222 protein-coding genes, 1 tRNA gene, 1 pseudogene and 1 riboswitch (1 of these 225 running past the window's edge) are annotated in these 225,341 nt (G+C 61.8%); of the genes and pseudogenes, 118 read left to right on the forward strand and 106 right to left on the reverse strand.

Annotated features, from left to right (window positions below):
* The first annotated feature begins 870 nt into the window (after window positions 1-870).
* From BM151_RS08800 to BM151_RS08810, 3 genes are read left to right on the forward strand one after another with little or no spacing between them, the layout of a single operon-like run.
* Window positions 871-2,229 (forward strand): TolC family protein, encoded by a 1,359-nt coding sequence (locus tag BM151_RS08800; RefSeq protein WP_090060147.1) that lies wholly within the window; start codon window positions 871-873, stop codon window positions 2,227-2,229.
* Window positions 2,222-4,354 carry a type I secretion system permease/ATPase gene (locus BM151_RS08805; protein ID WP_090060149.1) on the forward strand — a complete coding sequence of 711 codons (2,133 nt, stop codon included), beginning with the start codon at window positions 2,222-2,224 and terminating at the stop codon, window positions 4,352-4,354. Before BM151_RS08800 ends, BM151_RS08805 begins: the two co-directional genes overlap by 8 nt.
* Window positions 4,354-5,529, forward strand: a complete 1,176-nt coding sequence (locus BM151_RS08810) for a beta-barrel domain-containing protein (RefSeq protein ID WP_090060150.1) — start codon at window positions 4,354-4,356, stop codon at window positions 5,527-5,529. Before BM151_RS08805 ends, BM151_RS08810 begins: the two co-directional genes overlap by 1 nt.
* 178 nt (window positions 5,530-5,707) lie before the next feature.
* Here the strand turns inward: BM151_RS08810 and BM151_RS08815 are convergent, their stop codons facing one another.
* Complete coding sequence (locus BM151_RS08815) at window positions 5,708-7,975, reverse strand: adenosylcobalamin-dependent ribonucleoside-diphosphate reductase (RefSeq protein ID WP_090060152.1); 2,268 nt, start codon at window positions 7,973-7,975, stop codon at window positions 5,708-5,710.
* Window positions 7,976-8,099: 124 nt separating this feature from the next.
* Here BM151_RS08815 and BM151_RS08820 point away from each other — a divergent pair, with 124 nt between their 5' ends.
* A complete protein-coding gene (locus tag BM151_RS08820) occupies window positions 8,100-8,519 on the forward strand; it encodes a DUF1489 family protein (protein ID WP_090060153.1) in 420 nt (139 codons plus the stop codon).
* Between the two features lie 344 nt (window positions 8,520-8,863).
* Here the strand turns inward: BM151_RS08820 and hisG are convergent, their stop codons facing one another.
* From hisG to hisS, 3 genes are read right to left on the reverse strand one after another with little or no spacing between them, the layout of a single operon-like run.
* Window positions 8,864-9,562, reverse strand: coding sequence for an ATP phosphoribosyltransferase (gene hisG / locus BM151_RS08825; protein WP_090060155.1), 699 nt, complete (start codon window positions 9,560-9,562; stop codon window positions 8,864-8,866).
* Window positions 9,562-10,671, reverse strand: a complete 1,110-nt coding sequence (locus tag BM151_RS08830; protein WP_090060157.1) for an ATP phosphoribosyltransferase regulatory subunit — start codon at window positions 10,669-10,671, stop codon at window positions 9,562-9,564. The genes hisG and BM151_RS08830 overlap by 1 nt, the downstream gene beginning before the upstream one ends.
* Complete coding sequence (gene hisS / locus BM151_RS08835) at window positions 10,671-12,155, reverse strand: histidine--tRNA ligase (protein WP_090060158.1); 1,485 nt, start codon at window positions 12,153-12,155, stop codon at window positions 10,671-10,673. The genes BM151_RS08830 and hisS overlap by 1 nt, the downstream gene beginning before the upstream one ends.
* 163 nt (window positions 12,156-12,318) lie before the next feature.
* On the opposite strand from hisS, the gene BM151_RS08840 reads away from it, so the two are divergent.
* On the forward strand, window positions 12,319-12,531 hold the full coding sequence (locus BM151_RS08840; protein ID WP_090060160.1) for a SlyX family protein: 213 nt from the start codon (window positions 12,319-12,321) through the stop codon (window positions 12,529-12,531).
* A 152-nt stretch (window positions 12,532-12,683) separates the two neighbouring features.
* Here BM151_RS08840 and BM151_RS08845 read toward each other — a convergent pair whose 3' ends face one another.
* Together BM151_RS08845 and dnaE are read right to left on the reverse strand one after the other, a co-directional pair.
* Complete coding sequence (locus BM151_RS08845) at window positions 12,684-13,871, reverse strand: hypothetical protein (protein ID WP_090060161.1); 1,188 nt, start codon at window positions 13,869-13,871, stop codon at window positions 12,684-12,686.
* Window positions 13,871-17,404, reverse strand: coding sequence for a DNA polymerase III subunit alpha (gene dnaE / locus BM151_RS08850; protein ID WP_090060163.1), 3,534 nt, complete (start codon window positions 17,402-17,404; stop codon window positions 13,871-13,873). The genes BM151_RS08845 and dnaE overlap by 1 nt, the downstream gene beginning before the upstream one ends.
* Before the next feature lie 272 nt (window positions 17,405-17,676).
* Between dnaE and xdhA the strand changes: the two genes are divergently transcribed.
* The 9 genes from xdhA (at window position 17,677) to BM151_RS08895 (ending at window position 27,866) form a co-directional block, all read left to right on the forward strand.
* The gene (xdhA, locus tag BM151_RS08855) at window positions 17,677-19,038 is read left to right on the forward strand and encodes a xanthine dehydrogenase small subunit (protein WP_090060734.1); all 1,362 of its coding nucleotides are present in this window, start codon (window positions 17,677-17,679) and stop codon (window positions 19,036-19,038) included.
* Complete coding sequence (gene xdhB, locus BM151_RS08860; RefSeq protein WP_090060164.1) at window positions 19,038-21,440, forward strand: xanthine dehydrogenase molybdopterin binding subunit; 2,403 nt, start codon at window positions 19,038-19,040, stop codon at window positions 21,438-21,440. Before xdhA ends, xdhB begins: the two co-directional genes overlap by 1 nt.
* Complete coding sequence (gene xdhC, locus BM151_RS08865) at window positions 21,437-22,372, forward strand: xanthine dehydrogenase accessory protein XdhC (RefSeq protein WP_090060735.1); 936 nt, start codon at window positions 21,437-21,439, stop codon at window positions 22,370-22,372. The genes xdhB and xdhC overlap by 4 nt, the downstream gene beginning before the upstream one ends.
* Window positions 22,369-23,880: an ABC transporter ATP-binding protein gene (locus tag BM151_RS08870; RefSeq protein ID WP_090060166.1), complete on the forward strand. Its 1,512-nt coding sequence runs from the start codon at window positions 22,369-22,371 to the stop codon at window positions 23,878-23,880. The genes xdhC and BM151_RS08870 overlap by 4 nt, the downstream gene beginning before the upstream one ends.
* Window positions 23,877-24,962, forward strand: a complete 1,086-nt coding sequence (locus BM151_RS08875) for an ABC transporter permease (protein WP_090060168.1) — start codon at window positions 23,877-23,879, stop codon at window positions 24,960-24,962. The genes BM151_RS08870 and BM151_RS08875 overlap by 4 nt, the downstream gene beginning before the upstream one ends.
* Window positions 24,962-25,276, forward strand: coding sequence for a DUF2834 domain-containing protein (locus tag BM151_RS08880; RefSeq protein ID WP_090060169.1), 315 nt, complete (start codon window positions 24,962-24,964; stop codon window positions 25,274-25,276). Before BM151_RS08875 ends, BM151_RS08880 begins: the two co-directional genes overlap by 1 nt.
* Complete coding sequence (locus BM151_RS08885) at window positions 25,276-26,202, forward strand: ABC transporter permease (RefSeq protein WP_090060171.1); 927 nt, start codon at window positions 25,276-25,278, stop codon at window positions 26,200-26,202. Before BM151_RS08880 ends, BM151_RS08885 begins: the two co-directional genes overlap by 1 nt.
* Before the next feature lie 39 nt (window positions 26,203-26,241).
* A complete protein-coding gene (locus tag BM151_RS08890; RefSeq protein WP_090060173.1) occupies window positions 26,242-27,324 on the forward strand; it encodes a BMP family ABC transporter substrate-binding protein in 1,083 nt (360 codons plus the stop codon).
* Window positions 27,325-27,521: 197 nt separating this feature from the next.
* Window positions 27,522-27,866: a carboxymuconolactone decarboxylase family protein gene (locus tag BM151_RS08895; protein ID WP_090060175.1), complete on the forward strand. Its 345-nt coding sequence runs from the start codon at window positions 27,522-27,524 to the stop codon at window positions 27,864-27,866.
* Between the two features lie 161 nt (window positions 27,867-28,027).
* On the opposite strand, the gene BM151_RS08900 is transcribed toward BM151_RS08895, so the two are convergent.
* Together BM151_RS08900 and BM151_RS08905 are read right to left on the reverse strand one after the other, a co-directional pair.
* Window positions 28,028-28,399, reverse strand: a complete 372-nt coding sequence (locus tag BM151_RS08900) for a hypothetical protein (RefSeq protein WP_090060176.1) — start codon at window positions 28,397-28,399, stop codon at window positions 28,028-28,030.
* Window positions 28,400-28,444: 45 nt separating this feature from the next.
* The gene (locus tag BM151_RS08905; protein WP_177213079.1) at window positions 28,445-28,945 is read right to left on the reverse strand and encodes a hypothetical protein; all 501 of its coding nucleotides are present in this window, start codon (window positions 28,943-28,945) and stop codon (window positions 28,445-28,447) included.
* 198 nt (window positions 28,946-29,143) lie between these two features.
* On the opposite strand from BM151_RS08905, the gene panC reads away from it, so the two are divergent.
* The 3 genes from panC to BM151_RS08920 all read left to right on the forward strand — a co-directional run bounded on the left by panC (window position 29,144) and on the right by BM151_RS08920 (window position 32,097).
* Window positions 29,144-29,992, forward strand: coding sequence for a pantoate--beta-alanine ligase (gene panC / locus BM151_RS08910; protein WP_090060180.1), 849 nt, complete (start codon window positions 29,144-29,146; stop codon window positions 29,990-29,992).
* A gap of 82 nt (window positions 29,993-30,074) precedes the next feature.
* Window positions 30,075-30,899, forward strand: a complete 825-nt coding sequence (panB, locus tag BM151_RS08915) for a 3-methyl-2-oxobutanoate hydroxymethyltransferase (RefSeq protein ID WP_090060182.1) — start codon at window positions 30,075-30,077, stop codon at window positions 30,897-30,899.
* Window positions 30,900-31,182: 283 nt separating this feature from the next.
* Complete coding sequence (locus BM151_RS08920) at window positions 31,183-32,097, forward strand: pirin family protein (protein WP_090060736.1); 915 nt, start codon at window positions 31,183-31,185, stop codon at window positions 32,095-32,097.
* Between the two features lie 24 nt (window positions 32,098-32,121).
* Here BM151_RS08920 and BM151_RS08925 read toward each other — a convergent pair whose 3' ends face one another.
* On the reverse strand, window positions 32,122-33,108 hold the full coding sequence (locus BM151_RS08925) for a 2-hydroxyacid dehydrogenase (RefSeq protein WP_090060184.1): 987 nt from the start codon (window positions 33,106-33,108) through the stop codon (window positions 32,122-32,124).
* 366 nt (window positions 33,109-33,474) lie between these two features.
* Between BM151_RS08925 and BM151_RS08930 the strand changes: the two genes are divergently transcribed.
* From BM151_RS08930 to BM151_RS08940, 3 genes are read left to right on the forward strand one after another with little or no spacing between them, the layout of a single operon-like run.
* Window positions 33,475-34,005, forward strand: a complete 531-nt coding sequence (locus BM151_RS08930; RefSeq protein WP_090060737.1) for an SH3 domain-containing protein — start codon at window positions 33,475-33,477, stop codon at window positions 34,003-34,005.
* A gap of 6 nt (window positions 34,006-34,011) precedes the next feature.
* Entirely contained in the window at window positions 34,012-35,013 is a 1,002-nt protein-coding gene (locus BM151_RS08935) for a capsular polysaccharide export protein, LipB/KpsS family (RefSeq protein WP_090060185.1), read from the forward strand.
* Between the two features lie 19 nt (window positions 35,014-35,032).
* The gene (locus BM151_RS08940; RefSeq protein ID WP_090060187.1) at window positions 35,033-35,911 is read left to right on the forward strand and encodes a cation diffusion facilitator family transporter; all 879 of its coding nucleotides are present in this window, start codon (window positions 35,033-35,035) and stop codon (window positions 35,909-35,911) included.
* Window positions 35,912-35,928: 17 nt separating this feature from the next.
* Here BM151_RS08940 and BM151_RS08945 read toward each other — a convergent pair whose 3' ends face one another.
* The 5 genes from BM151_RS08945 to BM151_RS08965 all read right to left on the reverse strand — a co-directional run bounded on the left by BM151_RS08945 (window position 35,929) and on the right by BM151_RS08965 (window position 41,761).
* Window positions 35,929-37,953: a M3 family metallopeptidase gene (locus BM151_RS08945; protein WP_090060188.1), complete on the reverse strand. Its 2,025-nt coding sequence runs from the start codon at window positions 37,951-37,953 to the stop codon at window positions 35,929-35,931.
* A 70-nt stretch (window positions 37,954-38,023) separates the two neighbouring features.
* Window positions 38,024-39,058: a HesA/MoeB/ThiF family protein gene (locus tag BM151_RS08950; RefSeq protein ID WP_090060190.1), complete on the reverse strand. Its 1,035-nt coding sequence runs from the start codon at window positions 39,056-39,058 to the stop codon at window positions 38,024-38,026.
* A 10-nt stretch (window positions 39,059-39,068) separates the two neighbouring features.
* Window positions 39,069-39,536: a dUTP diphosphatase gene (gene dut, locus BM151_RS08955; protein WP_090060192.1), complete on the reverse strand. Its 468-nt coding sequence runs from the start codon at window positions 39,534-39,536 to the stop codon at window positions 39,069-39,071.
* Complete coding sequence (gene coaBC / locus BM151_RS08960; protein ID WP_090060193.1) at window positions 39,533-40,756, reverse strand: bifunctional phosphopantothenoylcysteine decarboxylase/phosphopantothenate--cysteine ligase CoaBC; 1,224 nt, start codon at window positions 40,754-40,756, stop codon at window positions 39,533-39,535. The genes dut and coaBC overlap by 4 nt, the downstream gene beginning before the upstream one ends.
* Before the next feature lie 123 nt (window positions 40,757-40,879).
* A complete protein-coding gene (locus tag BM151_RS08965) occupies window positions 40,880-41,761 on the reverse strand; it encodes an RNA polymerase factor sigma-32 (protein WP_090060195.1) in 882 nt (293 codons plus the stop codon).
* 53 nt (window positions 41,762-41,814) lie between these two features.
* On the opposite strand from BM151_RS08965, the gene cobU reads away from it, so the two are divergent.
* From cobU to BM151_RS08985, 4 genes are all read left to right on the forward strand, one after another.
* Window positions 41,815-42,438, forward strand: coding sequence for a bifunctional adenosylcobinamide kinase/adenosylcobinamide-phosphate guanylyltransferase (gene cobU / locus BM151_RS08970; RefSeq protein WP_342714559.1), 624 nt, complete (start codon window positions 41,815-41,817; stop codon window positions 42,436-42,438).
* Window positions 42,435-43,004 (forward strand): histidine phosphatase family protein, encoded by a 570-nt coding sequence (locus BM151_RS08975; protein WP_090060196.1) that lies wholly within the window; start codon window positions 42,435-42,437, stop codon window positions 43,002-43,004. Before cobU ends, BM151_RS08975 begins: the two co-directional genes overlap by 4 nt.
* A gap of 76 nt (window positions 43,005-43,080) precedes the next feature.
* Entirely contained in the window at window positions 43,081-43,767 is a 687-nt protein-coding gene (locus BM151_RS08980) for a glutathione S-transferase (RefSeq protein WP_090060198.1), read from the forward strand.
* 104 nt (window positions 43,768-43,871) lie between these two features.
* Window positions 43,872-45,383: a YifB family Mg chelatase-like AAA ATPase gene (locus BM151_RS08985; RefSeq protein WP_090060739.1), complete on the forward strand. Its 1,512-nt coding sequence runs from the start codon at window positions 43,872-43,874 to the stop codon at window positions 45,381-45,383.
* Between the two features lie 2 nt (window positions 45,384-45,385).
* On the opposite strand, the gene BM151_RS08990 is transcribed toward BM151_RS08985, so the two are convergent.
* The 4 genes from BM151_RS08990 to rsmI form a co-directional block, all read right to left on the reverse strand.
* Complete coding sequence (locus BM151_RS08990) at window positions 45,386-46,279, reverse strand: alpha/beta hydrolase (protein WP_245781158.1); 894 nt, start codon at window positions 46,277-46,279, stop codon at window positions 45,386-45,388.
* Between the two features lie 25 nt (window positions 46,280-46,304).
* Window positions 46,305-47,240 carry a glutathione synthase gene (gene gshB / locus BM151_RS08995; RefSeq protein ID WP_090060199.1) on the reverse strand — a complete coding sequence of 312 codons (936 nt, stop codon included), beginning with the start codon at window positions 47,238-47,240 and terminating at the stop codon, window positions 46,305-46,307.
* 105 nt (window positions 47,241-47,345) lie between these two features.
* Window positions 47,346-47,726, reverse strand: coding sequence for a YraN family protein (locus BM151_RS09000; protein ID WP_342714560.1), 381 nt, complete (start codon window positions 47,724-47,726; stop codon window positions 47,346-47,348).
* Window positions 47,716-48,609, reverse strand: coding sequence for a 16S rRNA (cytidine(1402)-2'-O)-methyltransferase (rsmI, locus tag BM151_RS09005; RefSeq protein WP_090060201.1), 894 nt, complete (start codon window positions 48,607-48,609; stop codon window positions 47,716-47,718). Before rsmI ends, BM151_RS09000 begins: the two co-directional genes overlap by 11 nt.
* 105 nt (window positions 48,610-48,714) lie before the next feature.
* Between rsmI and BM151_RS09010 the strand changes: the two genes are divergently transcribed.
* Genes BM151_RS09010 through murJ form a run of 3 tightly spaced genes read left to right on the forward strand, consistent with a single transcriptional unit; the run spans window position 48,715 to window position 54,225 of the window.
* Window positions 48,715-49,905 (forward strand): penicillin-binding protein activator, encoded by a 1,191-nt coding sequence (locus tag BM151_RS09010; protein ID WP_090060203.1) that lies wholly within the window; start codon window positions 48,715-48,717, stop codon window positions 49,903-49,905.
* Window positions 49,892-52,687, forward strand: a complete 2,796-nt coding sequence (locus tag BM151_RS09015) for a [protein-PII] uridylyltransferase (protein WP_245781159.1) — start codon at window positions 49,892-49,894, stop codon at window positions 52,685-52,687. The genes BM151_RS09010 and BM151_RS09015 overlap by 14 nt, the downstream gene beginning before the upstream one ends.
* Window positions 52,684-54,225, forward strand: coding sequence for a murein biosynthesis integral membrane protein MurJ (gene murJ / locus BM151_RS09020; RefSeq protein ID WP_090060206.1), 1,542 nt, complete (start codon window positions 52,684-52,686; stop codon window positions 54,223-54,225). The genes BM151_RS09015 and murJ overlap by 4 nt, the downstream gene beginning before the upstream one ends.
* A 5-nt stretch (window positions 54,226-54,230) precedes the next feature.
* On the opposite strand, the gene BM151_RS09025 is transcribed toward murJ, so the two are convergent.
* On the reverse strand, window positions 54,231-54,929 hold the full coding sequence (locus BM151_RS09025; RefSeq protein ID WP_090060207.1) for a rhomboid family intramembrane serine protease: 699 nt from the start codon (window positions 54,927-54,929) through the stop codon (window positions 54,231-54,233).
* A 98-nt stretch (window positions 54,930-55,027) separates the two neighbouring features.
* Here BM151_RS09025 and trpS point away from each other — a divergent pair, with 98 nt between their 5' ends.
* Both trpS and BM151_RS09035 read left to right on the forward strand, forming a co-directional pair.
* Window positions 55,028-56,044: a tryptophan--tRNA ligase gene (trpS, locus tag BM151_RS09030; protein ID WP_090060209.1), complete on the forward strand. Its 1,017-nt coding sequence runs from the start codon at window positions 55,028-55,030 to the stop codon at window positions 56,042-56,044.
* 157 nt (window positions 56,045-56,201) lie between these two features.
* Window positions 56,202-56,555, forward strand: a complete 354-nt coding sequence (locus BM151_RS09035) for a nuclear transport factor 2 family protein (RefSeq protein ID WP_090060210.1) — start codon at window positions 56,202-56,204, stop codon at window positions 56,553-56,555.
* A gap of 81 nt (window positions 56,556-56,636) precedes the next feature.
* Here BM151_RS09035 and BM151_RS09040 read toward each other — a convergent pair whose 3' ends face one another.
* Window positions 56,637-57,221, reverse strand: a complete 585-nt coding sequence (locus tag BM151_RS09040) for a L,D-transpeptidase (protein ID WP_090060212.1) — start codon at window positions 57,219-57,221, stop codon at window positions 56,637-56,639.
* A 430-nt stretch (window positions 57,222-57,651) separates the two neighbouring features.
* Here BM151_RS09040 and BM151_RS09045 point away from each other — a divergent pair, with 430 nt between their 5' ends.
* The 10 genes from BM151_RS09045 (at window position 57,652) to BM151_RS09090 (ending at window position 66,349) form a co-directional block, all read left to right on the forward strand.
* Window positions 57,652-58,107, forward strand: coding sequence for a universal stress protein (locus tag BM151_RS09045; RefSeq protein WP_090060214.1), 456 nt, complete (start codon window positions 57,652-57,654; stop codon window positions 58,105-58,107).
* Entirely contained in the window at window positions 58,107-58,571 is a 465-nt protein-coding gene (locus tag BM151_RS09050) for a DUF2267 domain-containing protein (protein WP_090060215.1), read from the forward strand. Before BM151_RS09045 ends, BM151_RS09050 begins: the two co-directional genes overlap by 1 nt.
* A 93-nt stretch (window positions 58,572-58,664) precedes the next feature.
* Window positions 58,665-59,231 carry a NifU family protein gene (locus BM151_RS09055; RefSeq protein WP_090060216.1) on the forward strand — a complete coding sequence of 189 codons (567 nt, stop codon included), beginning with the start codon at window positions 58,665-58,667 and terminating at the stop codon, window positions 59,229-59,231.
* A gap of 17 nt (window positions 59,232-59,248) precedes the next feature.
* On the forward strand, window positions 59,249-59,680 hold the full coding sequence (locus BM151_RS09060; protein WP_090060218.1) for a GNAT family N-acetyltransferase: 432 nt from the start codon (window positions 59,249-59,251) through the stop codon (window positions 59,678-59,680).
* Window positions 59,681-59,906: 226 nt separating this feature from the next.
* On the forward strand, window positions 59,907-60,896 hold the full coding sequence (locus BM151_RS09065) for a BMP family lipoprotein (RefSeq protein WP_090060219.1): 990 nt from the start codon (window positions 59,907-59,909) through the stop codon (window positions 60,894-60,896).
* Between the two features lie 12 nt (window positions 60,897-60,908).
* Entirely contained in the window at window positions 60,909-62,510 is a 1,602-nt protein-coding gene (locus BM151_RS09070) for an ABC transporter ATP-binding protein (RefSeq protein ID WP_090060221.1), read from the forward strand.
* A complete protein-coding gene (locus tag BM151_RS09075; protein WP_090060222.1) occupies window positions 62,507-63,604 on the forward strand; it encodes an ABC transporter permease in 1,098 nt (365 codons plus the stop codon). The genes BM151_RS09070 and BM151_RS09075 overlap by 4 nt, the downstream gene beginning before the upstream one ends.
* A gap of 3 nt (window positions 63,605-63,607) precedes the next feature.
* Window positions 63,608-64,570, forward strand: a complete 963-nt coding sequence (locus BM151_RS09080; RefSeq protein WP_090060224.1) for an ABC transporter permease — start codon at window positions 63,608-63,610, stop codon at window positions 64,568-64,570.
* Window positions 64,571-64,697: 127 nt separating this feature from the next.
* Window positions 64,698-65,606: a sulfite exporter TauE/SafE family protein gene (locus BM151_RS09085; protein WP_090060226.1), complete on the forward strand. Its 909-nt coding sequence runs from the start codon at window positions 64,698-64,700 to the stop codon at window positions 65,604-65,606.
* Window positions 65,606-66,349, forward strand: a complete 744-nt coding sequence (locus tag BM151_RS09090) for a TIGR02186 family protein (protein ID WP_177213080.1) — start codon at window positions 65,606-65,608, stop codon at window positions 66,347-66,349. Before BM151_RS09085 ends, BM151_RS09090 begins: the two co-directional genes overlap by 1 nt.
* Before the next feature lie 18 nt (window positions 66,350-66,367).
* On the opposite strand, the gene BM151_RS09095 is transcribed toward BM151_RS09090, so the two are convergent.
* The 5 genes from BM151_RS09095 to ccrA form a co-directional block, all read right to left on the reverse strand.
* Complete coding sequence (locus BM151_RS09095) at window positions 66,368-67,933, reverse strand: ATP-dependent DNA helicase (RefSeq protein WP_090060229.1); 1,566 nt, start codon at window positions 67,931-67,933, stop codon at window positions 66,368-66,370.
* Window positions 67,934-67,986: 53 nt separating this feature from the next.
* Window positions 67,987-68,625, reverse strand: coding sequence for an acyl-homoserine-lactone synthase (locus BM151_RS09100; RefSeq protein ID WP_090060230.1), 639 nt, complete (start codon window positions 68,623-68,625; stop codon window positions 67,987-67,989).
* 183 nt (window positions 68,626-68,808) lie between these two features.
* Window positions 68,809-69,522 (reverse strand): helix-turn-helix transcriptional regulator, encoded by a 714-nt coding sequence (locus BM151_RS09105; protein ID WP_090060232.1) that lies wholly within the window; start codon window positions 69,520-69,522, stop codon window positions 68,809-68,811.
* On the reverse strand, window positions 69,476-69,685 hold the full coding sequence (locus BM151_RS21440; protein ID WP_143093079.1) for a hypothetical protein: 210 nt from the start codon (window positions 69,683-69,685) through the stop codon (window positions 69,476-69,478). Before BM151_RS21440 ends, BM151_RS09105 begins: the two co-directional genes overlap by 47 nt.
* Before the next feature lie 311 nt (window positions 69,686-69,996).
* A complete protein-coding gene (ccrA, locus tag BM151_RS09110) occupies window positions 69,997-71,277 on the reverse strand; it encodes a crotonyl-CoA carboxylase/reductase (RefSeq protein ID WP_090060234.1) in 1,281 nt (426 codons plus the stop codon).
* 388 nt (window positions 71,278-71,665) lie between these two features.
* On the opposite strand from ccrA, the gene BM151_RS09115 reads away from it, so the two are divergent.
* The 4 genes from BM151_RS09115 to BM151_RS09130 all read left to right on the forward strand — a co-directional run bounded on the left by BM151_RS09115 (window position 71,666) and on the right by BM151_RS09130 (window position 75,835).
* Window positions 71,666-73,636 carry a protein meaA gene (locus BM151_RS09115; RefSeq protein ID WP_090060742.1) on the forward strand — a complete coding sequence of 657 codons (1,971 nt, stop codon included), beginning with the start codon at window positions 71,666-71,668 and terminating at the stop codon, window positions 73,634-73,636.
* Between the two features lie 54 nt (window positions 73,637-73,690).
* On the forward strand, window positions 73,691-73,966 hold the full coding sequence (locus tag BM151_RS09120; RefSeq protein ID WP_090060235.1) for an acylphosphatase: 276 nt from the start codon (window positions 73,691-73,693) through the stop codon (window positions 73,964-73,966).
* A gap of 78 nt (window positions 73,967-74,044) precedes the next feature.
* Window positions 74,045-74,755 (forward strand): purine-nucleoside phosphorylase, encoded by a 711-nt coding sequence (gene deoD / locus BM151_RS09125; RefSeq protein WP_090060237.1) that lies wholly within the window; start codon window positions 74,045-74,047, stop codon window positions 74,753-74,755.
* A gap of 90 nt (window positions 74,756-74,845) precedes the next feature.
* Window positions 74,846-75,835: an aldo/keto reductase gene (locus BM151_RS09130; RefSeq protein WP_342714561.1), complete on the forward strand. Its 990-nt coding sequence runs from the start codon at window positions 74,846-74,848 to the stop codon at window positions 75,833-75,835.
* A 417-nt stretch (window positions 75,836-76,252) separates the two neighbouring features.
* Here the strand turns inward: BM151_RS09130 and BM151_RS21620 are convergent, their stop codons facing one another.
* The 4 genes from BM151_RS21620 to BM151_RS09145 all read right to left on the reverse strand — a co-directional run bounded on the left by BM151_RS21620 (window position 76,253) and on the right by BM151_RS09145 (window position 78,365).
* A complete protein-coding gene (locus BM151_RS21620; protein ID WP_177213081.1) occupies window positions 76,253-76,423 on the reverse strand; it encodes a hypothetical protein in 171 nt (56 codons plus the stop codon).
* Between the two features lie 146 nt (window positions 76,424-76,569).
* Window positions 76,570-76,773 carry a hypothetical protein gene (locus tag BM151_RS09135; protein ID WP_245781160.1) on the reverse strand — a complete coding sequence of 68 codons (204 nt, stop codon included), beginning with the start codon at window positions 76,771-76,773 and terminating at the stop codon, window positions 76,570-76,572.
* 91 nt (window positions 76,774-76,864) lie between these two features.
* A complete protein-coding gene (locus BM151_RS09140; RefSeq protein ID WP_090060238.1) occupies window positions 76,865-77,539 on the reverse strand; it encodes a sulfotransferase in 675 nt (224 codons plus the stop codon).
* Window positions 77,517-78,365 (reverse strand): urea carboxylase-associated family protein, encoded by an 849-nt coding sequence (locus BM151_RS09145; protein ID WP_090060240.1) that lies wholly within the window; start codon window positions 78,363-78,365, stop codon window positions 77,517-77,519. The genes BM151_RS09140 and BM151_RS09145 overlap by 23 nt, the downstream gene beginning before the upstream one ends.
* A gap of 284 nt (window positions 78,366-78,649) precedes the next feature.
* Here BM151_RS09145 and BM151_RS09150 point away from each other — a divergent pair, with 284 nt between their 5' ends.
* Window positions 78,650-79,252, forward strand: a complete 603-nt coding sequence (locus BM151_RS09150) for a VPLPA-CTERM sorting domain-containing protein (protein ID WP_090060242.1) — start codon at window positions 78,650-78,652, stop codon at window positions 79,250-79,252.
* A gap of 111 nt (window positions 79,253-79,363) precedes the next feature.
* Here the strand turns inward: BM151_RS09150 and BM151_RS09155 are convergent, their stop codons facing one another.
* From BM151_RS09155 to BM151_RS09195, 9 genes are all read right to left on the reverse strand, one after another.
* The gene (locus tag BM151_RS09155; protein ID WP_090060243.1) at window positions 79,364-80,143 is read right to left on the reverse strand and encodes a succinate dehydrogenase iron-sulfur subunit; all 780 of its coding nucleotides are present in this window, start codon (window positions 80,141-80,143) and stop codon (window positions 79,364-79,366) included.
* 11 nt (window positions 80,144-80,154) lie between these two features.
* Window positions 80,155-80,478 carry a hypothetical protein gene (locus BM151_RS09160; RefSeq protein ID WP_090060244.1) on the reverse strand — a complete coding sequence of 108 codons (324 nt, stop codon included), beginning with the start codon at window positions 80,476-80,478 and terminating at the stop codon, window positions 80,155-80,157.
* Window positions 80,478-82,286: a succinate dehydrogenase flavoprotein subunit gene (sdhA, locus tag BM151_RS09165; protein ID WP_090060246.1), complete on the reverse strand. Its 1,809-nt coding sequence runs from the start codon at window positions 82,284-82,286 to the stop codon at window positions 80,478-80,480. Before sdhA ends, BM151_RS09160 begins: the two co-directional genes overlap by 1 nt.
* Window positions 82,287-82,299: 13 nt before the next feature.
* Window positions 82,300-82,671, reverse strand: a complete 372-nt coding sequence (locus BM151_RS09170) for a succinate dehydrogenase, hydrophobic membrane anchor protein (RefSeq protein ID WP_090060247.1) — start codon at window positions 82,669-82,671, stop codon at window positions 82,300-82,302.
* A 10-nt stretch (window positions 82,672-82,681) separates the two neighbouring features.
* Window positions 82,682-83,071: a succinate dehydrogenase, cytochrome b556 subunit gene (sdhC, locus tag BM151_RS09175; RefSeq protein WP_090060249.1), complete on the reverse strand. Its 390-nt coding sequence runs from the start codon at window positions 83,069-83,071 to the stop codon at window positions 82,682-82,684.
* Window positions 83,072-83,436: 365 nt separating this feature from the next.
* Window positions 83,437-84,468, reverse strand: a complete 1,032-nt coding sequence (locus BM151_RS09180) for a MaoC family dehydratase (RefSeq protein WP_090060250.1) — start codon at window positions 84,466-84,468, stop codon at window positions 83,437-83,439.
* Window positions 84,469-84,497: 29 nt separating this feature from the next.
* Window positions 84,498-84,701 carry a DUF1737 domain-containing protein gene (locus BM151_RS09185; RefSeq protein ID WP_090060252.1) on the reverse strand — a complete coding sequence of 68 codons (204 nt, stop codon included), beginning with the start codon at window positions 84,699-84,701 and terminating at the stop codon, window positions 84,498-84,500.
* 10 nt (window positions 84,702-84,711) lie between these two features.
* Window positions 84,712-85,263: an NnrU family protein gene (locus BM151_RS09190; protein ID WP_090060253.1), complete on the reverse strand. Its 552-nt coding sequence runs from the start codon at window positions 85,261-85,263 to the stop codon at window positions 84,712-84,714.
* Window positions 85,264-85,291: 28 nt separating this feature from the next.
* Window positions 85,292-86,158, reverse strand: a complete 867-nt coding sequence (locus tag BM151_RS09195; protein ID WP_090060255.1) for an HpcH/HpaI aldolase/citrate lyase family protein — start codon at window positions 86,156-86,158, stop codon at window positions 85,292-85,294.
* Between the two features lie 650 nt (window positions 86,159-86,808).
* Between BM151_RS09195 and BM151_RS09200 the strand changes: the two genes are divergently transcribed.
* A complete protein-coding gene (locus BM151_RS09200; protein ID WP_090060256.1) occupies window positions 86,809-87,117 on the forward strand; it encodes a hypothetical protein in 309 nt (102 codons plus the stop codon).
* Window positions 87,118-87,143: 26 nt separating this feature from the next.
* Here the strand turns inward: BM151_RS09200 and BM151_RS09205 are convergent, their stop codons facing one another.
* Window positions 87,144-87,902 (reverse strand): sulfite exporter TauE/SafE family protein, encoded by a 759-nt coding sequence (locus BM151_RS09205; protein ID WP_090060257.1) that lies wholly within the window; start codon window positions 87,900-87,902, stop codon window positions 87,144-87,146.
* A gap of 159 nt (window positions 87,903-88,061) precedes the next feature.
* Between BM151_RS09205 and mdh the strand changes: the two genes are divergently transcribed.
* From mdh to BM151_RS09220, 4 genes are all read left to right on the forward strand, one after another.
* Entirely contained in the window at window positions 88,062-89,024 is a 963-nt protein-coding gene (gene mdh, locus BM151_RS09210) for a malate dehydrogenase (RefSeq protein WP_090060258.1), read from the forward strand.
* A 132-nt stretch (window positions 89,025-89,156) separates the two neighbouring features.
* Window positions 89,157-89,957, forward strand: a complete 801-nt coding sequence (locus BM151_RS09215) for a hypothetical protein (RefSeq protein WP_090060260.1) — start codon at window positions 89,157-89,159, stop codon at window positions 89,955-89,957.
* A complete protein-coding gene (locus tag BM151_RS21625; RefSeq protein ID WP_177213082.1) occupies window positions 89,954-90,754 on the forward strand; it encodes a sulfotransferase family protein in 801 nt (266 codons plus the stop codon). The genes BM151_RS09215 and BM151_RS21625 overlap by 4 nt, the downstream gene beginning before the upstream one ends.
* A gap of 1 nt (window position 90,755) precedes the next feature.
* Complete coding sequence (locus BM151_RS09220; RefSeq protein ID WP_177213083.1) at window positions 90,756-91,757, forward strand: glycosyltransferase family 2 protein; 1,002 nt, start codon at window positions 90,756-90,758, stop codon at window positions 91,755-91,757.
* Between the two features lie 77 nt (window positions 91,758-91,834).
* On the opposite strand, the gene BM151_RS09225 is transcribed toward BM151_RS09220, so the two are convergent.
* The gene (locus BM151_RS09225) at window positions 91,835-92,491 is read right to left on the reverse strand and encodes an outer membrane protein (RefSeq protein ID WP_090060264.1); all 657 of its coding nucleotides are present in this window, start codon (window positions 92,489-92,491) and stop codon (window positions 91,835-91,837) included.
* A gap of 427 nt (window positions 92,492-92,918) precedes the next feature.
* Here BM151_RS09225 and sucC point away from each other — a divergent pair, with 427 nt between their 5' ends.
* The 6 genes from sucC (at window position 92,919) to lpdA (ending at window position 101,948) form a co-directional block, all read left to right on the forward strand.
* Window positions 92,919-94,112, forward strand: a complete 1,194-nt coding sequence (gene sucC, locus BM151_RS09235) for an ADP-forming succinate--CoA ligase subunit beta (protein WP_090060267.1) — start codon at window positions 92,919-92,921, stop codon at window positions 94,110-94,112.
* Between the two features lie 5 nt (window positions 94,113-94,117).
* Window positions 94,118-95,005, forward strand: coding sequence for a succinate--CoA ligase subunit alpha (gene sucD / locus BM151_RS09240; RefSeq protein ID WP_090060269.1), 888 nt, complete (start codon window positions 94,118-94,120; stop codon window positions 95,003-95,005).
* 128 nt (window positions 95,006-95,133) lie between these two features.
* On the forward strand, window positions 95,134-98,103 hold the full coding sequence (locus tag BM151_RS09245) for a 2-oxoglutarate dehydrogenase E1 component (RefSeq protein WP_090060271.1): 2,970 nt from the start codon (window positions 95,134-95,136) through the stop codon (window positions 98,101-98,103).
* Window positions 98,104-98,107: 4 nt separating this feature from the next.
* Complete coding sequence (gene odhB, locus BM151_RS09250; RefSeq protein WP_090060273.1) at window positions 98,108-99,610, forward strand: 2-oxoglutarate dehydrogenase complex dihydrolipoyllysine-residue succinyltransferase; 1,503 nt, start codon at window positions 98,108-98,110, stop codon at window positions 99,608-99,610.
* Window positions 99,611-100,053: 443 nt separating this feature from the next.
* Window positions 100,054-100,449, forward strand: coding sequence for an MAPEG family protein (locus tag BM151_RS09260; protein ID WP_090060277.1), 396 nt, complete (start codon window positions 100,054-100,056; stop codon window positions 100,447-100,449).
* 104 nt (window positions 100,450-100,553) lie between these two features.
* Window positions 100,554-101,948, forward strand: a complete 1,395-nt coding sequence (gene lpdA, locus BM151_RS09265; protein WP_090060279.1) for a dihydrolipoyl dehydrogenase — start codon at window positions 100,554-100,556, stop codon at window positions 101,946-101,948.
* Window positions 101,949-101,995: 47 nt separating this feature from the next.
* Here the strand turns inward: lpdA and BM151_RS09270 are convergent, their stop codons facing one another.
* The 3 genes from BM151_RS09270 to BM151_RS09280 form a co-directional block, all read right to left on the reverse strand.
* On the reverse strand, window positions 101,996-102,466 hold the full coding sequence (locus BM151_RS09270) for an acyl-CoA thioesterase (RefSeq protein ID WP_090060281.1): 471 nt from the start codon (window positions 102,464-102,466) through the stop codon (window positions 101,996-101,998).
* A gap of 398 nt (window positions 102,467-102,864) precedes the next feature.
* Window positions 102,865-103,518 (reverse strand): GntR family transcriptional regulator, encoded by a 654-nt coding sequence (locus BM151_RS09275; protein WP_090060283.1) that lies wholly within the window; start codon window positions 103,516-103,518, stop codon window positions 102,865-102,867.
* A gap of 96 nt (window positions 103,519-103,614) precedes the next feature.
* A complete protein-coding gene (locus BM151_RS09280) occupies window positions 103,615-104,304 on the reverse strand; it encodes a M48 family metallopeptidase (protein WP_090060745.1) in 690 nt (229 codons plus the stop codon).
* Window positions 104,305-104,525: 221 nt separating this feature from the next.
* Here BM151_RS09280 and BM151_RS09285 point away from each other — a divergent pair, with 221 nt between their 5' ends.
* The 6 genes from BM151_RS09285 (at window position 104,526) to nadC (ending at window position 110,763) form a co-directional block, all read left to right on the forward strand.
* A complete protein-coding gene (locus BM151_RS09285; RefSeq protein ID WP_090060285.1) occupies window positions 104,526-104,840 on the forward strand; it encodes a TIGR02300 family protein in 315 nt (104 codons plus the stop codon).
* A 192-nt stretch (window positions 104,841-105,032) separates the two neighbouring features.
* Window positions 105,033-105,108, forward strand: a tRNA-Ala gene (locus tag BM151_RS09290).
* Window positions 105,109-105,599: 491 nt separating this feature from the next.
* Window positions 105,600-106,697, forward strand: a complete 1,098-nt coding sequence (locus BM151_RS09295) for a calcium-binding protein (RefSeq protein WP_090060287.1) — start codon at window positions 105,600-105,602, stop codon at window positions 106,695-106,697.
* A gap of 574 nt (window positions 106,698-107,271) precedes the next feature.
* Window positions 107,272-108,324 carry a quinolinate synthase NadA gene (gene nadA / locus BM151_RS09300; protein ID WP_090060289.1) on the forward strand — a complete coding sequence of 351 codons (1,053 nt, stop codon included), beginning with the start codon at window positions 107,272-107,274 and terminating at the stop codon, window positions 108,322-108,324.
* Window positions 108,325-108,331: 7 nt separating this feature from the next.
* Window positions 108,332-109,918, forward strand: coding sequence for an L-aspartate oxidase (locus BM151_RS09305; RefSeq protein WP_090060291.1), 1,587 nt, complete (start codon window positions 108,332-108,334; stop codon window positions 109,916-109,918).
* Window positions 109,915-110,763, forward strand: a complete 849-nt coding sequence (gene nadC / locus BM151_RS09310; RefSeq protein WP_090060293.1) for a carboxylating nicotinate-nucleotide diphosphorylase — start codon at window positions 109,915-109,917, stop codon at window positions 110,761-110,763. Before BM151_RS09305 ends, nadC begins: the two co-directional genes overlap by 4 nt.
* A 4-nt stretch (window positions 110,764-110,767) precedes the next feature.
* Here nadC and nirD read toward each other — a convergent pair whose 3' ends face one another.
* From nirD to BM151_RS09325, 3 genes are all read right to left on the reverse strand, one after another.
* Entirely contained in the window at window positions 110,768-111,088 is a 321-nt protein-coding gene (nirD, locus tag BM151_RS09315) for a nitrite reductase small subunit NirD (RefSeq protein ID WP_090060295.1), read from the reverse strand.
* On the reverse strand, window positions 111,085-113,556 hold the full coding sequence (nirB, locus tag BM151_RS09320; protein ID WP_090060297.1) for a nitrite reductase large subunit NirB: 2,472 nt from the start codon (window positions 113,554-113,556) through the stop codon (window positions 111,085-111,087). The genes nirD and nirB overlap by 4 nt, the downstream gene beginning before the upstream one ends.
* Window positions 113,557-113,880: 324 nt before the next feature.
* Window positions 113,881-115,023 (reverse strand): alpha-D-ribose 1-methylphosphonate 5-triphosphate diphosphatase, encoded by a 1,143-nt coding sequence (locus BM151_RS09325; protein WP_090060746.1) that lies wholly within the window; start codon window positions 115,021-115,023, stop codon window positions 113,881-113,883.
* Between the two features lie 79 nt (window positions 115,024-115,102).
* Between BM151_RS09325 and BM151_RS09330 the strand changes: the two genes are divergently transcribed.
* The gene (locus BM151_RS09330) at window positions 115,103-115,786 is read left to right on the forward strand and encodes a DUF1045 domain-containing protein (protein WP_090060299.1); all 684 of its coding nucleotides are present in this window, start codon (window positions 115,103-115,105) and stop codon (window positions 115,784-115,786) included.
* On the opposite strand, the gene phnN is transcribed toward BM151_RS09330, so the two are convergent.
* From phnN to phnG, 8 genes are read right to left on the reverse strand one after another with little or no spacing between them, the layout of a single operon-like run.
* On the reverse strand, window positions 115,768-116,310 hold the full coding sequence (gene phnN / locus BM151_RS09335; protein WP_090060302.1) for a phosphonate metabolism protein/1,5-bisphosphokinase (PRPP-forming) PhnN: 543 nt from the start codon (window positions 116,308-116,310) through the stop codon (window positions 115,768-115,770). The genes BM151_RS09330 and phnN overlap by 19 nt on opposite strands.
* Window positions 116,310-116,993, reverse strand: coding sequence for a phosphonate C-P lyase system protein PhnL (gene phnL, locus BM151_RS09340; protein WP_090060747.1), 684 nt, complete (start codon window positions 116,991-116,993; stop codon window positions 116,310-116,312). Before phnL ends, phnN begins: the two co-directional genes overlap by 1 nt.
* 32 nt (window positions 116,994-117,025) lie before the next feature.
* On the reverse strand, window positions 117,026-117,991 hold the full coding sequence (locus BM151_RS09345) for a CorA family divalent cation transporter (RefSeq protein WP_090060304.1): 966 nt from the start codon (window positions 117,989-117,991) through the stop codon (window positions 117,026-117,028).
* A 3-nt stretch (window positions 117,992-117,994) separates the two neighbouring features.
* Window positions 117,995-118,783 carry a phosphonate C-P lyase system protein PhnK gene (phnK, locus tag BM151_RS09350; RefSeq protein WP_090060306.1) on the reverse strand — a complete coding sequence of 263 codons (789 nt, stop codon included), beginning with the start codon at window positions 118,781-118,783 and terminating at the stop codon, window positions 117,995-117,997.
* Window positions 118,780-119,655, reverse strand: a complete 876-nt coding sequence (locus BM151_RS09355) for an alpha-D-ribose 1-methylphosphonate 5-phosphate C-P-lyase PhnJ (protein ID WP_090060308.1) — start codon at window positions 119,653-119,655, stop codon at window positions 118,780-118,782. The genes phnK and BM151_RS09355 overlap by 4 nt, the downstream gene beginning before the upstream one ends.
* A complete protein-coding gene (locus BM151_RS09360) occupies window positions 119,652-120,752 on the reverse strand; it encodes a carbon-phosphorus lyase complex subunit (RefSeq protein ID WP_090060310.1) in 1,101 nt (366 codons plus the stop codon). Before BM151_RS09360 ends, BM151_RS09355 begins: the two co-directional genes overlap by 4 nt.
* Window positions 120,752-121,348: a phosphonate C-P lyase system protein PhnH gene (gene phnH / locus BM151_RS09365; protein ID WP_090060312.1), complete on the reverse strand. Its 597-nt coding sequence runs from the start codon at window positions 121,346-121,348 to the stop codon at window positions 120,752-120,754. The genes BM151_RS09360 and phnH overlap by 1 nt, the downstream gene beginning before the upstream one ends.
* A complete protein-coding gene (phnG, locus tag BM151_RS09370; protein ID WP_090060314.1) occupies window positions 121,348-121,815 on the reverse strand; it encodes a phosphonate C-P lyase system protein PhnG in 468 nt (155 codons plus the stop codon). The genes phnH and phnG overlap by 1 nt, the downstream gene beginning before the upstream one ends.
* Before the next feature lie 140 nt (window positions 121,816-121,955).
* Between phnG and phnF the strand changes: the two genes are divergently transcribed.
* Both phnF and BM151_RS09380 read left to right on the forward strand, forming a co-directional pair.
* Window positions 121,956-122,681 (forward strand): phosphonate metabolism transcriptional regulator PhnF, encoded by a 726-nt coding sequence (gene phnF, locus BM151_RS09375; RefSeq protein WP_090060316.1) that lies wholly within the window; start codon window positions 121,956-121,958, stop codon window positions 122,679-122,681.
* A gap of 93 nt (window positions 122,682-122,774) precedes the next feature.
* Window positions 122,775-123,953 (forward strand): alpha-D-ribose 1-methylphosphonate 5-triphosphate diphosphatase, encoded by a 1,179-nt coding sequence (locus BM151_RS09380; RefSeq protein ID WP_090060317.1) that lies wholly within the window; start codon window positions 122,775-122,777, stop codon window positions 123,951-123,953.
* 252 nt (window positions 123,954-124,205) lie between these two features.
* Here the strand turns inward: BM151_RS09380 and BM151_RS09385 are convergent, their stop codons facing one another.
* From BM151_RS09385 to phnC, 5 genes are all read right to left on the reverse strand, one after another.
* Window positions 124,206-124,820, reverse strand: coding sequence for an LbetaH domain-containing protein (locus BM151_RS09385; protein WP_090060319.1), 615 nt, complete (start codon window positions 124,818-124,820; stop codon window positions 124,206-124,208).
* A gap of 98 nt (window positions 124,821-124,918) precedes the next feature.
* Window positions 124,919-126,244 (reverse strand): phosphonate ABC transporter, permease protein PhnE, encoded by a 1,326-nt coding sequence (phnE, locus tag BM151_RS09390; RefSeq protein ID WP_090060321.1) that lies wholly within the window; start codon window positions 126,242-126,244, stop codon window positions 124,919-124,921.
* Window positions 126,241-127,116, reverse strand: a complete 876-nt coding sequence (phnE, locus tag BM151_RS09395) for a phosphonate ABC transporter, permease protein PhnE (RefSeq protein WP_090060324.1) — start codon at window positions 127,114-127,116, stop codon at window positions 126,241-126,243. Before phnE (BM151_RS09395) ends, phnE (BM151_RS09390) begins: the two co-directional genes overlap by 4 nt.
* Window positions 127,117-127,184: 68 nt before the next feature.
* On the reverse strand, window positions 127,185-128,090 hold the full coding sequence (phnD, locus tag BM151_RS09400) for a phosphonate ABC transporter substrate-binding protein (protein WP_090060327.1): 906 nt from the start codon (window positions 128,088-128,090) through the stop codon (window positions 127,185-127,187).
* 62 nt (window positions 128,091-128,152) lie between these two features.
* Window positions 128,153-128,977 (reverse strand): phosphonate ABC transporter ATP-binding protein, encoded by an 825-nt coding sequence (phnC, locus tag BM151_RS09405; RefSeq protein WP_090060329.1) that lies wholly within the window; start codon window positions 128,975-128,977, stop codon window positions 128,153-128,155.
* Window positions 128,978-129,266: 289 nt separating this feature from the next.
* On the opposite strand from phnC, the gene BM151_RS09410 reads away from it, so the two are divergent.
* Window positions 129,267-130,328 (forward strand): AbrB family transcriptional regulator, encoded by a 1,062-nt coding sequence (locus BM151_RS09410; protein ID WP_245781161.1) that lies wholly within the window; start codon window positions 129,267-129,269, stop codon window positions 130,326-130,328.
* A gap of 5 nt (window positions 130,329-130,333) precedes the next feature.
* On the opposite strand, the gene BM151_RS09415 is transcribed toward BM151_RS09410, so the two are convergent.
* A complete protein-coding gene (locus BM151_RS09415) occupies window positions 130,334-132,106 on the reverse strand; it encodes a class I SAM-dependent methyltransferase (protein ID WP_090060331.1) in 1,773 nt (590 codons plus the stop codon).
* Between the two features lie 232 nt (window positions 132,107-132,338).
* Here BM151_RS09415 and BM151_RS09420 point away from each other — a divergent pair, with 232 nt between their 5' ends.
* The 3 genes from BM151_RS09420 to BM151_RS09430 are packed head-to-tail and all read left to right on the forward strand — an operon-like array spanning window position 132,339 to window position 136,528.
* Complete coding sequence (locus tag BM151_RS09420; RefSeq protein WP_090060333.1) at window positions 132,339-133,349, forward strand: glycosyltransferase family 2 protein; 1,011 nt, start codon at window positions 132,339-132,341, stop codon at window positions 133,347-133,349.
* A 12-nt stretch (window positions 133,350-133,361) separates the two neighbouring features.
* Complete coding sequence (locus tag BM151_RS09425) at window positions 133,362-135,596, forward strand: glycosyltransferase family 2 protein (protein WP_090060335.1); 2,235 nt, start codon at window positions 133,362-133,364, stop codon at window positions 135,594-135,596.
* Window positions 135,593-136,528, forward strand: coding sequence for a hypothetical protein (locus BM151_RS09430; RefSeq protein ID WP_090060337.1), 936 nt, complete (start codon window positions 135,593-135,595; stop codon window positions 136,526-136,528). The genes BM151_RS09425 and BM151_RS09430 overlap by 4 nt, the downstream gene beginning before the upstream one ends.
* 139 nt (window positions 136,529-136,667) lie before the next feature.
* Here BM151_RS09430 and rpe read toward each other — a convergent pair whose 3' ends face one another.
* Complete coding sequence (gene rpe, locus BM151_RS09435) at window positions 136,668-137,378, reverse strand: ribulose-phosphate 3-epimerase (RefSeq protein WP_425429537.1); 711 nt, start codon at window positions 137,376-137,378, stop codon at window positions 136,668-136,670.
* Window positions 137,379-137,575: 197 nt separating this feature from the next.
* On the opposite strand from rpe, the gene BM151_RS09440 reads away from it, so the two are divergent.
* The 3 genes from BM151_RS09440 to BM151_RS09450 all read left to right on the forward strand — a co-directional run bounded on the left by BM151_RS09440 (window position 137,576) and on the right by BM151_RS09450 (window position 141,890).
* Entirely contained in the window at window positions 137,576-138,418 is an 843-nt protein-coding gene (locus BM151_RS09440) for a helix-turn-helix transcriptional regulator (RefSeq protein ID WP_090060339.1), read from the forward strand.
* Between the two features lie 72 nt (window positions 138,419-138,490).
* Window positions 138,491-139,531: a deoxyribose-phosphate aldolase gene (gene deoC / locus BM151_RS09445; protein WP_090060341.1), complete on the forward strand. Its 1,041-nt coding sequence runs from the start codon at window positions 138,491-138,493 to the stop codon at window positions 139,529-139,531.
* A gap of 25 nt (window positions 139,532-139,556) precedes the next feature.
* Window positions 139,557-141,890, forward strand: coding sequence for an aldehyde dehydrogenase family protein (locus BM151_RS09450; protein WP_090060750.1), 2,334 nt, complete (start codon window positions 139,557-139,559; stop codon window positions 141,888-141,890).
* 36 nt (window positions 141,891-141,926) lie between these two features.
* Here BM151_RS09450 and BM151_RS09455 read toward each other — a convergent pair whose 3' ends face one another.
* The 4 genes from BM151_RS09455 to BM151_RS09470 all read right to left on the reverse strand — a co-directional run bounded on the left by BM151_RS09455 (window position 141,927) and on the right by BM151_RS09470 (window position 144,155).
* Window positions 141,927-142,274, reverse strand: a complete 348-nt coding sequence (locus BM151_RS09455) for a hypothetical protein (protein WP_090060342.1) — start codon at window positions 142,272-142,274, stop codon at window positions 141,927-141,929.
* A gap of 344 nt (window positions 142,275-142,618) precedes the next feature.
* A complete protein-coding gene (locus BM151_RS09460) occupies window positions 142,619-143,254 on the reverse strand; it encodes a DUF1523 family protein (protein ID WP_090060344.1) in 636 nt (211 codons plus the stop codon).
* Between the two features lie 13 nt (window positions 143,255-143,267).
* The gene (locus BM151_RS09465) at window positions 143,268-143,534 is read right to left on the reverse strand and encodes a hypothetical protein (protein ID WP_090060346.1); all 267 of its coding nucleotides are present in this window, start codon (window positions 143,532-143,534) and stop codon (window positions 143,268-143,270) included.
* Window positions 143,535-143,645: 111 nt separating this feature from the next.
* On the reverse strand, window positions 143,646-144,155 hold the full coding sequence (locus BM151_RS09470; protein ID WP_090060348.1) for a hypothetical protein: 510 nt from the start codon (window positions 144,153-144,155) through the stop codon (window positions 143,646-143,648).
* A gap of 203 nt (window positions 144,156-144,358) precedes the next feature.
* Here BM151_RS09470 and BM151_RS09475 point away from each other — a divergent pair, with 203 nt between their 5' ends.
* Window positions 144,359-144,931 carry a hypothetical protein gene (locus BM151_RS09475; RefSeq protein ID WP_245781162.1) on the forward strand — a complete coding sequence of 191 codons (573 nt, stop codon included), beginning with the start codon at window positions 144,359-144,361 and terminating at the stop codon, window positions 144,929-144,931.
* A 23-nt stretch (window positions 144,932-144,954) separates the two neighbouring features.
* Here the strand turns inward: BM151_RS09475 and BM151_RS09480 are convergent, their stop codons facing one another.
* On the reverse strand, window positions 144,955-146,199 hold the full coding sequence (locus BM151_RS09480) for an aminotransferase-like domain-containing protein (RefSeq protein ID WP_090060352.1): 1,245 nt from the start codon (window positions 146,197-146,199) through the stop codon (window positions 144,955-144,957).
* Window positions 146,200-146,375: 176 nt separating this feature from the next.
* Here BM151_RS09480 and BM151_RS09485 point away from each other — a divergent pair, with 176 nt between their 5' ends.
* On the forward strand, window positions 146,376-148,541 hold the full coding sequence (locus tag BM151_RS09485) for an esterase-like activity of phytase family protein (protein WP_245781163.1): 2,166 nt from the start codon (window positions 146,376-146,378) through the stop codon (window positions 148,539-148,541).
* Window positions 148,542-148,636: 95 nt separating this feature from the next.
* Here BM151_RS09485 and BM151_RS09490 read toward each other — a convergent pair whose 3' ends face one another.
* The 5 genes from BM151_RS09490 to BM151_RS09510 form a co-directional block, all read right to left on the reverse strand.
* Entirely contained in the window at window positions 148,637-149,119 is a 483-nt protein-coding gene (locus BM151_RS09490; protein WP_090060355.1) for an Hsp20 family protein, read from the reverse strand.
* A 183-nt stretch (window positions 149,120-149,302) separates the two neighbouring features.
* Window positions 149,303-150,076 carry a trypsin-like serine peptidase gene (locus BM151_RS09495; protein ID WP_245781164.1) on the reverse strand — a complete coding sequence of 258 codons (774 nt, stop codon included), beginning with the start codon at window positions 150,074-150,076 and terminating at the stop codon, window positions 149,303-149,305.
* A gap of 87 nt (window positions 150,077-150,163) precedes the next feature.
* Window positions 150,164-151,456: a glycolate oxidase subunit GlcF gene (gene glcF, locus BM151_RS09500; protein WP_090060359.1), complete on the reverse strand. Its 1,293-nt coding sequence runs from the start codon at window positions 151,454-151,456 to the stop codon at window positions 150,164-150,166.
* The gene (locus BM151_RS09505; RefSeq protein ID WP_090060361.1) at window positions 151,456-152,607 is read right to left on the reverse strand and encodes an FAD-binding protein; all 1,152 of its coding nucleotides are present in this window, start codon (window positions 152,605-152,607) and stop codon (window positions 151,456-151,458) included. Before BM151_RS09505 ends, glcF begins: the two co-directional genes overlap by 1 nt.
* The gene (locus BM151_RS09510; RefSeq protein WP_090060363.1) at window positions 152,604-154,040 is read right to left on the reverse strand and encodes an FAD-linked oxidase C-terminal domain-containing protein; all 1,437 of its coding nucleotides are present in this window, start codon (window positions 154,038-154,040) and stop codon (window positions 152,604-152,606) included. The genes BM151_RS09505 and BM151_RS09510 overlap by 4 nt, the downstream gene beginning before the upstream one ends.
* A gap of 90 nt (window positions 154,041-154,130) precedes the next feature.
* Here BM151_RS09510 and BM151_RS09515 point away from each other — a divergent pair, with 90 nt between their 5' ends.
* On the forward strand, window positions 154,131-154,844 hold the full coding sequence (locus tag BM151_RS09515) for a DUF599 domain-containing protein (protein WP_342714563.1): 714 nt from the start codon (window positions 154,131-154,133) through the stop codon (window positions 154,842-154,844).
* A 4-nt stretch (window positions 154,845-154,848) separates the two neighbouring features.
* Here BM151_RS09515 and BM151_RS09520 read toward each other — a convergent pair whose 3' ends face one another.
* Window positions 154,849-155,451 carry a TetR/AcrR family transcriptional regulator gene (locus BM151_RS09520; RefSeq protein ID WP_090060365.1) on the reverse strand — a complete coding sequence of 201 codons (603 nt, stop codon included), beginning with the start codon at window positions 155,449-155,451 and terminating at the stop codon, window positions 154,849-154,851.
* A gap of 117 nt (window positions 155,452-155,568) precedes the next feature.
* Here BM151_RS09520 and BM151_RS09525 point away from each other — a divergent pair, with 117 nt between their 5' ends.
* Window positions 155,569-156,138 carry a carboxymuconolactone decarboxylase family protein gene (locus BM151_RS09525; RefSeq protein ID WP_090060368.1) on the forward strand — a complete coding sequence of 190 codons (570 nt, stop codon included), beginning with the start codon at window positions 155,569-155,571 and terminating at the stop codon, window positions 156,136-156,138.
* Window positions 156,139-156,177: 39 nt separating this feature from the next.
* Here BM151_RS09525 and BM151_RS09530 read toward each other — a convergent pair whose 3' ends face one another.
* The 4 genes from BM151_RS09530 to BM151_RS09545 are packed head-to-tail and all read right to left on the reverse strand — an operon-like array spanning window position 156,178 to window position 162,930.
* Window positions 156,178-158,244 (reverse strand): hypothetical protein, encoded by a 2,067-nt coding sequence (locus tag BM151_RS09530; RefSeq protein ID WP_090060370.1) that lies wholly within the window; start codon window positions 158,242-158,244, stop codon window positions 156,178-156,180.
* Window positions 158,241-161,024 carry a DUF4159 domain-containing protein gene (locus BM151_RS09535; protein WP_090060372.1) on the reverse strand — a complete coding sequence of 928 codons (2,784 nt, stop codon included), beginning with the start codon at window positions 161,022-161,024 and terminating at the stop codon, window positions 158,241-158,243. Before BM151_RS09535 ends, BM151_RS09530 begins: the two co-directional genes overlap by 4 nt.
* Complete coding sequence (locus BM151_RS09540) at window positions 161,024-161,905, reverse strand: DUF58 domain-containing protein (RefSeq protein WP_090060374.1); 882 nt, start codon at window positions 161,903-161,905, stop codon at window positions 161,024-161,026. The genes BM151_RS09535 and BM151_RS09540 overlap by 1 nt, the downstream gene beginning before the upstream one ends.
* Window positions 161,902-162,930, reverse strand: coding sequence for an AAA family ATPase (locus BM151_RS09545; RefSeq protein WP_425429538.1), 1,029 nt, complete (start codon window positions 162,928-162,930; stop codon window positions 161,902-161,904). The genes BM151_RS09540 and BM151_RS09545 overlap by 4 nt, the downstream gene beginning before the upstream one ends.
* Before the next feature lie 60 nt (window positions 162,931-162,990).
* Here BM151_RS09545 and BM151_RS09550 point away from each other — a divergent pair, with 60 nt between their 5' ends.
* Both BM151_RS09550 and BM151_RS09555 read left to right on the forward strand, forming a co-directional pair.
* Window positions 162,991-163,584, forward strand: coding sequence for a DUF1285 domain-containing protein (locus tag BM151_RS09550; protein WP_090060376.1), 594 nt, complete (start codon window positions 162,991-162,993; stop codon window positions 163,582-163,584).
* Entirely contained in the window at window positions 163,584-164,357 is a 774-nt protein-coding gene (locus tag BM151_RS09555) for a hydroxypyruvate isomerase family protein (protein ID WP_090060378.1), read from the forward strand. The genes BM151_RS09550 and BM151_RS09555 overlap by 1 nt, the downstream gene beginning before the upstream one ends.
* On the opposite strand, the gene BM151_RS09560 is transcribed toward BM151_RS09555, so the two are convergent.
* Entirely contained in the window at window positions 164,342-165,319 is a 978-nt protein-coding gene (locus tag BM151_RS09560) for a cation diffusion facilitator family transporter (RefSeq protein ID WP_090060380.1), read from the reverse strand. The genes BM151_RS09555 and BM151_RS09560 overlap by 16 nt on opposite strands.
* 465 nt (window positions 165,320-165,784) lie before the next feature.
* On the opposite strand from BM151_RS09560, the gene BM151_RS09565 reads away from it, so the two are divergent.
* From BM151_RS09565 to BM151_RS09570, 3 genes are read left to right on the forward strand one after another with little or no spacing between them, the layout of a single operon-like run.
* On the forward strand, window positions 165,785-166,126 hold the full coding sequence (locus BM151_RS09565; RefSeq protein WP_090060382.1) for a hypothetical protein: 342 nt from the start codon (window positions 165,785-165,787) through the stop codon (window positions 166,124-166,126).
* Between the two features lie 42 nt (window positions 166,127-166,168).
* Window positions 166,169-166,471, forward strand: coding sequence for a hypothetical protein (locus tag BM151_RS21445; protein WP_143093080.1), 303 nt, complete (start codon window positions 166,169-166,171; stop codon window positions 166,469-166,471).
* Between the two features lie 22 nt (window positions 166,472-166,493).
* On the forward strand, window positions 166,494-166,835 hold the full coding sequence (locus BM151_RS09570) for a hypothetical protein (RefSeq protein ID WP_090060384.1): 342 nt from the start codon (window positions 166,494-166,496) through the stop codon (window positions 166,833-166,835).
* A 116-nt stretch (window positions 166,836-166,951) separates the two neighbouring features.
* Here the strand turns inward: BM151_RS09570 and BM151_RS09575 are convergent, their stop codons facing one another.
* A complete protein-coding gene (locus BM151_RS09575) occupies window positions 166,952-167,770 on the reverse strand; it encodes a sulfotransferase family protein (protein WP_090060385.1) in 819 nt (272 codons plus the stop codon).
* Between the two features lie 133 nt (window positions 167,771-167,903).
* Between BM151_RS09575 and BM151_RS09580 the strand changes: the two genes are divergently transcribed.
* Complete coding sequence (locus BM151_RS09580; protein WP_090060753.1) at window positions 167,904-169,481, forward strand: DUF5928 domain-containing protein; 1,578 nt, start codon at window positions 167,904-167,906, stop codon at window positions 169,479-169,481.
* A 20-nt stretch (window positions 169,482-169,501) separates the two neighbouring features.
* Window positions 169,502-169,879 carry an HIT domain-containing protein gene (locus BM151_RS09585; protein WP_090060387.1) on the forward strand — a complete coding sequence of 126 codons (378 nt, stop codon included), beginning with the start codon at window positions 169,502-169,504 and terminating at the stop codon, window positions 169,877-169,879.
* Between the two features lie 74 nt (window positions 169,880-169,953).
* On the opposite strand, the gene BM151_RS09590 is transcribed toward BM151_RS09585, so the two are convergent.
* Window positions 169,954-170,901: an ABC transporter ATP-binding protein gene (locus BM151_RS09590; protein ID WP_090060389.1), complete on the reverse strand. Its 948-nt coding sequence runs from the start codon at window positions 170,899-170,901 to the stop codon at window positions 169,954-169,956.
* A 198-nt stretch (window positions 170,902-171,099) separates the two neighbouring features.
* On the opposite strand from BM151_RS09590, the gene BM151_RS09595 reads away from it, so the two are divergent.
* The 3 genes from BM151_RS09595 (at window position 171,100) to polA (ending at window position 174,770) form a co-directional block, all read left to right on the forward strand.
* The gene (locus tag BM151_RS09595) at window positions 171,100-171,282 is read left to right on the forward strand and encodes a zinc-finger domain-containing protein (RefSeq protein WP_090060754.1); all 183 of its coding nucleotides are present in this window, start codon (window positions 171,100-171,102) and stop codon (window positions 171,280-171,282) included.
* Window positions 171,283-171,440: 158 nt separating this feature from the next.
* Window positions 171,441-171,863 (forward strand): globin family protein, encoded by a 423-nt coding sequence (locus tag BM151_RS09600; RefSeq protein ID WP_143093081.1) that lies wholly within the window; start codon window positions 171,441-171,443, stop codon window positions 171,861-171,863.
* 93 nt (window positions 171,864-171,956) lie between these two features.
* Window positions 171,957-174,770: a DNA polymerase I gene (gene polA / locus BM151_RS09605; protein ID WP_090060392.1), complete on the forward strand. Its 2,814-nt coding sequence runs from the start codon at window positions 171,957-171,959 to the stop codon at window positions 174,768-174,770.
* 155 nt (window positions 174,771-174,925) lie between these two features.
* Here the strand turns inward: polA and BM151_RS09610 are convergent, their stop codons facing one another.
* On the reverse strand, window positions 174,926-175,912 hold the full coding sequence (locus BM151_RS09610; RefSeq protein WP_090060394.1) for an adenosine kinase: 987 nt from the start codon (window positions 175,910-175,912) through the stop codon (window positions 174,926-174,928).
* Entirely contained in the window at window positions 175,905-176,552 is a 648-nt protein-coding gene (gene nth / locus BM151_RS09615; RefSeq protein ID WP_090060396.1) for an endonuclease III, read from the reverse strand. The genes BM151_RS09610 and nth overlap by 8 nt, the downstream gene beginning before the upstream one ends.
* Before the next feature lie 201 nt (window positions 176,553-176,753).
* On the opposite strand from nth, the gene BM151_RS09620 reads away from it, so the two are divergent.
* The 5 genes from BM151_RS09620 to BM151_RS09640 all read left to right on the forward strand — a co-directional run bounded on the left by BM151_RS09620 (window position 176,754) and on the right by BM151_RS09640 (window position 180,591).
* Window positions 176,754-177,443, forward strand: coding sequence for a Hint domain-containing protein (locus tag BM151_RS09620; RefSeq protein ID WP_177213084.1), 690 nt, complete (start codon window positions 176,754-176,756; stop codon window positions 177,441-177,443).
* Between the two features lie 117 nt (window positions 177,444-177,560).
* On the forward strand, window positions 177,561-178,415 hold the full coding sequence (locus BM151_RS09625) for a methylated-DNA--[protein]-cysteine S-methyltransferase (RefSeq protein WP_090060400.1): 855 nt from the start codon (window positions 177,561-177,563) through the stop codon (window positions 178,413-178,415).
* Between the two features lie 130 nt (window positions 178,416-178,545).
* The gene (locus BM151_RS09630) at window positions 178,546-179,196 is read left to right on the forward strand and encodes a YiaD family glycine zipper/OmpA-like lipoprotein (RefSeq protein WP_090060402.1); all 651 of its coding nucleotides are present in this window, start codon (window positions 178,546-178,548) and stop codon (window positions 179,194-179,196) included.
* A gap of 124 nt (window positions 179,197-179,320) precedes the next feature.
* Window positions 179,321-180,091 carry a FadR/GntR family transcriptional regulator gene (locus BM151_RS09635; RefSeq protein ID WP_090060404.1) on the forward strand — a complete coding sequence of 257 codons (771 nt, stop codon included), beginning with the start codon at window positions 179,321-179,323 and terminating at the stop codon, window positions 180,089-180,091.
* Complete coding sequence (locus tag BM151_RS09640; RefSeq protein ID WP_090060406.1) at window positions 180,091-180,591, forward strand: metal-dependent hydrolase; 501 nt, start codon at window positions 180,091-180,093, stop codon at window positions 180,589-180,591. Before BM151_RS09635 ends, BM151_RS09640 begins: the two co-directional genes overlap by 1 nt.
* On the opposite strand, the gene BM151_RS09645 is transcribed toward BM151_RS09640, so the two are convergent.
* The 6 genes from BM151_RS09645 to BM151_RS09670 form a co-directional block, all read right to left on the reverse strand.
* Complete coding sequence (locus tag BM151_RS09645) at window positions 180,567-180,947, reverse strand: GFA family protein (RefSeq protein ID WP_177213085.1); 381 nt, start codon at window positions 180,945-180,947, stop codon at window positions 180,567-180,569. The two genes, BM151_RS09640 and BM151_RS09645, sit on opposite strands and share 25 nt — an antisense overlap.
* Window positions 180,948-181,051: 104 nt before the next feature.
* Window positions 181,052-181,630 (reverse strand): F0F1 ATP synthase subunit B, encoded by a 579-nt coding sequence (locus BM151_RS09650; protein ID WP_090060407.1) that lies wholly within the window; start codon window positions 181,628-181,630, stop codon window positions 181,052-181,054.
* A gap of 4 nt (window positions 181,631-181,634) precedes the next feature.
* Entirely contained in the window at window positions 181,635-182,168 is a 534-nt protein-coding gene (locus BM151_RS09655) for a F0F1 ATP synthase subunit B' (RefSeq protein WP_090060409.1), read from the reverse strand.
* 111 nt (window positions 182,169-182,279) lie between these two features.
* Window positions 182,280-182,516, reverse strand: a complete 237-nt coding sequence (locus tag BM151_RS09660; RefSeq protein ID WP_066608699.1) for a F0F1 ATP synthase subunit C — start codon at window positions 182,514-182,516, stop codon at window positions 182,280-182,282.
* Between the two features lie 59 nt (window positions 182,517-182,575).
* Window positions 182,576-183,331, reverse strand: coding sequence for a F0F1 ATP synthase subunit A (locus BM151_RS09665; RefSeq protein WP_245781165.1), 756 nt, complete (start codon window positions 183,329-183,331; stop codon window positions 182,576-182,578).
* 2 nt (window positions 183,332-183,333) lie between these two features.
* Window positions 183,334-183,696, reverse strand: coding sequence for an AtpZ/AtpI family protein (locus BM151_RS09670; protein WP_090060410.1), 363 nt, complete (start codon window positions 183,694-183,696; stop codon window positions 183,334-183,336).
* Window positions 183,697-183,927: 231 nt separating this feature from the next.
* Between BM151_RS09670 and BM151_RS09675 the strand changes: the two genes are divergently transcribed.
* A complete protein-coding gene (locus tag BM151_RS09675) occupies window positions 183,928-184,287 on the forward strand; it encodes an ArsR/SmtB family transcription factor (protein ID WP_090060757.1) in 360 nt (119 codons plus the stop codon).
* Here the strand turns inward: BM151_RS09675 and BM151_RS09680 are convergent.
* The 4 genes from BM151_RS09680 to BM151_RS09695 form a co-directional block, all read right to left on the reverse strand.
* Complete coding sequence (locus BM151_RS09680; RefSeq protein ID WP_245781166.1) at window positions 184,284-184,904, reverse strand: LysE family translocator; 621 nt, start codon at window positions 184,902-184,904, stop codon at window positions 184,284-184,286. The genes BM151_RS09675 and BM151_RS09680 overlap by 4 nt on opposite strands.
* Before the next feature lie 96 nt (window positions 184,905-185,000).
* Complete coding sequence (locus BM151_RS09685) at window positions 185,001-185,852, reverse strand: DMT family transporter (RefSeq protein ID WP_090060759.1); 852 nt, start codon at window positions 185,850-185,852, stop codon at window positions 185,001-185,003.
* A 206-nt stretch (window positions 185,853-186,058) separates the two neighbouring features.
* Window positions 186,059-186,955: a LysR family transcriptional regulator gene (locus BM151_RS09690; protein ID WP_090060412.1), complete on the reverse strand. Its 897-nt coding sequence runs from the start codon at window positions 186,953-186,955 to the stop codon at window positions 186,059-186,061.
* 79 nt (window positions 186,956-187,034) lie between these two features.
* Window positions 187,035-187,847 (reverse strand): glycosyltransferase family protein, encoded by an 813-nt coding sequence (locus BM151_RS09695; protein WP_090060413.1) that lies wholly within the window; start codon window positions 187,845-187,847, stop codon window positions 187,035-187,037.
* 304 nt (window positions 187,848-188,151) lie between these two features.
* On the opposite strand from BM151_RS09695, the gene ffh reads away from it, so the two are divergent.
* From ffh to BM151_RS09765, 14 genes are all read left to right on the forward strand, one after another.
* Window positions 188,152-189,669 carry a signal recognition particle protein gene (ffh, locus tag BM151_RS09700; protein WP_090060414.1) on the forward strand — a complete coding sequence of 506 codons (1,518 nt, stop codon included), beginning with the start codon at window positions 188,152-188,154 and terminating at the stop codon, window positions 189,667-189,669.
* A 3-nt stretch (window positions 189,670-189,672) separates the two neighbouring features.
* Window positions 189,673-190,224 carry a GNAT family N-acetyltransferase gene (locus BM151_RS09705; protein WP_090060416.1) on the forward strand — a complete coding sequence of 184 codons (552 nt, stop codon included), beginning with the start codon at window positions 189,673-189,675 and terminating at the stop codon, window positions 190,222-190,224.
* Window positions 190,221-190,751: a GNAT family N-acetyltransferase gene (locus BM151_RS09710; protein WP_090060421.1), complete on the forward strand. Its 531-nt coding sequence runs from the start codon at window positions 190,221-190,223 to the stop codon at window positions 190,749-190,751. Before BM151_RS09705 ends, BM151_RS09710 begins: the two co-directional genes overlap by 4 nt.
* Window positions 190,748-191,047 carry a chorismate mutase gene (locus BM151_RS09715; protein ID WP_090060423.1) on the forward strand — a complete coding sequence of 100 codons (300 nt, stop codon included), beginning with the start codon at window positions 190,748-190,750 and terminating at the stop codon, window positions 191,045-191,047. Before BM151_RS09710 ends, BM151_RS09715 begins: the two co-directional genes overlap by 4 nt.
* A gap of 48 nt (window positions 191,048-191,095) precedes the next feature.
* Window positions 191,096-191,485 carry a 30S ribosomal protein S16 gene (rpsP, locus tag BM151_RS09720; RefSeq protein WP_090060425.1) on the forward strand — a complete coding sequence of 130 codons (390 nt, stop codon included), beginning with the start codon at window positions 191,096-191,098 and terminating at the stop codon, window positions 191,483-191,485.
* 144 nt (window positions 191,486-191,629) lie between these two features.
* Window positions 191,630-192,277, forward strand: coding sequence for a 5,6-dimethylbenzimidazole synthase (bluB, locus tag BM151_RS09725; RefSeq protein WP_090060426.1), 648 nt, complete (start codon window positions 191,630-191,632; stop codon window positions 192,275-192,277).
* Window positions 192,278-192,317: 40 nt separating this feature from the next.
* On the forward strand, window positions 192,318-192,827 hold the full coding sequence (rimM, locus tag BM151_RS09730) for a ribosome maturation factor RimM (protein WP_090060428.1): 510 nt from the start codon (window positions 192,318-192,320) through the stop codon (window positions 192,825-192,827).
* Window positions 192,824-193,606, forward strand: a complete 783-nt coding sequence (locus tag BM151_RS09735) for a hypothetical protein (RefSeq protein WP_090060430.1) — start codon at window positions 192,824-192,826, stop codon at window positions 193,604-193,606. The genes rimM and BM151_RS09735 overlap by 4 nt, the downstream gene beginning before the upstream one ends.
* A 39-nt stretch (window positions 193,607-193,645) precedes the next feature.
* Window positions 193,646-194,479, forward strand: coding sequence for a tRNA (guanosine(37)-N1)-methyltransferase TrmD (gene trmD, locus BM151_RS09740; RefSeq protein WP_090060431.1), 834 nt, complete (start codon window positions 193,646-193,648; stop codon window positions 194,477-194,479).
* On the forward strand, window positions 194,476-194,934 hold the full coding sequence (locus tag BM151_RS09745; protein ID WP_090060433.1) for a GNAT family N-acetyltransferase: 459 nt from the start codon (window positions 194,476-194,478) through the stop codon (window positions 194,932-194,934). The genes trmD and BM151_RS09745 overlap by 4 nt, the downstream gene beginning before the upstream one ends.
* 209 nt (window positions 194,935-195,143) lie before the next feature.
* Window positions 195,144-195,638: a hypothetical protein gene (locus tag BM151_RS09750; RefSeq protein WP_090060435.1), complete on the forward strand. Its 495-nt coding sequence runs from the start codon at window positions 195,144-195,146 to the stop codon at window positions 195,636-195,638.
* 289 nt (window positions 195,639-195,927) lie between these two features.
* Window positions 195,928-196,302 (forward strand): 50S ribosomal protein L19, encoded by a 375-nt coding sequence (rplS, locus tag BM151_RS09755; protein WP_090060437.1) that lies wholly within the window; start codon window positions 195,928-195,930, stop codon window positions 196,300-196,302.
* 11 nt (window positions 196,303-196,313) lie between these two features.
* Window positions 196,314-196,535 (forward strand): 50S ribosomal protein L31, encoded by a 222-nt coding sequence (gene rpmE / locus BM151_RS09760; protein WP_090060439.1) that lies wholly within the window; start codon window positions 196,314-196,316, stop codon window positions 196,533-196,535.
* Window positions 196,536-196,758: 223 nt separating this feature from the next.
* The gene (locus BM151_RS09765) at window positions 196,759-197,571 is read left to right on the forward strand and encodes a division plane positioning ATPase MipZ (protein WP_090060441.1); all 813 of its coding nucleotides are present in this window, start codon (window positions 196,759-196,761) and stop codon (window positions 197,569-197,571) included.
* Window positions 197,572-197,598: 27 nt separating this feature from the next.
* Here the strand turns inward: BM151_RS09765 and BM151_RS09770 are convergent, their stop codons facing one another.
* From BM151_RS09770 to BM151_RS09825, 12 genes and pseudogenes are all read right to left on the reverse strand, one after another.
* Window positions 197,599-197,835, reverse strand: coding sequence for a hypothetical protein (locus BM151_RS09770; RefSeq protein ID WP_177213087.1), 237 nt, complete (start codon window positions 197,833-197,835; stop codon window positions 197,599-197,601).
* Window positions 197,836-198,119: 284 nt separating this feature from the next.
* Entirely contained in the window at window positions 198,120-198,401 is a 282-nt protein-coding gene (locus tag BM151_RS09775) for a hypothetical protein (protein WP_090060445.1), read from the reverse strand.
* A gap of 115 nt (window positions 198,402-198,516) precedes the next feature.
* The gene (locus tag BM151_RS09780) at window positions 198,517-199,470 is read right to left on the reverse strand and encodes a glycosyl transferase family protein (RefSeq protein ID WP_090060447.1); all 954 of its coding nucleotides are present in this window, start codon (window positions 199,468-199,470) and stop codon (window positions 198,517-198,519) included.
* A complete protein-coding gene (locus BM151_RS09785; protein WP_090060449.1) occupies window positions 199,467-202,103 on the reverse strand; it encodes a nitrate reductase in 2,637 nt (878 codons plus the stop codon). The genes BM151_RS09780 and BM151_RS09785 overlap by 4 nt, the downstream gene beginning before the upstream one ends.
* 14 nt (window positions 202,104-202,117) lie before the next feature.
* Window positions 202,118-203,353 (reverse strand): annotated as a pseudogene (locus BM151_RS09790) (NAD(P)/FAD-dependent oxidoreductase); the annotation flags it as partial.
* Window positions 203,350-203,775, reverse strand: coding sequence for a globin family protein (locus BM151_RS09795; RefSeq protein WP_090060452.1), 426 nt, complete (start codon window positions 203,773-203,775; stop codon window positions 203,350-203,352). The gene BM151_RS09795 and the pseudogene BM151_RS09790, both read right to left, overlap by 4 nt.
* 13 nt (window positions 203,776-203,788) lie before the next feature.
* The gene (locus BM151_RS09800) at window positions 203,789-205,483 is read right to left on the reverse strand and encodes an ABC transporter ATP-binding protein (RefSeq protein ID WP_177213088.1); all 1,695 of its coding nucleotides are present in this window, start codon (window positions 205,481-205,483) and stop codon (window positions 203,789-203,791) included.
* Between the two features lie 5 nt (window positions 205,484-205,488).
* On the reverse strand, window positions 205,489-206,580 hold the full coding sequence (locus BM151_RS09805; protein WP_090060456.1) for an ABC transporter permease: 1,092 nt from the start codon (window positions 206,578-206,580) through the stop codon (window positions 205,489-205,491).
* A gap of 85 nt (window positions 206,581-206,665) precedes the next feature.
* Window positions 206,666-208,033: a CmpA/NrtA family ABC transporter substrate-binding protein gene (locus BM151_RS09810; RefSeq protein ID WP_090060458.1), complete on the reverse strand. Its 1,368-nt coding sequence runs from the start codon at window positions 208,031-208,033 to the stop codon at window positions 206,666-206,668.
* Window positions 208,034-208,316: 283 nt separating this feature from the next.
* On the reverse strand, window positions 208,317-209,492 hold the full coding sequence (locus BM151_RS09815) for a CmpA/NrtA family ABC transporter substrate-binding protein (protein WP_090060460.1): 1,176 nt from the start codon (window positions 209,490-209,492) through the stop codon (window positions 208,317-208,319).
* Between the two features lie 10 nt (window positions 209,493-209,502).
* A complete protein-coding gene (locus BM151_RS09820) occupies window positions 209,503-210,087 on the reverse strand; it encodes an ANTAR domain-containing response regulator (protein ID WP_090060462.1) in 585 nt (194 codons plus the stop codon).
* Between the two features lie 103 nt (window positions 210,088-210,190).
* The gene (locus tag BM151_RS09825) at window positions 210,191-210,697 is read right to left on the reverse strand and encodes a DUF2478 domain-containing protein (RefSeq protein ID WP_090060466.1); all 507 of its coding nucleotides are present in this window, start codon (window positions 210,695-210,697) and stop codon (window positions 210,191-210,193) included.
* A 77-nt stretch (window positions 210,698-210,774) separates the two neighbouring features.
* Between BM151_RS09825 and mobA the strand changes: the two genes are divergently transcribed.
* Entirely contained in the window at window positions 210,775-211,395 is a 621-nt protein-coding gene (mobA, locus tag BM151_RS09830; RefSeq protein WP_090060467.1) for a molybdenum cofactor guanylyltransferase MobA, read from the forward strand.
* A gap of 15 nt (window positions 211,396-211,410) precedes the next feature.
* Here the strand turns inward: mobA and BM151_RS09835 are convergent, their stop codons facing one another.
* The 3 genes from BM151_RS09835 to BM151_RS09845 all read right to left on the reverse strand — a co-directional run bounded on the left by BM151_RS09835 (window position 211,411) and on the right by BM151_RS09845 (window position 213,973).
* The gene (locus tag BM151_RS09835) at window positions 211,411-211,671 is read right to left on the reverse strand and encodes a sulfurtransferase TusA family protein (RefSeq protein ID WP_245781167.1); all 261 of its coding nucleotides are present in this window, start codon (window positions 211,669-211,671) and stop codon (window positions 211,411-211,413) included.
* 91 nt (window positions 211,672-211,762) lie between these two features.
* Window positions 211,763-212,695, reverse strand: coding sequence for an isopenicillin N synthase family dioxygenase (locus tag BM151_RS09840; protein WP_090060760.1), 933 nt, complete (start codon window positions 212,693-212,695; stop codon window positions 211,763-211,765).
* A gap of 246 nt (window positions 212,696-212,941) precedes the next feature.
* Window positions 212,942-213,973 carry a LacI family DNA-binding transcriptional regulator gene (locus BM151_RS09845; protein ID WP_245781168.1) on the reverse strand — a complete coding sequence of 344 codons (1,032 nt, stop codon included), beginning with the start codon at window positions 213,971-213,973 and terminating at the stop codon, window positions 212,942-212,944.
* Window positions 213,974-214,234: 261 nt separating this feature from the next.
* On the opposite strand from BM151_RS09845, the gene BM151_RS09850 reads away from it, so the two are divergent.
* From BM151_RS09850 to nrdE, 12 genes are all read left to right on the forward strand, one after another.
* Entirely contained in the window at window positions 214,235-215,539 is a 1,305-nt protein-coding gene (locus BM151_RS09850; protein WP_425429539.1) for an extracellular solute-binding protein, read from the forward strand.
* Window positions 215,540-215,608: 69 nt separating this feature from the next.
* Window positions 215,609-216,490, forward strand: a complete 882-nt coding sequence (locus BM151_RS09855) for an ABC transporter permease subunit (RefSeq protein ID WP_090060471.1) — start codon at window positions 215,609-215,611, stop codon at window positions 216,488-216,490.
* 9 nt (window positions 216,491-216,499) lie between these two features.
* Window positions 216,500-217,393 (forward strand): ABC transporter permease subunit, encoded by an 894-nt coding sequence (locus BM151_RS09860; RefSeq protein WP_090060472.1) that lies wholly within the window; start codon window positions 216,500-216,502, stop codon window positions 217,391-217,393.
* An 11-nt stretch (window positions 217,394-217,404) separates the two neighbouring features.
* Window positions 217,405-218,502, forward strand: coding sequence for an ABC transporter ATP-binding protein (locus tag BM151_RS09865; protein WP_090060474.1), 1,098 nt, complete (start codon window positions 217,405-217,407; stop codon window positions 218,500-218,502).
* The gene (locus BM151_RS09870; protein ID WP_090060476.1) at window positions 218,499-219,497 is read left to right on the forward strand and encodes an endonuclease/exonuclease/phosphatase family protein; all 999 of its coding nucleotides are present in this window, start codon (window positions 218,499-218,501) and stop codon (window positions 219,495-219,497) included. Before BM151_RS09865 ends, BM151_RS09870 begins: the two co-directional genes overlap by 4 nt.
* 62 nt (window positions 219,498-219,559) lie before the next feature.
* Complete coding sequence (locus BM151_RS09875) at window positions 219,560-220,213, forward strand: paraquat-inducible protein A (RefSeq protein WP_425429540.1); 654 nt, start codon at window positions 219,560-219,562, stop codon at window positions 220,211-220,213.
* Window positions 220,210-220,839 carry a paraquat-inducible protein A gene (locus tag BM151_RS09880; RefSeq protein WP_090060480.1) on the forward strand — a complete coding sequence of 210 codons (630 nt, stop codon included), beginning with the start codon at window positions 220,210-220,212 and terminating at the stop codon, window positions 220,837-220,839. Before BM151_RS09875 ends, BM151_RS09880 begins: the two co-directional genes overlap by 4 nt.
* Window positions 220,840-220,846: 7 nt before the next feature.
* On the forward strand, window positions 220,847-222,955 hold the full coding sequence (locus BM151_RS09885; protein WP_090060482.1) for a PqiB family protein: 2,109 nt from the start codon (window positions 220,847-220,849) through the stop codon (window positions 222,953-222,955).
* Between the two features lie 5 nt (window positions 222,956-222,960).
* Complete coding sequence (locus tag BM151_RS09890; RefSeq protein WP_090060484.1) at window positions 222,961-223,521, forward strand: PqiC family protein; 561 nt, start codon at window positions 222,961-222,963, stop codon at window positions 223,519-223,521.
* Window positions 223,522-223,582: 61 nt separating this feature from the next.
* A riboswitch (cobalamin riboswitch) is annotated at window positions 223,583-223,775 on the forward strand.
* Between the two features lie 99 nt (window positions 223,776-223,874).
* The gene (gene nrdH / locus BM151_RS09895; protein WP_090060486.1) at window positions 223,875-224,120 is read left to right on the forward strand and encodes a glutaredoxin-like protein NrdH; all 246 of its coding nucleotides are present in this window, start codon (window positions 223,875-223,877) and stop codon (window positions 224,118-224,120) included.
* Between the two features lie 3 nt (window positions 224,121-224,123).
* On the forward strand, window positions 224,124-224,564 hold the full coding sequence (gene nrdI / locus BM151_RS09900; protein WP_090060488.1) for a class Ib ribonucleoside-diphosphate reductase assembly flavoprotein NrdI: 441 nt from the start codon (window positions 224,124-224,126) through the stop codon (window positions 224,562-224,564).
* Window positions 224,546-225,341, forward strand: the 5' end (the start) of a protein-coding gene (nrdE, locus tag BM151_RS09905; protein WP_090060490.1) for a class 1b ribonucleoside-diphosphate reductase subunit alpha. 1,352 nt of this gene lie beyond the right edge of the window; the window shows 796 of its 2,148 coding nt (coding positions 1-796); it begins with the start codon at window positions 224,546-224,548; the stop codon falls past the right edge of the window. Before nrdI ends, nrdE begins: the two co-directional genes overlap by 19 nt.

Genomic DNA, 225,341 nt, shown 5'->3' on the forward strand with positions numbered 1-225,341 from the left:
CCCACACCATTCGCGTCGATCTGGAAAACCTGACCATCTTCCACCTGAATGGACTTGTATTCAGGATTTGCGCCAACTTTCAAAACTTCACGTCCGCTCATCTCAAAACTCCCAAATTGGTTCGCCTGCATTCACAGCGCAGAATTCATTGGGATTAGTTTCGGCAGAGGGGAGGCTTATAGCAAAATAAGCTGGTAGTGCTTTGGTATCTTCATCCTAAATCGATGATATTGAGCCCCTGTTTAGCGCGGCTGATATTCAATATGCATGTCACGAGCCCGACACAACGGCCAACACCATCGGTTTGAGAGATGCTATTCAGTCCCGCCACTGGCGATACAGGCAGGAATAGAGCAGCGCACCTATAACTTTGGATCAATCAATTACATACAAATGATAATAAGCAAACACTTTAGAATATTTTTGAGTAAATTTTTGCATGTATTTGCCTAAATACTGATCAGATCAGGCAATACACTCTAAATGAGCTGACAGTTCAGCAAGCGGACCCCATCCGGGATGTCCGCACGGCCCCGCCCCAGGCCAAGCATCCACCCGCTTATTTCCAAATAAGTGACCGAGGTGATGATTTGTAATCCATCGGATTTTCCCGGCCTTCCTCGTCACAGACCATTCAATCGGCAGGGGCAAGGGGACGTACAGAGGGCCTCGGCATGACCAGAATACCGTTCGCCGCAAGAAGCGAAAACCCTCCCCGGAACCAAGGTTGGCGCCGGGGAGGGCATCATAAGGCGAACAGCTTCCCGAGCGACCTCTCTGACAGGTGGGAACAACAAAAACGAGCAAACGCCGCGATTTCATCGACAACTTGGTCCAGTGAAGCGTGAAGCGTGAAGAGAGCAGTGACGAATGACGCAGAAAGTCAGGCCTGCATTGGCCGCCGCGATCGGGATGGCAACACTTGGACTTGTGTCCGGTTGCTCTTCAGACCAGATCCGCCCCGCACAAGAAACACACGAGGCCAAGACTGCTCTGCAACAGGAGGTGCCCCAAGAGACGTGGCCTTGGCGACGGACTGAGTATTCCCCTCTCCTAGAGGGGTCCCCCCTTGCCGCACTGGCAAACGAACTGAGTGCGGCGGCGCTGATTAGATCGGCCGTTGCCCAGGAACAACGAGCTGCCATGGCATCGCGGCGGGCAGCCGAATTCGAACGTTTTCCAAAGCTCGTACCCGCTGTCAACGTACCGGTAGCGAACTCGAGCTCAGCAGAGGCGAGCAATGATCCGTCAATCGGGATTACCCTCGAACAGACACTCTACGATTTCGGGCAGACGCGAATGCGCCTGGAGCGGGCGGATTCCGACATCGAGGCGAAACGCATCGAAGTGTGGTCGGAACGCAACGACGCTGTTCTGAACGGCCTTTTGGCGGCAGTCGATGCCGCTCGGCTGACGCAACAGCTCACGATGTTTCATGACTTGGAGAAATTGCTGTTGAAGCTGGAGCAACGGCTTGAGGCCCGCACCTCTGGCGGCGTTGCGGGCAAAGGCGAAACGCTCCTGATCACTTCAGCGCTTCAAAAAGCGCAAGCGGACACCATCAGAGCCCAAACCGACCTGCGCGCGGCGCAGTCGCAGCTCGCGCGGCTTTTGCCCGCAAACCAGCCGGCGCCGGCCCTGTCTTTGTCCGCAGCCCGCAAAATGTGCCGTCGCGACCTGCCTCAGACGACAGCACCGCGGGTGGCCATGGCGACAGTGTCCCTCGTACAAGCCGAAACGGACAGTCGGCTTATCCGCGGCAAGCGTTTTCCGCGCATTGTCGCGCAGGCAGGGGCCTCCATGACAACGGCGGGCAGCCCTGCCACCTCGATCGGGATTCAGCTTGATACGACCAACATGCTTGGGTTGGGACAAGGGAAAGTGATCGAATCCTACGACGCAAATGTCGAGGCCCGCAAAAGAGCGCTGGCGCAAGCCAACGAAGATATTGCGACAGAGCTCGATCAGCATCGCATGGAGTTCAGGGGTTTTTTGGACAGCGAGCAGCAATTGCAGACTCTTGTGGCGAGCAAGGCGGAGACGCTCGCGCTTTTCGACGATCAGATCGCAGCGGGGCGGCTATCCCTCACCGATGGCATCGACTTGTATCGCGAAGACGCAGACATGCGGATTCAGCTTCTCGATATCCGTGCGAATATTGTCGCCAACTGCCTGCAAACCGCAGCAATCCTGGGCACCCTGGCCGAATACGAGGTAGGCGATGAATAAGCACCTGCATCTTGCCCAAACGGACAATCATCATTGGTCCGCAGGGTTGCTAACCGCCACAGCTCTTTACCTGTCCCAATTCGAAGCCTCCGTCGATGAAGAAGACCTTCTGGTAGGCCTGCCTGCATCCGGCGGCGAACTGCGCGCCGAAATGCACGATCGCGCCCTCGCGCGTCTGGGCTATACGGCGCATTGGGAAAAAAAACGCCTTCCCAGGACGAAATTTCCATATTGCGCGGAAATGAAACATGACCGGTATGCCGTTGTCGTCGGGTCCAATGGCAATGGGTATCAGATTCTCGATGCACTGACTCGTTCGGTGGTGACCATTGAACCCAGTGAGTTCGAAACGCTCTACGTCGGGCGCATCTGCCGGATTTTCCCAACTGTCGAACTCCTTCAGGAACGCCACTCGGTTCCAGCGATGAAGGGGCACTGGTTTTGGGGGAGAGTTCTTGCCCGAAAAGCCCGGGTTATCGACATCACGCTTGCGTCCCTCGTGGCCAATCTGATTGCTATCGCCGTTTCTCTCTTCACGCTGCAGGTTTATGATCGCGTCATTCCCGGGCAATCGGAAGCGACGCTTTGGGTTCTCGTCGGAGGTGCCGCGATTGCCATCTTCTTCGAAGCCAGCATCAGAACAGCCCGCTCGCGCCTGATCGACGAAACTGGCCGGGAAGCAGAGCTGCAGATCACTCAGGACTTGTTCAGCAAGATCACGGGAATGCGGATGGACAAGTTGCCCGCGTCTCCCGGTGCGCTGGTGCATATGGTTCGCGAATTTGGCGCTGTGCGCGAGTTCTTCACGACGGCAACCGTCGGCGTTGTCGCAGACCTCCCGTTTGTATTCGTCTTCCTGTTTGTGATTTTCGGGATTGCCGGGCCAGTGGTGTGGATCATCGTCATCGGCGCACTTCTGACAATCATCCCGAGCCTTCTTGCCCAGCGTCGCATGGCGGTCCTGTCAAAAGAAACCTTGGGCGGAATGTCCTCGGCGTCAAGACTGATGACGGAAGTCACCTATGGCTTGGAGACGGTGAAGGCCACGCGCTCGGAAGCCCGTTTTCAGAAGAATTGGGAAGAAATCGTTCGGCTGAATGCTGTGAAAACCACCGAGCAGCGCGTTCTGTCCGCTTTCCTGACATTTTGGGCCGCAGCCGTTCAGCAAGCCACCTACATCGCCGCGGTGGTGGCCGGCGCATATATGGTGTTTGCAGGCGAATTTTCCGTCGGCTCCATCGTTGCCGTCAGTATCCTGTCGACAAGAACACTGGCGCCGGTAACCCAGCTCGCCGGTGTCCTGGGCCGCTGGCAGAATATGAAGGCTTCTCTGGAAGCCCTTGAACAGCTCATGGCCTCCGAACAAGAACGCCACCCCGAACGCACCTACATTCGCCAGCCCCGGATCAAGGGCGCAATCTCCGTATCCAAGGCAACCTTCGTTCACCCCGGGGCAGATGTCGAAAGTATCAGTGTGAACGCCCTGAACGTCCAGCCCGGATGCCGGTTGGCGCTGTTGGGCGAAAACGGTTCCGGGAAATCCACCTTTCTGAAGCTTCTTTCGGGCCTCTATCACACCACGCAGGGTGAAATCACCCTGGACGGGATCGATATAAGACAAATCGACCCGGCCGATTTGCGCCGCAACGTGGGTTTTCTTCCGCAGGAGGTCCGCCTGTTCCGGGGAACGCTGCGCGAAAATCTGACCATACGCAGCGCTGCGGCCGACGACGAAAAACTGCTCACCGCGCTCGATTTCGGCGGATTGGGGGAATTCATCCGCCGCCACCCCAGGGGGCTCGACCTGGAAATTCTCGACGGAGGAGAGGGGCTGTCAATTGGCCAGCGGCAGAGCGTGGGGCTTGCCAGGCTGTTCCTGCAGGACCCTGCTCTTGTCTTGCTGGACGAGCCGACCTCTGCGCTTGATCAGAAACTGGAACAGCAGATCGTGCAGCGGCTTGGGGCCTGGCTTGAAGGACGCACCCTTGTTGTTGCGACCCACAGGCCTTCCATCTTGTCCATCGTCGATAGGATTGCGGTCATGCAAAATGGACAAGTTGCCCTCGAAGACGACCGCAACACAGTGATGAAACAGCTGACGCCGAAAGCGGGGCAAAGCATCTGATGTCGATTCCACAACTCTTGCCCAACGAACAAGGCTCCGGCCGGAACCGGCGCGTCATCTACCTGATCATCAGCGCGATCGCCACCTTCCTCCTCTGGGCCGCCTACGCACCGCTGGACGAGGTCGTTCGCGGGACAGGCCGTGTCGTACCGATAACCAAGACCCAAACCGTTCAGAATCTGGAAGGCGGCATTGTAGAAGGCATTTTCGTGGCCGAAGGCAGCATTGTCGACGACGGGCAGCGCATCGCGAAAATGAGCGAAACCCAGTTTCTCAGCACCTACAGGGAGCTAGAGGGGCAAAGATTTTCCCTCATGCTGAAAGTGGCACGTTTGCAAGCGGAAGCGGCGGACAACGAAAGCTTCATACCTGTTCCCGAACTTGCGGACCAGGCGCCGGAATATGCCGCATCCGAAATTGAGCTCTTTCGGGTGCGCCGCACAGATCTGTTGTCGTCCCTCGAAAGCTTGGGGGCAGAAGCGAGCCTCAAGAGAAGAGAGGCGGAGATCTTGCGCGCCATGGTCAAAAAAGACGCCGTCGCGGAGATCGATCTTATCCGAGCCGAACAGGCAGCCGTGGCCGCAGAGGGGAAGGTTTCGACCGTCAGAAATGAGTTTGAGACCAAACGTGCCCAGGAATATTCCGATACGCTGATCAAACTGAGACAGGTCGAGGAACAAATGCGAATCCGGGAGGATCAACTCGCGCGCACCGACGTTCGCTCGCCGGTGCATGGGATCGTAAATAAGGTCGTCGCGACCACGATCGGTGGAGTTGTCGGTCCGGGTGATCCATTGGTCGAGATCATCCCATTGGATCATGAATTGCGGATCGAGGGCAGAATCGACCCGCGGGACATCGGCTTTGTCTATGTCGGGATGCCAGCCAGCATCAAGCTGACGGCATTCGATTTCTCTATCTACGGAATGCTCACCGGCGAGGTCATTCATGTCGGGGCGGATACGTTGACGGATCCGACGCAACCCGCCGGAGCACCGCCATATTACGAAGTCTTCGTGAAAGTCGATGCAACCACGCTCGAAGGCCCGGATGGCGTCGTGAATATCCGCCCAGGCATGCTGGCACAGCTCGAACTGAAATCCGGCGAAAAAACCGTGCTCGCCTACCTCTTGAAACCTCTGGCAAAAACAACGGAAGCATTCTCGGAACGCTGATCGGTGAACGCCGCCGAAGCGTTCAAAAACGGCAAATATCGTAACTCATTAATTCAAAAAGAAACCACCGACTGCATGGCAGCCGATGGTCATTAATTCTGTGCCGGAATGGACAAATTACCCCGGAAATGGACAAGATTTAGTGGGTCCTACAACAACAAACAAAACCCCGCCGAGATCAGCCGCATTTGGAGTGGCCGCAGGAGGCGCAGGTCATGCAGCCTTCGACCATGCGCATGTCGTATTGGCCGCAGGAGGGGCAGGCCTTGCCGCGCGGCTTCTCACCGATGGCCACGACATCCGCATGCGGGTCGGTCTTGAGCCCCATGCCCTCGCCTTCGATGAAGCCGGTCTCGATCAGGTGGGTTTCGATCACGCCGCCGATCGCCGCCAGAATGGAGGGGATATATTTGCCCTTCATCCAGGCGCCGCCGCGCGGGTCGAACACCGCCTTGAGTTCTTCGACCACGAAGGACACATCGCCGCCGCGCCGGAACACCGCCGAGATCATCCGCGTGAGCGCCACGGTCCAGGCGAAATGTTCCATGTTCTTCGAGTTGATGAAAATCTCGAAGGGGCGACGATGGCCACCGACCACAATGTCATTGATGGTGATATAGAGCGCGTGCTCCGAATCCGGCCATTTGACCTTATAGGTGTTGCCCTCGAGCTGTTGCGGCCGGTCGAGCGGTTCGGAGAGATAGACGACTTCCGCACCCTCATCACTCTCCGGCGCCTTCTCGGAGCTCTCGGAGACCGAGAGCACGGAACCGGTGACATCGTTCGGCCGGTAGGTGGTGCAGCCTTTGCAGCCCGAATCCCAGGCTTCCATATAGACCTCTTTGAAGTCTTCGAAGGCGATGTCTTCCGGGCAGTTGATGGTTTTCGAGATCGAGCTGTCGACCCATTTCTGCGCCGCCGCCTGCATCCGCACATGGTCCAGAGGGGCGAGCGTCTGGGCATTGACGAAATGCTCCGGCAGCGCGGCACTCTCGCCGAATTTCTCACGGTACATTTTCACCGCGTAATCGACGACCTCTTCCTCGGTGCGCGAGCCGTCCTTCTGCAACACCTTGCGGGTGTAGGCATAGGCAAAGACCGGCTCGATCCCGGAGGACACGTTGCCGGCGTAGAGCGAGATCGTCCCGGTCGGCGCGATCGAGGTCAGAAGCGCGTTGCGGATGCCGTTTTTGGCAATCGCATCTTTCACGTCCTGATCCATCTCTTTGAGCGAACCCGAGGCGAGGTATTTGTCGGCGTCGAACAGCGGGAAGGCACCCTTTTCCTTGGCCAGCTCTGCCGATGCGAGATAGGAGGCACGGGCGATCATCTTCAGCCACTTCTCGGTGGCCGCGGCGGCTTCCTCGGAGCCGTAGCGCAGCCCCACCATCAGCAGCGCATCGGCAAGCCCGGTCACACCGAGGCCGATGCGGCGCTTGGCCTGGGCTTCCTGCGCCTGTTGCTCGAGCGGGAAGCGCGAGGCATCGACCACATTGTCCATCATCCGCACCGCGGTGGCGACAAGATCGGAGAGCATCTCCTCATCCATCCCGGCGTCTTTACCGAACGGGTCTTTCACCAGACGCGCGAGGTTGATCGAGCCCAGAAGACAGGCGCCATAGGGCGGCAAAGGCTGTTCCCCACACGGGTTGGTGGCGGCAATCGTCTCGCAATAGTTCAGATTGTTCATCTTGTTGATGCGATCGATGAAGATCACGCCCGGCTCGGCATAATCATAGGTGCCGCGCATGATCTTGTTCCAAAGATCGCGGGCCTCGAGCGTGTGATAGACCTTGCCGCCGAATTTCAGCTCCCAGGAGGCATCGGCCTTCACCGCTTCCATGAAATCATCGGTCACAAGAACCGAGAGGTTGAACATGCGCAGCCGTGCCGCGTCCTGTTTCGCCTCGATGAAATTGAGGATATCCGGGTGATCGCAGCGCATCGTCGCCATCATCGCGCCGCGCCGCGAGCCCGCCGACATGATGGTGCGGCACATGGCGTCCCAGACATCCATGAAGCTGAGCGGCCCGGAAGCATCCGCAGCCACCCCCATGACATCCGCGCCTTTCGGGCGAATCGTCGAGAAGTCATACCCGATGCCGCCACCCTGTTGCATGGTGAGCGCGGCCTCTTTCAGCATGTCGAAGATCCCCGCCATGCTGTCAGGAATCGTGCCCATGACGAAACAGTTGAACAGGGTCACGGCACGGCCGGTCCCGGCGCCCGCGAGGATACGGCCGGCGGGCAGGAATTTGAAATCCTCGAGCGCGTGGTAGAACTTGTCCTCCCAGGCGGCCTGATCCTTCTCGACCTCGGCCAGGGACCGCGCCACGCGCCGCCAGCTGTCCTCGACGGAGAGATCTCGCGCCGTCCCATCCCCGTCTTTCAGGCGATATTTCATATCCCAGATTTGTTCGGCGATCGGGGCAGCAAAGCGTGTCATGGCGTCTCTCGGATTCGTTTGGCGTGTCAGTCAGGGGCTGCGGTTTACAGGTCTCTGCCATGGAGGGCAATCTTGAAGATCGCGGAAATTTCACTATCTTCAGCACAAGACCTAGGGGGTTAGTGTGGCAGACTACATTCATCTTGTGAAGCTTTGTGTTGGGGTAGATTCATTCGAGCAGCTCGAGAGCTATGTCGAGATGGCCCCCGGCGCGGCGCGCGGCCATACCACCCGGATGTGGCCCAAACAGGAAGAGAAACTCCTGAATGGAGGCTCGCTTTACTGGGTGATCAAGGGCGTCATACAGGCCAGGCAAAAAATCGAAGGCTTGGAAGAGGTTATCGGTGAAGACGGGGTGCGGCGCTGTCGCATCATGCTCGGCAAGCCTTTGATCCGCACCGCCAATGCGCAACGCCGGCCATTCCAGGGCTGGCGCTACCTGAAACCCGAAGACGCCCCCGCCGACCTGCCGAAGGGCCGCAAATGCGAACCCGATCTGCCGCCGGAACTGGCGCAGACCCTGGCCGAGATCGGGGTGATCTGAGGCACAGGCGTATAATGCGCCACTTGATAAAGACCAGAACGTCAGGTTTGAGCCCATGTCGGACGTTCAGAACTTAGCACCTCGTGCGGTATCAAGGCCGCAGGCCGCCGCACATCGCTGACGCGTCCCGCGCGGCGGCGATTTTGTCAGGACAGCACAATGTGTTGAACTTTTTCGGATTTGGCTAGGGTAAACCAAGAAGCTCATAGCTCAGGCTCGCCACCGCCCGCGTCATCGAGGTGCGGCTTGCGCCAAGACTGTAAACGTCCCCTCCGTCCGCATTGCCACCCTTGCGCCGTCCCGAGGCGGACCGCCACAAAGGCGACATCCGATCGGATCGAGGATCAATCCCCCAGACCCAGCATCTCTTTCAATGTCACCAGCGTGGCGCGGGTCTCGTCGGTCCAATGCGCCGTGCGGCTCTTGAACAGGGTGGCCTGCGAACGATGGATCGGGTCGCAGCTCAGCACCTTGAGGTGATTGGCGCGCAATGTGTCACCGGTCGAGGTGATATCGGCCACGGCCTCGGCGGTGAGGTTCTTCACCGTGCCTTCGGTGGCGCCCTGACTATCAACCAGTTGGTAGTCGGCCACGCCATTGGCCTTCAGGAACTCGCGCACCAGATGGTGATATTTGGTGGCGATGCGCAGGCGGAACCCGTGGCGCGCGCGGAAAGCGGCGGCGGCGGCGTCGAGATCGTCCAATGTGTCGACATCGACCCAGGCCTTCGGCACGGCGATGATCAGATCGGCATGGCCGAATCCCATCGGCGCCAGTTCGATCACCTTGCTGTCCCAATTGGCGAGCTTGTCGCGCACCAGATCGGAGCCGGTGACACCGAGGTGAATGCGCCCGGCGGCGAGTTCGCGCGGAATTTCGGAGGCCGACAAGAGCACCAGCTCGACGCCGTCGATGCCGTCGACCGCACCGGAATATTCGCGTTCGGCCCCGGTGCGCGACAGGATCACGCCGCGTTCCGCGAACCATTCAAAGGTCTTTTCCATCAACCGGCCCTTGGAGGGCACGCCAAGTTTGACGATCATCACGCCTCTCCTTTCCCGGTCGCGTTCAGGGCCAGCATCAGCCCGGGACGGATCACCCCGCCGACCGCCGGGATCGAGCGGCCCTGCCCCAACACCGAGGTGAGCGCATCATAGCGCCCGCCGGTCGCCACCGGCGGCAGATCCGGCCGGCCCTCGGCGTAGAAGCCAAAGACGAACCCGTCGTAATATTCCATCGAGGTGCGGCCATAGGAGGCCTCGAAATCGAGGTGATCGACATCGACACCGCGGCTGGCGAGCGCCTCGGTGCGGCGGCCCAAGAGGCTCACAGCCTCGGAAATCTCCGGCAGATCGACGGCGATATCGCGCAGGTTCGAGAGCACATTCGGCAGGGTCTCCTTGAGCGACAGAATGTCGTTCATCAGCGCGATCTCACCATCCGAGATCGGCGGCTCGGCGGCGTCTTCTTCGAGCGCTTTGATCCTTGTGTCGATCTCGGTCTGGGTGCGCAGCCCGATAAAGGGCGCTTCGGCCTCTTTCAGATTGGCCTTCACACGGTCGAGATTCTGTTGCCGAAGCTCTGTGCCCCGGGCCGAAAACCGGGTCATCAGCGCCCGGAACCGGCGCGGCCGCCAGATATGACGCAGCAGCGCATTGCGGCGGCGTTCGGTGGTCTTGAGCCCGCGCACCGCGGCCATCAGGATACCGATATCGCCGGTCGACGCGCGCAGATCATAGTCCGACAGCGCCTCGGCAAAGGCCGCAAAAACCTCGGCATCGGCATCGGCCGGGCTCGAGCCGTCGAACACCTCGAAGCCGACCTGAATATATTCATTGGCCCGTGTCGGCACGTCTTCCTGTTTGCGGAACACCTCGCCCGCGTAGGTGTAGCGCGCCGGTTCGGCACCATCCGACATATGCGCCTGCACCATCGGCACGGTGAAGTCCGGGCGCAGCATCATCTCGCCCTGTTCCGGGTCATGGGTGACATAGGCGCGGGCGCGAATGTCCTCGCCATATAGGTCCAGAAGCACTTCGGCGGGCAGGAGAATATCCATCTCCATGGCCTGCGCGCCCTGCGCCTCGAAACGGGCTTTCAGACGGGCCGCCTCGGCCTTCACATCCGCCTTGGCAATATCGACACGGGGCATCACGTATAGCTTTCGATGATCTCGCGCACTTTCGCGACCATCTCGCCGCGCGGCACTTCATATTGGTTCGGGCGGTCTTTCCACTCCTCGACCGAGGCGCTCTCCGCCAGTTTGGTGCCCAGGATCAGGTCCTTGATCTGCACCACGCCGCGCTCGGCCTCGTCGCCGCCCTGAATGATCGCCACCGGGCTCTCGCGCTTGTCGGCATATTTGAGCTGGTTGCCGAAATTCTTCGGATTGCCAAGATACACTTCGGCGCGGATGCCCGCCTGACGCAGTTCCGTGACCATCGCCATGTAATCGCCCATGCGGTCGCGGTCCATCACGGTGACCACCACGGGGCCTTGCGCTTTCGACCCGATCCGACCGGTGGCACGCAGCGCGGCCAGAAGCCGGTCGACACCGATCGACATGCCGGTAGCCGGCACCGCCTGCCCGGTGAAGCGCTTGACCAGATCGTCATAGCGCCCGCCGCCGGCAACGGAGCCGAACTCGCGCACGCGGCCCTTCTCATCGGTGACTTCAAAGGTCAGCTCGGCCTCATAGACCGGCCCGGTGTAATAGCCCAGGCCCCGCACCACGGCGGGATCGATGACGATGCGGTCGGGGCCGTAGCCCTGACCTTCCAAAAGCTCGGCGATCTGGCGCAACTCATCGACACCTTCGACACCGGTCTGGACCTCACCCACCAGCTCAGCCAGACGGTCGAGCGTGGTGGCGTTGCTGTCCTGGCGGCCATTGACGAAGCCGAGGATCAGCTCGACCTGCGCGGTCTCGAGCCCGGCACCCTTGGTGAAGTCGCCGCTCTCGTCCTTGCGGCCTTCGGTCAGGAGCGCCATGACGCCTTGATCCCCAAACTTGTCGTGCTTGTCGATGGTCCGAAGGACGATGCCACGCACATGGGCAAACTCGTCGGTGTCGGGCAGCCCCGCGGCCTCCAGCACACCATCGAGGACTTTACGGTTGTTCACCCGAATGATGTAATCGCCACGCGTGATCCCCACGGCCTCGAGCGTGTCCGACAACATGGCACAGATTTCCGCATCGGCGGCGACAGACGGCGCGCCGACGGTATCGGCGTCGCATTGGTAGAACTGGCGGAACCTTCCGGGGCCCGGTTTCTCGTTGCGCCAGACCGGCCCCATGGCGAAACGGCGATAGGGCGCGGGCAGGTCCTGACGGTACTGTGCGGCGACACGGGCCAGAGGCGCGGTCATGTCATAGCGCAGTGCCACCCAATCGGAATCGTCCTCCTGCCAGGCAAAGACCCCCTCGTTCGGACGGTCGACATCGGGCAGGAATTTGCCCAAAGCTTCCACCGTCTCGACGGCCGAGGTTTCCAGCGCTTCGAACCCGTAAAGATGATAGACTTCGGCGATCTGATCGAGCATGGTTTTGCGCTCGGTCACCTCGGTGCCGAAATAATCACGAAAGCCCTTCGGCGTGACGGCCTTGGGGCGCGGGGTTTTCTTGGGCTTGGCCATGTCTGGTCCTTTTGCACGACTGTCGCGGGCGGCATATCGCACAGGCGGCGTGTGAGCAAGGCGGCAGGCGGGCAAAGCCGGTGAAATCCCCATGACAAAGGCCTATACATCTGCGTACAGGACGGCCTATAGGGGGCTTCCGATCACATGAGAGAGGCAAGACATGTCTGATGAAAACCGCATCACCGCGCTCGAGGAACAGATCGCCTATCTCACCAAGACGGTCGAGGAGCTCTCCGACATCGTCGCAGATCAGGAACGCATGCTGGAACTCGCGGAACGGCGTCTGGGCATGCTGATGGAGGCCGAGGCGCTCAGACAATCGGAAAGCGACGGTTCGCTGCCCTTGGCCGACCAGCGCCCGCCGCATTGGTAAAGTCATAATTTGCACCGCAAATTGTGACACCAAGCGCACCGGAACGGCAGCTTTGCGGAACCTTTTTGCCATTCGAACGAAGAGACATTCGGCGCGGAGCAAGGCGAAACCGCCGCGCGGGGACCAATGTCCCCAAAGCGGGCAACGCGACCCTAGCGGATCTCTTCGCTCATCACCGCGCCGTCATGCAGCAACAGCTCGAGCCAGCCATGTTCCGCGCCGAAACGCGGATAGACGGAGACGAAGGCCAGCTGGCTTTCCAGCCCGCCGAGTTTTTCCGCCGGGCAGCGGGTCTTGCGGCCGACACCACAGGCTTTGCGCTTGATCTTCTCGTAGCGTTCATCGGCCTCCGACCAGGACGCATCGTTGCCCTCCGAATAGCGCAGCACCTCGTGCAGACCGGCCTCGCCGAACATGATCAGCGCGGCGGTGACCTGACGGGCACAGCCATCGGCAAAGCCGGTGATGAACTGCGTGCGCGGCTCGGCGCTGTCCGGTGCGGTGTCGTAGAGCTGCCAGGCCGCACGCCCCTGATGCGGGAACTGATCGACCTCCGTCCCCATGTCGCGCTTCTTCGCATCACAGAGAATCCCGACCTCGCCAAAGGGCAACACCTCGCCGCGGGCCACCGTCGACACAGGACCCGATTTGCCTGAGCCGGATTTGCCCGGCCCCGCTTTCAGGAACCCGAAGAGCGGCTTACGCGTTTGCGGCGCAGCGTCGGGTTCGGGCTTTGCTGCGACCTCGGGGGACACGCCATGGGTTTCGGGCCGGACAACAAAGGAATCCGCCGCGGCGTCAGCCTCATCTGCCTCGACCGGCAGGGCCGCAAGCTGCACCTCTTCCCTGGCTTTTTCTTTGGCTTTCGGTTTCAGAAAACCGAACAACCCACCCAATCCGGCCTGATGCACCTCGGCGGTGTCCGCCTCTATGCCTGCCTCCGGGGCGGTCTCCGCAGTCGCCACCTCGACCTCGCGCGCCGCCGCCTCGGGCGCCAGTGCCGTCATGGCATGTTCGGAGGAGGTCCCTTCGACCACTTCGATGCCTGTGTCTTTCAGAGGCGAGGGATCCGCCTTGGGGCTCAGGAAGGCGAAAAGACCTTTCTTCGGCGGAGCGCTCTCTGCCGCCTCTTCCGCTTGGGCCGCTTGTGCCGCCGCCACGAAAGCTTCGGCCAATTCGGCCTCGGCGGCATCTCCGGCCTCGGCCTCTGTGGCCTGAGTGGCCGTCTCCGCCGCGAAACTCTCCGCAGGCGCGGCCTTTCCCGGCTGCAACGCCTCTGGCAAGGTCATCTGACAGGCCGGCAGCAGGATCAATGCGGCCAGAGCGGAGGTTTTCTTCATCACAGGTCCTCCACCATGACGACGCCATCGAAGGACTTGATCGCCCCTTTGATTTCCGGAGTGATCACAAAGGGTTGCGGGATATCGATATCCACCTCATTGGGGTAGTCCGGCGGCATGAGGCAAAAGCTCACCGCACCGCGCGGGGGCTGTTTCGCCTCTTGCGTCACCCGGGTCAGCAACTCGTTCACCTGCGTCACCGCGCCCGCGTCATCGCAATAGATCTTGAGCCCGGCGCCCCCCGCATCGGCCACAACCGTTTCCATCGGCGCGACCGAGCGGATCATCGGATCGAACTGCCCGTCCTCAAACCGCCCCTCGAGCGAGATCACCACTTTGTCGTGTTTCTCGAAAATCTCGTAGGTCGGCTCGTATTCGCCTTTTCTCGGGAACATGGCGATGCCCGCCAATTGCCCGGTGCTGTCCGAGATATTCATCCGGAAATACCGCGTGCCCTTGCCGGATTTCATCGGCCGGAAGCCTGACACCAGCACACCGACCTTGACCAGCGCCGCACCTTCGGCCTCGGCCTTTTCCTGCGCTTCCGCGAGCGTCGCGATCTTCTTGCGCCGCAAGGCGCCCGCGTAATCGTCGAGCGGGTGGCCGGAAAGGTAAAAACCAATGGCTTTCTGCTCTTCCATCAGCCGCTCGGAAGCGACCCAATCGCCCACCGGCGACAGGCGCGGCTCCGGCAGATCCTCGCCGGCGTCCCCAAAGAGCGACACCTGGCTAGAGGCTTTCTGTTCATGAATGGCGGCGGAATATTGCACCAGTTGCTCGAGACTGTCGAAGACCCGGCGGCGGTTGCTGTCGAGCTGATCGAAGGCGCCGGCACGCGCCAGCATCTCCAAGGGCCGTTTGCCGACCTTCTTGAGATCGACCCGGCGAGCGAAATCGTAGAGCGTGACGAAGGGCTTGCCACCCGGCGCATCGCTGCCCTCGAGCCGGGCATTGACGATGAGCTGCATCGCCTCGACCCCGACATTCTTCAAGGCGCCCAGCGCATAGACCAGATTCTGATCGACCACGTCGAAAGTGGCGAGCGAGCGGTTCACGCAGGGCGGCACGATCTCGATCTCGAGGCCGCGTTTGACCTCTTCGGCATAGATCGACAGCTTGTCTGTGAGATGGATATCGCAATTCATCACACCGGCCATGAACTCGACCGGGTGGTTCGCCTTCAACCAACCGGTCTGATAGGACACCACCGCATAGGCCGCCGCGTGGGATTTGTTGAAGCCGTAGTTGGCGAATTTCTCCAACAGGTCGAAAACCTCGGAGGCTTTCTTCTTGTCGACACCGTTCTTGGCCGCGCCCTCTTCGAATTTCGGGCGCTCGGCGTCCATCGCCTCCTTGATCTTTTTGCCCATGGCGCGGCGCAACAGGTCGGCGCCACCAAGCGAATAGCCCGCCATGACCTGGGCGATCTGCATCACCTGTTCCTGATAGACGATGATGCCCTGGGTCTCGGCGAGGATGTGATCGATGGTCGGGTGCACCGACTCCAATTCCTTGCGCCCGTGTTTCACGTCGCAATAGGTCGGGATGTTTTCCATGGGCCCCGGACGATAGAGCGCCACCAGCGCCACGACATCCTCGATACAGGTCGGCTTCATCTGCCGCAGCGCCTGCATCATGCCCGAGCTTTCAACCTGGAACACCGCGACGGTCTTGGCGTCCGAATAGAGCTTGTAGGTCGCCGCATCATCCAAGGGAATGAGGTTGATCTCATTCTCCCCGCCTTCGGGCGGCTGATAGAGCTCCGTGCCATCGGCGGCGACATGCAAGGGCCGTCCGGATTTGAAGATCAGGTTCATCGCCGACTGGATCACGGTCAGGGTCTTGAGACCGAGAAAGTCGAATTTCACCAGACCGGCCTGTTCCACCCATTTCATGTTGAACTGGGTGGCGGGCATGTCGGAACGCGGGTCCTGATAGAGCGGCACCAGCTCGTCGGTCGGACGGTCCGCGATCACCACACCGGCGGCGTGGGTCGAAGCGTTCCGCAACAGCCCCTCGACCTGCTGACCATAGGTCAGAAGCCGGTCGACCACCTCTTCGTTCCGGGCCTCTTCGCGGAGCTTCGGCTCGTCTTCCAATGCCTGTTTGATCGAGACAGGCTTGACGCCCTCGACCGGAATGAGTTTCGAAAGCCGGTCCACCTGACCGTAGGGCATTTGCAACACCCGGCCGATGTCGCGCACGGCAGCTTTCGACAGAAGCGCACCGAAGGTGATGATTTGCCCGACCTTGTCGCGCCCGTATTTCTTTTGCACATATTGGATCGTCTCTTCCCGGCGATCCATGCAGAAGTCGATGTCGAAGTCGGGCATCGACACACGTTCCGGGTTCAAAAACCGTTCGAACAGCAGCGAGTAGCGCAGAGGGTCCAGGTCGGTGATGGTCAGCACATAGGCGACCAGCGAGCCAGCCCCCGACCCCCGCCCCGGCCCGACCGGGATATTGTTGTCCTTCGACCATTTGATGAAGTCGGCCACGATCAGGAAGTAGCCCGGGAACCCCATCTGTTCGATGATGCCCAGCTCGAACTTGAGCCGTTCCTCATATTCCTCCCGCGTGCCGGCGGGCTGGATCACGGCAAGACGCTTGTCCAGACCTTCCCAGGCCTGTTTGCGCAATTCCTCGACCTCGTCATCGGCGAATTTCGGCAAGATCGGCGCGCGTTTATAGGCCTTGAATGCGCAGCGTTTCGCGATCTCGACGGTGTTCTCGATCGCCTCTGGCAGGTCGGCAAACAGCGCCGCCATTTCCGCCGGGCTCTTGAAATAATGCTGCGGGGTGAGGCGACGGCGCGGCTCGACCTGATCGACATAGGCGCCCTCGGCAATACAGATCAGCGCATCATGCGCCTCGTACATGTCCGCCTTGGGAAAATAGACATCGTTGGTCGCGACCAGCGGCAGGCCAAGGTCATAGGCCCATTCGACGAAGGGCCGCTCGGTCAGCCGTTCGGCCTCGGTATAGCCGCCGTCTTCGCCCGGGTGGCGTTGCAGCTCGACATAGAGCCGGTTCGGATAGATCGCCTTGAAACGCTCCAAAAGCGCGCGGGCCTGCGCCGGATGATTGTCGGTGATCATCTGGCCAATAGGGCCCAGCGCGCCGCCTGTGAGACAGATCAGCCCGCCGGAGTAGCGCTCCAGCTCCTCCACCGTGACCTTCGGGATGCCGTCGTGCTTATCCACATAAAGACAGGAGTTGAGCTTCATCAGATGCTCATAGCCCGTCTCATTCTGGGCCAGGAGCACCACCGGCGCGGGGGCTTTTTCCTTCTCACCCGGCTCCGCCGTATGATAGGCGACCGAGACCTGACAGCCGATGATCGGCTGCACCCCCGCGCCCTTGGAATATTCGGAAAACTCGAGCGCACAGAACAGGTTATTGGTGTCGGTGACCGCCACCGCCGGCATATCCATATCGGTGACCATGCCGCACAATTTCTTGAGCCGCATCGCCCCCTCGAGGAGCGAATATTCGGTGTGAACGCGAAGATGGATAAAGGTCGGACTGCTCATTTCGGCGCCAAGCTAGCGCATGCACGCAGGCAGCGCCAAGGGCAAAACGTCACTTTTCCACAGCAGCTTTGTCGCCCGTCCACCATGGCCGCAGACCGAAGCTCCGCGCCCATATTTTGACCAAATGTACAAAAACCACGCAAAAGGCGGCGCATTTCCGCGCCGAATCCCTTGCAAATTACCGCCCGAGCCGGTTTTCTCAGCCTAATCTGCACGGGCTTTCCGCCGCATCGGGCCCGTGGTTTCAAAAAGAAAGCGGCTGGTCTGACATGATGGAGATCACTTTTCGGCTCAATGGCGAGATCGTTCACGCCGAGACGACACCCACGGGCACTCTTCTGGATTATCTGCGCGAAACCCAGGGGCTCACGGGCACGAAAGAGGGTTGCAACGAGGGCGATTGTGGCGCCTGCACGGTGATGGTCGAGGATGAGAGCGGCAAGCGACCGCTCAACGCCTGCATCCTGTTCCTGCCGCAGCTCCATGGCAAATCGGTGACCACGGTCGAGGGCCTGTCAAAAGGCGACATGCTGCATCCTGTGCAAAGCGCGATGATCGAGGAACATGGCAGCCAATGTGGCTTCTGCACCCCTGGCATCGTCATGTCGCTGGCCACGGCACATGCCCGCGGTGACACCAATCATGAGGATATTCTGGCCGGCAACCTCTGTCGCTGTACCGGCTACGCGCCGATCCTGCGCGCCGCCGAAAAGGCTGCGGAGGTGCCGGTCCCCGAGGGTCTGGAACACACCCCCTTCGACGCCCCCAGCATTGTCGAACGCCCCGAGAGCAGCGACGAGCTGGCCGCGATCTACGGGCTGAAACCCGAGGCCACCCTCATTGCCGGGGCCACGGATGTCGGGCTTTGGGTCACCAAACAGCTTCGTGATCTGGGTGACGTGATTTTCCTGGGCGGCGTCGCGGATCTGAAAACCATCACCGAGAGCGACGCAGGCTTCGAGATTGGCGCCATGGTGCCGATTGCCGAGCTGATCCCCCTGTTCAAACCGCATTCGGCCTCTCTGGCGGAAATGTATCGCCGCTTTGCCTCGACCCAGGTGCGCGCCGCGGCCACTTTGGGCGGCAATATTGCCAATGGGTCCCCCATCGGCGACAGCCCGCCGCCTCTGATCGCGGCAGGCGCCACGTTGACACTGCGCAAGGGGGAAGATCGACGGGTGATCCCGCTCGAGGAGTTCTTCATCGCCTATGGCAAACAGGACCGGCAGGCGTCCGAATTCGTAGAGAGCGTCATGGTCCCCAAAGCCGGGCTTGCGGATCTGAAGGTCTACAAGCTGTCGAAACGGTTCGATCAGGACATTTCCGCGGTCTGCGGCGCCTTCAACATCACGATCGAAGACGGACAGGTCGCCGCCGCGCGCATCGCCTTTGGCGGCATGGCGGGGACACCCGCACGGGCGAAAACCGTTGAGAGGGCGCTGATCGGCCAGCCCTGGACGATGGACACGATCGAAGCCGCCCTGCCCGGCTTCAAAGAGGATTACACCCCGATGAGCGACATGCGCGCCTCGGCCGGATACCGGCTCACCGCCGCGCAGAACATGCTCAAACGCTATTTCGCCGAAAGCCAGGGGCTCACGACCTCGGTGCTCAATGTGAAGGAGGGCGCGTGATGTCTGTCGGCTCCCCACTCCCCCATGACGCGGCGAAGCTCCATGTGACGGGCCAGGCCCGCTATATCGACGACATCCCGCTTCCTGCCGGGACGCTGCATCTGGCCTTTGGCCTCTCGACCGTGGCACATGGCGAGATCACGGCGATGGATCTCTCCGCCGTGCGCGCCGCACCCGGTGTGGTGCGCGTGTACACCGCCGAGGATTTCGACGGCCATGTCCCGGATTGCTCGCCCTCGCTGGGCGATGAGCCCTTGCTCACCTCCGGCGAGGTGCAGTTCATAGGCCAGCCGATCTTCCTCGTCGTCGCCACCTCGCATCTGGCCGCGCGCAAGGCTGCCAAATTGGGCAAAATCTCCTACAAGGAGCTGCCGGCGCTTCTCGACTATGACGCCGCGATGGAAGCCGAAAGCCGTTTCGAAGATGGGCCACGCATCTACGGCTGTGGCGATGCCGCAAAGGCCATCTCTGAAGCACCGCACAAGATCGAAGGCACGATCGAGATCGGCGGTCAGGAACACTTTTATCTCGAGGGGCAGGCCGCCGCCTGTGTGCCACAGGAAGGTGGTGACATGCTGGTCCATTCTTCGACCCAGCACCCCTCCGAGATTCAGCACAAGGTGGCCCATGCGCTGCATGTGCCGATGCATGCGGTGCGGGTCGAGACCCGGCGCATGGGCGGTGGGTTTGGCGGCAAGGAGAGCCAGGGCAACTGGCTCGCCATCGCCTGTGCCATTGCCGCGCGCGACACCGGCAAGCCCTGCAAGATGCGCTACGACCGCGACGATGACATGGTGATCACCGGCAAGCGTCACGATTTCCGCATCTCCTACAGCTGCGGCTTCGACGAGGACGGGCGAATTCTCGGCGTCGACTTCCTGCAAATCACCCGCGCCGGCTGGTCGATGGATCTGACATTGCCAGTGGCTGACCGGGCGATGCTGCACGCGGACAATGCCTATTTCCTGCCGAACGCCCGGATCGAAAGCCACCGGTTGAAGATGAACACGCAATCGAACACCGCCTATCGCGGTTTCGGCGGGCCGCAGGGCGTGTTGGGCATCGAGCGCGTGCTCGATCATATCGCGCATAGCTTGGGCAAAGACCCGATCGAAGTCCGTAAACTCAACTATTACGACGAGATGGTGGTGCCCACGGCGGGCGAGGGCCTGCCCGAGGATCACGTGCTGTCCTTCGAGGGCGAGCCCACGTCGCTGGGCAGCGTCGAACATCTCGATCCGCATCCTGCGCACGCGGGCGGGCGAATGACCCCACGCGGCAAGCTCACCCCCTACGGTCAGGAGGTCGAGGATTTCATCCTGCACGGCATGACCGAAGAGCTATTGAAAACCTCCGACTATGCCGCACGCAAAACGGCCATCGAAAAATGGAACGCGGCAAGCCCAATCATCAAGAAGGGCCTCGGCGTCTCGCCGGTCAAATTCGGCATCTCCTTCACGCTGACCCATCTCAATCAGGCGGGCGCGCTGGTTCATATCTACAATGATGGCTCGATCCATCTGAACCATGGCGGCACGGAAATGGGGCAAGGCCTGTTCCAGAAGGTCGCGCAGGTCGCGGCCCAGGAATTCGGCGTCTCGATGGACAAGGTGAAGATCACCGCCACCGACACCGCGAAAGTGCCCAATACCTCGGCCACCGCCGCCTCTTCGGGCTCGGATCTGAACGGTATGGCGGTGAAGAACGCCTGCGACCGCATCCGCACACGGCTCGAGGTCTTCATCCTCGACCGCTTCGGCGAGAGCGACGTCACATGGTCCAAGGGCAAGGTGCATTTTGGTGTCCATGAGATGGCGTTCGACGAGCTGATCAGCCTTGCCTATATGAACCGCGTCTCGCTCTCCTCGACCGGGTTCTACAAAACGCCGAAGATCGAATGGGACCGGATCAAGGGCAAGGGTCGGCCGTTCTTCTACTTCGCCCACGGCATCGCGATCACCGAGGTGGCGCTCGACACATTGACCGGCGAAAACCGCATCCTGCGCGCCGATATCCTGCATGACGCAGGTGCCTCGCTGAACCCGGCGCTCGACAAGGGCCAGATCGAGGGCGGCTATGTGCAGGGTGCGGGCTGGCTCACCACCGAGGAACTGGTGTGGGACGACAAGGGCATGCTCAAGACCCATGCGCCCTCGACCTATAAAATCCCGGCCTGCTCCGACGCGCCCGACGTGTTCAACGTCGATCTTTGGGACGGGCGCAACCGCGAAGAGACGATCTATCGCTCGAAAGCCGTCGGCGAGCCGCCCTTCATGCTCGGCATTTCCGCCTTCCTCGCTCTGTCAGATGCCTGCGCATCTTGCGGACCGAACTATCCGGCGCTCAATGCCCCCGCCACGCCCGAGGAATGCCTCGCCGCGATTGCGAGGGCAAAGGCGTGAGCTTTGATCGCGAGGCCCTGAACGCCGCCCTCTCCAAACATGGCCGCGTCGCCCGCGTGGTCGTGGCGGAGGTGCAGGGCTCCGCGCCCCGCGAGGTCGGTGCCTCCATGCTCGTCTGGCAAACCGAAAGCGGGTTTGCTCAATCCGGCACCATTGGCGGCGGCACGTTGGAATTCGAGGCGGCGAAAGCGGCGTTTTCCGCCCCGCGCCTGCAACGCCTGCCGCTCGGGCCCGCCATGGGGCAATGCTGCGGCGGGGCGGTGGTGCTTTTGACCGAAGTGTTTGAAAGCGTGGACCACATTCCCGAGGACATCTTTGCCCGCGGTCCGCAAAACAAGCCCGGCGACATGCCTTTCTCGGTCAAGAAAGCCCTCTCCGAGGCGCGCGCACAGGGGCTCATCGCGCCAAAGCTGCATGGCGACTGGATGGTCGAACCGATCACCCGCGCCACACGTCCGCTTTGGGTCTGGGGCGCCGGCCATGTCGGGCGCGCCATCGTCAACACTTTGGCCCCCTTGCCGGAGTTCGCCATCACCTGGATCGACACCGCGCAGGCGCGCTTTCCCGAGATCTGCCCCGAAGGCGTCGATCAACTCGTCGCCGCCCATCCGGAACAGGTGCTGCCCCACGCGCCCCGAGAGGCCGAGCACCTGATCCTGACCTATTCCCATGCGCTCGATCTCGAACTTTGTCACCGGGTTCTCACCCATGGGTTCGCCTTTGCCGGGCTGATCGGATCGCGCACGAAATGGGCACGTTTCCGGTCCCGGCTGCGCGATCTCGGCCATACCGACGCCCAAATCGCGCGCATTTGCTGTCCGATTGGGCAACCTGACCTTGGGAAACATCCGCAAGCCATTGCGGTCGGGGTCGCAGCCCAAGTAATCTCTGGGCGAAAGATCACAGAATCTTACGGGGAACGAACTGGGTGACGGAGCTTTTGAAAGTCGTGGGGCTGACCCGCGAATATCCCGGCGTGCGCGCCAATGACGATGTGAGTTTTTCCATCGGCACCGGTGAGGTGCATGCGCTTCTGGGCGAAAATGGCGCTGGCAAATCGACGCTGGTCAAGATGATCTACGGGCTGGAAAAGCCCGACGCGGGGGTCATGGAACTGCGCGGCGGCTCTTACGCGCCGCAGAACCCGCAAGCCGCCCGCGCCGCCGGCGTTGCCATGGTCTTTCAACATTTCTCCCTCTTCGAGGCGCTGAATGTCGCCGAAAACGTCGCCCTCGGCATGGAGAACCCGCCGAAAATGCGCGAGCTGGCCAAGAGCATTCGCGAGGTCTCGGAGAATTACGGCCTGCCGCTCGATCCGGACCGGATCGTCGGAGATCTGTCAGCGGGCGAACGCCAGCGTGTCGAGATCATCCGCTGCCTGTTGCAGGACCCGAAACTCTTGATCATGGACGAGCCGACCTCGGTCCTCACCCCGCAAGAGGTGGAGATCCTGTTCAAGACCCTCCGGAAATTGCAGGCCGAAGGCACCTCGATCCTCTATATCTCGCACAAGCTCGAGGAAATCCGCGCGCTCTGCGACGAAGCGACGATCCTGCGTCTCGGCAAGGTTGTCGGCACCTGCGATCCGAAAGCCACAACGGCGCGCGAGATGGCGGAAATGATGGTCGGCCAGACGCTGCATGTGCCGACGCGCGAAGGCGGCTCGACCGGCGCGGTGCTTCTCGAGGTCAACGGGCTAACCTTTGCCCCCGCGACCCCCTTTGGCACCCGTCTCAAGGATGTCTCGCTGACCCTGCGCGCGGGCGAGATCCTGGGCATCGGCGGGGTGGCCGGCAACGGGCAGGACGAGCTCTTGTCCGTCCTTTCGGGCGAGGCCAGAACCGAGAAACACTCGGTCACCTTCATGGGCGAAAACATCGGCCATACCGGCCCCAACGCGCGTCGTCGGATCGGCATTCTTGCCGCCCCCGAGGAGCGTCTGGGCCATGCCGCAGCGCCCAATATGAGCCTGACCGAGAATGCCGCGCTCACTGCGACGATCCGCAAGAAGCTCACGAAAAACAATTTCCTCAATTGGAAAAAGACCGAAGCCTTCGCCGAGGAGGTGATCGAAGCCTTCGATGTGCGCACCCCCGGCCCCGGTTCGGCCGCGCGGTCGCTCTCGGGCGGCAATCTGCAGAAATTCGTCATCGGCCGCGAAGTGCTTCAGGACCCGAAAGTGCTGGTGGTGAACCAGCCGACCTGGGGGGTGGACGCCTCGGCGGCGGCGGCGATCCGGCAGGCGCTTCTGGACCTGGCGGCCAAGGGCGCGGGCGTGTTGGTGATCTCGCAGGATCTCGACGAGCTGATGGAAATCTCCGACCATTTCGCCGCCCTGAACGAGGGCACGCTCACGGCCCCGCGTGTGGCCAAAGGGCTCACGGTGGATGAGATCGGTCTGATGATGGGCGGCGCCCATGACATGGAGGTGGCGCAATGATCAAATTCGTCAAACGCCCCGAACCTTCGAAAGCCTGGACATTGGCGACACCGATCCTCGCCGTGATCATCACCATGATCCTCGGCGGCCTGCTGTTTGCCGCCATGGGCAAGGACCCGGTGGCCGCGATCCGCACCATCTTCTGGGACCCGCTGTTCAACGCGCAATTCGCGTCTTATTCGCGACCGCAGCTTCTGGTGAAAGCCGCGCCGCTCATTCTGATTGCCATCGGCCTCAGTCTCGGCTTCAAGGCCGGGATCTGGAACATCGGCGCGGAAGGTCAGTATATCATCGGCGCCATCACCGGCGCCTCGGTGGGCCTGGCGCTCTACCCGCTCGATGCCTGGTGGATCTTCCCGCTGATGGTGATCGCGGGCGCGCTTGGCGGCTTTCTCTGGGCGATGATCCCGGCGCTTTTGAAGACGAAATTCAACACCAATGAGATCCTTGTCTCGCTGATGCTGGTGTACGTGGCCGAGCAGATCCTCGCCTCCGCCGCGCTTGGGTTCCTGCGCAACCCCGAAGGCAACGGCTTTCCCGGCTCGCGCAACATGAGCCAGATCCCGGCCATGTCGAACCCGGAACTGATCACCGGCACCGGCGCCCATTGGGGTGTCGTCGCAGCCTTGGCCTCTGTGGTCGGCGCCTATGTGCTGATCAACAAACACATGCTCGGGTTCCAGATCCGCCTGACCGGCGAAAGCCCGCGAGCGGCGCGCTTTGCCGGCGTGAAGGACAAGCTTCTGGTGGTGTTCTGTCTCGGCTCGGCCGGGGCACTCGCCGGGCTCGCGGGCCTCTTTGAAGTCACCGGACCGGCGGGGCAGATCTCCATCGATTTCGGTGCAGGCTATGGCTTTACCGCGATCATCGTCGCCTTTCTCGGGCGGCTGCACCCGGTCGGCATCCTGCTCGCAGGGCTGCTTCTGGCGCTGACCTTCATCGGCGGCGAACTGGCGCAATTCATGCTTGGCCTGCCCTCTTCGGCGATCCAGGTCTTTCAGGGCATGTTTCTGATGATCCTGCTGGCCATGGATATCGTGGTGAATTACCGCGTGATCATCGTGAAGAAGGAGGCCGCGTGATGCCCGGCTCCCGCTTCTGGTTTCTCCTGGCACTCCTCGGCACTGTGATCCCCTGGGTGTTTTTCGGCAGCTGGTTTGCCGCGAACGGGCTCTCCCCGCTCGCTTTCATCGCGGATCTCTTTGTCAACGGCGCCGCGGCCGGGTTTTCCGCCGATGTGCTGATTTCGATCGCAACCTTCTGGATTTGGTCCTATTTCGACGCGAAACGTCAGGGCATTCGGCTATGGTGGCTGGTGCTGCCCGCGAGTTTTACCGTCGGCCTGTCGCTGGCCCTGCCGCTCTATCTCGGACTACGTGAAAAGGAGGCCGCGTGATGGACTTCGGTGGTATCAATCCTGTCATCCTGCTGGCCTCGCTGATGGTCGCCTCGACCCCGATCCTTCTGGCGGCTCTGGGCGAGATGGTGGTGGAAAAATCCGGTGTGCTGAATCTCGGCGTCGAGGGGATGATGATTTTCGGCGCGGTCTGCGGCTTCATCGCCGCGGTCGAGACGCAATCGCCGACCCTGGGCTTCATCGCCGCCGCCGCGGGCGGGGCGCTTTTGTCGATGCTCTTTGGCCTGCTCACGCAGATTTTCCTGACCACCCAGGTGCCGGCCGGTCTGGCGCTCACCTTGCTGGGCACCGGTCTGGCCTCGCTTCTGGGGCAGAACTATCAGGGCATGTCGCCGCCGCGCATGCCGGATATGAATATCCCGCTTCTGGAAAACATCCCGGTGATCGGGCCGGTGATCTTTCAACACGATGCCATCGTCTACCTGTCTCTGATCATGGTGGTGGCGATCTGGGCGGTGCTGAAATTCACCCGTGTCGGGCTGATACTGCGCGCGGTGGGCGAGAACCACACCGCGGCCCATGCGCTTGGCTACAAGGTCAAGGCGGTGCGCTTTGCCGCCATCGGGTTCGGAGGCGCCATGGCGGGGCTTGGCGGGGCTTACATCAGCCTCGTGCGGGTGCCGCAATGGACGGATGGCATTACGGCGGGCATCGGCTGGATCGCCCTGGCCATCGTGGTTTTCGCCAGTTGGCGCGCGGGGCGCGTGCTCATTGGCGCTTACCTTTTCGGCGGTATCACGGTGCTGCAACTCAACCTTCAGGCGGCGGGCGCAAAAGTCCCGGTGGAGCTTTTGTCCATGTCGCCTTTCCTTGCGACCATTCTGGTCCTTGTCGTCATTTCCGCACGGCGTCATGGTGCCTCCAACGCACCTGCCATGCTGGGGCGGATTTTCCACAGCTCGTGATCCTCACGAGAACCTATCTATCAACAGGGGAGATATTCCATGAAACGTAGAACTCTGCTGACCGCTGCTGCGGCTTCCGCACTGGCTCTGGGCGCGGCCTTTCCGTCCTTTGCCCAGGACCCGGTGAAGGTCGGCTTCATCTATGTCGGTCCGCGCAACGACGGCGGCTGGTCCCAGCACCATCACGAGGCCGCTCTGGTGATGGCCGAGCATTTCGGCGATGCCGTCGAACTGGTCGAGCAGGAAAGCGTGCCGGAAGGCCCGGACGCCGAACGCGTGATGACCCAGATGGCCCTGTCGGGTGCCGATATCATCTTCACCACCTCCTTTGGCTACATGGATCAGACGATCAACGTCGCCGGCAAATTCCCGGATGTGAAATTCGAGCACGCCACCGGCTACAAGACCGCGCCGAACGTCGGCGTCTATTCCGCACGTTTCTATGAAGGCCGTGCGGTCGAGGGCTACCTCGCCGGTCACATGACCAAGTCGAACAAGATCGGCTACATCGGCTCGTTCCCGATCCCGGAAGTGATCCGCGGCATCAACTCCTCCTTCCTGCACGCCAAGAAAGAGAACCCGGATGTGGAAATGTCCGTGGTCTGGCTGAACACCTGGTTCGACCCGGCGAAAGAGGCCGACGCCGCTCAGGCGATGATCGATCAGGGCATCGACGTGGTGCTGCAGCACACCGACTCGACCGCACCGCAGATCACCGCGCAGAAGGCCGGCAATGTCTACACCTTCGGTCAAGCCGCCGACATGGCCGAATTCGGCCCGATGCCGCGCATCTCGTCCATTATTGACGAATGGGCGCCCTATTACATCGAACGCGTTCAGGCGGTGATCGACGGCACCTGGGAAACCGACAACACCTGGGACGGCATCGGCGCCGGCATGGTCGGCATCGGCGAGGTGTCCTCCGCCGTGCCCGCCGAGATCAAGGCAGGTGCAGAGGCTCTGACCGCCTCCATCGCCTCGGGCGAATACCACCCGTTCACCGGCCCGATCAACAAACAAGACGGTTCCGCCTGGCTCGCCGAAGGCGAAGTCGCCGACGATGGCACGCTCGCCGGCATGAATTTCTACATCGAAGGTCTGACCGGCGAGATCCCGCAGTAAGCGGCACCCGCAACTCACGACCGAGCAAACGGGGCCCGTGCATCTCGCGCGGGCCCTTTGCCTGTCACGCCTCTGCATGGCGGACCTGCAAAAGCGCCATATCAGCACCCGAATATGTTTGACCCGGATCAAAGTCGCGTCATGCTGCCTGTGCAAAAGACAGCGCCAACGAAGCAACAAGCGAACAAGGAGACCCCATGTCCTGGGTGGAAAAGAACGAAAGCATGCGCGATGCGCTTCGCGCCCTCAACAAGGCCAATCGCAACATTCCGGCAGGGTTCGGCGCCATGTCGAAAGCGGCGATGGAGGGCGATCTTCTCGACGGCAAGACCAAGGAATTCGTCGCGCTGGCGATCGCCATCGGCGTGCGCTGCGACCCTTGCGTCGGGTTTCACGTCGAAGCCCTGATGAAACAGGGCGGCACCCGCGAGGAACTCGCCGAAATGCTCGCCATGTGCGTGCAGATGGGCGGCGGACCGGTGCTGATGTATGCCGGCAAGGCGCTCGAATGCTGGGATGAATACGCGGCCCTTCAGGACTGAGCCCGACCGGCACGACCGGAAAGACAAGGACGGAAAACACAAAGGCGCGCCGGGGAGCCAGCGCGCCTATTGTTTTGTCGGTCTGAATGCCGGCCCGGATGTCAGTCCGGATGCTCGCCCGGCTCGTGGCCGAGACAGGACGACCCGGCAATCAGCGGCGATCAGTCGGTTTTGGCCACATCCACCAGCTTGCAGGTCTTTGCGCCAAACTTGTCGGTGAAACAGCGCATTTCCTGTACGATCTCCGGCTCCGGCCCGAACAACCAGACCCGGATGATCCGGGCCAGTTTGGCCAGAGCCCCTTCCCGCTCCTCGGGCGCCTCGACCGGCTCCAAGGGCGGATCGGGCGCAACGACCGGCGCCGGGATTGTCTGGGGATTCAGATCTTCATGCGGCACATCGACCTCGCTGCGGCTCTGGGCTCCCGGCAACGGTTCCCCAACGCGCTGCGCCAGCCCCGGTGTGGCCAGGGACACCGCCATGGCGATCCCCAGCGCCGCACAGACATGTCGAAATACAGAATCAGAATACATTGCACAAACTCGTGTCAGACAGCCACCGGCAATCGGCAGACAGGCTTAGCTTCGGGTCACGGTACAGACCTTGCCCCCGCCCGCTTTCGGCCGGCAAGACATTTCGACCTTCTCTTCGCGCTCACCGAAGAGCCAGGCGCTGACACGACCAAAATAGAAGGTGATTTTCTCACCGAAACTCGCCGACTCCGGCAGGGTTTTCTCCACGGTCACCTCGACCTCGGTTGCCGGATCGGAACCGGCGCCCTCGCCATTGTCATAAATAATGACACTGCCGGTCTGTGCCGGGGCTTCGACATGTTCGATCTCGAACTGGCGCACCCCTGAGCTGCTTTTCGGCGCGGTCACCTTGGCCACGGAAAGCGTCGGGGGCTGTTCTTCCTGACCCTCTACATAGAAATCCGTGCTCGGCATGCTCTGCATTCTGTCCGAGACGATCGACATCACTTCGGATTGGGTCTGCGAATATTGTGCGTAGACAAGGATCGACACCACGACCCCGATGGCAAATCCCATCAGACTCAGCGTTTTTCCAAAGGTCCCCATGTAAATTCCCCCGAACAATTCCCAAAAGATGACGAATACCGTCGCCAGAATTGCAACAAAACATGGCGAAAATTTGGACCCTGCGGGGAGTTTCCATGAAACCGGCGGGACTGTCTCGCCCTGCGATCTGCTTGCCGCTCTGGCGATCCCTTTGTACTGTCCGCCAGGATGGGCCCGTTTGGGTGAGGAGGACATCACTTGAAGATCTGCCGGACAAAGCAAGAAATCCGCGAGACGATCCAAGCCTTTCGGGCCAAAGGGGAAACCGTCGGGCTGGTGCCGACCATGGGGTTCCTGCACGAAGGGCATATGACGCTGGTGCGCCAGGCCAAGGCCGCGAGCGACCGCGTGATCGTATCGATTTTCGTCAACCCCACCCAATTCGGCGAGGCCGCCGACCTCGACGCCTACCCGCGCGACGAGGCCCGTGACTTTACCCTGCTCGAGGCCGAGGGTGTGGATGCCGTCTTCTGTCCCTCGGTCGAAGAGATCTATCATCCGCAAAAACAGACCACGGTTCTGACCGAAGAGCTGGACAAGGTGCTGATGGGAGCGCTGCGCCCCGGCCATTTCAAGGGCGTCTGCACCGTGGTCACCAAGCTGTTCAACATCACCGGCGCCGACAAGGCGTTCTTTGGCGAAAAGGATTACCAGCAGCTGCAGGTCGTCAAGACCATGGTCCGCGATCTCGACATGCCGATCGAAATCACCGGTGTGCCGACCGTGCGCGAGCTCGACGGTCTGGCCATGTCCTCGCGCAATGTGCGGCTCACGCCAGAAGACCGCCAGGCCGCGCTCATCCTGAACAAAGCGCTGGCCTATGCCGATTACGAGCTCTCCGACGGGCGCTCCGCCCCGGAGCTCGAACAGGAGATCCGCGACTTCATCGCCCGCGAACCACGCGCCCGGATCGAGAGCGTCGATGTCCGCGATGCCGAGACGCTGCAGGACGTGGAGGGCAAGATCACCCGTCCCGTGGTGATCCTGCTCGCCGCGCGTTTCGGCGATGTGCTATTGATTGACCAAAGGGTGGCTGAGCCGGCCTGAAAACCGGCCTGAAAACTGACCTGAGCGCCGGGTCGCATCGAAACCGCCCCCCACCCTGCCCTGATTCCGTGAGGAGGAACCCATGTCCACACAAACCGAAACCATTCGCCGCATCACGGTCCCGCAGATCCGCGAGCGCAAGGGCGGCGAGCCGATCGTCTCGCTCACGTCCTATCACGCGCACACGGCGGCAATTGCCGAGAAATACTGCGATTTCCTGCTGGTGGGCGACAGTCTCGGCATGGTGATGCACGGGATGGAGAGCACGGTGGGCGTGCCGCTCGATCTGATGATCATGCACGGCAAGGCGGTGGTGCGCGGCACGAAACGCGCGCTGGTTGTGGTCGACATGCCCTTTGGGTCCTATGAGGAAAGCCCGTCTCAGGCCTTCCGCAACGCCGCGAAGATCATGAAGGAAACCCAATGTCAGGCGGTGAAGCTCGAAGGCGGCGCGCGCATGGCGGAGACGATCAAATTCCTGTCCGAGCGTGGCATCCCGGTGATGGCCCATATCGGCCTGACGCCGCAGTCCACCAATATCATGGGCGGGTTCAAGACCCAGGGCCGCGACGAAGAGAGCTGGCAATTCCATATCGACGATGCAGTGGCGGTGGCCGAGGCCGGCGCCTTTGCCGTGGTGGTCGAAGGCGTGGTGGAACCGCTCGCGGATCGGATCACCAAGGCGATCGATGTGCCGACCATCGGCATCGGCGCCTCGAAAACCTGCGACGGGCAGATCCTCGTCATGGAAGACATGCTGGGGCTGAACGACTGGGTCCCGAAGTTCGTCAAGAAATTCGGTGCGGTCGGCGCGGCGATCGAAGAGGCGATTGCGGACTATGCCGAGGACGTCAAATCCCGCGCCTTCCCGACCCAGGACAATGTCTACGGCTCGAACAAGAAATAGAGACAGCGCCCCACGGGGCGCTTCTTTTTTGAGGCTTGATCACGGACAAAAGGGCTGTCCGGCGGCCGCGTCGTTGCGCGATGGCACTGCGGAACGGGATGGCCATGCCCCGGGTGATCCTCTCTCCTTCGTGCCCTCTCGTCACCTGGCTCCTGTCCGATGCACATGTTCATCCCCCGCAACAATTGCGCGGTGGTGCACACATCCGGTTCGCCTGCTAGTATTTACGCACAGCGCGACCTGCCGCATCATGGCGGCAAGTACTCATACAAGGAGTCTCATCCTGACTTTTCGCCCAGTCAAATCCACCTCCGAGGGTCAATACACACTCGAGGGCGCTGGTGTGCATCTCTATCGTGCTTTCGGCTTTCACAAACCGCGCGAATTCGATCCCTTCCTGCTCTTCGATGATTTCCGCAATGACGATCCGAAGAAATTCGAAAAGGGCTTCCCCTGGCATCCGCATCGCGGCATCGAAACCATCACCTATGTGCTGGACGGCGAGGTCGAGCATGGCGACAGCCTCGGCAACAAGGGTGTCTTGGGCGCCGGATCTGTGCAATGGATGACCGCCGGATCGGGCATCCTGCATCAGGAAATGCCGCGCGGCAACGCCACCGGCCAGATGCACGGGTTTCAGCTCTGGGCCAACCTGCCGTCGTCCTTGAAAATGACCGCACCGCGCTATCAGGACATTCAGGGCAGCGATATCCCCGAGATCATCGATGACGATGGCACCAAGGTGAAAATCGTCACCGGCTCCTTCTGGGGCAAGCGCGGACCGGTCGACGGGATCGCCGCCGATCCGCTGTATCTGGACATTTCGGTGCCGCCCAACACGCGCAAGACCCTGCCGGTCGACACCTATGCCAATACGTTTGCTTACATTTTCGCGGGCTCTGCCTCCTTCCGCGATGCCTCCAACCCGTACGGCGTGCGGGTCGAAAAGGAGGTGAATGGCGAAGAGGTCAATATCCGCGACATGTCAGGCAACCGCACGCTGGTGAATTTCGACACGGGCAATGAGATCGTGGTCAATTCCGGCCCCGATGGCGTGCGCTTCCTGTTGATCTCCGGTCAGCCGCTCAAGGAGCCGGTGGCCTGGCACGGGCCGATCGTGATGAACACCCGCGAAGAGCTGATGCAGGCCTTCGAAGAGCTCAACAACGGCACGTTCATTCGCGATCAGCGGGACTGATCACCGATCTCCCGAACGCCCGGGTCACACCATCTCGGGCAGCACCATATCCGGCGGCGGCAAGCCGTCGGAGAGGGTGCAGATGTTGAGCATCACCCGTTCGCCCATCTCGATCCGCGCCTCGACCGTGGCCGAGCCCATATGCGGCAGGAGCACCACATTCGGCAACTCGCGCAGCCGCGGATTGACCTGATGACCATGTTCGAAGACATCGAGCCCGGCACCGCCGATCTCGCCGGCCCGCAGACCACGGGTCAGGGCATTCTCATCGATCACCTCACCGCGCGACGTGTTGACGATCACCGAGGTCGGTTTCATCAGCTTCAGCCGCCTTGCGTTGATCTGATGGTAGGTCGCCGGCGTATGCGGGCAGTTGATCGACAGGATATCGACGCGCGACAGCATCTGATCCAGACTGTCCCACCATGTCGCCCCGAGCCCCTCTTCGATCTCTTCATGGAGGCGGTGGCGATTGTGATAATGCACCGACAGGCCAAAGGCCCGCGCCCGGCGCGCCACCGCCTGTCCGACCCGGCCCATGCCGAGAATGCCGAGACGCTTGCCGTTGAGCCTCTGGCCGAGAAAGGCCGTCGGCGCCCAGCCCTGCCAGGTGCCGGCCTGCATCACCGCCTGACCTTCGGGGATACGCCTTGTCACGGCCAGCATCAGCGCCATGACCATATCCGCCGTATCCTCGGTCATCACATCTGGGGTGTTGCTGACATAAATGCCCCGGGCCTTGGCCGCGACGACATCGATATGATCGACCCCGGCACCATAATTGGCAATGAGCTTCAACCGCTCACCGGCCTGGCCGATCATTTCCGCATCGATCCGGTCGGTGACACAGGGCACCAGAACCTCGGCCCTCTGCATGGCGGCAATCAGGGCATCGCGGTCCATCTTCCCGTCGCCGATGTTCAGCTCGACATCGAAAAGCTCCTTCATCCGGGTCTCAACCTGTTCCGGCAAGGCCCGTGTCACCACCACCTTGAGACGCGTTTTCGCCATAGCCGCCCCCTCTCTTTCTTTTTCACCCCCATACTGGCAAACTGGATTGCATCCCGGCAAGCCGTAAAGGATAAACACCCAAGGCGTGAGGCGCGCCGTATCGCGGCCTCCTCCGCGACATCCGGCGTGACCGGCGGTCGCGAGGAAAAGCGAAAAATCAGTGACGGCAGAGCAGGTTGGGTGATGAGAAGTAGCAGGCGGGATTTGACCTCCATGACGCTGATCCACGGACTGGGGCGATGTCTGGGCCGCTGTTTGGGCCGCTGTCGGATTACGCGCGGGATTTCGCGCCGGAATTTGGGCCAGGATTTGGGCCAAAATTCGCATCATGCCCTGCCCGTCGCCCTCTTTTTGGCCCTGTGCCTGATGCTCGCCGCCCCGCTTCAGCCTGCCTCCGCCGATGGCTCCGCGACCGGAACCGCACCCGAGGCCACGACCACGACTGCGACCACAGCCAAACCGGGGCCGACCCGTGGTCCGGTGACCAACCTGCCCTTGCCGCGTTTCGTCTCGCTGAAAAGCGACAAGGCCAATGTCCGGCGCGGGCCCTCGCTGTCGCATCGGATCGACTGGGTCTTTGTCGAACATGGCTACCCGCTCGAGGTCTTTGCAGAATACGGCCATTGGAGACGCGTGCGCGATGTCGAGGGCGCCACCGGATGGCTGCATTATTCACTGATCTCCGGCGTGCGCACCGCGCTCGTCATCGACGACAGTATCGATCTGTTCTCCCGCCCCGATCCGCAGTCGCGCCTCACGGCCCAGGCCGAGAAAAACGTCATTCTGCGGCTTCTGGAATGCGACATCAGCTGGTGCAAGGTCTCGGCCGATGGCTACAAGGGCTGGGTGCTGAAATCCGGTCTCTGGGGCGTGCGCCCGGACGAGATCCTGGAGTGAAAGGCCATGGAGCAGATCAAATCGCCTCTGGCCGCCCGCAACGTCCCGCCCGGGCTGAAATCCTGTGTGATCCACGGCTATGACAACTGGCATGACGCCATCGCCGAGGGCCGGCACGATTTCTTCACCAAGCTCACACCGCATCTGGCGGAAAACGGGCTCACCCCGTTTCTGGCCGAGGGCAATTCGCGCGCCTCACGCGCGCTGCTGACCGAGGATCATTTCCACCTGATCGTCGGCGGACCGGCCATGTACGGGCCGACCATTCTGCATGCCTTCCCCTCTTATCTCTGGGGGTTCTGGTATCTCGACGAGCTGGGCCACGGCTACAACAGCTCGCTGCGCTTCGCCCGGTACAGCCCCCAGTATAGCCCCGACACCGCGGATCGCGAAGCGGCCGAGTATTTCTTCAACGGCGTCACCGGCTACATGCTGCGCGAGAATATCTCGAAACTGCGTCAGGAACCGCGGCTGGATGCCCCCCTGCGCATCGCCACCGCCACCATCCTGTGCCAGCTCACCGAGACCGACACCCCCGGCTCGCATTATCTCAGCACCGAACAGATGATCGACACCGCCGCCACTTTCGACCGCGAGGCGCTGGTCTATGTCAAACCGCATCCCGAGCAGAGCAAGAAGGGCCGCCGGCGCATTGTCGAAATTTGCCAGAACCATCCGAATGTCAAACTGACGGACGCCTCGATCCACGACCTGATCCAGGCCGCACGCGTGGTGATCACCCAGAACTCCTCGGCCGGGTTCGAGGCGCTGATGCAGAAAAAGCCGGTGATCACCTGTGGCAAAAGCGATTATTGGCAGGCGACATTGACACCCCGGACCGTTGCCGAGCTGCATGCCGCAATCGAAGCAGGGCCGGAGACCATGGCCTCTTTCGATTACGAGGGGTATTTTCACTGGTTCCTGGAACAGCAGTGCCTGGAACCCGCGAAAGCGAACTTCCTGCCGCGCGCCTGGGCGCGGATCAAAGACAAGCTGCTGTTGAGCTGAAGATGAGTAGGACCCGAACATGAATGAGACCCGTCTGAACATCTCTGCGGGTGTGGCCTCTGTCACCGTCGCGATCCTCTTGGTGCTGGCCAAGATCTGGGCGCTGAGCCTCACCGGCTCGCTCTCGATCGCCGCCTCTCTCGCGGACAGTGCCATGGATTTTCTCATCGCTCTAGGTGGCTTGATGGCGATCTACTATGCCTCGCGCCCGCCGGATGACGATCACACCTTCGGCCACACCTCGGCCGAAGATCTCGCGGCGCTGGCGCAGGCCGTGTTCATCCTGATTTCCGGCGGGGTGATTGCGGTGACCTCGGCGCGCCGCCTTCTGTCCCCCACCCCACAGGAAGTGACCGCCGAAGGGATCGGCATCGCGGTGATGGCGTTTTCCATCCTGCTCACCGCCGGGCTGGTGCTCTGGCAACGTCATGTGGCGCGCAAGACCGGTTCGAAAGTGGTCTCTGCCGACAGCCTGCATTATGTCGGCGACCTGATTCCCAATATCGGGGCCATTCTGGCTCTCCTGGCCGCTTCGCTGTTCGGCTTCCACCAATTGGACAGTGTTGTCGCCCTCGGCGCGGCGGGGATCCTGATCGTCGGTGCGATTCGGATTTTCAAATCCGCCTGGGATGCGCTGATGGACCGCGCTGCCCCGCAGGAAATGATCGAAGATATTGAAGAGATGGCGAAGAACATGCCCGGCATTTTCGCCTTTCACGACCTGAAGACCCGCATGGCGGGTTCCAAACCCTTCGTGAATATCCATATCGAGGTCGATGGCGATCAGACCCTGCGCGAGGCCCATGCGATCTCCGCGCAGCTCAAACGTCAGATCCTCGATGCTTATCCCAATGCCGATGTGATCGTGCACAAGGATGTGGCGGGCGAGGCGGATTAACGCCCCGCCCGCGCGTTTTACTCTGCGGCCAAAAGCCCGCGCCCCTTGAGCAGCGCTTCGACCCCCGGCATCCGTCCGCGGAACGCCGTGTAAAGCTCTTCCGGGTCTTTCGAGCCACCGGTGGAGAGGATGTTGTCCTGCAGGCTCTTGGCCGTTGCCGCATCAAAGGCGCCCTTGTCCTCAAACGCTTCGAAAGCATCCGCGTCCATCACCTCGGACCACATGTAGCTGTAATAGCCGGAGCTGTAGCCGTCGCCGGAAAACACATGGGCAAAATGCGGCGTGGCGTGGCGCATGGTGATCGCATGCGGCAGACCGATACGTTCGAGCGTCTCGGCCTGGGCCGCCATCGGATCGGCGGGTGCCGCGCCATCGTGGAAGTCCAGATCGACCAGCGCCGAGGCGACATATTCCACCGTGGCAAAACCCTGATCATAGGTCTGGGCCGCCAAAAGCCGCTCGAGCATCTCTTTCGGCATCGCCTCACCGGTCTTGGCATGGGTGGCGAATTCTTCAAGCACTTCCGGCACTTCCAGCCAGTGTTCATAGAGCTGCGAGGGCAGTTCGACGAAATCGCGCGCCACGGAAGTGCCGGAGATCGACTCGTGCCTCACATCCGAAAGCATCTGGTGTAAGGCATGGCCAAACTCGTGGAACAGCGTGCGTGCGTCATCATAGGACAGCAATGCCGGTTCATTTTTCGGCGGTTTGGCAAAGTTACACACGTTCAAGACGATGGGCCGAATGTCACCCGCAAGCTTTTTCTGGCTGCGCATGGCGGTGCACCAGGCGCCCGAACGTTTCGAGCCACGGGCAAAATAATCGCCGATGAACACCGCGATATGTTCGCCGTCGCGGGTCACGTTCCAGGCGCGGGCATCCGGGTGATAGACCGTCATGTCGAGCGGAGTGAACTCCAGGCCAAACAGCCGGTTGGCACAGGTGAACACCGCCTCGATCATCCGTTCGAGTTGCAAATAGGGTTTCAGCTCCGCCTCATCGAGATCATGCTCGGCCTTGCGCCGGATCGCGGAGTAATACCGCCAGTCCCAGGGCTCCAGATCGCCGTTGATCCCGTCCTCGGCCATCATCCCGGCCAGCACCTCGGCATCCTTTTCGGCCGCCGCTTTCGCCGGGACCCAGACCCGCATCAACAGATCGCGCACCGCCTCGGGCGTCTTGGCCATTTCGGTTTCGAGCTTGTAGGCGGCGAAACTGGCGTACCCCAGAAGCTTGGCGCGTTCCTCGCGCAGCTTGAGGATCTCGGCGGCAATCTCGCGATTGTCATTGTCGTTGCCATTCTCTCCCCGGGCGGCCCAGGCCTTGAACGCAACTTCGCGCAGATCACGGCGCGGGGAAAATTGCAGAAACGGCACGATCAACGAACGCGACAGGGTCACGACCGGGCCTTTCGCGCCCTTTTCCTCACCGGCGGCACGTGCGGCCTCGACAACGAAATCCGGCAGGCCTTCAAGATCGTCCTCCGACAGTTCCATGAACCATTCGCGCTCATCGGCCAGAAGGTTCTGGGTGAATTCCGTGCCAAGGCTCGCCAGACGCGATTTGATCGCCGCCATCCGGTCCTTTTCCGCGCCTTCGAGCTTGGCACCCGAGCGCACGAAGGAGCGACGGGTCAGCATCAGCACGCGCGCCTGTTCTTCCGTCAGACCCAGCGTATCGCGCGCCTCCCAGAGCGTCTCGATCCGCCCGAACAGCGCGGAATTCGCGGTGATTTCCGACGAATATGCCGACAAGAGCGGCGAGAGCTCGCGCATCAGCGCATCGCGCGCGTCATTGGTGTCGGCCCCGGCCATGCCGTAAAACGCCCCCAGAACTTTCGACAGCGTCGCATCGGCCAGTTCCAGCGCCTCAATGGTGTTGGCGAATGTCGGGGCTTCCGGGGTGTCCGTGATCGCCTTGATCGCCGCACGGCCCTCGTCGAGCGCAGCATCGATGGCGGGGCGAACATCCTCGTCCTTCAGCTCCGCGAAGGGCGGAAGGTTGAAAGCGGTATCCCAGTCGGACAGGTAAGCATTGGTCATGAGCGTCTCCTTTGACGAAGAAGCTATGTCGGGCAGCACGGAAGGAAAAGGGGCGGTCTGGGGGCAGGCGTCATTTCCCGCCGCAGATCGGGCATTCGGCGCGTTTTTTCACCGTGATCGTCCGGGTCTCCGCGTAGAGCGCGTCATGAATGACCAGACGCCCCATGAGCCCTTGCCCGGCGCCGGTGATTTCCTTGACCGCTTCCATCGCCAACATCGTGCCGAGGACGCCCGGCAGCGGCGCGGCCACACCAGCCTCGGCGCAGGTCGGAACCATACCGTCGGCGGGACGCTCAGGGAACACGCATTGATAACACGGGCCATTTTCATGGGATTTATATGTGCTTATTTGACCTTCCCATTGGGTGATCGCCGCCGCGATCAGCGGCTTTCCCGCCGCGACACAGGCGCGGTTGACCAGATAGCGCGTGTCGAAATTGTCCGACCCGTCGAGCACCAGATCATACTCCGAGACAAGCTCAGCGCAGCTCTCGTCAAAGGCGCGGTGATAGGGCTTCACCTCGATGAACGGGTTCTGCGCCAGCATCGCCTCCTTGGCCGAAAACACCTTGGGCATGCCAAGCCGGGCATCGGTATGGATCACCTGGCGTTGCAGGTTCGAGGCCTCGACCACATCCGGATCGATCACCCCGATGGTGCCGACGCCCGAGGCGGCAAGATATTCGAGCACCGGCGCGCCAAGCCCGCCGGCGCCGATCACCAGCACCCGCGCCTGTTTCAACGCCTTCTGCCCCGGCCCGCCGATCTCACGCAGCAGGATATGCCGCATGTAGCGTTCGAGTTCCGCCTCGCGGAAAGTGCCGGCGGGTTGCTCGTCCGTCACCTCTGGCCGCGCGCGTTTGCGCAGGGCGGCGAGCCCATAGCGATAGGTAACAACGATCAGCGCCGCGCCCCCGACCAGAAGCCATTCGCCAAGGGAACCACCCAGCGTGATGCGCAGCGGATGTGGATCGGGCAGCACCGCGAGCGCCAGAATGACGGCCAGATAGAGCACCCCGATCATCGCCCAGCGCGCCCGCGCCGGAGCTCCGGTCAGCGCGCCGATGCCCCAGAGCACGGCAGCAATGATCAGAAAGCCTATCATGCCAGCGCGCTCATGCCTGTCCGGTGGAGCCAAAACCGCCGGTGCCGCGCGCGGTGTCGCTGAGGTCTTCAGCCACCGTGTAGAGGCCTTGCAGAACCGGCGCGACGAGGAGCTGGCCGATACGTTCGCCATGATTGATCTGGAACGGGTCCTGCCCGTGGTTGATCAACAGGATGCCGATCGGCCCGCGATAATCGGCATCGATGGTGCCGGGCGTGTTGACCATGGAAATCCCGTGTTTCAGTGCCAGACCGGAGCGCGGCCGTACCTGCACCTCGTAGCCCGGCGGGATTTCCATGGCAAATCCGGTGGGAATGAGCGCACGTTCGCCCGGTTCGAGTGTCAGCCCCGTCTCACGCTCTTCCGGCGGGAAATTCGCCCGGACATCGGCGCCGGCGGCGTGTTCGGTCTCATGCGCCGGCAGTTTGATCGATGTGTCCGCGCCCTCAAGCCATTGGATTTTGATCGAAATGCTCATCTGCGCCCCGCGTTTGATGTGTCTGTTCCATTCAGGTGGTCGGCGATGCGATAGGCCAGTTGCCGCGCCACCTCATCCTTGCCCATGCGCGGCCAGTCGTCGGCGCCACGTTCGGTGATCAGCACCACGGCATTCTCGCTGCCGCCCATGATCCCGGTGGCGGGAGAGACATCATTGGCCACGATCCAGTCGCAGCCCTTGCGTTTGCGTTTCGCCGTGGCATGGGCCACCACATCGTCGGTCTCGGCGGCAAAGCCCACGACGAGACGCGGACGCCCCGCCTCCATCTGGCTCACTCCCGCGAGAATGTCCGGGTTCTCGGCGAACTCCAATGTCGGCAGCTCCCCTTTGACCTTCTTGATTTTCGAGCCATTTTCCGTCGCCACCCGCCAATCCGCGACGGCGGCGGCAAAGACGGCAGCCTCGGCGGGCAGCGCGGCCTCGACAGCGTCCTTCATCTCACGCGCGGTCTCGACCCGGATCACCTTGACCCCCGAGGGCGGCGGCACATCGGCAGGACCGGTGACAAAGCTCACCTCGGCGCCGAGGTCCCGCAGCGCCACGGCAATCGCCGTGCCTTGGGCCCCCGAGGAGCGGTTGGCGATATAACGCACGGGATCGATGGGTTCATGAGTCGGGCCGGAGGTGACGAGGATATGTTTGCCCTTCAAAGGCCCTTCGGTCAGGGCGCTGCGGATCGCGCCGATGATATCGGGCGTCTCGGACAGGCGCCCGGGACCGAATTCGCCGCAGGCCATCGCGCCCTCTTCCGGGCCGACGAACATCACGCCGTCGCCCTTGAGCGTCGCGACATTGCGCTGGGTCGCCGGGTGTTCCCACATCCGCACATTCATCGCCGGCGCCACCAGCACCTTTGTGTCGGTGGCGAGCAAAAGCGTCGAAGCGAGATCATTCGCCAGCCCATTGGCCATCTTGGCCAGAAGGTCGGCGGTGGCCGGCGAGACGACGACGAGATCGGCCGAGCGCGACAGCTCGATATGGCCCATCTCCGCCTCATCGGTGAGATCGAAAAGATCGCGATAGACCTTTTCGGCGGCCAACGCCGAGACCGACAGCGGCGTGACGAATTCCTCGGCAGCCGTGGTCAGAACCGGCACCACACGCACGCCCTCGTCGCGCAGCCGCCGCATCAGGTCGAGCGATTTGAACGCCGCGATCCCGCCGCCGATGATCAGAAGAATGGTCTTTCCGTTCAGCATGCTCCGCCCCTTTACACACCCCTTCGCCAAGTCGAATGACCTGTCCGCAAAGGTGTAGGGCGCGCCATGGGCAAACTCAAGGGCCTGAACCCGCTTGTCCGCCCATGACCGCGATCCTGAAGCTCAGGCAAAGAGCGCGGTCAGCGCCTCGCCATGACGTTCGAGCGTCTTGCGCATTTTCACGAAAGCGCCAGCCTCCAACTGCCGCACCCGTTCTTTGGAGAGCGACAGTTCCTCGCCGAGGCTCTCCAAGGTGCGCGGCTCATCGGCGAGCTTGCGTTCGCGCAGGATGAACCTTTCACGTTCCGAAAGCTCATCCATCGCCTGATCCAGCCAAGCCTTGATCTGCGCCTGATCATGCGCCTCACCGACCATTTCGGCGGTGGTTTCACCCTCGTCGGCGAGCGTCTCGATCCATTCGCGGCCTTCCTCGTCGCCGGATTGCTGGGCATTGAGGGAAAAGTCCGAGCCCGACAGCCGCCCGTCCATCATCTCGACATCTCTAAGCGGCACGCCGAGATCCATGGCGACCATCTGCATCAGCTGATCACGATCGAGGCTGGCGCCTTCCGCCTGGGCCTCGCGCTCCAGCCGCGCCTGAACCCGGCGCATGTTGAAGAACAGCGATTTCTGCGCCGAGGTGGAGCCGGTGCGCACCAGCGACCAGTTGCGCATCACGTAATCCTGCACCGAGGCCTTGATCCACCAGACGGCATAGGTGGAAAACCGCACGCCGCGATCCGGATCGAATTTCTCGGCGGCTTTCATCAGCCCGAGACCGGCCTCCTGAATGAGGTCGTTCATCGGCGCACCGTAGCGTTTGAATTTCGCCGCCGTGGAAATTGCCAGCCGCATATAGGCTGTGACAAGCCTGTGCAGCGCCGCCTCGTCGCGATGATCGCGCCAGGCCCGTGCCAATTCCTGTTCCGTTTCCGCGTCCAGCATTTCTGCCTTCATCGCCCGCCGCGGCAGGGCGTTGTCCGATGCAGTCACATCGAGTGCCATGTGAACCTCCTAAAGGTTTGTATGCTCTGGCTTCAACTCACGGCGTTTAGGTCATGCGTGTGCCGCGTCTGGCCATTTGCGAGCGGTGGCTACTCCTGATAGGAAAACCCTACCTCATTCAGGCCGAAATGGATCTCACGATCATGTGCGCAAATATGACACTTGTCCTAGGCGGAGCCTCTTCCGGAAAGTCGAATATCGCAGAAAACATGTGCATTAACAGCACGTTGAACAAAGTGTATCTGGCCAGCGCCCAGGTGCTCGATACGGAAATGCGCACAAAGGTTGATCTCCACCGCACAGAAAGAGGGGCTGATTGGTGCACAATCGAGGAGCCTCTGAGCGCGGATCGGGTGATTTCCGAGGCCAAAGCGGATCAGATTCTCCTGTTCGACTGCGTCACAATGTGGCTGACGAACCATCTTTTGGCGGATCACGACCTTGACGCTGAAACCGAAAATCTGATCGATGCGCTGCGCCGCACCCCGGCGCAGATTGTGATCGTGTCAAACGAGGTCGGCATGGGCATCGTGCCCGACAATGCTCTGTCGCGGCGTTTCCGGATCGCCCAAGGGACCCTCAACCGGCAGCTGGCGACACAGGCCTCCTGTGTCATCGGGGTGATGGCGGGCCTGCCCTTCGCGCTCAAGGGCGTCTTGCCGGAGGGTTTGCTGTGAGCCGGCTCTGGCTGATCCGACACGGGCCGACCCATGCCAAGAGCTTTGTCGGCTGGAGCGACCTGCCCGCCGATCTTTCCGATGTGGCGGCAATCGCCCGGCTTGAGGCCGCGCTGCCGCAAGTGCCAGTGATCTCCTCGGACCTGAGCCGGGCCATCGAGACCGCCAGCGCGGTGCAGGCCAGCCGCCCGCGCCTGCCGCATGATCCGCGGCTGCGCGAGACGCATTTCGGCGACTGGGAGCTCAAGAGCTGGTCGGAGATTGCGGAGACCCACGGCGCACTGGCACGTCAGGTGTTTGAAACCCCCGGCGAGGCGGCGCCGCCCGGCGGCGAAAGCTGGAACATCTTTTCCACCCGGGTGCATACAGGCATCACGGCACTCAAAGGCGAAACCGTGGTGGTGGCGCATATGGGGGTGATCCTCGCGCTCTTGCAAAAGGCGCTGCGCTGCTCTGCCCATGAGGCGCTCGGCCATCAGATCGACCCGCTGTCCTGCACCGTGATCGATTGTCCCGAGGGGCTTGACGGGCCTTGGTCTTGCGCTCAAATAAATCACAAATATTGATGAAAAATCATACAATTATGAATTATTGTGATGGTATAATTCATATTAGGATGGGCCAAACCATCTGGAGATCCCCATGTCTTACGACCTTTTCATCGCCGACAAAAGCTTTTCGAGCTGGTCGCTGCGCGGCTGGCTTCTGTTTGAGAAATTCGGCATCCCCTATACCGAGCATTTGCTCGGACTCTATGCTGGCACCATGCAAGAAGAGCTGAAGCCGCTGACCCCTGCGCGTTTCGTGCCAACCGTGCGCACACCCGAAGGCTGGGTGATCGGCGAGAGCATCGCCTTGGCAGAGACATTGGCCGAGCGTCATCCCGAGGCCGGGATCTGGCCCGAGGACGCAGAGGCCCGGATCTACGCCCGCTGGCTGGTCGCCGAAATGCATGCCGGGTTCACGGCGCTGCGCGGCGCCTGCGCGATGCAATTGCTGCATCAATATCAAGGCTTTGAGATAACGGATGCGGTCCAAGCCGATCTCGACCGGTTGGAGCTGGTGTTGGGCATCGCCTTTGAGCGCTTCTCCGGCGAGGGCCCCTGGCTGTTCGGCCGCTTCACCGCCGCAGATGCCTTCTACGCCCCGGTGGCGGCCCGGATCACGGGGTATGACCTGCCGGTTTCCCAACGCCTCCAGGCCTATGTCGCGACACATCTCAAGGACCCGGCCTTCAAGGCCTGGCGCGCCGAAGGATTGAAGGTCAGCTATGACCCGGCCCCCTATGCGCTCGACCTGCCGACACAAGACTGGCCCGATCCCGCATAGAAAGCTCGCATAGGTTGTTCAAATGGATGCCCTCACCCTTTTTGCGTGAAATTCGGTGCATTTTGTGCATGATGGAACGACAAAGGCGTGAGGGGGAACTGGCCATGGTCGCGCGGACATTTTCCGTCGCTTTCGAAGGGGTGGAGGCGCGTGCCATCGAGGTGCAATGCGCCGTCGCCCCGGGCCTGCCGAGTTTCACCATCGTCGGCCTGCCGGACAAGGCGGTCACCGAGGCACGCGAACGGGTTCGCGCGGCGCTTGCGGCAATGCAAATCGCGCTGCCGTCGAAAAAGCTGGTGATCAACCTTTCGCCCGCTGATCTGCCCAAAGTCGGTTCGCATTTCGACCTGCCGATCGCCATTGCCATTCTCGCCGCCACCGGGCTGATCCCGGAAGAGGCGGCACAAGGCATCCTGTCACTCGGCGAACTGGCCTTGGACGGGTCGCTGGTGGCGGTGAACGGCGCCCTGCCCGCCGCGCTCACCGCCGCCGAACTGGACTGTGTTCTGGCCTGCCCCGAGGGGTGCGGATCGGAGGCCGCTTGGGTCGGGGCGACGCCGGTGATTGCGGCCAAGAGCCTCGGGCAATTGCTGCATCATTTCACCGGGGACCGTCCCTTGCGCGAAGCCGAGCCGGGCGAGGTCACCCGGCCCGACCATCACAAGGATCTGCGCGACGTCAAAGGTCAGGAACGCGCCAAACGTGCGCTGGAGATCGCCGCCGCCGGCGGTCATCACATGTTCATGGTCGGCACGCCCGGCTCCGGCAAATCCATGCTGGCCGCGCGCCTGCCGACGATCCTGCCGCCACTGTCGGCCCAAGAGGCGCTCGAGACCTCGATCATCCATTCGCTCGCCGGGTTGCTGGACGAAGGGGGCATATCGCGCGAAAGGCCGTTTCGCGAGCCGCATCACACCGCCTCCATGGCCGCCATCGTCGGTGGCGGGCGCGGCGCGCAGCCGGGCGAGGTGTCGCTGGCGCATAATGGCGTGCTGTTCCTAGATGAATTGCCGGAATTTCCCCGCCCGGTGCTGGAGACCCTGCGCCAGCCCATCGAGACCGGCGAGATCATGGTGGCCCGCGCCAATGCGCATATGCACTATCCGGCGCGGGTGATGCTGGTCGCCGCCGCCAACCCGTGCAAATGCGGTTACCTGCCCGACCCGGAACGCGCCTGCAGCAAGGCGCCCCTATGCGGCGAGGACTATCTCGGGCGCATCTCCGGACCTTTGATGGATCGCTTCGACCTGCGGCTCGAAATGCCGCCGGTGCAGTTTCAGGATCTCGACCTGCCGCCTTCGGGCGACAGCTCCGCCGCGGTCGCCGCCCGGGTGGCTGCGGCGCGGGCGCGACAGGCGGAACGCTATGAGGGCACGGGGCTCCGAACCAATGCCCAGATCGAGGGGCAGATCCTCGACGAGATCGCCACGCCGGATGCGGAAGGCCGTGCGCTCCTCACCAAGGCGGCGGAAAAGCTCGGCCTGTCGGCACGGGGCTATCACCGGGTCTTGCGGGTCGCACGCACCATCGCGGATCTGGCGGAGGAAGAGGCAATCGCCCGTCCGCACCTCGCCGAAGCGCTCAGCTATCGGGTGGTCTCGGGCGTACTGAACTGACCTCAATCGGCAACGGCTTTGACGAACTCGGCGGTTTCGCGAATGGCCTGACGGGCTTCCGGAAAGATCCCGTCGAACATCTGCCAGACATGCGGCGCGCCCTCCGTGAGGCGAAGCGTCACTTGCGCCCGCTCCGCGCGCAAATATTCGGCCATGCGGACGGAATCATCGCGCAGGAGCTCGCTCTCGGAGGCCTGGAGCAGCACCGGCGGGCAATTTGGAAAGCGGGCAAAAAGCGGCGAGACCCGCGGGTCCTCGGGCGACAGATCGCCAAGGATCATCGTGGTCAGGTCGCGGGCGCGGGCGGGCGGAAAGAAATGGTCGCACTCGGCATTGTCGTGATGCGAGGGGCTCGAAAGCGTCAGATCGGTAAAGGGCGACCAGGCGAAGGCGCCGGCCGGTGGCGTGGCCTCGGCACAGAGCTGCGCCAGAAGCGAAAGCGTCAGGCCTCCACCGGCGCTGTCACCGCCGATCACCACCTGTTCGGGCGCAAAGCCGGAGCTCAGAAGCGCCCGCCAGATCGTTGCAGCGTCTTCGAACGCCGCCGGCGCCGGATGTTCCGGGGCGAGGCGGTAAGCCGGCAGGAACACCGCCCGATCGGCGAGCTGCGCCAGACGCCAGGCGAGACGTTTATGGGTATGTGGGCTACCGGCGATATAGCCGCCGCCGTGAAAGAACAGGATGACGCGATCCTGACGCGCTCCGGGTGGCCTGATCCACATCCCCGGCAGACCAAGCGCATCGCGCCTCACCTCGGTGCCCGGCGGCACGAAGAGCGAGGCTTTCGCGGCGAGATCCATGCCTTCGCGCAGAGGCACCGGGTTCTGAGCATGGGTGAAGGCGCCGCGCACCACGGGGCTCAGGGCCCCGGCGAACAATCGCATGCGAAAGCTCATGGACCGCGCTCCTCCACCCTGCCGATCAGCCCCGCTTGGCTTCGATCGCCTGCCAGATCAGCTCGGCCGTGTTGGTGCCATCGAAACGCTCGAGTTCCTGAATGCCGGTGGGCGAGGTGACGTTGATCTCGGTGAGATAATCGCCGATCACATCGATACCGACAAAAATCTGGCCTTTCTCTTTCAGAAGCGGGCCGATCGCCGCGCAGATCTCCAGATCGCGCTCAGAGAGGCCGACCTTTTCCGGGCGCCCGCCGACATGCATGTTCGACCGCGTCTCACCCGCCTGCGGCACGCGGTTGATCGCACCGACAGGTTCGCCATCGACGAGAATCACCCGTTTGTCGCCATTCGACACGTCGGGCAGGAATTTCTGCACGATCATCGGCTCGGTCGACATGGAGGTGAACAGCTCGTGCAGCGACGAAAGGTTGCGATCATTCGGGTCCAGGCGGAACACGCCGGCGCCGCCATTGCCGTAGAGCGGTTTGAGGATGATGTCGCCGTGCTTGTCCTTGAATGCCTTGATGGTCTCGAGATCGCGGGCGATCGCGGTCGGCGGCGTCAGCTCCGGAAAATCCAGCACCAGCAGTTTCTCGGGGTAATTGCGCACCCAGAACGGGTCGTTGACCACCAGAGTTTCGGGCGTCAGCCGCTCGAGCAGATGCGTGGTGGTGATATAGCCCATGTCAAAGGGCGGGTCCTGACGCAGCCAGACCACGTCATAGTCGGAGAGATCCACCTCGACCATTTCGCCGAGGCTGTAGTGATCGCCCTTGACGCGTTTCACCTCGACGGGCCAACCGCGGGCGGTGACGCGGCCTTCCTGGAAGGCCAGATGCTCCGGCGTGTAGTAGAACAGCTCATGGCCGCGCTTTTGCGCCTCTTCCATGATGCGAAAGGTGCTGTCGGCGTCGATATTGATCGGACCGATCGGGTCCATTTGAATGGCAACTTTCAAGGGATGGGTCCTCTCGAGACATGTTTCCCCATAGATGGACCAGCAGCCCCGCCCGTTCAATGGCAATGTCTTGTGCGCGGATGGATGAAGTCGGCTCTGGCGCCTCTACATCAGGGCGTTCTCAAGGATTTCCACCTGCCCCGCGCCATCGACCAGCGCGACATCGATCCGCATCGGCGTCAAAAGCCCACGCGGCAGGTGCCCGATGTAATCCTCGGCCGAGGCCGAGAGCCGGGCGATCTGTTTCGGCCCGAGGAGCAGCGCCGCCCGGGCGTGGGTTTTCGAGGCTTTCACCTCGACAAACACCAGCTCGCCGTCTTTCTCGAAGATCAGATCGATCTCGCCACCGGCGCCGCGCCAGCGCTGCTCCAACAGGGTGAAACCGCGCGCCTGATAGTCGCGCGCCACGCTCTCTTCCGCCATACGCCCGAAAGCATCGGCCAGCTGGCCGCGTTGACGGCGATGAGGCGCGGGATCATCCGTCACCTTCCGCCCCCTCGGCTTTCAATTCTTCCGCAAGCGCCAGCGCGCGCTGATAGACATCGCGTTTCTTCAACCCGTGTTTCAGCGCCACCTCGACGGCGGCATCCTTCAAGGACATGGCGCCCAGCGCCTCGGCCAGATCCGTATCGAGATCGGCCTCGGAGACCTCCCCCTGTTCGGCGCGGCCGACCAGTAGGACGATCTCGCCCTTGACCGGCGCATCGCGCAGGCTTTCTTCCAGCTCCCTGAGCGTCCCCTTGCGCACCTCTTCAAACCGTTTGGTCAACTCGCGACACATGGCGGCGGGGCGATTTTCGCCCAACGTGTCGCAAAGCTCTTCGAGCGTGCGATGAATACGTTTCGGGCTCTCATAGAAGCCGAGCGTCGCCGGCACAGGCGCGAATGTACTGAAAAACTTCAGCCGCGCCCCGCGCGAGCTGGGCGGGAACCCGGCAAAGAGAAACCGATCCGATGGCAGGCCTGAAATCGTCAGGGCCGCGATCATTGCCGAGGGTCCCGGCGCCGAGGTCACCGGAATGCCCTGTTCCAGAGCCTCGCGGCACAGCACGAACCCGGGATCGGCTACCAGAGGCGTGCCGGCTTCGGAGGCATAGGCAACCGATTTACCCTCCTGCATCAGGGCGATGAGCCTTGGCCGCACCTGCGCACCATTGTGATCGTGATAGGCAATGACATGGCGACCATTGAGCGGCACGCCATGGATTTCCATCAGCTTGCGCAGCGAGCGCGTATCCTCGGCGGCCAGAACATCGGCGGAGGCAAGAATATCCAGCGCCCTGAGCGTGATATCGCGGGCATTGCCGATCGGCGTGGCCAGAAAGTGAAGTCCGGCGGAAAGCGGCTTGGTCTGATATATCAATGTCATCTCTGATCTTTGCGGCGTTTACTCTTGGATACGTGTCGCATAGTCTGCCCACGAAATCCTGTGACCCCCGTGTCTCGAGTTTGCCGTCAGGAGTGAGGTTTCCCTATGTTCGCCGTTCTGCGCGCCGCCCGCAAGTCGCTCAAAAAATCCACTGCCAAGCTGGCCCTGGGCCTGTCTGTTCTGGCCCTTGCCGCCTGTGAACCCGGGGCCTTCCCGGTGAACGGCGGTCCGGTGATCAACACCGACAAGCCGGTGCCGGTGGCGCTCTTGGTCCCCTACGAATCGGCGGAACCCGGCGATCTGGCACTGGCCCAGTCTCTGGAAAACGCGGCGCGCCTGGCCATGGCCGATCTCCAGGGCGTCAATATCGACCTGCGGGTCTACCCGACCGGGGGCCAGGCCGAACGCGCCTCTGCGGCGGCGAGCCAGGCGGTCGCGGACGGCTCCAAGATCATCCTCGGCCCGGTCTACGGCGGCTCCGCCAAGCTCGCCGGCATTCCGGCGGCCAATGCCGGCATCAACGTGCTGTCGTTTTCCAACAACCCGGATGTCGCGGGCGGCAATGTCTTTATCCTCGGGCCGACCTTCGACAATACCGCCAACCGTCTGGTGAGCTACGCCAAATCCCATGGCAAGCCTCGGATCATGCTGGTCAATGGCGACAGCGCGGCGGAAAACGCCGGCGCCGCCGCGATCAAGAATGCCGTGGCCCGTCAGGGCGCAACATTGGTGGCCGAACAAAGCTTCGAGCTGAGCCAGCAAGGCGTGGTACAGGCCGTTCGCCCGATCGCCAGCGCTGCGCGCAACACCTCGGCCGATGCGATCTTCTTCACCTCCGGCAATGATGGCGCCATGCCGCTTCTGGCGCAGATGCTGCCTGAGAACGGAATCAAGTCGCCCGACCCGCAGTTCATCGGGTTGCAACGCTGGAACGTGCCCGCTTCGGCGCTGTCCCTGCCGGGGTTGCAAGACAGCTGGTTCGCCATTCCCGACCAACAGCTCACCGCCAATTTCTCCAACCATTACAGCGCCCAATACGGGCAGCCGCCGCATGCGCTGGCCGGGCTCGCCTATGACGGGATCGCCGCCATCGGGGCGCTGGTCGCCGCCGGCGATCAAAATGCGCTCACCGCCCAGGGTCTGACCCGCGGCTCCGGCTTTGTCGGTGTGAACGGGATCTTCCGCCTGCGCGCGGACGGCACCAACCAACGCGGCCTCTCCGTCGCAACCATCCAGAACAATCAGGTAATCGAGATTGACCCTGCCCCAAGAGCCTTCGCCGGTGCCGGATACTGAATATCCGGCACTCGCCACATTTCTCCCCTCGCCCCCGGGCACGCTGATCTGCGCGGAAAGCGCGATTTTCGACATTCCTTCGGTTGAGGCCAGGCTCAACGCCGCCTGGGCCGAGGCCGGAGACGCCGCGTCCTTGCGCAAAGCCACGGTGAGCGTGCTCAACGCGGTGCAACAGCACGGGCGCGAGGCGATTGCCGCCGCCATGGCAGAAGCGCCGCGCAATGCCCGCCCGGCGCTCAGGGCCTATGCTTGGCTGACGGATTGTCTTGTGACAACGGTGCTCTATGCGGCGATGATCCGACTGCATCCCAACCCGAACCCGTCGACGGGCGAGCGGATCGCGGTTCTGGCCGTCGGCGGCTATGGCCGGGGCGAGATGTCGCCCCATTCCGATGTCGATCTGTTGTTCCTCGCACCGCACAAGATTACCGGCTGGATCGAGAGCGTGGTGGAGAGCATGCTCTACATGTTCTGGGACCTGCATCTGAAGGTCGGCCATTCCACCCGCACGATCCGAGACTGTATCCGCCTGGGCAAAGAGGATTACACCATCCGCACCGCGATGCTGGAGCTCAGGTTCCTGGCCGGCAACCGGCCGCTGGCGACGGAATTGCACATGCGGCTGCGCGACGAATTGTTCAACAACACCGCCCGCGACTTTATCGAAGCCAAGCTCGAGGAACGCGCCGAGCGACACCGCAAACAGGGCGGTCAGCGCTATGTCGTTGAGCCCAATATCAAGGAAGGCAAAGGCGGGCTCAGAGACCTGCACACGCTGTTCTGGATCGCCAAATACGTCCACGGGGTGCGCGACACCCGCGATCTGGTGAAAGCCGGGGTTTTCACCGCCGATGAATATCGCCAGTTCGAGGAAGCCGAGACGTTTTTGCACGCCGCGCGCAACGCGCTGCATCTGATCGCGCATCGCCCGATGGACCAGCTCACCTTCGACATGCAGGTCGAGGTGGCCGAAAAGCTCGGCTATATCGATCACAGCGGTCGTCGCGCGGTCGAGCATTTCATGCAGGATTTCTTCCGTCACGCCACCCGCGTCGGCGAGCTGACCCGGATCTTCCTGACCTCGCTCGAGGCCCAGCACGTGAAGCAGGAACCGCGGCTGCAGCGTCTGCTCAAGCGCCGGCGCAAGATCGGCACCGATTACGAGCTGGTGCACAACCGGATGAATGTGCACGATCGCAAAGCCTTCCTCGCCGACAAGCTCAATCTCCTGCGCGTGTTCGAAGAGGCGCTGCGCACCGGCTATCTGTTGCACCCGGATGTGATGCGGCTGATCTCGGCCAATCTCGACCTGATCGACAATGACATGCGCAACACGCCGGAAGCGCAGCGGATCTTCCTCGATCTTCTGCTCAAACACGGCAACCCGGAACGCGCGCTCAGGCGGATGAACGAGCTGGGCGTGCTGGGCGCTTTCATCCCGGAATTCCAGCACATCGTGGCGATGATGCAATTCAACATGTATCACAGCTACACCGTGGACGAACACACGATCCAGGTGATCTCGAACCTGGCGCAGATCGAGCGCGGCGAGCTGAACGAGGATCTGCCGCTGTCGAAAAGCATTCTCGAGCGCGGGGTGAACCGCCGCGTGCTCTATGTCGCGATGCTGCTTCACGATATCGGCAAGGGGCGCGACGAGGATCACTCGGTGATCGGGGCCCAGATCGCGCGCAAGGTGGCACCAAGGCTCGGCCTCAAACCGGCGGAATGCGAGACGGTGGAATGGCTGGTGCGCTATCACCTGCTGATGTCGGATATCGCCCAGAAACGCGACATCTCCGACCCGCGCACGGTGCGCGATTTCGCGAAAGCGGTGAAGACCCGCGAGAGGCTCGATCTCCTGACCGTGCTGACGGTCTGCGACATCCGCGGGGTCGGCCCCGATGTCTGGAACAACTGGAAAGCGGTGTTGCTGCGCAATCTGCATTCCCAGACCGCCTATGCACTCGAACACGGGCTCGAGGAGATCAACCGCGACGCGCGCGAAGGCGAGGCCAAGAGAGAGCTCAGAAGCCGGCTTGCGGATTGGGAACCGGCGGAGCGCCGTGTCGAGCTTCAGCGCCACTACGGCACCTATTGGCAGGGGCTGCCCTTTGCCGCGCATGAGATTTTTGCCCAGCTTCTGAAAGACATCAAGAACGACGAGATCAAGATCGACCTGCACCTCGATGCCGATCGCGATGCCACACGCGCCTGTTTCGCGCTCACCGACCATCACGGGATTTTTGCCCGGCTGGCCGGTGCCCTGGCCTTGGTCGGCGCCAATGTCGTCGATGCCCGCACCTATACCACCAAGGATGGCTATGCCACGGCGGTGTTCTGGATTCAGGACAATGACGGCAATCCCTATGAGAGCGCCCGCCTGCCGCGTCTGCGCCAGATGATCGACAAGATCCTGCGCGGCGAGGTCATGGCCCGAGAGGCGCTCAAGTCCCGCGACAAGATCAAGAAGCGCGAGAGCAAGTTCAACGTGCCGACCTCGATCATCTTCGACAACGAAGGTTCGGAGATTTTCACCATCATCGAGGTGGACACGCGCGACCGGCCCGGGCTTCTCTACGATCTCACCCGGGTTCTGGCCGAAAACCATATTTCCATCGTCACCGCCCAGATCGCCACCTATGGCGCGCAGGTGGTCGATGTCTTCTATGTGAAGGATATGTTCGGGATGAAGCTGCACGCGCTCTCGAAACGCAAGGGGCTTGAGAAAAAGCTGCGCGACGCCATCGTCACCGGCGCCAAACGGGCCCACGAGGGATGAAGCCCCCGCGCCTGATCAAGGGCTTCGTCACCGTCGGGGGCTGGACCCTGATGAGCCGGGTTCTGGGCTTTGTCCGCGACGCGCTGATCGCCGCTTACCTGGGCGCGGGCCCGGCGGCGGAAGCCTTTGTCGTCGCCTTCTCGCTGCCCAATATGTTCCGGCGTTTCTTTGCCGAGGGCACGCTCAATGTCGCCTTCGTGCCGCTGTTTTCGAAAAAGCTCGAGGCCGAGGGCGATGCCAAACGCTTTGCCGAGGACACCTTGTCGGTGCTGGCCGCCCTGCTCTTTGCGCTGACGCTTCTGGCGACACTCTTCATGCCGGTGCTGGTCTCGGCCATGGCCGCCGGCTTCATCGGCGACGGACGGTTCGACATGGCGGTCGATTTCGGTCGCATCGCCTTTCCCTATGTGCTGTTCATCTCGCTGGGCGCGCTGTTCTCCGGCGTGTTGAACGCCACCGGGCGGTTTGCCGCCGCGGCCGCCGCCCCAGTGCTTTTGAATATCATTCTCTCTCTGGCCATGGTCGGTGCGGCCAAGCTCGGCCTGCCGGTGGATCGCGCGCTGATCTGGGCCGTGCCCGTGGCCGGCATCGCCCAGCTTGCGGTGGTCTGGCGGGCGGCGGCCAAGGCGGGCTTTGCCCTGCGCCCGCGCCTGCCACGGCTGACACCGGATCTGAAACACCTTCTGGTGCTGGCCGGTCCCGCGGCGCTCGCCGGTGGCGTGGTACAGATCAACCTTCTGATCGGGCGCCAGGTGGCCTCGTTCAGCCAGGACGGCGCGCTGCAATATCTGAACCTCGCCGACCGGCTCTATCAACTGCCGCTGGGCGTGGTCGCCATTGCCATCGGCATCGTGCTTCTGCCCGACCTGTCGCGCCGGCTTCAGGCCGATGACGGCCAGGGCGCGCGCGACGCCTATAACCGGGCGTTTGAATTCGCGCTGCTCCTGACCGTGCCTGCCGCCGTGGCGCTCATTGTCATTCCCGAACCGCTGATTTCCTTCCTGTTCCAGCGCGGCGCCTTTACCCCGGAAGATGCCCGGAAGACGGCCACCGCCGTGGCGATCTACGGTCTCGGTCTGCCGGCTTTCGTCATGCAGAAAGTGCTGCAACCGCTGTATTTCGCCCGTGAGGACACCCGCACGCCCTTCCGCTTCGCGCTCTATGCCATGGTGATCAATGCCGTGGTGGCCATTGGCCTGTCTTTCGTGATCGGCTATCTCGCCGCCGCCGTGGCAACCTCGCTCGCCGCCTGGGGCATGGTCGCGCTTCTGTGGTTCGGCAAGAGCGGCATGGGCGACGCGGTCCATGCCGATGCCCGTCTCACCCGCCGCGCGCCACGCATTCTCGCCGCCTCGCTTATGATGGGAGCGCTGCTCTGGGGCAGCGAGATCCTGTTGTCGCCGGTATTCGATCTGTCGCGGGGCCTCGGCACGCTGATGCTCGTGGCCATCGGCATCGCCGGCTATTTCAGCTTTGCGCAACTGCTCGGCGCCGTGCGTCTGGTCGAGCTGAAAGGGGCTGTGCGGCGCGGCGGCTGAGGGCTTTACCGCCGCTGCAACCGCGCCCGAATGCGTCCGATCGCACCGGGCACCATCAGCGCAGCGGTGACAAAGCCCATGGCAAAGCCTGCTAGATCGGCGACCCAGTCGGGCGAGCCGCCGAACAGCAGGCCGAAGACCAGTTGCAACCCCATCAGAAAGCCGATGAGGGTAAAGGCCCGCAGCTGGTTTTCCTGCATCGCGCCCAGACCCAGCCAGAGGATGAACGTATAGGCGCCAATGAAGCCATAGGCCGCCGGGTAGGCGCCCAGGAGCTGCACATTGGTAGTGAGAATGAGCCCATAGGCCAACGAGCCGGCGAGCGTCGAGAGGATGAAGATCACCAGCACGGCAAAATTGCCGAAGGTCTCGCCCACCATCTTGCCCAGCGCCAGGATAAACACGATCACCATCAGCGCATGGGTGATCGAATAATGCACGAACGCATAGGTGAAGAAGCGCCTCACATGCTCCAGAGGCCAGACGCCCTGTGCCCGCATCGCCTCGAACACCGTATCGAAGAAGCCGTAATCCTCCATCGCCGCGATGCGCCAGCCCACCGCCTGTTGTCCGCCGATCAGCCCGAGCGTCCCCAATTGGAACAGGATCTCGATCCCGCCAAGGACCAGCGCAATGGCAATCACCATGGGGGGCAGCGCATTAAACGGCGACTGAGGACGGAAATCGTGATGTTCGTCGGACATTATCGGGCCTTTCTACTCCTTCGCGGGGCGTTTCCTTGACGCTTCCGCCCCGTCTAGGTAAGCCACCATCACCTAATAATCCAGTGACGGAGTTCCAGATGGACAAGCCTGCCTTTACCCCCCGCGTCTTCTCGGGGATCAAGCCTTCGGGCGGGCTCACCCTCGGCAATTACCTCGGCGCGATCAAACGCTTCGTGGGAATGCAGGGCGGTGAGTTCGAAACCATCTATTGCGTGGTGGATATGCACGCGATCACCGTCTGGCAAAGCCCCGAGGACCTGCGCCACGCGACCCGCGAAGTCGCCGCCGGTTACCTTGCTGCGGGCATTGATCCCGACAAGTCGATCCTGTTCAACCAATCCCGCGTTTCGGCCCATGCGGAACTCGGCTGGCTGTTCAACTGTGTCGCCCGAGTCGGTTGGATGAACCGGATGACTCAGTTCAAGGACAAGGCCGGCAAGAATGCCGAGAACGTCTCTCTCGGTCTTTACGCCTACCCGTCCCTGATGGCCGCCGACATTCTCCTGTATCATGCCACCCATGTGCCCGTGGGCGAGGATCAGAAACAGCATGTCGAGCTGACCCGCGACATCGCCAACAAGTTCAACCACGATTACAAGGTCGATTTCTTCCCGGAAACCGTGCCGGTGATCGAGGGCCCTGCGATGCGGGTGATGAACCTGCGCGATGGCACCAAGAAAATGTCCAAGTCGGGTGAAAGCGACATGGAACGCATCAACATGACCGATGATGCCGACACGATCTCCAAGAAGTTCAAGAAATCGCGCACCGACCCGGATGTCCTGCCGGAGACCATGGACGGTCTCAGCGAACGCCCGGAAGCCCGCAACCTCGTCAATATCTACGCCGCTCTGGCGGATACGACCGGGGAGGCTGTGCTGTCCGAATTCGGTGGCGAAGGCTGGGGCAAATTCAAGCCGGCGCTGGCGGATCTGGCGGTCGACAAGCTCGCGCCGATCTCCACCGAGATGAAACGCCTGATGGCTGACCCGGCGGAGATCGACCGGATCATGGCAAAAGGCGCCGAGAAGGCCAACGAGATCGCGCAACCGATCCTGGCAAAAACCTTCGATATCATGGGGTTCGTGCGCTAACGCGCCCGAGATGCCCGCGCCCCCTCTGGGGCGACATGGTCTTCGTCCGCTGAGACGCAGGGAGGGGGCGGCCGACGCCCCCTCTGGTTCCCATGATGACGGCCAGCTCATGACAGCAGGCCTGTGACAGTCGGCCCGTGACAGCAGGAGAGTATGCATGCACCCGACAGATCTGGTCTCCGCCTGGGTCGAGGCTTTCAACCGTGGCGATGCGGATGCCTTGGCGGCGCTGTATCACGACGACGCGGTCAACCATCAAGTCGCAAACGAGCCGGTCATCGGGCGCGCCAATATTCATGCGATGTTCGCCAAAGAATTTGCCGCGGCAGACATGACCTGTATCGTCGAGGCCATTCACGACGCCGGCGAGGTCGTGGCGCTCGAGTGGCGCGATCCGAACGGCTTGCGCGGCTGCGGTTTCTTCACCATTCGGGACGGCAAGATCGCGTTTCAGCGCGGCTACTGGGACAAGCTCTCTTTCCTGAAGCTGCACAATCTGCCGATCGCCTAGACCGAAGATCTGCCTTCACAACACAGCAAAAAGGCCCGGCAACACCTGCCAGGCCTGAGCTTTGCGTAATTGAGATGCGGTTCAGATCAGCTTGACCTGCGTGCCGACGGCCACCCGATCATAGAGATCGACGATCTGCTCATTGTAGAGGCCGATACAGCCATCGGACGACCGCCGCCCGATCTTGCGCGTGTCATGGGTGCCGTGGATGCGGTAATACTGCCAGGAGAGATACAGCGCGCGCACGCCGAGCGGGTTTTCCGGCCCGGCCGGCACAGTGACCGGCAGGCTCGGGTCGCGTTCACGCATCGAAGGCGTCGGCGTCCAGGTCGGGTTCTTCACCTTCTTGATCACTTCCGTGTAACCGCGCCGGGTCAGCTCGTCCGAGATCGGCACCGAGGTCGGGTAGAGCTTGTAGCCGCCATCCGCATCCCAGTAATGCAGCGCCCGGCTGACCGTATCGGCGACGATCCGACCCTGGCCCAGCGCATCGAAATGATCCCGCCAGTCGATCCGGCGGAAGCTCGAGATATTGTTCCGGGCAATTTTCTCGCCCTGCAGCTCTTCGGGCAGGGTCAGCCCGATCTCCTGCGCGCTTGCGGCCTGCCCGAGAAAGGGGGCGGCCAGGCTCAGCGCCAGAAAACGACGTCTTTTCAGTTCCATCATGGGAGTGTCCTGTGCGGTCATTGGAATATGCCTGCCGAGATGCGACAGGCGCCATTGACCGCAAGAAACCGGGATGGCGGCTCATATTCAAATCACGATCAGGTTAGCGGCGAGACGGCACCGGACCCTGCGCTCAGAATGTCACATTAGGGTTTCATTTCTCGCCTATCCAATTTGCGCAGACCTCAGAATCAGCTCGGTCCCCTGCTGATCGGCGTGCCCTTACACGCCCGGCTCTGCAGTCTGATCGTTATCCCCGACGGATCAGATCCGATCAGACCCCCGGCTTTGCACGAGCCGGGGGTTTCTCATGGCGACAGCTCCGTCGCCCGGTTCTGTCGGCAAAGGTGCCTCCACGGTTGCGTCGGGCGCCCGGCTCGGTCATGCTTGATCCGCATCCCCCGGAGAGATGCGCTGCTAAGAGGCCCCTATGCGCAAGTTTCTCGTCATCCTCGATGACAGCCGCGAATGTCTCAACGCCATGCGTTTTGCCGCCATGCGCGCGGCCAGCACCGGCGGCGGGGTCACCATCCTGTCGATCATCCCGCCGGAAGAGTTCAACCACTGGATCGGCGTCGCCGACATCATGCGCGAAGAGACCCGGGAACGGATCGTGGCGCATTACGAGGTCTTCGCCAAATGGATGCGCGACCGCCAGGGCATCGACCCCGAACTGGTCATCCGCGAAGGCGAAGCGGTGCATGAGATCCTCGCCCAGGTCCAGGAAGACCCGCATATCGGCGTGCTGGTCCTCGGCGCCGGCACAGAGAAATCCGGCCCCGGCCCGCTGGTCTCGGCGATGACGAAACAGGCCGGTTTCCTGCCGATCCCGATGACACTGGTGCCCGGTGAAATGTCCAAGGAACGTCTGGAGTCGATCACCTGATGCCGATGCCCTGGACCTATCGCCACTCGAAGAAGGAGTTCGCCTCTTTCCTGAAGGATGCAAAGGACCGGATGGGCCACGCGATCGAGAGCGACAACATGACCTACACCGCGGTGGACGGTGTGTTGCAGGTGTTCCGCCGTCGCCTGACCCCGCCACAGGTGATCGCCTTTGGCGATGCGATCCCCTCGACGCTCCGCGCCATGCTGGTCTACAACTGGCGCGTCGATGCCGTCCCCCTGCCCTTTGGCACGCGTTCGGAAATGATCCGCGAGGTGCAGGCGGTCCGCAAACACCATAATATCACGCCTTTGAACGTGATCGAGGCGACGGGTTATGCGCTCTGGCGCCACTGCAACCATCGCGATCTGGCCCGCGTGCTGGCCCAGATCGGGCCCGAGGCGGTGAGCTTTTGGCATGTGCCCAATGTCGCGCCCGAAGATCTCGAACAGCGGATCCTTTGAGCGGGGAGGCTCCCGCCCTTTAGAACCGTTCCAAAACTTGACTTTTTGCGCGCGAGCGCTCATATCCGACCTGAGAAGTAAGGAATACGCGCCATGTTCATTCAGACCGAATCCACGCCGAATCCGGCAACCCTGAAATTCCTGCCCGGCCAGACCGTTCTGGAGACCGGCACCGCTGATTTTCCGACGGCAGAGGCCGCCGCCGGCTCGCCGCTCGCCGCGCGCATCTACAAGGTGGGCAATGTCGCCGGCGTGTTCTTCGGCGCGGATTTCGTGACCGTGACCAAGGACGACGACACCGATTGGGACCATGTCAAACCCGCCATCTTGGGCGCGATCATGGAACATTTCCAATCCGGCGACCCGGTGCTCGAAGGCACGGCGGCGGCGCCCGCTTCCGGCCATGCCGATCATGACGGTCCCGACAGCGAGATCATCCAGCAGATCAAGGAGCTTCTGGACACCCGGGTGCGCCCGGCGGTGGCCCAGGACGGTGGCGACATCACCTTCCACGGTTTCGATCGCGGCATCGTCTACCTGCATATGCAGGGCGCCTGCGCCGGCTGCCCCTCCTCGACCCTGACCCTGAAAATGGGCATCGAGAACCTGCTGCGCCACTACATCCCGGAAGTGCTCGAAGTGCGCCCCGTCGCCGCCTGAGAGATATAAGGACACGGATGCCCTCGCTCTCGTCGCAACTTCTGGCCGAGATCCACGCCGCGTGTTTCGAAACGCCGCGGCCATGGTCGGCACAGGAATTCGACAGCCTGCTCAGCATGAAAGGGGTCTTTCTCGTCACCGGGGAAGGCCCCTCTTTCGCATTGGGACGTTATGTCCCGCATGAATGCGAGCTTCTGACCCTGGCGGTGGCGCCCGAGGCACGCGGGCGCGGCTTTGGTCGGGCCATGTTGCGGGCCTATGAAAAAGAGGCGGATCGCCGCATCGCGCTCAAGAGTTTTCTCGAGGTCGCCGAAGACAACGCAGTGGCAATTTCCCTTTATCGCGCAGAGGGCTACAGCGAATCCGGTCGTCGGAAGCACTATTACACTCGCCCGGACAGATCAAAGATCGACGCTCTGATCTTCACAAAGCGTATAAAACATACGTGACCCCACGTTATAGGACGCTGGCTTGGCGCAAACCGCGCCGAAGAGCGACCAAATGGTCAAAATTGGTAAAATGTGTATTGACCCTCCGACAGGGACGCGCCCTAATCCAGACCAAGGCGGGACCATATGTTCCGCTCACATGGGTCTGTGACATGGCGTGAAGGGAAGATTGGCTTCCCTGCGGATATGGGACGACCCCAAGACCAGTACCAAACGGGAGACAATTATGACCCTGAAGACGACTTTCCTCGGCGCAGCGGCCGCCCTTGCCCTGACCTCCGGCGCCGCTCTGGCCGATCCGGCGATCATCTTCGACCTTGGCGGTAAATTCGACAAATCCTTCAACGAAGCCGCCTATAACGGCGCCGAGCGTTGGGCCAAGGAAACCGGCGGTTCCTACCGCGACGTCGAGCTCCAGTCCGATGCCCAGCGTGAGCAGGCGCTGCGTCGTTTCGCCGAAAGCGGCTTCAACCCGATCGTGATGGCCGGTTTCTCCTTTGCCACCGCGCTTGAAACCGTCGCCAAGGATTTCCCGGATACCAAATTCGCCATCATCGACATGGTCGTGGATGCGCCGAACGTGCGCTCCGTGGTGTTCAACGAGCATGAAGGCTCCTACCTCGTCGGTATCGCCGCCGCTTACGCCGCAAAAGGCGACACGGTCTCCTTCGTCGGCGGCATGGACATCCCGCTGATCTCGAAATTCGCCTGTGGCTATGCCCAGGGCTTCAAGGCCGTGAAACCCGAAGGCAAGGTCATCGTCAACATGACCGGCACCACGCCCTCCGCCTGGAACGACCCGGTGAAAGGCGGCGAGCTGACCCGCGCCCAGATCGCTGACGGTTCCGAAGTGGTCTTCGCCGCGGCGGGCGGCACCGGTCTCGGCGTGCTGCAGACCGCAGCCGACGAGGGCATCCTCTCCATCGGTGTGGACAGCAACCAGAACTACCTGCAGCCGGGCTCGGTCCTGACCTCCATGGTCAAACGCGTGGACAATGCCGTCTACGACGCCTTCATGCAGGGTGAGAACCTCGAGACCGGCTTCTTCGCCATGGGTCTCGCCAATGACGGCGTCGGCGCCGCCATGGACGAATATAACGCCGCCCTGATCACCCCGGAAATGAAGGCCGCGATGGACGATGCCACCGCGAAAATCATCTCCGGCGAGGTCGTGGTGCATGACTACATGTCCGACGAATCCTGCCCGGCTTACTGAGGCAGACGTCGCATGAGCGTTCAGACGGATACGGGGCGGCAGGCAACTGCCGCCCCCACCGCTTCCGCCGCCCCGGCAATCGAACTGCGGGGCATTTCCAAAGCTTTCGGCCCGGTTCAGGCGAACAAGGATATTTCCATCTCCGTCGCCAAGGGCTCGATCCATGGCATCATCGGTGAGAACGGCGCGGGGAAATCCACGCTGATGTCGATCCTCTACGGCTTTTACAAGGCCGATGCGGGGCATATCCTGATCAATGGTCAGGAGGTCCATATCGCCGACAGTCAGGAGGCCATTTCCGCCGGCATCGGTATGGTGTTCCAGCATTTCAAGCTGGTGGAGAATTTCACCGTGCTCGAGAATGTCATCCTCGGCGCCGAGGACGGGGGATTGCTCAAGCCGTCGCTCGCGAAAGCCCGAAAGCTTTTGAAGCAACTCTCTGACGAATACGAATTGTCTGTCGATCCCGATGCCTTGATCGAAGATCTCTCCGTGGGCCACCAGCAGCGGGTCGAGATTCTCAAGGCGCTCTATCGACAGGCCGACATCCTCATCCTCGATGAGCCCACCGGCGTGCTGACGCCGGCGGAAGCGGACCATTTGTTTCGCATTCTCAAGGGCTTGAAGGAACAGGGCAAGACCATCATCCTGATCACCCACAAGCTGCGCGAGATCATGGAAATCACCGATACCGTGTCGGTGATGCGACGCGGCGAGATGACCGCGACGGTGAAAACCCATGAGACCTCCCCCGAACAACTGGCGGAGCTGATGGTCGGGCGCAAGGTGCTTTTGCGTGTCGACAAGAAACCCGCCACCCCGGGCAAACCGGTGGTCGAGGTCGAGAACCTGCGGGTGATCGACGAACAGGGCGTCGAGCGGCTCAAGGGCATCAGCCTCGAGGTGCGCGAAGGCGAGATCCTGGGCATTTGCGGCGTTGCCGGCAATGGTCAGACCGAACTGCTCGAGGTGCTCGGCGGCTATGTCAACGGCACCGGCACGGTGCGGATGAATGGCGAAGAGATCGATCTCTCCGGCAAACATTCCAATGGCCAGACCCGGCGCGCCCGTGGCATCGCCCATGTCCCGGAAGACCGCCATGACGAGGGGCTGATCCTCGAATTCCAGGCTTGGGAAAACATGGTGTTCGGCTATCATCATGCCCCGGAATATCAAAAGAACGCGCTTTTGATGGACAATGCGGGCATCAAGGCGATGACCCAGGCGAGCATGGACAAATTCGATGTCCGCCCGCCCAATCCGAAGCTCGAAGCGAAGAGCTTTTCCGGCGGCAACCAGCAGAAAATCGTGCTGGCGCGTGAGATCGAACGCAACCCGGACCTGCTGCTCGTGGGTCAGCCGACCCGCGGCGTCGACATCGGGGCGATCGAGTTCATCCACCAACAGATCGTCGCGCTCAGAGACGAGGGCAAGGCGATCCTCCTGGTCTCCGTGGAACTCGACGAGATCCTGTCGCTCTCCGACCGCATCGTCGTGATGTTCGACGGCCAGATCATGGGCGAACGCCTGCCCGCCGAGACCAACGAGGGCGAACTGGGCCTGATGATGGCCGGGATTACCGATACGAATACCAATGGGGAGAAGGCACAGTGAACAAGATGCCGAAATGGGCGGATGCCGTCCTCATTCCGCTGATCTCCATCCTGCTGGCGTTTTTCTTTTCCGGCCTGGTGATCTGGGCCATCGGCAAGGACCCGGTGGTGGCGATCAAGACCATGGTGCAGGGCGCGTTCGGCTCGACCTCCGGGATCAGCTACACGCTCTATTACGCCACCAATTTCATCTTCACCGGGCTTGCCGTGGCCGTGGCCTATCACGCGCGGCTGTTCAACATCGGCGGCGAAGGTCAGGCGATGCTGGGGGGCTTGGGCGTGACGCTGGTCTGTCTCGCGATCCCGTGGCCGCATTGGACGCTGGCGCTGCCGGCGGCGATGATCGGTGGCGCGCTGTTTGGCGCCGGCTGGGCCTTTATCCCGGCTTGGCTTCAGGCCAAGCGCGGCAGCCATATCGTGATCACCACGATCATGTTCAACTATATCGGCGCGGCGCTGCTGGGCTACCTGCTGACCAAGGTCCTGAAGGTCAAAGGCTCCATGCTCACGGAAAGCGCACGCTTTCCCGAAGGCGCGCACCTGCCGAATTTCTCGGAGATCTTCGCCCCGATCGGCATCAATTTTTCGCCCAACGCACCGGCGAACATGGCGTTTTTCGTGGCGCTGCTTTGCACTTTCGCATTCTGGATTCTGATCTGGAAAACCCGGCTCGGCTATGAGATCCGCGCCTATGGCCAGTCGGAAACCGCGGCGAAATACGCCGGCATCGCGCCCGCGCGTATCGTCATCATCGCCATGCTGATCTCCGGCGCGCTGGCTGGTCTTATGGCGATCAACAACGTCATGGGCGAGGCCGAACGTCTGATCGACAACGCTGTCGAAGGCGCCGGTTTCATCGGTATCGCCGTGGCGCTGATGGGGCGCAATCACCCGATCGGCATCCTTCTGGCCTCGATCCTTTTCGGGTTCCTGTACCAGGGCGGCGCCGAGCTGTCATTCTGGGAATCGATCCCGCGCGAGCTTGTGGTGGTGATTCAGGCGCTGGTGATCATGTTCACGGGCGCGCTCGACAACATGGTGCGCATGCCCCTCGAAAAACTCTTCGTCGCGCTCAACCGCAAAAAGGAGGCCTGATCGATGGACTATCTCACGATCATCCAGATTCTCGACAGTTCCGTGCGTCTGGCCACGCCTCTGCTTTTGACCTGTCTCGCCGGTCTGTTTTCCGAACGTGCCGGTGTTGTCGACATCGGCCTCGAGGGCAAGCTGCTCGCCGCCGCCTTCCTCTCGGGTGCCGTGGCCGCGGTCACCGGGTCGATCTGGGTCGGGCTTCTGGCCGGGGTCGCGGGCTCTCTGGCCTTTTCGATGCTGCACGGCCTGGCCTCGATCACCTTCAAGGGCGATCAGCTGATCTCCGGCGTGGCGCTGAACTTTCTGGCCGCCGGTCTCACCGTCGTGATCGGCCAGAGCTGGTTCAAGCTGGGCGGTCGCACGCCGTCGCTGTCCGGCGATGGCCGGTTCGAGCCCTGGAACCTGCCCTTCTCGGATGCGCTGGCAAAAATCCCGGTGATCGGCCCGGCCTATGACGAACTGATCTCCGGCCACACCGCGCTGACCTATGTGGCGCTGGCCGCCGTGCCGCTCTCCTGGTGGGTGCTCTATCGCTCCCGCTTTGGTCTGCGCCTGCGCGCCGTGGGGGAAAACCCCGGTGCGGTGGATACCGCCGGCATCTCCGTGGTGCGGCTGCGCTACATGGCGCTGGTGATCGCCGGTGTGCTCTGTGGCCTGGCCGGCACCTATCTGGCCTCGCTGGCCGCGGGGTTCGTCAAGGACATGTCGGCCGGCCGTGGCTATATCGCATTGGCCGCGCTGATCTTTGCCAAATGGCGGCCGTGGTACGCGCTCTCGGCGACCCTGCTCTTTGGTCTGCTGGAAGCCATCGGCAATCGTTACCAGTCGATTGCTCTGGGCGATTTCACCATTCCGGTGCAATTCATGCAGGCCCTACCCTATATCCTGACGGTGATCATCCTCGCCGGCTTCGTCGGCAAGGCGATCCCGCCGCGCGCCGGCGGTCAGCCCTATGTCAAGGAACGCTGAAACCAGATTTCAGATGTTGTGAAAGCGGGCCTTCGGGCCCGCTTTTTCTTTCTGCAACGCGGCTCAGTGTTTGACGGCACAGGAAAATCAATGCATTCCTGAGAAAAGACGCCGCGAGAGCCAGCACATGCAGATTTTCCTTCCCATCGCAGAGGTTTCGGTGAATGCCTTCACCCTTCTGGGGCTGGGCGGCATCGTCGGGGTGCTCTCCGGCATGTTCGGCGTCGGCGGCGGTTTCCTGATCACGCCTCTGCTGTTCTTCGTCGGCATCCCGCCGGCGGTCGCCGTGGCCACCTCCGCCAATCAGATCGTCGCCTCCTCGGTCTCCGGTGTGCTGGCGCATTTCAAACGCAAGACGGTCGATCTGAAAATGGGCCTCGTGCTTTTGGCCGGCGGTCTCGTCGGTTCCGCCATCGGCATCCAGATTTTCAACATTCTCAAGGCCATGGGTCAGGTCGATCTGCTGGTCACCCTGTGCTACGTGGTGTTTCTCGGCATCATCGGTTTTCTCATGCTGATCGAATCCTTGCGCGCGATCAAACGTGCCAAGGGGCGCCCGGGCGGTCGGCCTGAGCGCAAGAAACATCTCTGGGTCCACACCCTGCCCTTCAAGATGAAATTCCGTGCCTCCGGGCTCTATATCTCCGCCATCCCGCCGATCGGGGTCGGCGTCATGGTCGGCATGCTCGGTGCGGTGATGGGCGTTGGCGGGGGGTTCATCATGGTGCCGGCGATGATCTATATCCTCGGCATGCCCACCAAGGTGGTGATCGGCACCTCGCTGTTCCAGATCATTTTCACCGCCGGCTTCACCACCCTGCTGCACGCTTACACCAACCACACGGTGGATGTGCTCCTGGCGTTTCTGTTGCTCGTGGGCGGCGTGATCGGGGCACAGATCGGCACTCAGATCGGGCTCAAGCTCAAGGCCGAACAACTGCGCATCCTTCTCGCGCTTCTGGTGCTGGCGGTCTGTCTCAAGCTCGGGATCGACCTGTTGATCCCGCCCAAAGACCTCTATTCGCTGGGGGCCTGATGTCTCGTTTGCTTGCCCTCATCGCCCTGTTGCTCCTGCCACTGTCGGCCCAGGCCGAACAGGTGGTCGCCGCGCTGTCGCAGACCCGGGTCTCGGTCAACGCGAATTTCGACGGTTCGGAAATCCTCGTCTTTGGCGCGATCAAACGGGACAAGCCGGCGCCCGAGGGCGAACCGCTGGACGTGATCATCACCGTCGCCGGCCCCGAACGGGTCGAAACCATCCGGCGCAAGGACCGGCGTTTCGGCATCTGGATCAATGTCGAGGCCGAGGTGATCGGCCATACCCCGACCTTCTACACGGTCGCCACGACCCGCCCGCTCGACGACGTCCTGCCGCGTCTCACCGATGCGCTGTGGAAGATCACCGCCGACAACCGAATCCTGCCGGGCCTGCGCGGCACGCCCGCCCGGGATGCGCTGATCCGCATCCGCCACAAGGACGATCTCTATCGCACCCGCGAGGGCGAGGTTTCACTGGTACAGGACACGTTGTTCGACACCGCCATCGCGCTTCCGGCCAATATCGTCGAAGGCGCCTATACCACGCGGATCTTCCTTTTGCGCGGCGGCGAGGTGATCGACAGCTACGGCACATCGATCAATGTGCAAAAGGTCGGGATCGAACGCTGGCTCTACATGCTGGCCTATGACAACGCGCTGATCTATGGCCTTCTGGCGCTGGCGGTGGCCGGGCTGTCCGGTTGGGGCGCCTCCGCCCTGTTCCGGCTGATCCGACGCTGAGCCCTCTGGCGACTCTGCCTAGAAAAAACCGCCCTGAGCCTGATCCGTCTCGGCCTCGAGCGTCAAGGGCGCCGCGGTCTTGGCGGTCAGATCGGCGACCGTCAGCGGCCCCGAAGGCTTCGCCAGACGCGCCTTTGTCACCCACAAGAGCCGGGTTTGCGCCCGGGTGATCGCCACATAGGCCAGACGTTTCCACAGCGGAATGCCCGCCTCCATCCGCCCGACCCGCGCCGCGGCGTAGAGATCCGGGGCAAAGACCTGAACATCATCCCATTGCGAACCCTGCGCCTTGTGAATGGTCACCGCAGCCCCGTGCAGAAAGGCCGCGCCCATGCGGGCAGCATAGGGGATGAACGGCTCTTCCTCGTCCGGCATTTCGATCTTCACGATCGAGGCCGCCGAGATATTCGGGTCTTCCGCCCCCATGACATGGAGCCGCGAGAACCCCGGCTTGCGCCCCGGGCCGAGATAGACCACCTGCGCGCCCTTGATCAGGCCCCGCGCCTCAAGATCCAGCCGCTTCTTGCGATGTTTCATCGGCAGCTCGATGCCGTCGCAGATCAGCGGTTCGCCGGGCAAAAGCGCATCCGCCGGCGCGTCGAAGACATTGCGAAACGCCTGAATGAGCCGGATCCGCGTGGCATTGCGCCAGACGAGAACGGGCGAGCGCGCCATCAGATCGCTTTCGACCCGCTGGGCATAGACCACGCGCTCGTCCTTGCGCGCCGCCTCCTCGATCATCCGTTCGAATTGCTCGAAGCCCAATTGCGGGTCCGCCAGCGCATGGGCGAGATCGAGGATCGGGCTGTCCGCCTCCTGCCGGTGAATCCGGTGCAGGATATGTTGTTTTTCCTCCGGCAGGGCCTCGAACACCATGGAACCGGATTGGTTCACTGGCGCCAGCTGCGCCGGGTCGCCGAACAGCACGAGGGTCGGAAAGATCTCCTGCAAGTCCTCGAACTGGCGGGTGTCGAGCATCGAGCTTTCATCGATGAACCCGATGTCGAGCGGGTCCTCGCGCCGTTTCCAGCCGGTGATGAAATCCGAACCTCTGAGCCCCGCCGCCGCCAGCGCCCCGGGGATGGATTTGTTGTTCTGGTAGAACCCATAGGCGCGATCGAGCGCCTCATCCGTCAGCCCTTCGATCTCCAGACCTTCGATATCGGGCCGGTCGCCATTGCCGGCCAGCCAGTCGGCGATTTTCTCGTAATTCGGTTCATAGACCGGGGTGTAGAGGATACGGTGAATCGTGGTCGCCGGCACGCCGCGGTTGCGCAGCACCGAAGCCGCCTTGTTGGTCGGAGCCAAAATGGCCAGCGTGCGGCGATCCTTGCGTTTCTTGCCTTCGTAATCGCCCGAGACGATCTCGACCCCGATCTCCTCGAGCGCCTTGTAAAGCTGGGCCAGAAGCAGCGTCTTGCCGGAACCGGCCTTGCCGATCACCGCACAGAGCTGGGTCTTGTCGCTGCCCAGAGGGGTCAAAATACCATCGTCGAGATCGATCCCCACGCGCAGCAGCATGGCGCCGATGGCATCATAGGCCTCGGCCTGATCTTCGGAAAATCTGAGCACGGTCTCTGTCATGCGGCGACCCTACAGGGCCGCCACAGGCTTCGCCAGTGCTGACGCGCATCCGATCAGGCGATCGCACGCAGATCGGGAATCGGACGATGTTCGAAGGCCTCGTGGAACCAGCGCTTCGAGGTCTCGCGGTCGATCCCGGCACGGTCGAGCGTCGGTTCGAAAACATCCTCGTGCATGTCCCAGAGCCCGACCCCGATCGCCTCGCGCCCCTCGCCGGTCCGGCCCAGTACATCGGGAACCAGCCCCATGAGACTGTAGATCCGCTCCATGCGCGGATCGAACACACCGACGAAATGCTCGAGGTGGAACTCTTCCATGATCTCACCCGCGCCAAGGGTCAAAGCTGCGGTCACTTGACGATCCGCCCCCGGGGCAAGGCAAAAACGTGTGCATTCCCAGATGAACGGGCTTTCGATCCGAACCCCGTCGGTGAGATGCAGGAAGTGGTCGTTCACCATGGTGTCGCCAGTGGTGGGCAGGAACCGCATCGAGCCGCCATGGGTGCCATCGGGCTTTTCCCAGATCACATAGAGCGGGTTCATGTCATCATATTCGTCGCGCTCCTCGCCGGCCTCGTTCACATGCACGTCCCATCCGAGACGGCGTTTGAACTGGTCGGCGCGGTCCTGGAACATGGTGTCGCGCAAGAGGGGGTACTGATAAAGGTCGTTTGCGTAAATATAGCGTAGCATTGGGGAGTGCTCCTATCTCTGTCAGATGAGAGAGACGCTATCCACCAATTATTAACCATATCCTAGCAACCCCCCGTTGATTGAATTCAGGGCCACTTTGCCAGAAGTTGACGCTACGTCATTTGACTAAAAATTAATCATAGTTAACATACGACAGGAAAAAACGCCGGCTTCCGGGAAATTTCAGACGATAATCAAGCCCATGGAAAGCGCCCGGGCCACCGCGTGAGTCGTGTTCATCGCGCCAAGCTTGTGGCGCGCCGATTCGACATAGACCCGCAGCGTGTGCTCGGAAATGCCCATTTCCGACGCCGCCTGCCCCCGGCTCAACCCTTTGGCAATATGCGTAATCGCGGCGGCTTCCCGCGGCGACAAGGACGGACAGGCTTGGCCCTCTTCATGGGAATCGAAAGCCAGAGCTTTCTTGTTGAACTCATGCGCGATCACCATCAGATCCCGCTCGTAGCGCGCGATCACACGCTCCCAGGCCGCATCCGAAACATCGCCATTGAGGGTAAACAGCGCGAACTGGCCATTGGGTCCGCGAATGGGGATGGTCCAGCCCTGATTGCCAACCCCATAGTCGAGCGCATCGCGGAAAAACGCTTTCGCGGCTTTCGACGACCAGTCGAGTTGCTTCCAGTTGACGGGGGTAAATCTTTGGAAACAGCCAAAGATGACCGGATCCATGCGTAGGTAATCTTTTTCGAGGTAGCGATCGACCCATTCCGAAGAATAGGTGCCTGCGCCAAATCTCTCTCCCACGCTGTTTACCCAATGATAAACAACATGAGTAACCTTCAGGAGATCGCGCAGCCTGACGGTCGCGTCCTGAAATTCAGCGAAATCATCAACTTGCTGGATGTCCTCCAGAAAGTTTTGCAACTCCGTCGTCATGTACCCCCACCCGGTTCGAAAGCGCCTCCGAATCCTTTTTCGACAGCTCTGCTGCGACCACAAGACAGGCATCCGAAAGTTGTTCGGCGCTGGCTTTCAACCCGTTTTGTTCCGCGAATGTCCGCAGATCCGTGAGTACATCAAGAATCCAATCGTTGCGCATGTAAACCCTCTTTTCCCTGCTCTGGTAGATACATTTTCAAAATTAGACATAAGTTTCGCATTTTGAAATTCGCGTTTTTACCCTCCCCAAAAATAGCGAGGTGTGGAACTGTAACCCCCTGAAATAAAATATCTCGTTAACTTTCACGCACTTGCCACCGGCCTTCCGGGGGCCTGCCGGCGCGGATCGCGTTATGCTAAAGGTTAACGCCATTCCCGATCATGGCACAAAGGCAACGGTCACGAAAAAAGCCCCGCCCGGGACAAACCGGGCGGGGCGATCAGAAATCCCCTCGTCGAGAGCAAGATGCCTTATTTTCCGGCGTCCAGCACATCCTGCAGGGTGTGCAGCCCCTCTTTCGGCGCCTGAACCAACACCGCCATATTGCCGGGTTTATGTTGATTCTTCAGCATTTTCATATGCGCGGCCGGGATCTCGTCCCAGGGGAAGACCTCGGACATGCAAGGATCGATGCGCTTTTCGATCATCAGCTTGTTCGCGGCGGCCGCCTGTTTCAGATGCGCGAAATGCGAGCCCTGCAAACGCTTCTGGTGCATCCAGATATAGCGCACATCGAAGGTGCAGTTGAAACCGGAGGTCCCGGCACAGATCACCACCATACCGCCCTTCTTGCAGACGAAAGAGGAGACCGGGAAGGTCGCTTCGCCCGGGTGCTCAAAGACGATGTCGACATTGTTGCCCTTGCCGGTGAATTCCCAGATCGCCTTGCCGAACTTGCGGGTCTCGTTGAACCATTCCTTATATTCCGGCGTGTTCACCGTCGGCAGCTGGCCCCAGCAGTTGAAATCCTTGCGGTTGATCACGCCCTTGGCGCCCAGCCCCATGACAAACTCGCGCTTGTCCTCGTCCGAGATCACACCGATGGCATTGCCGCCAGCCGCATTGATCAGCTGGATCGCGAAAGAGCCCAAGCCCCCCGAGGCGCCCCAGACCAGAACGTTCTGACCCGGTTTCAGCTCATGCGGGTGATGGCCGAACAGCATCCGGTAGGCGGTCGCCAGCGTCAGCGTGTAACAGGCGCTCTCTTCCCAGGTGAGATGTTGCGGACGCGGCAAGAGCTGCTGCGCCTGCACCCGGGTGAACTGCGCAAAAGAGCCATCCGGGGTCTCATAGCCCCAGATCCGCTGGCTGGGCGAGAACATCGGGTCGCCACCGTTGCACTCCTCGTCATCGCCATCGTCCTGATTGCAGTGGATCACCACCTCATCGCCGACTTTCCAGTTCTTCACCTTGTCGCCCACGGCCCAGACGATACCGGACGCATCGGAACCGGCGATGTGATATTCGGCGCCATGGCCGTCAAAAGGCGAGATCGGCACGCCGAGACCGGCCCAGATGCCGTTGTAGTTCACCCCGGCGGCCATCACCAGGACGAGCACCTCGTGGCTGTCGAGCGCGGGCGTGTCGACCACCTCGTTCTTGAAGGATGTTTCCGGCTCGCCGTGACGCTCGCGGCGGATCGCCCAGGCGTACATTTTCGGCGGCACATAGCCCATCGGCGGGATTTCCCCGATCTCGTAGAGCTCTTTCTCTTCGGCCTGGTAGGCCGGCTGGTTCGTATCGAGCGCCATGTCTCTCTCCTCCATATTCTGTCGCGACCCCCCCCACCGCTACATGGTTTACGGACCGGGGGCCCCGTGCTTTCCCAGAGTTGCGCCGCAACGCAGAATCGCACGATCTCTGACATGGTGATACGCCCCGCAAAGTAATTATGCAATGCTAACGCAATCAATTTTGTAATTTTATAACCGAGCAAACGCAGAAAATTTGTAAAACCCCAATAAAACAAGGGAATTACATCGAAATCTTCCAGGAAATATAATTTCACCCCATGCAAATACGTGAAATTTTCCTGCTCCGCCGCGTTGCGGCGAATTGACATTGGCACAATATTCCACGCATAACATCGACTGAGTAATATTCTTGCACGACATGAATGGGAGGTTTGCGATGACCGGCATGACAGAAGAGGTGAAAAAGGACCGTCCGTGGTTGTTCCGCACCTATGCGGGTCACTCGACCGCGAAAGCGTCGAATGCGCTCTATCGCACCAACCTCTCGAAAGGCCAGACCGGGCTTTCCGTCGCCTTCGACCTGCCGACCCAAACCGGCTATGACAGCGACCACGAACTCTCCAAGGGCGAGGTCGGCAAGGTCGGTGTGCCCGTCGCGCATCTGGGCGACATGCGCATGCTGTTCGACCAGATCCCGCTCGAACAGATGAACACCTCGATGACGATCAACGCCACCGCGCCGTGGTTGCTGGCGCTCTATATCGCCGTGGCCGAGGAACAGGGCGCCGATGTCTCGAAGCTTCAGGGCACGGTGCAAAATGACATCATCAAGGAATACCTGTCGCGCGGGACTTACGTCTGCCCGCCGCGCCCGTCGCTGCGGATGATCACCGATGTCGCCGCCTACACGCGCGAACACCTGCCGAAATGGAACCCGATGAACGTCTGTTCCTACCACCTGCAGGAAGCCGGCGCGACACCGGAACAGGAACTGGCCTTTGCCTTAGCCACGGCCATCGCCGTGCTGGACGACCTGAAAGAGAAAGTCCCCGCCGAGGCCTTCCCGGCCATGGTCGGGCGGATCTCGTTCTTCGTGAATGCCGGCATCCGCTTTGTCACCGAAATGTGCAAGATGCGCGCTTTTGTCGAGCTCTGGGATGAGATCACTCGCGAGCGCTATGGCGTCGAGGACCCGAAATTCCGCCGTTTCCGCTACGGGGTGCAGGTCAACTCGCTGGGTCTCACCGAACAGCAGCCGGAAAACAACGTCTACCGTATCCTGATCGAGATGCTGGCGGTGACGCTCAGCAAGAACGCCCGCGCCCGCGCGGTACAGCTCCCGGCCTGGAACGAGGCACTTGGCCTGCCCCGCCCGTTCGATCAGCAATGGTCGCTCAGGATGCAACAGATCTTCGCCTATGAGACGGATCTGTTGGAATATGGCGACCTGTTCGACAACAACCCGGCGGTCGAAGGCAAGGTCGCGGCGCTGAAAGCCGGCGCGCTGGAAGAGCTGAAAACGCTCGACGGCATGGGCGGCGCCATCGATGCGATCGAATATATGAAATCGCGCCTGGTGGAGGCCAATGCCGAGCGCATCGCCAAGATCGAGGCCGGCGACACGGTGGTGGTCGGGGTCAACAAATGGACCACGGGCGAACCTTCGCCGCTCACCGCCGGTGATGGCGGCATCATGAAAGCCGATCCGGAGGCCGAGGCCGATCAGGTCGCCCGTCTCTCCGCCTGGCGTGAAAGCCGCGATGAGGCGGCGGTGCAAGCGGCATTGAAGGAGCTGCGCGAAGCGGCGGCCAGCGGCACCAATGTCATGCCCGCCTCTATCAAGGCGGCGAAAGCCGGCGCCACCACCGGCGAATGGGGCGACGTTGTGCGCGCCGCCTTCGGCCAGTATCGCGGCCCGACAGGTGTGTCGGCGAACCCGTCGAACCGCACCGAGGGCTTGGACGAAATTCGCGAAGAGGTCGCGCGTGTCTCCACCGCTCTGGGCCGCAAGCTCAAGTTCCTCGTCGGAAAGCCGGGCCTCGACGGCCATTCGAACGGCGCCGAACAGATCGCCGCGCGGGCCCGCGACTGTGGTATGGAGATCGCCTATGAGGGCATTCGTCTGACGCCCGGCGAGATTGTCGAAGCGGCACGTGCGGATGGCGCCGACGTGGTCGGCCTGTCGATCCTGTCTGGCTCGCATATCCCGCTGATCGAGGATCTCATGGCTCAGATGCGCGACGCGGGTCTCGGCCATATTCCGGTCGTGGTCGGCGGCATCATCCCGGAAGAGGATGCGACATCGCTCCTGGCGATGGGGGTGGCCCGGGTCTACACGCCCAAGGATTTCGAACTGAACCGCATCATGTTCGACATCGTCGCGCTGGTCGATCCGGCGTCTCAGGCCGCTGAATAGCTGCGAACAGGGCGGCACACTGGAAATATCCTTCCGGGGCGCTACCTTTAGGGGATGAAACGCATCGCCAGACATGTTCGGATTCTGGGGAAGGTTCAGGGCGTCGCCTATCGCGCCTGGACCAAGAGTTTTGCCGACAGCGAAGGCATCACCGGCTGGGTCCGCAACGAGGTCGACGGGTCGGTCGCCGCACTGCTGTGCGGGGCGGAAGAGCCGGTGGAACGGTTGTTGAGCGCCATGTGGGAAGGCCCCGGCGCCGCCGCTGTCCGCGAGGTTCAGGTCAGCCACGCCATGGAAAACGTCACCAGCGGGTTTGAAATTCTGCACTGATTTACGCAGCGAGGTCGCTTGCCCTTTGCGCCCCAGCCTATAGGCTGTCGGCGTTTCAGATGGCACGGAGATTTGCACATGCCCACCCCCCATATCAGCGCCAAGCCCGGCGATATTGCCGAAACCGTTTTGATGCCCGGCGATCCCTATCGCGCCAAATGGGCGGCGGAAAATTTCCTCGAGGATGCCGTTCTGGTCAATGAGGTGCGCGGCATGCTGGGCTTTACCGGCACCTATAAGGGCAACCGCGTCACCATCCACGGCTCCGGCATGGGCATGCCGTCGCTGTCGATCTATGCCAATGAGCTGATTTCCGAGTATGGCGCCAAGACGCTGATCCGCATCGGCTCCTGCGGCGCAATGCAGGAGAATATCAAGGTGCGCGACGTGGTGATCGCGATGACCGCGACGACCCAGGGCACCACCCCCTCAGGCGGGTTCTTCAAGGAAATCAACTATGCGCCCTGCGCCGATTATGGCCTGTTGGAGGCCGCCGTCGCCTCGGCCCGCAAAAAGGACACCGGCGTCCATGTCGGCAATATCTACTCCTCCGACGTGTTCTATGCCGAGCGTCCCGATCTCGATGAGGTGATGATCCGCCACGGCATCCTCGGCGTCGAGATGGAAGCGGCCGAGCTTTACACGGTCGCCGCCCGCCACGGCGTGCGCGCGCTGGGTGTGATGACCGTCTCGGACCACCTGATCACCCATGAGGCCCTGCCTTCGGACCAGCGCGAAAAGAGCTTTGGCGACATGGTCGAGATCGCGCTCGAAGCGGCCTTCGCCTGAGGCTGGATTTTTCTGCGCATGCAAACTAACTAAAACGGGCCGCCCCTTCCGGGCGGCCTTATCCATTCAAGACGAGACAGGAGGACATCCATGTCCATGCCCAAACGCCAGCTTGGCGCACATGGCCCGATGGTGGGCGCAATCGGCTTCGGTTGCATGAGCTTTGCCGGGTTCTTCGGCACCGCCGATGATGAGACCTCGCTCGAGACCCTAGCCGCCGCCGAGGCCGCCGGGATCGATTTCTGGGACACCGCGAATCTCTACGGCATGGGCCGGTCCGAACGCATCGTCGGGCAGTATCTCAAGGAAACCGGGGCGCAAGTGACGCTTGCCACCAAGGTCGGCATCATCCCTGGGCCACCGCGCGCCTTCAACAATGAAGAGGACTACATCCGCGCCGAGTTGGAGAGCTCGCTCACCAAACTGAACCGCGACAAGGTCGAGCTTTATTACATCCATCGCCGGCAACAGGAATTGCCGGTGGAGAAAGTCGCCGAAACCATGGGCAAGCTGATCGAAGAGGGGCTGATCGACGCCTGGGGCCTTTCCGAAGTGGCGCCCGCGACGATCAAACGCGCCCATAAGGTGGTGCCGGTCACGGCGGTGCAGAACGAATATTCGCTCTGGACCCGGCAGCCGGAACTCGGCGTGATCCAGACCTGCGAGGAATTGGGCATCGCCTTCATCCCCTTCTCCCCCGTCGCACGTGGCGCGCTCGGGGTTGCGGATCTCGATCCGGCCAGCTTCGATGCGGCGGACTTCCGCAAGGTGAACCCGCGTTTCATGGAGCCCAACTGGTCGGAAAATCTCGACTATATCCACGCCTTCCGCGCCTATGCCGAGACAAAAGGCGTCACCGCCCCGGCCTTGGCGCTGGCCTGGGTGCTGCACCAGGGTGATCATCTGATCCCGATCCCCGGCACGCGCACCAAGGAACACCTGGCCGATTGGGCCGATGCGGCAGAGATCGGCCTGTCGGAAGACGACCTCTGGGAACTCGAACAGATCCTGCCCGCCGGCTGGGCCGCAGGGGACCGCTATTCCGATATGCAGATGGTCGGAGTGGAACGCTACTGCTGAGGATCTTGGCCTCAAACTGGCCGAACAGTGGACCAAGGAGGGCTTTGCGGGACGGAGCGGACATTGATCACCGGACTGACGTGAGGGCGTGCGCCGGACCGTGGGCAGGCGCTGCAACGACTGGACGTTGCGCTTTATGCCTGCCAAGTCCGAGAAAGATCAGATCGACCACGCGAGGATGGCAATGCGCCTGACCGCCGGGACGGGTCATGCCGGAGGCATGCTTTCAGCATGACCGCACGCCCGGGCAACTGCGTTGCTATTCCGGGCGGTGGCGCGCCATTCCCAATGTCCCCAAAGGGCTCAAATCAACCCTTCGTCGATTGCGCCTCGCACACAGGCTCGCCTGAGCGATCTCTGCAAAAGAAAAGCCCCGCTCAACCGGCGGGGCTTTTTCATCTCATCACGAGGATCGGATCACTCGTAATAGGCGTACATCTGGTCGAGCACATCGAGTTTCGACGTGGAGATCTGTTCGACCTTCACCGCAACCGGCGAGCTCGGGGCATAGTATTCCAGCCAGTCGGAGACTTTCATCGTGGTCTCGTTGGTGTCAGCTTCTTTCAGTGCAACATCGTGCAGGGTCATTTCACAGGCTCCGTTCAGGGTTCGTTTCCGTTCTCCCTTGTGCACAGAGGTATGCTGGGGCGGGGCAAATGACAGCCCCCTAATGGCGCATAGTCGCCATGCGCATGCCGCAACGCAGAAAACCCAGGACGTGTGCGCGGAGCTTCTCAGAGTTTCGGCGCCGTCGCACCGCAATGTTTGGGCTCGCCCTTCTCCGTGCGGGCCTCGGCGCCGCAGACCTGACAGCGCCACAAGCGTTCATCTTGCTCCCGCCCGGTCTGGCGCCAGCGACAGTCCGAGGTCCGCTCGGTGCGCATGAAATACATGCCCAGATAGAGCGCGATCAGAATGAGGGGGATAAGAAGGATCATGGTCTTTCTCTACGCCTGCCACGCCGCGGCGCCAAGGCACAGAGCCGCGCAGCGCTCTGTTCAGAAAACCACAGGCGAGGGCGCGGGCCGGTCAGTCGAGATCGAGTTGCCGACGCAGCACTTCGCTTTGACGATTGCGGTTCTTGCGCCGCCAAAAGCCAATATCGACAATAAAATCCGGCGCCAGCCAGTCGGCGATCTTTTCCGGCCCGTCCTGGCCCAGCTCGAACCGCAGGAAGCGCGCATCACGTGTGGTGAAATAGTCCATGACCTCTCGGCTGTGCAGATCGTAATAGGCGCCCCAGGCGGCAAAGACTTCCGCCTCCGTGGCCCCCGTCAGTTTGCAGAACCGTCTGAGATAGCCGCCCTCCCCATGGGCGGCGCGCGACGCGATCCAATCGCCACGGTCGCGGGTGTTGAACAGGAAATAGGCCTCCGGATAGGCCTCGTGCAGCGAGCGAAAGAACCGGGCACCGGCGATGAAGACCCGCCCCGAGAGATGGGCGATATCGGAAAAGACCTGCACCTTTTCATAGCCATGAAACGGCGCGCGCCCGAGCGAGAGATTGGTGATCATCCGCTCGGCCAGAACCTGTTTGTCATCATCCTGCCAGTGCAGGCTTTTGTAGCCGCTCTTCGACATCATCTCGTGAAACGACAGGGTGCCGCAGCGGTTGAACCCGATCTGGATCACCATCGGCTTCGCCTGTCTCGCCTCGCTTTGCATCAGCCCCTCCCCGTTCTCACCGCCCGTGACGACGATCATAGCCGTTGGGCTCTGGAGACCGCCAGCCTTTCAACGCATCGCCCTTGGTCGCAAAAACCTCGACCAGAAGCGGATGACAGGCCGCCGTATCCGAGGAATGTTCCGCCGAACAATCGCCGCCGGGACAGGCCGAGAGCGCCCCCAGAACGTCGATCTCGGCGAAGAATTCCAGATAGTCGCCGGGACGCACCGGCGAGGCCTTCATGAAATACTGGCCGGTGTCACGGGTGAAACCGGTGCACATGAAAACGTTCAAGACGTCATGCACATGCGGCTCGGCCTCGGCCAGCGAGATCCCCAGCTCATCGGCCAGCGCCCGAGTCAGGTTTGAATGGCAGCAATGATGATACTGCCCGCCGGACAGAAGATTGTTCGTATAGGGATCGCAGCGGGTGCCGATCACATCATGGACCGAGCCGCCGTATTCATCGATCCCGTACCAGCCGAGCGTGTCATCGATGATGGTCGCCATCGGTCGCAGATGCGGGAAGCTGCTCCACATCCGCGCCCCCGCGCCCAGATGCGTGCCATGCAGCGCCCGCGTCTTGCCGGAATAGAAACGTTCGGAGAGATCGTGCGCATTCCACAGGTTGAAATCGCCGACCTGCGGACCTTCGATGCTCGAAATCCTGAAAAACTGCCCGGCTCTCGCCCGGAATGTCGCCGCCTCGCGCGGCGGCACCACCACTTCGGCAATCTTTTCCGCCCCTTCTCGGGCGCGCCGATAGAGCGCCAGATCGGGCGTTGGAAGGGTCTCTGTCGGGTAGCAAATCACGGGCGCAACGGCGCGCCGTTGATCGGCGTCATCGGGAATATAATTGGGCATTGGTCTCGTCATATCCTTCCTGAAAGAAACCGTTGCAACGGCACAGGTCCGACAGCCTTTCCTGAGGCCTGTGCTGAAAAGGGATATGCGCAAAAATTACACAAATTTCGCCATTTCAGGTGCCGTAGGGGCAATCTAGTTCATATTCCCAGCCCCAAAAGACAAAACTTTTGCCATCGTCGCCAGCGAATCGTTCATAGTTAACGGACAAATTACGTAACCAGTTGCAAGAAGCCAATCTGCCGGGTCTCCCCGCGCTTTGGCGCCCAGGGAGGAAAGCACTCATGAAGAAAATCATTCTCAGCACAGCACTTTTGGCCGGACTTGGCGCGGCGACCGTCGCCGAGGCTGCCACGATCACCGAAACCGAGAGCATCACGACCCAAGGCCAGAGCATGAGCTTTGCCACACCCGCGGCGGGATATGCCGGGGGCACGGGCACGCTGTCGATCACCCTGAACGGCGACTTCAGCACCAATTTCTACGACACAGAATATGCCGATGTCACTTTGGCACCGCTTGGCGGCACCCTGAGACTGGCGAACCTGCCCGGCAGCAACTATGTCACAAGCAATTCCATCTCCGGCCTGTCCCTGGATTCCAGCTCGGGCACCGACATGATCGTGAATTGGGATTCCCTGCTCCAATACACTTTCACCGTCAGTGCGAGCGCCATGGCGGCCCTTCTGGCCGACGACGTGTTCGACATTGCGTTTGACCTTGGCGGCGGGGTCAACCCGCATGCGGAATATGACGCCGACTTCGTCTCCTATTCGCTGGACTATACCTCCCTCCCCGCTGTGCCGCTGCCGGCCACGGCGCCGCTCCTGCTCGGGGCATTGGGCGGATTCGGTGCACTGCGCCGTCGCAGGAAAAGCCGCGGCTGATCCCGGCGAGCTCTCTTCGAGAACGCAAGTCGACACGACCAAGACAACAAAGCCCGGCCAAATGGCCGGGCTTCTCTTTTGCGGTGCTTGAGCGGTGCCTGAGGCGCTGCCTCAGTGGGCGCGTTCGAGCATCATCTTCTTGATATGCGCGATCGCCTTGGCCGGGTTGAGACCTTTCGGACAGGTTTTCGCACAGTTCATGATGGTGTGGCAGCGATAGAGCTTGAACGGGTCCTCGAGCATATCGAGACGCTCGCCGGTGGCCTCGTCGCGACTGTCGATCAGCCAGCGGTAAGCGTGCAGCAGCGCGGCCGGTCCAAGATACTTGTCGCCGTTCCACCAATAAGACGGGCAAGAGGTCGAACAGGAGGCACACATCACGCATTCATAGAGACCGTCGAGTTTCTTGCGATCCTCGATCGACTGACGCCATTCCTTTTCGGGACGGTTGGTCTTGGTCTCGAGCCAGGGCATGATCGAGGCGTGCTGGGCATAGAAATGCGTCAGATCCGGGATCAGGTCCTTGACCACGTCCATATGCGGCAGCGGGAAGATCCGCACGTCGCCCTTGATCTCGTCGAGACCGTAGATGCACGCGAGCGTGTTGATCCCGTCGATGTTCATCGCACAGGAGCCACAGATACCCTCACGGCAGGAGCGGCGGAAGGTCAGCGTCGGGTCGATCTCGTTCTTGATCTTGATCAGCGCGTCGAGAACCATCGGACCGCATTTGTCCATGTCGAGGAAATAGGTATCCACCGACGGATTCTTTTCGTCATCGGGGTTCCAGCGGTAAATCTGGAACTTGCGGACATTGGTCGCGCCTTCCGGCTTCGGCCAGGTCTTGCCCGTCACGATCTTGGAATTCTTGGGAAGGTTGAATTGAACCATCGTTTTTTCTCCTAACCGAGCAGGCCGCTCAGACCGTTCTGAGCAACGCATTTGAGAGTTTCGGGCTCGCTGGCGATTTCTGTCACCGTGGTCACCGTGCTGGAATCCACCCCAACCACCGCGGCCTTCGCGAGGCTCACAAGTTGAGATGTATTGGCATTGTCCATCACACAGTCCACGTAGAGATCGGCATCAACTCCTGGGAATTTGGAGCTGATAACCGTTTTGACGACACCTTTCGCGGCCACGCGGGTCGTGTCCTCCACCAGGGGAGAACTCTCCACGCAACCGCTCAGGATCAAAGCGGAAAGGGCAGCAAAAGCAGCCCCTCGCATCAGAATGTCCTCGCTTTCGGCGCGATCTTGGCGAGGCTGATACCACCCTCGTCCTCGGTCGTGAGCGGGGCTTCGATGATCGGGCGATAGCTGAGCTCGACCTTGTTGCCTTCGACGCGGGAGATGGTGTGGATCCGCCAGTTCTTGTCGTCACGCTCCGGATAATCCTCGTGGGCGTGCGCACCACGGCTCTCCTTGCGCGCCTCGGCCCCGTGGATGGTGGCCAACGCGTTCGGCATCAGGTTGGTGAGCTCGAGCGTTTCCATCAGATCGGAGTTCCACACGAGCGAGCGATCGGTGACATGAAGGTCATCCATTTTCGCGGCCACGGCGGTCATCTTCTCGACGCCTTCCTTGAGCGACTTGTCGGTGCGGAACACGGCGGCATCGGCCTGCATCGTGCGCTGCATCTCGAGGCGCAGTTCGGCGGTGGCGATATTGCCCTTGGCGTGGCGGATGCCGTCGAAACGATCGAAAGCCTTCTGCACGGAGGCCATGTTGAGCTCCGGGTTCGGGGATTTCTTGTCGACGACCTGACCGGCGCGGATCGCGGCGGCACGACCGAAGACAACGAGGTCGATCAGCGAGTTGGAGCCGAGACGGTTGGCACCGTGCACGGAGGCACAGCCCGCTTCGCCCACGGCCATCAGGCCCGGCACGACCGCGGTCGGATCGTCTTTCGATGGGTTGAGCACTTCGCCGTGATAGTTGGTCGGGATACCGCCCATGTTGTAATGCACGGTCGGCAGAACCGGGATCGGCTCCTTGGTCACATCCACACCGGCAAAGATCTTCGCGGATTCGGAGATGCCCGGCAGACGTTCCGCCAGCGCCTCGGCCGGAAGGTGGCTGAGGTTGAGGAAGATATGATCGCCATGTTCACCGACACCGCGGCCTTCGCGGATCTCCATGGTCATCGAGCGGGACACGTAGTCGCGCGGCGCCAGATCCTTGTAGGTCGGGGCATAGCGTTCCATGAAACGCTCGCCTTCGGAGTTGGTCAGGTAACCGCCCTCACCGCGCGCACCCTCGGTGATCAGACAGCCGGAGCCGTAGATACCGGTCGGGTGGAATTGCACGAATTCCATATCCTGAAGCGCCAGACCCGCGCGGGCCACCATGCCGCCACCGTCACCGGTGCAGGTGTGCGCCGACGTGGCGGAGAAGAAGGCACGACCATAGCCGCCGGTCGCCAGAACCACCATTTTCGCGGAGAACAGGTGGAAGGTGCCGTCATCGAGTTTCCAGCACAGCACGCCCTGACACACGCCGTCGTCGGACATGATCAGATCGATGGCGAAATATTCGATGTAAAACTCGGCTTTCTCTTTCACCGACTGGCCGTAAAGCGTGTGCAGGATCGCGTGACCGGTGCGGTCGGCGGCGGCACAGGTGCGCTGCACGGGCGGGCCTTCACCGAACTCGGTGGTGTGGCCACCAAACGGACGCTGGTAGATCTTGCCCTCTTCGGTGCGCGAGAACGGCACGCCGTAATGTTCGAGCTCGTAAACCGCCTTCGGCGCCTCACGGGCGAGGTATTCCATCGCGTCGGTGTCGCCGAGCCAGTCGGAGCCCTTGACGGTGTCATACATATGCCACTGCCAGTTGTCCGGCCCCATGTTGGAGAGCGATGCGGCGATGCCGCCCTGGGCGGCCACGGTGTGCGAGCGCGTCGGGAAGACCTTGGTCACACAGGCGGTGCGCAGCCCCTGTTCGGCCATGCCGAGCGTGGCGCGCAGGCCAGAGCCGCCGGCGCCGACGACCACGACGTCATATTCGTGAGTTTCATATTCATATGCTGCTGTCATCGTATTCTAGTCCTTACAGCGCGAGTTTCACGAGGGCGAAGAGGCCCGCTGCGATCAGGGTGTAGCAGAAGAAATTCATGCCGATGACGAGGAAGGCCCGGGTGAAACCGCCGGTGTAATCCTCGACCATCATCTGCCAGCCGCGCATCATGTGGAGCATCGACACCACGAGCGTCAGCCCGGCGACGATCGCGGGGAACGGACGGCTGTAATAGGCCACGACCTCTTCATAGGTCCCGCCCAGCGCACAGCCGAAGGTGAAAATGAACAGCGGCACCAGGATCAAGAGGCCGATCGACGAGGTGATCATGAACCAGTGGTGATCCGCACCATGATGAGCGGAACCGAGATTGGCAGCGCGTTTGCGGTCAGTGAGAAATGCCATTGTCGCCTCCTTAAACCACGAGAGCCGTGAAGATCGTCAGGACCGTGGCGCCGATGAACATCGCCCAGCCCATTTTTTCGGAAATATCGACGTCGAGGCAATAGCCAGCGTCCCAGATCAGGTGGCGAAGACCGCCGCCGAGATGGTACCAGAGCGCCCAGACGGACAGGAACATGATGATGTCCCCGAGCCAGCAGGTGATCAGTCCGTTGACGAATTCGTAATACTCGGGACCGGCGGCAGCGGCGATGAGCCACCACACAGAGAGGAACGCGGCTGCGATCAGCGCGTTGCCCGTAATCCGCACCATGACCGACGAAAGCGCGGTCATCTGGAGCCGATAGTATTTGACGAACATGAAGGGGGAAAGCGGTCGGTTGCCGCGATTCACATCAGCCATGGTGGCGTCCTTTCACGATTGATGCGGTTTGTGGTTGTTCCCCGTATGATACTTTTCATCCGCCGAGTCACCACCTGTGAGCGCTAACATTTGTGGTTTCCGGTCATTTCCGGTCGCAAAAACAAGTTATGTGATCACAAGAAACTTGCCGTGATCACAAAATTCCACATAGCGCATTTTCTGAGGTTTTTTGTAGGATTAATATGGGTATAATTTTGAATTTGCTTGATAAAAGGGCCATGCAACACCCGCATGGCCCTTTTTGCGATCACAAATTCACGCTTATGCATGGATTCCCACTGCGCGATCGTGTCTCCCCCTGCGCCCCCTCTTTGGTCTGACAGGTCGCTGCAGGGTTCTCCGGCTCAGAGCGGCACCACCGCCCAATAGTCGAGATCCAGAAGCACGTCGGGATGGTATTTCCCCTCGTCCGTTTTATAGGCAAACTCCGGCGCGCCATGTTTGTAGGCCACGAGACGCAGACGCAGCGCACCGACGCCGGGCGCCGCGGTCTCCGCCTTGTCGAGAACCTCGGTATAGGCCCGCACGGTATCGCCGGTGAAACACGGGTTGGCATGCGCGCCACCGTTGAGACCCACGATCATCTGGGCATTGGCCAACCCGTTGAACGACAGCGCCCGCGCCATCGAGATCACGTGCCCGCCATAGATCAGCCGCTTGCCATCTTCGCGATTGGTGGCGTCGAAATGCACCTTGGCGGTGTTCTGCCAGAGCCTTGTGGCCATCATGTGCTCGGCTTCCTCGATGGTCACACCATCGACATGGTCGATTTTCTCGCCCACCTCGTAATCCGCCCAGCGATGCTCCTCGCCCGCCAGAGTGAAATTGTAGCGCAGGAAATCCAGCCCTTCCGGGATCACCAGATCTTCCGGCGCCACGACCTTTGCAAGCTCCGGGATCACGGTCTCGGGCGCCGGCGCGTCGAGATTGCCTTTGCGCACCATCACCCAACGCACATATTCGAGCACCACCTCGTCATATTGGTTGAGCCCCCTGGTGCGGACATAGACCACGCCGGACTTGCCGTTGGAATTCTGCTTGAGCCCGATCACCTCGGAGACCGAGCGCAACGTGTCGCCGGGATAGACCGGTTTCAGCCAGCGCCCCTCGGCATAGCCCAGATTCGCCACGGCATTGAGGGAGATATCCGGGACGGTTTTGCCAAACACCACGTGGAAGGCGATCAGATCGTCGAGCGGGCTTTTCTCGAGCCCGCAGGTCTCGGCAAATTCATCGGAGGAATAGAGCGCATGGCGCGCCGGGTAGAGCGCATGATAGAGCGCGCGTTCGCCGCCCGACACGGTGCGCGGCACGGCGTGCTCGATCACCTGACCAATGCTGTAGTCCTCGAAAAAACGTCCCGGATTGGTTTTCATCCCTTGTCCTCCTCCATGGGCGCCTCGCGTCAGAGCGCGCCCAGTTTCACCTCGGGGGAATAATCCCCCTCGGCCTCTTTGGTGACCGCCTGGGCGCAGCGCATCTTGCCGGTGCTCGCGTCAAAGGCGTAGCTGGGCGAGCCATGAAGCACCCAGCCCTTGTTCAATGCCTCTGTCACCTTGTGACAAAAGGCGGATGTGTCCTCTTCGGTCAGCAACCTGTAGGCTTTCATATCCTGCTCCTTACATCGGGAATGGCGAGGGCCCGACCCAGCCATGGATCAGCCCGATTACGCCATAAAGCACGACGGAGGCGGCAAAGAACATGGCATCCTTGCCATAGCTGCCTTTTTCCCGGCCTTCCCAAACGGGCTCTGCGCGGTTGATCACCACGATCTCGGTGAGCGCCCAGAGAAGCAGACCGCCGAACAGGACCAGTGCCGCCAGATCGCCGTTGACCAGCAAATGCGCCACGGCCCAAAGCGCAAAGCCCAGAAGCATCGGATGACGCATGCCGGACAGGAGCGCACCGCGCTTGGGCGCCGGGCTCATCATGTAGATCGCGATCAGCACCAACAGGTTGTTCAAATGCCGCAGGAAGGCCGGCGGGGTCCAGAGGTCCACGACCGGCGCCATGCGGAACCCGATCACCATGAGGACGATCGCGACCAGAAGCGACGTGGCCACCAGCGGCGCGGTTTTCTTGTCGCCCAGCGCGGCGCGTTTGGCCGGCGCCAACCGTTTGAACAAATGGGCCCCGGCCCACAAAAGAACCCCGAGTATCAGAATAAGCATAAAATCTCCTATCCGGGGTCTGCGTCCGTTACCCCGCTGCCTGTGACATGGTCTGAATTGCGTCATGTTTCGCGAGCGTCGCCCGCGCAGTCACAATATGGAGGTTCTCGACGATTTTTCCATCGACCACCGCAACGCCCTCGCCCTTGGCCTCGGCCTCTTCAAACGCGGCAATCTGACGGCGGGCGAGATCGATCTCGGCCTCGGTCGGCGCAAAAGCGGCATTGGTGATCTCGAGCTGCGCCGGATGAATGAGCGTCTTGCCGTCAAACCCCATGTCGCGCCCCTGTTCGCATTCCGCCTTGAGCCCTTCGTCATCCTTGAAGGCATTATAGACGCCGTCGAGCGCAACGATGCCGTAAGCCCGCGCCGCAATCAGGCAGAGATGCAGCCCGCCCATCATCGGCAACCGGTCGGCGCGGAACCGGGTATTGAGCTCTTTCGCGAGATCATTGGTGCCCATGACGAATCCGGCCATGCGCGGATGGGCGGCGATCTCGGCGGCGTTGATCATGCCCAAAGGTGTTTCCATCATCGCCCAGAGCGGCACATCGGGAATGGCCCGGGCCAGTTCTTCGACCATGGCCGCGCTCTCGACCTTGGGCAGGAGAATCCCATCGATATCGGCGCCGACGAAAGCGGCCACGTCATCGCGCCCCCAGTCCGTGTCGAAACCGTTGACCCGCACGATCTTGGCGCGGTTGCCATAGCCCCCCGCCGCAATCGTCTCTTTCAACAGCACCCGAGCGTTGACCTTTTCATCGGGAGCCACCGCATCCTCGAGATCAAAGAGAATGGCGTCGCAGGCCAGCCCCTTGGCCTTTTCCAGCGCGCGTTCCTTGGAACCGGGGATATAGAGAGCCGAGCGATAGGGACGATTGGCGACTTGGGTCATTGATTCTCTTCCTCCGCAATATTGTTGCGCAAGAGGCCACAGAAACGCACCAATCCGCAAGGGTAAATTTTCCGCAGCGCAGAATTTTGCAGTTTCGAACAAGAGGAGTCCTGCCTGTCGCGCGAGGCTCTGATGCTTGCGAGATTGCCCGATGAGCCCATCCAAGGCCCTATCCGATCGCAGCTCGAATGGCCGCTTTGCTGACGGAGCGGACGTTGGCGATTTGTCTGACATGAGGGCGTGCGCCGGACCGTGGGCTGGCGCATCTGATCTCTGTGGTCTGCGATTTATGCTCACCAAATCCGATCAAGATCAATCTGTTGCACAGGGATGACAAATGCGCCCGACCGCCGGGACGGGTCATGCCGGAGGCATGCTTTCAGCATGACCGCACGCCCGGGCAACTGCGTTGCTATTCCGGGCGGTGGCACGACGTTCCCAATGTCCCCTGCGGGCGTCCTTCCACCGCCCGCACCACTCATTAACCACATTTTCAGCCCTGCGGGCGCAGTCTTATGCAATCGGACAGCACGGGAGGCGGCAGAATCGGGCAAGACGACCCGGATATCCGTTCGATCATCTGCGCGGGCAAAGCCCGCTCCACTTGCCAGACGGGAAACCCCGTCCACAGGACCGGAAAGGATAAGACGATGAAGCTTCTCTCTCTTGCCGCATTTCTGGGGTCGCTCGGATCGCTGATCGCCACCCCGGTTCTTGCGCAACAAAACTGCGGCAGCCGCGACCAGGTGCTCAATCGCCTGGAAAGCAAATATGGCGAAAGCCGCCAGTCGATCGGGCTCGCCCCCAATTCGGGCGTGGTCGAGGTCTTCGCCTCCCCCGAGACCGGCACATGGACCATCCTGATGACGCAGCCCGATGGCACGACCTGCCTGATCGCCTCCGGTCAGGCCTTCGAGGCGATGGCCGCGATCGGCGTGACCAAAGGCGACGATGTCTAGCCGAGGCGCGACACCACCGACCCGGCTCACCCCGCCAGCGCTTCCCAGATCAGCTTTGTGCCGGTGAGCACCAGAAACACATAGGCCAGGCCGAAAAACAGCCGTTCCGGCACTTTATGGTGCATCCATGCGCCGCACAGCACACCGACCACCGCCGCCGGGATCAGCGTCAGATCGGCGATCAACGTCTCTTTCGAGAAGATCCCGACAAAGCCATAGGGCACGACCTTCATCAGATTGACAGCCCAGAAGGTCAAAACCGACGAGGCCTGATAGGTAGTCTTGTCCATCCGCTTCGAGAGCATATAGACCGCGGCCGGCGGACCGCCCGCGTGGGAAATGAAGCTGGTGAACCCGGTGACAGCGCCCCAGAACAGGCCTGCGCCGGTGCCCAGTTCGGCTTTCGGCGGCTTGATCCAGCGCCGCGCTTTCGCCAATTGCCAGAGCACGAAACCGACGGCCACGATGCCGATCAACAGCTTGAAAACCGACGGATCGGCAATGCCGTAGAGCAGCGCCCCGATCACAATTCCGGGAATGGCACCCAGGATCAGCACCCCCGCAACATGCAGATCCCATTTGCGCCAGAACACTTTCACCGCCGTCACATCCATCACCATCAACAGCGGCAACATCAGCCCGACCGCCTGCCCCGGTGTGAGAATCAAGGCCAGAAAAGGCGTGGCGGCAAAGGCCGCAGCGGAGCCGAACCCACCTTTCGACATGCCGGCGAACAGCACCGCAGGGATCGCGAAAAGGTAGAAAGACAGGTCCAAAGTCATCATGAAAGCTTTCCGGAGGGAGACATATTTCCCAATGCATTAGAGGGTGGTTATCGCTAACGCGAGAGAAAACCTTGACGCGGCAGCGCAGCACAGACTTGCACGAATGATCTCAAAGGGCTACCCATGCGCCAATCTCACCAACTGATTGGAGACAGACCCATGGCCCGACCCAAGATTGCCCTTATCGGCTCTGGCAATATCGGCGGCACGCTTGCCCACCTCGCAGCTCTGAAAGAACTCGGCGACATCGTCCTGTTCGACATCGCTGAAGGCCTGCCGGAAGGCAAAGCTCTCGACATCGCTGAATCGGGCCCGTCCGAGGGTTTCGACGCCACCATGTCCGGCACCCAGTCCTATGAGGACATCGCCGGCGCCGACGTCTGCATCGTCACCGCCGGTGTGGCGCGCAAACCGGGCATGTCCCGCGACGACCTGCTGGGCATCAACCTCAAGGTCATGAAATCCGTCGGCGAAGGCATTGCCAAACACGCCCCCGACGCTTTCGTCATCTGCATCACCAACCCGCTCGACGCGATGGTCTGGGCACTGCAGAAATTCTCCGGCCTGCCGGCGAACAAGGTCTGCGGCATGGCTGGCGTGCTCGACTCGGCGCGTTTCCGTCACTTCCTCTCCGTCGAATTCGGTGTCTCGATGAAAGACGTCACCGCCTTCGTTCTCGGCGGTCACGGCGACACCATGGTGCCCTCCGCACGCTACTCCACCGTTGCCGGTATCCCGCTCCCCGACCTGATCGAGATGGGCTGGACCACGCAAGAGAAACTCGACGCCATCATTCAGCGCACCCGTGACGGCGGCGCCGAAATCGTCGGCCTGCTGAAAACCGGCTCCGCCTTCTATGCGCCGGCGACCTCCGCCATCGAGATGGCCGAAGCCTATCTGAAAGACCAGAAACGCGTCCTGCCCTGCGCCGCCTACTGCGACGGCGAGATCGGCGTCTCTGACATGTACGTGGGCGTGCCCACCGTGATCGGTGCCGGCGGCATCGAGCGTGTCATCGACATCAAACTCACCAAAGAAGAGCAGGTGATGTTCGACAAATCCGTCGACGCCGTGAAAGGCCTGATGGACGCCTGTAAGGGCATCGACGGCTCGCTGGCCTAAGTTGCTCTAAAACTGGACTGAATTTAGAAACCGCGCCGCAATCATGCGGCGCGGTTTTTCTTTGTCTGCGCTCCGCCATGGACGTATGGTGCCCCCGTAGTTTACTGAAATTGACCCGCGAAAGTTTCCCACATGCCGCAAGACGCCTCCCTTCCAACCGTTTCGTCTCTCTGGATCGGTGGCGATCTCGGCTGGCTCGAACACCTGTGCCTGACATCCTTCGTCGCTGCCGGTCAGCCCACCGTGCTCTACCACTATGCGCCCGTCGGCAATGTGCCGGACGGGGTCGAGATGCGAGATGCCCGCACCGTCTTCGAGATGCCCGAAAAGCTCGCGGCACAGACCGCCCCCTCCTATGTCGCGGATATGTTCCGCATTCATCTGATGCAACACACCGATGAGATCTGGATCGACACGGATATCGTCTGTCACGCCCCGCTCCGACCCGATGCCGAGGGCTTCCTCATCGGCTGGACGCCCTGGCATGCAGAGATCAACAATTGCATCCTCCGCCTGCCGCGCGGCTCCCAGACCCTTGCCGAACTCATGGAGTTTCTGTCCGACCTGTCACGCCTGCCGCCCTGGGTCCGTCCGAAGCTGCGCCAAAGGCTCGAACGCACCCCGCTCGAGGAGCGCCTGGTCGCGCGTTATCACACCCTGCGCACCATCATCGGCCCGAAAGCACTGACTCACCTTCTGAAAGAGACGGGCGAGGCCAGCCATGCGCAAGAGCCCGATGTCCTCTCGCCCGTGCCCTGGCAATATGTCGATGTCCTGTTCAACCCCCATGGCGGGTGGCAAGGATGGACCTCTGAAGAGACCCGCTCCATGCATCTCTGGTCGAATATGCTCAAACATCACAAGAAACAGACGCTCCAGCCCGGCAGCTACCTGGCGCAATGGGCGGAGAAACTCGATGTGCCCACCCCATGATCATCAGTCATAGCCACAAGTTCATCTTCATCAAAACGATGAAGACCGCGGGCACCAGTCTCGAGCTCGCCTTCGCCCAGGCTTGCGGGGCACAGGACATCGTGGCGCGTATCCGTCCGCCCGAACCCTCTCTCGAAGCGCGCGACGATATCCGCTTCGGCAATGCGCATTTCCGGCATCGCAAAACGGACGCTTCGCTGATCCTGCGGCAGCATTCGCCGCTCAGCCGCGCGGTACAGGCGCTTGGCCCGGGGATCGCCGACTACGCGATCGTGACGAGCGAGCGCAACCCTTGGCGCAAACTCGTCTCTTCCTTTTTCTGGAAGCTCAAGGACACGCCGGAGCAAATCCTCGGCGACGCCCCCCGCCCCGAGGACCCCGAAGCGCTTCAGGCCCTTTTTCGCCACTTCGTTCTCTCTCCGGTCCCCGACCCGAGCGACGCCTTTGACATGTATTCCCATGCCGGCATCGTCCTCGCCGATCATGTGATCCGCTTCGAACATCTGGCCGAGGATCTGGCCGAGACGGCACGGGCTCTCGATCTGCCTCCCGGCGTGCGCCTCCCTGAAAAACCTGCGAAAGGCGGCATTGCGCCGGCCGTTTCCCAATTGCACTTCGATGCGGAAATGGACGCCACCGTGCGCCGCCGTTTCGCCCGCGAGATCGTCTGGTTCGGATACGATGGTCCGGATGCCACCGGCGCCCCCTACCGGCCTCATTCCGCCATCGCACAATGGCGACAAGCGTTTGAAACGCGCTATGCTGAAAGCGGTTGGGTTCCGAAACGAAAGGGCTGACATGCGTCAGGCGCAGACACCGAGTTGGGCGGTTGCCGCCCTGGGCGATGAACCGCCGCAGCTCATTGCCGCCTTCGCCCGTCATCACCGGGCCATCGGCGCCTCGGAGGTCCATGTGTTCCTCGACCGCCCCAATCCCGCGCTCGAGGCGATGATCGGCGATCGCGACGGGATCTTTCTGACCACCTGCGATCAGAACTATTGGGACCGGGTCAACAACGGCCGCCGCCCGGAGCGCCACACGGGGCGGCAGAAATTCAACGCCACCCGGGTCTATCGCAACACGAAATGCGACTGGGTCCTGCATTGCGATGTCGATGAATTCATCCGAGATGGCGATGCCCTGACAGACGCGCTCTCGAAAGCGGACCGTGAAAAGGGTCTTGTGGTGCGCAATCTCGAACGGGTCTACCTGCCCGGCGCCACGGGCAGCTCGATCTTCGAGGGCGGGTTTCGCGCCCCGATCCTGTTCCAGGATGACGAGGCCGAGGCGCTCTATGGCCGGTTCGGCAAGTTTCTCGCCCATGGGCTGACCGGGCACCGGGCCGGCAAGACCATCGTACCCACGGGCCAGCCCTGGGAGATGGGCGTACATCACCCGAAGAGCCTGTCGGACGGCATCACCCCCGACCTGAAACGGATGAAGCAGAGGCTGTTGCTGCATTTCGACGGGCTGACCCCGCTGCATTACGCGATCAAGCTGTTGAAGAAGGCCTTCGAGGATTACTCCGGCCCGAAACGCAAGATCGGCCTCGAACGCGAGGCGCAATATCGCTTCACCCGCAACCACGCCGACCGCCCGTCAGAGGTGATGCGGCTGGTGATGGGGGTGCAATCGCTCAACGCCTCTCAGGCGGGGAAATTGCAGCTTCTGGACGCTCTGACCCCGGAAGGGTTCACCCCGCGCGATTGCGGGGATCTGGATCTCAGCCGCGCGGCCTTTGACGCGGCGCTGCGCGAACGCGATGCCGGGATTCTCGCCAAGGCCGGGTTGGAGATGTAAAAACCGGACCCTGAAGAGGCCCGGTTTCCACTGTCTTTCGCTGGTGTCTCTCACCGATGTCTCACGACAATCCGCGATCAGAATTTATAGCTCACACCGAAGTTCAGCGCATTGGTGATGATATCGGTTTCGAGATTGCCGCCGCCGTCGAGATCGACGTCGAGCTGGCTATAGGTCCCCTTGTACTCGGTGAACAGATCCCAACGATCGTTGAGCTCATAGCTTGCGCCCAGAACCAGCGCGATGGAGGGACCCGCCACCTGATATTCGATCGTGTCGGTGTTGGCCGTGACCACTTCGACATGCGGGATCACCACACCGGCAGAGATACTGGCATAAGGGGTAAGCTTGTTCCAGGCGCCGGGCCAGCGCCAGATCGGACCCACGGTCAGGTTGTTCAACCCGTCGGTGAACTCGAGCGTCGAAAAGCCGTTTGCCGCCTTGTCATCCTCGTCGGCATAGACCTTGGTGTGGTTGAAATCGGCAATCCAGCCGAAATTCTCGCGCACCCAATAGGTGCCGCGGATGCCGTAATAGGGCGGCATGGCAAAGCTCTTGCCTTTCCAGCCGGTGGTGAAATCGAACGTGTCGACACCGTCGGTCCCGTCGACGCCGCTGTGCGGCGCGGTCTGATAGCCGCCGTAGACGGACAGGCTGAAATCACCGGCGGAAGCCATGGCGGTCGAGGCCAGGAGCGCGATCCCGGCGCATGTCGCCTTTGCAAGATACTGCATGGGAAGTCCTCTTCGTAGAATCTCTTTCCTTTGCTTTATACCCGCAAACCCCGCTGCGCGAGATCACATTCGAAAAATTGACAATCGGTCACAGGACGTCCCCGACAGGCCACAGGGGGATGTTCCCGCGCAGCTCCGTTTTGCCTGACGGGACATCGGCCGCCACTCCAGTGGCATGCCTGTCGATGGCGGCCATGGTTTCCCCACCTCTTCTCTGGGGATTGCCGCAATCATTGCGCGCTTCCGAATCCTGCGCAGAATGCCTGAACGGGGCGATTCCCTTCATTTGTGATCACACAAAACTTTGCTGTGATCACAAAAAACAAAAACACGGGCCTTTTACCGCCGAAGGCGTAAAAACCATTTCTTATGCCTTTGATGCAATGGCATACACGGAGCCAATCGAACCAGGGAGAGGATATCTCTAATGAACATCCACGAGTATCAGGCCAAATGCCTTCTCAAGGAATACGGTGCGCCGGTCTCTGACGGCCGTGTCGTTCTCAACGCAGCCGACGCCAAGACCGCCGCGGGCGAGCTTGACGGCCCGCTTTGGGTGGTGAAAGCCCAGATCCACGCCGGTGGCCGCGGCAAAGGCTCCTTCAAGGAAGCCGCAGCCGGTGAAAAAGGCGGTGTGCGTCTTGCCAAGTCGGTCGAGGAAGCCGCCGAGGAAGCCAACCGCATGCTCGGCCACACGCTGGTCACGCACCAGACCGGCCCGGCCGGCAAACAGGTCAACCGCATCTATATCGAAGACGGCTCCGACATCGAGCGCGAGCTTTACCTCGCCCTGCTCGTCGACCGTCAGTCCTCCCGCGTGTCCATCGTGGCCTCCACCGAAGGCGGCATGGACATCGAGGAAGTCGCGGCGAACACGCCGGAGAAAATCCTCTCCTTCTCCATCGATCCGGCCACCGGGCTTCAGGGCTTCCACGGCCGCCGCGTCGCTTTCGCCTTGGGTCTCGAAGGCAAGCAGATCAAACAATGCGCCGCGTTGATCTCCAACCTCTACCGCCTGTTCATCGACAAGGACATGGAGATGCTGGAAATCAACCCGCTCATCGTCACCGATGCGGGCGATCTGAAATGTCTCGACTGTAAGGCCGGCTTCGACGGCAATGCGCTTTACCGCCACGCCGATATCGTCGGCCTGCGCGACGAGACGGAAGAAGACCCGAAAGAGCTGGCCGCTTCCCAGCACGACCTGAACTACATCGCTCTGGACGGTGAGATCGGTTGCATGGTGAACGGCGCGGGTCTGGCCATGGCCACCATGGATATCATCAAACTCTACGGCGCAGAACCGGCCAACTTCCTCGACGTGGGCGGCGGCGCAACCAAAGAGAAAGTGACCGAAGCCTTCAAGATCATCACCTCTGACGACAACGTCAAAGGCATCCTGGTGAACATCTTCGGCGGCATCATGCGCTGTGACATCATCGCCGAGGGCGTGATCGCCGCGGTGAAAGAGGTCGGCCTCAAGGTTCCGCTCGTTGTCCGTCTCGAAGGCACCAACGTGGAGCTCGGCAAAGAGATCATCAACAATTCCGGCCTCGATGTCATCGCTGCCGACGATCTCAAAGACGGCGCCCAGAAAATCGTTAAAGCAGTGAAGGGCTAACAGACATGGCAATTCTCGTTGATGAAAACACCAAAGTGATCTGTCAGGGCTTCACCGGCTCGCAGGGCACCTTCCACTCTGAACAAGCCATCGCATATGGCACCAAAATGGTCGGCGGCGTGACCCCGGGCAAAGGTGGCAATGAGCACCTCGGCCTGCCGGTCTTCAACTCCGTGCACGAAGCCAAGGCCAAGACCGAAGCCAACGCCTCCGTGATCTACGTGCCGCCGCCGTTTGCGGCCGACTCGATCCTCGAGGCGATCGACGCCGAAATGGAGCTGATCATCTGCATCACCGAGGGCATTCCGGTCCTGGACATGATGAAAGTGAAACGCGCCCTGATGGACAGCAATTCGCGCCTGATCGGCCCGAACTGCCCGGGTGTCATCACGCCCGACGCCTGCAAGATCGGCATCATGCCGGGTCACATCCACAAACGTGGCTCCGTCGGCGTCGTCTCCCGTTCCGGTACGCTGACCTATGAAGCCGTGAAACAGACCTCCGATCTGGGCCTCGGCCAGTCGACCGCTGTCGGCATCGGCGGCGACCCGATCAAAGGCACCGAGCATATCGATGTCCTCGACATGTTCCTCGACGATCCGGAAACCACCTCGATCATCATGATCGGTGAAATCGGCGGCTCCGCCGAAGAGGAAGCTGCTGAATTCCTCGCCGAGCAGAAGAAAAAAGGCCGCTGGAAGCCGACCGCTGGTTTCATCGCCGGTCGCACCGCCCCTCCGGGCCGCCGCATGGGCCACGCCGGCGCCATCGTCGCCGGTGGTAAAGGCGACGCCGAGTCGAAGATCGAAGCGATGAAATCCGCAGGCATCATCGTCGCCGACAGCCCGGCCACCCTCGGTGAAGCCGTGCAGGAAGCGATTGCGAAGGGCTAAGCCCGACGCTTGCGATCCTTGAAAATCCTCGCCTGCGCCCTTTCTCAAACGAGGGCGCAGGCGCACCCACAAAAGGCAATGCGATCCTGCCCTCGAAACGGAAACGCACCCCAGATAAGGTCAAACCGATGAACGACCAGAGCCCCAACGACATCTTCCATGCCTCCTCCTTCATGCAGGGGCATAACGCGGAATATCTCGAACAGGTTTACGCGCAATATGCTCAGGACCCCACCTCCGTGGACGCCTCCTGGGCCGAGTTCTTCCAATCCCTGGGCGATGCGGCAAATGATGTCACCGCCGAGGCGGCAGGACCTTCCTGGGCGCGTATGGACTGGCCGCCGGTGCCGAATGATGAGCTGACCCATGCCTTGGACGGCCAATGGGCCGAACCTCTGGCCGCCGAGAAGGCCGGCAAGAAAATTCAGGAGAAAGCCGCCGAAAAGGGCGTCGCCATCTCCGAGGACCAGATCAAGCGCGCCGTCCTGGATTCCGTGCGCGCGATCATGATCATCCGCGCCTACCGGATCCGCGGCCATCTGATCGCCGATCTCGACCCGCTCAAGATGATCGATGAGACACCGCATCCGGAGCTCGATCCGAAAAGCTACGGCTTCACCGAAGCCGATATGGATCGCCCGATCTTCATCGACAACGTTCTGGGCCTGCAACATGCCTCGATGCGCCAGATCATCGACGTGCTGCAGCGCACCTATTGCGGCACGTTTGCGCTGCAATACATGCATATTTCCGATCCGGAACAGGCCGGCTGGCTGAAAGAGCGGATCGAAGGCTTCGGCAAGGAAATCCAGTTCACCCGCGAAGGCCGCCGCGCCATTCTCAACAAGCTGGTTGAGGCCGAGGGCTTCGAGAAATTCCTGCATGTGAAATACATGGGCACCAAGCGCTTCGGCCTCGACGGCGGCGAAAGCCTCATCCCGGCGATGGAACAGATCATCAAGCGCGGCGGCAATCTCGGTGCGAAAGAGATCGTCATCGGCATGCCGCACCGCGGGCGCCTGTCCGTGCTCGCCAATGTGATGTCGAAACCCTACCGCGCGATTTTCAACGAATTCCAGGGTGGTTCTTTCAAACCCGAGGACGTGGACGGCTCCGGCGACGTGAAATATCACCTCGGCGCCTCCTCCGACCGTGAATTCGACGGCAACAAGGTGCACCTCTCGCTGACCGCGAACCCGTCGCACCTCGAGGCGGTGAACCCGGTTGTGCTCGGCAAGGCCCGCGCCAAGACCGACCAGAACAACGACCCGGAGCGCACTTCGGTCATTCCGGTGCTCTTGCATGGTGACGCGGCCTTCGCGGGCCAAGGCGTCGTGGCCGAATGTTTCGGTCTGTCGGGCCTGCGCGGTCACCGCACCGGCGGCACGATCCACATCGTGGTGAACAACCAGATCGGTTTCACCACCGCGCCGCATTTCTCGCGCTCGTCTCCGTATCCGACCGATATCGCCCTGATGGTGGAAGCCCCGATCTTCCACGTCAACGGCGACGATCCGGAAGCCGTGGTTCATGCCGCCAAGGTGGCCACCGAGTTCCGCCAGAAATTCCACAAGGACGTGGTGATCGACATCTTCTGCTACCGCCGCTTCGGTCACAACGAAGGCGACGAGCCGATGTTCACCAATCCGCAGATGTACACCAACATCAAGCGGCACAAGACCACGCTGCAACTCTATACCGAGCGTCTCGTGGCCGACGGTCTCATCCCCGAGGGCGAGATCGAGGACATGAAAGCGGCGTTCCAGTCGACGCTCAATGACGAGTTCGAAGCCGGCAAGACCTTCAAGCCGAACAAGGCCGACTGGCTCGACGGCCGCTGGTCGCACCTGAATGCCGAAGGCGAAGAGTACCAGCGCGGTCAGACCTCGATCTCCGAGGACACCATGGCCCAGATCGGACGCTCGCTCACCAGCTATCCGGAAGGGTTCAACATCCACAAGACCGTGGGTCGTCAGCTCGACGCCAAATCGAAAATGTTCGAAAGCGGCGAAGGCTTTGACTGGGCGACCGGCGAAGCGCTGGCCTTCGGCTCGCTTCTCACCGAGGGCTACCCGGTGCGTCTCGCGGGTCAGGACAGTACCCGCGGCACCTTCTCGCAGCGGCACTCCGGTCTGATCGATCAGAAATCCGAAGACCGCTACTATCCGCTCAACCACATCCGCGAGGGTCAGGCCAATTACGAGGTCATCGACTCGATGCTGTCGGAATATGCAGTGCTGGGTTTTGAATACGGCTACTCGCTGGCGGAACCGAATGCGCTCACGCTCTGGGAAGCCCAGTTTGGCGATTTCGCCAACGGCGCCCAGATCATGTTTGACCAGTTCATCTCCTCTGGTGAACGCAAATGGCTCCGCATGTCGGGTCTCGTCATGCTTCTGCCGCACGGGTTCGAAGGTCAGGGTCCGGAACACTCCTCCGCCCGTCTCGAGCGCTTCCTGCAAATGTCCGCCGAGGACAACTGGATCGTGGCCAACTGCACGACGCCGGCGAACTATTTCCACATCCTGCGTCGCCAGCTGCACCGCTCGTATCGCAAGCCGCTGGTGCTGATGACGCCGAAATCGCTTCTGCGTCACAAGCTCGCCACCTCCGTGGCCGCCGATTTCACCGATGGGTCGTCCTTCCACCGCGTCCTTTGGGACGATGCGGATCGCGACAACGGCACCGCCAAGTCGGAAATGAAGCTCAAGGCCGACAAGGACATCAAGCGCGTCGTGATCTGTTCCGGCAAGGTCTACTATGACCTGCTGGAAGCCCGCGACGCCGCCGGCAAGGACGACACCTATATCCTGCGTCTCGAACAGTTCTACCCGTTCCCGGCGCTCTCCATGGTGAAAGAGCTCGAACGCTTCAAAGGCGCAGAGATCGTCTGGTGTCAGGAAGAGCCCAAGAACCAGGGCGGCTGGAGTTTTGTCGAGCCGAATATCGAATGGGTGCTGACGCGTATCGGCGCCAAGCACACGCGCCCGGTCTATGCCGGTCGTGCCGCCTCCGCCTCGCCCGCCACGGGCCTGGCCTCTCAGCACAAAGCACAACAAACGGCGCTCGTGAACGATGCGCTCAATATCGAAGGGTAATCCAATGACCGTTGAAGTTCGCGTCCCCACCCTGGGCGAATCCGTGACCGAGGCCACCGTTGCAACCTGGTTCAAGAAACCGGGCGATGCGGTCGCCGTTGACGAAATGCTCTGTGAGCTCGAGACCGACAAAGTGACCGTCGAGGTGCCCTCCCCCGCCGCGGGCGTGATGGGGGACATCATCGCCGCCGAGGGCGAGACCGTCGGCGTCGACGCCCTGCTGGCAACGCTGAACGCTGGCGACGGCGCTCCGGCGGCTCCTGCCCCGAAAGCCGATGCAGCCCCCGCTGCGGCTCCGGCCGCCGCCGGTTCTGCCGCCACCGTCGATGTGATGGTGCCGACCCTTGGCGAATCCGTGACCGAGGCCACCGTCGCCACCTGGTTCAAAGCCGTGGGTGATACGGTCGAAGCCGACGAGATGCTCTGCGAACTCGAGACCGACAAGGTCTCCGTCGAGGTTCCGGCCCCCTCCGCAGGTGTGCTGAGCGCGATCATCGCCAATGAGGGCGACACGGTTGCCGCCGGTGGCAAACTGGCCGAGATGTCCTCGGGTGCCGGCGCTGTTGCCGCGGCCCCCGCTGCAACCCCGGCCCCGGCCGCCGCGGCACCCGCCGGTGGCAAGGACGTCGAGAATGCGCCCTCGGCCAACAAGCTGATGGCCGAGAAAGGCGTCACCCCGGCGTCTGTCACCGGCACCGGCAAGGACGGTCGCATCATGAAGGAAGACGTGCTGAACGCGCTGAACAAACCGGCGGCAGCCCCGGCCCCGGCCGCAGCCCCCGCTGCCCCGCGTCCGGCCGAAGACGCCGCCCGCGAAGAGCGCGTGAAAATGACCAAGCTGCGTCAGACCATCGCCCGTCGCCTCAAGGAATCGCAGAACACCGCCGCCATGCTCACCACCTATAACGAGGTGGACATGACCGAGGTGATGGCGCTGCGCAAAGAGTACAAAGACCTGTTCGAGAAGAAACACGGCGTCCGTCTGGGCTTCATGTCCTTCTTCACCAAGGCCTGTGTGCATGCGCTGAAAGAAGTCCCCGAGGTGAACGCCGAGATCGACGGCACCGATGTGGTCTACAAGAACTACGTCAACATGGGTGTTGCCGCTGGCACGCCGCAGGGTCTCGTGGTGCCGGTGATCAAGGATGCCGACAGCATGTCCTTCGCCGAGATCGAGAAAGCCATTTCTGAAAAGGGCAAACGCGCCCGTGACGGCAAGCTCTCCATGGCCGAGATGCAGGGCGGTACCTTCACCATCTCCAACGGTGGTGTCTATGGCTCGCTGATGTCCTCGCCGATCCTGAACCCCCCGCAGTCCGGTATCCTCGGCATGCACAAGATCCAGGACCGTCCGATGGCGATCAACGGTCAGGTGGTGATCCGCCCGATGATGTATCTGGCGCTCTCCTACGACCACCGTATCGTCGACGGCAAAGGCGCCGTGACCTTCCTCGTGCGCGTCAAAGAAGCGCTGGAAGACCCGCGTCGCCTGTTGATGGATCTGTAAGACCAAGTTGTATGCCTCGGGCAGATAGACTTTTGCCCGAGGCCATTTCCGAAGCCGCAATGGTACTTTGATGAGCTATAGCCCTGAACCAGATCCCCGCGAAGAGCTCCCGAAGCTCACGGCATTCGCAGATCGGGTGGCTGCGTTCTACAAGAACAAGCCCATCAAGTTTTGGGGATTATTGTGGCTGTTTTCCGCAATCTTTGTCGTCCTTGAACTCATAACCGACGGCCTGTCAGGCTTCACGACACCGCGAGAAAAAACTTTTCTGACATATGGCCTCATTGGCTGGAGTTATCCGCTCTTTCTGTTCGTGAGACGGAGATGAAAATGACCCCACTCCTCGCCTTCCCTGCACAAATCGCGCATCGCGCCCCGGACTTGATCCGGGGCCTCTCCGCCAGTTTCTCGGGACCCCGGATCAAGTCCGGGGCGGGTGCTGCATGACCCCGCTCCTCACCCTCCTCGCCCTCGCAGGCCTGTTGCACATCGCGCAATTCGTGGTGGCCTCTGTCATGGCGAATGTCGACCTCGGGCCGGGCTATACGACCTCGCCCCGCGACCGGGCACCAAGCCGCGAGATGCGCAAGACCACGGGCCGGATGCTGCGCGCCTATGACAATCACGTCCAGATGTTCCCCTTCTTCGCCGCCGGTGTGCTCCTGATCCATCTGACGGATCAGTCGAGTGCCGTGACGCTCGGCGCCGCTTGGGTCTATCTGATCGCAAGGGTGCTCTACGTGCCCGCCTATGCTTTCGGCTGGCAGCCGTGGCGGTCCTATATCTGGATGCTCGCCATGCTCTGCTGCGCCACCCTGTTCATCGCCGCGCTCGTCTGAGCGCATATTCGAAATGCCCGACGGATGTCCGACAGAAGTCCGACGCAAATCCGACACCGAAATCGACACTGAAAACGACCAGATCCAAGACCAAGGAGAAGACCATGGCATCCTATGACGTCATCATCATCGGCGCTGGCCCCGGCGGCTACGTCTCCGCCATCCGCTGCGCCCAACTGGGCCTCAAGACCGCCATTGTCGAGGGCCGCGAAACGCTCGGCGGCACCTGCCTCAACGTCGGCTGCATCCCCTCGAAAGCGCTTCTGAACGCGACGCACCATCTGCATGAGGCAGAGCACAATTTCGCCGCCATGGGGCTCAAGGGCAAATCGCCCTCCGTCGACTGGAAACAGATGAAAGCCTACAAGGATGACGTCGTCGGCCAGAACACCGGCGGTGTCGAATTCCTGATGAAAAAAAACAAGATCGACTGGCTCAAAGGCTGGGCCTCGATCCCCGCCGTCGGCAAGGTCAAGGTGGGCGAAGAGACCCACGACGCCAAAAATATCGTCGTCGCCTCCGGGTCCGTGCCGACCTCGTTGCCGGGTGTCGAAGTGGACAATGACGGCGGCATCGTCGTCGACAGCACCGGCGCGCTCGAACTGCCGAAAGTGCCGAAGAAACTCGTGGTCATCGGCGCCGGTGTGATCGGTCTCGAACTCGGCTCCGTCTATGCCCGCCTCGGCTCCGAAGTGACCGTGGTCGAGTTCATGGACTTCATCACCCCGGGCATGGATGCCGATGTCCAGCGCACCTTCAAGAAGCTGTTGGAAAAACAGGGCCTTAAATTCGTTCTCGGCGCCGCCGTGTCCGGTGTCGAAGCCTCGAAAACCAAGGCCAAGGTGAACTACAAGCTGAAGAAAGACGATTCGGAACACACGCTCGACGCCGATGCGGTTCTCGTCGCCACCGGTCGCAAACCCTTCACCGACGGGCTGGGTCTCGCCGAGCTGGGTGTCGCATTCACCCCGCGCGGTCAGATCCAAACCGACGCGCATTGGGCCACGAATGTGCCGGGCATCTACGCCATCGGTGACGCGATTGTCGGCCCGATGCTGGCGCATAAGGCCGAGGACGAGGGCATGGCCGTCGCCGAGGTTCTGGCCGGCAAACATGGTCATGTGAATTACGACGTGATCCCGGGCGTGGTCTACACCTCGCCGGAGGTGGCCACCGTCGGCAAGACCGAAGCCCAGCTCAAGGAAGAAGGCCGCAAATTCAAGATCGGCAAGTTCTCCTTCATGGGCAACGCCCGCGCCAAGGCCGTGTTCCAGGGCGACGGTTTCGTCAAGCTCATCGCCGATGCCGAGACCGATCGCCTCTTGGGCGCTGCGATCATCGGCCCGGGCGCCGGCGATCTGATCCACGAGATCTGTGTCGGCATGGAATTCGGCGCCTCGGCCCAGGACATCGCCCTGACCTGCCACGCCCACCCGACCTATTCGGAAGCCGTGCGCGAAGCCGCTCTGGCCTGTGGCGACGGCCCGATCCACGCTTGATCCTTTTGAAATCAAAAGAAAAGGCGCTCTTCGGAGCGCCTTTTTTGTTAGCCTTTTGCCGCCTCTTCCAGCCGTTTGGCGTGTTCGCGCCTGAGCTCCTTGCGCAGCTCGGCGGCGCGCCAGCGTTTCTTGTCCGCTTCCGTCTCCGGACTGAATTGCGGCACAGCGACGGTTTTGCCGTCATCATCCACGGCAACCATGGTGAAATAGCAGGAATTGGTGTGGCGCACGGTCTGAGTGCGGATGTTTTCCGCCTCGACCCGGATACCGATCTCCATCGAGCTGCGCCCGACATAGTTCACCGTCGCCCGGAAATGCACCAGCTCGCCCACGTGGATCGGCTGTTTGAACATCACCTGATCGACCGAGAGCGTCACCGCATATTGGCCGGAATAGCGCGAGGCGCAGGAAAACGCCACGAGATCCAAAAGTTTGAGCAGGGCGCCGCCATGCACCTTGCCGGAGAAATTCGCCATATCCGGCGTCATCAACTCGGTCATTTCCAGATAGCGTGCCATGTCCCACCCCTTTGCTTTTTCGCTCGCGTCAGAAGACTCTGCGGCGCGGCAAAGGTCAAGCACGCGGCTGACAACCTGGCCACATGTCTCACGCGGCCCCGCGGTTTTCCAAACGCCTCCTCCCGCATCTCATTCGAATGGCTGGTTTGCGGGCCTTGCTGCCATTCGTCATCTGGGCGCAAGCCGCACCTTGATGACGCGGGCGGTGGCGAGCCTGTCCGCTGAACCTCTCGATTTATCTCAACCAAATCCGAAAAAGTTCAACACGTTGCCTGAACCTGACAAAATCGCCGCCGCGCGGGACGCGTCAGCGATGTGCGGCGGCCTGCGGCCTTGATTCCGCGCAAAGGTGCTACATTCAAATGTCTTCCAAAAGCTCTCAGATCGCCCCTGAAATCTCAAACGGCCAGCATCCTGAGCCCCTGGGTCACATCGGAACGCACGGCAAGCCGCAACCCCGGCTCGTCCCCTGCCCTGAGAGCGGCGACGATCAGCCGATGATTATGCGGCACCTCGGTGCGGTTTAGCCGGCTGTAGAGCGCCCGCATGGTCGGTCCGAGCTGAAGCCAAACCGTCTCGGTCAAGGCCAGCATCGCCGGCGCCTGTGCCCGCAGATAGAGCGTGCGATGAAACTCCAGATTGGCGCGGATATAGCCGACATCGTCGTGTTTCGCGACCAGTTCGGCAATCGTGCCATTGATGGTCTGCAACCGTTCGATCAGCGCCATATGCGCCCGCGGCAAGGCCCGGGACGCCAGCTCCGGCTCGATCAGGGCGCGAATGGCGGCCAGCTCCTCGATCCGTTCGTTCGACAGCTCCGGCGTCGAGACCCGCCCCGAAGCCGACAGGTTCAGCCCGCCATCGGCCACCAGACGCCGCACCGCCTCGCGCGACGGCGTCATCGAGACATCGAACATCTTGCCGATGCCGCGCAGCGTCATCGCCTGCCCCGGCGGGAATTCCCCATGCATGATGCGGGTACGCAAGGCACGGTAGACCCTGTCATGGGCGGCGGAGGGGCTGTCGGACTGTCGAGGCGTCGGGGTGATCATGGGCGCAATGTGATCACAAATCGCACAAAGGTCAATCCGCCCCGGACGGCTCTTGCCTGCGCTCCCTCACACCTGCTGCGCCCAGCCGCACAGAGCTCACTCAAAGCGCCAGGCGTGCAGCGTTTCGCCCTCAGCATGCAACCACCGCCGGTGTCCGGCATGATCCGGACAGATCCGGGCGACATGGGCCCAGAAACGCTCCGAATGGTTCATCTCCAACCGATGCGCCACCTCATGCGCGGCGACATAATCCAGCACCGCTTCGGGGGCCATCATCAGCCGCCAGGAATACATGAGATTGCCTTCGGAGGTGCAGGAGCCCCAGCGCGAGCGCGGATCGCGCAGGCTCAGACGACCATAGGAGACACCCAGCGCCGCCGCATACCGGTCGGTGGCGGCACGCAGCCGCAGCCCGGCTTCGAGCTTGAGAAAGGCCTTGATACGGGCCGGCACGCGGTCCTCGGCGCCGGGCACCTCGAGACGCCCATCGCGCAGCACCGCACGGCGGCCCGTACCGGGGCAGATTTCCACCTCGCGACCCAAAACCGGGATCCGTGCACCGAATTCCGGATGCCGATCCTCGGGCCTGTTGCCGAGATGCTTGCGCACCCAGTCTTCCTTTTCCCGCAGAAAGGCCACGGCCTCGCGTTCCGGCAGACGTTTCGGCATCGACAGGGTCACCCGGCCATCGAGACGCGACACCCGCAGCGACAGCCGCCGGGCCCGCGCCGAGCGGCGCAGCGTGACCTGAACAGGCGGATCGCCGTCAAGATAAATATCGCTCATACGGTCCTCTTGGATCGAGCTGCCGCCGATCATCTGGCCTATCGGTTTGGCCGGTCTGCTTACCGGAAAATTTCCTCGCTGTTCTTTCCAATAGCGCGAGCAGATGCAACAGACCACCAAGTTTCCGCGATTTCCGGCAAAAGCCTTTGACACCTCTCTCGCGATATGGCATGGCCCGCAAATCTCCGCATATGGATCAGCAATTACGAAAGGGATTCAACATGCCCAAAGAGGAATGGGGCGTAAAGCGCCTTTGCCCCACCACCGGCAAACGGTTCTATGACCTGAACCGTGACCCGATCGTGTCTCCCTACACCGGTGAAGTTGTCACCTTTGACGCGAATAACAAATCGCGCGTGGCGATTCAGGAAAAAGTCGCACCGGCGCAGGCCGAAGATGTCGACAACGATGATGATCTGCTCGTCGATGACGATACCGATCTGGATATCGATGACGATCTCCTCGACGATGATGATGATGACGATAACGTCTCTCTCGACGACATCGCCGATGTCGCCGCGGACGATGACGACTGATTGAGAACAATGATGGGCGGCGCGGGATCGCGCCCCCATGACTGTTTCCTGACCGCGCCGAAGCTTTACGACAAAAAATAACGGCTTGTCATTTTTTCTCTTGCAACCCCGAGCGAGACAAAATAGGAAGCGCGGGCAGACGGAAATGACGCCTCTGCAACAGACCCGACCGGGACCCAAACCGGTCATGATGGGGCCTTAGCTCAGCTGGGAGAGCGCCTGCATGGCATGCAGGAGGTCAGCGGTTCGATCCCGCTAGGCTCCACCAAATCCCCCTATATGATTAGATCGCAAAGATTCTACGCAGGGATCTGCGTTACAAAATTCTTCTTTTGTCAGATGGTTACGTCTCATCGACAATATCCCGCCCTTTGGCGCGGCTCTCCAGACCATGCTTGCGCCGGAAGCGTTCGAGCGAATTATGCCCTGACCTTTTGATATCCCAAAAGCGCTCGCCGACTTGTTCGCATTAACAATCGATCCTTTCAGATCGGACCATCGCAGACCATGTCGCTCCAAATGCCACTGCCGCGGCAGAATCATCGACTTCGGAGCTCCCGCATGCGGTCGGAGGGCCGAGGAGATAGCGGTCGGGCGCCGCGACGCCCCGCAGTCATTTCCCCATATGCGCAAACAATCGTCAGAGATATTAGCCATTGTGCTTGCCGCGAGGACAGAGCGTATCGAATTGCGGCATAAAGTTGACAAAACCAAGGCGGGATGATGCTCTTAAGAAAGATTAATTTGGAGCATTTCTAGATGTTTATGTTTGCAGGCCTTCTTGTATCACTGACCGCTGCCGGGTTCATGTTTGATTTCTCGGGAGGCGAGTCGGAGGACCAAGATACGGCAACCACCGGCACCGAAGAGAACGATGCAATCGTCGGGTCCGACATGGATGATGAGGTCATCGCCGGGGCCGGCGAAGACATCATCTTCGGCAACAGCGGCGACGACACCATTCGCGGCTATGCCGATGATGACACGGTGATCGGCGGCGATGGCGATGACGACCTGCGCGGCAACGGCGGCGATGATCAACTCTATGGTGAAGACGGCAACGATCTGCTGCGGGGCGGCTGGGGCGACGATCTGGCGGTCGGTGGCGAAGGCAATGACACGCTGGTCGGCGACGAGGGTGACGACACGCTGATGGGTGACGCAGGCGATGACCGGCTCTTTGGCGAAGAGGATGACGACACCATCTGGGGCGGGGACGGCAATGACGAGATCGATGGTGGCACGGGCCAGGACCTGCTGAACGGCGGCGCCGGTGACGACACCATCCGTGGCAGCGGCGGCAGCGACCTGATCTTTGGTGGCGAGGGCAATGACGACCTGCGCGGCAACTCGGGCGACGATGTCGTCGATGGGGCCGAGGGCGAAGACCGTATTCGTGGCGGCGGTGGCGATGACACGCTCGCCGGCGGCGAGGATGACGATTACATCACCGGCGAGATCGGCGATGACACCCTGCTGGGCGAAGACGGCAATGACGTCCTGTTCGACACCGAGGGCAGCAACATCTTCGATGGCGGCGCGGGCGACGATCACATCATCACCGGGCAGACCGGCGATCTCACCGGCGGGGACGGTCTTGACCAGTTCGAGGTTGCCTTCGATTCCTTCGAAACCCCGATTGAGGGCGAGGACAGCGCCTATCCGACGGTTCAGGACTTTACACCAGACGAAGATACGATCCTGCTGAGCGGCGTGCCGCAAGATGCCACCGTCGAAGTCAGCGCCATGGCAGATGGCACCGGCTCCAATGTTCTGGTCGACGGCGCAATCGTTCTCGGTGTCCCCGGGGTGACGGATCTCACGGCCGATCAGATCGCGATCGAATACGCGGCCTGATCCGGCGCCGGACCTGTGTTACAGGTCGCAGGCAGGCCCGTTGGCTTGGCGAGCACAGCTGAAAGATATCTGCCCCGTGGCGTTTTCCGCCCCGGGTAATTTTGGGGCCAGAACCAGAGCCGAGGAACTGGACGCACGAATGCCTGCTTTGCGGGACGGAAGGATCGCCTCTCTGGCGCTGAGCCGTGACAAGCCTGCCCGTGGGGTGACGCTTAAACAGGTACGCAGCACTCTATGACACAGCACATTTCTTATTTATGAGGTCTTTGCGCGGCCTGAGTGCGCCAGCCCGGCCGCGCTGAAAGCACGCCTCCGGCGTGGCACGGGCAGGCGCAGGCACCGCAGCCTTCGGCCTTGTCCCGCGCCCAGAAGGCCAATGTCCGACATGGGCGCGAACCTGCCTTTCGATGCGAAAGGCGGAAAGCTCGGCAGGGTGTCATCGCTTCACACCCCGAAATCGGCGACGTTAGCGCCCAAAGGCAGCCGGGATTTTGGCGAGAAGCTGCACGTGGGGCTTGGTTTTGCCCCGGCCAGGCTATAACAGAGAGCAACTTCACCAACGGAGATTGGATCTTTGCTCGATCTTACTCACGTTCGCTCGGTACTCACCGATGCCTATGACCTCGCCCCGTCCCTCGATCTGGCCAATTCCATGCAGGACATCTATGCCCGCATGGATCGTGTGGTGCCCCTGCCCGACTGGGCAATCTACGCCCCCTATGTGAAAGCCATCAATGCGCTGAAAAAAGAGCGCAACGCGGTGATCCTCGGGCACAATTACATGACGCCGGAGATCTATCACGGCGTTTCCGATTTCGTCGGCGACAGCTTGCAGCTGGCGATGAAAGCCGCCGAGGTCGAGGCCGACGTGATCGTCCAGGCCGGTGTGCATTTCATGGCCGAGACCTCGAAGATCCTCAGCCCTCAAAAGACCGTGCTGATGCCGGATATGCAGGCGGGCTGTTCCCTGGCCGAAAGCATCACCGCCGACGGCATCGAGGAAATGCGGGCGAAATACCCCGGCGCGCCGGTGGTCTCCTACGTCAACACCACGGCCGAGGTGAAAGCCGCCTCCGACATCTGTTGCACCTCGTCGAACGCCGCCCAGATCGTCGCCGCGCAAGAGAGCGACACGGTGATCATGACTCCGGATCAGTATCTGGCACAGAATGTCGCCCGCGACGTGCCGCAGAAAAACGTGGTGTTCTGGCCCGGCTCCTGCATCGTGCACGAACAATACACGGCCGAGGACATCAACGACTTTCGCAGCTGGAACCCGGGAACGAAGATCATCGCCCATCCGGAATGCCCCCCCTCGGTGATCGAGGCTTCGGATTTCTCCGGCTCCACGAGCGGCATCATCAAATATGTCACCGAGAACAAGCCGAAACAGGCGATGCTGGTGACCGAATGCTCGATGGCTTCGAATATCGCCGACGAGCTGCCGGAGGTCGATTTCCTCGGCCCCTGCAACATGTGCCCCTATATGAAGAAGATCTCGCTCGAAAAGATCCTCTACGTGCTGCACACGATGGACAATCAGGTCGAGGTCGATGAGGCCATCGCCGCCAAGGCACGCCTGTCGGTGCAACGTATGATCGACCTGTCGCGCGAGCTTGGGATTTAAGCCGGACATGAAAATCGTCACCACCGATCGCATCGTCATCGTTGGCGCAGGGCTCGGTGCCCTTTACGCCGCTCTGGAATTGGCGCCCCGCCCGGTGGTGATGATCTCCCCCGAGACGCTGGGGCTGGGCGCAAGTTCCGCTTGGGCCCAGGGCGGTGTCGCCGCCGCCATGGACCCCGCCGACACGGCCGAGAACCACGCCCATGACACCGAGGTGGCGGGCGCCGGCACGGTCGATCCCAAAATCGCCGCCATGGTCACCCATGAGGCACGGGCGCATATTCTCGATCTGACCTCCTTGGGCGCACCGTTCGATCGCACCGAGGATGGCGGCTATGTGCTGTCACGCGAGGCGGCGCATAGCTTTGCCCGTGTGGTACGGGTCAAGGGCGATCAGGCCGGGGCCGCGATCATGGCGGCGCTCATCGAGCGCGTCCGTGCGACCCCGTCGATCCAGGTGCTCGAAGGCACGATGGCGGTCGATCTCGATGTCGAGAACGGTCGGATCACCGGCGTCGCGATCCAGGCCGCCGATGAGGCCCGCTCTGCCCCGGTGATGCTGCGCGGTGCCGCCTATCTGATGGCCGGGGGCGGCTCTGGCGGGCTGTTTGCCGTGACCACCAATCCGCCGCGCATCCGCGGTCAGGTGATCGGCATGGCGGCGCGGGCCGGTGCGGTGATCGCCGACCCGGAATTCGTGCAATTTCACCCGACCGCGATCGATGTCGGCGAAGACCCGGCACCTCTGGCGACCGAGGCGCTCCGGGGCGAAGGCGCGGTGCTGATCAACAAGCATGGCGAACGCTTCATGCTCGGGCTGCACAAGGATGCGGAACTGGCGCCGCGCGATGTGGTGGCGCGTGCGGTCTATACCCAGTCGCAGGCCGGGATGCGGCCGATGCTCGACACCCGCGAGGTGCTGGGCGAACGGATCAAGACCCAATTCCCGACCGTGGCCGAGGCCTGCGCCCGCAACGGCATCGACCCGGCGAAAGAGCCGATCCCGGTGGCCGCCGCCGCGCATTACCACATGGGCGGGATCGACACGGATATCGACGGGCAATCGTCTCTCGGCAATCTCTGGGTCTGTGGCGAGGCGTCCTCGACCGGGCTGCACGGCGCCAACCGGCTGGCCTCGAACGGCTTACTCGAAGCGCTGGTCTATGGCCGGGTCTGTGCCCGGGGCATGCTGAAAAGCCTTGGCGAAACGCCGGAGAGCCTGGAGGACCCCGGTGAAACTCCCGAGGTCACGATCACCTTCGAGCAAGGCGGCGAACGCCCGGATGCGCGCGCCGTGGCCAGGCTCCGCCAGACCATGACCGGCTGTGTCGGTGTGGTGCGCGATGCCAAGGGGCTGAAAACCGCGCTCAGGGCCATTGCCGAGATCGAGAGCGCGCACCCCGAAAGCCGTTCTTTCGCCAATATGTGCGCCACCGCCACCCTGATCGCCGCCGGGGCGTTGTTGCGCGAGGAAAGCCGCGGCGCGCACGAGCGCAGCGATTTCCCGGACATGGCAGAGCGCGGCAAACGCACGAAAATCACCCTGCCTGAGGCGCTCGCCCTGCGAGAGAAAGTCATTGAGGAGCTGTCATGACCCTTCCCGATCTCATCCTGGAACCGATGGTGCGCAACGCGCTGATGGAAGACCTCGGTAGCTATGGCGACATCACCACCCGCACCGTGATCCCGGCCGGCACCACCTATAAGGCGCGGCTCAATGCCCGCGCCGATGCGGTGGTCTCGGGCATGCAGATCGCCCGCATCGCCTTTCACCTCGTCGATCCCTCCCTGAAAGTCCGCACGGTGATCGGCGACGGTCAGCGCTGCCAAAAGGGTGACGTTCTGATGGAGATCGAAGGCGACGCCGCGGCGATCCTCTCGGGCGAACGCGTGGCGCTGAATTTCGCCGGGCGCCTCACCGGCATTGCCACGATGACGGCGGGCTATGTGGCCGCCGCCGAAGGCTATGCGACCCGCATCACCTGTACCCGCAAAACCACGCCGGGGCTCAGGATCGTCGAGAAACAGGCGGTGCTGCATGGTGGCGGCTTCAACCACCGCTATTCCTTGTCGGATGCGATCCTGATCAAGGACAATCACATTGCCGCCGCCGGCGGCATCCGTCAGGTGCTCGAGGCCACCAAGGCGCAGGCCAGCCATATGATGGTGGTCGAGATCGAGGTCGACCGTCTAGACCAGCTCGCAGAAGTGCTCGAGGTCGGCGGCGCCTCCGTCGTGCTTTTGGACAATATGGACAACGACATGCTGCGCGAGGCGGTCGCCATGGTGGCCAAGGACGGAGACCGCATCAAGACCGAGGCCAGCGGCAATGTCACGCTCGAGCGCATCGCCTCGATTGCCGCCACGGGGGTCGATTACATCTCCTCGGGCGCGCTGACCCATTCGGCCGGCACCGTCGATCTCGGCCTCGATTTCTGACGCATCACAGCCCGAGCAACACGGTCTCCCCGTCCAGTTTCACCGGGAAACTTGCGGTCTCGCCCTCATCGGCGCCCTGTGCGGCGCCGGTCTCCAACGAGATCACCCAGTTGTGCAGCGGGCATGTGACACAGCCGTCGTGCACGATGCCCTGGCTCAGCGGGCCATTCTTGTGCGGGCATTTGTCTTCGAGGGCGAAAAGCCGGTCATCCGCGGTGCGGAAGATGGCGATGGTCATTTCGCCGTTTTTCACGCAGCGCGCACCTTGGCGCGGGATGTCACTCAAGCTGCCGACGTCAATCCAGTTTTTGGTCTGCATGTTCATTCCGCTGCCTCCAGATTGAGCGTGGCCATGGGAGAGAATTCATGGGCTTCGGCGCCGGCGACGCGTTCGGCCCAGGGGTCGATCTGTGCGAATTTCTGAGAATACCGGAACCGTTCGGCGTAGCTCTTGCGCGCCTCAAGGTCGTCGTAGGCCACCTCTTTGATGTGATCGTAGCCAATCCGGTTGGCCCATTTGTAGATGCGCTCGAGGTAGAACCCGGTCTCGCGATAATATTGTGTCAGCGCGCAGATGGTCTCCATCACCTCGTCTTCACTGGCAACCTTGCCCAAGGGCGTTGTGCCCTGGATATGCAGGCCCGCCGCGCCGCCATAGACGATCTCATAGCCGCTATCGACACAGATCACGCCGATGTCCTTACAGGTCGCCTCGGCGCAATTGCGCGGGCAGCCGGTGACGGCGAGTTTCAGTTTCGCAGGCGACCAGGCGCCCCAGAGCGCTTTCTCGAGCTTGATGCCGAGCCCGGTCGAATCCTGCGTGCCGAAGCGGCACCAATCCGTACCGACACAGGTTTTCACCGTCCTGAGCCCCTTGGCATAGGCCGCGCCCGACACCATCCCGGCATCGTTGAGATCGGCCCAGACCGGGATCAGGTCCTCTTTTTTGACCCCCAGCAGGTCGATGCGCTGACCGCCGGTGACCTTGACCGTCGGGATGTCGTATTTGTCGGCCACATCGGCGATCGCGCGCAGCTCATCCGGCGTGGTGATGCCGCCGAACATCCGCGGCACGACCGAATAGGTGCCGTCCTTCTGAATATTGGCGTGGACGCGTTCGTTGATGAACCGCGACTGCTGGTCGTCCACATATTCACCGGGCCAATCGGCCACCAGGTAATAGTTCAGCGCCGGGCGGCATTTGGCACAGCCCTCGGGCGTCGCCCATTCCAGCTCCTGCATCACCGCCGGGATGGATTTGAGCTCCTTGGCCTTGATCATCCGGCGAATGAACCCGTGACCATGCGTGGTGCAGCCACAGATGCCTTCGGCCTCGGGCAGCTTGAACGCGTCGCCAAGGGTCAGCCCCATGACACTCTCGACCAGCCCGGTACAGGTGCCGCAGGAATTCGAAGCCTTGGTGTGCGCCCGCACATCGGCCAAGGAGGTCAGCCCCTTGTCCTTGATCGCCTGAACGATCGTGCCCTTGCTGATGCCATTGCAACCGCAGATCTCGGCATCGTCCGGCAGCGCCGCGACGGCGGCCAGCGGATCGGCCTGCCCGCCCCCCTGATAGGCCTGACCGAAGATCAGCGTCTCGCGCATTTCGGAGACATCTTCGCCCGAGGTCAGAAGCTGGTTGTACCAGGCGCCATCAGCGACATCGCCATAGAGCACGGCACCGATCACCTTGTTGTCCTTGAGGATCACGCGTTTGTAGGTGCCGCGTTGTGCATCGCGCAGCACGATGTCCTCGCGCCCTTCGCCCTCGGCAAAATCGCCGACCGAATAGAGATCACAGCCGGTGACCTTCAGCTTGGTCGGGGTTTCGGCATGGGCGAAAGCAGCCTCCGACGCCCCGGCAAGATGCGTCGCGGCCACTTTCGCCATGCGGTAGAGCGGTGCGACGAGGCCATAGACCATGCCGCCCACTTCCACGCATTCCCCAACGGAATAGATATGCGGGTCCGAGGTTTTCATCGTCGCGTCCGTCACGATGCCGCGGTTGACCTCGAGCCCGGCCTCCTGCGCGAGCTGCACATTCGGACGGATGCCCACGGCCATCACGACGAGCGAGGCGTCGATCACCGTGCCATCGGCAAGCTCCACGCCCTCGACCTTGTCCTTGCCCAGGATCTGTTTGGTATTGGCCTCGCAACGCACCTCGATGCCGCGGCTTTCCAGCTCTTTTTGCAAAAGATAACCGGCGGCGGTGTCGAGCTGGCGCTCCATCAGCGTCGGCATCAGATGCAACACCGTCACCTCCATGCCGCGCAGTTTCAGACCGGCGGCGGCTTCGAGTCCAAGAAGCCCGCCACCGATCACCACAGCACGACCGCCCTCCTCAGCGGCTTTGATCATGCCGTCGGTATCATCGAGATCACGATAGGCCAGAACCCCCGGCAGATCGTGGCCGGGAACGGGGATGATGAACGGGTTGGAGCCGGTGGCGATGACCAGATTGTCATACTCCGCCACCACGCCCTTTTCAGAGACCACCTTGCGCTCGTGGCGGCGGATCTCGGTGATCTTGTCACCCTGATGCAGAGTCACACCATGTTCCTCATACCAGCCTTCACCATGGATGATGATATCGGCGTAGCTTTTTTCGCCCGACAGCACGGGCGAGAGCATGATACGGTCATAGTTCACGCGCGGCTCGGCGTTGAAAATCGTGACCTCATATTGGTCGGTGGTTTCGAACAGATGTTCGAGCATCCGCCCCGGCGCCATGCCATTGCCGACGATCACGAGTTTCTGTTTGCGGGTCTCAATATGGAGTTCAGCAGTCATAACGGCACTTCCTCTCAGAACGCGGATCGTCACAGACGACCCAATTGGTCTTTGGTGAGATTGCAGCGCCGTTGCTGCGGGCCCCGGATCGGGGCGATATCGGTCACGTCGCGTCCTTGCGACATGCGAGCGCGTGGCTCGTTGCGTTTAGCTTCTAGGAGATCACCGCGCCCGGGCAAGGAGGTTTCCCGCCCCCTGCCCCGATTTTTTTCGCATATGCAGCATGATTGGCTTGTTTTTCACGCGCCTACCCTGCGCATTGCCACAAAAAAAGGCAGTGCGAAAACCACACCGCCTCCATTTCAAATGTCACGAAAGCCCCGTTCAGCCGACCTGACGACCATGTGACCAGACGCCCCGGATCACCGGCGTGCCCTCGATTCGGGCGATCCGCACCAGATCGGCATGCAGCCCCGGCGCAATACGGCCGCGATCCGCGAGCCCCACGGCACGGGCCGGATTGGCGGTCACCGTGGCCACCGCCCGGGGCAGATCGTCCCAGAGATCCGCCAGAAGGATGGCCGAGGAAATCAGCGCCGAGGGCACATAGTCGGACGAGACGATATCCAGCAGCCCGCGTTCGGCGAGGTCATGGGCGGCGACATTGCCGGAATGCGAGCCGCCGCGAATGAGATTGGGCGCGCCCATCATCGCCGAGATACCATGCAGTTTGCAGGCCTGTGCCGCCTCCACCGTGGTCGGGAATTCCGCCACCCGCACGCCGTGTTTGCGCGAGGTCTCGACATGATCCGCCGTGGTATCGTCATGGCTGGCCAGAACCGCGCCGTAGCGCTTGGCCTCCGCCACCGCCACCGCCTCATGCCGGGTGGCATAGGTGTCGCGCAGCTCGTAGAGATGCGCCACGTGATCGTCGAACTCGGCGTCCGACATGCCGCGTTTCTTCTGCACATAATCCTTGAGCTTGGAAATGTCGCGGAACTGCCGCTGACCGGGCGTGTGATCCATAAGGGACACCAGCCCGACGCGATCCTCCGGCCCGAATTCGGCCATTTCTTCCTCGAGCGTCTCGGAACAGATCTCGGCCCGCAGATGCAGGAAATGGCTGATCTTCAGCGCGCCGAGATCGCGCATTCCCATGATCTCGCGCGACAGGTTGCGGGCATATTTGCCATAGCCCGCGTCGCCACGGGTGTGGATCGAGCCCACACGCAGTGCGTCGAATACGGTGGTGATACCGACGGAGGCCAGCTCCGCGTCATGGGCGAGGATCGCCGCCTTATGCGGCCAGTCGACCTTGGGGCGCGGTTCGATATGGCGTTCGAGATTGTCGGTATGCAGCTCGATGAGGCCGGGGATCAGCAAGTCACCCGCACAATCGATCGCACCCGCCACCGTCGTGCCGCCCGTGCTCACATCGGCGATCTTGCCATCTTCGATGCGCACAGAGCCGGTGATTACCTCATTCTCCAGAACGATCCGGGCGTTGCTCAAAGTAAAGTCGGTCATCATCTCATCCTTGTCAGAAGCGCCTGTCTGACCGATCAATGTCACATGGATGTGACAGAGCGCGGATAGGCAGGGCAGCATGGAAAATTTCAAAAGATACGCGGTCTATTACGCCCCCGCGCCGGGGCCGTTCGCCGATGTCTGTGCCAGCTGGCTCGGCTGGGATGCATTCGAGGGGCAGGAGATCCCGCATCCGCAACTCGACGGCCTGCCGCTCCCGGTCTCGGAGATCACCGCCACCCCGCGCAAATACGGGTTTCACGGCACTTTGAAGCCGCCGTTTCGCCTGACCGGCACGGTGGAAGAGTTGCGGAGCGATCTCGAGACCTTCGCCGCCACCCATGCGCCGGTGGTGCTCGATGGGCTGGCTTTGACGCGGATCGGCAGCTTCCTGGCGCTCACGCCCACGGGCGATCTCTCGGCGCTGGAAACGCTGGCGGGCGAAGTGGTCGCCACGCTGGACAAGCATCGGGCGCAGCCGCCAGAGACGGAGCTGGCGCGTCGTCGCGCCTCCGGGCTCTCTGAGCGGCAAGAGGCGCTGTTGACACAATGGGGCTACCCCTACGTGATGGAGGAATTCAAATTCCACCTGACACTTTCCGGCAAGCTCGCGGGAGATGAGGCCGAGGCGGTGAAGGCCGCGCTCCTGCCCGTCTTGGCCCCGCTCCTGCCCGATCCCTTCGTGATCGAGAACCTGTGCCTCTTCGGCGAAGCCGAGGACGGGCGGTTCCATCTCTTGCACCGTTACACCCTCTCCGGCTGAAGCGCCGCGAGAAACTGCACCACCGCCTCTTCGAGGGACCCGTCATTCTCGACCCGGCGAACCGGCAGGCCGGGCGCAATGTCATATCCGGCACGAGCCAGACGTTTTTCGATCTCTTCCCGGCTCTCGCGGCCACGGGCGGCGAGCCGTTTCGCCAGCACCTCTGGTGAGGCGGTGATCAGCAGCACCCCCATATTGGGATAGAGCGCATAGGCCTCCGCCAAGATGCCGCGCGAGCCGTTGAACAGCACATCGTGCCCCTCATTGAGCGCGGTCTCGATCGAGATCGGCACACCGTATTTCAGCCCGTGCGCTTGCCAGTGAAGCGCAAAGTCCCCGGCCTCCAGACGACGGTCGAACTCCTCGACAGAGACGCCTTCGAAATCTTCGCCACCGGCCTCGGTCGGGCGGGTGATCACCCGCTTGGCCCGCACGAGATCCCGACGGCGCTCCATTGTCGCCTCTATCAACGTGTCCTTGCCGACCCCCGAAGGGCCGACCACCGCATAGAGCCGCCCGACCATCAGGCCGCCCTCGAGGGCGTGAAGGCGGAGACATCGATCTCGCGATCCGCCACACGGTCACGTGCCGGAGCATCGTGGAAAATCCCGATGATCGCCGCCCCGCGCGCCTTGGCCTCTTCGATAAGGCTGAGCACGGTCTCACGATTGGTGGCATCGAGCGAGGCGGTGGGCTCGTCCAAAAGCATCGCCGGGTAGGTATGAGCAAAGCCTCGGGCAATATTGACCCGCTGCTGCTCGCCGCCCGAAAACGTCGTCGGCGACAAGCTCCAGAGCGTTTCCGGGATGTTCAGCCGCGAGAGCAGATCGCGGGCGCGCGCGTAAGCCGCCTCCTTCGCCACGCCGACGGCCAGCAAGGGCTCGGCCACCACCTCGAGCGTCGGCACACGCGGCACGACGCGCAAGAATTGCGACACATAGCCCAGCGTGGCACGCCGCAATGCGATGATCTCGCGCGGTTCGGCATTGGCAACGTCCGTTTCGCCGACCCAGATATGCCCCGCCTGGCTCAGGTAATTGCCGTAGATCATCCGCATCAGGGTCGATTTACCAGCACCGGAATTGCCCGTAAGCGCGACGCATTCGCCGGCGGCAACCTCGAAACTGGCGCCTTGCATCACCGGGATCACCGCGCTGCCCTGATTGTGCAGGGTGAAGGATTTCGCGAGATCCTCGATGCGGATCATCGGAGTGTCAGAAGAGGTCTGGGTCATGTCGATCACAGCCATTTTTTCCATTTGCAAAAGAGGTAAGTGCCCAGGGCCGAACCGATCATCAGCGCCGTGGCGATGAGATAGCCGTGCGGGCTTTCCAGTCCCGGGATGAAGGGGAAGTTCATGCCATAGACCGAGGCCACAAGCGTCGGCGGCAGGAACAGGACGGCGACCACCGAGAGGATGCGGCTGGTGTCGCTCTGCTCCAGATTGATCAGACCCAGCGTCACATCGGTGAGCTGCGCGATCCGACCGGCGAGAAAGTCGGAATGCACCGTGAGCGCCTGACAATCCCGGACCTGCGCCTTGAGGATCTCGCGCAGCGCCTTGTCGCCCTTTTCCTCAAGCCCAAGGCCAAAGTTCGACAGCGCCCGCTCGATGGTCAGAAGCGCATGGCGATATTTGGCGACCTGTTCGCTTTGACGTCCCAGCGCTCTGAGCGCATCCGCCAGCTCGTCACCACGTGGTTTCGGATCGCGAAAGGCCACATGCGATTGCTGATCGAGCGCCTCGCCCACACCTTCCATAAGGTCGGCCAGGCGCGCAACGATCTCTTCGATCAGCCCCATGAACAACCGCCGACGCCCGCCGAAACCGGCACTCGATTGCGCCGCGTGATCGGCAAAGGTCTCGAACGGCCGCGGCGTGTGATAGCGCACTGTAAAGAGCCGCTCCGGCGTGATCAGAAAGGCCACGGGACCGAAGCTCGGCGTCTTGTGCTTGTCGAGCCCCGGCAAGACGATGGTGAGCACCTCCGTGTCGCCCTCGCGGTACAGACGGTTGGAGACCTCGATCTCCTGCATATCCGCGAGCGTCGGCACATTGACACCCATGGCCTCCACCGCCGCCACCTGAGCGGACTGCGGGCTCAAAAGATCCACCCAAAGCGCATCGGTCAGATCGCCGGCCCCAAGCGTTTCGGGTGGCAATTTTTCAAGGCCGAGAGGGGTTGCGCGATAGGCGAACATCATGGCTCAGACCTGCAGGACCGAGGAGACGAGAAGCTGGGTATAGGCATGTTGCGGATCATCGAGCACCTGATCGGTAAGGCCGTGCTCGACCACACGGCCGGATTTCATCACCATCAGACGATCCGCCAAAAGCCGCACCACGGCAAGGTCATGGGTGACGATGATCGCCGAAAGGCCCATTTCGCGCACCAATCCGCGCAGCAAGTCCAAAAGGCGGGCCTGCACCGAGACGTCGAGACCACCCGTGGGCTCATCCATGAAGACAAGCCGCGGCCCGGTCACAAGGTTCCGCGCGATTTGCAGACGCTGCTGCATGCCACCGGAAAAGGCCGAGGGTTTGTCATCCACCCGGTCTTCGCTGATCTCGACGCGGTCGAGCCAATCCACCGCCTGAGAGCGGATATTGCCGTAATGCCGCGCGCCCACGGCCATCAGCCGCTCGCCGACATTGCCACCAGCCGAGACGCCCATGCGCAGCCCGTCGCGGGCATGCTGATGGACAAAGGCCCAGTCGGTGCGCGACAGCATGCGGCGTTCCGGCTCGGACATCTTGAGCGTATCGACCAGCCCCCGGTCGCGGGTGTCGAACAGCACCTCGCCACCGTCCGAGGGCAGATGCCCGGCGAGACAATTCAGAAGCGTCGATTTGCCGGAGCCGGATTCGCCGACGATGCCCATGACCTCGCCGGGGTAGAGATCGAAAGAGACATCGGTACAGCCGATGCGCCCGCCATAGGTCTTGCGGATATCTTTGACAGAGAGAAGCGGTTGAACAGGGGGGTGCGTGCTCATTCGGCAGCCTTCTCTATATTTTCGGAGGGGGACAGACGCCCGCGATGGCCTTCGGCCTGCCGCTCGGCGCAATAATCAGTGTCGGAGCAGACGAACATCCGCCCGCCCTCGTCGTCGATGATCACCTCATCGAGATAGGTATGCTCGGCCCCGCAGAGATCGCAGGGGTGATTGGCTTTCGACGGATCGAACGGGTGATCCTCGAAATCCAGCGAGACCACTTTCGTATAGGGCGGCACGGCATAGATGCGTTGCTCGCGCCCCGCACCGAAAAGCTGGATCGCCGCCATGTCCATTTTCGGATTGTCGAATTTCGGGATCGGCGACGGGTCCATCACATAGCGATCTTCGACCTTCACCGGATAGGCGTAAGAGGTGGCGATATGACCGTGTTTGGCGATGTCCTCGTAAAGTTTCACATGCATCAGCCCGTATTCTTCGAGCGCGTGCATCTTGCGGGTCTCGGTCTCGCGCGGCTCCAGAAAGCGCAGCGGTTCGGGAATGGGCACCTGATAGACAAGGATCTGGCCTTCGGTGAGCGGCTCCTCGGGAATGCGGTGACGTGTTTGGATCACCGTTGCCTCGCGGGTTTTCTCGGTCACGGCGATCTCGGCGGTCTTCTCGAAAAACTTGCGGATCGACACGGCATTCGTGGTGTCATCGGCGCCCTGGTCGATCACCTTGAGCGTGTCTTCCGGGCAAAGACAGGCGGCAGAGACCTGCACGCCGCCGGTGCCCCAGCCATAAGGCATCGGCATTTCGCGCGAGGCGAAAGGCACCTGATAGCCCGGCACGGCAATCCCCTTGAGGATCGCGCGACGGATCATCCGTTTGGTTTGCTCGTCGAGATAGGCGAAGTTATAGTCGCTCATTCCGCGGCCTCCTTCACGCTTGATCCGGCCTCAGCTTCGGCGATCTCCGCGCGCATTTTGCGCACTAGCTCCATCTCGGACTGGAAATCCACATAGTGTGGCAATTTGATATGCTCGAGAAATCCGGTCGCCTGAATGTTATCACAGTGATACAGCACGAATTCTTCATCATGCGCCGGGGAGTTTGACACCTCGACGCCAAGCTCCTTACTGCGCAGCGAGCGGTCGACCAACGCCATGGAAATCGCCTTGCGTTCGGTCTGGCCAAAGGTCAGCCCGTAGCCGCGGGTGAATTGCGGCGGCTCCACCTTGGAGCCGGCGAATTTGTTCACCGTTTCGCATTCGGTCAGTTCGACCTCGCCGACCTCGATGGCAAAACCCAGCTCGGGAACTTCCATCTCGACGGCCACCTTGCCGATGCGCAGCTCGCCGACGAACGCATGGCTGTTGCCGTAGCCGCGCTGCGTCGAATAGGCCATCGACAGGATGAAGCCTTCGTCGCCCCGGGTCAGCGCCTGAAGCCTGAGCGCCCGGTTGGCGGGCAGCTCGAGCGGCTCACGGGTGAGATCCGGCGGCATCACCTCAGCATGTTCTTCACCCTGAATCAGCCCCTCTTTGTTCAGAAAAGACGTCACATGTGGTGTCGGCTCCAGACGCGGTTCACCTTCTGCGGCCGCCGGCAATTCGCCCTCGGCCATGAGTTTGAAGTCCAAGAGGCGGTGGGTGTAATCGAAAGTCGGCCCGAGCACCTGCCCGCCCGGCACATCCTTGAAGGTCGCGGAGACGCGACGATCACAGGCCATGGTGTCGGTCTCCACCGGCTCTGAATGGCCAATGCGCGGCAATGTCGTCCGGTAGGCGCGGATCAGAAAGATCGCCTCGATCAGATCGCCGCGCGATTGCTTGATCGCCAGAGCGGCCAGATCGGGATCATAGAGCGAACCTTCGGTCATCACCCGATTGACCGCCAGCGCCAACTGTTCGCGGATCTGCGGCACGGTGAGTTCCGCTACGGATGTATCACCCCGGCGTTCCTCGGCCAGCCAGGCATGGGCATTGTCGATGGCGCGTTCGCCGCCTTTGACTGCAACATACATCAGTTGGCCTCCGTGGCTTCGAGAACCTGCGTGCCCGAGATGCGGGTCGAACGCGGCAGACCGGCGATCTGCGTGCCGGCGGTGAAATAGAAGTCCACCCCGAGCGGGAAGAGCGCATGGTTCATCTGGAAAGGTTCAATGTCGGGCAGCGCTAAAGTCGCTGTCTCCTTGATCCCCGGCCCGGCGAGCGTCGCGCCGTCCTGGCTCAACGCCTCCATTTCGACGATCAAGGTCGTCGACCGATCCGGATATTCCGGCGTGCCGATGAGAAAATTCGTGATCGGCTGCAAGGCTGTCCAGGTGCCAAGCGCAAACATCGCACTTTCCGGTCCGACAATCGGCGCGCCGATCTGAAAGGCGATCCAATCACGGATCTCCGGCGTATCATGCCTGCCCATCAGGCAGAGCGGGGTCTCCGGGTCGCAAAGCGTGAGCAGAAGGCTCGCCGCCGCCTCGGAAACCGGCGCAGGGGCTTGGCCGCCCTTGATCTCATGGATCGTGCCGGGACGCGCCAGCGCTTCCAAAGCGGCGCGAAACGCCCGGGCGGCATCCTGCGGCGGGGCCTCGAACGCCCCGATAAGGCTTTGTTCCTGCATCAATCCTCTCCTCTCACCATGGTGAAGAAATCGACCTTCGTGGCGGCGGCCTTGGCGGCGCGGGCGGTGCGGATCTCGGTTTGGGCGGCCTCCAGCGGGTCGAGCACGGTGTCGCGGACCTCATCGGCGCGCGGGCCTTGCATCAGCGCATCGACGAGGGCGGCGTGCTCGGCCTGCACCTTGTCGCGGCCCTGCACATAGCCATGACCGACCTCACCCGTCGCCAGTCGCAGCGAACAGCGGGTCACGGTCATTTCGCCCAAGTTGAACGGCGCACCGGAGCCGCCCATGCGGCCCCGCACCATGACACCCCCGATCTCTGGACGGCGCAGCCAGTCAAACGCGGGAAGCGCGCCCTGCGCCCCGACCAACCCGGCCAGCTGCGCCGCATCGGATTTCGCCAAAAGCCCCATCCAGGTCTGGCGCGCCGCCTGTTCGGGGGTGAGTGATCTCTGCGGTTTGCCCATCGGCGCCCTCTTTTTCGTCCTGTGTTGTCTAGACATCTTGCGGAGTTGTCTAAATTACTATACAACTAGACAAATCATTGCCGATCCACACCGACTCGGCAAGTGAAAATTCGTGAAACTTTGGTGACGGACCAAGACCCATGCCACGCACGCCGGTTTGGAAATCGATCGCGGAAACCCTCTCGGAAGAGATCGCCAAGGGGCATTATCGCCCCGGCGACAAGCTGCCGACCGAGGCGAAACTGGCCAGTCGCTTTGGCGTCAACCGCCATACGGTCCGCCATGCTTTGAGCGATCTCACCGAACGCGGCATCACCCGCTCGCGGCGCGGCGCCGGGGTCTTTGTGCAAAGCGCGCCGGTCGAGTATCCGATCGGCAAGCGCGTGCGGTTTCACCAGAACATCCGCGCCACCGGGCGGCTTCCCGACAAGAATGTGCTGCGCATCGAGACCCGGCCCTGTGACGCCACCGAGGCCGCCGCGCTGGCGCTCAGCGAGGGCGACGAAGTTCTGGTCTACGAGGGCCTGTCCTTGTCTGGCGGGGCGCCGATTGCGCATTTCATCTCGATTTTCCCGACTGTACGCACGCCCGGGCTGCGCGCCGCCTTCGAAGAGATCTCTTCGGTCACCGAGGCGCTCAAATCCATCGGCATCGGCGATTACATCCGGGCCGAGACCCGGGTCAGCGCCGAACGCGCCAGCACCACCCAAGCGCTGCATCTGAACCTGCGCGACGGCGAACCTCTGCTCAGGACCGTCAGCCTCAACACCACGCCCGATGGCACGCCGATCGAACGCGGAATCACCTGGTTTGCCGGTGAGCGGGTCACGCTCACGGTCACCCCGGACAGTGTCACGCCAGGCTGATCAAAACGTCACGCGGACGATACAAAGCCTCTGTATCACCTCTGAAAACGGCATAAGCCGCAGGTGTTTCAGATCATTTCACGGGCATTACCCATGGCAGTTCTCCCCCCGCTCAGCTTTACCGGCGCCTCGGTTCTCAGCGGTGACCGGTTCGAAAAGCGCCCTCTCAGCATCGAGGGCGGCTATCTCTCGACTGGTCGCTTCCCCGAGCTGGACCTCTCGGGCTACATGATCCTGCCGGGCATCATCGATCTGCATGGCGACGCCTTCGAGCGGCATATCGCGCCGCGCCCGCGTGCGCCGTTTCCGATCCGCTCCGGGCTCGCCTCGGCGGCCCGCGATGCAGCGGCGCATGGGGTGACGACCGCCTGGTTCGCGCAATGCTGGTCCTGGGAAGGCGGGCTTAGAGGGCCGGAATATGCCGAAGAGCTTCTGGCCGAGATGCGGGCATTCGAGCCGCAGGCGCCGATTGATATCCGGCTGCAAATCCGTTGCGAGACCCATATGATCGACAGCCGCGACCGGCTCCTGGCTTTGATCCGGCGCTATGGCGTCGATTATGTGATTTTCAACAATCACCTGCCCGAGGCGATCGAGATCGCCAAGAAAGAGCCGCTGGAATTCGCCGCCTGGGCGAAACGTGGCGGGCGCACACCGGAGGAATTCATCAAGGTGCTGCGCCAGGCCAAGGATCGCAAAAGCGAAGTGCCCCGGCATCTGTGGCAATTGGCCGAAGCCTTCGACACGCTGGGCGTGACCTATGGCAGCCATGACGACCCGGATGCCGAAACCCGCGAGGAGTTCCGCATCCTCGGCGCCCGCGTTGCCGAATTCCCGATCTCGGAAAAGGCGGCGGCAGCGGCCAAGGCGATGGACGACCCGGTGCTAATGGGGGCACCGAATGTTGCCCGCGGCGGCTCGCAATCCGGCAATATCTCGGCGCAGAAACTGATCGAACGCGGGCTCTGCGATGCGCTGGTCTCGGATTATCACTACCCGGCTCTGGCCCAGGCGGCCTGGGTGCTGGTGGACAAGGGCGTGCGCGATCTGGCGGGCGCCTGGGCGATGATCTCGAGCAACCCCGCCCGGATCATGCGGCTCGAGGATCGCGGCACGCTGGAGCTGGACAAACGCGCGGATCTGGTGGTCGTCAACGAAACCACGCGCGAGATCGAAGCGACGCTCTCAGGCGGACGCGTGGCCTATCTCAGCGGCCGGATCGGTCAGCGACTGGCGGCGGCCGGCGGAGAGATGTCGCTGGCGGCGGAGTGAGGTTGCGAAGGCGCGGCCTTTGGGAACATGCGTACTTTGGCGCGGAACAAGGCGAAGCCGCCGCGCCTGCGCCTGCCCGTCCCCGCGGGCTGGCGCATTGCACCGGCGCACAGCAGATTGAACTTTCGCGGGTTGGGTTGGGATAAAGCGATGACCTCGCATGTTCGAGCGCCATCCCACGGGCAGGCTTGTCTCGGCTCAGCGTTCGACCGGCAATGGCAGCGAGCTCCTGTCTCCCCCCCCTTCAAGACCTCACGCGTATTTCTCCAGAAACGCCTCGGCCTCCAGCGTCCGAAAATCCGGCAGGGCCTCGCGCAGGGTCTCGTGCGACCAATCCCACCAGGCAAGCTCTTGCATCCGCTCGGCAATGCCATCCGGGTAACGCGGGCGCATTTCCTGCGACGGCACACCGGCGACGATCATGTAAGGCGGCACATCCTTGGTCACCACGGCGCCGGAGGCGACGATGGCGCCGTGGCCGATGGTCACTTCGGGTTTGATGATCGCCCCGTGGCCGATCCAGGTGTCATGTCCGATTACCGTGCGGCGCGCGGCGCGGTGTTCGAAAAACGCCGGATCATCCTCGGCATCCTCCCAATAGTAGGACGAGCGATAGAGGAAATGATGCAGGGAGGCGTTCTTATACGGGTGATCGGTCGGACCGATGCGGGTGAAAGCAGCGATATTGGCGAATTTGCCCAGCGTGGTATTGGCGATATCGGCGTATTGGTCGCAATAGGCGTAGTCGAGGAACTCGGAATTCAGCACTCTTGCGCCCTTGCCGACCTCGCAATAGGCGCCGAATGTCGAATGGGTCACCTCGGCGCCTTCATGGACGAAGGGCGCGGTCGCACTGAGTTTTGGCATGTCTCACCTGTCTGAAACCCCGGTGGGAGTCCGGTGGCTGTATTACCAGCACGCCAAGAGCCCGAAGACCAGCCCCCGCAACGTGCAGCCTGTTCTTCTCATTCGCCCTTGATCAGCTTGCGGCGCAGCCAGCCGGAGAAGCTGTCCATCGCCATCACCAGAAGCACCACGAGAATGATGTAATAGGACACCTCTTCCCAGTCCTTCTGGGTGATCATCGCCTGGGTCAGCAAGAGCCCGATGCCGCCACCGGTGATCGCCCCGATGATGGTGGCCGACCGGGTGTTGGATTCCAAGAAGTACAGCACCTGCGACAAGAGCACCGGAACGATCTGCGGGATCACCCCGAAGCGGTAGCGCTGCAAAGGCTTGGCACCGGTGGAGGCGATGCCCTCGATCTGCTTGCCATCGACATTTTCCAGCGCTTCAGAGAACAGCTTGCCGAAAGAGCCGGTGTCGGTGAACAGCATCGCCAGCGCGCCGGTCATCGGGCCGGGCCCGAAGGCACGCGACAGAAGGATGGTCCAGATCAGCCCGTCGACGCCCCTCAAGAAGTCGAACAGCCGCCGCGCCGCCATACGCACCACTTTGAGCGGCGCGAAATTGCGCGCAGCGAGAAAGGCCAGCGGCAGGGCAACGATGGCCGCACCGAAGGTGCCCAAGAAAGCCATGAGCACGGTTTCGAACAGCGCCCAGGCCGTGTCACCATGACGCCAGATCGCGTTGTTCCAGAAATCCTGCCAGGCCCCCGTCAGGTTGGAGCGGGCCGGATCGATACGGTCGCCGAAAAGGATCTCGCCAAAGCTGTGATCGTAATAGGGGCTCTCGAGCGTGAAAAAGAACAGCTCCCAGCCGAAATCATAGACGAAGACTTCGGTCCGGGCCTTGGTCAGGGTGAGCCGTGCCGCATCGGTGCTGACCATGAGGCGGGTTTTCGACAGCGACACCCAGTCCGGCAGAGCCTCGGGATCGAGATTGGTGGTGACGCCAGCCGAGCGGCTCTGCGTCGCCTCGATCACACCATAGCCCGGCACGTCGAAGCGCACGAGATCGCCATTGATGTCGATGCTGCCGCCATTGTCGAGCGTGATATGCGCGCTGTCCTCAGCCAGCACGACCCAGCCCGGCATATTGGTCTCGTCATATGTGCCTTTGCGCTCGCCCTCGACGGCGACCTCGAAAACACCGGAGCGGTTGTTGCGCTCGACCACGGTCTTGTAACTATAGGTGTCGGAGACCAGCGTCACCGCATTGTCCCAACGCGCCCGCTGCGCCAGACCGAGAATGTCGAAGGCAAAGAACACATAGGCGCAATAGGCCAGGATGAGTGCCGGCAGGGCGAGGCCGATCAGGCGTTTACGGGCGATCAGCGCGGTGGCGCGAGCCCGCATGTCGCGGGTCTGGGGCGCGGCGGCAAGGCTCATTTGCGGGCTCCTTTCACGGACCCGTAGGTCAGGTGATTGCGGATGTAGGAGGACATCTGGTCAAAGACCACGATGGTCAGGAACAACAGGATGAACACGGCGGCGGCCTCGTCGAATTTGCCCTGCCCCCAGGAGATGGCGTTTTTCAGCTCGTAGCCGATGCCGCCGGCACCGACGAAACCGAGAATGGCAGAAGCGCGGATATTGATCTCGAAACGCAGAAGCGCATAGGAAAACCAGTTCGGCGCGACCTGCGGCACGAGGCCCAGCATCATCCGCTGGCCCCATGTGGCGCCGACGGAGCTGAGGCCCTCGAGCGGCTTGAGATCGGCATTCTCGTTCACTTCGGAAAACAGCTTGCCCAGCGCACCGACTGTGTGAAAACCGATGGCGATGGCGGCGGGCACCGGGCCACCGCCCAGAACGAAGATCAGCACCAGCGCGATGACGATCTCGGGGATCGCCCGCATCAGGTCCATGATCCGGCGAAACACCGGAATGAGCCGCGGCCAGGGGGCGAGCCCCTGGGTCGCCAGCATCGACAGCAGGATCGCGCCCAGCGCGCCCGAGATGGTGGCGATGGCGGCGATGTTCAGGGTTTCGATCAGGGCCGGCAGGGCTTTCGCGATATGGCCCGGCAGGTTGGCACGTTTGGTCCAGGCCTCGGCGATCACCTCGGCGGGAAAGTCGAACATCTGCGGCAGGCCGGGCAGAAAGCCACCGGCGTTGCGGTCATTGGCGATGCCGAAGCCTGACGCCATGAGCAGCACAAAAACCAACAGCATGATGCCGCCGTAAAGGCGACGCTGGCGGGTCAGCGCCACATAATTGGCGCGGGTCGCATCCAAAGATGCAGCGGTGGTGTCGGCCATGTCCGGGGGTCCTTCAAAGGGAAAGACCCCGCGCGAGCTGCGCGAGGTCCTGGCGTTTCAAGCGGCGCTTAGTTGGCTTTCGCCAGACGGGCCGCAACGATGGATTCGTAAGCCGCATGGGTGATCGGGTCGAAGCCGAGGCTGTCGCCGGCGGCCACGCCATAGGCGCATTCCGGATCGGTTTCATGCAGCTCATCGACCAGTTTGGTCATGATCGCTTTGACATCGTCCGGCAGCGCTTTGCGCAGCACGATCGGGCCTTCCGGGATCGGCTTGGAGCGCCAGATTTCGACCAGATCGTTCATGTCGACGAGACCGGCATCGACGGCTTTGCGCAGCGCGCCGTTGTTGTAGCCATCTTCCCAGGCGCCCTGACCGTCGGCCCAGGTCACACCACCGTCGATGTCACCATTGTTGACGGCGATGATGGTCTGTTCGTGACCGCCGGTGAATTTCACGTCAGCAAAATAGTCGCCCGGCTCCATCGTGACACCGTCCTTGTAGGTCGGGATCTCGATCGAGGGGATCAGATAGCCGGAGGTGGAGTTCGGATCACCGAAACCGAAGACCTTGCCTTCCATATCGTCGAGCGAGGTGATGCCGCTGTCTTTGCGGGCAAACCCGATCGAGTGGTAGCCGTAGGACCCATCCAGGTTGATCTTGATGAGCACCGGTTCAACGGCTTCCGGGTCCTGGATGTAGACACCGGCGTAGGAAGAGGCGCCGAGCCAAGCCATGTCGATGGTGCCGCCCAGAAGGCCCTGCATCACACCGTTATAATCGGCCGGGGCGAACATTTTCACCTCTACACCGAGAGCTTCCTTGGTGTAGTCGCCAAGGCACTGATAGGCGTTCAGACGGTCCTGGGCGTTTTCACCGCCGAGGATCCCGATGTTGAATTCTTTGATGTCTTCGGCCTGAGCAGCACCCGCGAGGGCGGTGGTGGCCAGAACGGCAGCAAGCAGTTTCTTCATCTGTCTCTCCAGTTGATTTGATCCGCGATGAGTTCGGTTGAGTGCGGACTTTGATGAATGGGTCAGATCACGACTTCGGCGGCGCGCATTTCGGCCTGTTCCAAAGCCTCGTGATCGCGGATTTCGGTCGAGGTCGCGGCCTCGGAAAAATCGGCGCCGGCACCGTAGATGTCGCGGGCAACCCCGGTGGTCAGCTGGGCCGGCGTGCCGTCGAACACCATGCGGCCGTCACGCATGCCGATGATGCGATCGCAATAGCGCCGCGCGGTGTCGAGCGTGTGCAGGTTGGCGATGACCATGCGACCATCCTCGTCATGGATGCGTCTGAGCGCTTCCATCACGGTCTGGGCGTTCATCGGGTCCAGGGACGCGATCGGTTCGTCGGCAAGGATCACCTTCGGGTCCTGCATCAGGGCGCGAGCGATGGCGACGCGCTGTTGCTGGCCGCCCGAGAGCGCCTCGGCGCGTTTCGGCGCATGATCCGCGATGCCCAGACGATCGAGAATGTCGATCGCCTTGTGAATATCCTCTTCCGGGTAGAGGTTGAACATGGTGGCGAGCGTCGAGCGCCGCCCCAGCGTGCCATGCAGAACGTTTGAGACGACATCCATGCGCGGCACGAGGTTGAATTGCTGAAAGATCATCGCGCAGGTCGATTGCCAGTCGCGCTTCTCCTTGCCGGAAAGCCCCAGCACATTGCGGCCCTCGAAATTCAGCGCCCCCTCGGAGGCGTCGGTCAGCCGGTTCATCATCCGCAGGAAGGTGGACTTGCCGGCGCCGGAACGCCCGATGATGCCGATCATCAAAGGCCGGTCCACCGTAAAGCTCATCTTGTCCACGGCGATATTCGCGCCGAACCGCTTGGTCAGGCCCTTCACTTCGAGCATGTGCAACCCCTCATTTCGTTGGCCGGGATAAAGCACAGGCACTGAATCCGCTTTGTGACAGGGGTGAAAAACATTTGTAACAGGTGCGGATTTGGAGCCATTCCCGGGGAAATTCATCTTTTTGCCCACTGAAAGCGGCCGTTCCGAGCAAAATCTGTCCCAATTGCGAAAGCCCTGTGCACAAACCCGAGCGCCCGCCACCTTGCTCCGAAAGGCGAGCACGCTATGCTTCCGGCGATCGCCCGACCTCCCACCGGACAGCCCGCCGGAAAACCCACTGGACACCGCATTGCCGAGCCTTCCCGCGCCCAAACGCCTGAGCCTGATTGCCCTGACCCTGTTGATCGGGGCGGCCGGCGGCACCGGGTTCTATCTGATGCATCTGCCACTGCCCTGGATGCTCGGCTCGATGCTGGCGATTTTCACCTTTGTCATGGCCGGTGCACCGCTGGAGACGCCGAACACGCTGCGCCCGATCGTCATCCCAGTGATCGGGGTGATGCTGGGCTCGGGATTTTCCGCCGAAACATTTGAACATATCAGCCGCTGGGGGCTCTCGCTTGCGGGGCTTGCCGTCTATCTGGCGATGGCAGCGGCCCTCGTCGTCCCCTTCTATATCAAGGTCGGTCGGCTCGATCCGGTGACCGCGTTTTTCTCCGCCATGCCGGGCGGGCTCAACGAGATGACGGTGATCGGCAGCGCCATGGGCGGCGATGAGAAACGCATCATCCTGGCCCATGCCGGGCGGATCGTCGTCTCGATCTCGATCATTGCCCTGTGGTTCCGGGTGATCCTCGGCTACGACGTGCGAGGCGTGCCGCTGAGCGGAGGCACCGGCGCCGGGCTCACGCTGATGAGCGCCTTGATCCTGATCGGCTGCGCGCTTCTGGGGGCCTGGCTCGGCAATCGTCTGCGCCTGCCCGCCCCGGGGCTGTTGGGGCCGATGATCCTGTCAGGCGCGGCGCATCTCACCGGGCTGACCCATTCCTCGCCGCCGGCGCTGATCGTGGTCGCGGCTCAGGTCATTCTCGGCACCACCATGGGCTGCCGCTTCAAAGGTGCCAGCCCGCGTCTGGTGGGGCAAACTCTGCTGCTGACGCTGGGCGGCACGGTGATCACCATGACCCTGTCGCTGGGCTTTGCGCTCCTGCTGCACGGGGCATTCGGTCAGACCATGGAACAGGTGCTTCTGGCCTATGCGCCAGGCGGGCTCACCGAAATGTCGCTGGTGGCTTTGGCGATGCATGCCGAGGTGGCTTATATCTCGATCCACCATCTGGTGCGGATCGTGATCCTGATCGCGCTGGCACCGAGCCTTTTGACCCGGATCGCCGGGCGGCTCGGGTATTGACCGGGTTACCCCGCCTTGGTCACCAGAACCCGGCGGCGTTTCGGCGCCCCGCCCAGCACCCTCAGCTCGCCCAGCTCGGACAGAACCTCCGCCTGAGCGTCGAATGTCTTGCCGCGCAGATCCAAGAGGATCCGCCCGCCTGCACGGACCTTCTCGCGGAAAAACGGCATGTAGAGATCGACCGGGAAATGGAAGCCGCAAGCAACGAAGCTGACCGCCATATCGACCGGCTGCACCGCCATCAGATCCTGCGCGCGGGGGTTGAGCGTCTCGATGGACGTGTCTGACACCCCGTTGGCCATCAGAAACCGCCGGGCAGTGTCGAGGTTGGAATAGGCCGCACCTTGGCCTTCAAAACCGAAATGCCGCTGGTCATTTTCCTCGAGATCAATCAGCAAGGGCTCGGAGCCGTAGGCCCGCGCCACGAAGAGATCGAAGATCGCATAGCCGCAACCGATATCCGCAATCCGCCTGGGCGGTTGCGCATCGAAAATCCCACGTACATCCGCAAATTCCTCCGCGATCAACCGCGCCGCCTCCCGCACGAGCTCGTCACCATGTTCGGCCGTCACGCGGTCGATAGCCGTGGTATCTCCCTCGCTCCAGCCCTTGATGACCCGCCCCGGGCGCTCATCCCGTCCGGTCAGCACATCGGAGCGCTGCAGGATCACATTGACGATATCCTCACGGCCAAACATCGAGACATCCATGGCCTCGACATCCACGGGGAGCTCTCCGGAAACCGGTAGCTCCGAGGTGCCCGGCACGGATGCCCCGACCTCTTCTGTCAAAACCGCCTGCCCCAGAGCTTCGATACATTGCTTCACAAAGCGCTTGTCCACGAGATAGTCGCGGCAAATCTTGTCCATCGACAGATCACCGGCAAGCGCGAGACGCGCGATCTTTTTCTGAAAGGCCGGGTCGTCGACCGGCGCTTTGGCATTGGCATTCGCCTTTTTTGCCGGGATCGGCGCCGCGGCCGGATCGATGGCGTGTTTCTTGAGCAACCCGTCCATGAACGAGCCACGGCGCGGCGTGTTGTGTTCTTTCTCCTCGAGCCGCGGCTTCATCCGTCGTGCCCAGAAATGTACACCGCGCGTATCCCCGGTGAACTCTTCCTCCGGGTTGAAACGGCTGATGATCAGGTGATTCCGCTCCTTGAAACTCACCGGATAGAAGGCGGGCTCGGGCTGCGCATGCTCGATCTCACCGGTTTCGATCAGAAAATGCGTCACCGACGAGGGCCCGGTGAACCCCCAGGTCTGTTCGGTCATATGCACCGGATTGCCGGCATCGCGCTCGGCCTCCAGCTCGGCGATCTGTTCCGGCTTGAGCCAAGGCGCGATGGCATATTCGTCCTCGAAGAACTCGAGAAGCCCATTGAGTGTCTTGCTGTCGGAGGGCAGGCCCAGCACGGCGTTGCACACCAGACCCGGCTTTTCCCAGCCGAAGACATAGGGCGATGTGTAATCGAAGGGCTTGTAGCAATACATATCCGCGTCGACCCAGATCTTGTCGGTTTTCTTCAACAGGTTGAGTCGCCACATGTCGGCATGGATCGCCGGGCTGCCGGTGCGGGCATGGCGCAGCATCGGCTCGCCCGGGTAGATATCGGCGGCATCGGCGGTATGTACCCCTGGCGGCACATTGGGGATCGGTTCGTAGGAATAGAGCGTGGTGTGATGTCCCTGATCCGCAAAGCTCTTGAGACAGAGCTGTTCGAGCCAGCTCAGGTTTCCACCGATCCACAGCGATGCGATCTCAGGCAGTTTGGTCATCTCAACACTTTCCACATACGTAAACCGGCTGAAAACCTCATAGCCCAGCCCCATGCGTGAATATAGTTGAAAAACAAAGAGGTTTCGATTTTGAAAACACATGGGTGTTTTCGTGACACCCCTTTTTCCCACGCCTCTCGCCCCCACATCCAGCCGGTCGAAAGGGGGCATTCCCTTGACTTGACGGGGGCTTCATGAGACCAAGTTTTCAAGGAAAAACAGGGGCCAGAGCGTGAAGACACTCGCGATCACATGCATCCGCGACGAAGGGCCATGGCTGCTCGACTGGCTCGCCCATCACAGGGCTGCAGGGTTTTCGCATTTTCTCATCGCCTCGCATGACTGCAGCGACGGCTCGGGCACGCTGCTCGCGGCACTCGACAAAGCCGGCCACGTCACCCATCTGCCCTTTACCCCCGAGGGCGAGAAGTCCTACCAGTGGCAGGCGCTCAAGAAACTCTCGAAACATCCGCTCTACAAACAGGCCGATCTGGCGCTGTTTTTTGACGTGGATGAATATCTGTGTCTCGAAGGAGAGACGCTCGGCGATCTGTTGCCCGAGGCGGCGGAGGCCATGCCGCTGCGCTGGCATCTTTTCGGCAACAGCGGCATCGGCAGCTGGGATGATCGACCGGTCACCGAGCGTTTCACCCGGGCCGCGCCCGACGAGATCGCCCTGCCATTGGCGCATTTCTTCAAGACCCTGCACCGTCCCGCGGCGTTCAAGGGGCTTGGCGTGCACCGCCCCAAAAGCGACAAGGACAAGCCGGCGCATTGGCTCGCCGCCACCGGCAAACCGCTCTCGCCCGAGTTCGCCGCCCAGCAATCGCGGATCAACCTGTTCGGCCTGCCCTCGAAAGGCGAACGCGCCTGGCTCAACCATTATTCGGTGCGCTCGGTCGAGGAATTCATTCTCAAGACTCTGCGCGGCCTGCCCAACCGCATGGAAAAACATGTCGGCGCAGGCTATTGGGCGGAGCGCAACTTCAACACCGAAGAGGATCAGCGCATCACGCCGATGGCGCAAGCGGCAAAGGCCGCGCGAACAGAACTCTCGGAATTCGACGATCTGCACGCACAGAGCCTTGCCCATCACCGCGCCCAGCTCAAAAAGCTGACCGCACGGCGCGATGTCGTCGAACTCATGTGGCAACTGACACTCATGGCCGGCTCGACCCCACCGGGGCCGACACAACTCGCCGCCCATCTCAAACGACTTAAGGGGCTTTCAACGGAAAGCTGACAAGAACAGACTATGGCACGACTGATACGGCATAGATTGAACGCTCTCGAGCTCGGCCCGGCCCGGCTTCTGGCTTCCGTTCTGGGCACCGAAGGACAGGTTGACCTGTTCTTTTCCCATGACAGCCACCTGTCCGAAGTGGTGGCGGAAAATCTGCTCCACACGCCCGAGATCAAATCCGTCGGCGGTGCCCCCTGGGTCCGGGGGCAGATGCGCGATGGCGGGATCACGGCCTATTTCAACGGTGAGTTGCGCGAGATCCGGCCCGAGGCGCCGCAACCCGAATGGCTTGCCGGACGCAATGTCGCGCTCGCCACCCGCAACGATGAAAGCGCCCGGACGGTGCTCGACTGGCTGGCCTATCATGCGCGCCATCAGGGGATGAACGGCGCCGTGATCGTCGACCGGGCCGGTCCCAAAGAGGATGCGAAATTTGCCGAGGCGATCGCGGCCGGGCTTGCCGCCGGGGGCGACCTCGCCGAGATGCATGTCCTGCTGGTCAGTGCCGACACGCCTCTGGGCGCGGCCACGAACCCGTCGGAACATCACCCCTACATGACGCCCGGCGCGCCGGGCAAGGACCGGATGGAAGTGCCCGATCCGGATCCCTGGACCGCGCCTTTGTCGGATGTCCTGATCTATGAGGCGCTGCGACATCTGTTCCTCGCCGAGGCGCGTGCAGTGGCCAATATCGAGGTCTACGATCTCATTCCCCGCGATCCGCGCGACACGATTTTCGACATGGCGCAAAAGGCCGAGGACGGCGTGGTGCAGCTTGTCGGCCAGCAATGCTACCCGTGGCGGGTGCGCGAGGAGGACGAAACCCGATTTGCCGATCATATCTGTGTCCAGTTCGACGAGAAGAAACGCCGTGGGCGCTGGTGCGCCTCGATGGCCGCCCTGCCCGAGGATGCCGTGTTCCGGCTGGTACGCGTCGGCGGGGTCGACCCCAAGCTGTTCTACCGCTTCTATCGCCACATGGGCCTGCGCCATCAGGCGCCCACCGTGTCGAAACTGGTGCCGAAAGCCTCGCTGATCCATCACAGACCGCTGATCGAGATGGCCGAGCGCGAATGGGGCCACAAACCGATTTTCATGCCCGAGGAAGAGGTGGCGCCGCCACCCAGAGGCGACAATTCGGTCGCCATCGTCACCTGCATGAAAAACGAAGGCCCGTTCATTCTCGAATGGCTGGCCTATCACCGGGCGATCGGCATCGAGGGTTTTCTGGTCTATACCAATGACTGCACGGACGGCACCGACACCTTCCTCGACCTGTTGCAGGACAAGGGGCTGGTGCAGCATCGCGACAACAAGTTTCAGGGCACGGGCCTCAAACCGCAGCACCACGCGCTGCAACAGGCCGAGAGCGAACCGGTGATCACCGGGAGCGACTGGGCGATCTCGATGGATGTCGACGAATTCCTCAATATCAAGGTCGGCGACGGCACGATGAAGGCGCTCTTCGACGTGGTGCCCGATGCCAATCTGATCTCCTGTACCTGGCGGCTGTTCGGCAATAATGACGTGCATGGCTATGAGGATCGCTTCCTGATCGAGCAATTCTCGAGCGCGGCCCCGGAGTTTGCCAACAAGCCGCATCAGGCCTGGGGGTTCAAAACCCTGTTCAAGAATGTCGGTCTGTTCAAGAAGCTCGGCGTGCATCGTCCGAAGGGGCTCAAGCCGCAGATCTGGGACAAGATCCGCTGGTACAATGGCTCCGCGAAACCGATGCCCGAGGGGGAATTCCGCAATGCCTGGCGCTCGAATGCCGCGACCTATGGCTATGACGTGGTGCAGCTCAACCATTACGCAGTGCGCTCCGCCGAGAGCTTTCTGGTCAAACGCGACCGCGGCCGGGTGAACCATGTGGACCGCGACCAGGGCCTTGCCTACTGGTTCCGCATGAACAACAATTTCGAACATGAGCCCTCGATTCAACGGATGATCCCGAAGCTGCAGGAAGAATACGACCGGCTGCTCGCGGACCCGAAGATCAGGGCCCAGCACGAGGCCTGCGTGAAGGCCCATCGCGACAAGATCGCAGAGCTGCGCGCGACGGAAAACTACAGCAACTTCTACGCCGAACTGACCGGCGCACGGATGGAGAAACTCAGCCGGCTGCACCGGCATTTCGGGGCGAACGTGTTCCTCAACGGCCCACAATGCGTGCCCGACGAGATCGTCGCACGCGCGCCCGAGGAGGACTTCTTTTTCACTGTGGAACGGGGGGAGACCGCACATTGACCGAAACACAGACAGCCCCCGGACACCCCAATACGCCCACATGGGTCAATCTGCATATCGGGGTCCATTTTACCGCCAACGGTTACCTGCCTGAAAATGTGCAAGAAAACGAAGAGCGGCTGAAAGCCAACGGGATATATACCCCGACCATGCGCCATGCCCGCGCGGTCATTCTGAGCATGCTCGAACAGCTCGACGGCTTGCCGCCGATCAAACCTGAAGAGGAGGAGGTCATGATGCGTTTGCTTGGCCAACCCTCAGCGGGAAAACTCTTCTTGTCGGACGACCGTTGGTCCGCCTCCCTGCGCGACAGTTTCTCCGGCGACATGCTCTACAGTGAAATTGCCGAGCGGGTGGCCCCGGTAACGGAACTTTTTGCCTCGTCCGATCTGCAAATCAGCCTGTCGCTGATCAACCCTGCGGTTTTCCTGTACAACAGCCTGACCTCGGGCACGGCACAATCCCGCATTCAGGGCTTCCTCGAGCGTGTCGATCCCGAGACCCTGCGCTGGCGGGACACGATCGCCGCGCTGCGCAGCGCCGTCCCTGATGTCCCGCTTCTGATCTGGTGTGAAGAGGACGCACCATTGATCTGGCCACGGGTGCTGCACAAGCTTTTCAACCTGTCGGGCGATCAGCCTCTGACCGGCGCACTCGCCCCTTTGCGCCCATTGCTTGAGGATGAAGGTTTCATCCGGCTCGACGCCTATCTCCGGAGCCACCCGCCAGAGACGCAAGCGCAATATGAGCAGGTGATCCTGCTGTTTCTCGACAAATACGGCAGGCCGGACGTGCTCGCCCCACGATGCGATATCCCCGGCTGGGACGACATCGACATCGAGGCGGTCAGCGCCCATTACGAGGAAGACATCGCCGAACTGGCTCAGAGCGAGGGTATCACCTTCCTGCTGCCGGGGACGCAGGCGGAATAAGCAGAACCTCCGAGAAAGGGAGGATAGGGTCCAGGTCTGCTTTGCGGACTTTCCTGCCGTTCACTTCCGGCGCGGAACAAGGCGAAGCCGCCGCCCCTGCGCTTGAATATCCCCAAAAGACTCAAAACCACCAAATGGCTCAGCGCGCGCCTTCCGCAGCGGCCCGGATCGCCCGGATATTCTCGCCATAGGGCGCCGGGTTCGCGACGGAGCCGCCTTTGAACACCGCAGAGCCCGCGACCAGCGCATCGGCACCGGCGGCCGCCACCAAAGGCGCGGTGGACGGATCCACCCCGCCATCGATCTCGATATGGATCGGGCGATCGCCGACCATCTGGCGCAGCTGTTTGACCTTCTCGATCTGCGAATGGATGAATTTCTGCCCGCCGAAGCCGGGGTTCACGGTCATCACACAGATCAGATCGACCATATCGAGCAAGTATTCGACGCTCTCGGCCGGGGTCCCCGGATTGAGCGCCACACCAGCCTTGGCACCATTGGCACGGATCGCCTGCATGGTACGGTGAATATGCGGACCGGCCTCGACATGGGCGGTGATGATATCGGCGCCAGCCTCGGCGAAGGCCTCGATATAGGGATCGACCGGCGAGATCATCAGATGCACATCCATCACCGTCTTGATATGCGGGCGGATCGCCTTGCACATCGCCGGACCGAAGGTCAGGTTCGGCACGAAATGCCCATCCATCACATCGACATGGATCCAATCCGCGCCCTCGGCCTCGACGGCTTCAATCTCACGTCCGAAATTCGCGAAATCGGCAGCAAGAATCGACGGGGCAATCTTGATCGAGCGATCGAAGGACAGGAGGGAGGTGGACGAACTCATGGGGCGAATCCTCATTCTGGCAGGGTTGCGCTGCTCCTAACCGGTTTCCCGCCCCCTGTCACGCCACAGTCACGTGCCACAGTCACGCCTCCCGCTCTGCTCGCGAATTCGGCAAAGTGCATCGAAGATACATTTTTTCACGAATTTGGATCAGAAGGCATGCGGAACCGGCCACAACCTGTGGTAATATCTCGTGCATGACGAAAGTGATTTTACGCCAAGCAGATATTCTCACGAAGGGAGAGGAATTTCATTTTTCTCGCTCTGTCCTGTCGCGTTCGCGACCTAAAGCACTGCACGATCAGGATTATTATGAAATTTTCTGGCTGCACAATGGCCGCGCCCGTCTGGTCACGGAAGGCGGCAAGATGGATTTGACCGAAGGGGATCTGGTGTTTCTCGCCCCCGGCCTGCCGCATGCGCTGCAAGGCCTGGGTGAAGAAAGCCATATCGCCAATGTGATTCCCCGCCGCAAACGGATCAAGGATCTGGTGACGCGCTTCCCGGAAGTATCACAGTTCTTTCCCGAGGCCGGCTCCCTGCCCGTTCAGGTGCATCGCGACATCCGGCATCTGGCGCAATTGTCGACCGCGGCCAAATCTCTCGAAGCCGCGCCGCGCACGACGCTCTATCTCGAAGCCTTTCTGATTCCGCTGGTCGCAGAGCTGAGTTTCGAGGCCCGCGAAGAGGCCGCCAGCATTCCCGCCTGGCTCTCCGAGGCGCTCTTGCGCGCCGAAGACCCGGCGGTGTTCCGCGATGGCGCCGCAGGGCTGGTGGCGCAATGCGGCAAGGCCCATGCACATGTCGCCCGCACCATGCAGGCCCATCTCGGCCAGACGCCTTCGGATTACATCAACCGGCTGCGCATGGATTACGCCGCGCGGCAATTGAAAGGCACGCCGGATTCGCTCTCGGAAATCGCCACCGATATTGGTATTCACAATATGAGCCATTTTCATCGCCTGTTTCGTGCGCGTTTTGACATGACGCCGCGACAATATCGGGTGAAACACCAAAAAGGTGTGGTCCAACCGATTTGACCAGATGGTCAATGATTGCCAAAGCTGCGCTTCCGTGCCAGCTTGCGGGCCGAGCGACAACGGAGCCAATCGATGAGCACAACAGACTTGACCCCGACCGGCACAAATGTGGCCGGGGACACTGCGCATTTGCCGCAGATCACGCCCCAGACCCATGAGCCGCGCAATCCCGGCATGGCGCTCGATCTGGACATCGTGCGCGGGCAACAGGTGAACACGTCTGCCGTCGAACGCCGCTGTGCCACCCTGCCCGGGCGCCGGTCGGTGAAAAAGGACCATCAGGCAGCCTGGTTGTTGAAAGCCATCACCATGATCGATCTGACCACGCTGGCGGGCGATGACACGGCCGGCCGGGTCAGACGGCTCTGTGCCAAGGCGGCCCATCCGGTGCGGCAAGACCTGCTGGACGCCATGGGCATGGGTTCACAATCCCCGACCAGGATCACCACCGGCGCGGTCTGTGTCTATCACGACATGATCGAACCCGCGGTCGCGGCGCTCGACGGTACCGGCATTCCGGTCGCCGCCGTCTCCACCGGTTTTCCGGCCGGGCTGTCGCCGTTCCATCTGCGGGTGAAGGAGATCGAGGAGAGCGTCAAGGCCGGTGCGAAAGAGATCGACATCGTGATCTCACGCCGTCATGTGCTCTCGGGCGATTGGCAGGCGCTCTATGACGAGATGGCCGAATTTCGCGCCACCTGTGGCGAGGCCCATGTCAAAGCCATTCTGGCAACCGGCGAACTCGGCTCCCTGCGCAATGTCGCCAAGGCGTCGCAGGTCTGCATGATGGCCGGCGCCGATTTCATCAAGACCTCGACCGGCAAGGAAAGCGTCAATGCCACCCTGCCCGTCTCGCTGGTGATGATCCGCGCCATTCGCGATTACTATGCCCGCACCGGTTACCGCGTCGGTTACAAGCCGGCGGGTGGGATCTCGAAAGCGAAAGACGCGCTGGTCTATCTGTCGCTGATCAAGGAAGAGCTGGGCAACCACTGGTTGTCAAATCATCTGTTCCGCTTCGGTGCCTCCTCGCTTCTGGGCGATATCGAACGCCAGCTGGAGCATCACGTGACCGGAAACTATTCCGCCTCCTGGCGTCACGCCATCGGTTAAGCCCCCCGCGAGAAGGATCAAAATGATGACCGTGAAAGAGATTTTCGAAACGATGGATTACGGGGCAGCACCGGAGAGCGCGGCAGAGGCCTTGGCATGGCTGGTGGATGGCGGCGACCGCTTCGGCCATTTCATCAATGGCGCGATGACGGACCCCGGCGAGGTCTTCGAAGCCAGGAACCCGGCCACCGGCGAGACCCTGGCGCATCTGACACAGGCCACCGAGGCCGATGTCGATACCGCCGTCGAGGCCGCCCGCAAGGCCCAGGCGAAATGGGCCAAATCCGGCGGCAAGGCACGCGCCAAGGTGCTCTATGCGCTGGCCCGTCTGGTGCAGAAACACGCGCGGCTCTTTGCCGTCCTCGAGACGCTCGACAATGGCAAACCGATCCGCGAGAGCCGCGACATCGACGTGGCGCTGGTGGCCCGGCATTTCTACTATCACGCGGGCATGGCCCAACTGATGGATGAGGAATTGCCGGACCGCGAGGCGCTTGGCGTCTGCGGTCAGATCGTGCCGTGGAATTTCCCGCTCCTGATGCTGGCCTGGAAGGTCGCCCCGGCGATTGCCATGGGCAACACCGTGGTGCTGAAACCCGCCGAATACACCTCGCTCACGGCGCTTCTGTTTGCGCAGATCTGTCAGGAAGCGGGCGTGCCGAAAGGCGTCGTCAACATCGTCACCGGCGACGGCGCCGTGGGCGAGATGATCGTCAAACATCCGGGCGTCGACAAGATCGCCTTTACCGGCTCCACCACCGTCGGGCGGCGCATTCGCGAAGCTACGGCCGGATCGGGAAAATCTCTGACCCTCGAGCTCGGGGGCAAGTCGCCCTATATCGTCTTTGAAGATGCCGACATCGACAGCGCCATCGAGGGGCTGGTTGACGCGATCTTCTTCAATCAGGGCCAGGTCTGCTGCGCCGGTTCGCGCCTGCTCGTTCAGGAAGGCATCGCGGAAGACTTCCACGCGCGTCTGATCGACCGCATGGCAAAGCTGCGCATCGGCAATCCGCTGGACAAATGCATCGATGTCGGCGCCATCGTCGATCCGGTGCAATTGCAGCGCATCGAAGGTCTGGTGTCGCAAGGCGGTTCTGAGGGCACGGTGCATCAGCCGGTGAAAGCGCCGGAGGGCTGTTTCTACCCGCCGACGCTCATTTCCGGCCTGTCGTCCTCGTCGCTGTTGATGCAGGAAGAGATTTTCGGCCCGGTTCTGGTCTCCACCACCTTCCGCACCCCCGCCGAGGCGGTACAGCTCGCCAATGACACGCGCTATGGTCTCGCGGCCTCTGTGTGGAGCGAGAATGTCAATCTGGCGCTCGATATTGCCCCGAAACTGGTGGCGGGCGTGGTCTGGGTCAATGGCTCCAACATGTTCGACGCGGCGGCGGGCTTTGGCGGTGTGCGCGAGAGCGGCTTTGGCCGTGAAGGCGGCTGGGAAGGGCTCATGGCCTATACCAAACCGGCAGGCAAAGCCGTGGCTGTGAAACCCGCGAAAGCCCATGCGAAACCCGACACGATCGAGGTTCTGGGACTGGATCGCACCGCCAAGCTTTACATCGGTGGCAAACAGGCACGGCCCGATGGCGGCTATTCCCAGGCGATCTACTCGCCCAAGGGCAAGCTTCTGGGCCACAGCTCGATTGCCTCGCGCAAGGACATCCGCAACGCCGTGGAAGCGGCGCAGAAGGCCCAGGGCTGGACCAAGGCCACGGCGCATAACCGCGCGCAGGTGCTGTATTTCATCGGAGAAAACCTCTCGGCCCGCGCCGAGGAATTCACCTCCCGGATCAAGGATCTGACCGGCACGACCGAGGCGAAAGCCAAGGCGGAAGTCGAGGGCGCGATTGACACGCTCTTCACCTATGCCGCCTGGGCCGACAAGCTCGACGGTGCCGCAAAACCCGTGCCGATGCGCGGCGTGGCCCTGGCAATGAACGAGGCTGTCGGCGTCATCGGCGCCTTCTGTGACGACCGTCCTCTGGGCGGGCTGATCGATGTGATCGCGCCGGCGATTGCCATGGGCAACCGCGTCGTGGCGGTGGCCTCCGAAGCCTATCCGCTGGCCGCCACCGATTTCTATCAGGTGCTCGACACTTCCGACGTGCCCGCCGGCGTGGTCAATATCCTGACCGGACCGCATGACGGCCTCGCCGCCACCATGGCCGGGCATATGGATATCGAGGCGGTGTGGAGTTTCTCAAGCGCCGCGATTTCCGAGGTGATCGAACGCGAGAGCGCCGGCAACCTGAAGCGCACATGGGTGAACAACGGCATGTCCCGCAGCTATCCGGCGCGGGACTGGCTGGCGCAGGCGACCGAGGTCAAGACGATCTGGGTGCCCTACGGAGAGTGAGCCCAATGGGCTCACCTCACCGGCTGATATCTCGGCTCACTTGTAGATCACCGGGCAGATATATTTGTCATAGACCCAACCGCGCGGGCCGGAGTAGCTCTCGTCCTGCAACCCCTTGAGTACGATGACATCGCGCCAGCCGGAGCCAGTGTCCGGCTCCATCGACAAGAGAAACGTGTCGGGCGGCAGCTTCATGATCCGGTCGCAACCACTGCCCGTGCATTCGCGCAGGGCGAGGAAATTGTCGCCATTGGGATCAAGGCGGCAGGTGACGAAATACTCCCCGGAATAGGGGATCGCCGGGGTGGCAGAGAGCACAGCCACGACCACGAGGCCGAGACCTAACCCGTTCCGGCCAGTCGATTTACGGGTTTTGGAAAACATCGAGATCCTCCTCACATACGTCCGCGCGAGGCTCTTGTAGCCTGCGCCGCGTGAGCAGGCCTTGATCTGGCCCCTTTCCTGCAAAGCGGGACATCTGTGCCGCGGGACCAAGAAGACCTTCGCACTCACTGACGCGAGCCGTGACAAGCCTGCCCGTGGGGTGGCGCCATGACGCATGAGGTCTGCGCTTTATCCCGACCAAATCCGCGAAAGCTCAATCTCTTGCGCGTCTGCGACAATGCGCCAGCCCGCCAGAACGGTCCGGCGCAGGCGCGGCGGCTTCGCCTTGTTCCGCGCCGGAAGACGAATGTCCCCTCGGGGCTCGACCCGGCCCGACCCTCCGCTCAGCGCTTGAACCAGCCTTTGATCTTGTCGATCGCGCTGTCCTTTTTCTCGTCGGCGGCTTCCAGCACGTCTTCGACATCCTCGACCAGCGGATCGATGGTGCGTTGACGGAATTGCTGCCACATCCGGTAGAGCGTCACGATGAAGACGAAGAGAAGCGTCAGGATGATGATATTCGCCCAGGGGATGATCCGCGCATCGGGGCCGGAGACCTGTTTGATGCCGACGGCATTGGGGAAGATCGACAGCAGTTGCGAGCGCCAGCCGTAATGCGTCACTGAGATCCATTCGGGATTGTCCTTGGTCGAGATCGCATCATTGGCCTCGGTATAGAGATTCGCCGTGTCGAATTTGAAATAGGGCGGCCAGCCCCAGCCGGTGTCTTCGTTGCGATAGACAATCGACTTACCGTTGGGGCGCACCGCCTGAATGAATTGCACGTCGCGGGTGGCATTGCCGGTGGTGGAGCCATTGTCCGTGCCCTGCCAGAACATCGTGGTCCAGCCCGAGAGATCCTGCCGTTCCTCATAGGTATTGACGACGCGCACGATGTCGTGCTGCGGCAGGGTGTAATGCAGGAAACTCCCGATAAAGAGCAGGATCAAAGCGATCAGGGTCCATTTGACGTAACGCATCGGGTGTGGGTCCTTACATGAAATTCGAGACGTAGAAGATCGCGGCAAAGACGATCAGCGGCAGGATATAGACGAGAAGCAAAAGCTTTGGCCGGAAAGAGCGCTCATAGGCTTTGATCCCCTCTTCCACATAGGCATCGCGCTCGCCAATGGAACCCTCCTCCTCCCACTCATGTTCAAGACGTTCGCGGGTCAGCGAGCGGATGTAGATCGACAACAGCCCGTAGAGCAGGGTCAACAGCACGAAACCGATGATCAGAAATCGCAAGAAGCCGAGCATGGCGCCCCCAGTGTCATGGCCAAAGTCACGGCCAGTGTCATGGCCGGAACGAAGCCCGGCGCATCGCGGTTACCTTAGCCGCAGCGCCGCGAAAGCGCGAGACGGGAATCGTCAGATATCGCGCGACTTGGAGCTCTCAACCGGGGTGTGTCTGAACAGGACATCTTCGGGAGCGGCTTCGCTGCCCTCTTCGGTTTCGCGGGCGTTGCTCTCGGAGGGGGCGTCCGGGCGCTCATCCGCCGCGGCCTTCTCTGCGCCTTGTTCCATGCCATCTCGCGACTTGAGCCCCTCGATCCGGCGCGCCAGGCTGTACCAGGCCAACAGCAACAGCGGCACCCAGATCAGCGAGGCCATGGCGGCGCGCCGGATCAGGAACCAGAGGAAATGTCCCGGATGGGACACGAGGCTCCGCATCATCGGGCTGCCATTGACCTGATAGAGCACGGCAAAAAGCGCACCGCCGAGAAGGAACAGGCCCAGAGCGCTGAACAGCACCGAGACCGCGAGACGGCGTTGCGAACGGGTGCCCCCCGGGGTCAGCAGGAACGGCAGCCCTACGGCACAGAGCGCGATCAGAATGACCGGCAGGGCAATGCCGCCCAAAACACCCGTATGACCCATGGGAACCTCTTTCTGGAACCTCTTTCTCGAAACAGGACGAGTGTAGCAGCCTCGCCTTACCTTGCAATGAATCCTCCCGGATGCGGGGACGCAAGAGACATCTCGCCGCTTTCAAGGGCCAGAGACATCGGCACCGAATTCTTCCCCTTGTCCAAGATGGGCAAAACGCGTCTCATAAAGGGGCCATATACGGAGGAAGTGCCATGCAAAACCCCATGAAACTCGTCCCCCTTGTCACCAGCGCTGCGCTGGCCCTGACGGTCACCGCCGCCGCGGCCGATGAGGTCTCCGACACGCTCGAGAGCGCGCTCAAGGCCTATGGCGACGGCGATGTCGCCTATGCGCTCGAGGAACTCGACTATGCCAAACAGCTGATGCAGGAGATGCAGGCCGGTGCCCTGTCCGACTTTCTGCCAGACGCCCCCGAGGGCTGGAGCGCGGAAGAGGATACGGATGCCGCAGCCGGCTTTGCCATGATGGGCGGCGGCACCGCCAGCGCCCGGCGCTATTCCAACGACGCCGGCGAGGAGTTCACCATCACCATCGTCGCCGACAGCCCGATGATCGCGATGATGGGCGGGATGATCCAGAACGCCGGCGCCATGGGCATGAAAATGGTCCGCGTCGGCCGCGAGAAATTCCTCGACAACGAGGGCGATCTCTCCGCCCTGATCGAGGGCCGCATTCTCGTTCAGGCCTCCGGCGAACCGAGGGACGTCATCCTGCCGCTCCTGGAAGGCATCGATTACCGGGCGCTGGGACGGTTCGGCTACTGAGCCCCCCGCCCCCGGCGGATGATTTAGAGCTGGGAGCGGATCACCGATCCGAGCCTGGCGATACCCTCTTCGATCTTGGCTGCCGCCGACATGGAGAAATTGAGCCGCAGCGTGTTGCGGTTCGAGCCATCGGCAAAGAAGGCCGCACCAGGCACAAAGGCGACATTGGCCTTCAACGCCTCCTGCAACAGCTCGGCCCCGTCCATATCCGTGGGCAAGGTGACCCAGACGAACATGCCGCCATCGGGGTTTGTCCAGGACACCCCTTCGGGCATGTGCCGCTCCAGCGCGGTGAGCATGGCCGTCAGCCGTCCGCCATAGACCTCGCGCAGCGTCGCCACATGGCTGTCGAAGACGCTGTGCGCCACCTCGCTGATCGCGATCTGGTTGATCGTCGCGGTCTGCAGATCGCCAGCCTGCTTGATCAGCACCATCTGGCTGATCACCGGCTTGGCGGCGACGACCCAGCCGACCCGAAGCCCCGGCGACAGGGTCTTCGAGAAGGACCCGAGATAGATGGTGCGACAGGCGTCGATATCGCCCTTGTCCTCGAGTTCCAGGGCCAGGATCGGTTTGATCACCTCACCGCGATAGCGCAGCTCCTGATAGGCGGCATCCTCGATCACCGCGCAATCCAGAGCCTCGGCCCGGGCCAGCACCGTACGGCGTTGCTCTTCCGAAAGCGTGATGCCGGTCGGGTTGGCGAAATCCGGCGAGAGATAGGCGAATTTGACCTGGCCACCGGCCTCCTCGGCATCCGCCAGCACAGCCTCGACCGGGCGGTTGGTCTGCGGATCGATCCGGTCATAGCGCGGCTCATAGGCGTTGAACGCGCCCAGCGCGCCCATATAGGTCGGCCAGGTGACCAGCGCCGTATCGTCGGGATCGATGAAGATCTTGCCGATGTAATCCAGCGCCTGCTGCGAGCCGGCGGTGATCAGGATATTGTCCCGCGAACAGCTGATGCCGTAGCGCGACATATAGCCCGCGATCCAGTCGCGCAGCGGCGTGTAGCCTTCGGAGGTGGAATATTGCAACGCCACCGAGGCGGCCTGTTCCCCTGTCGCCTTGACCATCGCCTCGGCGAAGGCTTCGCGCGGGAAATAGGCCGGATCGGGAATGCCACCGGCGAAAGAGATAATGTCCGGCTGATCCAGAAGTTTCAGAAGCTCGCGAATTTCCGAGGCTTTCATCCGTGTGGTGCGATGCGCAAAGAGCGCGGTCAACCGCTCCGAGGTGGTTGGGGAGGTTTTCTGGTTCAGACTCATGACATTCTCCATTCAGAGACCCGATGTCGCGCCTTTTGGGAAATATGTCAATGCGACTGACATAATACGTGAAGCACAGGGGCTTTACGAAAATGATACAAAACCGTCATCCAGACGACATTTCCTTTCGCCAAATGCGACGCAGCGATCAAGAAAATTTGACGAGGGACTTCTCGATGAAACCGAACCTGCTGCTGGCAGCCTCCGTGCTCGCGCTCTCCGCGACCACGGCGCAAGCCGAAATGAATTTCAACCGCATCGCCTCTTTCGCCACCCCGGACAATATGGCCGAAGGCGAAGACAAGGCGCGCGAGACCTCTGCCGAGATCATCTGGGCGTCGCAAGACGGCATGACGCTGATCTACACCGACAGCCCGCTGGGCGTGGTCGGCCGGATCGACATCACCGATCCGAAAAAACCGAAACCGCTGGGCAACACCGATGTCGGCGGCGAGCCGACCTCGGTCACCGTGATCGGCAACACCGCCTATGTCGCCGTCAACACCTCCGAGAGCTACAGCAATCCGGGCGGCAAGCTCCTGTCCCTCGATCTCGCGACCGGTGAAATCACCGCGACCTGCGACCTTGGCGGCCAGCCGGATTCCACCGCGCATGACCACGCCGGCAGCTTTGTTGCCGTGGCGATCGAGAACGAGCGCGACGAGGATGCGGGTGATGGCCGCGTCGGTCAGATGCCGGCCGGTTGGGTGTCGAAAGTCTTTGTCGAAAACGACCTCCCGATCTGCGACACGATCCAGAAAATCGACGTGACCGGTCTGGCCGAGATCGCGCCCGAAGACCCGGAGCCGGAATTCGTCGACGTGAACTCCTTGGGCGAAATCGTCGTCACCCTGCAGGAGAACAACGAAATGGTGGTGATCGGCGCCGATGGCACCGTGATCAATCATTTCTCCGCCGGGTCCGTCGACCTGACCCGCATCGACACCGAGGACGAGCGCGCCGCGCTGATCTTTGATGGCGAACAGAAGGGCCGGTTGCGCGAACCCGACGGGGTTCAGTGGCTCGATGACGCACATTTCATGATCGCCAATGAGGGCGACATGGACGGCGGCTCGCGCGGCATCACCGTGTTCAAGAAGGACGGCACCGAAGTCTTCGAGAGCGGTTCCGATTTCGAGACCGCGGTGATTCAGGCCGGCCACTACCCGGACAAACGTTCGGACGCCAAGGGCGTCGAGCCGGAAGGCATGGAATTCGCTGTTTTCGGTGGCACGCCTTACGCCTTCGTGCTGGTCGAGCGCGGCTCCACCGCCCAGGTCTATGACGTAACCGACCCGGCCAACCCGGTTCTGAAACAGACCCTGCCCTCCGGCATCGCCCCGGAAGGCGCCATTGCCATCCCCGAGCGCAACCTCTTCGTCACCGCCAACGAGGCCGACCTGATCGAAGACGGTGGCGCGCGCGCCCATGTGATGATCTACGAGTATCAGGACGCGCCGGCACAATACCCGACGCTCACCTCCGCAGGCGCTGATGAGTTGATCGGCTGGGGCGCGATTTCGGGCATGGTCGCCGATGACGATGGCATGATCTACGCGGTCAACGACAGCTTCTACGGCTATCAGCCCTCCATCTTCAAAATCGACCCGTCGCAGACCCCGGCGAAAATCACCGATGTAATCCGCGTCACCCGCGCCAATGGCGATGCGGCACAGAAGCTCGACATGGAAGGCATCACGCTCGACGGCAAGGGGGGCTTCTGGGTCGCGTCCGAGGGCCGCACCGACCGCGTCATCCCGCATGCGCTTTACAATGTGAACGCCAAAGGTGTGATCAAGAAAGAGATCGGTCTGCCCGCCGAGCTTCTCAACAACGAGGTGCGTTTCGGTTTCGAAGGCATCACCAAGGTTGGGGACACGCTGTGGATGGCGGTTCAGCGCGAATGGAAAGACGATCCGAAAAACACCGTGAAACTGGTCGCCTATAACATCGAGAGCGGCGAATGGGGCGCAGTGCGCTACGAGAAAGCCGAGCCGGAAAAAGGCTGGGTCGGCCTCTCCGAGATCGACTATCACGACGGCTATTTCTACGTCATCGAACGCGACAACCAGATCGGCGCCAATGTGGTGACCAAGAAGATCTATCGCATCGCCGAAGACCAGATGGTGCCGGCGCCGCTCGGTGGCGATCTGCCGGTGGTCGCGAAAGCAGAAGTCCGCGACCTGATCCCGGATCTCGAAGCCTATAACGGTTATGTCGTCGACAAGATCGAAGGCCTCGCGATCACCAAGGATGGCGAGATCTTCGTCTCCACCGACAATGACGGCGTGGACGACAGCTCCGGCGAGACCTTCTTCTGGTCCATCGGCAAGGCCGAATAAGACCGGCCTAGGCTGCTCTTTAAAACACCGAACGCCCGCCAATCCGGCGGGCGTTCTCTATTCTGTGAGAAAGCTCTCAGAGCGTTTGGAAAGACTCAGACCTCGACGGTCTCACCGTCATTCTCGATCACCTTGGTCTCGACCGTATTCGGTCCGGCGATCTCGATCCGGCGCGGTTTCAGTGCTTCCGGCACTTCGCGTTTCAGATCGATATGCAGCATGCCATTCTCATGGCTGGCGCCGGTGACTTTCACATGTTCGGCGAGGGTGAAGCGGCGCTCGAAGGCGCGGGTGGCGATGCCGCGATGAAGATAGGTCTTCTCCTTCTCGGCCTCCGAATCGGCTTTGCGCGCGGCCACGATCAGCGCGTTTTCGCGCTGTTCGATGGCGATATCCTCGGTCGAGAACCCGGCCACGGCCAAGGAAATGCGCCAGCCATCCTCGGCGGTCTTCTCGATATTATAGGGCGGGTAGCTGGGTTGGCTGACATCCTGGGTCAACACCCGGTCCATCAGGTCGGCGATCTGGTCGAAACCGACGGTGGCACGGTACAGCGGGGCAAGATCAAAATTACGCATGGGTATCCTCCATTGAGCGATCGTTCGCGTTTTCAAAGGCCTTCCCGCAATTGGGACAGGCAGATGCCGGACCCTTCATAGGCATCCGACATTCTTGAATCTGGGAAGGAGGAAACCGGGTTTCAAGGGGCTCGCAACCGCTTGGCCCGACGCGCCCAGTTGCGCGCCCGGGCACTCGCGCTGCTACTCGCCGAGCGTACCGACGACGAATTCCGTCTCCGACAGGTGCGGCAAGGGCTCGAGCGCGGCCTTTTTATAGCTCGAGCGCCCGCTCGCGGCCAATTGCAGCAGATCCGACAGCGATCCGTCGAGCGAGGTGCCAACCGAAACCTTGCTGCCCTGAAACCGCGCCTTGGCCGAGATCACCGAGACGATCCGCGGCGCGGCGCCGCTCATGTCGAAAATCGGCGCGCCCGATGAGCCGAAATCCACATCACAAGAGGTGACGAGGACACCGCCCTGACGTGCCACCACATGACAGACCTCTTGCAGCGAGGCGCTTTCGGCCCGGTCATGCGCATAGGACACCACGCCCACCGACTGGCCTTTCTGCGGGCGTCCGGACGTCGCGAAAGGCCGGACGGCAGCCGTCCTGACCGGCTGATCCAGCTCGATCAGCGCCACATCATTGACCAGACGGTCATGCAGGTCATCGGTGTTCAGCGAAAACCCGGGATGGACATAAATCGCCCGGCCCTTGCTCTGCGCCTGCGCCTGACCATTGCGCCAGCCAGCCTTGAACGTCACATCCTGCGGACGATGCGGTGTGTGACTGTAGATATCGAACATGCAATGCGCGGCCGTCAGCACCAGACGGTCTGTGATCAAGGAGCCGGTGCAAAAGCTGCGCCCGGCGAAATCCAGACGCCCGACGGCTTCCCAGCCACGGCTGTCCGCGCCGGATCGAAAAGTTTTCAATCCGCTGTCGGCAAAAGCCTGCCCCGCAAACAGGAGCATAAAAAAGATCGTAAGCAATTTTCTCATAGTTGGTCCCCAAACCCACTAATAACCCGAGAGCAGACCTAAAAAGGGTTCAGGGCGTCATTATGTCCGATTCGGGACCAATTGGGGCGGTTTTGGGCCACCTGTTGCCCAATCGAGGACTTGAACCGTATGAACAACCGGCACCTCCCCGCCTGATTTCAACTGCATGATGCAGCCAATATTGCCCGCGACTACTATATCTGGTGTTGTCTCTAAAATTCTATTTAATTTATTATTTTTTAAAACTTTAGAGATTTCAGGCTGCAGAAGGTTATAGGTTCCGGCCGATCCACAGCACAAATGGCTGTCGCGCGGCTCGACCACCTCGAATCCCACGCGTTTGAGCAGGTCCTTGGGATAGCTCTTGATTTGCTGGCCATGCTGAAGCGAACAGGCCGCATGATAGGTCACGCGCAGATCCTGCTCGCCTTCGGGCAGGTCGAGTTTGATCAGCACTTCGGAAATGTCTTTCGCAAGCCCGGCAATCTTCGCGGCGGGCTCTGCCAAGTCCGAAGTGCGGAACATATGGCCGTAATCCTTCACCGTGGTGCCGCAGCCCGAGGTGTTGATGACAATCGCGTCGAGCCCGTCGCCATCGATCTCGTGCGTCCAGGCGCGGATATTTTTTTCGGCCAGCGCATGGCTCTCCGCCGCCTTGCCCATGTGATGGGTGATCGCACCGCAACAGCCCGCACCTTTCGCCACGACGACATCACAGCCCAGCCGGGTCAGAAGCCGGATCGTCGCATCGTTGATATCGGTGTCGAGCGCCTTTTGCGCGCATCCCGTCATCAGCGCGACACGCATCTTGCGTTCACCTTCGGCCGGAAAGACCTGAGCATCGTCGTTGCGCGACACCGGCGGGATCTGCGCCGGCGCCATCTCCAGCATGGCCTTGAGGCGCGGATCGGGCAGCAGGTGCCGGAACGGTTTGGCGATCTTGGCGCCCAAAAGCGCGATCCTGAACCGCGACGGATAGGGAATGATCTTCGCCAAGGTCCAGCGCAGCAGCCGATCCATCAACGGGCGCCGATAGGTCCGCTCCACATGCGCGCGCGCATGGTCGATCAGATGCATGTAATGCACGCCCGAGGGGCATGTGGTCATGCAGGACAGGCAGGAGAGGCAGCGATCCAAATGCTTGACCGTCTTCGCATCGGCGGGCCGGTCGTTTTCCAGCATATCCTTGATCAGGTAGATCCGCCCGCGCGGGCTGTCGAGCTCATCGCCCAGGACCGCATAGGTCGGGCAGGTCGCGGTACAGAACCCGCAATGCACGCAGGCGCGCAGGATCTCGTTGGCGCGGGCAATGCCGGGGTCTTTGAGTTGATCGGAGGTAAAATTGGTTTGCATCAGCCCATCATCCCGCGATTGAATTTTTGATCAGGATCGAATTTCTGACGCAACCCGGCGGCAAGCCGCGCCGTCACCGGATTATCCGAATGAAACACGCCGAGCCTGCGCTTGGTCGCATCCGAGGCACGGATCAGCGTGGCATGGGCTTTCGTCCCCGTGGCGGCCATTTTCGCGCGCAGGTCGCTCCCCGCCTCGGTCAAAAGCCAGAGCCTGTTGCCGCCCCAGTCATAGATCACATCCAGGGGGTCCAGGGCCTGAACCAGTGCCGCCGCTTCCGAGGGTTTGACGGAGACACGCCAGACATCGCCCCCGGCTGCGTGGAACCGGGAGACATCGCGGATGGCTTGCCAGATCCCGGCGTTCGCCGTCGCATCCCAGAGAATATCACTGTCGCCAAAGCGTTTGAGCGCCTCTTGCAGCGCCCCCATGCGATAGCGCAGGGAGTTCTCGAAACCTTCAAGCCGGATCAGCGTGCGTGATGCGCCCCCTGCCCCGTCTTCGCGCAGATGCGCAGCGCCGGTGACGTCGAACGGCGTGCCGAGCGCGGTGGAGAGCGCCTGCACGGCCTCGGCCTCTCCCAGCCCTTCGATCATCAGCGTGGCGCTCATTTCGGGAATTGGCGCCACCTTAAGCGAGACCTCGGTGATCAGCCCGAGCGTTCCATGGCTCCCGGCCATGAGTTTCACCAGATCGAGCCCGGTGACGTTCTTCATCACCCGCCCGCCGTTTTTCACCACCTGTCCGCGCCCGTCAATGAATTCGACACCGAGGCAGAAATCGCGACAGGCGCCGACACCGACACGGCGCGGCCCGGAAAGGTTGCCGGCCAGCACGCCACCGATGCTCGGCGCGCCCGCGCGGCCCAAGAGCCCACGCATATCGGGCGGCTCGAAGGCCAGACGCTGGTTCTCGCTGGCGAGCACCGCCTCGACCGTCTCGAGCGGCACACCCGCCGCCACGGTGAGCGTAAGAGCGCTCGGGTCATAATCCCAGGCCTCTCCCGGTGCGCTCAGCGCCACACCGTCGGCCAGCCCGATCCGGCTGGTGCCCTGGCCGCAACAGAGAAACGGCCCGCCCGCACGGATCTGGTCGGCAAGACGATCCCGCTCTTCGAAATACCCGGCATTGCGCGCCGCCAGAATGCTCATCCATCCGCCCTCCGGCTGTCGCTCACATGGAGCGGAAAGACCTTGGCCGGGTTCAAGAGCCATTTCGGGTCGAACACGTCTTTCACCGCCATTTGCGCCTCGAGATCCGCGGGTGCGAATTGATGGGTCATCAGATCGCGTTTCTCGACCCCGACCCCGTGTTCACCGGTCAGACAGCCGCCGACATCGACGCAAAGCTTGAGGATTTCGGCGCCAAGCGCCTCGGCGCTCGCCAACTGTCCCGGCTCATTGGCGTTGAACAGGATCAGCGGGTGCATATTGCCATCGCCGGCGTGGAAGACATTGCCGACCATATGGCCGTATTCTTCGCCCAGCTCGCCGATACGTTTGAGAACATTGGGCAATTCACCGACCGGGATGGTGCCGTCGAGACAGATGTAATCGCCCATCTGCCCCATCGCGCCAAAGGCCGATTTGCGACCGAGCCAGATTCGGGCGCTTTCATCGGCGCTCTGGCTCTCGCGGATTTCCACCGGGTTGTGGCGCTCGGCGATCCCGATGATCCGGGCGAGCTGATCGGCAATCTCCTGTTCCGAACCCTCAACCTCGACGATCAGCAGCGCCTCGCACTCCGGGTAGCCCGCCTTGGCGAAGGCCTCGGTGGCGCGGATGATCGGCCGGTCCATGAATTCGATCGCCACCGGGATGAGACCGGAACGGATGATATCGGCGACACAGGCGCCGGCCACCTCATTGCTGTCAAAACCCATGAGCACGGGCCGCGCGCCTTCGGGCTTTGGCAAAATGCGCAGCGTCGCTTCGGTGACCACGCCCAACTGCCCCTCGGAGCCGCAAATCAGCCCCAAAAGGTCAAGTCCGGCGGCCTCCATCTCTGCCCCGCCGATCTCCACCACCTCGCCATCGGCCATCACCATGGTGACCCCCAGGAGATTGTTGGTGGTGACGCCGTATTTCAGACAATGCGCGCCGCCGGAGTTCATCGCGATATTGCCGGAAATGGCGCAGGCCAATTGGCTCGACGGATCGGGGGCGTAGAAGAACCCGTCGCTCTCGACCGCGCCCGTCACGGAGAGATTGGTCATGCCGGTCTGCACCCGGATGTAGCGGTCTGGATAGTTCACCTCCAGGACCTCGCGCAGCCGCGCCACGCCGAGGATCACCGAATCGGCGGTGGGCAGAGAGCCGCCGGCGAGCGAGGTGCCCGCACCACGCGGCACCACCGGCACCCCCATGTCATGACAGATCTTCAGGACAGCGGAGACCTCTTCGGTACTGGCGGGCAGGACGGCCAGCAAAGGCGCACAGCGATATGCGGTCAACGCGTCGCATTCATAGGCCTTCACCTCTTCCGGGGCATCGATCACCGCGTCATGGGGCAGCACCGCCCTGAGACGGGTCACGAGCTCGGGTTTCCGGGCCAGAACCCCCGGCTTCGGGACAGGCATCTCCATGGTGATCTCCTCACACAGGCCGCGGTGCGGCCGCTCCTCGCATTGGTAATTTTTTAGAACCAATTTTTGGATGTGACAAGGGGCGGGTGGTTGCGTAATGCTGCGCTCATGGACCTGATCGATCAGCTACGCTATTTCACCCCGCTCGATGTCATCGCCGTGATCTATCTGATCGCGGCCTGGATGGTGCTTGGGTATATCATCGAAACGCCACCGAAATCACGAATCTCGACATCCGTTCTGGTGGCGCAATACCGCCGCGGCTGGATGGTACAGATGACCACCCGCAAGCCGCGAATTTTCGATGCCACCATCTTGTCGACCCTGCGCGAGGGCACGAGCTTTCTCGCCTCGGCCTGTCTCATTGCCATCGGCGGCGGCATGGCGGCGATTTCCAATGCCGAACGCCTGAGCGATGTTGCCAGCGAATTGGCGCTCGATACGCCGCGGGTGATCTGGGAGGTGAAGATCCTCTTGGCGCTGTTCTTCGTCACCAACGCCTTTCTGCGCTTCATCTGGTCGAACCGGCTGTTCGGCTATTGCGGCGTGGTCATGGCCTCGACCAGCAATGACGAGGCCGACCCGCAGGCCCTGCCGCGGGCGCGCAAGGCCGGCGAGCTGAACATCACCGCGGCACGGGCCTTCAACGCCGGATTGCGGGGGATCTATTTCGCCCTGGGGGCCTTGGGGTGGCTGTTCGGGCCCGGGGGCCTTCTGGTGGCGACAACGCTCACCATCGTGATCCTGTTGCGCCGCGAATTCTGGTCGAGTTCGCGCCAGATCCTGATGCGCGAAGACGCGTAGCGCATCACGCCGCCCGCCAGGACAGCGCCTCGATTCCGCGCGCGATGTCCTCGGCCACCTGTGCCACCCGGTCTTCGGTATTGATGCGCTGCGCATAGGCGCGCAATCCGATCAGCTCCGTCTGCAGTCGCGCCGCCAGTCGCGCCGGATCGGCCTCGGCCGGCAATTCGCCCTCCGCCTGCGCGGCCCGCAACACCTCGGTCAGCGTCAATTCCATGCGGTCGATCAGCTCTTCGGCCAGGCCGCGGAGCGACGGATCGTCGTCCGGCATCTCGAGAATGGTTTTCACCAACATGCAGGCACGCGAAGGCACCTCACCGCGGTTTTGCCCGCCCAGCTGACGGACGTAATTCGCCAACGCACCGAGCCGGGAGCCGCCCCCCGCCAGGACCTCCGACAATCCGCCCTGCGACTGGCCGGAATAGAGGCGCAGCGCTTCGGCAAAAAGCCCTTCCTTGGACCCGAAGGCTGCATAGATCGAACCGGGTCGCATATCGAGCGCCTGTTCCAGATCTTTCAGAGAGGTCGCATGAAACCCTTTGGCCCAGAACAGGTCCATTGCCGATTTCAGCACCTTGTCCCGGTCGTAGCTTGCCTGTCTTGCCATAACTCGCTTCTTCAAGTTTGAGTGATTGCTCAAAATATATCTTGAGCAATCGCTCAAGTAAACTAGCATCGCCTCACTCTTAATTGAGCAACCGCTCAAGAATCAGAAGGATGAGAAATGATCGACTTCACCGCTCACACGATTGACTCCGCCCCCGAAGACAGCCGCGCCACGATGGAGGAGGTCAAATCCGCCTTCGGTCGCGTCTCCGGGCTGATCGCCGTCATGGCCGAAGCCCCCGCTTTGGCAAAAGCCTATTGGCAGATGCATCATATTTTCATGAAGGAGACCACCTTTGACAAAGACGAGCTCACCGTCGTCTGGCAGACCATCAATGTCGAACATGAATGCCATTATTGCGTCCCCGGCCACACCGGCATCGCGAAGATGATGAAGGTCGATGACGCCATCACCAATGCCTTGCGCGATGAAACCCCGCTGCCGAACGCCCATCTCGAAGCTTTGCGGACCTTCACGCTTCAGGTCGTGCGTCAACGCGGCAAGGTCACCCAGGAGCAGATGCAAGCCTTTGTCGACGCCGGCTATACCAAGCGCCAGATCCTCGAGGTGCTGGTCGGAACGGCCCAGAAGGTGATGTCGAACTACACCAATGCCATCGCCGAAACGCCGGTCGATCCGGCGATGCAGGCCTATGCCTGGAAAAAGGCCACGCCCGCACTGGCGTAAGCCTCAGAACGAAGGCAGCACGAGAGGCGGCGGGGAACCTCACCGCCGCCCTTCATAAAGCCAGGCCGCGACCGACAGCCCCGCCAAGAGCAGGAGCCACAGCCAGCCGGGCAAAAGCGGCGTCAGCCGGGTCGATTGCGTCAGATAGGCCTCGCGCGGGGTCAGGCCGAGCCAGCCACGCCCCGCCGCCACACGCCCCTCGGCCACCTGCCGAAACCTCGGCAATCCGTCGGACAGCGCAAACACGCCACCGCCCGTCGCCCTGATCACCGGAGCGAGCTTGCCGCCGGTGGCGATGGTTTCCTCGAATTCCCGCGGCGCGGCCGGACCCAGTACCATGACCGCCTTCTGATCGTCCTGAGAAAGACGATAGAGCCCCATCTCGCCGCCCTGCACCTCGGCCACGAACCGGCCGGGGGCCTGCTCCTCCATCGGCACGACCGAGACCGAACCGTCCGGCGCCTCGATGGTCACGGAACGCGTGCCCTCGGTCAGGCTGCGCCGAGTTATGGTGAGCGTATTGCCCTCTGCCGTCGCGGTCAGCGCCTCTTCCTCGAGCTCCGGCTCCTTCATCATCCAATGCGCGAGACGGCGCAACAATTCGAGCTGCGGCCCGCCGCCCTCGACCCCGCGTGTCCAGAGCCAGGCATCGTCGGAGCCCAGAACCGCCACGCGCCCCTCGCCGACCCGGTCGAGCACCAGCAAAGGCCGCTCATCGACACCGGACATCACCGTTTCACCGCCGGTCTCTGGGTCGAGATCGACCTGCCGGAACCAACGGCCCCAAGCGGGTTCATCCTCGGCCGCACGCAAACCGCCCAGACCCTCGGTCACCGGGTGGCGCGCACCCAGATCCGTCAGCCGCGGCAGGTATGGCTCCTCGACCACGCGTCCGGTGGGCGAAACCGGGATGACCCGGGCCAGGGGTGAGCGATAGAGGCTGTCGGCGCTGGCAAAATCCGGCCCGGCGGCAAAGAGCACGGCACCGCCGTCTTCGACATAGCGCGCGATATTATCGAGATAGGAAGCGGGCAGGATCCCGCGCAGTTTGTAGCGATCGAAAATGATCAGGTCGAAATCATCGACCTTTTCCATGAACAGTTCCCGCGTCGGGAAGGCGATCAGCGACAGCTCCGTCACCGGCACCCCGTCCTGTTTGTTGGGCGGGCGCAGAATGGTGAAATGCACCAGATCGACCGACGGATCGGATTTCAACAGGTTGCGCCAGGTCCGTTCGCCATTATGCGGCTCGCCCGAGACCAGCAACACCCGCAGCCGGTCGCGCACACCGTTGATCTGCACCATGGCGGAATTGTTGCGAGTGGTCAGCTCGCCCTGCGCCTGCGGCAGGGTGAACTGGATCACATTCATGCCACCATGCGGCAGCGACAGCGGCACTTCGATGGAGCGCCCGATCGGCAAGGTAAAGCTCTGCGTCGCCCCACCGTCGATCGAGACCAGAAGCGGCGTGGTCGCGCCCTCGCCCGCCGGCACCGCGCCCTGATCCTCGACCCGGAGCTTGAGCGTCACTTCCTCGCCCATGATGGCAAAGCTCGGCGCGCTCTCGATCACCAGACGGCGGTCCCAATCCGTGGGCTCGCCGGTGAGCAAGAGATGCATCGGCGCCGGAAAGTCCGGGGCAAGCTCGACATCGTGGAGCTGGCCATCGGACAGCATAATGGCCCCCGCCAGACGACCGCGCGGCTCCTCGGCCATGGCCTCTGAGAGCGCGGTCATCAAGAGCGTGCCACGATTGTCAGGCGCATCGCCCAGGGTGATCTCACGCAGCTCGGTGTTGGGCAAAGCAGCCACACGCGCCTCCAGCGCAGCACGCGCTTCGGCCAGTTGTTCGGGGCGGGTGGAGAGATCTTCGGAGGCGCTCTGATCCACCACAAGAAACACGATATCGGTGAGCGGGTCGCGCTCTTCCTGCCTGAGCGACGGCCCGGCAAGGCTGATCAGGATCGCCAGCGCGGCGAGCCCCCTGAGCGGCCAGCCGGAAAGGCCGCGCCAACCGGCCACGGCAATGAGAACGACCGCAACCCCGGCCAGGACGATGAGCACCGGCAGCGGGACAAGCGGGGAAAACACGAGATCGCGGATCATTGGCCCAGCCTTTCCAGAAGCGCCGGCACATGCACCTGATCGGATTTGTAATTGCCGGTCAGCACATACATCACCAGATTGACGCCAAACCGATAGGCCATTTCCCGTTGCCGCTCGCCTGTCAAACCGCGCCCCACCGGCAAAAGCGGAAAGCCCGTGTCATCCACTGCCCAGGCCGCCGCCCAATCGCCGCCGCCGATGATCACCGGCGTGACATTGTCATTGAGATTGCGAAACGGCATGCCCTCGGCGGCCTGCATCGCGGGCGAGGCCTCGACCCAGATCGTGCCCTGGGCATGACGGCCCGGGAAATCGCGTAACAGGTAGAAGGAGCGGGTCAGCACGTGATCCTCCGGGATCGGTTCGAGCGCGGGAATGTCGAGTGGCCCGGCCAGCGCCTGCAAGCGCACACCCGTCGGCGTCGCCGCGCCAAAGCTCGCCACATCCGCGTCGCGGGTGTCAAACACGATCATGCCGCCGGTGCGCAGATAGGCGTTGAGCTTGGCATAGGCCTCGGCCGAGGGCATTTGCTGGCCTGCCGCGACCGGCCAGTACAGGATCGGGAAAAACCCCAGCGGATCGCTTTCAAGATCAACGCCCATGGGCGGGCCCGGCTCGACCGAGGTGCGGGCGGTGAGCACTTGCGACAGGCCGGCAAGCCCCGCCTCGGACACCCGGTCAAGCGCGGCGTCACCGGTTCTGACATAGGCCAGCGTCAGTTCGGATGTGGCGCGCAAGGCAAACTCATCATCGATCTGCTGTGCCTGCGCAGATTGCGGCGACATAAGCGTCATACCAAGCAAAAGCGGCATCAGCAGCATCGAGACCACCCGCGCCCCGAACAGCCGCCCAGACAGCCAGAGCGAGGCGATCAGATCGGCGCCCAGAAGCGCCAGCGCTGCCAGAAGGAAGAGTTGTGACAGTGGCCATTCCTGACCCTGCTCGACACCCAAAATCGGGACATCCGCGGGCCAGCTGGTGCGGGACAGGGTCTCGCCCTCACCGATGACATTGAGCGCGCGCAGGCTGTCGCGGGTCTGATAGATCCCCGGCGGCGTGGCGCGCGAGGCTTGGGCACGGGTGAAGTCTTCGCCTGCGACCGGCGCCCTGGCCCCCGCATCGCTGAGCGTACCAAACCCATCCATCAGCCGGATCGGCTGAAGACTCTGACCGGCCAGTTCTTCGGCATCGAGCACGGCACTTTGCGACGTCACCGCGAGCCGGTCCAGCATCGACACGAAAAGCCCGGACAGCGGCAAGCTCGACCATTCGGCATTGGCGGTGACATGGAACAGCACCACCTGCCCCTGCCCCACGGACTTGCGGGTCACCAGGGGCGTACCATCTTCGAGCGTGGCGATGACGCGGCTGGCGAGATCCGGATCGGGCTGGGCCATCACCTGGGCCGAGACCGCGACATCTTCGGGCACCGGCAGACCGTAAAAGGGCGAGGCCTCACCAAAGGGGCGCAGCCGTTTCGGCTCGCCCCAGCTCATCGCACCGCCGAGCGTCCGCCCCCCCGCGCGCAGCCGCACCGGCAACAGGGGGTCCTCATCAGTGCGGGCCACGTCTGAGGCGGCGAGTTTCGGGCCGGCGAAACGCAGAAGCAGCCCGCCCTCATGGACCCAATCCAGAAGATCGGCGCTCTCGCTGCCCGAGAGCTGCGCCACATCGGCCAGCACGATCACATCGGGATTGGCCATGATCAGATCGGTCAACGCGCCTTCGATCACATCGGCCTTGCCGGTAAGCGCGGCGCGCAGATAATGCAGTTGCGACAGAAGTTGCAGCCCCTCGCCGCCCTCGCGTACCACCACGAGCCCGACCTCACGGCGCTTGAGGCTGTCATCGGTGAGACGTTTGGCGCCTGCGGAACGCTGGCCTGTGATTTCGAAGCGTTTCACCCTTGCGCGCAGCTCCGGCGGCAGGTCGAACCCGGCCTCGGCCATCGCCTCTCCGGCGTCGAAACTCACCGTCTGGCGATCCAGCTCGCGGGCGATCCCGGCGGGATCGGTGCCATGGGCGGCGACGGTCACCTCGCCCGGACCTTCGGGATCGGCGCGCAGCACCGGCAGGGTGACGCCCTCCTCGGTGAGGGTCACCGGGCCCAGCGCATAGGTCGAACGTGCAGTCTCAAACACCGAAACCGGGCCGGCGGCCTGCAGCTCGGAAAGGACCGCGTCCCGCCCCGCATGCGCGAGCCCGTCGGAAAGCCAGAGCGTCTCAAGTCCGTTCTCTTCGGGCAAGGCCGCTCTCAGGGCCGCCATATCGGGCGCGAAGGGGGCTGGTTCGAGACCGGCGAGGCGCGGGCGCCAATCAGCGGCCGAGAGAAAATCGCAGCCCCCGGACTCAAGATCCGCTGGCGGCAGATCCGTGGCCGGCAGGATGCAGATCGTGCGGCCATCGGCCTCGGCCTCGTCCAATGCCTGTTCCACCCGACCGATGCGCAACGCCCAATCCGGCGCCGAGGCCCAGCTTGCATCCATCAGGATCAGAAGCGGCCCGGAGCCACCACGATCGACGCGGGGATTGAGCACGGGCCCCGCGAAAGCGATGATCAGTGCGGCCACGGCCAGCATGCGCAAAAGCAGCAACCACCAGGGGGTGCGATCGGTCTCGACCTCTTCGTCCTTGAGCCCCAGAAGCAGCGCCACACCGGGAAACCGGCGGCGGATCGGCGCGGGCGGCACCGCGCGCAGGATCAGCCAGAGGATCGGCAGTGCGGCCAGTGCGAGCAACAGCCAGGGCGTGGCAAATCCGATCGGTCCCAACACCCACATCAGCGCGGCCCCTCCAAGGCTTCATAAAGCCACAGAAGCGCCGGCAGATCGGCGTGATCCGTGTGATGCGTGGCAAAGCGCCAGCCGGCGTGATGGGCGATCCGCGCCAGATGGTCCTTGCGCTCCGCCAGACGGTCGAGATAGCGCGAGCGCAGATCCGAGGCGCGCAGCGTCTCATGGCTGAGCGCGCCGCTCATCGAGGTAAAGACGGTGCGGCCCTGATAGGGAAAGGCCTCCTCCGCCGGGTCGAGGATTTGATAAAGCACCCCGGCGATGCCGCGATCAGAGGCGGCCGCGACGGCCTGTTCCACCTGTTCGATCGGCCCGAGAAAATCGGACAGGAAAACGGCGCGGGCATGCGGCAGGAACAGCGCGGTATCTGGCGCGCCGTAATCCTCGGGTCCCTCTTGCGACAGGCCTTCGGCAATGCGCCGAAGCTGAAGCGTGCCGATACGCGGCGGTGTGCCGAGAGAGGCGAGCGCGACGCGTTCACCGCCCTTCATCAACAGAATCGACAGCGCCATGGCCAAAAGCGCGGATCGGTCAGATTTCGGCGGGATGGATTTGTCGGACGAGAACCCCATTGAGGCCGAAAGATCGACCCAGAGATGCACCGATTGCGCCGCCTGCCATTCCTTTTCGCGCACGAAATGCCCGTCGGACCGCCCGGAACGACGCCAATCGATGGCACGACCGGGATCGCCGGCCTGCGCCGGACGGTATTGCCAGAACTCATCGCCCATCCCCGATTGCCGCCGGCCATGCCCGCCCATCAGCAGCGCACGGGCCAGTTGCTCCGCATGAGCCTGCAAGGGCGGCAGCGGCGCAGAAAGGGTTTCCGCGCGCGCGCGAAGAGCGGATGAGGCGGGTTCCTGGGTCACGCGGCGGTCCGATTGTCCTGAGCCTGGGTGGCGGCGGCGTCGATGATCGCGCCGAGATCGTCCCCCCGGGCGCGCGCAGCAAAGGTCAGCGCCATGCGGTGAATGAGCACCGGGCGCGCCATGGCAAAGACATCCTCGGGGCTGGGGGCAAGACGCCCGTCGAGCAAAGCCCGCGCCCGCACGGTGAGCATCAGCGCCTGCGCCGCACGCGGCCCCGGCCCCCAGGCGACAGAGGCATTCACCGCCTCGGAGGCCTCGGCTTCATGCGGACGGCAGGAGCGCACCAAATCGAGAATCATTTCCACGACCTGTTCGCCCACGGGCATTTTGCGGAGCAGGGACTGTGCCTTGATCAGTTCCTCGCCGGTGAACACCTGATGTGCGTCCTCCTCGTCGGAGCCGGTGGTGGCGATCAGAATGTCGCGCTCGGTGTCGCGATCGGGATATTCCACATCGACCTGCACCAGAAAACGGTCGAGCTGGGCCTCGGGCAACGGGTATGTGCCCTCCTGCTCCAGCGGGTTTTGCGTCGCCAGCACGTGAAACGGTGCCTCGAGATCATGCGCCTGCCCGGCGATGGTCACGGATTTCTCCTGCATCGCCTGCAGCAGCGCGGATTGCGTGCGCGGGCTGGCACGGTTGATCTCATCGGCCAAAAGCAGTTGACAGAACACCGGCCCTTCGATGAAGCGAAAGGCGCGGGAACCATCGGCGGCGGTTTCCAACACTTCGGAGCCGAGAATATCGGCGGGCATCAGATCGGGGGTGAATTGCACCCGCGCGCCCTTGAGTCCCATCACCGTCGACAGCGTGTCCACCAGCCGCGTCTTGCCCAGACCAGGCAGGCCCAGAAGCAGGGCGTGACCGCCGCAGAGCATGGCCGAGAGCACCAGATCGACAACCGTTTCCTGTCCGATAAAGCGTTTGGTGATTGATGTTTTTGCCTCGGACAGCTTTGCGCCCAGCGCCTCGATCTCGGCAACGAGGTCAGTTTCGGTCAGGGTTTCACTCTCGGGTCCGGCCACGGCGTCACTCCTCGGGTCGATTGATACCACTATTAGAGACAGGTATCGTGCAAAGCACAAATGACAAAAGGTTCAGCAGAGGATTTTTCCGTGACAGTCAGTGCCGAGGGCATCGCGAGCGCCATAAAAGCCGCCAAAACCCGTGGATTGCCGCCGGTCGACAAATGGGATCCGCCATTCTGCGGCGATCTCGACATGCAGATCAAACGCGACGGCACCTGGTTTTACATGGGCACGCCGATCGGCCGGGCACCGCTGGTACGGCTGTTTTCCACCGTGCTGAAACGCGAGGGCGACAAGTATTTCCTCGTCACCCCGGTGGAAAAGGTGGGCATCACGGTCGAAGATGCGCCGTTCCTGGCGGTGGATTACACCTGCGAAGGCACGGGCGGAGCGCAGAGCCTCACCTTCCAGACCTCGGTGGGCGATACGGTCACGGCGGATGCCGATCACCCGATCCGGGTGGAGATGCGCGATGGCGAACCCGCCCCCTATGTCGAGGTCCGCGCCGGGCTCGAGGCGCTGATCGACCGCAAGAGTTTTTACCGACTTGTTGACCAAGGAGTCACTGAGGAGATTGACGGCGAGCCCCTGTTCGGGGTCTGGTCATCGGGAACGTTTTTTCCGATTGCCAAAGCCAGCGATCTTGAGTGATGCCGAAATTTGCAGCCAACCTGTCATTCTTGTTCAAGGAATACCCGTTCCTCGAACGTTTTGCCGAAGCCAAATACGCTGGCTTCGACGCTGTGGAAGTGCTGTTTCCCTATGATGAGCCGGCGTCCGAAATCACCAAACGCCTGTCGGACCTCAATCTCAAAATGGTGCTGATCAACGTGCCGCCGCCGAATTACACCGGTGGCGAACGGGGCTTTGCCGCCGTGCCGGGGCTCGAAGACCGGTTCAAGCGCGATTTCAAACGCGCGCTGCGCTATGCGAATTTTCTCGGCACAGAGCATCTGCATATCATGGCGGGCAAGGCCAAGGGCCTGGTCGCCCTCAAGACCTATATCCGCAATCTGAAATGGGCGGCACAGGAAGCCCCGAACATGAGCCTCACGATCGAGCCAATCTGCGATGAGGCCATGCCCGGCTATTTCCTCGACAGCTATGATCAGGCGGAACTGGTGCTGGAGAATGTCGCGGAGCTGAACCTCGGGCTCCAATTCGACACCTATCACGCACAGATGATCACCGGGGATGCGATGGCGACATGGGAGCGTTATGCCCATTGGGTACGCCACATCCAGATCGCCAGCCCGCCGGATCGGCACGAACCCTGCAAGGGCCTGTTCGACTTTCAGACCTTCTTCGACCGCCTCGACGAGAGCGGCTATCGCGGCTGGGTCTCGGCCGAATACAATCCGAAACGTCGCACCGAAGAAGGGCTGGACTGGTTCCGCAAGACGGTCACTCAGTGTGCCGAATGAGAGTGCGCGGAATGAGCTCCGTCGGCACAGCCAGCGCCCGGACGTTCCACTTCAAGGGTTGAATGGGCCACCGCGAAACGCTCGCGCAGGAGCGTCTTGAGCGCCACCAGAACCGGCCCCGGCTCGATCTCCTCCGTGACAACCACATGCGCCTCGAGAGAGCTGCGGTGTTCGTCGATCTGCCAGAGATGGACGTGATGCACATTCTCGACCCCGGCCATTTCCCCCATGGCTTCGGCCACCTCTTCGGCGCGCATGCCATCGGGCGCCCCGAGCATCAAAAGCCGGATCACGGGACGGATCTCGATCAGCGCATGACCAAAGATATAGAGAGAAATGCCGATGGTCAGCAGCGGATCGATCAGGCGCCAGTCCCACAACAGGATCACCACCCCGCCGAAAATCACCGCCACCGATGTCGCCGCATCCGCGAGATTGTGCAGAAAGGCGGCGCGAATGTTCAGACTGTCTTTCGACATGGTATAGGTCAGCGCCGCGGTGACCAGATCGACCAGCAGCGCGATGCCGGCAATGACCACCACGGTCCAGCCCGCCACCTCGGGCGGGTTGAACAGGCGCGAGACACCTTCCGCCAGAAGGTAGAAGGAAATCACCACAAGCGAGGTGTAATTGATCATGGCCGCGACAATCTCGGCGCGGGCATAGCCGAAGGTCATGTCGCCATCGCGCGGCCGCCGCGAGATCTTGCGCGCGCCAAACGCGATAACCAACGAGATCGCATCGGAGAAATTGTGGATCGCATCGGCGATCAGCGCCAATGAGCCCGAGACCACGCCGCCGATGATCTGCGCCAGGGTAAGAAACATATTGACCGCGATCGCCCCCGCGACCCGCGCATCCCCCGCCTCCGGGTCGATGTGATGATGGTGGTGAGCGTGATGGGCATGCTGGCGATGCGCCTCTGAATGCTCTGTCGAATCGTGGGAATGCTCTCGGGACATGCGCTTTCCTGTCGCCTTCCGGCCTCTCGCCTTTGGTTTTGGGTGACCTAACTATGTGCGATAGGTGGCAACTTGAAAACCCGCGCGGCAGCCCCCGGACATTTTGACACGCAAATGCCCGGCCCCAGACACACAGGGCCACGAAAGTCGGTCAAACGTGACGGAATGGCAAGAATGTAACGTAAAACACCATCGGCGCGAAAAATTCATATCAAAATCGCACAATGACCCATTAATCAGCAAAAAATCCATATTTTGTACAGATGTCAGGCAAGATCGCAAAAATATCGCAAAAAATTGATCTGCAGCTGTGCACATTGCAATGTGCTTAAACTCATATCTTGTTCGACTTTAAACATGCCAGTGGTCGATCTACATAGCATTTCATCGAACGGCGCACAGATGCACACAACGAAATGCGGATGAGCGCCAGACTGAACTGAACTTACTCAAAGGACCAAAACCATGACTTTCTCTGTTAAAACCCTCGCCGCTGCCGCTCTTGTTGCCGTTGCCGGTTCCGCTGCTGTTGCCGGCCCGAACTACATCATCGCCGGCAATCAGAGCGACCTGAAATCCGTTGCCACCGTGGACCTGGTGCGCGCCGACCAGAACGCCACGCTGCAAGTCTATGACTTCCACACCGGTGAACGCGGCGCCCTCCTCGGCTCCGCCACGGTTCGCGCCGGCGCCAACAGCGACGTGAAAGTGCAGCTTTCCAAACGCCCGACCTCCGACGTCGAATTCGTCCTGGTCAGCAGCAACGGCGCCGATCTCGCGATCAAAACCGCTGACACCTACCAATAAGCGTTGGTCCCGTTCGCCTCGGGTTTATCCTGAGAACCCGGTATGAACGAACCGGAAAAGCCGCCCTTCTGGGCGGCTTTTTCATGTTCAAACACAGTCCTCAAAACCGACGCCGGACAGAGCACAACATTTCCGCACAGAGAGAAGAAACCGCGAAATTCGCCAGATCTGCGCATATCAAGAGTGCACCACCCTTATTTGTGTGCATTTTTGCTAATTTATATGTTTGATATGGGTATATATGTTGCTATTTCCACAATGAGAGAACCCGCCTATATTCATATTCATCGAAACGGCGCAAAAACACACAGGCCTGAAACCGGCTTGGCGCCAACTGAAAACTGAACTTGAACAAAGGACCAAAACCATGACTTTCTCTGTTAAAACCCTCGCCGCCGCCGCTCTTGTTGCCGTTGCCGGTTCCGCCGCCGTCGCCGGCCCGAACTACATCATCACCGGTGTGCAAAAAGACATCAAATCCGTCACCACCGTGGATCTGGTGCGTGCCGATCAAGCCGGCACCCTGGAAGTCTACAACTTCCACAATGGCGAACGCGGCGCGCTTCTGGGCTCTGCCGACGTGAACGCCGGCGCCAACACCGATGTCAAAGTGCGTCTCTCCAACGCACCGCTGAACAAGGTCGAATATGTGCTCGTCGGCAACAACGGCGCCGAACTGGCCGCCACTGACGTCAACAACTACCAATAAGCGTTGGTCCCGTTCACCCCGTGCCCCCGGGCACGGGGCGGATGGAACAGGAAAGCCGCCCTTTGGGGCGGCTTTTTGTATGGGATCTCTTGTCGGGAAATCGCGACGAGCGGCGCTCAATCACCCAGCTTGGCATGCACCTCGGCGAGATCGACCTCGCCCAGCGGCATCTTGTTGCCAGGATTCTCGAAATCGTATTTGAACAGCTGGAAATCGCGTTTGTAGATTTCCCACATCAGATGCATCGACAGATCGTCGAAATAATCCTCGACCGGGTGCAGCCGCTTCGGACCATGGCCCTCGGATTCGTTGAACCGCGGGATTTTCGCCAGATCGACCTTATGCGGCGTCTCGATATGATCGAGCACGTCCTGCATGCCTTCGTTGAATTTCTCGGTGAAGAAAATCTTGTCGTAGGTGCCGCCGTTGACGATGAAGGTCGAGACATGGCCGGACATCGCCGACCAGTGAATATCCGGGTCCATCGGCCGGCGGAACCGGATGGTGTCGCGCACAAAAAGCAGGAAGCGCCGGAAAGAAGCGATCTGATCGAACTCCTGCTTGCCATCGTCACCGCCGACCTCGATGCCGTATTTCTGGATCAATTGCGGCACGAGCTTGCCACGGTAGCGTTTTCCATTGCGCTGGATGCCGCAAATCTTGTCGAAAAAGCTCGACAAAACACGGGTATAGGGGTTGCGGACACAGGTGAACGCATAGCTTTTATGAGCCTGCACATTGGCTTCGATCACAGGCTGGCTTTCCTCCTGCGCCCATTTGTGCATGCGATCGGTGCTGTCGTGGATATCACCATCGAAGAACTCGCCATGATCCGAATAGAACATGATCTGTCCGATCGTCGAACAGGCACATTTCGGGACGACGCGATAGACAACGCTCTCGCTTTCGGTCATCCAGGTTCCGGGAAAGCCCATATTTACCACTACTCCTATTTGCCACACACGGCGCGGCCCTTTTCGCTTTAAAAGCAAATTAGCCTTGATTATTCAATGATTGGTTACGCTTATATGCGGACAATGCGTCAAAAATGAGGTCATGGTTTCCGATATGGCACGAATTGCCTTCATCTTGTTGTGCCACAAAGATCCGGAAGCGATCATCGATCAGGCCCGGAGACTGACCCGGGCTGGCGACTATATCTCGATCCATTTCGACGCGCGGGGCGGCAAGGAAACCTTTGAAACCATTCGCGCGGGTCTCGCGGACAACCCGAATGTCACCTTCGCGACCAAACGGATCAAATGCGGCTGGGGCGAGTGGAGCCTTGTGCAAGCCACGCTCTATGCCATCGAAGCGGCCGAGCAAGCCTTTCCGCGCGCCACGCATTTCTACATGCTCTCCGGCGATTGCATGTCGATCAAGACCGCTGAATACATGCATGACTTCCTCGACCGCGAGGATGCGGATTTTATCGAGAGTTTCGACTTTTTCGAAAGCGACTGGATCAAGACCGGAATCAAGGAAGAACGGCTAACCTACCGCCACTGGTTCAACGAACGTACGCAGAAATGGCTGTTTTACCAGAGCTTCTGGATGCAACGCCGGCTCGGCCTCGAACGCCAGATCCCGGACGATCTGCAGATCATGATCGGCTCGCAATGGTGGTGTCTCAGGCGCCGCACCATCGAATGGCTGCTCGAATTCACCCGGAATCGTCCCGATGTGATGAGGTTCTTCCGCACCACATGGATCCCGGATGAAACGTTTTTCCAGACATTGGTACGGCATCTGGTGCCGGAGACTGAGATTCGCACCCGCACGCTGACCTTTCTGATGTTCACCGATTACGGCATGCCGGTGGTGTTCTATAACGACCATTACGATCTCTTGCTGTCGCAGGACTATCTGTTCGCCCGCAAGATCTCGCCCGAGGCCAAGGAGTTGAAAAAACGTCTGGGCGACCTGTTCGCGGATACGGGCGTTTCGTTCCAGATCTCGAACGAAGGCCGGTCGTTGTTCCAGTTCCTGACCGGACGCGGGCGTGATGGCCGCCGCTTTGCCCAACGGTTCTGGGAGACCGAAAGCTCTCTTGGCCGCAACCGCGAGCTCTTGATGATCGTCTGCAAGAAATGGCACGTCGCCAAGCGCCTGGTCTCACAGATCAAGGAACACAGCGACATTCCCTGTCTCGAATATCTGTTCAACGAGGAAAACACCTATCTGCCGGATCTCGGCGGGATCGAGAAAAGCCTCGAGAAACGCACCCGCCACCGCCGCGCCTGGGTCAGGATGCTGTTCGATTATTTCGACACCGACCGGATGGTGGTCTGTCTCGACCCGCAAGGGCTCGACCTGATCCGGGATTTCTATTCCGATCGCTCCGGCACCAAGCTGTTGGAAATCGAATGCGATTTCACCGATGACTACCTGTCAGGCCACGCGAAACGCACCGGTCTTGCCAGCGATCAAACCCCCGAGGATGCGCTGCAGCGGCTTTTGCCGACGATCCGTGCCGACATGGTCCACGAGAGCGATCGCATCCGCGATGCCGAATTCGAGCATTACAGCCGCATCTCGCAAAGCAAGACACCGGAAGAGAATGCCGCGCCCCTTGCACGTTTCCTCGGCATCTCCGAAGATGAGGCCTGCGAGATCGCCTCGATGCATTACCTGTTTTCCGACTGAGAGAGCCCTGAGGACCCCCCATGCCCTACGCCTATGACGACCAGAATATCTTTGCCAAAATCCTGCGCGGGGAAATCCCCTCGACACCGGTTTTCGAAAGCGAGCACACGCTGGCCTTCCCGGATATCACGCCGCAGAAGAAAGCCCATATTCTGGTGATCCCGAAGGGGCCTTACCGCTGTTTCGATCATTTCGTGCTGGCCGCCTCGCCCGCCGAACAACTGGATTTCTTCGCCTCGGTGGCCAAGGTCGCGGAACAGATCGGTGTGGCGGAAAGCGCCGGCGGTCAGGGCTTTCGCCTGATCACCAACTCCGGTGAGCATTCACATCAGGAAGTCCCGCATTTCCATGTGCATCTCCTGGGCGGTGAACCCTGCGGCCCGCTGACCTGCAAATAAGATCGCCACAGAAGATCCCATAAAGACAAAACCCCGCGAAATGCGGGGTTTTTCATGCCTTATATAGACCTGTCTTATTTGCCCGAGGTCAGCTCGACAAACACGTCCTCGAGATCCGGCTCCATCGTGCGCACATCGCCGATGATGATCCCGGCAGCTTTCACCGCGTCGAAGATCGCATTGGCCGAGCACTGCCCTCGCGAATAGTCAAACACCAGCGCCCCGTCGCGACGACGTTCCATTTTGACCCCGTCCGGCAGGTCAAACACCTCCGGCGCACCACCCTCGGGTTCGATCACCAGTGTTTTCGCATCCATCAGCCCCAAGAGGTTCTTGGTCGTGTCGCGTTTGATCAGCGCGCCATGGTTGATAATGGCGATCTCGTCGCACATCTCCTGCGCCTCTTCGAGGTAATGGGTGGTGAGAATGATCGTCATACCGCGTTCTTCGTTGAGCTTGCGCACATTGGTCCAGAGCATTTGCCGCAACTCGATATCCACCCCGGCGGTGGGTTCGTCCAGCACCAGGATCTGCGGATTGTGCACCAGCGCCTTGCCGAGAAGCAGACGCCGCCGCATGCCGCCCGAGAGCGTTCGGGCATAGGCGTCGGCCTTGTCGGAAAGCCCGATCAGCTCGAGGATCTCATCGGTGCGGCGATCGCGTTTCGGCACGCCGTAGAGCCCGGCCTGCACCTCAAGCGCGCCGCGCGGGGTGAAAAACGGATCGAGGTTCAGCTCCTGAGGCATCACCCCGATGGCGGCGCGGGACTGGCGCGGGTTCACATCCTGATCGAAGCCCCAGATTTTCACCCGGCCGGAGGTCTTGATCACCAGCCCGGCGAGAATGTTGATCATCGTCGATTTGCCGGCGCCGTTTGGCCCGAGAAGGCCAAAGATCGAGCCCTGGGGAATACACAGATCAACCCCCTTCAAAGCCTCTTTCGGCGGCTGGCCAGCTCTGCCCGCGTAGGTCTTGCGCAGGGCTTCGATCTCGATGGCATTGCGCCCGATGTCGTGGCTCATTCTCTCTCCCTCTCCCGCTCCGGCGGCAAGGGCCGGTTGCCCCTTGTTCCTACCGCGCGGATCGCTATCATGCAGCCCTGATTTAGGGCCTCGCCCGTCGCGCAGCAACCGCGCAGCCGCGCCAAGCCCCTTTGCACAGACCCGCATACCCCGTGCCGGCAGCATCCTCTGGCACGACAGCGACAAAGGAAGATGAAGATGACGATCAAAGCGCCGGAAACCGAAGTGGTCTCCACCTGGAAAGTGGCCTGTGATGGCGGCGAAGGCGCGCTCGGCCATCCCCGGGTCTGGTTGGTGATTCCGCACGAGACCGGCTATGTCGAATGCGGCTATTGCGACAAGAAATTCATCCACGAGAGCGCCAAGATCTCCGAAGCCTGAGGCTGCGACGGGTGTTGCCGCGCCAACGGGCGAGCGGCTCGACAATCGCAAGTTGACGTGAAAAAAAATTTGATACGCCCGGCGCTTAGCCCCGGGCGTTTTACATTTTTTAAGGCCTTGCCCCTAGGTTTTGCCTGAGCGCGAAGAAGGTGAGTGTCGTGATTACAATCAAACAGATTTCCATGGTGCGGAACAGTTTCCGGCAATTGGCACCCAGGCGCGACGAGATATTTCTCGGCGTCTATCAACGGCTCGCCAATGCCTCGCCGGAGTTCGAAACGCTCTACGGCATCGATCTCGGCCAGCGTGCCCGCACGCTCGATGGCATCGTCGAACTGGCGCTCCTGTCGCTCGATCACCCGACCGCGCTTTTCGGCACATTGCATGGTCTGGGGCGCCAATATGCCAATTACGGCAGCTGGCGGGACACCCATGATCTCCTGGCCGAATTCCTGATCGATTCCTTTGCCGAACATTCCGGCGAAAGCTGGACGCTCGAGCATTCGGAGGCCTGGCGCAGAGTGTTGCAATTCATCATTCAGGGCATGCTCGACGGTGCGAAATCCGCCGCCGTCGCCTGAGCGCTCCTCCTGACGATTTACTTGCTTGCAGGGGCCAAGCCCTTCCGTGCTATCAAGACGCATCACTGAAGCCTTCACGGGGAACCACGCGTCATGACATTCGGCAAGGGCAGCCATCTTCACCTGATCGACGGATCGGCCTTTATCTTTCGGGCCTATCACGCGCTGCCGCCGCTGACGCGCAAATCCGACGGGCTCCCGGTCGGCGCCGTCTCCGGCTTTTGCAACATGCTCTACAAATACATCGAGGACAGCAGCGGCAATAATGCCCCGACCCATGCCGCGGTGATCTTTGATGCCAAGGGCAAGACCTTCCGCAACGATCTCTACCCGGCCTACAAGGCCAACCGTCCGCCCGCGCCCGAAGATCTGGTGCCGCAATTCCCGCTGACCCGCGAGGCCACCCGCGCCTTCAACGTCGCCTGTATCGAGATCGAAGGTTTTGAGGCCGATGACATCATCGGCACGCTGGCCCATCAGGCACGTGACGCCGGCGGCCGTGTCACCATCATTTCTTCCGACAAGGACCTGATGCAATTGGTCGGCGGCGGCGTCGAAATGCTCGACCCGATGAAGAACAAGCGCATCGATCGTGAAGGCGTCGAAGAGAAATTCGGCGTCGGCCCGGAGCGCGTCGTCGATGTTCAGGCGCTCGCCGGCGACTCGGTCGACAATGTACCCGGCGCGCCGGGGATCGGGATCAAGACGGCGGCGCTTCTGATCAATGAATATGGTGATCTCGACAGCCTGCTGGCGCGCGCCGAAGAGATCAAACAGCCGAAACGCCGTCAGACCCTGATAGAGAACGCCGAACTGATCCGGGTGTCCCGCGATCTGGTGCAACTGGATTGCGGCATGGAGCTGGATTTCAGCCTCGACACGCTCGAGGTACAGGAACCGGAAACCGACAAGCTCCTGGGCTTTCTCACCGAGATGGAATTCCGCACCATCGTCAAACGCGTCTCTGAACGCTTTGGCGTCGAGGCCCCGGCGATCCCGGAGGCGCCCGCCACCACGAGTCAGGGGGCGGGCGCACCGGCCCCCGCCGCAGCACCGGAGGCCAAGCCGTTCGACACCTCGTCTTATGAGAAGGTCTCCACCATGGGCGCGCTGGAGCGCTGGATCGACGCCATCTATGCCCGCGGCTATGTGGCGGTGGACACGGAGACCACCGGGCTCGACGAGATGCAGGCCGATCTGGTGGGCATTTCGCTCTGCGTTGAACCCGGTGAGGCCTGTTACATCCCGGTCGGGCACACGCTGGGCGAGGACGATCTGTTCGGCGGGTCGAGCCTTGTCGACGGTCAGCTCGACAAAAACATGGTTCTGGACGCGCTCAAACCGGTGCTCGAGGATGAGAGCATTCTCAAGATCGGCCAGAACATGAAATATGACGCGAAGATTTTTGCCCGCCACGGGGTCAAAGTCGCGCCCTATGACGACACCATGCTGATCTCCTACGCTTTGAATGCTGGCATCCACAATCACGGCATGGACGCGCTCTCGGAACGCTATCTCGATCACACGCCAATCCCGACCAAGGATCTGCTGGGCAGCGGCAAATCCATGATCACCTTTGACAAGGTGGAGATCGCAAAAGCGGTGGAATATGCCGCCGAGGATGCGGATATCACGCTGCGGCTCTGGCAAGTCCTGAAACCGAAACTGCACAGTGAACAGGTCACCACGGTCTATGAGACCTTGGAGCGCCCGCTGTCGCCGGTGCTGGCACAGATGGAAATGGCCGGCATCCTTGTGGACCGCGATGTGCTCTCGCGCATGTCCAACGCCTTTGCACAGAAAATGGCCGGGCTCGAGGCCGAGATTCACGAACTCGCGGGCGAGACATTCAATGTCGGCAGCCCGGCGCAGCTGGGTGAGATATTGTTCGAGAAAATGGGTCTCGAAGGCGGCAAGAAGGGCAAGACCGGCAAATATTCCACCCCCGCCGATGTGCTCGAGGATCTGGCCACCGAACATGACCTGCCGGGGCGGGTGCTCGACTGGCGCCAGCTCTCGAAACTGAAATCGACCTACACCGACGCGCTGCAAACCTTCATCCATCCCGAAACGGGCCGGGTGCATACGTCCTACGTGCAGACCGGCGCGGTGACCGGGCGTCTGGCCTCCTCCGACCCGAACCTGCAAAACATTCCGGTGCGCTCAGACGAAGGCCGCCGCATCCGCGAAGCCTTCATCGCGCCCAAGGGCAAAAAACTGATTTCTCTCGATTATTCCCAAATCGAGCTGCGCATCCTCGCCCATGTAGCAAACATCGACAGTCTGAAACAGGCCTTCCGCGACGGGCTCGACATTCACGCCATGACGGCGTCGGAAATGTTCAATGTGCCGATCGAAGGTATGGATCCGATGGTCCGACGTCAGGCGAAAGCGATCAACTTTGGCGTGATCTACGGCATCTCCGGCTTTGGCCTCGCCCGCAATCTGCGCATTCCGCGCAAGGAGGCGCAGGGCTTCATCGACCGCTATTTCGAACGTTTCCCCGGCATCCGGACCTATATGGACGCGACCGTGGAGTTCGCGAAAGAGCACAAATACGTTCAGACCCTGTTCGGCCGCAAAATCCACACGCCGGAGATCGGTGCGAAAGGCCCGCAGGCGGGCTTTGCCAAACGCGCCGCGATCAATGCGCCGATTCAGGGCACCGCTGCCGACATCATCCGCCGCGCCATGATCCGCATGCCGGAAGCGATCAGGGATCTGCCCGCCACCATGCTTTTGCAGGTGCATGACGAATTGATTTTCGAAGTGAATGAAGACGCCTGCGATGCGGTGATCGAAGCGGTGAAAGAGGTGATGGAAAACGCCTCTGACCCGGCGGTCAAGCTCGACGTGCCGATCGAGGTGGACGCGGGGATCGGTGACAACTGGGCCGAGGCGCATTGAGGGGGCTTTGAGGCCTTTCGCCGAGCGGCTGCGCTGGCCCGTGGGGAAGCGCAGTCCGCGTTGACGTCATCATTTTATGTCAGCCGAATCCGCAAAAGATCAATCTGTTGCACGCGGATGACACTGCGCCTGCCCGCCGCGCCAAGGGTTCCCCCTCAGATCAGCCCTTCTTTCTGGAACAGAAGCTTCAGATCGGTCGCCGGGCGCGGCCCGATATGCGAGATCACCTCGGCGGCGGCGACACAGCCCATGCGGCCACAGGTGGCGAGGCTCTGCCCCGTGGCATAGCCATAGAGGAAACCGGCGGCAAATTGATCGCCCGCACCGGTGGTATCCACCGGCTGCACGCGTTTCACCGGCACCACCGCCTCTTCGTCGCCCTGCACCAGAACGACGTCGGAGCCGGAGCGGGTGCAGACCACCAGCCCGGATTCATTCGCTGCGGTTTCCAGCGCGGTCGAGAGATCGCTCTGATAGAGGCTTTCCCATTCGTGCTCATTGCCGATGACGAAATCCATCTCACGCACGAATTTTCGGAAATCGTCACGATGCCGATCGACACAGAACGGGTCGGAGAGCGAAATCCCGACCTTGCCGCCCGCCGCCTTGGTCAGTTTCGCAGCCTGATCGAAGGCGAATTTGCCCTTGGGCTTGTCATAGAGATAGCCCTCGAGGAACATGATCTCGGTGTCGCCTGCCACCTCGGCATTCACGTCGGCCTCGGAGATTTCCGAAGAAATCCCCAGATAGGTGTTCATCGAGCGCTCGCCATCGGGCGAGACGAAAATCATCGACCTCGAGGTCGGTAGTTCACCGCCCTCGACCGGCGGGTTCACATAGGCGGTGCCACCATGTTGCATTTCATCGGCATAGAACCGCCCCAGAGCATCCGCGTGCACCCGCCCGATAAAGCCGGTCTTGAGCCCCAGATTACCTAGCCCCGCCAGCGTGTTGGCCACCGATCCCCCCGGCGTCTGCACCCGGTCGTGCATGGCACCATAGAGAAACTCGCCCCGGTCCTGTTCCACCAGCTGCATGATGCCTTTCTGGATGCCCAGAAGCTCCAGCGTCGTATCCGGCGCATGGCTGATCACATCGACAATGGCGTTGCCGATGCCGACAACCTGATAGGTCTTAGTCAAAATTCTTCTCCTCATACTCACAGAGGTCGCGGATCAGACAGGCGCTGCATTTCGGTTTGCGGGCGGTACAGGTGTAACGCCCGTGCAGGATCATCCAGTGATGCGCATGTTGTTGGAATTCGGCGGGGATATGGTCTTCGATGGCGCGTTCGACCGCGACCACATCCTTGCCCACGGCAACGCCGGAGCGGTTGCCGAAACGGAAAATATGGGTGTCAACGGCCTGGGTCGGCACGTGCCACCACATGTTGAGGACCACATTGGCGGTCTTGCGCCCGACCCCCGGCAGGCTCTCGAGCGCGGCACGCGACGAGGGCACGACGCCGTCGAACTTGTCGACCAGGATCTGCGAGAGCTTGATGACGTTCTTGGCCTTGTTGCGGTAAAGCCCGATGGTCTTGATATGCTCGATCAGGCCTTCTTCGCCCAGTTCCAACATTTTCTCCGGCGTGTCGGCGATCTTGAACAGCTCGGCCGTGGCCTTGTTCACGCCCTTGTCGGTGGCCTGCGCCGACAGCGCCACAGCCACGACGAGCGTATAGGCGTTGACGTGATCGAGCTCGCCCTTCGGTTCGGCCTCGGCCTCGCGAAAGCGGCTGAAAATCTCGTAGATGGTTTTGTAATCGAGCTGTTTGGTCATGACGGTTCTAATGCCTTGTCTCGACAGATCGGGCAAGCCGTTGATTGCCGGATGCGGCACAGCACCCGTTGTTCCCTAAAATTCTATACAAATTTACGCATTTCCCGCGCGACAGGGCATCGGTGGGGCATCACGGTTAATCTCGGATTCAAGATTTCCAGCCAATCTCATCAAGACCACGAATGTTTCAAGGCGAGGCAGATGACGACATTTTCCGGCATGGGACTGACTGCGAATGAGGCACTGTCCGAGGACGGGCTGTCCGACAGCGATCCTCGCCCAGAACAGCATCTGCCGCTCTCCGGTCTCGGCCCCGGCGTGATGCTCGAGACCAGCGAGGGGCCGCAGCCCGTCGAATGGCTCCGCCCGGGCGATCTCCTGCTGACCCGCGATCATGGCTATCAGCCGCTTCTGTGGACCGGGCGCAGCGCGATGAGCGATACGGGTGTTGAGCCGCCGCTGCGCATCCATGCCGGGGCTTTCGGCAAACACACGCCGGATCACGATCTCATTCTCTCCCCCGGTCATCACCTGTTGCTGCGCTCGCCGCAGGTCGATCTGCATTTCGGCTGCGAAGAGGCGCTGGCCCCGGCGCTCGACATCGCCAATGAAGCCGAGACCGATTTCGACATCCCCTCGCCCGACTATGCCTATTGCCACCTGTTGATGGCCGAACATGAGGTGGTTCTGGCCGAGGGCGTCTGGATCGAGACCCTGTTCCCGGATGAGGCCACTCTGAGCAGGATGGCAGACCGCGCCCGCGCCGAAATCATCAGCAAGCTCGGCCCCGCGCTTGCCAAATCCCAGAGCGCCCGGGTGATGCTGCACCCGGGGGAGGCCGTGGTGCTGCAGCCGCGCTATGCCATCGCTGCCCGGCGCATGGCGGCCTGAACAGGACAGCCTGAGCCACCACAGCTCTGTTTCGACAAGTTTCGGGTCGGCAAGGCTCCGGGGACGCGGTAGGCTCCGGACAAGACCATCTCGCTCCTTTGCCCGGATATCTGCGCCATGACTGCCCCCGACCTCACCGAAGATCGTTACCATTATCAGGTCATCCGCCGGGCGATCGAACGGATCGATGCCTCGGCCCTGCCCTTGTCGCTCGACGCGCTGGCCTCCGAGATGGGCATGTCGCCGCATCATCTGCAAAAGCTGTTCTCGCAATGGGCCGGGGTTTCGCCGAAACGGTTTCAGCAATATCTCACCCTGGGTCATGCCAAGGCGCTAATCAATACCCATCACACCATGCTCGAGACCGCCGATGGCGCCGGGCTTTCGGGCACCGGCCGGCTCCATGATCTGTTCCTGCGCTGGGAGGCGATGACACCCGGCGAGTATGCCCGCAAGGGCGCCGGGCTCACCATTTCCTACGGATGGTTCACCACGCCTTTTGGGCCGACCTTGGCCATGGCGACGGAGCGCGGGCTCTGCGCCATGGGGTTTGCTTCGGAATGCAGCCCGGACGCGGCCTATGCCGATCTCACCGCGCGCTGGCCCGAGGCGCGCTATATCGAAGATCCCGATAGGGTGTCCCCCTATATCGAGGCGGCGATCGGCGGTGGCGATCTTTCGCTGCACCTCCTGGGCGCACCGTTCCAGATCAAGGTCTGGGAGGCGCTTCTCACCATCCCTTCGGGGCAGGTCACCACCTATTCGGATATCGCCCGCGCGATCGGCAATCCGAAAGCGGTGCGCGCCGTCGGCACCGCGGTCGGGCGCAACCCGGTGAGCTGGCTCATCCCCTGTCACCGGGTCTTGCGCAAGACCGGGGCCATGGGCGGCTATCACTGGGGCCTGTCGGTGAAACGCGCGCTTCTGGCCTATGAGGCGGCACAGGTGGACGCCGCCGCAGACGGCGCATAACGGCACCTACGCTCACAAATCGGTTAAGCGAAAACCTGCCACATTTGCGTGATCGGGGAAAATCCGCCGTGCCACAGGCGCTTGAGAAGGATAGAAACGCCACAAGAGCAGTTCTTTTGGAGGATCAGGAATGAAATCCCCGCTTTATATCGCCCTTCCCATGACCGCCGTTCTCGGCCTCACCGCCTGTATGGATGCTTACGATCCGAACAGCAAAACCACGCAGGGGGCAGTGGTCGGTGCCGCTTTGGGCGGGATCGCCGCCGCCGCGACCTCCGGCGACAATGACAAACTGGCGAAAACCGCCGTCGGCGCGATGATCGGCGGGGCCATCGGTGGCGCCATCGGTCAGCAGCTCGACAAACAAGCCGCCGATCTGCGTCAGGATCTGGGCAATGACAATGTGAGCATCGTCAACACCGGCTCGCAGCTGATCGTGACCATGCCGCAGGATATCCTCTTTGCCACCGACAGCGCCGTCGTCGTGCCGTCGCTGCAAAATGACCTGCGTTCGCTGGCCTATAACCTTCAGGATTACCCGAACACCACGGTTCAGGTGATCGGCCATACCGACAACACCGGCAGTGCCGCCTATAACCAGGAGCTGTCGACCCGTCGCGCTTCTGCCGTGGCGACGATCCTCACCGCCAATGGCGTCTCGCCGAACCGGATTCGCGCCTATGGCCGCGGCGAAGATCAGCCGATCGCCACCAACCTCACGCCTGAGGGCCGAGCCCAGAACCGTCGGGTCGAGATCATCATCACGCCCAACGCCACCTGATCGGCATCGCGACAGAGTTTCAAAGGCCGGGCATGTCCCGGCCTTTTTCATGTCAGCTTTTTGTGGCACTGGTCTGGATGCGGTCATATAATTTGACCAATCCAACGGAGCGCAAAGACCCGCCATGCCCTTTCAGAAAATCAATGCCGAAAAGCTCAGCGCCTCGGTGATGCGTCAGATCGAGCTGTTGATTCTGCGGGGTATCCTGCGCCCCGGTGAACGCCTTCCGGCGGAGCGCGATCTGGCGGAACGCCTCGGCGTGTCGCGCCCCTCGGTGCGCGAGGCGATCGCCGAGCTGACCGAAAAGGGGCTTGTCGCGCCACGTGCCGGCGCCGGCGTCTATGTCGCCGATGTGCTGGGCTCGGCCTTCTCGCCGGCGCTGGTGAAGCTCTTCGGCGCCCATGAGGAGGCGGTATTCGATTACATCGCCTTTCGCCGCGATATGGAGGGGCTGGCCGCCGAGCGCGCCGCGAAACTCGCCTCCGACACCGATCTCAAGGTGATCAACACCATCTTCGAAAAAATGGAAGCGGCACATCCGAAGCGCAACCCGTCGGAAGAGGCCCGGCTCGATGCGGAGTTTCACCTGTCGATCATTGAGGCGAGCCACAATGTCATCATGCTGCACATGATGCGCTCGATGTTCGATCTGCTGCGCGAAGGCGTGTTCTACAACCGTTCGGTGATGTTCAAACAACGCACTAACCGCGCCCAGCTTTTGGACCAGCACCGGGCGATCAACACCGCCCTGCAGACCCGCGATCCGGAGGCCGCCCGCGCCGCAGTGATCCGCCACCTCGACTATGTCGAAGAGGCGCTGTTGGATCAGAAGAAATTTGAACAGAACGAAGAAATTGCTCAGTTGCGATATGCCCATGAGAGGGAGCGCGATTGATGTTCATCGGTCATCTGCCCGCCGCCTATCTCGCGTTCACGACCTCGGCACGCCGCCTGCCGCGACCGGCCTTTGCCGCAGGGATGATTGCCTCCGTCGCTCCCGATCTGGACCTGTTCCTATTCTATTTCGTCGATCATCGCGCGGTCCATCATCACGAATACATCAGCCACCGCCCGATCGTCTGGTTCGCCCTCACTCTCTTGGGCCTAGCACTCTCACGCTCTCGCTGGGGGCTTCCCCTTGCCGCTTTCGGCGCCGGCGGCGTGATTCACATGGCGCTCGATACGATCGCCGGTTCGATCAACTGGGCCTGGCCCTTCGGAACCTTTGGCGGCCCGCTCGTGGTCGTTCCCGCAACACGTGGAAATTGGATTCTGAGCTTTCTCACCCATTGGACCTTTCTGACCGAGATCGCGATCTGCCTGCTTGCTGCTATGGTATTCATCACCTCCCGACGCCGCCGCCAGGCAGATCAGAGCAACCGCCCTGTAATCTGACGCACCGGCAAATTTTCTAAACCCACCCCCGCGAGGCAGCGCAGGTTGATGGCCCAGCCCTCAAACGGGACCGCCCCGGCGGCACGTTCTTCGGGCGTCGGATCAGAGGGGCGGCGAAACGGCAGGATGCCACAGCGCGGACAAAAATAATCCGCGCCGGTCATCGAACCCCAACGATAAGCGGTCAACTCTTCCAGCGGCGTCATGAAGCGCATCGCATGCCCCGGGACGCGGAAGGTCAGCGCCCCGCGCATGCGACAGATCGAACAGTCGCAGATCCGCATTTGGTCGATCTCGGCACTCACTTGGAACCGCACCGCGCCGCAGTGACATGCCCCTTGGTAGGTTTTCAGCATCCCGCCTCCCCGTTTTCCCCAATCATCATAGCAAAAGCCCCGCCAGTTTTGGCGGGGCTTTCAATCAGGGTGTGACTGATCCGGTCAGGAGATCAGGCAATCCGTTAGTGCAGCTTGTCACCGACTTCGGCGATGGCCGTATCGATCAGCTTGTTGGCGTCGGCGGCGGTCATCTTCTTGGTGATGACGTCGGAGGCGGCGGCCACGGCGACAGAAATCGCGGTGTCGCGAACCTCGCGCACGGCGGCGGCCTCGGCGGCACCGATCTGTTCCTCAGCGGCGGCCAGGCGGCGCGCAATCGAAGCTTTCAGATCTTCCTTGGCTTTCACAGCCGCAGATTCAGCGTCTTTCTTCGCTTGGGCGACGATGGCATCGGCCTGTTCCTGCACCTCGCGCTGTTTGCGCTCGTAGGACGCCAGAATGGTCTGAGCCTCATCGCGCAGAGCGCGGGCTTCTTCAAGCTCGGATTTGATCCCGGCGGCACGCTCATCGAGCATCTTGCCGATCATCCCCGGGACTTTCTTCCATACCAGAATGGCGACGAAGAGCAAGAAGCCCAGAAGCACGATCAGGTTGGTGTTCGACAGCGTCCAGAAGTGGCCCGAGAACGGGTTGTAGGAGGCGGCGAGCGCCGGGCTGGCGACGGCGACGGAGAGCGCGGAAAGGAGAGAAAGTTTTTTCATGTCCTTAGCCTTTCATCCGTGCGGTGATCGCCGCGGTGATCGTGCGCGCATCGGCGGAAGCGCCCATGGCGGCCACGAGTTCCTTGGCGGTCTCTTTGGCGACGTCTTTGACGCTGTCCATCGCGCCGTCGCGGATCTCGGCGATCGCTTTTGCCGATTCCGCGGCCTTGGCGGAGATTTCCGCATCGGCTTTGGCGGTGGCGGCATCGAGATCGGCCTGAATGGTCGCGCGGGTCTCGTTGGCGATCTGTTGTGCCTGGGCTTTCGCCTCGGCCAGAGCGGCGTTGTAAGCCTCTTCTGCCTCTTTTGCCTTGAGCTTGAGCTCCTCGGCGGCAGAAATATCATTCATGATCGTGCCGGACCGTTCTGCGAGCACCGTGGAGATGCGCGGCAGAGCGATTTTCGACAGCACGAAATAGATCACGACAAGCGTGACCAAAAGCCAGAAAATCTGGTTGGGGAACGTGGCGAAGTCGAGCTGCGGCATGCCTGCCTCAGCTTTGGCCAACTCTTCTGCCCCATGCGTTGCGGTTGCCATCTTAGCCTCCTGAACCTGACCTGATGCCCCTCGGGAAAGGAGCGACCCCTGATGTTACGCGAGGGTGGATCTGAGATCAGACCCACCCTGCCGTAAGGATGGAGCGTCGGATCAGACGGCGAACATCAGCAGGAGCGCGACGAGGAACGAGAAGATCCCCAGAGCTTCTGCAAAGGCCATGCCGATGAAGAGGGTCGCGGTTTGCGACGCAGCAGCCGACGGGTTGCGCAGAGCGCCGGAGAGGTAGTTGCCAGCAACGTTACCCACACCCATGGCGGCGCCGCCCATGCCGATGGCGGTCAGACCAACACCGATGTATTTGCCGAGTTCTGCGATATTGCCTTCCATTGTGATATCTCCTTACGTTGGAATTGGCTGGATAGAGTTCGAACCTTGGACTGCGGGTCTTAGTGGACCGGGTGCAGCGCGTCTTTCAGATAGACGCAGGTCAGAATGGTGAACACGTAGGCCTGGATGAAGGCCACGAGAACTTCGAGACCATACATGGCGGTGATCGCCACGATGGAGACCGGGGAGATCGCGGCGATAGCTGCGAAACCGGCGAAAACTTTGATCACGGCGTGACCGGCCATCATGTTGCCTGCAAGACGAATGGAATGGCTGACGGGACGCACGAAGTAGGAGATCAGCTCGATCACCGCGAGAAGCGGCCGCACGGCCATCGGCGCGGAGCTGACCCAGAACAGAGCGAGGAATTTCGAACCGTTCTTCACGAAACCCAGAATGGTCACGAAGAGGAAAACGAGCACCGCGAGAACACCGGTCACAGCGATGTGGGACGTGGTAGTGAACGACAGCGGCAGAAGGCCCAGCATGTTCGAGAAGACGATGAAGATGAACAGCGTCATCACATAGGGGAAGTATTTCACCGCATCCTTGCCGGTCACGTCCTCGATCATCTTGTAGACGAAACCATAGGCAAGCTCGGCGATCGACTGACCTTTCGAGGGCACGATGGCGCGACCACGCGAGCCGACCACCAGAAGCAGGATCACGGCCAGAACGGTGATCGCCATCCACAGGGTCACATTGGTGATCGTGTACCAGTGAACCGGACCCTCGCCGAAAAGCGGCGTGACCTTGAACTGGTCCATCGGGTGGAAAACAAGGCTGCTCTCGGAACCATGTGCTTCAGTCGCCACGTTCAATCCCTCTCATCAGGTGCGGGAGCCCCCGCGTTCGTCTTTTCGGCCTCTGCCTGTTCGGCAAGCTGGCCCTTCTCGATCTCGCGCGCGGTACGCATCATCGTCTTGACGCCGGCCGCGAGACCAAATCCGATAAACAGCACGAGGAAGATGGGCGTTGTCCCCAACAGCTTGTCCAAGCCGAACCCCATGCCAAAACCGATCAGCAGACCGGCCACAAGTTCCGTCACCATCCGCCAGGCCATATTGGCTTGGGAAAAGTGCTCTTCACCGCGGGAGGTTTTCGGGCGCTGCGCCTCTTTCACCTTGGCGATCCGGTCTTCCAAAGCGCGCAGGCGCTCGGGATCGTGCGGATCGGTCATGGCAAAAAGCCCCCTGCGGTCAGTTGCCGGCAAGCTATGCGGGGGGTGGTTTAGAGTCAACGCTGAATCGACCGAAGTGCGACACGTATAACCAGTTGATATTTATACATTTCGACCCAATTATCGAGAGGCAGCCAGGTGCGCCCGACCTCCGTTAGCGCCAAAGGGCTCGCGTTTTCGTTATTCAACCAAATGGTTGACCAAACCGGCCTGCGCGCCTATCGGCAAGGCATGACAGTGAAACCAGCACATGATCTCGATCTCATCTTTGCAGCGCTTGGCGACCCGACCCGCCGGGCCATCCTGATGATGCTTCTGGAAGACGACATGGCGGTGACCGACGTGGCCGAGCCTTTCGAAATGTCGCTGGCGGCGATCTCGAAACACCTCACCATCCTGACCCGCGCCGGACTCATCGGCCAGGAGAAACGCGGGCGGGTGAAATGGTGCAAGCTCGAACCGGACGCGATGCGCGCGGCGTCGGTCTGGATGCAGGGGTTCGGACAATTCGACGAACTGGATCTCGACGGGCTGGAACGGTTCCTGGAACGCGAGCTGGGCGAGAGCCCCGAGACCTCGCCCGAGGCCTAGCGGATCTCGCGCGCCAGCTTGCCGGCAAAGCCCAGGAGCAAACAGCCGGAGAAGAGTCGGAAATTGCGATAGCGCCGCTCGGTGAGGAACCGCGCCCGCAGCAGCGCGGCCAGTGTCGAATAGGTGCTGAGCGAAAAGATCGAAATGGCGCAAAACGTGCCGATCAGGATCACGGATTGCGGCAGGACCGGCTGATCCGGCGACATCACCTGCGGAAAGAGCGCGACAAAGAACAGGATCGCTTTCGGATTGGTCACGGCCAGAAGAAACCCCTCGCGGAACAGTTTGCCGCCCGAGACCCCGTGCGTGGCGACATCCGGCAATGCGAGCGCCTCGCGCTTGAACAGGAGCTTCACCCCGAGCCAGCTCAGATAGCCAACGCCCAGCCAGCGAAACAGATGCCACAGGATGTCCGACATCATGATGAACCCGGCCACGCCCCCGGCACAAAGCGCGCCAGCGACGACCAGCCCCAGAGCATTGCCGTAGATGATCGGCTGAACCCGGCGAAACCCGAGCTGCGCGGCGCGGCGCACCGTGTTCAGGATCGCCGGCCCGGGCGTCATGATATTTGCGGCGGATATCAGGGCGAAGGAGACCCAGGTGCCATGGTCCATTTTCCACAACCCAATTTGTATACCATTGCATGCAGTTTACTCAGATACAGCTATTTCACCGCAGAAGCGCCGCGTCAAGGCCAAGCCTGCGACAACTCAGGCTTCGTGCTTCAGCAAGAGATAGAGCGCCAGAACCGTCAGGCCGATACCGCCGAAGACCAGCGCCGGCGGCGTGCCATGCCCCAGCGCAAACTCCCAGATGATCACCCAGGACGGCACCAGATAGGTATAGGCCATGACTTTGGCCGCCGCCAGACGGACAGAGGCATAGGCCAGAAGCGTCGCGGTGATGGTGGTGGCGAATACCGTCAGATACCCCAGCGTGATCCAGACGATCGCAGGCAGGCTGGCCCAATCGGTCGCGATCACTTCACGCCAGCCAAAGCCGAAAATGACCAGCGAGGCGGAGGCCAGAATAAAGAATGTGAACACCAGCGTGCGTTCGCCTCGATGCAGCCGCGGCACCATCGGCGTGTAGATGGCATGGGCCACCACGCCGATGAAATAGAGCGCCTCGCCGCGTCCGACGTGAAAGGTCAGGAGCGCCTGAATATCGGCCCGAAAAATCACCCAAAGCGCCCCGGTCGCCCCCACGGCCAGCGCCAAAGCGATACGCCGGGTGGTGATCTGGCGCATCAGCACATAGCCGAAACCTGCCGCCAGAACCGGTGTCAAGGTAAAGACCGCAGAGGCCGAGACCGGCTCCGCGGTTTTCAGGCCGACAAACATCATCACGAAATAGAGCGCGAAAATCCCGCCAAGGATCAGGTAACGCCAGGGCTGACGCATCGCTTCACGCGGAATGCCTCCGGTTGCCATGGCCATGATGCCGACAAAGAGTGCCGCCGCGACAAAGCGCACACCATTGAGCGCCAGAGGCGAGATTTCATTGGCCACCATGGAACCGAGCGAGAAAGACCCCGCCACGAGGCAGGAAAAGGTGAGCATGGCCAAATGGCCATTGCGGCGGTCGGTGGCGGCAGCGGTATGGGGCACGGGTGAGAGACTTCCTGAGAATCTGACGAATATGTCGCGTTCACATCGCGATCATGCCGTTTAAACGCAGGACGGCCCCGGGGTCCATTGCCTGCAAACGCACAGCATGGCCGCAGGTTTTGCCAGCCCGTCAAAGCGACGCGGAAGGGCCTGCCCTGTCAGCGAGACTGCGGCCATTCCTTGGCCCGGGCCTTGAGATAGGTGAGAAAGGCCTGCACCTTCGGCGTGCGGTGCAAATCGACATGGGTGACGAGCCAGTTCTGGTTTTCCCATTCCGAGCGCGGCGCCATCATCTCGACGAGGTCCTCATGTTCCTCCCCCATCCAGGTCGGCAGGAACCCGACCCCGGCGCCGGCAAGAATGGCCTGAATCATCGATTCCACATCCGAGGTCCGGAACACGATCCGGTCGGCCGGCACATGATCATTGATCCAGACCATGAAGGGCGCGCGCGAATTCGGATCGTCGAGCGACACGAAACGCAACACCTGGGCCAGATCATCACCGGTCACCTCCGGCGTGCCATAGGTATCGAGATAGCGTTTATGGGCATAGAGCGCATAGGAATGGTGATAGAAAGGCTGGACCACATTGTCCGGTTCCTGCGGCGGCCGGCCGGCCCGGATCGCCACATGCGCCTCGCCATATTCCAGCCGAAACACCCGCTCACCGGTGAGATAGCGCACCGTGAGCCCCGGATGTTCGCTCTGGAACTCGGCCAGAACCGGCGCCAGAAGCCCGGACATGCCCGGCAGCGAGGTGACGACAAGCTCGCCCGCGACCTCCTCGCCCCGGCCCTTGATCCGGGAGACCAGCTGCGAGAACTGATCGTCGGTGGTCTGCGCCACTTTCAACAGATCGAGTCCGGCCTCGGTCGGCGTATAGCCGCGGGCGTGGCGCTGGAACAGTTTCACGCCCAACCGGCCCTCGAGACTGTCGATATGCCGGATCACCGTGGCGTGGTGCACCCCCAGTGCCTGCGCCGCCCCCGAGACCGTGCCCATCTTGGCAACCTGAAAGGCGGTGCGGAATTCATCCCAGTTTTCGACGGACATCTATGGCCTCAGCTCTGCTTCATGTGCGAAAAAGTACGCTTTGGGGGGATGATTTCCATTTTTGTGGAAAATCGCAAGGTCAATTTGCCTTCCCGTCGCCCTTGCGCAGCCCAACCCATCTTTGTGCCGCTTCCGGAAGCTCTCCGCTCCGCTCTTGCGCCCATTCTTCGACCAGGGCGACCCGCTCCGCCTTGAGCAAAGCCTCAAGCGTGGCGATACGCTCCCCACGCCCCCGCATATGGTCCTGAAACCGGTGCGAATGCAGGATGGTCGGCACCGCGTCGAGCGGTTCCCAGGCATCCAGGAGCGTCACCCGGCGCAGGTTGAACTCCGGCGGCAGGACATAATAGCGCAGATCGCTTTCCCAGAGCATGTCTTTCAGGATGATCTGATCGCGCTCTATCGCGTCATCGGCAAAGAACCTCTGTGCCCAGTCATGCAGAAAGGCCAGCATGTTCTCGGATCGGCGATAGAGGAAGACGCCCGAATTGTGCTGTGGAAAGGCATAGGGTGTCTGATGATCACGCCCCCGCCGAATGAGTGCCCAGTCGCGCCGGACATCATGGGTGAGCGCGCATTCGAACCGGTCCAAGATGTCGAAAAGATCGCCGAGCGGCGCAAGAAACAGCGTGTCGCTGTCAACATAGAGCGTGCGGTCAAACCGGGTCTCGGGCATGGCGCGCAACTTTTCGCGTTCATGCATCTGTGGCGTCACACGGATTTCATCGAACACCCCGTCGGGCACCTCTTCGGACAGATCGGTGACCAGATCCACCGCAATCTCCGGTTCGACGGCCCGCAAGCTGCGCGCCGATTGCACCGCCAGATCGACATAGTCGGCCCCGCTGGCAACGTAGAGCACACCGCGGCCTCCTGCCTTGTCCCGTTCCATTCTCCCCCCTTCCGGTTTTCGATCCCCGGCTGCCGAAGACAGACAGTAGAGCAATCGCGCGACATGGCCAGTGCAAAGCCGCCCCGCCAATACATATGACTCCCCAATACTCTTGACTCCCTTGGCGCACGCGCGTAGAGACCGGCCAAATCTTCCGGAAAGCCATGGCCTTCCGGTCCTCAGGCTATAGGCCAGGATCGCCCTCCGTCAGCGCGTTGCGCCCACGGAGGCGAAGCTGCATTGGCCTTACAATTTCACCGCTTCATGCCCACATGGAGCACGTTGCAACACAGGGGAGAGACCCATGTTTGAAAATCTGTCCGAACGCCTCGGCGGCGTCTTCGACAAGCTCACCAAACAGGGTGCCCTGTCCGAAGACGATGTGAAAACCGCGCTGCGCGAAGTCCGCGTTGCCCTTCTCGAGGCCGACGTGTCGCTGCCGGTGGCGCGCGATTTCGTCAAGGCCGTGACCGACAAGGCCACCGGCCAGGCGGTCACCAAATCCGTCACCCCCGGCCAGCAGGTCGTCAAGATCGTCCATGACGAACTGGTATATGTTCTGGCGGGCGACGAGGGCGACATCGGCACGCTCAAGGTCGACAATGCGCCCGCTCCGATCCTGATGGTCGGTCTGCAGGGTGGCGGTAAGACCACGACCACCGCGAAGCTCGCCAAGCGCCTGAAAGAGAAACAGGGCAAACGCGTCCTGATGGCCTCGCTGGACATCTACCGTCCGGCCGCCATGGACCAGCTCAAGGTGCTGGGCGAACAGATCGGCGTCGACACGCTGCCGATCGTGCCGGGCCAAAGTGCCGCCGACATCGCCAAACGCGCCAAGCAACAGGCCATGATGGGTGGCTATGACGTCTATATGCTCGACACCGCCGGGCGTCTGTCGATCGACGAGACCCTGATGGCCGAGGTCGAGGAGGTGCGCAACATCACCTCCCCACGCGAGACGCTTCTGGTGGTCGACGGCCTGACCGGTCAGGACGCCGTGCACACCGCCGAAAATTTCGACGGGCGCATCGGCATCTCCGGCGTGGTGCTGACCCGGATGGACGGTGACGGTCGCGGCGGCGCCGCGCTCTCGATGCGCGCGGTCACCGGCAAACCGATCAAATTCGTCGGCTTGGGCGAAAAAATGGACGCTCTGGAAGAGTTCCACCCGGAGCGGATCGCCGGGCGCATTTTGGGCATGGGCGACATCGTTGCCCTCGTCGAGAAGGCCCAGGAAACCATCGAGGCCGAACAGGCCGAGCGAATGATGAAACGGTTCCAGAAGGGCCGGTTCAACATGAACGACCTGAAAATGCAGCTCGAGCAGATGCAGAAGATGGGCGGCATGGAATCGATCATGGGCATGATGCCGGGCATGGGCAAAATGGCCAAACAGGTGCAGGAAGCGGGCTTTGATGACAGCATCATCAAACGCCAGATCGCACTGGTGAATTCCATGACCAAGAAGGAACGCGCCAATCCGCAGATCCTTCAGGCCAGCCGCAAGAAACGCATTGCCGCCGGTGCCGGGCTCGAAGTGTCTGAGCTGAACAAGCTTCTGAAAATGCATCGCCAGATGGCGGACATGATGAAGAAGATGGGCAAGATGGGCAAAGGCGGCATGCTGAAACAGGCCGTGAAAGGCATGTTCGGCAAGGGCGGCCCGCAGGGTCTCGAAGATATGGATCCGGAAAAAATGGCCGAGGCCACCAAGGCGCTGCAAGGCTCCCTGCCGAAAGGCATGCCGGGCATGGGCAATCTGCCCGGCCTCGGCGGCGCCGCGCTGCCTCCGGGGCTTTCGGGCTTCGGGAAGAAGAAGTAAGTCATGCCCCTCGCCCCCACCATAGAAACCCAGCGCCTCAGGTTGCGCGGCCATGTCGAGCGTGATTTCGATCACTTCGCCGACATGTATGCCTCGGACCGGTCGCGTTACATGCATGGCCCGCTTTCCCGGCGCCAGGCTTGGTTTGCCTTCTGTGGTGACATCGCGCAATGGCAGCTTTTCGGCCATGGCGCCTGGGGCGTGGAACGTCTGGACGATGGCGCATTCGTCGGTCAGGTCGCGCTGAGCAAACCGCCGCATTTCCCGGAACTGGAACTGGGCTGGTTCGTCATGGACGGGTTCGAGGGCAAGGGCTATGCCATGGAGGCCGCCGTGGCCGCCCGCGATTACGCCTATGTCGAAATGGGCCGCGACACTTTGGTGTCTTACATCGACCCGAAGAACAAACGCTCCATCGCATTGGCCGAACGCCTGGGCGCAACCCGTGACGATGCGGCGGAACGCCCCGATGGCGAGACCCTCGACGAGTGCCTCACCTATCGCCACCCGAGCCCCGAGGCGCTGCAAGACGGCGGCATGGAGGCCTACGCATGAGCCTTCAGCTGACTGTCCCCGCCCTCGAAACCGAACGGCTGCGCCTGCGCGGTCCGGAAAATGATGATTTCGAAGCCTTCGCCCAGTTCTACACCAATGAAGACCGCAGCTGGGGCGTCGGCGGCCCGATGGATCGCGCCACCGCCTGGCGGTTCTACGGCACGAACCTCGGTCATTGGCTTCTGCGTGGTTACGGCTTCTGGACCGTAATCGAGAAAGCCAGTGGTGCACAAGTCGGCCGCGTCGGCCTCTGGAACCCGGAAGGCTGGCTGGAAGCCGAGATCGGCTGGATGATGTATGACGGGTTCGAGGGCAAGGGCTATGCATTCGAGGCTGCGAAAGCGGTGCGCGACCATGCCTACGACACGCTGGGCTGGGGTCCGCTGACCTCGGTCATCGCTCCGGGCAATGATCGATCGGTGGCGCTTGCGGAACGTATGGGCGCCCGCTTCGAACGCAATTGGGTCTCGCCCTCCGGCAAAGACGCATTGATTTACCGCCATCCCGCATCGGAGGAATTGCAATGAGCAATGACGTGATCCGCGCTCAGGAGATTCTCAAGGAGCATCGCGAAAGCATCGACCGGCTGGACGCGATCCTCGTCTACACGCTGGGCGAGCGCTTCAAACACACCCAGGCCGTGGGCAAGCTCAAGGCCGAACACGATCTTCCGCCGTCGGACCCGGCGCGCGAGGAAAAACAGATTGCCCGGCTCGAGGACCTCGCCCAGCGCGCGGATCTCGATCCGGAATTCGCAAAGGCCTTCCTGAAATTCATCATCCAGGAAGTCATTCACCATCACGAGAAACACCAGGATTGCTGAGGTCCAACCCGACCTTGGCTCAATAGTCAGACTTAGGAGAAACACATCATGGCTATGAAAATTCGTCTCGCCCGCGGCGGTTCCAAAAAGCGCCCGTTCTACCGCATCGTTGCCGCCGATTCGCGCATGCCGCGCGACGGTCGTTTCCTCGAGAAACTCGGCACCTATAACCCGCTCCTGCCGAAAGACAGCGAAGAGCGCGTGAAAATGGATCTCGAGCGCGTGCAATACTGGCTCGGCCAGGGCGCCCAGCCGACCGACCGTATCGCCCGTATGCTGGAAGCGGCCGGTGTGCTCGAGAAAAAAGAACGCAGCAACCCGAAGAAAGCCGTTCCGGGCAAGAAAGCCCAGGACCGCGCTGAAGAAAAAGCCGCGAAAGCTGCCGAGGCTGCTGAAGCCGCTGCTGCTCCGGCTGAAGAAGCTGCCGCAGAAGAATAAGACCTGCGCAAGCGCGCAAGGCTCGCTATAAGACATGCGAAAGCATGTTCTGCCTTTACGTCGGGTCTGCTTTGCAGATCCGGCGTTTACCCTTTCCGGCCAAGCTGCACCGGGCGGGGATGAATCGAGTGAGGGAATTCACAGATGACCAGTACCGCCCCGCAAGGCCCTTTTTCACAGTCGTTCCGCAACGATTTTCGCACACTTCTCGAATGGCGCCGCGACGTTCGCCTGTTCCAGCCCGACCCGATCGATCCGGTTGCGCTGAGCCGCTGCCTCGACACGTTCGAGCTGGCGCCGTCGGTCGGCCTGTCGCAACCCACCCGGGTCGTTGCGGTCAAAAGCGAGGCGGCACGCGCTGCCGTGCTCGCCAATTTCGATGCGCGTAATGCCAAGGCCCTGTCCGGCGAGCTGGGCGAAAAATCTCAGACCTTCGCGGATCTGAAGCGGCAGAGCCTGCTGGTCGCACCGGAACATTTTGCGGTGTTCTGCGACCAGGACGTGATCGGCAGCAATCAGCCGGACCTGATCGCCCTGCCCGAACTGCTGCGCTATTCGGTGGCCGCCGCGATCATGCAGTTCTGGTTCGCCACCCGTGCCGAAGGCATCGGACTGGGCTGGGTCTCGCTTCTGGATGCGGAAAAGATCAACGCAGATCTGGATGTCGACAAGAGCTGGGACCTCGTCGGCTATCTGTGCCTCGGCTATCCGCAGCAAGAGAGCAACCAGCCGGATCTTGAACGTCTAGGCCTGCAGGAACGTCAGTCTTGCCCGCCAATTCTGACCCGCTAATCTGACGGCAAAGAGCGTCCCGGAGGGAACAGAGACGATCATGAGCGACACACGGATCATCGTCGGCGCCATCGCAGGCGCCTTTGGCGTTCAGGGCGAGGTGCGGATCAAAAGCTTCTGCGCCGATCCCGAAGCCATTGGCACCTATTCGCCGCTGACCTCGGAAGACGGCAAGACGACCTATATCCTAGGCATCACCCGGGCGATCAAGAACGGTTTTGCCGCGCGGATCGACGGGGTGGAAACCAAGGAACAGGCCGATGCGCTCAAGGGCGAAACGCTCTATGCTGATCGCGACGCCCTGCCCTCTCTGCCGGATGACGAATTTTATCATGCCGATCTCATCGGCCTGACCGTGCTCGACACTGGAGGGAACACGCTTGGCACCGTGCGCAATGTGCTCAACCACGGCGCCGGCGATCTTCTGGAGGTTCAGGCCCCGGGTCTCTCCACCACGGTGCTTTTGCCCTTCACCCTCGTCAATGTGCCCACGGTCGATCTCACCGCGGGCCGGATCATCGCCGATCCACCGGAGGGGCTCTTCGAATGACCGCGCCCCGGCGCATTGTCATTCACGCCGGATTTCACAAGACCGGGACGACCTCGCTGCAACGAACGTTTTCGCTCAACGCCGCAACGCTGCTGCCACATGTAGAGTTTTACCTGCAGGACGAGATGATCCTGACGCCTCTGCGCGAAGCGGTCCTGAATTTTTCCGGCAACCGCTGCAAAGCGACGAAACGGGTGATCACCGAACAGGCCTCCGCGTTTTTCCGCTTACTGGACCCGGAAGACCCCCGGCCTGTCATGGTAAGCTCCGAGAGCCTGTCAGGGCATTTCCCCGGATCGTCTGGCGTCCACAAATACGGCCCGGCTCCGATTGCCATCGCCCTCATCCGTGACGCCTGGGCGGACGTGACGGGATCGGATGCCGGATTCGAAGTCTATTATTCGACCCGCGGCAACGGCTGGCTCGCCTCCTGCCACTGGCAGAGACTCAAGACCAAGCGCGCAACGCTCAGCCTTGAAGACTATTGCGAAAAATTCGCGATTGCTGCCGACCACGAGGCCATTCTGCACGAGATCCGCGACCGGCTCGGGGCCGAGCGGGTGCACAGCAGAGCGCTCGAAAGCATCGAACATCCGATCGACCCGGTCCTTGATCTCTTGGGTCTCTCGCACCTGAGCGCGGAACTCGACATTCCGCCCAACGCCAATGTCTTTCCCGGCGAGGCTGCGCGGGACAAGCTGCTCGCCCTCAATCGCTCCAATGTCTGGGGCGACGCCTACCGACAAGCCCGTCGTGCAATCCTCGATGGGCGCGCGTGACGGCTTTCCCCACCTGCCCTGCCCCGCTATAGAGATGCCATGACAGACAGCACGCCCTCCCCGAAAGCCAAATCTCATGGCCGTCTGGCCTCGCGCCCGACACTCAGGCCCAGCGAGTTGATGACCAACACGCCGGATCTCGCGGGCGTCTGGAAGGCCAAGGTGATCACCCTGTTCCCGGAGGCCTTTCCCGGCGTGCTGGGCGAAAGCCTGACCGGCAAGGCGTTGCAGGACGGCAAATGGCAGCTCGAGAAAATCCATTTGCGCGAATTCGGCGTCGGCAAGCACAAGAATGTCGATGACACACCGGCCGGCGGCGGCGCCGGCATGGTGATCCGTCCCGATGTCATGGGCGAGGCGATCGATTTCGCGATGAACGGCACGCCGCCCGATCGTCAGGACTGGCCGCTGGTCTATCTGAGCCCCCGCGGCAAACGCTTCGATCAGGCCATGGCCCAGCGCTGGTCGAAAGCGCGCGGCATCACGATGATCTGCGGTCGCTTCGAAGGCGTCGACGACCGCGTGCTCTATCACTACGGCGTCGAAGAGGTCTCCTTGGGCGATTTTGTCCTCACCGGCGGCGAGATCGCGGCCCAGGCGATGATCGACGCCACGGTGCGGCTCCTGCCCGATGTGCTGGGCAATGCCGAGAGCATCGAGGAAGAGAGCCATTCGCACGGGCTTCTGGAACACCCGCAATTCACCCGGCCTGCCGAATGGAACGGCCTGCCGATCCCCGAGGTGTTGATGTCCGGACATCATGGCAAGATCGCCGAATGGCGCCAGAAGATGGCCGAAAAGATCACCCGCGACCGCCGTCCCGACATGTGGGAACGCTATGAAGCCTCGCAGAAAGGCAACCATAAGCCATGAGCCAGTGTCACATCCGCGCCGCAACGGAGGAGGACCTCCCGACCATTCTCTCCCTGCTCGCTGATGATCAGAAGGGCGCGTCGCGGGAAGACCCGAGCCTGCCGCTCGCGCCAGGATATCTCGCGGCTTTCGCGGCGATGCAAGCGGACCCCAATCAGTTTCTGGCCGTGGCCGAAAAGGCGGGCGCGGTCATCGGCGTTTTCCAACTGACCTTCATCCCCGGCCTGTCGCGCCGTGGCGCCTGGCGCGGCCAGATCGAATCCGTCCGCATTCATCGCGCGATGCGTGGCACCGGACTTGGCACAGAGATGATGGAATGGGCCATCGCGGCCTGCCGGGAACGCGGCTGTAAACTGGTTCAGCTGACCTCCGATCAGGATCGCGAAGACGCGCATCGGTTTTATAGCGCCCTGGGCTTCACGCCGAGCCACACCGGGTTCAAAATGAACCTGTGAGGGCGGATCGCCCCTTGCCCCCTGATATTGCCCGCATCCTCGCTGCAACCGATGGGCCTCTCTCCTTGTCGCCACCTTGTCACCTGGTTACCTGTCCCGCCTCAAGCCGCCCTTGCCCAGGCAGATCGCCGTGGCCCCCCCCCCGGGACTGGATCAAACCCAGACATTCGCCCCTGTGCTAGAATGACCGGGAGAGGGGGAGGCACACCATGCGCTGGACGACACGTCTTTTCGTCCATTTCATCTGGCTCAGCGGCATTTTTCTGACCCTGGGCCTCGGTGTTCTGGCGCGCGAAACGCTGATGGCCCGCGGGATTGAGGTCGTCTCCGTCGAACGCGGCGCAAAGCTTCTCCTGCCCTATGCGCTCTGGGCCGACGCACCTTTCATCGTTCTGGCCTTCATGGTGCGGACCCGCCTGCGCCGGGCGCTCAGGGAGTGCCCGGAAGACACCCGCCGCCTGTTCACCATTGCAATTGGGTCCTATCTCGGCACCGCGGTGGTGCATGGGGTCGTACAGTTCCAGGGTCTGGTGTATACTGGGCCGGGCGGCTTTGCCGAAATGGTGACGATGATGATCCTGATGTCCCCCCTGACCATCCCGGGACTGGTCCTGACCTGTGCCATCGGCGCAGCTTTCGGCGGGCTGATCGCAGCCTATCTGCACGCCTGGCGCTCGGGCCCGCCGCCAAACCCAAGGCCCTAGGGCTCAACACCACAGGCCACACCCTCAAACCCCTTGCCACATTGGGCGCAAACGCCTATACACCGCCCGTCCGGAGGCGGGATTCGCTTCGCGGACCGTTTTTCTTTGAACCGGTTGCTTTCTTCGGCGATCACCACGGGCAAAGAGAACGCCAAAGCAAAGACGCTTGAACACTCCGGCGGGCATCCCCTGACAGCAGGGAGAACGATGGACCCGATGAAGGCACGGAGCTCTGGGGCGGATGAAAACCTTCGTGGACAACAACCACGAGTAGATTGGAGTACAAGCGATGGATCTTATCGCCCAGCTTGAAGCCGAGCAAATCGAAGCTCTCGGCAAAACCATCCCGGATTTCAAAGCCGGTGACACCATTCGCGTCGGTTACAAAGTGACCGAAGGCACGCGCACCCGTGTGCAGAATTACGAAGGTGTCTGCATCTCCCGTAAGAACGGCAAAGGCATTGCCGGTTCCTTCACGGTTCGCAAAATTTCCTTCGGTGAAGGCGTTGAGCGTGTGTTCCCGCTCTACTCCACCAACATCGAAACCATCGAGGTGGTGCGTCGCGGTAAAGTGCGCCGTTCGAAGCTCTACTACCTCCGTTCGCGTCGCGGCAAATCGGCCCGTATCGCGGAAGTCACCAACTACAAGCCGCTCGAAGCCTGAGGATCGTCACGATGAAAACCGATATCCATCCCGAATACCACTTCATCGACGTCAAAATGACCGATGGCACCATCGTGAAAATGCGCTCCACCTGGGGTGCAGAAGGCGACACGCTCGCGCTCGACATCGACCCGACCGTGCACCCGGCCTGGACCGGCGGCAACTCCCGCCTGATGGACGCCGGCGGCCGCGTTTCCAAGTTCAAAAACAAATACGCTGGCCTCGGCTTCTAAGCCCCGCTTCCAGCACTGTTTCGAAAAGGCCCGCAGCGATGCGGGCCTTTTTGTTTGGGGGCACGGGGTCCGACAACAGGATTTTCCAAGCGTCACACCCTCAACACAGCTGTGGATAGACGCGCGATCCCTCTTGCACAGGGTTGGCGAGAAACGGCATACAGGGCATACTCAGATCACAAACGCGCGACGATAAGCGCGGTTAGGGCAAGGACTTCGGGACATGGCGCATATCATCATCGTCGGCAATGAGAAGGGCGGCGCGGGCAAATCGACCATGTCGATGCATGTGGCGACCGCCTTGGCACGGATGGGCCATCGCGTCGGTGCATTGGATCTCGATCTGCGGCAAAAGACCTTTGCCCGCTATCTCGAAAATCGTCTGAGCTATTGCCTGCGCGAAGGGCTTGAACTGGCCACACCCGAGTATCGCGACCTGCCACAGGTCGAGGCCGCGGATCTGGCCGAGGGCGAGAATATTTACGACCGCCGCCTGTCGATGGCGGTGACCGGGCTCGAGGAGAGTTGCGATTTCATCCTGATCGATTGCCCCGGCTCGCACACCCGCCTGTCGCAGGTGGCGCATACGCTCGCGGACACACTGATCACGCCGATGAACGACAGTTTCATCGATTTCGATCTCCTGGCCCGGGTCGATCCGGACACCAACAAGATCCTCGGCCCCTCGGTCTATTCGGAGATGGTCTGGAACGCGCGTCAGCTCAGGGCGCAGGCCGGGCTCAAACCGATCGACTGGGTGGTGCTCCGGAACCGCCTCGGCGCACAGGCGATGCACAACAAGAAGAAGATCGGCGATGCCCTGACCGAACTGTCGAAACGCATCGGATTCCGCGTCGCCCCCGGCTTTTCCGAGCGGGTGATTTTCCGCGAGCTGTTCCCGCGCGGGCTGACGCTTCTCGATCTCAAGGACATCGGCGTCAAAACCGCGATGAACATTTCCAACGTCGCGGCCCGTCAGGAATTGCGGGATTTGATGAAAGAGCTGAACCTGCCGGGCGTCGAGGTCGATTTCTGATCCGGGTTCATACCGGGATCAGCCCGTTCAATCCAGCGTGACCACCGAGACCACATCGGCCTCCAGCCGCTTGGCGGCCAATTGCGCCGCCAGATCGTCCTGTGTGCTTGCCTGTTGCGGCTCGACCCGGATGGTTTTCGTGTTGAGCCGGATCTGTTTCGGACGTTCCCGCCACAGTCTGCGCGGATCGTATTGGACATACCAGGGCTGGCCGGTAGAACCGGCATAATTGCCGCCATAACTGCCATCCGTCAGACCCGCCAATCCGTTCGCCCCGGCCCCGGAGCCCATCGACGCTAGGCGCGTAAACTCCCCGGTCGGGGCCGCGGAACGCAAACCGTCTGATTTCGTAAGAATAAAAGCAATCGCGAGTCCCGTGAACAGGACCGCCTGAAAAACCATTCTGAACATGGTACCACGCCCACTCTCTACACGTTTCGTACCGTCCCCTAGGACAGTCTCGGCCAATAGGGCTCAAGAAAGGCTTCCCACTTCGGCTTGCCGCGTTACAAAAACGCCTTTTCCCTCCCGGCCGGAACGGCGCGATTTCAGCCCATTTGCTCGAGACGCCGCAGGAAGGCATCGCCTTTCTGCCTGGCCACGACATGGCGTTCCCCGGGAACGAAAGTCGGCGCATCCGACACCTCGGGGGCGAGCCGTTTCTCGAACCGTGCCGCCTGATTGCTTTCGCGATGCCGGATCACGAGCAGCGCCGCAACGGAAAAGATCATCAAGCCGAGGCCGATCGCCATCAGCGTCACCTGATCGGATGCATCCAAACCTGCGACCCATTGGTCGAACATGGTGCGCAGCGTCGTCAAAATGTCCATTCCCGGGTCTCCTATGCCAGTGGATAGGGTAACTATCGAGGCGGAAAGCGGCGAGAATCTGGCACGGAAAAGGTATTAACCGTCGGATTTCGTGATGATCGGCAGGCGAATGTGGTCAACCGGAACGTGTAACCCAAAGGGCGCGCGCCCGCTCTTCGGCCTGTTCCACCCCGAGCGTTTCCAGCGCCAGAGCCGCCGTGGCGATGACGATGGCCTCGGCAAAGGGATCCTCGAGATCGCCCCGCCAGAGCGCACTCAACCGGGAGAGGTCGATCTCTCCGTCGTTGAGACGCCGTGCATCGTCGAGCGTAGGCGGCTCCACACCCTCCCAGGACGCCCCATGCCTTAGGCCGAAGACCTGAATGTCCTTCGACGGGTTGCGTTCGAACTCGCCGCCACCGCCCTTGATCACCGACATGGCCTCAAGCCCCAAGAGCTTCGAGGCATCGGCCTGAAGCTCCCGGTACGGCGGGTGGAACACGCCTTGGACCGAAGCCCGCGCACCGCCCGGGTTGAGCATGCGCGCCACGGTGTTCAGACAGGAGCGCAGACCAAAGTCGGCGCGCAGTTGCAGCAGACGCAACAGCTGCGGCGAGAAATTTTCCAGCGGCAGATAGGCGATACCCTCGGATGCGATCACCTGCCCGGCCTCGTCGGGAGAGGCGCAGGAGGTAATCCCGGCATAAGGCAGGCCCTCGCGCACCAGATGGCCGCTTTCGCCCAGCCCGTTCCAACCGTGCATCAGAACCCTGTACCCGGCTAGGGCGACCAGACGGGCAGACAGGAGAAACCAAGGCAGGCCGCGGGTGCGTCCGGCGGCATAGGAGGGCCAGTCGAGATCGGGGGTCGGCACTTCGGTCAGACCCTCGCGCAGCGCAGCGGTGAAGCCTGCAAGCTCCTCGGGCACTTCGCCTTTCATCCGCATCAACATCAGCATGGCACCGATACTTTCCGGCGCCGCATCCCCGCACAACACACGGGCCATGGCCTCATGCGCCTCCTCTTGCGTCAGAGAGCGGGACCGGCCCGGGCCACGCCCCAGGATCCGGACGAATTCGGCAATGCTCATTCGGCAGCTTCTTTTCCTTTGGCGCGGGTGATCAGGGCCTTGATCTCGGGGCGGCAGGAGCCGCAATTCGTGCCCGCCTGCAGCGCTTCCCCGATGGCCTCTACCGTCATCAACCCGCGCGTTTCAATCGCCGTGAGGATAGTGTTGACCCCCACATTGAAGCAAGAGCAGAGCACAGGTCCCGGATCGGGCTGATCGGCGGGGGATTTGCCCGAGAGCACCTGTGGTGCCTCGCCGCCCGGCAGATGTGACAGGTAATCGCGCATCACCGCGACCGGTTTGCGGGAAATGAACAGCGCGGCGACCAAGGCGCCGTCCTGATGGAAAGCGATCCGCGCCGTGCCCTTGGCGGGATCGAACATGGTCTGGGCCTCGGCCTCGGGCATGTCGAACAGCATGCGGGCCTCTTTGAGCCAATCCTCGGGTGTCTCGCGCCCGGCCAGCTCGACGCGGTAGCCCGCCGTGGTTTTCGCCACGGCCCAATAATCCGATGTGGCCTTCACCGGGCTCTGCGAGATCGCGAAGCCGTACCAAGCGGCCTCGAAAGGTTTGATCTGAGCCACCGAGCCTTTGCTTTCCGGCTGCCCGGAGATCGGGTCCGTCACCGGCGCCACCAGCGCGTCGATCCGGGCGGCAGGGGCATTTTCGCCGGTCCAATGCATCGGCGCAAAGACATCGCCCTTGGTGATGCGGTCAGTGATCATGGCGCGCAGGATCGCCTTGCCATGGGGCGTCGTGACCTCCACGAGCGCGGTCGGGCCAATGCCTCGCTCCGCAGCATCCTCGGGATGCAGTTCCAGAAACGGCTCGGCGTAATGAGCCGAGAGCCGGGGCGAGCGCGCGGTGCGGGTCATCGTGTGCCATTGGTCGCGAATACGCCCAGTGTTGAGCCGGAACGGGTAACGCCGCTCAACCTTGGAGACCGGCGGTTTCCAGGTGACCGGCAGCATCCGCCCCTTGCCATCGGGGGTGAAGAACGCGCCATCGGCAAAGAACCGTCCGCCTTGCTTGCCATCCGAGACCGGCCAGCGGGTCGGGCGCAACGCGGCATAGGCGCTGTCGCTCAGATCCTTCAGCCCCGAGATGTCGAAATCCTTGCCAAAGCCGCCGGCAATCCCCGAAAGCGCCGCGTATTCGCGGAAAATCTCGGCGGGGCTCTGATAATCGAAAGCCGCGCCGAAGCCCATGCGGCGGGCGACCTCGGTGATCTGTTGCCAATCGGGTTTGCAGCTACCCGGTGCGGGCAATGCCGCCCGCTGACGCGAGATCAGCCGGTCGGAATTGGTCACCGTGCCGTCCTTTTCGCCCCAGGCCGTCGCCGGCAAAAGCACATCGGCCAAACGCGCGGTATCGGTGGCGCCGGTGATGTCGGAGACCACGACGAAATCGCAGCCCTTGATCGCCTCGCGCACCCGATCCGCATCAGGCATCGAGACCGCGGGGTTGGTGTGAAGAATCCACAGTGCCTTGATCGTGCCCTCGCCCACCGCCTTGAACATGTCGACGGCCTTGAGCCCGATCTGGTCCGGCATGGCGGGCGCGTCCCAAAACGTGCGGACCGCATCGCGATGATCGGCATTCTCGATGTCGAGATGACAGGCCAGCATATTGGCCAGACCACCGACCTCGCGCCCGCCCATGGCGTTGGGTTGCCCGGTAACCGAGAATGGCCCCATGCCGGCGCGACCGATGCGACCGGTGGCGAGATGACAATTGGTGATGGCGTTGACCTTGTCCGTGCCCGAGGAGCTTTGGTTCACCCCTTGGGAGAAGATCGTCACGGTCTTCTCTGTAGCGCACCAAAGCTCATAGAATTCGGCGAGAAGGTCGTCGGAAAGACCGGTGACGGAGAGATCCTCGCCCTCGGCGGTGGCAATCGCCTCTTCCAACCCGGAGACATTCTGCGCAAAGGCCGCATCCACCAGACCCCGTTTGGCGATCTCGGCCAGCAACCCGTTGAACAGCGCCACGTCCGAGCCGAGCGCCAGCGGCAGATGCAGATCGGCGAGATCGCAGGACGCCGTGCGGCGCGGATCGATCACCACGAGCTTCTGTTCGGGGCGTTTCTTGCGGGTGGCGAGGATGCGTTGATAGAGCACCGGGTGACACCAGGCCAGGTTCGAGCCGGTCAGAACGATGAGATCGGCCTCGTCGAGATCCTCATAGGTCCCCGGCACGGTATCGGTGCCGAAGGCACGTTTGTGACCGGCGACGGTGGAGGCCATGCAGAGCCGGGAATTGGTGTCGATATTGGCAGAGCCGATGAAGCCTTTCATCAGCTTGTTGGCGACATAGTAATCCTCGGTCAGCAACTGACCGGAGACGTAAAAGGCAACGCTGTCGGGACCATGTTTGGCAAGAGTATCCGAGAAGGTTGTCGCGACCAGATCGAGCGCCCTGTCCCAGTCGCTCTCCTGCCCCTGGATCTGCGGCGCCAAAAGCCGTCCGTCCAGAGACACGGTCTCACCCAGGGCCGAGCCCTTGGAACAGAGCCGTCCGAAATTCGCCGGGTGCTCGGCATCGCCACGCACATCGAGCGCGCCCTTGTCATCGGGTTTCAGGAGGACACCGCAGCCGACGCCGCAATAGGGGCAAGTCGAGCGGATCTGACAGGCGGATTTGGCTTGGGTCATGCCGTGACCTCCATCAGCGCGGGCGCGGGTGTGACCGGGGTCGCGTCTTGGAAGGCCGGGCCAAAAATCAGACTGTCACGCAGCGCCGAAATGTCGGCCCCGTCCCGGATCAGGTTGAAGAACCAGCCGCCGTCATTGGTGTCGCCATAGATCACCGCACCGACGAGGCGTTCGCCCTCGATCACCAGACGTTTGTAGATCGCGGATGTCGGGTCGGAATAGACAATGCTGTCGCGCCCCTCGCCGTCGCGGAAATCACCGGCGGAAAACAGGTCGCATCCGGTCACCTTGAGCTTGGTCGAGACTTCCTTGTTGACGAAACTTGCAGCCTCACCCCGGAGCGTCTTGGCCAGAACCTTGGCCTGATCGAACAAGGGCGCGACGAGGCCAAAGAGTGCGCCGTCATGTTCCACGCATTCGCCCAATGCGAAAATGCCCGGCACAGAGGTCTTGAGCCGATCATCGACGATGACACCGCGCCCGGTCTCGATCCCGGTCTCGCTGGCCAGGCTCACCGAAGGGCGGATGCCGACGGCCATGACCAGCAGATCGCAGGGAAGCTCCGTGCCATCCGCGAGCTGGAGCGCCCGGACACGCCCGTCATCTCCCGCAAGGATTTCCCTGGACTGTGCGCCACAGAGCACCTCGATGCCGCGGGCCTCCAGGGCCTCCTGCAACAGCCGGCCTGCGGGGCCATCCAATTGCCGCTCCATCAGGTGATCGGCGAGATGCACCACGGTGACACGGGTGCCGCGCGCGGCCATGCCTGCCGCCGCTTCGAGGCCCAAAAGCCCACCACCGATGACCACGGCACGGGCGTCGGGCCGCTCAGCGAGAGTGATCATTTCCTCGGTGTCCTCGAGATCGCGATAGGCGATCACCCCCGGCAGATCATGCCCCGGCAGCGGGATGATGAACGGTGTAGACCCGGTGGCAACGACGAGCTTGTCATAGACAACCTCGCCCCTCTCGCCGATCACCACTTGGCGCGCCGGATCGATGGCCTGCACCCATTCGCCAAACCGGCAGGTGATGCCATGGCGCCGATACCAGGCCTCGTCATGGGTGACGATTTCATCAAAGCTCAGCTCGCCCGAAAGAACCGGAGAAAGCATGAGACGATTATAGGTGCCGCGCGGCTCGGCGTTGAACAGGGTGATATCGAAAGCCCCGGGCGCCTCCGCGATCAGATGATCCAAGAGCCGCCCGGTCGCCATGCCGGCTCCGATGATGACGAGACGTTCGCTCATGCCGCCGTTCCTTTGCCACTTTGGGCCTCGAACATGTGCCAGGACAGTTCTTCGAACAGCGTGGTCCATGCCGCCCCGATACACGGATCGAAACGATTGCCCGAGACCTCGGCGAAGGCCGCGATCAGCACCTCGGACAATCTCGCGAAGTCGCAAGACGTCAATGATGCGGAGCCGGCGTCGAGCCCGACCCCACCCAGTGCCGGCACCAGCCTGTCGAGAAACCGCACCCCGCCCAGAGCGATGGCGAGTTTCTCGAAAAGCAGCTCGCCCTGACGCTCGGGATCGACCTCGTCATAGCGATAGGCAAGCTCCGGCGCGCGTTGGGCCAGCTTGCTCTGAAACGTCGCGAACACCGCCCCGGCATGGGGCTGAAGCTCTTTAAGACTGGCTTTCACGAGGGCGATCATCTGTTCATCCATGGCGACCGCTCCCTCACTCAGCCGCCACGGCTTTTGGGGTCGGCACCGCTGCCGCCTTGGCTTTCGGCTTGGCCCCATGTTCGTATTCCTCGAGAAAATCGAGCACGTCCTGGCGATATTTGTAGTAGTCCGGGTGTTCCAACAACGCCTTGCGGGTGCGCGGACGCGGCAGGTCGACCTCGGTGATCTTGCCTATCGTGGCCTGCGGCCCGTTGGTCATCATCACCACGCGGTCGGCCAAAAGGATCGCCTCGTCCACGTCATGGGTGACACAGATCGCGGTCACCTTGGTGCGTTCCCAGACCTCCATCAGCACTTCCTGCAACTCCCAGCGCGTCAGACTGTCGAGCATGCCGAAAGGCTCATCCAGAAGCAGCAGTTTCGGCGAAAGCGCAAAGGCGCGGGCGATGCCGACCCGTTGCTTCATGCCGTTCGACATGGCCGAGGCGGGTTTGTCCATGGAATCTGCCAGACCAACACGTTCGAGATAATATTCGATCACGTCCTGACGCTCGGCCATGGAGGCGCCGGGGTAGACCTTGTCGACGCCAATCGCCACGTTCTCCTTGGCGGTGAGCCAGGGAAACAGGTTTGGCGACTGGAACACCACGGCGCGTTCCGGATCAGCGCCGCGCACCTCGAACCCGTCGAGCTTGATCACACCTTTCGAGATGTCATTCAGACCCGCCGCCATGGTCAGCACGGTGGATTTGCCACAACCCGAGTGGCCGATCAGCGAAATGAATTCGCCACGGTTGAGTTTCAGGTTGAAATCCTCGACCACGGTGAGCGGGCCTTTCGGGGTCGGGTAGACCTTGTGCAGCCCTTCGAAGGTCAGGAATTTCTGATCGATCAGACCTTCCTGCGCCTTTTCCACCGCCTTCGGCACCTGATGGATTGCGGTCACATTCGGAAGCTGCTTGCTGCCCTCGGCCTTGGCCTCGATCCCGACATCCATCAGGTAATTGGTCACCTTAGCGCGCAGCCCGTGGAACATCTCGTCATGGTTCATCTCGGAGCGGTCGCGCGGACGCGGGATCGCGACCTTGAACTCTTCGCCAAGCGTGCCGTCGGGATTGAGCGCGATGATCCGGTCGGCCAGAAGAATGGCTTCGTCCACATCATTGGTGATCAGCACGCAGGTCTTCTTGTCGGCTTCCCAGATATGTTCGATCTCATCGGCAAGATTGGCGCGGGTCAGCGCATCCAAGGCGGAAAGCGGCTCGTCGAGCAAAAGCACCTCGGGGTTCATCGCCAGCGCACGCGCCACGTTCACCCGTTGCCGCATACCGCCCGAAAGCTCCGCCGGGCGGCGGGTCTTGGCATGGCTGAGCCCGACCATGTTCACATAGTGATCAACCTTTTCGGTTTTCTCGTCCTTGCCCAGATCCGGGAAGATCGTATCGACCGCGAGACCGACATTCTGATCGACGGTGAGCCAGGGCATCAGCGAATAGTTCTGAAAGATCACGCCGCGCTCCGGGCCGGGACCGGTGACAGGCTTGCCCTTGAAGGTAACCGCGCCGTCGGAGGGGCTCTCGAGCCCCGCCATCAGGTTGATCAGCGTCGTCTTGCCGGTGCCGGAGAAACCCAGAAGCACGAGGAACTCGCCCTCCTGGACATCGAGATCGATGTTTTTCAGCACTTCGGTGCGGTGAAGCCCTTCACCGAAACCCTTCGACACATTGTCAAACGTCAGGATACCCATATCAATCACCGGTTGTTGGAGAAGGTGAAGAGGGACTGCAGCGCATACATCACACGGTCCAACAGGAAGCCGATGATGCCGATGGTGAGCACGGCGACGATGATCTTGGCGAGCGACTGCGACGAGCCGTTCTGGAATTCATCCCAGACGAATTTGCCGAGGCCCGGGTTCTGCGCCAGCATTTCCGCGGCGATCAGCACCATCCAGCCAACCCCGAGCGAGAGACGCAGACCGGTGAAGATCAGCGGCAGGGCCGAGGGCAGCACCAGCTTGGTGATCTTCGACCATGTGCCCATTTTCAGCACTTTCGAGACCGAGATCAGATCCTTGTCGATCGAGGCAACACCCAGAGAGGTGTTGATCAAAGTGGGCCACAGGGAACAGAGCGTCACGGTGATCGCGGAGACGAGGAAGCTCTTGGCGAACAACCCGTCATTCGTGGTGTAGAGGGCCGAGACCACCATGGTCACGATCGGCAACCACGCGAGCGGCGACACCGGTTTGAAAATCTGCACCAGCGGGTTGATCGCGGCATTGGCATAGGGCGACAGACCGGCGAGAATGCCCAGCGGAATAGCGATGGCCGAGCCGATCAGGAAACCGAAGAACACGGTTTTGATCGAGGTCCAGATCTGCTCGTAATAAGACGGCGATCCGGTATAGGGAATGTCCTTGACCTTCTCCGGCTGACCGGCGGCGATAAATTTGGCGTTGCGTGCCTCGACACGCTCTTCGAACTTGGCCTTTTTCTCGGCCTTGGCGAGCGCATCGTAATGCAGGTTCACCGCCTCTTCCCAGACGGCGGAAGGCCCGGGGATCGCGCCCAGAGAGGTCTGCACCTTCGGCGCCAGCGCGCCCCAGAGCATGAGAAAGCCGACAATGGCCAGAACCGGCACGCCGAGGAGTTTCCAGATTTCTTTCATCTGGGTTTTCGGATTGTCACCGGCGATGGCTTTCAGCACCGGGGTCATCCAGGACAGGCCCAGGACCTGAAACCAGGCGTCGGCCTTGTTGATCCGGGTGAACAGTTTCGCGCGACGGGCCGCTTTGGTCTCGGCTTCCAGCGCCCGGTTGTCAATTGGGTCGATCGCAGTCATTGCGGCATCCTCGCGAATGAAGAAGTGGGGGAGAAAGAAAAAGCGGGCGCAATCCGCGCGACTGCGCCCGTCAGGAGAGGTTCGTTTAACCCTTCACCTCAGTGCCTTCGACGATCTGTTCGCCCTTCAACCCGATCGGCAGGCTGTCGAGATAGGCATTCGGGGCTTTGCCGTCATAGGCGATACCATCGATGATATCCTCGGCCGGGGTCGGCGCCTTGTAGCCATCGCTGTCCCAGGGAAAATCCGCCTCATTGGCCAGACCTTCGTCGACCAGAAGACGCGCGGCGTCGAGATAGATCTCCGGCTTGTAGACGGATTTCGCGACCTCGTCGTACCAGCTGTCCGGCTTGGCCTCGGCGATCTGGCCCCAGCGCCGCATCTGGGTCAGGTACCAGACGGCGTCGGAATAGAACGGATAGGTCGCATTGTAGCGGAAGAACACGTTGAAATCGGGAACGTCGCGCTTGTCGCCCTTTTCATACTCGAACGTGCCGGTCATCGAGGCAGCGATCACCTCCTGATCGGCGCCGACGTAATCGGGGCGCGACAGGATTTCGACGGCCTCTTCGCGATTGGCATTGTCATTCTCGTCGAGCCACATGGCCGCGCGAATGAGCGCCTTGGTCACGGCGAGCGTGGTGTTCGGATATTCTTCGGCGAATTCTGCGGTGATGCCAAAGACCTTCTCCGGGTTGTTCTTCCACAGCTCGTAATCGGTGATCACCGGCACACCGATGCCCTTGAACACCGCCTGCTGGTTCCACGGTTCACCGACGCAATAGCCATAGATGGTGCCGGCCTCGAGGGTCGCCGGCATCTGCGGCGGCGGGGTGACGGAGAGGAAGACATCGGCGCCGATCTGGCCGGTGATGTTTTCCGGCGAATAATAGCCCGGGTGCAGCCCCCCGGCGGCGAGCCAGTAGCGCAGTTCATAGTTGTGGGTCGACACCGGGAAGACCATGCCCATGTTGAACGGCTTGCCTTCGGATTTGTATTTCTCGACCACCGGGGCCAATGCTTCGGCCGAGATCGGGTGCATCGGCTTGCCGTCTGCGCCGGTCGGGATGTTCGGCTTCATCTCTTCCCAGACCTCGTTCGACACGGTGATGCCGTTGCCATTGAGGTCCATGGAAAACGGCGTGATGATATGCGCCTCGGTGCCAAAGCCGATGGTCGCGGCCAGCGGTTGACCGGCCAGCATATGCGCGCCGTCCAGCGTGCCGTCGATCACACCATCCAGGAGCACTTTCCAGTTGGCCTGCGCTTCCAGCGTCACGAACAGACCTTCGTCATCGAAAAAGCCCTGTTCATAAGCCACCGCGAGCGGCGCCATATCGGTCAGCTTGATAAAGCCAAAGGTCAGTTCGTCTTTTTCGAGATCCAGCATCTCGGCCCAAGAGGGGCTGGCGAGTGCGGTCGTGGCAGCGAGGCCGAGAAGAAGTTTCTTCATAAGTCTGTCCCTTCGATTTGCCTTCAATGTCCCTGTTGAAGGAAGCCCTTGGCGGGCGAAAAACACAAAAAAAGCCGCCGATAAAACGCCTGGGAGGAGAAGAGGCGATCTATCGAGCGGCTTTGCTCTGATGTCCCGGTCACCGGGACTATGTTCCGTATCGTGGCATCGTTGCCTGCGATGAAATCTTTATGCCGAGAATCACGCTGCAGATGCAAAACCCCCTAGGCCATCCCCCCGGCAAAAATGCTGCACATGCGCAAAATCGCCCAAAATTTGCGCATCATTCCTCGGAAGGATCAAAAACGCGCCCGTCGAAGAACTGGTTGCGGCCAAGAATCAACTGGCCAGCAGCGGAGGCCACCGCTTCGGGCGCGGTCAGCCCGCCCTCGATCTTCGACGAGGCGCCGGGCAGATCGGCCGAGGTCTGGGCCAGCGCCTGACGATACAGATCGGAACGGAAGACGCTTTGCGCCTGCCCGCGCGCCACCGCCCGGTCGAGCCCGGTGCGCGCCGCGAGCTGTGCCCCGATCCATTCCGCCTGAGACCGCCAGGGGAATGTGGCGGCGCCATGGAAAAATTCGACGAACCCTTCGACCGGCCGGGTCTCGCCACTGGCCGAGATCACCATGTTGCCGGTCAGGGCGCGTTCCAGCATTTCGGAGGGCAGATCGAGATATTCCGGACGGCTCAGAAGCTCCGAGGCCAGCATCGGGCTGTCTGGATTGCCGAGCCAGCGCGCCGCGCGCCAGACCGCCCGAATGAGCCGCCCCATCAGCGCCGTTTCCTGCTCCGCCCAATCGGCGCGGACCGCGAGTACCTTTTCCGGCGCAGAGGACCAGATCGCCGAGCCCGGCAACAACAGCTCGCCACCGCCGCTTTCCACCGCTTTCGAGCCCCAGGGCTCCCCGACGCAAAAAGCATCGATCTCACCCGCCTCGATCGCATCCGCCATCAAGGGCGGCGGCACGGTGCGGATATCGACGGATTGCGGCGCCGGCAGACCCAGCGCCGAGAGCCAGTAATACAAAAGCTCTGCATGCATGGAGAAGGGAAAGGGCACACCGATTCGAAGACGGCCCTTTGCCGCCTTGATCAGATCCTGGCCCGCCGCCGCCGCGTCATTGAAGCCAAAGCCATGCCCGACATCGCGCAACCGCTGCGCCAGATCGTTCGACACGCCAATGACATTGCCATTCATCGACAGGACCGAAACGGCGGCGAATTTCGCGCCGCCACCACCGAGCCCGAGCGCCGTCGCCACCGGCACGGGTGAGAGCATATGCGCCGCATCGACCCGACCAAAGGCGAGCATATCGCGCAGCGAAGACCAGGAGGGCGCAGATTTCAGATCGAGAAAGATCCCCTCTTCCGAGGCAAAGCCCATTTCCTGCGCCACAATGAGCGGCGCGGCATCAATGAGCGGGATGAACCCGACGGAAAGCCTCGTTCCTTTCATGCCGCAGCCCTCATGACAAAAGCCCCGCAGCGGTGACCAGCGCCTGCGCCACATCGGCAACGCGTTTGCCCTGATCCATGGCGGCCTTGCGCAAGAGCGCATAGGCCTCGTCCTCGCCAATCCCCTTGGCCCGCATCAACATGCCCTTGGCCCGGTCGATCACCTTGCGCTCTTCCAGCGCCTTCTTGGTCTCGGCAAGTTCCGTGCGCATGCGCTGGAACATCCGAAACCGTGCGATGGCGGCGTCCATGATCGGTTTGACGCGCTGCGCTTGCAACCCGTCGACGATATAGGCCGAGACGCCCGCCTCGATCGCCGCGGAAGACAGGCCCTCGTCGGCGCGGTCCACGAACATGGCGACCGGGCGGTCCAGAGGCCCTGAGGCCAGCGCCAGTTCTTCGAGCGTATCACGGGACGGGTTCTCGATATCGATCAACACCACGTCGGGATTGCGGGACTGGATCTGGCGCGCCAGCCCGGTGACCTCGGAGATGATCGAAATCTCGAAACTTCCGGCCTCGCGCAAGCTGTCCACGATCAGCTGGGCCCGGGTCCGGTCGGTTTCGACAACAATGATGGAAAGCGGCGCACTCATGGGGACAGATCGCGTCACACTGCCTACAAAGTAAACGATTCCTGCCGTGCACCCTGCGTGCAGGATCGCATATTGCCCATATTTCGACCCGGAAGCACAGTTTTTAATCTTTGTGCATTTGCCTCAGGCACCAGTCGAACAAGGCCTCCGGCTTCGGCGGCAGAGCTTCGGCCATCTCCCCGGCAAACTCCAGAAACCCGTCGAGGTTCTTCGGATTGACGCCGAGAAGCACCGGCACGTCTTCGGAGAGCGCCGTGCCGATGAGCAGGCGAAAACCGCGGCCTTCGAGCTCCTGCTTGCCGAATTTGTTGATCAGCACCAACTCCGCGCCCTGCTCCAGAGCCTGTTCCGCCTGATGCACCGCGCGTTGCAGCCCGTCCGGATCGAGGCGACAGCCTGTGGCATGGGCCCCTAGATCCTGCGAGATCAGAACGGTCTCTGCGCCGGGAAGGAGCGTCAGCTCCATCCGGCATCGCAGCTCCCCCGGTCGTTCGGTGTTGCGCTGGACCGCACCGGCGAGATGGCAGCCCGCTGCCTGAAGCCGCTCCGCAAGGGCTTCGAGCAGCCGATCCGTCTCGCCGCGCCCGTCCATCATCACATAGCCGAGCATGTCTCCCCCTTGATTTGCCTCTCCGTCGGCATACAGAATGGCAGCCATGGGGGGAAGCCCGAAGGAATGAGGTCGACATGAAACACTACCCCGGGGTGATCCTCGCTGGCGGAGAGGCGCGCCGCATGGGCGGCACGGCAGAAACGAAAGTGGACAAGGCGATGGTCAAGCTTGGCGGCGCCCCCCTGATCGAGCGGGTGATCTCCCGGCTGGAACCGCAATGCGCGACGCTGGCGATCAGTGCCAATGGCGACCCGAAACGCTACGCGGCTTTCGGCTATCCGATCCTGCCCGATGCGACGCCGGAACAAAACGGCCCGCTCGCGGGCGTCTTGGCCGGGCTCGACTGGGCCGCGATGAAAGGGTTCGAAGCCATCGTCACCGTCGCCACCGACACACCGTTCTTTCCGAAAGATCTGGTCACGCGTCTTGGCGCCGTGGCCCAGCCCGAGGGCTTTGGCATTGCGGTGACCGAGGAGGCGGGAGAGACCCGCTGGCATCCGACCTTCGGGCTCTGGCCCGTGGATCTGCGGCATGATCTCAGGATCGCACTGGCGCGCCATCAACGTCGGATGCTGCAATTCGCCGAGAGCAAAGGCGCCGTACCGGTGCTGTTCGAAACGGCAGAAGGAGAAGACCCGTTCTTCAACGTCAACACGCCGGACGACCTGCAGCAGGCCGAGGCACAGCTGGCGTGATGCGTCAGGAATGCGTCAACTGCCCGCCACCACGGAACCGCGACGGATGAGATAGACCTGGCTGTCGCCCAGATCCTCCATCGAGATGTACTCATGCCCGGCCTCGGCGCAGAAATGCGGCACGTCGATCACCGCCGCCGGATCGGAGGCAATGAGCCGCAAGACCTGCCCCGGCGCCATCATCAGAAGCCGCTTGCGGGCCTTGAGCACCGGCAAAGGACAGATCAGTCCGAGCGCGTCGAGCTCCTCGTCCCAGATCTGGGTATGTGTCGCCACCTGTCTTTCCATGGCCGAGGCTTAGCGCCTTTTGCCTCTGGCTGGCAACAGGCACCGGGCCAGCTGACACTCGGAGGCACCAGCCGCCGCGCTAGCGCGACTGCGCCATCGGCAAATAGGTCTCATCGAGCCGCGCCCGGAGATACTCTGCCGCCCGGATCGGCGCATATTGTGCCGCCCCCGTGCCCGGCAGGGGCGCGATCAGGCTGTCCGGGTTGGGATCGAGATAGAAGGCAGCGACATGACGCGGCCGAGCCGGCGACCGCAGCCGATGCGGCACGGCACGATACTGATCATTGCTCCAGCGCATCAGCCCGTCACCGACCATGACGATCAGACTGCCCGGCACCTCGGGCACATCGATCCATTGACCGCTGCTCGTCTGGACCTGCAATCCGCCGCGACCGTCGCCGAGCACGAGCGTGAGCGCGCCATAGTCGAACTGTGGCGGGTCATCGCCCTGCGCCTCCGCGAACCACGGATCGGCGGGGTAGTAGGACAGGCGCAGCGTTGCCATCGGCTCGGTGAAATGTGGCTGGAAAAATCCCTGCGGCAGATCGAGATCGCGCTCCACCGCCCGCATCAAGCCCCGGCCCAGACCGAGCATCTCCTTGTAATAATCGCGCATCACATCGCGGAACAGATCATCCTCGGGCCAGAGATTCGACCCGCGAAACGGCTCTCCGGCGCGCACCCGCGGATCATCGGAACGCAGATCGAGACCGATACTGTAGCTCTCCTTGGTCATCGGACGTCCATACCGGCCACCGCGCAGCTCGACGCCCGGCCCGGCCCAGCCGCGATTGGCCTGTGATTGCCGGATGTCCAGCCGCGCCTTTTCCTCCTCCGGCAGGGCAAAGAACCGTGCCGACCGGTCGAGCACATCGGCAAGCAATCGCGCCGGAATGCCATGTTCGGTCAGATGAAAAAGACCCAGCCCCCGGCAAGCCGCGCCCATTTGCTGTGAAAAATGCGCCGGGTCCTGCCCCGACGCGTGCAGACGAAAATCCAACACGGTCGTCATAAAGCGATACTCCTGAAACATGCCTGCATCCTCCTCCCACCCTGTGATTTGCAGGCCCATCACGGGGTAAGATTGAGGGTAAGCGCGCGGTCCAGGAAAAAAGAAACACAACCTATAGGAGAGGCGTCGCCGTCGACGCGATTGCTGAAAGCGCAGGCAATTGCCTAGGGCAAAAGGACATTTTCCATGCGAATGCGTCGTCGCATTGCCCCCGCGCCCAACCGACATTGCCTATCGTCACGCTCTTCAATGCGTGTCGCGCAGCACCAGTTGCGTCTCGACCCAGGCGACTTCGGAAGGTTTCTGCGGATCGCTCAACCGGCGCTCGAGCAAATCGACGATATGGCTCACCGCCGCCCCGATCGGGTTTTGCACCGTGGTCAGCCGGATCCCCGGCCAGGCCGCCATGGCGATATCGTCGAAGCCGGTCACCGAGACGGCACCGGGAACATCGACACCGCACTCGCGCAGATAGCCCAGCGCACCGATCGCCATGGCATCATTAGCGCAATGCAGCGCGTCGATCTCGTGACGCCCGAACAGATCGCGTGCCGCCTGATAGCCGCTCTCGACCGTGTAGGTGCCCTGTGCCACGGCGACAGGCGCCAACCCGGCCTGAGCCAACGCCTTGCGCATCCCCGCTTCCCGCTCATCCGAGGCCCCATAGCTCTCGGGACCGCGAATATGCGCGATGCGGTGACGGCCACGATCGATCAACAAGCGCGCGGCGCTGGCACTGCCCTCGAGATTGCGACAACAGACATTGTCGACCTGATCCGCTTCGATAATCCGCCCGGAACAGATCACCGGGATGTTCAGCTTGGCGCATTGTTCGGCGATCAGGGGTTCCATCGAACCCGCGCGCATGATCAGCGCATCGAGCGGATAGCGAAAAACCTCGCCCAGAAGCGCGTCGCGAGCCTTGCGGCCGCCGCCGTCGATCAGGATTGGCCATTTCCCCAGCGCGTTGAGCCGTCCGACCAGTTGTGCGACCACTTCGCTGTCATAGGCATTGCGCATATCGCCGACAAAGATCGCCACCAGATGCGAGCGCCCGCCCGACAGACCCGCCGCCAGCGCATTGGGCCGATAGCCCAATTTGAACGCCGCGGCGAGGATCGTGTTGCGTTTCTCGGCATCGAGAGAGGCGCCAGGGGTGAAGGCACGCGACACCGCCGAGCGGGAAACACCCGCCTCCTTGGCAACATCCTGTGCCGTCACGCGCCGGGGGGATGGGTCGCGCCGTTTGCTTATGTTCGGGTCATCTTGCACGGGCACAGCTCTCCGCCCTGAAGCGATAATTTGTCAAGAACGATACGAAACTTTCACAGAACCATCACAGAGCGCCGGTAGGTGAACACGTGTGCAGAGCGGCGCGGACCCGGAGAGTTGATCCGGCCCGCCCGGCTTTCTGCGTTCCCCCTCAGGGAAGCCCCCGGGGAGGCCCTCGAGGAGGAAGGACCGCAACGCCGAAGCCCCCAGGGGGAAGGCGTAAACCGACATAAGGCCCTAGAGCGGGCTCAAACCGGAGACAGTGTGATGAACACGATGAAATTCACAGCGGCCGCGACCGCTTTCGCCCTTCTGGGCAGCGCCGCATTCGCGGAAACCGAGATCACCTGGTGGCACGCCATGGGCGGCAACCTCGGCGAGACCGTCAACAAGATCGCCGAAGGCTTCAACGCCTCGCAAGACGAATACAAGATCACCCCCGTGTTCAAAGGCTCTTACGAAGAGACCCTGACCGCCGGCATCGCGGCGTTCCGCGCCGGTGAACAGCCGAACATCATGCAGGTGTTCGACGCCGGTTCCGCCACCGTGATCGGCGCCCAGGGCGCGACCGTTCCGGTTCAGGACCTGCTGTCCGAAAACGGCGTCGATTTCGACATCAACGACTATATCCCGGGCGTGCGTTATTTCTACTCCGGCTCCGATGGCAAGATGATCGGCATGCCGTTCAACTCCTCCTCGCCGGTGATGTATTACAACGCCGACGCCCTGGCCAAAGCCGGTGTCGAAGTGCCGAGCACCTACGAAGAGTTCGAAGCCATCGCCCCGGCTCTGAAAGACGCCGGTTACATCCCGCTCGTGCAGACCCACCTGCCTTGGGAATTCGTGGAAAACTTCCACTCCCGTCACAACCTGCCCTTCGCCACCAATGACAATGGTTACGAAGGCGCTGAAGGCACCAAGATCCTCATCAACTCCGATGAGATGAAAATGCACTTCACCAAGGTCAAGGAATGGCTCGACGAGGGCTATTTCGGCTTCTTCGGCACCGGCTGGTCCGACAACCAGTCGCAGTTCGAAGCCGGCAATGCCGCCATGTACATCGGCTCCTCGGGTGACTTTGGCGGTCTGACCGCGAAAGATCTGCCGTTCGAATGGGCCTCGTCCTACCTTCCCTACTGGTCCTCGATCACCGAAGAGGGTTACCAGACCTTCATCGGCGGCGCGGCGCTCTTTGCCATGGCCGGAAAATCCGCCGAAGAGAACAAGGCGACCGCCGAATTCTTCGCCTACCTGACCTCGCCGGAAGTCCAGTACATGTGGCACCGCGAAACCGGTTACGTTCCGGTCACCACCGCCGCCTACGAGCTGGCGAAATCCGATGGTCACTACGACCGTTTCCCGGCTGCCGAAACCGGCCCGAAACAGCTGATGCTGACCGCCGGCGAGAACACCAAAGGCTACCGCATGGGCTTCTACGTTCAAATCCGTGACGTGGAAAACCGCGAGATCGCCCGCGTGCTCTCCGGCGAAACCACCGTCGAAGAGGCGCTGAAGACCATCGAAGAAGAAGGCAACGCCCTTCTCGCCCGTTTCGCCAAGACCCAGGGCTAACCCCCTCCGCATGACATGCCCGGCGGCCGCATCCCTGCGGCCGTCGGTTTTTTCAGAAAGGTCCTCCCCATGAAACGTGCCGGTTTCACCTCGCGCTGGCTGCCGATTTTCCTGCTGGTCCCCCAGCTTTCGATCATCCTCCTGTTCTTCTACTGGCCCGCCGCCTATGCGATGAAATCCTCCTTTTTCCTGCAGGACCCTTTCGGGTTCGGCCAGACCTTTGTCGGGCTGGAGAATTACACCTCGCTTTTCACCTCTTCCGAATATCTGAAAGTCGCGAATTTCACCGTGTTCTTCACCGTGGTCGTGACCTTCTTCTCGCTTTCGCTTGCGCTGTTGCTGGCGGTGAAAGCCGACAAGGTGCTGCGCGGGGCGAAGACCTATCGCACGCTCCTAATGTGGGTCTATGCCGTGGCGCCGCCGGTCGCGGGCTTCATGGGGCTGATCCTGTTCAACCAGCGCTGGGGGCCGCTGATGGAGTTCTTCGGCCTGTTCGGCTGGGAGTTCGAAATGGGCGCCGACTATTCCGACACGGCCTTTGCGATGATCGTTATTTCGATCTGGAAACAGGTGCCGGTGAATTTCATCTTTTTCCTGTCGGGGCTGCAGGCCATTCCGAAAGCCGTGCGCGAAGCCGCTCTGATCGACAACCGTTCGGCCTCCGGCCGGTTCTGGGACGTGACCTTTCCGCTGCTGGCGCCCACCGGTTTCTTCCTTCTGATCATCAACATCACCTATGCGCTGTTTGACACATTCGGCGTGATCGACACGGTCGTGCGCGGCGAGCCGAGCAACAACCCGATGACCCTTGTCTACAAGGTCTATGTCGACGGCTTCCGGGGCAATGATCTCGGCGGGTCCTCGGCGCAATCGGTGATCCTGATGGTGCTGGTTCTGGCCCTCACGGTGTTCCAGTTCCGCATGGTCGAACGACGCATCCACTACACCTGAGGCAGGACAATGGCTGATATCACCTCTTCCCTGGCCGCCCCGGCCCGTTCCACCCGTCGCTTTCGCTGGTCCACCCTCGCGGATCACGCCATCCTGATCACCGGCTCGCTGTTCATGCTGCTGCCGCTTCTGGTGCTGCTGCAAACCGCCTCGACCCCCGACATCGAGACGATGAAATACGGCCCCGGCCTCTACTTCGGCGATCAGCTCGACGACAATTTCCGCAAGGCGATGTTCGAAGCCTCCGGGTTTTCCGGCCAAAACACCGGGCTGTCGATGTTCAAGAACTCGCTGATCCTCGGGCTCGGCTTCGCCTTCGGCAAGATCGTCATCGGGATGATGGCCGCCTATGCGATCGTCTATTTCCGGATGCGCTTTGCCACCATGGCCTTCTGGCTGATCTTCACCACGCTCCTGTTGCCGCTCGAAGTGCGCATCCTGCCGTCTTACGAGATCACCCAGAAGCTCGGGTTGCTGAACACTTACACCGGTCTCATCGTGCCGCTGATTGCCTCGGCCACCGCGACTTTCTTCTTCCGGCAATTCTTCCGCTCGGTGCCCGAAGAACTCGTCGAAGCCGCGCGCATCGACGGCGCCGGTCCGGTGAAGTTCTTCATCGACATCCTCGTGCCGCTGTCCCAGACCATGATCGCCGCGATGTTCATCATCATGTTCGTCTATGGCTGGAACCAGTATCTCTGGCCCACCATGATCACCACCGAAGAGGGCATGTACACCCTCGTGCGCGGCATCAAGCAAATCGTGCAGGTGCTCGAAGGCAACGAGATCCCGCAATACGGGCGCGCCAATATGCTGGCGATCATCGCCGTGATCCCGCCCGTCGCCATCGTCATTTTCTTCCAAAGCTGGTTCGTCAAGGGCCTCACGGAATCCGATAAATAAGGACTGCTCTCATGGCAAAGGTCACTCTGGACAACGTCCGCAAAGTCTATCCGAACGGCGTCGAGGCCGTTACCCCCGCAAGTTTCGATATCAAAGACGGCGAATTCACCGTGTTGGTCGGCCCGTCGGGCTGTGGCAAATCCACGCTCCTGCGGATGATCGCCGGGCTTGAGGAAATCACCGACGGCGCGCTCACCATCGGCGATCGCGTGGTCAACGATCTGGACCCGGCCGATCGCGACATCGCCATGGTGTTCCAGAACTACGCACTCTACCCGCATATGACCGTGCGCAAGAACATCGCCTATGGTCTGAAAAACCGCAAAACCCCGAAAGAGGTGATCGAGAAAAAGGTCGCCGAGGCCGCCAAGATGCTCAATCTCGAAGAGTATCTCGACCGCAAACCCTCGCAGCTCTCGGGCGGTCAGCGTCAGCGCGTCGCCATGGGCCGGGCCATCGTCCGCGACCCGTCCCTGTTCCTGTTTGACGAACCGCTGTCGAACCTGGACGCCAAGCTGCGCAACCAGATGCGGATCGAGATCAAGGCGCTGCAACGCCGCCTCGGCGTCACCTCGATCTACGTCACCCATGATCAGGTCGAAGCCATGACCATGGCCGACCGCATCATCGTGCTGAACGGTGGCAAGATCGAACAGATCGGCACACCGTCGGAGATCTATCACAACCCGGCCTCGACCTTTGTCGCCTCCTTCATGGGCGCGCCGCCGATGAATCTGGTGGCCGCGGAACTCACTGACGAGACTCTGTTCTTTGCTGGGCTGCAATTGCCGATGAAGACCGATTACCGTGGCCCGGTCACCCTGGGCCTGCGCCCCGAGGATCTGCATATCGACCCCTATGGCCCGCTGGCCATGGAAGTCGAGCTGATCGAAGAGCTCGGCGCGCATCGTCTTTTGCACGGTCAGATCGAGGATCAACGCCTGACGGTGCACCTGTCGAAAGAGACCGAGGTCACCACCGGGCCGCTGCGCCTGTCTTGTCATCCCACCAGCCTCTGCCTGTTCCATCCGCAGACCGGCGAACGGATGGACTGCAATCCGAAGGTTCAGAGCCTCTCCGCGCGCAAACCTCAGGAGCAACATTCGTGATCTCGCTTCTGGATCGATTGCCGCCGGTCAGTGCCGCACAGCGTGAAACGCTTCTGAACGCCCCGCGCACGGCAGAGGCCCATCGCGAGATGATGCATGACGTCCTGGCAATGAATGCGGTGCAGATCGGCGGCAGCCCGGTCAAACGCGCCTTGCCGAACGAGATCACCGTCGCGGCCTGGAATGTCGAGCGCTGCCTGTTTCCACAGGCGACCGCCGCGCATCTCATGCCCCTGAAACCCGATGTGGTGCTCCTGTCCGAAGTGGATCACGGCATGGCCCGCACCGGCCAGCGCCACACCACGGCAGAGGTCGCCCATGGCCTCGGCATGGGCTATGCCTTCGGCGTGGAATTTTTCGAGATGGGGCTCGGCGGTCCGACCGAACGGGCCTTTTGCGCCGAGAAAATCAACGCCTTCGGCTGGCATGGCAATGCCGTCCTGTCCACCGTGCCCTTCGACAAGGTCACACTCATCCGACTCGACGATCATGGCCATTGGTTCGCCTCGGACAGCGGCGCCTCCGACCCGGATCAACCGCGTCTCGGCGGGCGCATGGCCATCGCCGCGGTCTTGCCCACGGAGGCCGGAGAGATCTGTGTCACCTCCACCCATCTCGAGAGCAACGCCGGCCCGGCGCATCGGCACACGCAGTTCGAACACCTGCTCGATGCACTCGATGAGTTCGCCCCCGGCATGCCCCTTCTGATCGGCGGCGATCTCAACACCGGCAACCACATCCCGCCCAACTTCAACCATCGCGACGAGACGCTGTTCGATCTCGGCACCGAGCGCGGGTTGGACTGGGGCTTTACCGCCGAGGGCATGACCACCCGGCCGTCGCTGATCACGCCGCACCCGGACCGGGTGATGAAGCTCGACTGGATCGCCGCGCGCGGCATGAGCTGTCGCGACAAGGGCATCCTGCCCTCGCTCGACGACAGCAAGCGCCCGCTTGCCGATCATGATTGCGTCTGGGCCCGCGCCGCGTTCTAACGGACCCGACGGAACCCTCATGCCCGCTTTTCGTCGGCTCTTTGAGCGGATAACATGCGGGCATGAGTGGTGTGGATGTTACCTCAGACAAGATGGGTCTCGACCCGGAGGCGATGATCGCCTGTCCGGGCTGTGATCTGTTGCTGATGGATCGCGAGGTGGCCCTCGGCGAGACCGCCACCTGTCCACGCTGTCACACGGTGATCGAGGCACCACGCCCGCTGGCGATGACACGGATCATCATGTTGGCGCTGGCGGCACTGATCCTGATGATCGCCGCGGTGTTTTTCCCCTTTCTCGAACTGGGCGCCGCCGGCATGGTGCGACGCAGTTCGCTACTGGATACGGTGATGGCCTTTTCCACCGGGCTGACCGCGCCTCTGACGCTGGCCATGGCGGCATTGATCGTGATCCTGCCGGTGACGCGGTTTCTGGCACTCTTGTACGTGCTTGGTCCGATGGCGTTCGGCTCGCGCCCGGCGCGCCATGCCCATGACGCGTTCCATCTGGCCGAAGCGCTCCGCCCCTGGGCCATGGCCGAGGTCTTCATCGTCGGCGTCGCGGTGGCGCTGGTGAAGGTGGCCGGGCTGGCGCATGTTTCCCTTGGCCCTGCCTTCTGGGCCTTCGTCGCCCTGGTCATCGTGACCGTACTGAAAGACAATTTCATGAGTAGAGTAACCGTTTGGAAAACCCTGGAAGCCCGGCGCACGGAATGACGGTGCCCCTCGTATCACAGATCACGGCACATGAGGCGGGGCTGATCGGCTGCACTCAATGCGGCAAGGTCCATCGCCCGACCATCGTGCGCTGCACCCGCTGCGGCGCGGCCCTGCACCCGCGTGATAGCGCCAGCCTGCAACGGGTCTGGGCCTGGCTCATCGCCGGTCTGGTGGTCTATATCCCGGCCAATCTCTACCCGATGCTCGCCACCGCCAGCCTTGGAAAGACCACAGAGAATACCATCCTGGGCGGTGTTCTCGAACTGATCCGGCATGGTTCCTACGGCGTCGCCGGCATCGTCTTTGTCGCCTCGATCGTGATCCCGGTGGCAAAATTCATCGCCATTGCCTTTCTGGCGCTGTCGATCCCACGCCGGGTAAAACTGTCGCCCCATGCCCGTCACCGGCTCTTCGAGGTGGTCGAATTCATCGGCCGCTGGTCGATGATCGACGTGTTTGTGGTTGCGATCCTGTCTTCGCTGGTGAAACTCGACTTTGCTGCCACGATCACCCCGGGTGTCGCAGCGGTAAGTTTTGCCCTCTCCGTGGCCTTCACCATGATCGCCGCGCTGAGTTTCGATGAACGCCTGATCTGGAGCCGCGCCGAACATGACGCAGAATGAGGACCATATGAGCAATACCCCTCAGCCCGCAGAGATGGACATCGAAGGGCCGAAACGCAGCTTCTGGCGCAATCTCTCGCTGGTCTGGCTGGTGCCGCTGGCCGCCCTCACCGTGACCCTGTTCATCGCCTGGCAAAGCTGGGCCGAGCGTGGCCAGCGCATCGAGATCCGCTTTGAGAATGCCGCCGGGATCACCGCCGACGAGACCTCGCTGCGCTACCGCGACGTCAATATCGGCATGGTCGAGGATGTCACCTTTGCGCCCGATCTGAGCTCCGTCGTCGTCGGCGCCCGGATCGACCGGACCGTCGCCGACACCCTGCCCGCCGACGCCGAATTCTGGATCGTGCGCCCCGAGGTCTCGGCCAGCGGCGTCTCCGGCCTCTCGACCGTGCTCTCCGGCGCCTATATCCAGGCGGCATTCGAACCCAGCCCCGGCGCCGGCGTCACCGCGTTCAAGGGGCTCGACGATACGCCTTTGATCCTGCCCGGGATGCAGGGCACCAAGGTGACGCTCCGAAGCGACACCGGCGCCCAGCTCACCCCCGGCGCGCCGATTTTCCACAAGGGCATCGAGGTCGGCAAGATCGAGACCCCACGCCTGTTGGACGGTGGCAATGGCGTCGTGGTCGACGCCTTCATCGAGGCGCCTTATGACAAGCGGCTCACCACCGCCTCCCGGTTCTGGGAAGTCTCCGGTTTCTCCGTCGACATCGGCCCCGGGGGCCTCAGCCTCTCCGTCGGCTCGATCGCCTCGCTGGTGCGCGGCGGGCTGGCCTTTGACACGGTATTCTCCGGCGGCGGCGCGGTGCGACCGGGCCAGGTGTTCGACCTGTTCGACGATGAGGAAGCGGCACGCGAAAGCGTGTTCCGCGAAACCCTCGACAATGCCGTCGATCTGACCGTCGAATTCGACGAATCCGTGAGCGGGCTGGCCGCCGGTTCACCGGTGGTCTATCGCGGCGTGCGCATCGGCGCGGTGTCGCAGCTCGGCGCCTTCATCGAAGACGGGCCGGAAGGGCAGCAGGTCGTGCTGCGCACGGTGATTTCCATCGACCCGCACCGGCTCGGGCTCGCGGCCGACGCACCGGCCTCCGAGATCATCGCCTTTTTCGCCAATGCGGTGAAAGGCGGGCTCAGGGCGCGACTGGCCTCGCAAAGCCTGTTCAGCCGTTCGCTCGTGGTGGAACTGGCGGAAATGCCCGAAGCCGCACCGGCAACACTGGGGATTTTCGCCGAGACCGCGCCGCTTCTGCCCTCCGTGCCCTCCGATTTGCCGGACGTAGGCGCCACCGCCGAAGGACTGCTGAACCGGGTCAACGATCTGCCGGTCGAAGAACTTCTGGATCAGACCATCGCCACGCTGGCCGCGGTCGAAAGCCTCGCCGGCGACGAGAAACTCCGCGCTGCCCCCGATGCCTTTGTTGCGCTTCTGGATGATGCGCGGGGCCTTCTTGGCAACCCGGACACGCAGGCGTTGCCCGCCGAGCTGAAAACCGCTGTCTCGGAACTGCGCGCCGTCTCCGAAGAGCTGCGTCAGGCCGATGCGGTGGGCAAGCTCGTGGCCGCCTTGGACGCCGCCTCAGAGGCCGCCACATCCGTCACCGAAGTCGCCGGTGACATCGAAGGCGCCACCGCCGAGCTGCCACAGCTTGTGCGCGATCTGCAGGCCCTGACCGACAAGGCCAACAGTCTTCAGGTCGAAGATTTCCTCGCCTCGGCGCAGGGTTTTCTCGAGGGTGCCGACCGGTTGATCGACACGGATGCCACCCGCGCCCTGCCCGCCAGCCTCACCGGCGCGCTGGACGAGGCCCGCGCCGCGCTTGCCGAGCTGCGCGCCGGGGGCGTGGTCGAAAACACCAACGCCACGCTCGCCTCGGCCCGCGATGCCGCCGCCGCCATCGAAGATGCGGCGCAGAGCCTGCCGGAGCTGTCAGCACGGATCGAGGCGCTGGTGGCCGAGGCCGAAAAGACGCTCGCCGGCTATGGCGGACAATCGAGCTTCAATCGTGAAACCTTGGCCTCGCTGCGTGAAGTGCGCGCGGCGGCCGAAGCGCTCAGCAAGCTTGCCCGCGCCATCGAGCGCAATCCCAATTCCCTCTTGTTCGGACGGTGATCCAGATGTTTCGTTTTCTTCCGCTCTCGCTCCTGCTCCTCACCGCCTGTGGCGCGCCGGAGCCGCTCTACATGATCGACACGCCGCAAGACCTGGTGGAGGGCAAGCTGCGGCTGCAAGTGGCGACGCTCGAAATCCGCGAGGTCTCGCTGCCGGCCTATGCCGAAGAGTCGCAAATCCTGCTGGAAAGCGGCGATGGCGCATTGAGCCCGATCAAGGATGCGCTTTGGGCCGATGAACCGACCCGCGCCGCAACCCTGTTGCTGGCGGATCGGATCGCCGCGCGGAGCCGGTCGACCGTGGCGGCCGAACCCTGGCCTTTGGAGACCCCGGCACAGGCCGCCGTACATGTGCAAGTGTCGCAAATGGTGGCGCGCGCCGCCGGACGCCTCGACCTGAAAGGCCAGTTTGCTGTCTCGTCTTATGACCATGTGATCCGCGAACGGATTGTCCGTTTCGACATCTCAGCGCCGCTGGCAGAATCCAGCCCGGGAGGGATTGCCAAGGCCTCGGGCGAAGCGCTGAAACAATTGGCGGATCAGATCGTGCAGGAGCTGGCGCGGTAAGACGAGTCACCAATTTCCTGTCAAGAGATATCTACATATTGACAGCCCTTGCGAATTTTCATCTACATGATGTTGCTTCGGTTCTGTCGACGTCGAGTCGATGGCTAAGAGGGAAGCCGGTGAAATTCCGGCGCTGCCCCCGCAACTGTAAGCGGTGAGCACGGCTGATCATGCCACTGGGGAAAACGCCCCGGGAAGGCCAGCCAAGCATTGATCCGCGAAGTCAGGAGACCTGCCGCGAGCATGACAAGTACCACGAACGGAGGGTTCGGGGGCGTGTTTGTGGCGGTCCTGTCCTTTGATTTGGCTCCCCCTGCTCGTCCTCGGCTGAACGCAAAGAGCAAGAGGACATCATGAGCATCACTCCCAATATCACCGCCAACATCACCGTCTATTCCAAACCGGCCTGCGTGCAATGCACCGCCACCACCCGGGCGCTCGATGCCAGGGGATTGGCCTATGACATCATCGATCTGACCGAGGATGCAGACGCGATGAACCATGTCACAGGCCTCGGCTACCGGCAGGCGCCGGTGGTGATCGCCGGTGAGGATCATTGGTCCGGGTTTCGTCCCGACATGATCGCCAATCTCAACTGAGCCATGCCGGAGGGCTCGCAACCGCGCGTCCCGGACATCGTCTTCTACTCTTCCAGATCGGAAAACACCCTGCGCTTCGTGGGCGGTCTCGGCCTGCCCGCAGCACGCATTCCGATTTCGCCGAAAGATGCGATGCCGGCGATCGCCCGCCCCTATGTGCTGATCTGCCCGACCTATGCGGATGGGATGGGCCAGGGCGCGGTGCCGAAACAGGTGATCCGCTTTCTCAACGCTCCGACGCGGCGCGCCCGGATCGTCGGCGTGATCGCCTCAGGGAACAGAAATTTCGGTGCGACCTACGCGCTCGCGGGTCGCATCATCGCCACCAAATGCAATGTGCCGCTGCTCTACAGGTTTGAGCTGGCCGGCACGCCAACAGATATTGCCCGCACCCGCGCCGGGCTTGAAACCCTCGGGAGAGAGCTATGCTCGACAGAGATCTGAACAGTGAGCTGAACAAAGACCTGACCGGATTGGATTATCACGCGTTGAACGCGATGCTGAATCTCTATGATGCGGACGGCAACATCCGGTTCGAGGCCGACCGCATGGCGGCGCGGCAGTATTTCCTGCAACATGTGAACCAGAACACAGTGTTCTTTCACTCATTGGACGAAAAGCTCCGCTATCTGGTCGAGGAAGGCTATTACGAGGCGGAGGTGCTCGAGCAATATCCCGACGCCTTCCTGCACCGCATCTGGGACGCGGCTTTTGCCAGGAAATTCCGTTTTCCGACCTTCCTCGGTGCCTTCAAATATTACACCTCCTACACGCTGAAAACCCGCGACGGGCAACGCTATCTCGAGCGCTACGAAGACCGGGTGGTGATGTGCGCGCTGACGCTGGCGCGGGGCGACGAGGCGCTGGCCATGTCCTTCATGGAAGAAATCCTCGATGGTCGGTTTCAGCCCGCGACGCCGACTTTCCTCAATGCCGGCAAAGCCTCGCGCGGCGAGCTGATCTCCTGCTTCCTGCTCAGGCTCGAGGACAATATGGAAAGCATCGGGCGCGGCATAAATTCGGCGCTGCAACTGTCGAAACGCGGTGGCGGCGTGGCGCTTTTGCTGACCAATATCCGCGAACATGGCGCCCCCATCAAGGGCATCGAGAACCAGTCCTCGGGTGTCATTCCGGTGATGAAACTGTTGGAAGACAGCTTTTCCTACGCCAATCAATTGGGCGCACGCCAGGGCGCGGGGGCGGTCTATCTCAACGCCCATC

It is taken from the genome of Celeribacter neptunius (genome assembly GCF_900113955.1).
Taxonomy (GTDB): Bacteria; Pseudomonadota; Alphaproteobacteria; order Rhodobacterales; family Rhodobacteraceae; genus Celeribacter; species Celeribacter neptunius.

Excerpts from the sequence above, each read along its gene's own strand:
- BM151_RS09805 (WP_090060456.1), bottom strand. The coding sequence starts at position 206,580 with ATGACTGCGATCGACCCAATTGACAACCGGGCGCTGGAAGCCGAGACC.
- BM151_RS09710 (WP_090060421.1), top strand. The coding sequence starts at position 190,221 with ATGAGCCTTCAGCTGACTGTCCCCGCCCTCGAAACCGAACGGCTGCGC.
- mobA (WP_090060467.1), top strand. The coding sequence starts at position 210,775 with ATGAAACACTACCCCGGGGTGATCCTCGCTGGCGGAGAGGCGCGCCGC.
- BM151_RS09060 (WP_090060218.1), top strand. The coding sequence starts at position 59,249 with ATGCCCTCGCTCTCGTCGCAACTTCTGGCCGAGATCCACGCCGCGTGT.
- BM151_RS09765 (WP_090060441.1), top strand. The coding sequence starts at position 196,759 with ATGGCGCATATCATCATCGTCGGCAATGAGAAGGGCGGCGCGGGCAAA.
- BM151_RS09260 (WP_090060277.1), top strand. The coding sequence starts at position 100,054 with ATGACCCCGCTCCTCACCCTCCTCGCCCTCGCAGGCCTGTTGCACATC.
- BM151_RS08895 (WP_090060175.1), top strand. The coding sequence starts at position 27,522 with ATGTCCTGGGTGGAAAAGAACGAAAGCATGCGCGATGCGCTTCGCGCC.
- BM151_RS08925 (WP_090060184.1), bottom strand. The coding sequence starts at position 33,108 with ATGGCGAAAACGCGTCTCAAGGTGGTGGTGACACGGGCCTTGCCGGAA.
- BM151_RS09745 (WP_090060433.1), top strand. The coding sequence starts at position 194,476 with ATGAGCCAGTGTCACATCCGCGCCGCAACGGAGGAGGACCTCCCGACC.
- BM151_RS09715 (WP_090060423.1), top strand. The coding sequence starts at position 190,748 with ATGAGCAATGACGTGATCCGCGCTCAGGAGATTCTCAAGGAGCATCGC.
- BM151_RS09585 (WP_090060387.1), top strand. The coding sequence starts at position 169,502 with ATGCCCTACGCCTATGACGACCAGAATATCTTTGCCAAAATCCTGCGC.
- BM151_RS09735 (WP_090060430.1), top strand. The coding sequence starts at position 192,824 with ATGACCGCGCCCCGGCGCATTGTCATTCACGCCGGATTTCACAAGACC.
- BM151_RS09045 (WP_090060214.1), top strand. The coding sequence starts at position 57,652 with ATGCGCAAGTTTCTCGTCATCCTCGATGACAGCCGCGAATGTCTCAAC.
- BM151_RS08845 (WP_090060161.1), bottom strand. The coding sequence starts at position 13,871 with ATGAAGAAAACCTCCGCTCTGGCCGCATTGATCCTGCTGCCGGCCTGT.
- BM151_RS09795 (WP_090060452.1), bottom strand. The coding sequence starts at position 203,775 with ATGGATGAACAGATGATCGCCCTCGTGAAAGCCAGTCTTAAAGAGCTT.
- BM151_RS09565 (WP_090060382.1), top strand. The coding sequence starts at position 165,785 with ATGACTTTCTCTGTTAAAACCCTCGCCGCTGCCGCTCTTGTTGCCGTT.
- BM151_RS09530 (WP_090060370.1), bottom strand. The coding sequence starts at position 158,244 with ATGATCCGCGATCTCGTGTTTTCCCCGCTTGTCCCGCTGCCGGTGCTC.
- BM151_RS09560 (WP_090060380.1), bottom strand. The coding sequence starts at position 165,319 with ATGTCCCGAGAGCATTCCCACGATTCGACAGAGCATTCAGAGGCGCAT.
- BM151_RS09555 (WP_090060378.1), top strand. The coding sequence starts at position 163,584 with ATGCCGAAATTTGCAGCCAACCTGTCATTCTTGTTCAAGGAATACCCG.
- BM151_RS09145 (WP_090060240.1), bottom strand. The coding sequence starts at position 78,365 with ATGCCCAATTATATTCCCGATGACGCCGATCAACGGCGCGCCGTTGCG.
- BM151_RS08905 (WP_177213079.1), bottom strand. The coding sequence starts at position 28,945 with ATGGGGACCTTTGGAAAAACGCTGAGTCTGATGGGATTTGCCATCGGG.
- BM151_RS09640 (WP_090060406.1), top strand. The coding sequence starts at position 180,091 with ATGTTCATCGGTCATCTGCCCGCCGCCTATCTCGCGTTCACGACCTCG.
- BM151_RS08800 (WP_090060147.1), top strand. The coding sequence starts at position 871 with ATGACGCAGAAAGTCAGGCCTGCATTGGCCGCCGCGATCGGGATGGCA.
- BM151_RS09080 (WP_090060224.1), top strand. The coding sequence starts at position 63,608 with ATGGACTATCTCACGATCATCCAGATTCTCGACAGTTCCGTGCGTCTG.
- BM151_RS21620 (WP_177213081.1), bottom strand. The coding sequence starts at position 76,423 with ATGACCCTGCACGATGTTGCACTGAAAGAAGCTGACACCAACGAGACC.
- odhB (WP_090060273.1), top strand. The coding sequence starts at position 98,108 with ATGACCGTTGAAGTTCGCGTCCCCACCCTGGGCGAATCCGTGACCGAG.
- BM151_RS08900 (WP_090060176.1), bottom strand. The coding sequence starts at position 28,399 with ATGTATTCTGATTCTGTATTTCGACATGTCTGTGCGGCGCTGGGGATC.
- BM151_RS09285 (WP_090060285.1), top strand. The coding sequence starts at position 104,526 with ATGCCCAAAGAGGAATGGGGCGTAAAGCGCCTTTGCCCCACCACCGGC.
- BM151_RS09415 (WP_090060331.1), bottom strand. The coding sequence starts at position 132,106 with ATGACCAAACTGCCTGAGATCGCATCGCTGTGGATCGGTGGAAACCTG.
- sdhA (WP_090060246.1), bottom strand. The coding sequence starts at position 82,286 with ATGACAGCAGCATATGAATATGAAACTCACGAATATGACGTCGTGGTC.
- BM151_RS09330 (WP_090060299.1), top strand. The coding sequence starts at position 115,103 with ATGGAAAATTTCAAAAGATACGCGGTCTATTACGCCCCCGCGCCGGGG.
- BM151_RS09580 (WP_090060753.1), top strand. The coding sequence starts at position 167,904 with ATGGCACGAATTGCCTTCATCTTGTTGTGCCACAAAGATCCGGAAGCG.
- BM151_RS09810 (WP_090060458.1), bottom strand. The coding sequence starts at position 208,033 with ATGAAGAAACTTCTTCTCGGCCTCGCTGCCACGACCGCACTCGCCAGC.
- BM151_RS09705 (WP_090060416.1), top strand. The coding sequence starts at position 189,673 with ATGCCCCTCGCCCCCACCATAGAAACCCAGCGCCTCAGGTTGCGCGGC.
- BM151_RS08880 (WP_090060169.1), top strand. The coding sequence starts at position 24,962 with ATGCCCGGCTCCCGCTTCTGGTTTCTCCTGGCACTCCTCGGCACTGTG.
- BM151_RS08875 (WP_090060168.1), top strand. The coding sequence starts at position 23,877 with ATGATCAAATTCGTCAAACGCCCCGAACCTTCGAAAGCCTGGACATTG.
- BM151_RS09010 (WP_090060203.1), top strand. The coding sequence starts at position 48,715 with ATGTTCGCCGTTCTGCGCGCCGCCCGCAAGTCGCTCAAAAAATCCACT.
- BM151_RS09675 (WP_090060757.1), top strand. The coding sequence starts at position 183,928 with ATGACAGTGAAACCAGCACATGATCTCGATCTCATCTTTGCAGCGCTT.
- BM151_RS09305 (WP_090060291.1), top strand. The coding sequence starts at position 108,332 with ATGAAAATCGTCACCACCGATCGCATCGTCATCGTTGGCGCAGGGCTC.
- BM151_RS08965 (WP_090060195.1), bottom strand. The coding sequence starts at position 41,761 with ATGGCACTCGATGTGACTGCATCGGACAACGCCCTGCCGCGGCGGGCG.
- BM151_RS09085 (WP_090060226.1), top strand. The coding sequence starts at position 64,698 with ATGCAGATTTTCCTTCCCATCGCAGAGGTTTCGGTGAATGCCTTCACC.
- BM151_RS09890 (WP_090060484.1), top strand. The coding sequence starts at position 222,961 with ATGTTTCGTTTTCTTCCGCTCTCGCTCCTGCTCCTCACCGCCTGTGGC.
- BM151_RS09690 (WP_090060412.1), bottom strand. The coding sequence starts at position 186,955 with ATGTCCGTCGAAAACTGGGATGAATTCCGCACCGCCTTTCAGGTTGCC.
- BM151_RS09450 (WP_090060750.1), top strand. The coding sequence starts at position 139,557 with ATGACCGTGAAAGAGATTTTCGAAACGATGGATTACGGGGCAGCACCG.
- BM151_RS09655 (WP_090060409.1), bottom strand. The coding sequence starts at position 182,168 with ATGGCAACCGCAACGCATGGGGCAGAAGAGTTGGCCAAAGCTGAGGCA.
- trmD (WP_090060431.1), top strand. The coding sequence starts at position 193,646 with ATGACAGACAGCACGCCCTCCCCGAAAGCCAAATCTCATGGCCGTCTG.
- BM151_RS09840 (WP_090060760.1), bottom strand. The coding sequence starts at position 212,695 with ATGACGACCGTGTTGGATTTTCGTCTGCACGCGTCGGGGCAGGACCCG.
- BM151_RS09095 (WP_090060229.1), bottom strand. The coding sequence starts at position 67,933 with ATGACAGAGACCGTGCTCAGATTTTCCGAAGATCAGGCCGAGGCCTAT.
- sucD (WP_090060269.1), top strand. The coding sequence starts at position 94,118 with ATGGCAATTCTCGTTGATGAAAACACCAAAGTGATCTGTCAGGGCTTC.
- rplS (WP_090060437.1), top strand. The coding sequence starts at position 195,928 with ATGGATCTTATCGCCCAGCTTGAAGCCGAGCAAATCGAAGCTCTCGGC.
- rpmE (WP_090060439.1), top strand. The coding sequence starts at position 196,314 with ATGAAAACCGATATCCATCCCGAATACCACTTCATCGACGTCAAAATG.
- phnE (WP_090060324.1), bottom strand. The coding sequence starts at position 127,116 with ATGGCCGACACCACCGCTGCATCTTTGGATGCGACCCGCGCCAATTAT.
- dut (WP_090060192.1), bottom strand. The coding sequence starts at position 39,536 with ATGAGCATTTCGATCAAAATCCAATGGCTTGAGGGCGCGGACACATCG.
- phnN (WP_090060302.1), bottom strand. The coding sequence starts at position 116,310 with ATGGTCGGGCGGCTCTATGCGGTGGTCGGCCCTTCGGGGGTCGGCAAG.
- BM151_RS09650 (WP_090060407.1), bottom strand. The coding sequence starts at position 181,630 with ATGAAAAAACTTTCTCTCCTTTCCGCGCTCTCCGTCGCCGTCGCCAGC.
- BM151_RS09785 (WP_090060449.1), bottom strand. The coding sequence starts at position 202,103 with ATGACCCAAGCCAAATCCGCCTGTCAGATCCGCTCGACTTGCCCCTAT.
- BM151_RS09550 (WP_090060376.1), top strand. The coding sequence starts at position 162,991 with ATGACAAAAGGTTCAGCAGAGGATTTTTCCGTGACAGTCAGTGCCGAG.
- BM151_RS09460 (WP_090060344.1), bottom strand. The coding sequence starts at position 143,254 with ATGCGTTACGTCAAATGGACCCTGATCGCTTTGATCCTGCTCTTTATC.
- BM151_RS09750 (WP_090060435.1), top strand. The coding sequence starts at position 195,144 with ATGCGCTGGACGACACGTCTTTTCGTCCATTTCATCTGGCTCAGCGGC.
- BM151_RS09190 (WP_090060253.1), bottom strand. The coding sequence starts at position 85,263 with ATGCTTATTCTGATACTCGGGGTTCTTTTGTGGGCCGGGGCCCATTTG.
- BM151_RS09685 (WP_090060759.1), bottom strand. The coding sequence starts at position 185,852 with ATGCTCACCTTTTCCTGCCTCGTGGCGGGGTCTTTCTCGCTCGGTTCC.
- BM151_RS09185 (WP_090060252.1), bottom strand. The coding sequence starts at position 84,701 with ATGAAAGCCTACAGGTTGCTGACCGAAGAGGACACATCCGCCTTTTGT.
- BM151_RS09510 (WP_090060363.1), bottom strand. The coding sequence starts at position 154,040 with ATGGAGATGCCTGTCCCGAAGCCGGGGGTTCTGGCCCGGAAACCCGAG.
- BM151_RS09215 (WP_090060260.1), top strand. The coding sequence starts at position 89,157 with ATGCCGCAAGACGCCTCCCTTCCAACCGTTTCGTCTCTCTGGATCGGT.
- BM151_RS09115 (WP_090060742.1), top strand. The coding sequence starts at position 71,666 with ATGACAGAAGAGGTGAAAAAGGACCGTCCGTGGTTGTTCCGCACCTAT.
- BM151_RS09535 (WP_090060372.1), bottom strand. The coding sequence starts at position 161,024 with ATGTGGGTGTTGGGACCGATCGGATTTGCCACGCCCTGGCTGTTGCTC.
- BM151_RS09025 (WP_090060207.1), bottom strand. The coding sequence starts at position 54,929 with ATGTCCGACGAACATCACGATTTCCGTCCTCAGTCGCCGTTTAATGCG.
- BM151_RS09485 (WP_245781163.1), top strand. The coding sequence starts at position 146,376 with ATGAAACCGAACCTGCTGCTGGCAGCCTCCGTGCTCGCGCTCTCCGCG.
- hisS (WP_090060158.1), bottom strand. The coding sequence starts at position 12,155 with ATGGCCAAGCCCAAGAAAACCCCGCGCCCCAAGGCCGTCACGCCGAAG.
- BM151_RS09380 (WP_090060317.1), top strand. The coding sequence starts at position 122,775 with ATGGCAGTTCTCCCCCCGCTCAGCTTTACCGGCGCCTCGGTTCTCAGC.
- BM151_RS09860 (WP_090060472.1), top strand. The coding sequence starts at position 216,500 with ATGGCTGATATCACCTCTTCCCTGGCCGCCCCGGCCCGTTCCACCCGT.
- BM151_RS09050 (WP_090060215.1), top strand. The coding sequence starts at position 58,107 with ATGCCGATGCCCTGGACCTATCGCCACTCGAAGAAGGAGTTCGCCTCT.
- dnaE (WP_090060163.1), bottom strand. The coding sequence starts at position 17,404 with ATGAGCAGTCCGACCTTTATCCATCTTCGCGTTCACACCGAATATTCG.
- hisG (WP_090060155.1), bottom strand. The coding sequence starts at position 9,562 with ATGATCGTCAAACTTGGCGTGCCCTCCAAGGGCCGGTTGATGGAAAAG.
- BM151_RS09520 (WP_090060365.1), bottom strand. The coding sequence starts at position 155,451 with ATGGCAAGACAGGCAAGCTACGACCGGGACAAGGTGCTGAAATCGGCA.
- BM151_RS09150 (WP_090060242.1), top strand. The coding sequence starts at position 78,650 with ATGAAGAAAATCATTCTCAGCACAGCACTTTTGGCCGGACTTGGCGCG.
- BM151_RS09865 (WP_090060474.1), top strand. The coding sequence starts at position 217,405 with ATGGCAAAGGTCACTCTGGACAACGTCCGCAAAGTCTATCCGAACGGC.
- BM151_RS09120 (WP_090060235.1), top strand. The coding sequence starts at position 73,691 with ATGAAACGCATCGCCAGACATGTTCGGATTCTGGGGAAGGTTCAGGGC.
- BM151_RS08885 (WP_090060171.1), top strand. The coding sequence starts at position 25,276 with ATGGACTTCGGTGGTATCAATCCTGTCATCCTGCTGGCCTCGCTGATG.
- xdhA (WP_090060734.1), top strand. The coding sequence starts at position 17,677 with ATGGAGATCACTTTTCGGCTCAATGGCGAGATCGTTCACGCCGAGACG.
- BM151_RS21445 (WP_143093080.1), top strand. The coding sequence starts at position 166,169 with ATGAACGAACCGGAAAAGCCGCCCTTCTGGGCGGCTTTTTCATGTTCA.
- BM151_RS09490 (WP_090060355.1), bottom strand. The coding sequence starts at position 149,119 with ATGCGTAATTTTGATCTTGCCCCGCTGTACCGTGCCACCGTCGGTTTC.
- BM151_RS09590 (WP_090060389.1), bottom strand. The coding sequence starts at position 170,901 with ATGAGCCACGACATCGGGCGCAATGCCATCGAGATCGAAGCCCTGCGC.
- BM151_RS09355 (WP_090060308.1), bottom strand. The coding sequence starts at position 119,655 with ATGAGCGACTATAACTTCGCCTATCTCGACGAGCAAACCAAACGGATG.
- BM151_RS09155 (WP_090060243.1), bottom strand. The coding sequence starts at position 80,143 with ATGGTTCAATTCAACCTTCCCAAGAATTCCAAGATCGTGACGGGCAAG.
- BM151_RS09480 (WP_090060352.1), bottom strand. The coding sequence starts at position 146,199 with ATGAGTCTGAACCAGAAAACCTCCCCAACCACCTCGGAGCGGTTGACC.
- rsmI (WP_090060201.1), bottom strand. The coding sequence starts at position 48,609 with ATGACATTGATATATCAGACCAAGCCGCTTTCCGCCGGACTTCACTTT.
- BM151_RS08940 (WP_090060187.1), top strand. The coding sequence starts at position 35,033 with ATGAATGAGACCCGTCTGAACATCTCTGCGGGTGTGGCCTCTGTCACC.
- BM151_RS09100 (WP_090060230.1), bottom strand. The coding sequence starts at position 68,625 with ATGCTACGCTATATTTACGCAAACGACCTTTATCAGTACCCCCTCTTG.
- BM151_RS08840 (WP_090060160.1), top strand. The coding sequence starts at position 12,319 with ATGTCTGATGAAAACCGCATCACCGCGCTCGAGGAACAGATCGCCTAT.
- polA (WP_090060392.1), top strand. The coding sequence starts at position 171,957 with ATGACATTCGGCAAGGGCAGCCATCTTCACCTGATCGACGGATCGGCC.
- sdhC (WP_090060249.1), bottom strand. The coding sequence starts at position 83,071 with ATGGCTGATGTGAATCGCGGCAACCGACCGCTTTCCCCCTTCATGTTC.
- BM151_RS09200 (WP_090060256.1), top strand. The coding sequence starts at position 86,809 with ATGAAGCTTCTCTCTCTTGCCGCATTTCTGGGGTCGCTCGGATCGCTG.
- BM151_RS09800 (WP_177213088.1), bottom strand. The coding sequence starts at position 205,483 with ATGGGTATCCTGACGTTTGACAATGTGTCGAAGGGTTTCGGTGAAGGG.
- BM151_RS08805 (WP_090060149.1), top strand. The coding sequence starts at position 2,222 with ATGAATAAGCACCTGCATCTTGCCCAAACGGACAATCATCATTGGTCC.
- BM151_RS09680 (WP_245781166.1), bottom strand. The coding sequence starts at position 184,904 with ATGGACCATGGCACCTGGGTCTCCTTCGCCCTGATATCCGCCGCAAAT.
- BM151_RS09245 (WP_090060271.1), top strand. The coding sequence starts at position 95,134 with ATGAACGACCAGAGCCCCAACGACATCTTCCATGCCTCCTCCTTCATG.
- BM151_RS09635 (WP_090060404.1), top strand. The coding sequence starts at position 179,321 with ATGCCCTTTCAGAAAATCAATGCCGAAAAGCTCAGCGCCTCGGTGATG.
- BM151_RS09595 (WP_090060754.1), top strand. The coding sequence starts at position 171,100 with ATGACGATCAAAGCGCCGGAAACCGAAGTGGTCTCCACCTGGAAAGTG.
- rpsP (WP_090060425.1), top strand. The coding sequence starts at position 191,096 with ATGGCTATGAAAATTCGTCTCGCCCGCGGCGGTTCCAAAAAGCGCCCG.
- phnF (WP_090060316.1), top strand. The coding sequence starts at position 121,956 with ATGCCACGCACGCCGGTTTGGAAATCGATCGCGGAAACCCTCTCGGAA.
- BM151_RS09195 (WP_090060255.1), bottom strand. The coding sequence starts at position 86,158 with ATGACCCAAGTCGCCAATCGTCCCTATCGCTCGGCTCTCTATATCCCC.
- bluB (WP_090060426.1), top strand. The coding sequence starts at position 191,630 with ATGACCAGTACCGCCCCGCAAGGCCCTTTTTCACAGTCGTTCCGCAAC.
- nirB (WP_090060297.1), bottom strand. The coding sequence starts at position 113,556 with ATGACTGCTGAACTCCATATTGAGACCCGCAAACAGAAACTCGTGATC.
- BM151_RS09055 (WP_090060216.1), top strand. The coding sequence starts at position 58,665 with ATGTTCATTCAGACCGAATCCACGCCGAATCCGGCAACCCTGAAATTC.
- coaBC (WP_090060193.1), bottom strand. The coding sequence starts at position 40,756 with ATGCTGAACGGAAAGACCATTCTTCTGATCATCGGCGGCGGGATCGCG.
- BM151_RS09040 (WP_090060212.1), bottom strand. The coding sequence starts at position 57,221 with ATGATGGAACTGAAAAGACGTCGTTTTCTGGCGCTGAGCCTGGCCGCC.
- lpdA (WP_090060279.1), top strand. The coding sequence starts at position 100,554 with ATGGCATCCTATGACGTCATCATCATCGGCGCTGGCCCCGGCGGCTAC.
- BM151_RS09360 (WP_090060310.1), bottom strand. The coding sequence starts at position 120,752 with ATGTATGTTGCAGTCAAAGGCGGCGAACGCGCCATCGACAATGCCCAT.
- BM151_RS09275 (WP_090060283.1), bottom strand. The coding sequence starts at position 103,518 with ATGATCACCCCGACGCCTCGACAGTCCGACAGCCCCTCCGCCGCCCAT.
- BM151_RS08830 (WP_090060157.1), bottom strand. The coding sequence starts at position 10,671 with ATGCCCCGTGTCGATATTGCCAAGGCGGATGTGAAGGCCGAGGCGGCC.
- BM151_RS09875 (WP_425429540.1), top strand. The coding sequence starts at position 219,560 with ATGAGTGGTGTGGATGTTACCTCAGACAAGATGGGTCTCGACCCGGAG.
- phnG (WP_090060314.1), bottom strand. The coding sequence starts at position 121,815 with ATGGGCAAACCGCAGAGATCACTCACCCCCGAACAGGCGGCGCGCCAG.
- BM151_RS09850 (WP_425429539.1), top strand. The coding sequence starts at position 214,235 with ATGAACACGATGAAATTCACAGCGGCCGCGACCGCTTTCGCCCTTCTG.
- BM151_RS08950 (WP_090060190.1), bottom strand. The coding sequence starts at position 39,058 with ATGATAGGCTTTCTGATCATTGCTGCCGTGCTCTGGGGCATCGGCGCG.
- BM151_RS09220 (WP_177213083.1), top strand. The coding sequence starts at position 90,756 with ATGCGTCAGGCGCAGACACCGAGTTGGGCGGTTGCCGCCCTGGGCGAT.
- BM151_RS09295 (WP_090060287.1), top strand. The coding sequence starts at position 105,600 with ATGTTTATGTTTGCAGGCCTTCTTGTATCACTGACCGCTGCCGGGTTC.
- BM151_RS09505 (WP_090060361.1), bottom strand. The coding sequence starts at position 152,607 with ATGAGCATTCTGGCGGCGCGCAATGCCGGGTATTTCGAAGAGCGGGAT.
- panB (WP_090060182.1), top strand. The coding sequence starts at position 30,075 with ATGTCCACACAAACCGAAACCATTCGCCGCATCACGGTCCCGCAGATC.
- BM151_RS08990 (WP_245781158.1), bottom strand. The coding sequence starts at position 46,279 with ATGAGCTTTCGCATGCGATTGTTCGCCGGGGCCCTGAGCCCCGTGGTG.
- BM151_RS08890 (WP_090060173.1), top strand. The coding sequence starts at position 26,242 with ATGAAACGTAGAACTCTGCTGACCGCTGCTGCGGCTTCCGCACTGGCT.
- BM151_RS09160 (WP_090060244.1), bottom strand. The coding sequence starts at position 80,478 with ATGCGAGGGGCTGCTTTTGCTGCCCTTTCCGCTTTGATCCTGAGCGGT.
- mdh (WP_090060258.1), top strand. The coding sequence starts at position 88,062 with ATGGCCCGACCCAAGATTGCCCTTATCGGCTCTGGCAATATCGGCGGC.
- BM151_RS09660 (WP_066608699.1), bottom strand. The coding sequence starts at position 182,516 with ATGGAAGGCAATATCGCAGAACTCGGCAAATACATCGGTGTTGGTCTG.
- BM151_RS09570 (WP_090060384.1), top strand. The coding sequence starts at position 166,494 with ATGACTTTCTCTGTTAAAACCCTCGCCGCCGCCGCTCTTGTTGCCGTT.
- cobU (WP_342714559.1), top strand. The coding sequence starts at position 41,815 with ATGCGTGTGCCGCGTCTGGCCATTTGCGAGCGGTGGCTACTCCTGATA.
- phnD (WP_090060327.1), bottom strand. The coding sequence starts at position 128,090 with ATGAAGAAACTGCTTGCTGCCGTTCTGGCCACCACCGCCCTCGCGGGT.
- BM151_RS09140 (WP_090060238.1), bottom strand. The coding sequence starts at position 77,539 with ATGATCGTCGTCACGGGCGGTGAGAACGGGGAGGGGCTGATGCAAAGC.
- BM151_RS09620 (WP_177213084.1), top strand. The coding sequence starts at position 176,754 with ATGACGACATTTTCCGGCATGGGACTGACTGCGAATGAGGCACTGTCC.
- BM151_RS09645 (WP_177213085.1), bottom strand. The coding sequence starts at position 180,947 with ATGCTGAAAACCTACCAAGGGGCATGTCACTGCGGCGCGGTGCGGTTC.
- BM151_RS09670 (WP_090060410.1), bottom strand. The coding sequence starts at position 183,696 with ATGACCGATCCGCACGATCCCGAGCGCCTGCGCGCTTTGGAAGACCGG.
- rimM (WP_090060428.1), top strand. The coding sequence starts at position 192,318 with ATGAGCGACACACGGATCATCGTCGGCGCCATCGCAGGCGCCTTTGGC.
- ffh (WP_090060414.1), top strand. The coding sequence starts at position 188,152 with ATGTTTGAAAATCTGTCCGAACGCCTCGGCGGCGTCTTCGACAAGCTC.
- BM151_RS08945 (WP_090060188.1), bottom strand. The coding sequence starts at position 37,953 with ATGACCAATGCTTACCTGTCCGACTGGGATACCGCTTTCAACCTTCCG.
- BM151_RS09475 (WP_245781162.1), top strand. The coding sequence starts at position 144,359 with ATGCAAAACCCCATGAAACTCGTCCCCCTTGTCACCAGCGCTGCGCTG.
- BM151_RS09440 (WP_090060339.1), top strand. The coding sequence starts at position 137,576 with ATGACGAAAGTGATTTTACGCCAAGCAGATATTCTCACGAAGGGAGAG.
- BM151_RS08980 (WP_090060198.1), top strand. The coding sequence starts at position 43,081 with ATGTCTTACGACCTTTTCATCGCCGACAAAAGCTTTTCGAGCTGGTCG.
- BM151_RS09625 (WP_090060400.1), top strand. The coding sequence starts at position 177,561 with ATGACTGCCCCCGACCTCACCGAAGATCGTTACCATTATCAGGTCATC.
- BM151_RS08810 (WP_090060150.1), top strand. The coding sequence starts at position 4,354 with ATGTCGATTCCACAACTCTTGCCCAACGAACAAGGCTCCGGCCGGAAC.
- nirD (WP_090060295.1), bottom strand. The coding sequence starts at position 111,088 with ATGAACATGCAGACCAAAAACTGGATTGACGTCGGCAGCTTGAGTGAC.
- BM151_RS09170 (WP_090060247.1), bottom strand. The coding sequence starts at position 82,671 with ATGGCATTTCTCACTGACCGCAAACGCGCTGCCAATCTCGGTTCCGCT.
- trpS (WP_090060209.1), top strand. The coding sequence starts at position 55,028 with ATGGACAAGCCTGCCTTTACCCCCCGCGTCTTCTCGGGGATCAAGCCT.
- BM151_RS09630 (WP_090060402.1), top strand. The coding sequence starts at position 178,546 with ATGAAATCCCCGCTTTATATCGCCCTTCCCATGACCGCCGTTCTCGGC.
- BM151_RS08985 (WP_090060739.1), top strand. The coding sequence starts at position 43,872 with ATGGTCGCGCGGACATTTTCCGTCGCTTTCGAAGGGGTGGAGGCGCGT.
- BM151_RS09130 (WP_342714561.1), top strand. The coding sequence starts at position 74,846 with ATGTCCATGCCCAAACGCCAGCTTGGCGCACATGGCCCGATGGTGGGC.
- BM151_RS08930 (WP_090060737.1), top strand. The coding sequence starts at position 33,475 with ATGCTCGCCGCCCCGCTTCAGCCTGCCTCCGCCGATGGCTCCGCGACC.
- phnC (WP_090060329.1), bottom strand. The coding sequence starts at position 128,977 with ATGCTCGAAGTGAAGGGCCTGACCAAGCGGTTCGGCGCGAATATCGCC.
- BM151_RS09225 (WP_090060264.1), bottom strand. The coding sequence starts at position 92,491 with ATGCAGTATCTTGCAAAGGCGACATGCGCCGGGATCGCGCTCCTGGCC.
- BM151_RS08815 (WP_090060152.1), bottom strand. The coding sequence starts at position 7,975 with ATGACACGCTTTGCTGCCCCGATCGCCGAACAAATCTGGGATATGAAA.
- ccrA (WP_090060234.1), bottom strand. The coding sequence starts at position 71,277 with ATGGCGCTCGATACGAACCAGCCGGCCTACCAGGCCGAAGAGAAAGAG.
- BM151_RS09495 (WP_245781164.1), bottom strand. The coding sequence starts at position 150,076 with ATGCTCCTGTTTGCGGGGCAGGCTTTTGCCGACAGCGGATTGAAAACT.
- phnH (WP_090060312.1), bottom strand. The coding sequence starts at position 121,348 with ATGCAGGAACAAAGCCTTATCGGGGCGTTCGAGGCCCCGCCGCAGGAT.
- BM151_RS09695 (WP_090060413.1), bottom strand. The coding sequence starts at position 187,847 with ATGGAACGGGACAAGGCAGGAGGCCGCGGTGTGCTCTACGTTGCCAGC.
- deoD (WP_090060237.1), top strand. The coding sequence starts at position 74,045 with ATGCCCACCCCCCATATCAGCGCCAAGCCCGGCGATATTGCCGAAACC.
- BM151_RS09470 (WP_090060348.1), bottom strand. The coding sequence starts at position 144,155 with ATGGGTCATACGGGTGTTTTGGGCGGCATTGCCCTGCCGGTCATTCTG.
- BM151_RS09105 (WP_090060232.1), bottom strand. The coding sequence starts at position 69,522 with ATGACGACGGAGTTGCAAAACTTTCTGGAGGACATCCAGCAAGTTGAT.
- BM151_RS09455 (WP_090060342.1), bottom strand. The coding sequence starts at position 142,274 with ATGTTTTCCAAAACCCGTAAATCGACTGGCCGGAACGGGTTAGGTCTC.
- nrdH (WP_090060486.1), top strand. The coding sequence starts at position 223,875 with ATGAGCATCACTCCCAATATCACCGCCAACATCACCGTCTATTCCAAA.
- BM151_RS09135 (WP_245781160.1), bottom strand. The coding sequence starts at position 76,773 with ATGATCCTTCTTATCCCCCTCATTCTGATCGCGCTCTATCTGGGCATG.
- BM151_RS08935 (WP_090060185.1), top strand. The coding sequence starts at position 34,012 with ATGGAGCAGATCAAATCGCCTCTGGCCGCCCGCAACGTCCCGCCCGGG.
- BM151_RS09425 (WP_090060335.1), top strand. The coding sequence starts at position 133,362 with ATGGCACGACTGATACGGCATAGATTGAACGCTCTCGAGCTCGGCCCG.
- BM151_RS09065 (WP_090060219.1), top strand. The coding sequence starts at position 59,907 with ATGACCCTGAAGACGACTTTCCTCGGCGCAGCGGCCGCCCTTGCCCTG.
- BM151_RS09575 (WP_090060385.1), bottom strand. The coding sequence starts at position 167,770 with ATGGGCTTTCCCGGAACCTGGATGACCGAAAGCGAGAGCGTTGTCTAT.
- BM151_RS09325 (WP_090060746.1), bottom strand. The coding sequence starts at position 115,023 with ATGACCGACTTTACTTTGAGCAACGCCCGGATCGTTCTGGAGAATGAG.
- deoC (WP_090060341.1), top strand. The coding sequence starts at position 138,491 with ATGAGCACAACAGACTTGACCCCGACCGGCACAAATGTGGCCGGGGAC.
- murJ (WP_090060206.1), top strand. The coding sequence starts at position 52,684 with ATGAAGCCCCCGCGCCTGATCAAGGGCTTCGTCACCGTCGGGGGCTGG.
- phnL (WP_090060747.1), bottom strand. The coding sequence starts at position 116,993 with ATGATCCGCATCGAGGATCTCGCGAAATCCTTCACCCTGCACAATCAG.
- BM151_RS09465 (WP_090060346.1), bottom strand. The coding sequence starts at position 143,534 with ATGCTCGGCTTCTTGCGATTTCTGATCATCGGTTTCGTGCTGTTGACC.
- BM151_RS09180 (WP_090060250.1), bottom strand. The coding sequence starts at position 84,468 with ATGAAAACCAATCCGGGACGTTTTTTCGAGGACTACAGCATTGGTCAG.
- BM151_RS09820 (WP_090060462.1), bottom strand. The coding sequence starts at position 210,087 with ATGAGTGCGCCGCTTTCCATCATTGTTGTCGAAACCGACCGGACCCGG.
- BM151_RS21440 (WP_143093079.1), bottom strand. The coding sequence starts at position 69,685 with ATGCGCAACGATTGGATTCTTGATGTACTCACGGATCTGCGGACATTC.
- BM151_RS09855 (WP_090060471.1), top strand. The coding sequence starts at position 215,609 with ATGAAACGTGCCGGTTTCACCTCGCGCTGGCTGCCGATTTTCCTGCTG.
- BM151_RS09270 (WP_090060281.1), bottom strand. The coding sequence starts at position 102,466 with ATGGCACGCTATCTGGAAATGACCGAGTTGATGACGCCGGATATGGCG.
- glcF (WP_090060359.1), bottom strand. The coding sequence starts at position 151,456 with ATGCAAACCAATTTTACCTCCGATCAACTCAAAGACCCCGGCATTGCC.
- xdhB (WP_090060164.1), top strand. The coding sequence starts at position 19,038 with ATGTCTGTCGGCTCCCCACTCCCCCATGACGCGGCGAAGCTCCATGTG.
- nth (WP_090060396.1), bottom strand. The coding sequence starts at position 176,552 with ATGACCAAACAGCTCGATTACAAAACCATCTACGAGATTTTCAGCCGC.
- nadC (WP_090060293.1), top strand. The coding sequence starts at position 109,915 with ATGACCCTTCCCGATCTCATCCTGGAACCGATGGTGCGCAACGCGCTG.
- nrdI (WP_090060488.1), top strand. The coding sequence starts at position 224,124 with ATGCCGGAGGGCTCGCAACCGCGCGTCCCGGACATCGTCTTCTACTCT.
- BM151_RS09525 (WP_090060368.1), top strand. The coding sequence starts at position 155,569 with ATGATCGACTTCACCGCTCACACGATTGACTCCGCCCCCGAAGACAGC.
- phnE (WP_090060321.1), bottom strand. The coding sequence starts at position 126,244 with ATGAGCCTTGCCGCCGCGCCCCAGACCCGCGACATGCGGGCTCGCGCC.
- BM151_RS09280 (WP_090060745.1), bottom strand. The coding sequence starts at position 104,304 with ATGAGCGATATTTATCTTGACGGCGATCCGCCTGTTCAGGTCACGCTG.
- rpe (WP_425429537.1), bottom strand. The coding sequence starts at position 137,378 with ATGAGTTCGTCCACCTCCCTCCTGTCCTTCGATCGCTCGATCAAGATT.
- BM151_RS09780 (WP_090060447.1), bottom strand. The coding sequence starts at position 199,470 with ATGAGCATTGCCGAATTCGTCCGGATCCTGGGGCGTGGCCCGGGCCGG.
- BM151_RS09880 (WP_090060480.1), top strand. The coding sequence starts at position 220,210 with ATGACGGTGCCCCTCGTATCACAGATCACGGCACATGAGGCGGGGCTG.
- BM151_RS09035 (WP_090060210.1), top strand. The coding sequence starts at position 56,202 with ATGCACCCGACAGATCTGGTCTCCGCCTGGGTCGAGGCTTTCAACCGT.
- BM151_RS09385 (WP_090060319.1), bottom strand. The coding sequence starts at position 124,820 with ATGCCAAAACTCAGTGCGACCGCGCCCTTCGTCCATGAAGGCGCCGAG.
- BM151_RS09885 (WP_090060482.1), top strand. The coding sequence starts at position 220,847 with ATGAGCAATACCCCTCAGCCCGCAGAGATGGACATCGAAGGGCCGAAA.
- sucC (WP_090060267.1), top strand. The coding sequence starts at position 92,919 with ATGAACATCCACGAGTATCAGGCCAAATGCCTTCTCAAGGAATACGGT.
- BM151_RS09070 (WP_090060221.1), top strand. The coding sequence starts at position 60,909 with ATGAGCGTTCAGACGGATACGGGGCGGCAGGCAACTGCCGCCCCCACC.
- BM151_RS09825 (WP_090060466.1), bottom strand. The coding sequence starts at position 210,697 with ATGCTCGGCTATGTGATGATGGACGGGCGCGGCGAGACGGATCGGCTG.
- BM151_RS21625 (WP_177213082.1), top strand. The coding sequence starts at position 89,954 with ATGATCATCAGTCATAGCCACAAGTTCATCTTCATCAAAACGATGAAG.
- BM151_RS09345 (WP_090060304.1), bottom strand. The coding sequence starts at position 117,991 with ATGATGTTCGCCTATCGCGCAACCCCTCTCGGCCTTGAAAAATTGCCA.
- BM151_RS09205 (WP_090060257.1), bottom strand. The coding sequence starts at position 87,902 with ATGATGACTTTGGACCTGTCTTTCTACCTTTTCGCGATCCCTGCGGTG.
- BM151_RS09775 (WP_090060445.1), bottom strand. The coding sequence starts at position 198,401 with ATGGACATTTTGACGACGCTGCGCACCATGTTCGACCAATGGGTCGCA.
- BM151_RS09815 (WP_090060460.1), bottom strand. The coding sequence starts at position 209,492 with ATGAAAGGAACGAGGCTTTCCGTCGGGTTCATCCCGCTCATTGATGCC.
- phnK (WP_090060306.1), bottom strand. The coding sequence starts at position 118,783 with ATGAGCACGCACCCCCCTGTTCAACCGCTTCTCTCTGTCAAAGATATC.
- BM151_RS09090 (WP_177213080.1), top strand. The coding sequence starts at position 65,606 with ATGTCTCGTTTGCTTGCCCTCATCGCCCTGTTGCTCCTGCCACTGTCG.